This is a genomic window from Thioflexithrix psekupsensis (genome assembly GCF_002149925.1).
In the GTDB taxonomy this organism is placed as follows: Bacteria; Pseudomonadota; Gammaproteobacteria; order Beggiatoales; family Beggiatoaceae; genus Thioflexithrix; species Thioflexithrix psekupsensis.
The window spans coordinates 57,672-288,357 of record NZ_MSLT01000018.1 but is presented as its reverse complement, the minus strand read 5'-3'; the positions used below and the strand labels follow the sequence as shown (position 1 = coordinate 288,357).

Below are 230,686 nucleotides of genomic sequence, written 5' to 3'. Positions count from 1 at the left end.
TTGTAATGTTGTCGTGCAAAGGCAATGCGATTTTCGGTTGAAGTGAGTTCTTCCATGACTTGCGCCATGCTTTGGTCGGCGCGTAATTCGGGATAGTTTTCGCTTAACGCAAACAATCGCCCCATGCTTCCGGTCAAAATGGTTTCCGCACTGACTAAGGCTTGGATGGCAGCGGCATCATCGGGATGTTGGCGGGCCTGTTGACTGGCTTGAACCGCTTGTTGACGCGCTTTGGTGACGGCTTCTAGCGTTTCTCGCTCATGGGTCATGTAGGCGCGGGCGGTTTCGACTAAATTGGGGATTAAATCGTAACGACGTTTGAGCTGAATATCAATCTGGGAAAAGGCATTTTTAAACCGATTACGCAAAATCACTAAGCGATTTTGTACATAAACGATGTAAAAAATAATGAAGCCTAATCCCAATAAAACCCATAGAAATGTAGTCATATTTCTCCTCCTTGTAAAAATAAGTATAAATGCACTTTTTTAGTGCAATAAAAAGGCTTCACAGGTCACAATATGCACCAAAAAAGATCGGTTTTTTCTGAGTGGGGGGATTATTTTATTTAAACACATTGATTTTATTAATTAAACTTCAATGGCATGGTTATTGTAATTACACGGCTGTTTTTTGTGAGGGCAGTGTTTAGAGAGAATAGTTTAGCGCATTGTGTCGCTGACAGCTCACAAAATGAGTTTTAATACCCGTTGTATCAACATCATTTGCCAACATTAGGGGATAGTTATTTATGAAAATGGTGACAGCCATTATCAAACCCTTCAAATTAGACGATGTTCGTGAAGCCTTGTCAGAAATTGGCGTACAAGGAATCACGGTGACTGAAGTGAAAGGGTTTGGTCGTCAAAAAGGCCATACTGAATTGTATCGGGGAGCCGAATATGTCGTTGATTTTTTACCCAAAGTAAAAGTTGAAGCCGCAATTAAAACTGAATTATTAGACCAAGTCATCGAAGCCATCACCAAAGCCGCTAATACCGGAAAAATCGGAGATGGTAAAATTTTTGTCTATAACTTAGAACAGTCAATTCGGATTCGCACCGGTGAAACGGGTAATGATGCGTTATAGCAGTAACGCTTTTATTGTTGTTAAGTTTTATTTACAGAGCCAAAAAAGATGACAGAAACAAATTACGCATTAGATACTTTTTACTTCCTGATGTGCGGCGTATTGGTCATGTTAATGGCTGCGGGCTTTTCCATGTTAGAAGCAGGATTGGTTCGTGGCAAAAACACGGTAGAAATTTTGACCAAAAATGTGTCGTTATATTCGATTGCCAGCATTTGTTTTATGGTGTTGGGTTATCAAATTATGTACCCTACCAATGCGCCTGAAGGGGGCATTATTCCGGGCTTTGGTTTTTTATTAGGTGCGGATCATACGGCTGATGCGGTTTTGGCAGGGGGAGAGGGTGCGCCTTATTATTCAGCGCGGGCTGATTTCTTTTTCCAAGTGGTGTTTGTGGCTACGGCAATGTCAGTGGTGTCTGGTGCGGTGGCTGAACGGATGAAATTGTGGGCATTTTTATTATTTGCCGTGTTTATGACCAGTATTATTTATCCTGTTGAAGGGTATTGGAAATGGGGTGGTGGTTTCTTAAATGAAATGGGCTTTTTAGATTATGCGGGTTCTGGCGTGGTGCATTTAACGGGCGCATGTGCGGCGTTAGCGGGTGTGTTATTGTTGGGACCGCGTAAGGGTAAGTACAATCCCAATGGGGCAGTTAATGCCATGCCCGGTGCGAATTTGCCTTTAGCCACGCTGGGGACGATGTTATTGTGGTTTGGTTGGTTTGGTTTTAATGGTGGCTCAGAATTAAAGGTCGCTGCCATCGACAGTGCCAATAATGTCGCTGCGGTCTTTGTTAATACTAATATGGCGGCCGCAGGCGGATTAGTCGCTGCGTTAATTGTGTCTCGTTTGTTATTCGGTAAAGCCGATTTAACAATGGTCTTAAACGGTGCATTAGCAGGTTTGGTTTCTATCACCGCAGAACCTTTAACGCCTTCACCTTTATTTGCAACCTTAATTGGTGCTGTGGGCGGGGTTATTGTGGTATTTGCAATTTTGGCTTTAGATAAGTTAAAAATTGATGATCCAGTCGGCGCAATTTCTGTGCATGGTATCGCGGGAATTTGGGGTTTAATGGCTGTGCCTTTAACCAATACCACGGCCAGTTTTATCACTCAATTTATTGGGGCGGCGGTTATTTTCTCATGGGTTTTTGCGGCCAGTTTTATCATTTGGTTTATTATCAAGTTGGTGATGGGTATTCGCGTCTCTGAAGAAGAAGAATTTGAAGGCGTTGATATTACTGAATGTGGAATGGAAGCCTATCCTGAATTCGGTGCGAAAAAATCTTAATGATCTCGGATAAACGATAACTTTTATCCATGAAAAAATCCCCCAATTGGGGGATTTTTTTTGTGCCACAAGAAAACGGTTTGGTTTTCTTTTCTCGTGCATCTCATGCGGTGATTTAGCGAATTTGCGCTTCTACGCTGTCACTTTTACCCAGATTATCCGTCCAACTCACCGTTAAGGTGTCACCCACTTCGCCGCCTTTGAAGTTAAAAGACAAGTAAGGATTTTGAGAAATCCCACCACTCCAAATGGCATTCATCACGAGTTGATCTTTATGTTTGCATTGAACTTCTTCAATGAAGTGTGCGGGAACTAACTCGCCTTGGGCATTTTTACGTGCGCCCGTCTCCATGGGGTGATTGATGAGGGCTTTCACTTGGGTGATGCCATCTTTTAACCGCGCTTGTACACGAATACTGCTTTCGCTCATCTTGATTTGCTCCTGAATTAACCGCCACAGCCGCCGATGGTGACTTTAACTTCTTTTTTGGCAACATATAACTTGCCACCTGCTTTGACTACGGCGACCACATCACTGGTGCCGCCCATTTTGATGCGCGTTGCCACTTGGGGAGTGGCTGATGCGGTGAGATGGAATTTGGCGATCAGGGGGACAGGGTTCTTCTCAGCAATCAAAGTGATGGACTCCACATCACTTAAACCACTGGCATCAATTTCTACAGGAACAACACGGCCATTCTCAGCAATATCAGGTGCTTTAACTTCGATTAAATCGCTCACCGTGGTGCTTGGGTCTTCAAACAGGGCTTTTAATGCGTCTTCGGCCGATTTCGCTTCAAAAGCAGCTTTAGGCCATTCAGCCATTACCGCATGAGGCAACAGCACGGCTGCAACGCCGCCAATCAACGAATGGTGCAGGAATTTTCTGCGAGGGATACTCATTCATGTCCTCCTTGGGATTTTTTGAGTGTGGATGGAAAGGATAGCTTGATACTTTTCGTAGTTACAAAATGGGTTTTTTATTGGGTTATGGCATGGGTTGAGGGGGTTGACCCATTTATCCTACCTAGTTTATTTATTCGCCAGCGGGTGTCAAGATAAACTTTTTATTAATTATTCCTATTAATCAATCAGTTTACTTTATTGGTGGTGATTTACTTTCCCCATTTTTCCAACATGGCTTGGAACTCTTCAATTTTGACGGGTTTACGGAGAAAATCATCCATTCCCACGGCCAAACATTCGGCGCGATGGCTGCCTTCGTCTCCTGTGTAAGCGATGATTTTGGGGCGTTGTTCTGGGGGGTAGCGGCGCACAATTTCAGCGGTTGCCGTTAAGCCGTCCATTTCTGGCATTTGTAAATCCATGAAAATAATATCATAAGTCTGATTTTCTAATAACTGTAAAACAATTAAACCATTTTCTGCCAAGTCCACTGTATGGCCGAGGTTCTCCAAAACCAACCATGCGACATGCTGGCTGACGCGGTTATCGTCTGCGAGTAAAATTTTAAGGGGCCAACGTTTTTTCCATTCTGGATCGGTTGCGTTCATGGTGGATCATGGGATGGGTAATGTAACAAGGCGTTTATGATAAGCCAACACGACATAATGCACAAACCACACTGGAGCAGCAGCAATTCTCAATTTAACCCCTTATAACAAATAATTTTTTATAACTGATTGAAAATAAAGATATTGCTGCACAAATGTGATGAACCTTGCGCCCTTGTTGGAGTCGGGATCGAAACGCCGTCGATGACGACGACGTGGAAGTGGGTGGCTGGCTGTTTTTGTACACAGTGCAATTTCAGTATAGTTTATACCATGTTGACTATACCATTTTGCAGAATAAAACGCTTTTGTGTGACTTGTGCTTTTAGTGTATCAATCTGCTCGTAGTAAGCAGCGTTGACCAATTCTGACGGCAGTAGGTGGAAAGTGGCTTGCACTTGGGTAGCATCCACTTGTAGCATGATGAAACCATGCTGGCGGGTGTCAGCAAATTTTAAATTGGGCGAGAAACTTTGCATGAGTTGCTCAAAATCGGTAGTCAGCAAGGCCTGTAAGCTGGCCTGCTGTTCAACTGTAAAAGCTGAACCTAGTGCTTTTACCGCGTCTTGTCCAAATTCAAAAAAAGTACCTGATGAAATGGCAGGCGAGGTGAAATCCGCCACGCCATCATGATCAACCACGTATGCGGAGTGAATGTCGCCTGCGAATAAAAACGCATTGCCGCGCTGACGCAGTTGTGCCAACAGTTCTTTACGCTTGTTGGGGAAGCCGTCCCAGTGATCGACGTTGAGATAAAAGGCCGTTCGGAATGCTTCGGGAATAGCGGTGTTGTTGCTGAAATCCCAGCCCAAGGTTGCTGTGGACACAGAACTGGCCAATGCGACGAATTTGGCGGGTGAAGTTTGAATTTTTTGCCAGAGCCAATTTTCTTGTGTCGCGCCAAATACATCTTCGGCACGTTGTCCAATTTGTCGTTGTTGAACATAGCGATAGGCCGCGTAGAGGTCAAAAGTTGACTTAACCACACCATAACGCGCTCCAAACTCAGTAAAACTGGCTTGCTTGCCTAAGTGTAAATAAGCAATACCCGTGTCGAGACTGGCATAAGTTGCGTCGTCTATCGCAGCGATTTGGCTACCTGCGATCAAACCACCAGCAACCGCTTGATTATACTGTGAAACCAACTGATTAAATACGAATGCACTGAGTTTACCCATCACGATTTGAGTGGCTTTGGCTGTTGCTGTTTGTTGTGTTAAGCCATCATTCATAAAGCTTTGGGTTAAAATCGGCACAAACGCCGCTTGATAAGCCTCCCATGGTGCGCTTTGCATGTCCACATAAGGCCCAAACAATGCCTTTTGCGCCGCGTAAATCGCTGCACCATTACCGGGACTTTGTAAGTTAAAAACCGTAATCAATGCCTCTTTGTCCATCACCACACTACCGGGGAAACCGTCTTCGGGAATCAAATGGTCAGGGCGAAAGCTGCGGTAATCGGTAAGTAACAAGTGCAAATTCTGCCCAAATTGCAAATCACGGTATAACCGAGTGTAGGGGAATAACTTGTTGATTGGCGTGGTGAATGCCTGAGTTAAACCCACGTCTTCATCATCAATCGGCATATATTCAAAAAATACCTGTTCTGCGTTTTGCCGACGTTCGGGCGTATTTTCTGCTTTTATTTCATTGTGATAAGTTGCCGTCGCACCATAGCAATCGTCAGAATATTCGTGATCATCCCAGATCGCAACCATCGGAAAACGTTCATGCACTTTCTGTAACATCGCGTCACCACGATAAATGTGATATAAATCACGGTAATTCGATAGGCTGGCGGCGGCGAAAAAAGTCGTTTCACCGCTACCCAATGCAATCGCTTCTTCGGGCTTGCTGAAATTTACGGTACGTGTTGAACCGGTACGTTGAAAACTTGGATCGCCGCTGGTCTCATAAATATAATCACCAACATAAACCACAAAATCAGGCTCTTCCGTTTGTGCCAACAGCCACGCCAATGAGTTGTAATAACGTCCGACGTAATCTTGGCAATTTAACACGGCGAAACGCACGGCGATATTTTCATTAGGGGCCGGAGCGGTTTTTGTGCGTCCCGTATTGGAATGATACCGCACATTGTTTTTACTGTATAAAAAACGGTAATAGTAGGTTGTGTAAGGCTGTAAATTGGTCAACTTGACTTTAATACAATGATTGTGCGCGGCTTCTGCGTTTAAATCGGCTTGTTCCACCACGATATTTTTAAATGCCGTATCCTTCGCTACTTGTAGGTGTAGGAGCGCATCTCGTTGTGTGATTTGCAAATCGCTATCTTGCACTCGTGTCCACAAAATCACACTAGAGGGTTTTGGATCACCAGAAGCCACTGATTGGGGGAAAAAAGCAGTACCCACTACACTGTGGCTGCTATTGTTGCCGACGGTATCATCATCCCCTCCACAAGCACCAAGTTGCGAGGCAACGGCACTGACCAACGTCATTTTTAGAAAAGCACGACGACTAAATTGAAACATGTGATAGCTCCTGATGAAATATTAACCAGTTGAACTATCACACTATAAGCAGACTGTGTGAAACTTTTGTGATCCTACCAGATAAGTTCTGGATAAACCTCAAATCTAACTTTTACTCCCGACGGGGATGATAAACCTGCGCCCCTTGTGCGACAAATTCGCGGGCTTTTTCTTGTAAACCGAGATCAATCGCTTGTTCAACTTGCGCTAAACCTTGTTGTTGGGCGTAATCTCTTACATCTTGTGTAATTTTCATGGAACAAAAATGAGGGCCGCACATGGAACAAAAATGGGCAGTTTTCGCTGAGGCTTGGGGTAAGGTTTCATCGTGAAATTCTCGCGCCCGCAGGGGGTCTAAACTCAGGCTAAATTGATCTTCCCAACGGAATTCAAAGCGGGCTTTAGACATGGCATTGTCTCGATATTGCGCGCCGGGATGACCTTTGGCCAAATCAGCGGCGTGTGCGGCGATTTTATAAGTGACAATCCCTTCACGCACATCGTGCTTATTGGGTAAACCTAAATGTTCTTTCGGTGTCACATAACACAACATCGCACAACCATACCAACCAATCATTGCCGCGCCAATTCCCGACGCAAAATGATCGTAACCCGCTGCAATATCCGTCACCAAAGGGCCTAAAGTGTAAAAAGGAGCTTCAGCACAACAGGCCAATTGTTTATCCATATTTTCTTGAATTAAGTGCATGGGAACGTGGCCGGGGCCTTCGATCATCACTTGTACATCGTGTTGCCACGCGATTTGGGTTAATTCGCCTAGCGTTTCCAATTCGGCAAATTGTGCGGCATCGTTGGCATCGGCTAAAGACCCCGGCCGCAGACCATCTCCTAAAGAAAATGAGACATCATAGGCTTTCATGATTTCGCAAATATCCGCAAAATGGGTATAGAGAAAATTTTCCTGATGATGCGCCAAACACCATTTGGCCATAATCGATCCCCCACGGGAAACAATGCCCGTCATGCGTTTCGCGGTCAAAGGAATATGGGCTAAACGCACGCCCGCATGAATCGTAAAATAATCTACGCCTTGTTCGGCTTGTTCAATCAAGGTATCGCGGAAAATCTCCCATGTCAGGTCTTCGGCCTTGCCTTCGACTTTTTCTAAGGCCTGATAAATCGGCACCGTGCCAATGGGAACGGGAGAATTACGAATAATCCATTCACGGGTTTCATGAATATGTTTACCTGTGGATAAATCCATCACCGTATCTCCGCCCCAACGAATCGCCCAGGTCATTTTTTCAATTTCTTCTCCGATAGAAGAAGTCGTGGGCGAATTGCCAATATTGGCGTTAATTTTCACTAAAAAATGACGGCCAATAATGACGGGTTCTAATTCAGGATGATTAATATTCGCGGGAATAATGGCGCGGCCGCGAGCGATTTCTTCTCGCACAAATTCTGGCGTAATCACTCGCGGCGTGCGAATGCCGAAAGCATGGCCGGGGTGTTGTTGGGTTAATAAGGGATTGTTGTCGATGTCTTGATAACGTTGATTTTCTCGAATGGCGACAAATTCCATTTCTGGCGTAATAATACCGCGACGCGCATAATGTAATTGGGTCACATTCTGGCCGGATTGAGCGCGACGGGGTAAGCGATGCTGTGGAAAACGCACCGCATCCAAACGCGAATCGATTAAACGCTGCTGGCCGTAATGGGAGCTGATTTGGGATAATATTTCCGTATCATTGCGGTCATTAATCCACGCCTCACGAATCGCAGCCAAGCCGTGGCGAACGTCAATTTTAACGTCTGGATCAGTGTACGCGCCGCTGGTGTCGTAAACAGTGATAGGCGGGTTATTTTCCACACTGCCATTGGCTAAAGGCGTGGGAGATTGGGTAATTTCTCGCATCGGAACGCGCACGTCAGGACGACTTCCTGTAATGTAAACTTTTTTTGAGCGAGGAAATGGCTCAAAAGTAAAGCTGTCTAATTGGATGGGATCGTGAGGTAAAAAATGGGGTTTGGCGTTCATGGTGCGATTGTCCTGCAAAAGATATTTTAAAAATATTCTGTTGTGATTTCGACGAGTATGGTAATGCCTAACGCATTTTTAAGCAAAGGCAAATCAACCGTAAAAAGAATAGGTGAAATAACCTGATTCATTTAAAACTTTTCTGATTCTGACCAAATTAATAAACCCACCATATGGTGGGTTTAAAAACAGAGAGGAAATAAAGCCATTAGACTAATGTTTTAAAAACACGTTCCGCGGCGGCTATTGTTTTCTCAATATCTTCCTCAGAATGGGCTGAAGACATAAAGCCTGCTTCAAATGCAGAAGGCGCGAAATAAATCCCTTCTTTTAACATGCCATGAAAAAACGCTTTAAATAAATCCACTCGACAATCACTGACTTGCGCAAAATTTGTGACTTGTTTTGCGTCGGTGAAAAATACGCCAAACATGCCCCCTAAATAATCTCCAATTAATGAAATACCTGAGGATGCGGCACTGTGAGATAAGCCATTGATCAATTTATTTATTTTTTCTTCTAAACGAGAATAAAAACCCACTTCGCTGATCAAGTCTAAAGTGGTCAAACCGGCAATCATCGCCACGGGATTACCTGATAACGTACCCGCTTGATAAACCGCGCCTAAAGGTGCAATGTGTGACATAATTTCTTGCTTGCCACCGAACGCGCCCACGGGCATTCCGCCGCCGATTACTTTACCCAAAGTGGTTAAATCGGGTTTAATATCAAAAAGTTGCTGCGCTCCGCCCAAAGCCACCCGAAATCCCGTCATGACTTCATCAAAAATTAACACACTGCCATATTGATCACACACTTGGCGCAAAGTCGGCAGAAAATCAGGCAAGGGACGGATAAAATTCATATTTCCCGCCACAGGTTCTACGATCACCGCGGCAATTTGTTCTCCCCACTGGGCGAATACTTCGCGCACTTGTTCCACGTTATTGTAATCTACAGTCAAGGTCTGTTCAGCCAAACTGGCCGGCACACCAGGACTATTCGGCAAGCCCAAAGTCAACACGCCGGAACCCGCTTTGACCAATAAAGAATCAACATGACCATGATAACAGCCTGAAAACTTTACAATTTTATCTCGTCCCGTGTAACCGCGTGCCAAACGGATCGCGCTCATCGTCGCTTCCGTACCGGAACTGACCATGCGCACTAATTCAATTGACGGCATTAATTGATTGATTTTCTTAGCCAATTCCGTTTCTAACACCGTCGGTGCGCCAAAACTGAGACCTTTGGCTGCGGTGGCTTGTACGGCGGCGATCACGCTGGGATGGGCATGGCCTAAAATCATCGGCCCCCACGATCCCACGTAATCTAAATAACGCTGTCCTTCTACGTCGTAAAAATACGCGCCCTCTGCCCGATCAATAAAAATCGGATCGCCACCCACGCCCCGAAATGCCCGCACCGGTGAATTCACACCACCGGGAATATAACGTTGTGCTTCTTGAAAATGAATTGACATTATTGTGACCTATTTTAAAATTCGCTTAAATGGATTTGTTTTTGCTTGAGAAATGGATGAGGAATATTCAGCATTTTCTGCATTTTTGGCTAAAGTAATGTGTTGACGATGAATTTTTTCATAACGCAAATAACCCTCACTCCAACCCAATAAAATAAAAAATAAAGGTAAGGTTTGTTCTCCCATAAATACCGTACCAATTGACCAGCCATAAATCACATATAAACTGGCCAGCGTAAAACCAAAACCACTGCCCGGCGGTTGCGCAATCGGTAAACGCATGTCATGAAACAACAATCGCAAGGGCATAAATAGGATCATAAAGACCAATAAACCCACCGCAATAATGCCGTGCATTAAGAAAAATAATAAATAATGATTATCGACTGAACGCTGGCCAGGAATCTTTGGCCATTTCAAACGTCCCCAACCTAAATATAAATTTTCTTTACCCAAATCAATATAAGTACTTAATAATTCCCAACGATAGACTAAAGTATGTTCTGTATGTTCAGTGGTGGTGCGGCCGATGTCTTCCACATAACCTGCAAACCGTTCAATAGCAATGGGCGTTAAAATAAAACCGGCAGTCAAAATCACCACCACCGCCGTCCAACGCCAAGGAAAACGCCCAATAAAAACAATAAAAACCGCTAAAAATGCCCCAATCCACGGCCCCCGCGACAAGGTCATGATCATGCCCATGAGAAGAATTAAACTCATCGTTAAACCCAATGGCAACGGCCACCACGCCAATTTATTCCAACGTCTCGGCCATTCTCCCGACCATTCTAACCAACGTTGCAGCCGATACCCCACCGCAAACATAATTCCCGCTAAAATCGCATGACCATAAGGCCCCGTAATTCTACCAAATCCCCAACGCTCTTGTGGTATCCATTGCCAGCCCTGTCCCGAAAAAAAATGTCCCAAAATACGATGCCACAAACTCCAGCCCGTTAGAATAAACTGCGAAATAGAAAGAAGGCTGACCATCACCAAATAAATCGCAATTTGTTTGGCAACGGATACACGCAAATTAAAAGGTTCAATTAAACTTTTGGCAATAATATAAGGAAATAGCACAGACACCAAATTAGCAAAAACTAAATTTTGCGCATCTTTATAACCTGAAGTGATATATTCGGAAAAACCAACAAATCCCACAAAACTAAAGACTAAAATATCCGTAAAAGAAAACCACCAGCCCGGACTCCCCCGAATCAACCAAATAAAAAATAAAACCAACATCGCTGATTGGTTAAAATCCACCCCCGGCAATACTGGCGGATCGAAGTAATAATAACTCGGTAATAAAAAAAGTGTAGGAATATAAACTTTTAAAAAAGCAGCTTGCACCGATTGCGTTAAACTCACATATAAGGCGAAAGCCGCAGGTAAAAAAATTAACAATGCACTCAATGCCAGTAACATGACGTTTTACCAATCCAAACTGGTGCGGGATTTGGTTTTAACATACAATGTATTCATTTAGTTATTTTACAAAACCTATTTAAATCTAAAATATTTTAATTAAAATAAAGTCAAAAGACTTTGGTTTAGTTTTTTTCTAAGGTACACTATTTGCTGATTAGTCAAACTGTAAATTTTTTTGGAGCAAAGCCATGTTGAAAATGAACTCGGTTTATATGGGGTTAAGCCTGTTGGTGGTTGTATTTAATGGGTCAGCCGCTGAATTATACCGTTGGGTGGATCAAGATGGAAATGTGCAGTTTACCCAGACTCCCCCACCTGAAACTGCGCAAGATGTCACCACACGTCCGCTGGAATCGGCGCGTCCCACCCCACCAGCGGCATCTCCTGCCAACGCTCAGAACGACCAACCTTCTGATTCTGCTGTGAATGCGAGCGAATTGCCCGACGAAGAGTTGAGCGACGAAGCCAAAAAAATACAGCAACACAAAGCAGAAAATTGTCAAACTGCCCGCGACAATTTGGCACGTCTCAACGCAGGAGAGCCGCTCATGGAAGCCGATCCCGCGAATCCAAGCCTATATCGGCTCATGCCCGACGACACCCGTCGCCGAGAAACGGAACGCGCCCAAGCCTATTTAGACAGCTTTTGCCGCGATCCCGACGCGCCCCAGTAGCATTCAGCAAATTTGTCTGCATCAGAATTGACATGGATGCCATCAGGCAAATCCTGTTCATTCTGATAAGGTTCAATTATCCTAATTTTTTATAAAAATCACCACAGAGAGGATGACTGAATTTTCAAATTGTGCATTTACATCATTTTTGCCGAAATATTTTAATATAAAACGCTGATCACCCTTATGCACAAATATCTACAATTTTCCCCTCATTTTGGATTAAAAATAGCGCGCTATTTACTGGCGATATTGGCACTGACTTTTATTTATTCTGCGGCTTCTTGGTTAAGTCATTTTTTGGAGGCTGGGCAACGAGGTGCAATGCCTATTCCTTTAGCCGCCGGTGTGGCTTTAACGGCGTTGTTGTGGTTTGGTGTTCGTTTGTGGCCGGGCATCATACTGGGAAATGTGGTATTAAAACTTAGTTTAAGTGTGCCTTATTCACTTGTTTTTATTGATGCCACGGCGGCCACATTACAGGCCATATTAGCGGTTTGGTTATTAAATAGGTTAAAGTTTCCGAAGCTATTTTTACAATTGCGTGATGTGCTGTTATTTATGGCAGTCACTTTATTTATCAGTCCATTTGTGGGTGCGAGTATAAGTGCAATTGGTTTATTAATCAATCCTATTCCTTTAGATTATGTTTTTCAAATTTGGATCACGATTTGGTTTAGTGATGGTGTGGGGATGTTGATCATTACCGCGGCATTATTAACGTGGAAACAAATTAAACCGCCACTTATTACCCATTATCGACAATGGTTAGAATTAATTTTTATTTTATCTTGTTTAATTTTGGTGAGTGGAGTGAGTTTAACGATTGACTATGGCAATCGTTATTTATTTTTTTATATGATTTTACCTTTTGCGATTTGGGTGGCGATTCGTTTTGAGCAACATGGGGCAACATTAGCCAGCGTATTGGTGGCGATGATTTTATTAACGGGTGGTCTAAATCGCCTGCATTTAGAAGGACGTTTAGAAGCAGGCACAGTAGGCTTAATGTTGGAAATTGCTTTTATTGCATTAACCGCATTAACGGCTTATTTAGTGGCAGCGGCTTATACGCAACGTCGTCAAGCTGAAGAAGACGTGATTTGTGAAAAAGAATTGGCTTTAGCCACATTACATTCTATTGCGAATGCCGTCATGACCACGGATAAAAAAGGTTATATTCGTTATTTAAATCCTGCCGCAGAAAGCATTTTACAATGGTCACATAGTCAGGCTTTAGAAAAGCCAATTGCAGAAATTTTTCATATTAAAAATCTGCACAATGACCAATTAGAAAATTTTATTCACCGTTGTTTGCATGGTGTGATTAATCCGCCTCATGCGTGTTTATTATTGACTCGTGAAGGTCAGGAATTTCCCATTAATATGTCAGCCGCACCTATTCGGCATCGAGATGGACATATTGCGGGGGTTATTGTGTTGTTTCATTCTTTACATCAAGACAGTTTAGAAAGACAAGGCATTGCTTCTCATTTTTCACAACAAACGCTTGATTTATATCCGCGCCCTATTTTTGAACAATTATTGTCTAATTTACTGCGTGCTTTTTCACTAAATCAAGTTAAAGAAAATTATTTATTACTCTACTTAGAATCGGATTTATTTAAAACAGTTTATAGTCGTTATGGGCAAGCAGCCAGTGAATTATTGTGGCAACAATGGATAGGTTTAATTAAAAAGCGAATTCGTTACGATGATATGTTGACTCGTTTAAATCATCAACATGTGGCGATTTTACTAAAAGACTGCGCTTCACATCAAGCAGAATCCGTATGTCAACATATTTTGGAAACCATGCAAGGCTTTGAATTTATTTGGCAACAGCAACGGTTACACGGGAGTTTGGCGATTGGCGCAGTGGCAGTGACCGCGGAATATGGGCGTGTAGATGACTTGTTACAACGGGCTGAACAAGCCTGCCAAGTGGCGCGAGATAATCCAGAATTGCATTGTTATGTTGCCTTATCTCATGCCAATGAAGCGCGAAATGCACAAGCAATGCCTCGCTTAATCTCTGTGCATCAATATTGGCAAAATGAAGTGAAATTGGCTTTGTCTGAACAACGTTTATATTTGTATCAACAAGCCATGCTTATTTTAAGCAATCGGCAAATTTTAGGTACAGAAATTTCATTACGCCTGCAAAATGCAGAACAACAATGGATTGATGCCGAAACTTTTTTGCCTTTATTACAAAATCCCACACAATTGATGCAATTAGACCGTTGGACGATACAAGAAACGTTCGCCTATTTAGCGACTCATCGAGAGCAATTGCCTGAAGGTTATTTAATTAGTTTTAATGTCAATGCAGATACGCTAACAGATTCCAATTTTGCTGAATTCCTACGCCAAGAATTGCGCCAATTTAAATTAAAACCGTGGCAATTTTGTTTTGAAATCAGCGAAGCCGCTGCACAGCTTCATCAAGACATCATGGTTGATTTTATTAAAAACTTGCGTCAATTGGGTTGTCAAGTGGCCTTAGATGAATTTAATCACCAAAGCATTTCTTTATTGCGTTTGCGAGAATGGCCGATTAATTATTTAAAATTAGATGGTCGTTGGTTAGACACGGTTCATGAAGATAATTTTGCTGAACATTTATTAATGTCCATTTACGATTTATGCCAATTATTGCGCATTCATTTGGTGGCCACTCATGTGGAAAATGAGGCCACTTTGGCGTTATTACAGCGTTTAAATATTCCTTTTGCACAAGGATTATTATTAGCTCCGCCAACGCCTTTAAAATAAAATAAATAAGCGGAAATTAAGCAGGAATAAAAGCCCGAATCTCCCGCACACAAGCCTCTGTTTGTTCCAAAGGCAATAAATGACCCGCTTCAGGAATACGAATGAGCTGTGATGCGGCGATTTTCTCTTGAATTAATACACCATTAGCCGCAGGAGTGACTTCATCATTTTCCCCGTATAAAAGTAATGTGGGAGTTATGAAAGCATTATCAGCTAAATGATCAATAGCTAAATAAAACAAGCCCGCTTGAGATTGTTTCACATACATCGCTGCGGATTGGGTACGCTCTAAATTTAAACGCACCATTGCACTAAATCGGTGGGGATTGCGTCGCTCAAAATCAGGCGCAGTAGCAATGCGAATGCCGCGTTGAATTAACTCGAATAAATCACCTTCGCGTGAAGTCAATACTTCAAGCGCACGCGGTGAGGGCGGAACGGCTTGTGGCCCCGGATAAAGCGCGGACATCATCACTAATTTTTTGACTTTTTCGGGAGAATTTTTTGCTAATTCAAAACCAATCGCACCACCTAAAGAATGCCCAATCATAGCCGCTTGGTTTAATCCTAAAGCACGCATTAATCCTCGCGTATCTTCTGCCATTATTTCTACAGTAAAAGGATCATCTGGCATTTCACTGTCGCCCATGCCGCGATTATCAAATAAAATCACTTCATAATGGGGAATTAACAAGGGTAATAAAGTCAATCGCCAGAACAATACCCCTTGTCCTACTCCTGCAATAAGTAACAAAGGTTGACCGCGACCGTGTTTTTCGTAAAACAAGCGAATTCCGTTGCTTAATACTGTGGGCATGGGTGATTACGCGAAAACGGAGCCGTTTTCCGCGCCTCCTTGTCGGTTAAAAATGAGGGAAATTTATCGCGCCTACAAGTAGGACACAAATTTAACTTGTACTAGCAAAAAAGTTGAATTAAAATAACACGTTTGATTAACTGAGCTAAACTACTCTCCGCTGTGAGGAATTGAGAAACTATGCTAACTACTGAACAAAAAGCAGAAATTGTCAAACAATATGGTCGTTCCGAGAATGACACCGGTTCTACTGAAGTCCAAGTCGCTTTGTTAAGCGCGAATATCTCCAGTTTGTCCGAACACTTCAAACAACACAAGAAAGACAATCACTCACGTCGTGGCTTGATCACGATGGTGAACCAACGTCGTAGCTTGTTGAATTATCTGAAAAAAGAAGACTTGTCCCGTTATCAAGAATTAATTAGCCGCTTAGAATTGCGCCGTTAATTTGTGTCACCCCGATTTACTGTTATCGTTACCGTCTGAGGAAACCAATGGCTCCGCATAAAAAAACCTTCCAATATGGTCAACACAGCGTCACTCTGGAAACCGGCGAAATTGCTCGCCAAGCCACCAGTGCTGTTATTGCCAGTATGGGCGATACCGTCGTTTTAGTCACGGTGGTCGCCAGCAGCAAACCGACAGAAGGTGATTTCTTCCCTCTGACGGTCGATTATCAAGAACGCAGTTACGCCGCGGGACGCATTCCCGGCAGTTTTTATAAGCGAGAAGGCCGCCCTTCTGAAAAAGAAACGCTGACTTCCCGCTTGATTGATCGTCCGATTCGTCCGTTATTTACTGACGGATTTAATCACGAAGTGCAAATTATCGCCACTGTTTTATCGCTCGATCCAGAGATTGATCCGGATATTCCCGCATTAATTGGGGCATCGGCGGCTTTAACCTTATCGGGTTTACCGTTTCATGGCCCATTAGGTGCGGCGCGGGTTGGGTATCGCAATGGGGAATTTTTGCTGAATCCTACCTTCAATCAATTGTTAAGTTCACAATTGGATTTGGTGGTGGCCGGGACAGAATCGGCTGTGTTAATGGTTGAATCTGAAGCCCAAGAATTACCCGAAGAAGTGATGTTAAATGCCGTGCTATACGGCCATACACAAATGCAAACTGTGATCGGTGCGATTCGTGATTTTGCGGCCGCAGTGGGCGTGACTCCTTTTGTGTGGCAAGCCGCCGCGGTGAATGCCGAATTGACCGAAGCGGTGAAAAATGCCGCACTCACTGCCGTACAAGCCGCTTATCAAGTCAGCGAAAAATTGGCCAGACAACAGCAAGTGGCTGATTTACGCGCCCAAACCGTGGCAACATTATGTGCTGAGGGCAGCGTGTGGGCAGAGGCCGATGTGTCGGCGGCTTTGGACGCATTGGAAAAATCAGTGGTGCGCGATTCGATTTTATCGGGTGCAGCGCGTATTGATGGCCGAGACAATCGCACTGTGCGGCCGATTACCATTCGCACAGGCGTGTTACCGCGCACGCATGGTTCTGCGCTGTTTACTCGCGGCGAAACCCAAGCCTTAGTGATCACGACTCTGGGAACGGAACGCGATGCGCAAGTGATCGATGCCTTAGAAGGTGAGCGTAAAGAAGGCTTTATGCTGCATTATAATTTCCCTCCCTATTGTGTGGGTGAGATTGGCCGTGTCGGCACACCAAAACGTCGTGAAATCGGTCATGGCCGTTTGGCTAAACGTGGCGTACAAGCCATTATGCCCAGTTTGCAAGATTTTCCGTATTCAGTTCGTTTGGTATCTGAAGTGACTGAATCGAATGGTTCTAGTTCTATGGCTACCGTATGCGGTTCAAGTTTGTCTTTGATGGATGCGGGCGTGCCAATTAAAGCTCCTGTGGCTGGAATTGCGATGGGTTTGGTGAAAGAAGGCGAGCGTTTTGTCGTTTTGTCTGACATTATGGGCGATGAAGACCACTTAGGCGATATGGATTTCAAGGTAGCGGGTACAGTTCGTGGTATCACTGCCTTGCAAATGGACATGAAAATTGATGGCATTACCCGCGAAATCATGCAAATTGCCTTAGCACAAGCCCGCGAAGGCCGTCTACATATTCTCAATATTATGCAAGAAGCCTTGCCTAAACCACGCTTGGAAATGTCCAAACACGCGCCTAGAATCGTGAGTTTTTATATTAAACCCGATAAAATCCGCGAAGTTATCGGTAAGGGTGGCGCAACCATTCGTGCGTTGACTGAGGAAACGGGTGCAACAATTGACATCAGTGATGATGGTTTAGTGAAGATTGCCTCCGTCGATTTAGAAGCAGGTCAAGAAGCGCGTCGTCGTATTGAGTTGATCACGACGGATGTGGAAGTTGGGCGTATTTACGAGGGTAAAGTGGTTAAATTGATGGAATTTGGGGCTTTTGTGACCATTTTGCCCGGCCGCGATGGTCTGGTGCATATTTCCCAAATTTCTGAAGAGCGCGTAGAAAAAGTCAGCGATAAGTTGAAAGAAAACGACATGGTGCGCGTTAAAGTGTTAGAAATTGACAAGCAAGGTCGTATTCGTTTAAGTATGAAAGGACTGGACGCGGCTTAGTTTTTTCACTGTGTTGATGAGGGCTGTTAAATTTTAACAGTCTGTGAGCGTCTCAAGTGTATTCTTGAGAGGCTCACTTGTCAGATGTGAACCGCACAAAGGAATACTAATGACTTCCCCCCCTGATATTTTACAAAAAATTTTACAGCGCAAAGCGGAAGAAATAGCCGCACGCAGTGAAAAAATCACTTTAAAAACCTTACGTTCCCAAATCGAAGACCTTGCGCCCCCGCGAGGTTTTTTTCATGCGCTTGAAACCCAACGAACCGCGCAGCGTGCTGGCATCATCGCCGAAATCAAAAAAGCCTCTCCCAGTAAAGGGTTATTGCGCGATCCGTTTTATCCCGATCAATTGGCCAGTAATTATCAACAATACGGCGCGACGTGTTTATCTGTATTGACGGATCAGGATTTTTTTCAAGGCCATGATGATTATTTGCGCCAAGCGCGTGCCGCTTGTCAATTGCCTGTGTTGCGTAAAGATTTCATGATTGACGATTATCAGATTTATGAATCGCGGGTGTTGGGTGCGGATTGTATTTTACTCATTATTTCTGCGTTGGGAGAAGCGTTACTGCATGATTTGGCGGGATTGGCGTTGGATTTGGGCATGGATGTGTTGGTGGAAGTGCATGATCATGAAGAATTGGAACGCGCTTTGACTTTAAAAATTCCTTTTATTGGCATTAATAACCGCGATTTGCGTACTTTTAACGTCTCATTACAGACCACATTGGATTTATTAAAATATATTCCAAATACGCATCTGGTGGTCACTGAAAGCGGTATTCATCAATCGACTGATGTGCAGTTGATGTTAAATGCAGGCGTTAGCACGTTTCTGATTGGTGAGACGTTTATGCGGGCGGAAAACCCCGGATTGGCGTTGTCGCAATTGTTTGATTTTTCTGCGGCGGGGTAAGAAATAGGTCTTCCAAAAAAATAGAGTTCACAAAACCCTTATTTTGTCAGAATCAGAATTTACAGAATTTTTTAAAATGCGGAAATAAACGACTGACGGGGGTAAATTCTGAATAATATCCGATTACATAATTTAGCTAATACATATTGACTGTATTAAAATTTTGTGTATAATCTCCAATGTGTGTGACAATGCCTATCTCCAAGGCAATAAGTTAGGCATGTCGAGGCGTGATTTTTCAGGATATTTATCTAGCAAGTTATGATTTTAAAGGCGTGAAGTAAATGGAAATGGAAGAATTTTTACAATCCAAAAACGAAAAAAGCATTAAGGAGCGTATGGAGTGTTCAATAGAAAAATGTGTTTCTATAAAAGGGGCTGTTGCTTTTTGGAGCATTAATGCGCCCTTTATTTCTGGTTTGGCTGAAAAATTGGCACTTAATAATTCCTATATGTGTGTTGATATTCATGAGCCTACGAATATCGACTCACTAAATAGTTTGATTGAAAGAAACGCAAACATTTATTTGTTTATGTATCGAAAAGATAACGGAAAATATCCTTTGATGCACGCTAAATTTATCTTGTTTGACTTAGGAAACGGACAAGTAGAAATTTGGCTTGGTAGCCAAAATATAACCAAACAAGCATTAGAAGGCGAAAATATAGAATCTACAGTAATCATAACAACTGATAAAGATTCAGTTTTGTATCGAAAAATGGTTGATTATCTTGGAACTGTCAAGCGTTATTGTGAAGAAGTGGGAGGAAATTTATATAAAAAAATAGGAAAAAAATTTAATTCTGAGTATGTAGATTTTTACAAAATGCTGCAAGGTAGTTTTGATTTTCAAGAAAAAACGCATCAAGTTATGGATGTTATATGTGCTGATGTAGAAGAGTTTCAAAAAGGGACAGAAGATAGTGTAAATAATTACACTATAATTGCTATTTATAATAATAAAAATCCTAACAAGAAAACAAGCATTGATAAAAATAAAGAATTATTAATCAGAGCGTTAGACAGAAATGGGAGTGTCTGCTGCTATAAATTTAAAATACATTCTTTTTTCGATGAATTAAGTCCTATGGATACCCAGACAGGAACAATTGTGACTACTTATCGAATTAAAGAAAAAACATACACTATTAATCACTATACCAAAATTATGTGAGATATAAAAACAAATTAAGTTCTAATATCTAGCTAGATATTAGGTATAAGATACTGTTTAATTTTATTAAACTTAAACACTTTACCTGACAAAAAGGTCTCAAACATACTAGTGACTTCTTTAAAGCTTGATAGACGATGAAAATTCTTTCTGACCCAATTCTTACCTTGAAGCCAAATATCCTCGACTGGATTTTGCTCTGGGGCATTAGGCGCAAATCTTAATAAACGAACTTTCCATTCTGATTCTGGAAGTCCCCCATTTAATTTCTCTAAATAAGTTCTTAAACCTTCAGAACGATGATAACTTGCACCATCCCAAATAATCACATGACGGGCTTCTTTATATCTGTAAATGAGCCAGTTAATAAAGTCTATCGTATATTTTGTATCAGCTTTCTTTGCCCTATCTAAAATAAATTCTCCCGTATAAATATTCACCGCTCCATACCACGTTTGAGACGTGCGATAATTACTCATCTTTATTGACGTTCTTTCTCCTTTTTTCGACCAAATATAACCACAAATATCTCCCCACAACTGATGGCTTTCGTCTTGCATCCAGTACATTACCTCTCCACTTTCTATCTGTTCACGCTCCTTATCTATTAAATCCTTAATCTCTTTTTTTTAGCTTCTACTTTTACCTCATCTTTTGCCGAATTCTCTTTGTGTGTCTTCTTATAACTTAAATTCGCTTCTTCTAATAATTTAGTATAAGAAGTATTTGAAGAATAGAAAACACCATACTCCTCTTTTAAGTATCTCTTTAGCTCCTCCATTGTTATTGTCTTCTTTTCTTGTATCCAATTAATAACCGCTTCTCGTTCACGCGGCTTTAAATACCCTGGCGAGCCTTTATACGCTAACTTTAATCCTTCCACCCCTGACGCTAAATAAATGGCTTTCCATTTATCCACAAATTGCACACTGACACAGCACGCTAAAGCCACTTCCGCACGCACAAAACCAAGCAAAGACATTCTTACTGCCATCGCTCGCTTCACTTCTCTCGCTTCACCTGTTGACATTAACTCTTCTAAATCTTCATATCTCTTGTTCATTATTCTCTCCTATTTAAAAAGTATTATTATACGACTCTGAAAAAATTGGTATATGTCGTTAGTAGAGATAGAACTATCTTTGTTGCTACGAGCAAATTACCTGATGATGAACTTTCTATGGGGCTTGTAGTTGAAAATATAGAAAAGTTTTCTGATAATCTAACCCGATCAAGAAAAGCAGATTACTGGAAAAAAGCAAGCTCAGAAGAATCCTCAAAACTGAGCTATCTTACAGATTATTCAAAAAATGCGAGAATTCCAAAATCACCAGAAAAAATTTTAAAAGAAAATACTTATCCATTTGATAAATTACAGAAGATTGATGCAGAAAATAGAGCCAATATTATAAAAAGCGCAATAAATGGAAATATACAACATAAAGCGTTACAATTAATTGGTAAACAATCTTTGGTTAGAAAAATGGTTTCTACTGAAAAGGAAAATAATAATCTTTCCGAGCAATCTCTGCAAGAAAAGTCTTATCCTTTACTTTATCCAAATTAAGTCACTCAAATATTGTTCCAGAAACGTGTATTTTTTCAGATTTTAGTTCTCAAGATTTAACCCACATTCGCCCCAACCATCAAACTCCCGCTAAAAAGAGCAAACTCCGTTCATTAAGCCTCTTTTATCCAAAATTCGTCCACTAAAAATTTTTCGCAGACTCAGCGAATGTTATCGCTATTGACAAAAAGGTGTTGCTTTACGTTTTAACATGATCTCCAGTGTGCTTAATTTTGAAATTCAAAGATCAAACTGATTTCCGCAAGAAGCCTAAATATCAACACAGACACATTGACTTATATCAGGAATTCGGCACAATTGAATAGGAAGCCTGCTTAGATTGAATCTTGATGATTTTGACCTCTATCCAACGTGTCATCATCCCCATAACAAAACCAAATCCACGGCATTTAACCCCAGCGGGCAATCCCCCAGCGATTGATGACACGCCACGACACAGTAGGCCACCAACCAAAGGACATTCTCCCTGTCACAGCAATGTGATACCGAATATTTGTCTAAAACTCTGCATCGTTTCTGAGAAAACAGCATGAATCATTCTGATCGCATCGTTGCCCTGACTCGTAACAAAATTAAAGTCATCGATCCTGTGGAGGCCTTAATTATTCGCTCATGGGAACGCTGTTTAGACAGCTATCGCTTAGACCCCGAAGCCAAACGGCACGAACCCATTGTCATTGAACGTCAAACGCTCACCGATCATCAAGATCAAGTCACTGAATTATTAGGTGATTTTGTTCAAGAAGAAATGTCTTTGTTGTATCAGCGTATTGCCAGTTCTGGACATTCGGTGATTCTGACCGACCGCAATGGGATCATTCTCAATTACGTGGGCGATCCTGCGCTATCGCAACAATTTGCCCAAGCGGGTTTGCGTCCGGGGGCGGTCTGGAGTGAAAAAGAAGAAGGCACGAATGGCATTGGGACATGTTTACATGAAAAACAAGCCGTGACCATTTGTCGAGAAGAACATTTTCGCGCTCAACATACGCAATTAACCTGTTCTGCCTCGCCGATTTTTGATTCTCAAGGGGAATTGCTGGCGATTTTGGATGTTTCCACGCTCAATTCTCGTGATTCCAAACAAATACATCAACACACAGCCGCTTTGGTGAGAATGTCGGCCAAGTTAATTGAAAATTTAGGTTTTCTTCGTCAATGGCGACATCAATGGATTGTGCGCTTCCACAGCCGTGCGGAATACGTCGGACATGTGGGAGAAGGCCTGATTGTGGTGAATGAAAATGGACAGATTTTGGCCAGCAATCAAAATGCCTTGACCCAATTGGATCTGAATCGTCGAGATGCCCTGTTGCAACGTCGTTTAACCGATGTATTTAATACGCCGCTATCCGCATTGATGGCGTGGGCTGGACGGCAAGCCAACCACGTTTGCCTATTGCAAGAACTGGCACAAGGACGTTCTTATTACGCGCTATTGCGCACCCCGCAATTTCCCACTGCCACTGCGATTCTTTGTCGTCAGCCTGCCCACGTTTCCACAACAACCCTCTGTAACGAGGCGATGACCGCCGTGAATGAAACGTATACTTGTATTAATCTAGCTAATTTAGCCGGCCGCGATCCGCGCATGGCCGCTAATATGCGTTATGCCCAGAAAGTGATGAACAAAGGCATTGCCATTTTGTTGCAAGGCGAAACGGGAACAGGAAAAGAAGCCCTCGCTAAAAGTATTCATGAAGCCAGTCAACGCGCTAATAAGCCTTTTGTGGCGTTGAATTGTGCGGCAATTCCTGAATCGTTGATTGAAAGCGAATTATTTGGCTACAAACACGGGGCTTTTACGGGAGCGCGGCGCGAAGGGATGCGCGGTAAAATTTTACAATCCCATGAAGGCACTTTGTTTTTAGACGAAATTGGCGATATGCCGTTGGCCTTGCAAACGCGCTTATTGCGGGTGTTAGAAGAGCGAGAAGTGTTGCCGTTGGGGTGTGAGCAGGCGATTCCTGTGAAATTAAATATTATCAGTGCCACGCATCATCAATTGGGCGATTTGATTGCCAGCGGAAAATTCCGCGAAGATTTATATTATCGTTTAAATGGCATTACGTTAAGTTTGCCGCCGTTGCGCAAACGGACGGATTTAGATCATTTAATTCGCTGTGTATTAGCAATGGAAAATGGCGATGGGCAAGCGGTACATATCAGCAGTGATGCGTTTGAATTATTATTGCGTTACGATTGGCCGGGCAATATTCGGCAATTGCGTAATGTTTTACGCACCGCATTGGCTTTGTGTACGCAACAGACTATTATGGTAGAAGATTTGCCCACAGAAATTACTGGAGTCAGTGCCTTTGATTCTTGTCAATGGATATACGGCTCGGCGAAGGGAGAATTGCCGCTTACGGGTGTGCAAGTTGCTGTGGATGCGCCGGCGATGGAATCGGTGGATTCGGTCAATGGAGACAATGTGTTAAAATCGGCCGAGCGCAATGTGATGTTGCAGGAGTTGGAGCGTCATCGTTGGAATATTACCAATACGGCCGCCAGTTTGAAAATGAGCCGCAATACTTTGTATCGTAAAATGAAGAAACACGGCATTGCTTTACCCAGTACCCATTAAGGGTGAATCATTAACCTCTGCGTTATCTCTTGAATAAGGGAGTATTTTTATGACTTTTTTTAAGCAAAATGTGCGTTTTTTTAGTGTGGCATTTGGTGGTTTTTTTCTGTGTTCCACAGGGTCTGTTTTGGCGGAGAATTTATATGGGGCAATTGCCTACTCTTTAGAAGAGAGAATTCATGGTTATGCCACTAATTTTTCTTCACGCGATGCGGCTGAATCTGAAGCCTTAGCCAATTGTTTGGCGCGTTTGGACAGTGAGGATTCGTCTTGTAGTGTTGAATTATGGTTTAAGAATGGTTATGGCGCGTTGGCAGAGGGAGACGATGGTTTTGGTACCGGCCACGGGCGATATGAGCAGGATGCCCAATTGATGGCTTTGGAAAATTGTAACAATTACACGGAAAATTGCGACATCAGCGTGACGATTGGAACGGATTAAATGACTAAATTGTGTGTGTTTGATTTTGATTCGACCTTGATGGATGGCGAAACGATCAATGAAATTTCTGCCGCTTGTGGACAAAAAGCTGCGGTGTCTGCGATTACAGAACGGGCGATGGCGGGAGAATTGGATTTTTTTGAAGCCTTGACGGCACGAGTTGAATTACTGGTGGGCATTCCTTATCCGCAGGTGTTGAGCATTTGCCATCAATTGCCGTTGATGCCGGGGGCAATGGAAACGGTGCGAACATTAAAACAGTTGGGTTATAAAGTCGTAGTATTCTCTGGAGGATTTCGTCAAGCAACGGCTTATTTTGGGGAAAAATTGGGCGTAGATGCCGAATTTGCCAATATTCTGCACCATAAAGATGGTTTTTTGACCGGTAAAGTCGGCGGAGAAATGATGTTTAACGACTCCAAAGGCAAAATGTTGCAGCGTTTACAACAATTATTGGGCATCAGTCCAGAGCAAACGATTGCGGTTGGTGATGGGGCGAATGATGCGTCAATGTTTCCTTTTGCGGCGAAAAAGGTGGCTTTTTGTGCGCGGGAGATTTTGCAAAAACAAGCTAATGTGGTGATTCAAGAGAAAGATTTGCGTTTATTACTGGATTACCTCTAACATGATGCGGGCCATTGTTGCAGATGGTTTTGGAGATGAAGACAGACTGCGCATAGGGCAGGTGCCGCGACCGCAGTGTTCTCCCGAACAGGTTTTGGTCAAAGTCAGTGCGGTAGGAATGAACCGTGCGGATATTTTGCAACGTCGGGGACTTTACGCGCCACCCGCTGGAGAATCTTCCATTTTGGGCTTGGAAACCGCTGGGGAAATTGTCGCCGTGGGGGAATCTGTTGCACATTTAACGGTGGGACAACGGGTATTTGGTTTGGTGGGCGGCGGTGCATATTCGGAATATGTGGCGATGGATGCGCAGTTGGCGGTGCCGACTCCTGACAGTTTGTCGGATATTGAAGCGGCTGCTGTTATCGAAGCTTTTGTCACTGCGCATGAAACCTTAGTCGAATTGGGACAGGTGCAAGCGGGAGAACGGGTGTTAATTCGCGCCGCCGGCAGCGGTATAGGCACAACGACCGTACAAATGGCGATTTATCTCGGTGCCGAAGTTTTTGCCACCACTGGTAGCGCGGATAAAGTGCAGAAAATTCGACAATTGGGCGTTTCTGCCGTGATTCACGATCAAACCCAAGACCTCGCTGCCAATATCATGGCTTTAACGCATGAGCAAGGTATTGATGTGATTCAAGATGTGATTGGGGCGCGAGAGGTCAACTTGCATTTAAATTTGTTACGTGCGGGCGGGCGTTTGGTGATGTTGGCTTTGATGGCTGGGCATCGGACGGACATCTCTCTGGCGCGTCTCTTAACGCATCATGTGCAGATAAAGGGCTTTATTTTGCGCACGCGCCCGTTGGCAGAAAAGCGAGTGATGGTGCAACGTTTCGTCACGCATTGGCTGCCTTTGTTGGCTGATAAAACGCTTCGGCCGATAATTGACACGGTGTTTGACATGGAAAATGTAGCGGCTGCCCACCGCTATATGGCGCAAAACAAAAATGTGGGGAAAATTGTTTTACAGTCATTTTCATAAATCGTTATGGCGTAAAATCAGTTTTACCTTTAATTAACCACTAAAGTTGATGAATTACACACAGCTTGACCTGATTTTTTTACATGTAAGCGGTTTGCTAGGCTGTGCATTCACGGTTTACTCGTTATAATGAGCGGGTCGAAGGTGTACCTTTCTGTTTACAACAAACCATTCCCCGCAGGATGATCCTACAATCCTCTTGTCGCAGCGGATTGGAATGGGGTGTTTGGATGGAATAAAAGTCTTCTTTGGTTATCTATTCAAGTAGTTAGGAGAAGCATGTGGTAGAGCAAGCAACATATAATTATAAAGTAGTAAGACAATTTGCCATTATGGCGATTGTTTGGGCTATTGTTGGTATGACGGTCGGGGTGCTTATTGCAGCACAATTAGCATGGCCGGCGTTGAACTTTGATATTGCGTGGTTGACCTTTGGTCGCTTACGTCCGCTGCATACTAATGCAGTGATTTTTGCGTTCGGTGGTTCGGCGTTATTTGCTACGTCCTATTACGTTGTACAACGGACGTGTCATGTGCGCTTGATTTCCGATAAATTGGCGGCTTTCACCTTCTGGGGTTGGCAAGCGGTTATCGTACTGGCTGCCATCACTTTGCCGTTGGGATTGACCCAAAGTAAGGAATATGCCGAATTAATATGGCCCATTGATTTACTCATCGCTGCGGTTTGGGTGGTTTATGCCATTGTGTTCTTTGGAACTATCGCTAAGCGTAAAGTAAGACATATCTATGTGGCCAACTGGTTCTATGGTGCTTTTATCATCACCATCGCCATTCTGCACATCTTTAATAACTTGGCCTTACCCACTTCATTATTCCATTCTTACTCTGCTTATGCTGGGGTTCAAGATGCGATGGTTCAATGGTGGTATGGACATAATGCGGTAGGTTTCTTCTTGACCGCGGGCTTTTTGGGTATGATGTATTATTTTATTCCTAAACAAGCCAACCGTCCGGTTTATTCCTATCGTTTATCGATTGTTCACTTTTGGGCTTTGATTTTCACCTATATTTGGGCAGGTCCTCACCATTTGCATTACACTGCCTTACCCGATTGGACGCAAACATTAGGGATGGTGATGTCGTTGATTCTGTTAGCACCGTCTTGGGGCGGGATGATCAACGGAATCATGACCTTGTCTGGTGCGTGGGAAAAATTGCGTTCTGATCCGGTGTTGCGTTTCTTGATTGTTTCTGTGTCTTTCTATGGGATGTCCACGTTTGAAGGCCCCATGATGGCGATTAAGACAGTCAATGCCTTGTCTCATTACACCGATTGGACAATTGGTCACGTTCACTCTGGCGCGTTAGGCTGGGTGGCGATGGTGAGTATGGGGAGTTTGTACTATTTAATTCCTCGCTTATTCGGACGCGAAATGTATAGCATTAAGTTAATTGAAGTTCACTTCTGGGTGGCGACGATTGGCGTGGTGTTGTATATCGCTGCGATGTGGGTTTCTGGCATTATGCAAGGCTTGATGTGGCGTGCGACTAATGCAGACGGCACATTGACTTACAGTTTTGTGGAATCTGTGCAAGCCATGCACCCCTTCTATGTCACACGCTTTATTGGTGGGGCATTCTTCTTACTGGGGGCAATCATTATGGCTTACAACGTATGGCGCACCGTTGCAGGGGCTAAAGCAGTGGAAGCAAAAATCCCTGATCCCCAACTTGCCCATGCCCATTAATTCCCGTTAATGCTCAGTGCTGACAGCCGTGATGGCTTGTCAGACTGAGTCGTTATTCATGCCAGATGAATTTGAAGTTGAAGGAGCTTAGTTACAATGGCAGCAAATTCCCATGAGAAAGTTGAAACAAACGTCGGCCTGCTGATCATCTTGATTACTTTGGTGGTGAGCATAGGTGGTTTGGTGCAAATTGTGCCGCTGTTTTTTATGCCTGCGGCCACGCAACCCGTCGAAGGCTTAAAACCCTACGATGCCTTGAGTTTGGAAGGACGTGATATTTATGTGCGCGAGGGGTGCTATTTGTGTCATTCACAAATGATTCGTCCTTTCCGTGCTGAAACTGAGCGTTATGGTCATTATTCTGTTGCGGGCGAGTATGTTTATGATCGTCCATTCCAATGGGGATCAAAACGGACAGGACCTGACTTACATCGTGTGGGCGGTCGTTATAGTAATGAATGGCATCGTGTCCATTTGATCAACCCTCGTGATGTAGTGCCAGAATCGGTGATGCCCGGTTATCCTTGGTTACAAACGACACCGTTAAAAACCACAGGAATTCAACGTAAAATGGAAGTCCTCAGAACCTTAGGACACCCCTACACGGATGAGGAAATCGCTAAAGCCCCGTCAATGTTAGAAGGTAAGACTGAAATGGATGCCGTAATTGCTTATTTGCAAGGTTTAGGCGTTCACATTAAAACACGGAGATAAAGGTGGAAACGTTTTATTCAGTGTTCCAGTCTGTTTGGACGGTGGTTGTTTTTGTCATCTTCATGGGGATCACATTTTGGGCTTACAGCAGCAAACGCAAAGCGCACTTTGATGAAATCAATCGTGATTTGCTTGAAGATGATGATTCTATAAAATCAACAAAGGATAAACACAATGTTTGATAGCGATGTATTTGTGAGTGATTTTTGGGATTGGTTTATTATCGTTCCTACTCTGCTGGGGATTGCCGCGTGTTTTTGGCTGGTGTGGTGGCAATCTGGTGGAGAGCGTCCCGAAGACAAAGATGGCGCAAAAACGATGGGGCATGTTTGGGATGAGTCATTGGCTGAACTGAACAATCCCTTGCCAATGTGGTGGTTAAATATGTTTTACATCACGTTGGTGTTTGGCTTAATTTATTTGATTTTGTTTCCGGGTCTGGGATCGTTTAAAGGTATTTTGGGCTGGACTTCTACCAACCAATATCAAATGGAAGTGGATTCGGCTGAGGCGGCTTATGGACCAATTTATGCCAAATACGCCACGTTACCCGTTGAAGAGTTGGTCAAAAATCAAGATGCGCTGCAAATTGGTGAACGTTTGTTTTTAACTTACTGCACAGCGTGTCATGGTTCGGACGCTGGTGGCAATCCGGGCTATCCCAATTTGAAGGATGGAGATTGGTTGTGGGGCGACAGTCCGCAGGCCATTAAAACCTCAATTGCCAAAGGCCGTAATGCTGTAATGCCCGATGCCAAAACCAACAATTTACAACCTGAAGAAGTGGATCACGTGATTGAATATGTGATGCAACTCAGCGGTCGTGAAGTCAACGCCGAGTTAGCCCAGAAAGGCCAAGCCGTTTACGGCAAGGTCTGTGTGGCTTGTCACATGCCAACAGGAACGGGGATGCACGCGCTGGGCGCACCTAACTTGACAGACAATATTTGGTTGTATGGTGGTTCAAGAGAAGCCATCAAAGAAACTGTGACCTATGGTCGTCGTGGTGTGATGCCCGCACATGGCGAGTTTTTAGGTGATGCCAAAGTGCATTTATTAGCTGCTTATATTTATGGTTTAAATAAGGCTGAATAATCCTTTAGATCATTATCATAGTTAGTAAAAATAAAAGGCATGAATTCAAAAGATTCATGCCTTTATTATTTTTCGAGCAAAGACAATTGTTGTCTCATTTCTGCGATAAAACGTGATGTGCTAAATTGTTGTGCGCGCCGCTCACACGCATGGCGCATGGTCAAAGCACGAGAAGGCGTTAATGCCAAAATGGCCGCTTGTAATTGAGAAAGATCAAAATTCGGGGGTAGAAGAAGACCTGTTTCCCCATGAATCACCGTTTCCAATAAACCGCCCTCCGCCACGCCAATAACGGGTTTACCTGCGGACATGGATTCCACAGGCGACATGCCAAAATCTTCAGCATAAGGCACATATAAAGTCGCCATCGCCCGCCCCACCACATCCGCCAATTGTGTCGCCGATAACCAACCCGTAAAATGAATGTGCGACGCGCCTTGTGCCAATTTTTTCAAACGCGCCAACTCACTCCCGCCCGATGCCACCACCAATTGACGATCAGGTAATTCTAAAAAAGCCCGCACAAGTTGATCCACTCGTTTCAGCGGGTCTAAACGCGCCGTGGATAAATAATAATTTCCTTGTTCTAACCAACGAAATTGTTGCATATCACAAGGCGGATAAATCACCGCCGCATCGCAGCCCAAATAATGCTGAATTCGCGCTCGCACATGCTGCGAATTGGCAATAACCAATTGCATTTGCTTGACTGCCGATTCATAACGAGGTTGTAAATAGGTAATAAAGGCATTTAATAACGGCCGTAATAACCATGGAAGGCGTTGTTGATAAAATGCTTTCTGATCATAAATAAAACGCGGCGGCGTGTGACAATATAACACATTACCGTATTTCTTACGTTGATGCACAGCCAATGGCGTATAAAAACCACTGTAAATCACCGTGTCATATTCATTTAAAAAAGCCGTTTGCTGTGCAAACGCCCGCGCTAATTTAAATTGTCGCCACAAAGGAATGGCACTAAATTGCTGCAAATCCCACTCTTTTCCCCCACGCAACAACGGCCGCGGTAAACACGCAAAACCATACGCCAAATCCGCAGGCAATTGTTCCGCTAAACAACGACTTAATTGGCCACCGCCTTCAATTTGTTCAAAATAATCATGTAAAACAATTGTCGATGCGGTTTTAAACGCCATGTGCAGCGGCATCTCGTGAAATCACAACGCTGGCCTGTTGATGCCGTTGCGCTAATAATACATATTGATTCGCCGAATAATCGAAAAATTCCCGTTCTTGTTCTGTCAGGGGACGCGCTTGTTGTACTGGATTACCGCGCCACAAATACCCTCCACATAAGCGTTTATTCGGTGGGACTAAGCTGCCGGCGGCCAGTAAAACATAAGATTCTAAATGCGCACCATCCAACACCACCGCACCAATGCCGATCAAACAATGGTGTTCAATCGTACAAGCATGGAGTGTCGCATGGTGTCCGATAGTGACTGCGTCGCCAATCACCAAAGCGCGCCCGCCCGGAGAATAACGGCCATCATGGGTGACATGTAACATCGCATGATCTTGTACATTGGTGCGTGCGCCGATCTCAATGGACTGCACATCCCCTCGCGCCACCGCATACGGCCATAGCGAAGCCTGTGCCGCAATTTTTACCCGTCCCAACACCAAAGACAACGAATCAAGATAAGCTGATGGATCAATCTGTGGTGTGATGTCTTCAAAACGACGAATACTCATTTTAACTTGCACTATCCAAAGTGGATGGAGCAGAGTCGTTTTGCATTCGGGCTTCTAAGGCAGCGACTTGGGCTTCTAGGGCTTCCAATTTAGCGCGTGTTTTGGCTAAAACCGCCGCTTGAATCTCAAATTCCTCTCGCGTGACCAAATTCATACGTCTAAATGTGGCTTCCATAGCCACGCGCATGTTTTTCTCTAAATCCTTTTGCAGTTCTAAAGCACCTTTAGGTAGTTGCTCAGTAAATTGTTTAAACAAGGCTTCAAATTGGTTAGATGTGTTCATTAATATTTACTCTCGGGTATGGTGTTTTTCAAAAAAACGTCGCGGGCAATTCCTGTGCTTTTCTCAATTAATTCTATCGATAAACCTTGAGCGAAAAGATTTTTAGCAACTTCTAATTTACCTTCCTCAATTCCGATCTCCCTTTCTTCCAGTTTTTCTTTTTCCCGCAATTGGGCTTCGGCATACTCATCTTTCATGCGGGCGCGGTCTTGTGGTGTTAAGCCATCGCGTTTAATCAAATTCACAATTTTTAATATTGCTTGTTTATGATAAATACTCTCGTCGATTTGCTCATCTAAACTGTCTTGAATCACTTTCAACCATTCTTGATAAGGCTCTGGTGTCTCTGCATTCACATGTTTGGGAGAAAGATAAAGTACACGATGCTGAATTTTATTCAAGGCTCGCTTAGTAAAATAATCCACGGGATCAAAATTAATTTCAGCAATCGCCACATCTTCTTTTGTGCCAGAAGTGGAAACGACAATCGTAAAAACCGTTAATTGCGGTGCATAATTCGCGGCACTTTCCACCTGTTGCAATAACGCCGCACAATGGTAATGTAAAAAACGATCATAATGATCATCATAACGACGATGTTGAATATCAACAATCACCCGATTTTCTAAATCTTCAGCATATAAATCAAATCGTGAATCCACATTACCAATCGGATTCTCAAATTTCTTTTCGGTTTCGACTTTATCAATTTTCAAATCAATACCAATAAAATCCTTGACAAACGCCTTAAAGATTTCTACATCACAAAAGGCTTTCTTAAATATCACTTCATAACGTAAAGAGGCGACATGTTGCATAGTTTGTTATTCCATTTTGGTAAAAAGTTCTCGCGCAATTCCCGTGCTTTTCTCAATTAATTCTACCGATAAACCTTGAGCGAAAAGATTTTTGGCAGTTTCTAATTTGCCTTTCTCAACACCAATCTCTATTCCCTTCTCAACACCGATCCCTATTCCCTTCTCAACACCAATCTCAATCCCAATCTCCCTTTCCTCTAGTTTTTCTTTCACCCGCAATTGGGCTTCGGCATACTCATCTTTCATGCGGGCGCGGTCTTGTGGCGTTAAGCCATCGCGTTTAATCAAATTCACAATTTTTAGTACTGCTTGTTTATGATAAATACTCTCGTCGATTTGCTCATCTAAACTGTCTTGAATCACTTTCAACCATTCTTGATAAGGCTCTGGTGTCTCTGCATTCACATGTTTGGGAGAAAGATAAAGTACACGATGCTGAATTTTATTCAAGGCTCGCTTAGTAAAATAATCCACGGGATCAAAATTAATTTCAGCAATCGCCACATCTTCTTTTGTGCCAGAAGTGGAAACGACAATCGTAAAAACCGTTAATTGCGGTGCATAATTCGCGGCACTTTCCACCTGTTGCAATAACGCCGCACAATGGTAATGTAAAAAACGATCATAATGATCATCATAACGACGATGTTGAATATCAACAATCACCCGATTTTCTAAATCTTCAGCATATAAATCAAATCGTGAATCCACATTACCAATCGGATTCTCAAATTTCTTTTCGGTTTCGACTTTATCAATTTTCAAATCAATACCAATAAAATCCTTGACAAACGCCTTAAAGATTTCTACATCACAAAAGGCTTTCTTAAATATCACTTCATAACGTAAAGAGGCGACATGTTGCATGGTCATTATCTCACTCAAATTTTTAACTGGCTTGAAACGCATCTATTACCCAATCTAATTGGGGAGAATGCAGATCACCTTCCAATAACACGGCATCAAAACGACAAGTACAATCAGCCAGTTCAGGATGATGCTGCAAATAGTGAGAAGCGGTATGTAACAAGCGTTGTTGTTTGCGGGCATCAATACTGACTGCGGCTCCACCATAATGGGTATTTTTACGATAACGCACTTCCACAAGAACAATCACTTCACCTTGTTGCATGATCAGATCAATTTCGCCAAAACGACAACGATAATTGCTGCACAGCCACGTTAAACCCTGCGCACACAAATGACGACGGGCAGTGTCTTCTGCCCATCGTCCGAGTTGTTGTTGAGAAGCGGAAGACGGCATCATTCTGCCATACGTTGGACACCATCGCTTGACATAGGGCTGGCTGTCCCATTGATAAATCGCGCCCACATTAAGCCACGATCTAAATCCCCATTATTGTTAAAAGTCAATAATCCCGTTTGCCCTTGATGTTGTGTTCCCGGACGGGCTTGTACTAGAGTACGCAAAACTTGATACGCATCCACACCAAACGCATACACCCGACTGTGTTCTCGGTAGAGTGCAGGCCATTGTTGTTGGATGGTATTTTGTAATTGTAATGCGGAAGAGTCTGGTGCCAGTACCCATGGCATATCCCCAAACAGTAAACCTTCTAAATCTCTATTTAAATCAGGACGTTGCACCGCATCGCTGTAAACCGCTGACGTGCCATAAATCGCCATTGATCGCCCAGTAAAAAAAGGCACAATCATTCTGGCTTCCCGTGGGTAAGCACCAAGCAATACCGCATCAGTGCTGGCATTGCCCAATGCTTTTAATACCGTACTAATATTATCACTGCCATACACTTGGGTACGAATCACCTGACCGCCCTGACGAGTCCATGTGTCTCGAAAAGCAGCCCCAACCCGATCTCCCCACGCGCCTTGAGGTACAACAACAATCGCTCGTCGATGCCCATCCGCCCAAGCACGCAACGCAACTGTCACCGCTTCCCGATCTGGAGCTAAACCAAATTGGAATAAATTAGCGACATAATTTGGCATGGGAACGTAATTTAATGCCAATGTGGGAACAGGTAAACTACTTTGCCCACTGGCTAATTGTAAAATTGAATCCCGCTCAAGCGGCCCCACTACCACCGTTGCTCCATTATTGACCGCTTCTTGATAGACTTGTTGGGCATTTTTACCCGTCACATCTTGAATATCGATTTCTGAGCGATTATTAGCCCCACCGTCCGCATACCACGCCGCCACAAAACCATCACGAATCGCCTCAGCTTGTACTTTGAATTGACCACTCAACGGCAATAACAGTGCGATCCGTCGAGAGGCAACAGGTAAAGTGGGTTGTTTCCCTTGTTGTAACATGGGGATAATGTCAATGGTAGCAGGATGTTGAGGGTATTCGCTCTGCCAATTGCTGAGTAATAAAGGTAAGCGTGTCGCCGCACTGCTATGACGCACCAATAAGGCTAAACTCACCCAACCTTGTACTTCTTTTTGCTGCTGACGCATTAATTCAGTCAATTGGGTATCGGGGATTTGTGCCAATAATTTCCACAATTGATCATGATTAGCCAATAATGCGGGGCGATCTGTCGTTAGTAAGTTGCTTAGAGCGACTCGTGCTTGTACGGCCTGTACTAAATTGCCTTGGGCTTCCAGAGCTAAAATCTGCGTTTGCTGGTAAGGAACACGCCATTCAGGCGGAGGCACCACTTGTTGTAATCGTTGCAAGGCCAACAAAGGTTGTCCTTCAGCAATGTCCAAACGAGCGGCAGCAATTTGTTGGCGAGGCATGAGTTGGGGGGCGGGGGCGAGATTTAAACGCGATAATTCAATCCGTGCCTCCACAAACATGTTTCCTTTTAAATAGGATTCGACGGCGGATAAATAATATTCTTGTTGTAGGGGGGGTTTGGCTTTAGTGGCCAGTTGGATATAGCTTTTTGCAGCGGCAAGATAATTGCCTTGTTGTTCAAAACGGCGAGCGTGTTGGGTGGGATCGGATGTTTGCGCGGGGTCAGTTTGCCCAGAACCAATAAGGGGTACGGAAACACACCCACTCAGAAATAGCATGAACAACCAGGGGAGTAGCGTTAGTTTGAGCGTCATAAAGTGATCTCAAGTTCAGTGGTTGATGAAAGTTTTAGAAGAGTGACATTCGTAGTAAGCAGGAAGTGTAAAACATATTTTTTAGTGTGAGGAAACGGCTAAATCGTGATTTAGCTTTTCTCGTTCCCAAATAATACTTGAGAACGAGAAAAAATTAATAAAAATAATACGCTAAAAATAATTTAGCGGCGATAACCCCGCGGACGAGAATCGCTACTGCGATCATTGCTACCCCGATCTCTGCTGTCGCGGGAGTCGCGGGAGTCACGAGAATCGCGGGAGTCACGAGAATCACCACGGTATTCTCCACGAGACGGACGACGCGGCGGACGACCCCGATCTGAACCACCACTGGGTTTATTGTCCACGCTGATTTGCAATTGTTGACCGCAAACCCAGACTTTTTGCAGATGTTGGAATAATTCCGCCGGTAAATCCGCCGGTAAATCAACCGTACTAAAATGGTCGAACAATTTAATATGGCCGATATATTGACTGTCCAAGTTGGCTTCGTTGGCGATTGCGCCAACAATGTGCTTGGGTTGTACACCATGTGTGCGCCCGACTTCAATACGGTAACGAATCATACCGGGTTCGGGTTGATTGCCCACATCGTCTCCGTGGCGGGAATTGCGCCGTCCGCCGCCACCGCTGCTGCGCGAATCGTCGAAGTCATCAGCCGCGTTAAAAGGCACTTCTGGAGCAGCGGGCAGCAATAAAGGACGTTCCCGTTGTACCAAAAAGGCCAAAGCCGCACAGATTTCTTCCAAAGACACATCATATTCTTCTTGGTATTGCGCAATTAAATCCGTGAAGAAATCTAAATCTTGGGCTTCTAATGTTTCGTTTAATTGCTGTTTAAACTGCGCAATTCTTCGATCCACCACATCGGCATGACTGGGTAATTTCATGGGCGAAATGGTTTGGTGAGTGGCGCGTTCGATGGCGCGTAACATACGACGTTCACGCGGGGAAACAAATAAGATGGCTTCTCCTTTGCGTCCTGCGCGACCTGTACGACCAATGCGGTGTACATAGGCTTCTGTGTCTGTGGGAATGTCGTAATTGATCACGTGGCTGATGCGTTCTACATCTAAGCCCCGCGCCGCCACATCCGTCGCAATCACAATGTCAATCGTTCCATTGCGCAAGCCTTCAATGGTTTTTTCTCGCAAAATTTGATTCATATCGCCGTTTAATGGTGCGCTGGCGTGGCCGCGGGCTTCCAATTTTTCGGACAATTCGACCGTTGAGGTTTTGGTGCGCACGAAAATTAACATGGCATCAAAATCTTCAATTTCCAACATGCGCGTTAAAGCGTCCAATTTATGGACACCAGTGACTTGCCAATAACGTTGGTTAATGCTGGAAACGGTGGCCGTTTTGGTCTTAATGTGAATTTCTATGGGATCGCGCAGATGGCGGTGTGCCACTTGACGAATCACCGAAGGCATCGTGGCAGAAAATAAAGCCACCTGACGCGAACTGGGCGTATGTTTTAAGATTTCTTCGACATCATCAATAAATCCCATGCGTAACATTTCGTCGGCTTCGTCGAGTACCACACTTCTCAGTTGTGATAACACTAACGTGCCACGACGCAAGTGATCCAAAATCCGTCCAGGCGTACCAACGACAGCATGAACGCCGCGTTTTAATTGACGTAATTGGCTGCTCATGCCTTGACCGCCATACACAGGCAAGACATGAAATCCCTTGAGATGGCGGGCATAGGTTTGCATGGCTTCGGCGACTTGAATGGCCAATTCCCGCGTGGGTGTGAGAACCAAAATTTGTGGATACGCTTGGGACACGTCCAAGCGGCTTAATAAGGGCAAAGCAAAAGCAGCGGTTTTCCCGGTGCCGGTTTGTGCTTGTCCCAACAGATCGCGCCCCGCCAACAAAGGAGGAATACTTTCTGCCTGAATGGGAGAAGGAGACTCGTAACCGACTTCATCAACAGCTTGAAGAATAGCGGGTGCAAGGGCAAGTTGAGCAAAAGAATTAATAGTTTCTATGGACATATATCACTAGAATCAAAATCAAGGTGAAAAGGCGGCAGGCGGGCTGGCATTGAATAGGTTAGAGCCGTCGCAGTACGAATTTTATCCCGCCGCGCCTTTGATGCGGAAAATCGGTGCGTGCAAAAATGGCAGCATGATTTTTTTGCGGGTAGAATCCGTTAGTTATCGGGTTATTCTGGTGCATCAGAGCTATCACATCAGCTTTTTGTGTACTCGGACAGCGTACCTGCTCTGTTTATTGTATTGCGCACCTAAACACCAGCCTCAAAGCAAAGTGAAGGATTAGGTTTTAGGCGAACGTACGCTAACTGCTAAGTATCGCATAAACAAGCTAAAAATTCTATTGGCAATTGACACTTCAGTAATTCTCAATTTAAACCCTACCAAGCAACTCAAGAATTACGCCTAGAGAGGGCTTCAAGCATAAAACCTGATGCTGTTGGCAAACAAACAGGTTTTAACCAACCTTAAAATTAGAAAATCACATCGGAGCAATTTGGCACTTTATTCGCCATGATAACGAATCGTTAGTTGGGATAATTTTATTCATATCACTACGCACATAGGACTACCAAAACAGGGATAGATCGGTGCGGTCTATCCCTGTTTTATTTCAAATGCAAACTAATTCGTCAAACTGACATCGCCTGCAATTTTCTTAGTAATAACCCATTGTTGTGCAATGGATAAAACGTTATTCACCACCCAGTACAACACCAATCCCGACGGGAAAAAAGCAAAAAATACGGTAAAAACAATCGGCAAAATCATCATGATTTTTTGCTGCATGGGGTCTAAAGGCGCGGGATTTAACTTTTGCTGAATTAACATAGTCACGCCCATCACCAAAGGCAAAATAAAGTAAGGATCGGGTCTGGATAAATCGGTCAACCATAGAAAATCCGCTTGACGCAATTCCACACTTTCTAACAACACCCAATACAACGCAATGAAAACAGGAATTTGAATTAAAATCGGTAAACAACCACTGAGCGGGTTAATTTTTTCTTTCTTATATAAATCCATCATGGCCTGATTCAATTTAGTTCGATCATCGCCATAACGATCTTTTAGCGCAATTAAACGCGGCTGCAAACGGCGCATATTGGCCATGGATTTATAACTGGTCGCAGAAAGATGAAAAAATGCCAATTTAATCAGTAATGTCACCAGAATAATCGCCATCCCCCAATTACCAATTAAATGGTAAATCGCACCTAATAACCAGAATAAAGGTTGCGCAATAAACCATAACCAACCATAATCCACCGTCAAATCTAAACCCGGTGCTAATGCAGCTAATTGATCTTGAATCTTTGGCCCTGCGTACAGTTGCAATTCAAATTGATGCTCTCCGCCGGCGGCAACACTGGTTGTTGGGCCGTATAACCCTAACATGTAGCGTTTTCCTTCCGTCAACATGCGCCCAAAATAGCTAAACTGCTCTTCTCTGGGTGGCACCCAAGCCGCGACAAAATAATGCTGCAACATCGCCGCCCAACCCCCAGCCCAACTGCCTCGGGCTTCTGGATTGAGTTTATTTTCCGCTAAATTTTCAAAAGTAATTTTTTCATAAAGCTGTTTTGGACTGGAAATAGCCCCGCCCATGTACGTATAAATAAAACTAGATTGTCCTTCTTCAGCCACTTGGGTGCGTTGAAATTGCGCATATTGACGCACTAACCAAGGTTGTTCGCTGCCATTATAAACGTGATGTATTACTTTAATCACATGGCTGCCACGAGTGAAAATAAATGATTTCACCACGCGAATGCCTTGCGCATTTGTCCACTGTAAAGGTACGGTTAAAGTATCGCCCGTTGCATCTAATTGATAATGCGTTTTTTCGGCTTGATAAACCGTTAAATGATTCGGAGCCGTATCCGCCGGTAATAAACCCGATTGCGCCACAAATAAATTCGGTAATTTATCATTCATCAATTGAAAAGGCGAGCTGTTTTGCACACTCACCGGGTAATCTAATAAAAACTTACGCCGTAAATCGCCGCCCATCGTATCAATTTCAACAATCATCACATCCGTCTCAACAATCACCCGCTGCTCTTCTTGCAAAACAGAAGAAAAGCTCACTTTAGGGAGTACGCTGCTGGTATTAGGAAGGCTGGCATCGGAGGGCGGTGCGGTAGGAATATCGTTATTCGTGGTGTCAGGCAATGCACTGGCGGTTGTTGCCGGCGTGTCGGGGGCAGGCGTTGAAGCCCGTGGCGGCTCAACAACGGTCGGTTTAGGGCCATAATCCTCTTGCCATGCTTGGTAAATCAGCAATAGCACAAAAATCAAGGCCATGATCAGCATTAATCTGATGTTGTCCATAGTCATCTGGTTTCCGATACTGTGTACTTAACAAAAAGGTGTTGCCGCCTCAACAAAAGGCTTGGCCTTGGCCATTGTAGGGTGATTGTGGGCATTTTGTCGCCGTTGAGGGGATATTTTTTAGCTGGGGGGGCTGCTTTTTTTGGAGTGGCAGCGACGTGCAACGTACTGCCAGTGACGCGCCAGGGATTGTAAGAGTTGCGCATTGGGGGTTTCTGTGGCCCCTTTTTTGGCCAAAACAAGACAATCCAATCCCACAAGGCGTTGCTGGTTGAGTCGAAAACTTTCCCGTGCCAATCGTTTAAGGCGATTGCGCGCCACGGCCAGCCGCACATGTTTACGCGCAATCACAAGTCCCAAGCGACCCCATTCGAGTTGATTAGCTCGCGCTAATACCGTGAAATGGGCATCACTGGATCGACAAGGTTGGTCAAAGACAAATTGAAAGTCAGTGGCGCGGAGAAGACGCTGTGTCCGCCGAAAACGGCAGGGTTCACGCATATCTACCCCGTTACGCGCTCAAGCGTACACGACCTTTGGCGCGCCGCGCCTGAATCACAGCCCGCCCACCACGGGTCTTCATACGCGCACGAAAGCCGTGGCGACGTTTACGAACGAGATTACTGGGTTGAAAAGTTCTTTTCATAGCGGATCAACTTCTACTGGTAGCATGACAAACGTAAGATTTTAACGAAAACAAGGGTTATTTGTCAATTATCTTTTTGTTATTTTCAGCCATTTTCACTGAACGCCACACCACTCAGCCTGTTTTCAACAAAAGTATACCCAACTGTTATTTTGTATTAGAATAGTCTGCGTGAACGTTGATTTGAAACAAGCACATCAGGATTTTTAAGAACAAGAGGAAGTTAAATGGCTATTTTACGATGTCCACATTGCCAATTTTTAAAAGAAGTCGCCGATGCCCATTTGGGTAAAGTCGCGCCCTGTCCAAAATGTCAAAAACCCGCTAAAGTGGTAGAAACGGTTAAATTAGTCAATGCCGCAGTCACGCAATTTTTAGAACTAAAAAAAACGCAAGGCGAATTAGAACAACGCCTGCAAAAAAGCCAAGCCACTTTAGAACAAGCCATTCAAAAACATATCTTATTAAACCGTGAAAGAAACCTTTTAAAAAAAGAATTAGAACAGGTTAAAACCGAACTCACCACCTTACAACAACAAACCACAACCTCTCCCCCAACGGTTGAAGAAGACATCGACACGGATCAGAATTACACAGAAGGCTATGCGTTTGAAAATCAAGCCTATTCTGAGGTTTTGAATGATTTTAAACCCATTGTACAATGGTTTAAACAGCGACAAATTATCATTGAACCCAATGCTAAAGCCTCTGATATTTCAGGTTATTTTGATGAAATGGCCGTGATGTTAGGTGATAATTTGGCCTTATTAGAACCTCTATTAGAAGGCATTCGTTATCGACAACGCAAAGGTTATGATAAGTTTAATTTAGAATTGAATCCTTATATACCAAAATTATGTGAGATATAAAAACAAATTAAGTTCTAATATCTAGCTAGATATTAGGTATAAGATACTGTTTAATTTTATTAAACTTAAACACTTTACCTGACAAAAAGGTCTCAAACATACTAGTGACTTCTTTAAAGCTTGATAGACGATGAAAATTCTTTCTGACCCAATTCTTACCTTGAAGCCAAATATCCTCGACTGGATTTTGCTCTGGGGCATTGGGCGCAAATCTTAATAAACGAACTTTCCATTCTGATTCTGGAAGTCCCCCATTTAATTTCTCTAAATAAGTTCTTAAACCTTCAGAACGATGATAACTTGCACCATCCCAAATAATCACATGACGGGCTTCTTTATATCTGTAAATGAGCCAGTTAATAAAGTCTATCGTATATTTTGTATCAGCTTTCTTTGCCCTATCTAAAATAAATTCTCCCGTATAAATATTCACCGCTCCATACCACGTTTGAGAAGTGCGATAATTACTCATCTTTATTGACGTTCTTTCTCCTTTTTTCGACCAAACATAACCACAAATATCTCCCCACAACTGATGGCTTTCGTCTTGCATCCAGTACATTACCTCTCCACTTTCTATCTGTTCACGCTCCTTATCTATTAAATCCTTAATCTCTTTTTTTTTAGCTTCTACTTTTACCTCATCTTTTGCCGAATTCTCTTTGTGTGTCTTCTTATAACTTAAATTCGCTTCTTCTAATAATTTAGTATAAGAAGTATTTGAAGAATAGAAAACATCATACTCCTCTTTTAAGTATCTCTTTAGTTCCTCTATTGTTATTGTCTTCTTTTCTTGTATCCAATTAATCACATCTTCTCGTTCACGCGGCTTTAAATACCCTGGCGAGCCTTTATACGCTAACTTTAATCCTTCCACCCCTGACGCTAAATAAATGGCTTTCCATTTATCCACAAATTGCACACTGACACAACACGCTAAAGCCGCTTCCGCACGCACAAAACCAAGCAAAGACATTCTTACTGCCATCGCTCGCTTCACTTCTCTCGCTTCACCTGTTGACATTAACTCTTCTAAATCTTCATATCTCTTGTTCATTATTCTCTCCTATTTAAAAAGTATTATTATACGACTCTGAAAAAATTGGTATAGTAAAGAACAAGCCCATCTATTAAAAAATGTCTGTCAAACAGGTTATGAATTTGCTTTTTTTTCTAAATATCATTTTGATAAAAAGAAAAATTCCATTTTCATTATGCTCAATGAAAGCCCACAGATTCGGCATTTTTTTGATGGAGAATGGTTGGAATGGTATGGCTTTATGAAAGTGGCTTCGTTACTATTAAGCCAAAAAAAGAATTTTTCTTGTTTGCGCAGCTCAAGAATTCTCTCCACCATTCACCAAGCACAAAATGAAATCGATATATTTTTCTTAATCGAAAAACAACCGTTGTGGATTGAATGCAAATCAGGCGAATTCCGCGATTCTATTAATAAATATCAAGCCCTACGCAAACGCATTGGCATTGATTCCGATTCCGCGCTGTTATTAGTGGCTGGATTAGACGATGAAAAAGCCGCATCAATGAGCAGTATGTTTAATCTCACGATTGTCAATGAACACACTTTGCTCAAGCGGGTTGAAAAAGTATTAAATAAATCATAACCATCTACTTTTATCGTCCAAACGGGCGTGGTTTTAACCAGACATCTAAAGCAGGCGCGGTTAAATTCATGAATAACACCGCAAAAGCCACGCCGTCAGGATAACCGCCCCACGTGCGAATCACGTAGACCAAAACCCCAATTCCAAGCCCGTACACAAAACGCGCCCGCGGCGAAGTGGCCGCCGTCACGGGGTCTGTGGCAATAAAGAAAACACCCAACATCGTTGCGCCCGTAAATAAATGAAAGATCGGGTCAACATAACGTCCCGAATCCATCATAAAAAATAAACTCGATAAACTCACCAATCCCAATAAAAATCCCACAGGAATAGGCCAATAAATGACCCGCTTATATAACAGCCACATTCCACCTAATAAATAAGCCACATTAACCCATTGCCAACCCACAGCCACCCACGTATCAAATAAAGGCTGCATTCGTAAGGTACGAATAGATTCATTCTGCGCTAATCCTGTTTTTAACGCATCTAATGGCGTGGCACCCGTTAAAGCATCAATAGAAACAACGGAACTATGACTTAATGTCCCCATAAAACTCCATTGCACACTGTGCCAAAAATTAAGCGTTTCTGGCATCAAATAAACAGGATAAGGCCAACGGGTCATTTCTGCGGGAAAAGAAATTAATAATATGGCATAACCCACCATGGCAGGATTAAAAGGATTATGTCCTAATCCACCATATAATTGTTTGGCAAAAATAATCGCAAACACCATACCTAATACGGGCATCCACCACGGTAAAAAAGGCGGTAATGCGACTGCAAATAAACAGGCTGTTAAAACTGCACTATAATCGCTTAAAAACGGCTGTAATGGGCGTTGTCGCGCCCACAACATGAGGGCTTCCACCGTCCAAGCCGTTGCCACGGACAACGCAATATTAAGCAAAACGCCCCAACCAAAAAACCACATTTGCAACAATACGCCCGGTAATAACGCATATAATACCCGACGCATTAACACGGCCACCCCATCTGCATCGTGAAGATGAGGTGATGTTGTAACAATATAATTCATCATTTATTCTTTCAATATAATCAGCAGATAAAAAATACCTTATTTTATCCCAAGTGAGTGAGGGTGATCCGAGTGTCCGTGATGATCATGATGATCATGGGAGTGGTGATGATGTCCCGCATCGCCTCCATGTAAACGTTGTCCTTCAGGCTGCATGGCCGGTAAAGCCGTCAATCCTTGTGATAAGCGAGTGCGTTGTGCGGCGATTTCCGCACGTAACCAATCATACCAAGCATTTAAATTAGACTGTTTACGCGCCGAAACTGCCAATACTGGAGCTTGACTGGCCAAATGGCGTAAATGGTTTTCTGCTTTTTCGGGACTAAAATCATCTAAAACCGCTAATAAATCTGTTTTTGTCAATAAAACCACATCGGCTGCACGAAACATCACGGGATATTTAGCGGGTTTATCATCGCCTTCGGTGGTAGAAAGTAAAGTGACATTGCGATGATGTCCTAAATCAAAACTCGCTGGACACACCAAATTGCCCACGTTTTCAATAAAAACAAGGTCAATCGCCGTCAAATCTAAAGAATGTAAGGCTTGATGCACCAAATGCGCATCCAAATGACACGCCGTCCCCGTGACAATTTGCACCGCAGGCACGCCTTTAAGACGAATTCGCTGCGCATCATTTTCCGTTTCCAAATCGCCTTCAATGACCGCAATATTAAATTCTTGTCGTAAATCATCAATCGTGGCTTCTAATAAAGCCGTTTTGCCCGCCCCCGGTGAAGACATTAAATTAATCGCTAAAACTTGATGGGCATCAAAATGAGCGCGATTATGTGCGGCTTGATGATCATTTTCAGACAATAGGCTTTTTAGTACTTGAATTGCCGCTTTACCATCTTCCGTAGTGGCTAAAGTGCCTCCCGCACGAATTAAATGCGCATTGCCTTCAGTGACATTACAACCACAAGTGTTACACATAATAACCTCTTTATTTAGATACGAAAAATTTTCTGTCAGAATCGGAATTTACAGACACAAGAATTTTCAAAATTGATTTTTGCCAGTCGTTTATTTTCAGTCGATTTTTTATTCTTTAATTCTGAAAATCCTGAAATTCTGTAAATTCTGATTCTGACAAAATCTATTTTTTTGATATAACTTATTTCCCAATGCCCTGAAACACCAAACGGCCATCAATAATTGTATGGGTGACTCGTCCTTGAAATAACCAACCCAAAAAAGGCGAATTTAAACCCAAACTGTGCATCGAATCCGCGCTTAATTCCCATTGAATCTGCGGATCAAACACACAAATATCCGCCGCGCCACCCACACGCAAACGCCCCGCATCAATGCCCAAAATATCGGCAGGGCCGCACGTGACATAACCTAATGCCGTAATCCAATCCAATCCCATTTCCTCAGCCAAACGCAAGGTTAAAGGCAATAACGTATCCAATGCAGAAATGCCGGGGGCCGTTTGCGCAAACGGAGCTAATTTTGCGTCTCGCTCATGGGGCTGATGATCAGAACAAATCGCGGTAATCAATCCCGCCCGCAAGGCTTCGCGTAATCCATCCCGATCCCGCATCGAACGCAGCGGCGGATAAACGTGGCACTGACTGTTATAATCCGTAATATCCATATCGGTTAAAAATAACTGATGCGCACACACATCCGCACTGACCCGTAAATTTTTCGCCTGAGCGCGAGCGATCATTTCCACCGCACGTGCCGTTGACAAATGGCTAAAATGTACTTGGGCTTGGGTTAATTCGATTAATAAAATAATTCGTGCAATTTCAATGGTTTCTGCTGCCTCTGGGATACCGGGCAAACCCAAGCGCGTACTGATCGCCCCCTCATGGACACAACCCGCACGCCCTAACCACGCATCTTGTGCCGATAAAAAAACGGGTAAATCACAATTCGCAGCATACTCCAAAGCATGTCGTAAAATATCAGAATTTTCAACAGGTTGTAACGCATTACTGACACCAACACAACCCGCTTCACGCAAATCGCCCATTTCGCTCAATTGTTCGCCGCGCAATCCTTTCGTCAAAGCAGCCAAAGGTAAGACTTTTGCCATACCGGACAATTCAGCCCGTTGTTGTAACAATTCGGCCACCGCGGGCGTATCCGTCACTGGTGTATTATCTGGGGGACAACATAAGGTTGTGATACCACTACATGCCGCGGCGCGGGTTTCACTGCGAATAGTGCCTTTATGTTCGGCACCGGGTTCGCGTAAACGCACACATAAATCAACCAACCCCGGACACACCACTTGCCCCGTAACATCTAAGGCCCAATCAGCCACAAATCCGTCGGGAACATCACCAATTCCTACAATTCTTCCATTTTTGACATGCACATCCGCAACCGCATCGTAACGCGACGCAGGATCAATCACACGCCCACCGCAGAGGCTAAAACAATGACTCATTTTGACCTTTTGACCTTATTCGTTTTCGTTAGGAGGAATGACAAGATTGTCCTTCATGACCGCGTCCCAATACCATCGCCATGATTGCCATACGTACTGCAATACCATTAGTCACTTGTTGTAATATAACAGAACGCGCTCCGTCGGCTACGCTGGACTCAATTTCTACTCCGCGATTAATGGGACCGGGGTGCATGACAATCGCGTCAGGATGTACTTCCATTAATAAATCTTCGGTCAAACCGTAGTATTGAAAATACTCATGTTCACTGGGTAACAATGCGCTGCGCATCCGCTCACGTTGAATACGCAACATCATCACCACATCCACATCTTTTAAACCTGCTTTTAAGCGATTAAACACCGTCACTCCCATATTTTCGATTCCTTTGGGAATTAGGGTAAACGGTGCGATTACGCGCACTTCGGCGGCTCCCAAAGTGGTCAAGGCGAAAATTTGCGAACGCGCCACCCGAGAATGCAAAATGTCACCAATAATCGCCACGCGCAATTGAGAAAAATCGCCCTTATGCTGGCGAATAGTAAACATATCTAACATGGCTTGGGTGGGGTGTTCATGTCGTCCGTCGCCGGCGTTGACAATGCTGATGTGCGGTGGAACGTGCTGTGCCATGAAAAACGGCGCGCCCGCTTGATCATGTCGCACAACAAACATGTCACACTGCATCGCCTCCAAATTATTTAACATGTCCAACAGCGTTTCACCTTTACTGCTGGAAGACGCATTGATGTTAAAATTCAGCACATCGGCCGATAACCGTTTCGCGGCCAATTCAAAAGTGGTACGGGTGCGGGTACTGGGTTCAAAAAACAGATTTACGATGGTTTTTCCGCGCAATAACGGTAATTTTTTCACCGCTTTTTCATTCACGGGCATTAATGAGGCGGCTGTGTCTAAGATTTCTACCAATAATTCACGCGATAAACCTTCAATACCTAAAAAGTGTTTTAATCGACCTTGAGAATCAAGTTGTATATTCATGCTATGCTGCGTATCGACGGGTTATTTTTATAAGAAATGATCATCAATCAAACGTCAAAATATCCAACGATAACGGATCAGGACCCGTCAATTTAATGTGTTGATTTGCGGTCAACGCCAGAGAAACGCCGACCACATCGGCTTGAATCGGTAATTCTCGGCCGGGACGCTCTATCAAAACCGCTAATTTAATACTGGCCGGACGACCATAATCAAACAATTCATTGTGTGCAGCGCGCACGGTGCGCCCACTGTACAACACATCATCCACTAAGATAATGTGACGATTTTCTATTTCCACCGGCAAATACGACGCATCAGTGACATGCGGATGTAATCCAATGCGGGTAAAATCATCGCGGTAAAACGCAATATTCAAGCGTCCCAAAGGCAACGGCAGTTGTAAACGACGGTGTAACTGTTCAGCCACCCAAACGCCGCCGGTATGAATGCCGACCATAAACACATTTTCTTGTTCATGCGGTGGAATCAGTTGCGTCAATTGACGAGTCATGCTGGCAAAAAGAGCTTCGAGATAAGTCATTATGCGTGTTCTGCTAACCAAGTTTCTAAAATGATCTGCGCGGCAATGGCATCAATAGGAAGATGGGTATGACGACGTTTGGGGGCATTTTCGCGTTGTCGGCCGCTGGCGGCGACGGAAGAAAGTGTTTCTTCAATCATTTCAATAGGTAACGCATAACGCCCACTCAATTGGCGCGCAAAACGACGCGCCGCTTGTGCCATCATCCCTTCTGTACCGTCAGCGTGAAGCGGTAAACCGACAATTAAAGTATAAGGCTGCCATTCTTGGATCAAGCGACTAATGCCGTTCCAATCTGGAATCTGTTGACGGCTTTGTAAAACACAAAGCGGGCGCGCACTGGGAACAAGCGTCTGTCCCACAGCGACCCCAATGCGCTGTTGTCCGTAATCAAACGCCAATAGGGTACTGTTGCTGTGATTCATCGCTAACAATGGCCAGCATCGCTGGAGAGTAAGTTTAAATCCACTCCCAATTGACTGGCTGCGGCTTGCCAGCGTTTTTCGGGGGGGACACGAAATAGAATATCATTGTCGGCGGGCGTGCTTAACCATGAATTATTAGCCAATTCATGTTCTAATTGTCCCGCTTCCCACCCAGCATAACCCAGCGCAATAAAGACATCTTTAGGCCCGCGCCCTTGGGCAATGGCTTCTAAAATATCACGGGAAACAGTAATTCCTAAATCATTGCGCAATCCCGCCGTCACCATCGCATCCCAACGCCCCACCGGGCGATGCAACACAAAACCGCGCTCACGTTGTACAGGGCCACCTTCAAAGACAGCCATACGCGATGCCCTAGGATCTTCGATTTCGATCTCCATGTGTTCTAAGATTTCACCGAGATCAATATCCATAGGGCGATTAATAATGATCCCCATTGCGCCCTCTTCGCTGTGCATACAAATGTAAGTCACCGTTTGGTGAAAATGAGGGTCTGCCAACGCGGGCATTGCAATGAGGAAATGATTGGTTAAATAGGTGGTTTCTAACATGATAATAGTATGCGGATTCACCAGAAAAAAGTCGAGTGGATTTTGAAACAGACAGCCGTTATTCGTTTAATGGTGTTGACAATATTGAGATGGTAAAGCAGGCGTGTATTGAATCAAATGTGACATGAGATCAATCAGATTGCTAATGTACACATTAATATTTATGAGTCAAGCGCAAAGATGGGCAGACAGGAGGAGTGGATCAAGAATAAGTCGTTTTCTACGCTGAGAGAAAAGAGGGCTGTGGGATATTGAGGGGGGGTTCTGTTGTTATCATGCTGATTTTACGGGAAAAATTTTTGGGCGGGGGCGTTCTCTCACAAGTACACACTCGCCCAAACAAATCACATGATCCGACGTGACGCAATTAGGCCGCTAAAGCCGTTTTTGCTTTTTCTACTAATGCGGCAAAAGCAGGTTTGTTGAAAACCGCCAATTCAGCCAACATTTTACGGTCAACCGTGACATTGGCTTTGTTTAAGCCGTTGATCATACGGCTATAGGTTAAACCATGTTCTCTGGCTCCAGCGTTAATCCGCGCAATCCATAACGCACGAAATTGACGTTTACGCTGGCGACGATCACGATACGCATACTGCCCGGCCTTAATTACCGCTTGCTTGGCAACACGATACACACCACTGCGAAAACCACGATAGCCCTTAGCGGCTTTTAAAATCTTTTTATGACGGGCATGAGCAATCACACCCCGTTTAACTCTGGCCATTGACGAATTTCCTCAAGTTTAAGCGTAGGGCATTAGGCGGTTCAACATGGGAGTATCTGACTCATGCACCATGCAAGGGCTACGCAAATGGCGTTTTTGCTTGGTGGTTTTCTTGGTCAGAATGTGACGGCGAAAGCCTTGCGCTCGCTTAAACGAGCCAGACGCGGTGCGTTTAAAACGCTTGGCGGCACCGCTTTTGGTTTTTAATTTGGGCATTATATGCACTCCGCATTGTTCCTGAATTTCAGGAAAAATTTTTAGTTGTTAGTCTTTTTCGGTCCTAAAACCATGACCAATTGCCGACCTTCGATTTTCGGGAATTGTTCCACAATTCCGTATTCAACTAAGTCTTGCTCAATCCGTTTTAACAGTTGTTGTCCCAAATCTTGATGGGCCATTTCTCGACCGCGAAAACGTAAGGTCACTTTGGCTTTATCGCCTTCTTCTAAGAAGCGCATCAGGTTGCGTAGTTTGACCTGATAATCGCCTTCATCGGTACCGGGACGGAATTTAATTTCCTTCACCTGTACTTGTTTTTGTTTTTTCTTGGCCAGTTGACGCTTTTTATTTTGCTCAAACTGGAACTTACCGAAATCCATAATACGGCAAACAGGCGGCTTGGCTTGGGCGGCAATCTCCACCAAATCCAATCCCGCTTCTTGAGCGTATTGCTGTGCCTCTCGATTGGAAACAATTCCGACTTGTTCCCCTTGGGCATCGATTAAGCGAATTTTCGGCGCGGTGATTTGTTCATTCAGGCGCGTCGGCTTGTTATTTTCGGCAGCGATGGCGTATTTTCCTCCTAAAGATAAGGTGACAAGTCCGCATTCAAGCGTTGGACTAGGGAATCAAGCGTCATGCTGCCCCAATCTTCGCCGCTGCGAGTGCGAACGGTAATGTGTTGATTTTCAACTTCTCGCTCACCAATAATGAGCAAAAAAGGCACTTTTTGCAAGGTGTGTTCTCGTATCTTAAAACCCACTTTTTCATTTCTCAAGTCGAGAATGGCGCGGAAGCCGTGTTGTTCTAACTGAGATTGCACTTGGGTGGCATATTCGGCGTGTTTATCGGTAATATTTAATACAGCGATCTGCGTGGGAGCTAACCATAAAGGGAATGCGCCCGCGTGTTCTTCGATTAAAATACCAATAAAACGTTCCAACGATCCCAAAATAGCACGGTGTAGCATCACGGGAACTTGTCGGCTGCCGTCTGCGGCAACGTACTCTGCTCCCAAACGGCCGGGCATAGAAAAATCAACTTGAATTGTGCCACACTGCCAGACCCGTCCGATAGAATCTTTTAACGAAAATTCGATTTTCGGCCCATAAAACGCGCCTTCACCGGGCTGTAATTCCCATGGTAACTGTTTGTTATTCAAGGCCAAAGCGAGGGCTTGTTCTGCCTTATCCCACACTTCATCACTGCCCACGCGCTGGACAGGACGGGTGGAGAGTTTGATTAAAATCTGTTGGAAACCAAAATCGGCATAGACTTTAAATAATAAATCAATAAATGCACTGACTTCGTCTTGAATTTGGTCTTCGGTGCAGAAAATATGCGCATCGTCTTGCACAAAATTACGCACGCGCATTAAGCCGTGTAACGTTCCTGAAGGTTCATTGCGATGACAAGAGCCAAATTCGGCCATACGCAACGGCAAATCGCGGTAACTGTGCAGGGCTTGATTGTAAACTTGAATATGACAAGGGCAATTCATGGGTTTTACGGCATAATCTCGATTTTCCGATTGGGTCGTAAAAATCATGTCGCCGAATTTATCCCAATGCCCTGATTTTTCCCACAAAGAACGATCAACCAGTTGTGGCGTATGCACTTCTTGATAGCCATTTTGGCGCAATACGCGACGAATGTAGGCTTGAATCGTTAAGTAAACCGTCCAACCTTGATCGTGCCAGAAAACCATGCCGGGGGCTTCTTCTTGCACGTGAAATAAATCGAGTTGTTTACCTAATTTACGGTGATCGCGCTTTTCGGCTTCAGCCAAGCGATGCAAATAAGCATCTAAATCTTTTTGACTTGCCCATGCGGTGCCGTAAATGCGTTGTAACATTTCATTTTTAGAATCGCCGCGCCAATATGCGCCCGCTAACTTCATGAGTTTAAAGGCTTTTAATTTTCCCGTATTTGGCACATGGGGGCCGCGACACAAGTCGATAAATTCACCTTGTCGATACAATGAAAGTGTTTGATCGGCGGGAATATCGGCGATAATTTTGGCTTTATAAGTTTCGCCCATGTCTTGAAACAGGGCAACCGCTTCGTCGCGTGACATCACTTCGCGCTGAACGGAAAAGTCTTTAGCGGCTAATTCGCGCATTTTTTCTTCAATGCGCGTCAAATCATCCAGCGAAAATCCCGCTGGATAAGCAAAATCGTAGTAAAAACCATCTTCAATCACAGGGCCAATGGTCACTTGCGCATCGGGATACAGGGTTTTAACCGCTTGCGCCAATAAATGCGCACACGAATGGCGAATAATTTCTAAGCCTTCGATGTCTTTATCGGTAATCAGGGTCAAATCGCTGTCTTGTGTGATGGGCGTTGACGTATCGACTAACTGTCCATTGAGTTTGCCTGCTAAAGTGGCTTTAGCCAGACTTTTACCAATATTTTCTGCAACTTGGGCGACAGTAGGCGAGTGCGAGAAGGGTTTCTGACTTCCGTCGGGTAGGGTAATGATGGGCATTGGAAAATTTCCGTCAATCGAAACCGTCCGCTGTATGATAGCGATTCAGCGAATACTTTGCGTTATTGAGAAATGGGCGTGTTTATTGGGCGTTTCTGGAGATGGTAGGCGCGAGTGGGATCGAACCACCGACCACCACCATGTCAAGGTGATGCTCTACCACTGAGCTACGCGCCTATAGTGTATCTAAGACGCGCATTGTAGCGGCTTAAAGGGGGGATTGCAAGTTTTTTTTGGGGGAAGATTGTGAAATATTTATTGTAAAATGCTAAAATAATGTAGTATAATCGCCTTGCAGATTAGAATATTACATTATGGAGAGATTATCAGGAGAAATATGTATGTACAAAATTTTGTACAGAAAAGCGTTAATTGCTTGCTACCCCATGTTTTATACCACATTACTCATGTTCAGCCTTGTGTCCAGTGCCAATTCGCTGGAATTAATCAGTTACTCCGAAGATATTAGTGACATAAAAGATTGTAAGGATATTAACAAATTTGATGACTATTTGCCAGAAAACATGGTTTTCATTTCAAGCAAAAAGTTTATCCCACTTTCGTGCGTATCAAAATCAAGAAGAGAGTATCAATCAAGTTCCATCTTTAGATTTCTTACTGATACTTTTCAGTACTTTAAGTTTCCTCTGACTGAAGTCAGTGTTTTTTTGACTGAAAAGAACACTACAGCTAAAATCACTTTCATTAGTGATGCCACTACGATGGACAACAATTCTGTCCTCAGCAAGGAAGATGTAGAAGATTGGTTTCATGTACTTGATAAACTCGAAACCAACGGGGAACAACTGTGGAAAAGATATGGTGCTTACGGCACATTGGAATATGTGCAATCAATTGGGATTTTATTATACACAAATATTGAGTCGCACAAAAATGCGATTTTATTTGTGAATTTTGTATATTCTAGCACCGATAGGGACATGACAGGTCAAGTTTTGCTGGGATTGAATGTTAGAGCAGAAAGTAAAGACCTTATAGGGGAGCATATTTTCTACACTACTGGTGGCCCAATAATTAATTTCATAGAGAAAAACGTAATTGGAAGTGTGAAAAATATTCTTCCAATTATCCTTGAACTGAAAAAGTAGTTTTTTAGCAGTATTCGTTCAATCGAATCTCTATTTTGATTTTCCTTTAGACTTCAAGCAAATTATGGAGAAAACTGTGGCGGAATATACAGAATTACTTTAATTAATTCCCTCTCTCGCAATATCCCGTGGTGTTTTACTGACTGATTACATGATTACAAGGATAGAGTATGAGTCAATCAATGGAGAACGCAAACCTACACCCAGGTATATAGTGGAAAAAACGACTCCTCTGTGTCAGAATGATGATCACTCAGTTCTATCTGGGGAGTTAATGTCTTTCGATTTACTGGATTCTTACATAGAGAATGAATATCCTGATGATGTAAATGGAAAAAGTTTCCATGTAAAATATGAAAAATTGCCAGAAACAACAGCACTGGAGAAAATGGTAAAAAACATATACCGAATTTTAACCATTTATAGAAACGCTTTTGTTCATCATCGCTCCTCAATACAGGACAATGGTAGTCGAACATCTCTTGAGTTTACTCACCTCTCTAAAAATTATAAACTAGAAATATCTAATTCCTCGCTCAAAGAGATAGATTCTTTTGTAATGACGTATCTTTTACGTATTGTAGATTACAGTGATTTATATGTTGAATGTTTACTTTTGGGTAGACATGACTTCATAGTTTCAGGGATAGCCTCATTTCAATATGGAGATATTGGAGAACTCATTTCAGTACCCTCAGGAGATAAAATTGGATTCAACACTAGATACAATCATTCCATAGAAGAAGACGGTATAGATGTGAGTGGTGATCCTGTTAAGTTTTTAATAGAGATTCAAGATAAAGCGAGATTCCCAACAGATATAATTGTTACCCTAAATAATGATAAGTATGCTGTCCCGACAGAAATGTTATCTGAGGAAAAAACTATATCTCGTTCGCTTTTTGAGAAGTTCAAAAAAAAGTCTGGTTGATTTTATGCTTGAAATCTCATCTAAGCATACTTTGAGCCGTTGGGTCATTTAGTAGAGTTTAAATAGAAGAATGGTTATAAGTTTATAAATCACATTGCAATTGTTGTCAACACTTGCTAGAATGTGTAAACAACCTTAATTTGAGGCAAATAAAGGCCGCTTTGTCAAAAAGCGGTTTTTTTATTGGGAGGCATCAGAAGCCCCCAAAAAAACCGCTCTCCCATTCCAATAACCACATTATCATACAACTGAGGCGTTAAATATGACAGAACCTTATAAAAATTATTTGTGCGTAGTTTGCGGTTTCATTTACAGCGAAGAAAAGGGACTACCCGAAGAAGGCATCGCCCCCGGCACCCGTTGGGAAGATGTCCCTGAAGATTGGTTATGTCCCGATTGTGGCGTAGGTAAAAGTGATTTTGAAATGACGGTGATTTAAGTTAAAATTAATATCTCTTATTGACTTATTTTTAGCTTTTTTTAATGGTAGAGAATAATAAACAATGCTTGTGATATTATTCTCTGCTGCGTTTTTTTGTAAGGAGGAAAAAATGCGCTATTTATTATCTTTATTATCGTGCTTATTGTTTTGGACATCGTTATCAGCCATGCCCAATGCGGATTCTTCTTTTCTACATCATCCTCCCTATACTTTAGCGGATTCTATTTCTTCCGTTAAAACGGATCATTCTCCTGTTATTTTGTTATTTTTTACCCATACCGAATGCGCATTATGTGCTTATATGGAGCGGGTTTTATTTCAAGATAAAAAATTAGCCAATTTCTACCAAACTCATTTTACTGCTTTTCGTGTTCCATTGGACAGTGAGATAGAACTTGTTGATTTCAATAAAGAAAATATCAGCACCACTAAACTGGCGCAACGTTTTGAAATCAGTACAAATCAACTGCCTGTGTCTATTTTTCTTAATGCGCAAGGGGAAGTGTTATATCGTTTCCAAGGACACACGCAACGCCCAGAAGAATATCAATGGTTAGGCGAATGGATATTAAATCAAGGGGATAAAAGTGAAGAAGCTTTTGCCGCTTATCGTCAACAACGTTATCGAGAATCTTCTGCTGAAAATTTACTACCAGCAGCCGAAGCTTCTCATGCTTTTTTTGACTCCACTTTTGGCGATTTACAAGAAGAATTAAGCCATGTTAAAGAAGAACAAAAAGCGGGAATTTTATTATTTTTTGAAATGGAAAATTGTCCTTTTTGTCAGCGAATGCGAGAAACTGCATTAATCGACCCTAAAGCACAGACTTTTTATCGTCAGCATTTTAAAAGTTTTGCGGTTGATATTTTAAGTGACGTGGAATTAACCGATTTTGACGGCACGACCATGACGCAAAAAGCATTCGCACAACAGCATCGTGTGCGGGTGACTCCTGTGGTTATTTTTTATGATGCGCAAGGGCAAACTTTATACCGTCACAGCGGCATTATTACCGACTCACAAGAGTTTATTTGGCTGGGCGAATATGTCGTCATGGGGGGGTATAAAAAAGAGAATTTTGCCACGTTTAAACAGGCAAAACGCCACACTTTATCCACCCAATAATCTATATTTTCTGGCGATTTTAGTGTGCATTGCACAATAATTACCCTGTGTCGCACTTTTATTGTGCAATGTGCTTGGGTGGGTTAATGATCGTCTGTAAAAAATAAGCTGTTAAAACAATAAGATAGTTTGGAAATTGCCTAAAGTAGCACGATGGTATGATTTTTGCGCAATGCAGAATCGCGTCCCCAAAAATCCATTTTGTGATGAGGTATACATGATGCGTGTTCAGACTAAACCATTATTAGCATTCTCTGGCCTAATGGCGACTTTAAATCAGCTTTGCAATCAAGCTAAAACGGGAACTTTTTTTATTTCTACTGAAGACAATCGAGCCGTTAGTTTTGTTTTAAAAAACGGACAAATTATTTCTTGTTCTTATGGTCATTTTCGAGGAGAAATGGCTTTACCTTATATGCGTCAAATTCAAGCGGGCAGTTATGCTTTTTCAGAGAAAGTATTTTTTTCCCTAATGGATGAACAACATTTGCCTGATACGGCTGAAATTTTTGCGCTTTTAAATTATCAAGATTATACGCCACCTATGATGCCATCTGAAACCAGCGAAAAAACTCAAATTTATCGTGGCATTACTCTTTCTCAATCTCCAAAAAATGCAGATGTCATTTCACATCGTAAATCACGTCGAATTTATCGCGGACAAATCTTGGAAAATTAAACACACTTTTCTTAACCACTGCGTGCCTAGCGGAACATCAGAAAATATCATGTTCCACAGTGCGTTGCAGTGGTTTTCAGCGGCAGAGTAAAATGGACACATGCCCCCCCGCGTGGTGTTTGTGATTCTATCCATAACTCCCCACCGTGTGCCTCAATTAAAGAGCGACAAACCGCCAAATTCATGCCTAAACCTTCGGCTTTACTGCTGACAAATCGTCTAAATAATTGCTCGAATAATTCTGTCGCAATCCCCGGCCCCGTATCAGACACTTTAATTTCGATAAAATGGGATTGTTCTTGTGTTTCTATCGTGATTTCTCGCACGGTTGCTGCATGACTATAAATCGCCTCTGCGCTGTTATAAATCAAGTTTAATAACACTTGTTGAATGCGATAATAATCGATTTCTATTAATGGAGATGGATCAATCAGTTTTAATTTTAGCTCTATCGATTGTCGCAATAAATCCCGTTTAACAATCTGCTTTGTTTCAACAATTAATCCGTTTAATTGGGTCGGTTTTTTTAATAATCGTCCTCGCCGCCCCCATTCACGAATATGACGAATAATATTCGCCGTTAATTTGGCATTATGAATAATGCGAGAAATGGTATGTTTTAATTCTTCTTTAATAGGTTCTGGGCGTTCTAATAAACGTTGTGACACTTCGGCAAAACTTAAAACAGCAGTTAATGGCTGGTTTAATTCATGCGCCATCATGGTGGTCATCTCACCAATGGAACTTAAACGAGAAGTGGTGGCAAAATGGCGCAACGCTTGCTGCACATTTTCCTCATAAATGCGCTCAGGAATAGAGAATGTCTGATTCATCGAATGGGTCAATTGCCAATAATTTTTTAACCGCATTTTTAATAATGCCGAATTCATGTCTAATGGCCAAGGCAAATAATCCGTAATTCCCGTGTTAAATAAATCCAATAATTCATTTTCAGACAACGGTCTTCCCAACAGCAGCAAAGGCAATTGCGGCGCGTCAGATCGCCACCGCCGACAAACCGCTAGGGTATTCTCGTTGGATTCAAATTCTGCCCAAATGATGCCGCGCAATTCTGATAATTTTATGTCAGTAACACTATCTAATGCGTGACGACATTCAATGTGTACTGCGAATTCGGTCAAAATCTCATGTAAACAACGGTTTTCCTTCAATGTGCCACTGTGCAGCACTAACCACTTGGCGATGGAGTCTGTCATCCTGCGTCACTGTCCTGATGATGAAATGTATTTTTAGCACAATAAGGGTTTTTATTTTTTTCTCAATCCACAGTGTCCCCGCAATTCTGAATTTAAACCCAACCCAAATCCTCAAGAATACCACTGATCTCAGCAATCACATAAAGTATTCTTGATATTTTTGCACAATCCGATAAGCTGGACTTTCCATACCGCGATCCGGTCGCTAACCTATTAGACGGGCGCAAATGGAGAAACCAATAAAGTTTTAAATCAAAAAGGAGTTAATGGTGAGTTATTGCATTAAAGTGCGTTGTTGGTATTGTCGGGATATTTTTCCTATTTCTATACAGCCTAATGAACAGCAAGATAAATTGTTATCTTTACTGCTAGAATGTCCAGAATGTCAGGAACAAGGCGCATTAACGGTGTATCGTCAACAATTGGGTGATGTGGCGATGGTGAACGGGCGCGCACCCTTATCTTTTGCCGAAATTCCGCCTGCGCAATTGGCAGAACATGTGTTTGGAGCAAAACAACCCGTGTAATTGGCAATGCAAAAAACCGCTCCCCCACAACAGAAATAAAACAGGGGCAACATAACACAATTATGTCACCCCTGTTACTTATCGCCATTGACGTGTTTAAGAAATAAACAGTAAAACTTCAATCGTTATTCTTATTTATCAGCCAAAGGCAATACTGTCGTATTGGGAGTGGGGGGTAAACGCGGCATGGTTTGCACGGGGAATTCTCCGGTTAAACCGTTTAAAAAAGCCACGATATCCGCGGTTTCTTCAGCAGATAAGTCTTTGTTTAACTGCGTTTTTGCCATCACACGCACCGCTTCGTCCAAATTGGCAACCTTACCATTGTGGAAATAAGGCGCAGTTAAAGCCACATTGCGTAATGTGGGTACACGCCACATATTTTTATCACTGTCTGCTTTGGTGACTTCATAACGCCCCGGATCGGACAATAAATCATATTTCGCATCATATTCGCTGCCCGCAAAAGTCGGGAATTTCATAAAAAAGCCCTGTCCCATCGGTAAATCAGGCCCACTGAAATTTGCACCAGAATGACACGCCACACAACCTGTGTTTAAAAAGGTTTCCATACCGCGAACTTGTTGTTCATTCAACGCTTCTTTTTCTCCTTTGACATAACGATCAAAGGGTGAATTAGGCGTGATTAAAGTACGTTCGTAAGAAGCAATGGCTTTGGCCACATTTTCCATAGAAATCGCGGGATCAGATTCAGGAAATACCGCTTTAAACAGCTCCACATAACCAGGAATTTGATTTAAACGCGCCAACACTGCCGCGTCGTCATCCATTGCCATTTCTACCGGGTTGGTGATAGGGCCAACCGCTTGGGCTTCCAACGACTCGGCGCGACCATCCCAAAATTGCACCGATAAAAACGCCGCATTCCACACCGAAGGCGCGCCCCGTCCGCCGCGGGCATCGTGTACTCCAACGGAATTGGGACGATTGTCTTCGCCACCTGCCATCACATTGTGGCAAGAATTACAAGAAATCGCGCCATTTTTGGACAAACGTGGATCGAAATATAATGTTTTGCCCAGTTCAATTTTCGCTTCGCTTTGTGGGTTATTTTCTGGAATCGGTGGTTGTTCGGGTAGGGCTTGCCACGGCGAGGCTTGCGCTACAGCTACGGACAACAGTAAAGCACCGGTTGCACAGGTCATCTGCCATTGTTTCATCTCATGGTTTCCTTTTATTTAAACACTTAGGAGCAAGCACGGTATCTAATCCTTTATCGATTAACATTTACATAGGTTAAATTATGCCGATGTAATGGTAATTCAATGAAAACTGCACACTCGGTTTGAACTCAGTTATAATAACGGGTTTCAAAATAGGTTTTGAAGAAACGATTAGCTTGTTTTTTATCTGCATTTAAACAGCTATTTTATTATTGGCATATCTTGAGATGATTTAATTTATTTTTATGAGAATTGCTTTAGGTGTGGAATATAATGGCAGTCCTTATTGTGGTTGGCAGTATCAAGATGACGCGGACAGTGTGCAAGCCCAGGTTGAAGCCGCATTGAGTCGCGTAGCAGATCACAAAGTGACGGCGATTTGTGCGGGGCGTACGGATCGCGGTGTTCATGCCGTGTCCCAAATCATTCATATTGATGTTCATGTAGAACGTAGTATGCGCGCATGGGTTTTGGGTGGAAATGTGAATTTACCACGAGATATTGGCATTTTGTGGGCGCAACCCGTCAGCGAACAGTTTCATGCGCGTTTTTCAGCCCGCGCACGCCATTATCGTTATCTTATTTTAAATCGTATGGTGCGGCCGGGGCTGTTGCACCATCGCGTCACGTGGGAACATCATCCTTTGGAGGTAGAATTGATGCAAACCGGAGCCAATTATCTCCTCGGCACGCATGATTTTACCTCTTATCGTGCCGTAGGCTGTCAAGCTAAAAATCCAATAAGAACCGTGCATTATCTAACAATTCGTCGTCAACAAGAATTGATTGTGGTGGAGATTGGTGCGAATGGTTTTTTACATCACATGGTACGTAATATTGTTGGTGTTTTACTAAAAATCGGCCGTCAAGAATGTCCACCAGAATGGGCAAATACGGTGTTATTAGCCAAAAATCGCACCGCAGGTGGCATGACCGCACCTGCGCATGGGTTATATTTTTATGGAGTGGATTACGATGCGCCTTTTCATTTTCCTCGTCCTCCTGTGATCTTACCTGTTTTGTAATTTTTAAATTGTTAAGTGGAAAATTGCCTTATGACTTCTTGTTTCCATTGTGGTTTGCCTGTCCCTGAAAACAGTGATTTTACCGTGATCGTGGATGGCGAAACCCAATTGATGTGCTGTGCGGGTTGTCAAGCTGTCGCACAAGCGATTGTTGACAGTGGTTTATCCAGTTATTACCGCTACCGCACCGAAAACGCTCCCACCGGCCGCGAATTAGTCCCCGAATTCTTAAAACAAACCACCCTTTACGACAATCCCACTATTCAACAGCGTTTTGTCAATGAAATTGGTGAACATGAACGCGAAGTGTCTTTGATTTTAGAAGGCATTACTTGTGCGGCTTGTATTTGGTTGAATGAGCGTCATTTGCGCACTTTACCCGGTGTGCGCGAGGTGCAGATGAATTACGCCACGCAACGCGCTCATGTGCGTTGGGATAGCCGAGAATTACAATTAAGTCGTATTTTACAAGCGATCAGCGAAATTGGTTATTTAGCCCACCCCTACGATCCCAAACGACAACAAGCATTGTTAGAACAAGAACGTAAACAACAATTGCGCCGTCTCGGTTTAGCGGGGGTGTTGGGATTGCAGGTGATGATGTTTGCGATGGCGGTTTATGCCGGAGATTGGTCAACAGGAATCGAATATGAATTTCGACAATTGTTTAATTGGATCAGTTTGGTGTTGACCCTTCCCATTTTATTGTATTCGGCACAGCCTTTTTTTAAATCTGCGGTGCGCGATTTAAAACATGGACGAATTGGGATGGATGTTCCGGTTTCGGTGGGTTTGACTTTGGCGTTTGTGGGCAGTGTGTGGGTGACATTTACGGGGCAGGAAAGTCATGTTTATTATGATTCGATTGCGATGTTTACTTTTTTATTGTTGACCGGCCGCTATTTTGAATTTCTCGCCCGCCAACGTAGCGCACATGCCGCAGAGACTTTAGTACAAATGGTGCCGACGTTAACCACCCGTTTAGACACCAACGAACAAGGGCAAATTCAAGAAATAGAAGTGTTAGTCGCAGAATTACAGCCCGGTGATCGGGTGTTAGTTCGTCCCGGTGAAAGTATTCCTGCCGATGGGGTGATTATCACGGGGCAGTCGAGTATTGATGAATCGTTGTTGACCGGCGAAAGTTATCCGATCACTTGTCAGCCCGGACATCCCGTGGTGGCCGGTACGATTAATATTGAAAGTCCATTACAAATGCGGGTGGAAAAAGTCGGACAAGATACGGTGTTATCGCATATTTTGCGCTTATTAACCCGGGCGCAAAGCGAAAAACCCACATTAACCTTAGTGGCGGATCGGGTGGCCAGTTGGTTTTTGGGTGGTGTGTTACTTTTATCTATTGCGGTGGCGTGGTATTGGTGGATGGATGGGGGACAAGATTGGTTAGCGGTGACGTTAGCGGTGTTGGTGGTGACGTGTCCTTGTGCTTTGTCTTTGGCGACTCCCACGGCGATTACTGCGGCCACCAGTGCCTTGACGCAAGCCGGTCTATTAGTGACTCGTGGCACAGCGTTGGAAACCTTAGCCCAAGCCACACATTTTATTTTCGATAAGACAGGCACGTTGACCGCTGGCCGTTTAGCCGTGCAGCAAGTCCATGTTTTTTCAAATAAAACTGAGTCCGATTGTTTGCAATTCGCTGCTGCTTTGGAACAACATTCAGAACATCCCATTGCTAAAGCGATTTTAACCCGTGCGGGTGAGTACACTTTAACGGCGCAATCTGTGGTTAATACGCCCGGATCGGGTTTACACGGTGAGATTGCGGGAGAAATGTGGTATTTAGGCACGCCGTCATTTATCGCAGAGCAGACCCATTTATCGGTGACTGACAGTCAGGCCTTGCAAGCGGGTGGGGATACGGTTGTTGTGTTGGCGACAGGACAACAGGTGTATGCGGCGTTTTTGCTGGCCGATGAATTACGCGAAGGCGCGGCCAAGTTAATCGCTGACTTGTATGCTCGCGGTCATCGGGTTTCCTTATTGACGGGAGATCATGAGGCCGCAGCCAAACGGGTAGCCGATGCCGTAGGAATTACAACAGTGCAATCCGGTTTAAAACCCGATGATAAATTGGCTTTTGTTCGAGCGTGTCAAGCATCGGGGGAAGTGGTGGCCATGATTGGCGATGGTGTAAACGATGCGCCGGTATTGGCTCAAGCGCAAGTGTCGATTGCGATGGGCGGCGGGACGCAAGTGGCGCGTGCCAGTGCGGATATGATTTTATTGTCTGAACAATTGTCGTTGTTATCCAAAGGCGTTGTACAAGCCAAGCGAACCTTGGTGATTGTACGGCAAAATATTGCTTGGGCGATTGGTTACAACGTATTGGCATTGCCGGCGGCGGTCATGGGTTACGTGTCGCCTTGGATGGCGGCTTTGGGGATGTCGTTGAGTTCTTTACTGGTGCTGTTGAATGCGATGCGCTTATTGGAAAAACGGGATACCAAAAAGCCAACTGAAACACAAAAAAATAGCTTACTCCCTACTTCACAATAGAAATTAAAAAAAGCACTGTTTCAAGTTTAATACACCATGAACTCATTTTTTAACCGCCCTGTCACAGAACAGTGACAAACAAAAACCGTTATTAGATATTGACATATTTTAGAATATCGGTTTAAAATCAACATAATAAAGTATCTTTTTGGTTTTGGTATGTATTTTGTTATAAATACTGTGCAGTGATTGTAAATCAAAATGAGCATGGTCGTGTCATTTGTTTTACGATTCTTCTCATCAGCCTCTTCACCACTAAAGGTAAAATTTACTATGTTGTATGCACAGCCAAACCAAGACGGCGCAAAAGTTCATTTTAAACCCCGCTACGGCAATTACATCAACGGACAATGGCAGGCTCCGGTTAAAGGCGAGTATTTTGAAAATCCTACCCCTGTGACGGGTAAAAACTTCTGTGAAATTGCGCGTTCTACAGCAGAAGATATTGAATTGGCATTGGATGCGGCTCACGCGGCAAAAACGGCTTGGGGACGCACTCCCGTCGCACAACGCGCCAATGTTCTCTTAAAAATTGCCGACCGCATGGAAGCCAATCTGGAAGCTCTGGCAGTCGCAGAAACGTGGGACAACGGTAAACCCATTCGGGAAACGTTAGCGGCTGATGTACCTTTAGCGATTGATCATTTTCGCTATTTTGCCGGTTGCATTCGCGCACAAGAAGGCACGTTGAGCGAAATCAGTCCCGATTTGGTCGCCTATCATTTCCATGAACCGCTTGGCGTTGTGGGACAAATTATTCCTTGGAATTTTCCCTTGTTGATGGCGGCTTGGAAAATTGCACCGGCCTTGGCGGCGGGGAATTGTATTGTATTAAAACCCGCTGAACATACGCCTGTTTCCATGTTGATTTGGGCTGAGATTGTGGGCGATTTATTGCCGCCGGGCGTGTTAAATATTGTTAATGGTTTTGGTCTTGAAGCCGGTAAACCACTGGTCACCAGTTCACGTATTGCTAAAATTGCCTTTACTGGTGAAACCACCACGGGGCGTTTAATTATGCAATACGCCTCGCAGAATATCATCCCTGTGACTTTAGAATTGGGTGGGAAATCGCCCAATATCTTTTTTGAAGATGTCATGAGTCAAGATGATGCCTTTTTAAACAAAGCCTTAGAAGGATTTACTTTATTTGCGCTGAATCAAGGCGAAATTTGTACTTGTCCTTCGCGGGCTTTGGTGCAAGCGTCTATTTACGATGCGTTTATCGAAAAAGCCATCGCTCGCGTGCAAAAAATTCGGCGCGGCAATCCCTTAGACACCGATACCATGATCGGCGCGCAAGCTTCCACTGAGCAGATGGAAAAAATCATGAGTTACATTGATGTGGGTCAACAAGAGGGGGCGACTTTATTAACTGGCGGACAACGTTGTCAATTGGATGGAGAATTGAGTTCTGGATATTACATTGAACCCACTGTATTTGCAGGACACAATCGTATGCGTATTTTCCAAGAAGAAATTTTTGGCCCCGTATTGTCGGTGGCGAAATTCCACGACGAAGAAGAAGCCTTGCATTTAGCCAATGATACTTTATACGGTTTAGGCGCGGGAGTATGGAGTCGGGACGGCAGCCGTGCTTTCCGCATGGGACGAGAAATCCAAGCCGGACGAGTCTGGACAAATTGTTACCACCTGTATCCCGCACATGCTGCTTTTGGCGGATATAAACAGTCCGGTATCGGACGCGAAACCCACAAAATGATGTTGTCTCATTATCAACAAACTAAAAATTTATTGGTCAGTTATGATCCAAATGCTTTAGGATTTTTCTAATCGCTAACCACGCCCATTTTTAAGTATTTTAACCATAAAAATACTGGGAACAGATTGCATTAAGTTTGGGGGAATCATTTGTTCCCCCTTTTTTTGGAGAAATCGCATGAGCAGTGAAAAAGTAATTGCCACAGAAGCCGCGTTATTATTAATTGCCCAATTAAAGAGCAAACATGGTGAATTAATGTTTCATCAATCGGGAGGTTGTTGTGATGGCAGTGCGCCTATGTGTTATCCCGCTGGTGAGTTTTTTTTGGGCGAGAATGATATTAAATTAGGCGAAATTGGCGATTGTCCATTTTATATTGGCGCGGCTCAATATGAATATTGGCGACATACGCAATTGATTATTGATGTGGTGCCGGGGCGCGGTGGGGCGTTTTCTTTAGAAAGTGCGGAAGGAAAACGCTTTTTAACGCGATCTCGTTTATTTGGAGAAGATGAAATAACAGACACGCCCATGAGATGCCAACCGCATTAAAAAACCAATTGCAACACTTGCTTACGCCACGTATTGACAAGGGTGCAGAATAATTCTGCGGTGCGTTGGGCATCGTATAAAGCAGAATGGGCTTGTGCATTATCCCATTCTAATCCTGCACATTGTGCTGATTTTGCCAACACCGTTTGTCCTAATATTAAACCAGATAAAGTTGCCGTATCAAAGGTGGTAAAAGGGTGAAAAGGATTGCGTTTAATTTTTGTTCTTTCACTGGCGGCATTCACGAAATTTAAATCGAAAGTTGGATTGTGTCCCACTAAAATGGCGCGATTGCATTCATAACGTTTTAAGGCTTCTCGAATGGGATTAAAAATGGCTTTTAATGCCTCTGATTCGGAGACGGCAAAACGAAACGGATGATAAGGATCAATGCCCGTAAATGCCAATGAAGCTGAATTTAAATTAGCCCCCGCAAACGGTGACACATGACAATGAACATGCTCTCCCGGATACCACCAACCTTGTCCGTCTAATTCCAAAATAATCGCCGCAATTTCTAATAACGCATCCCGTTTGGCATCAAAGCCCCCCGTTTCTACATCCACCACCACAGGCAAATAACCACGAAAACGTTGATTTACCGGTAAATTAACGACATCCATTAATTGCATGAATTCACCAACTGCCATTGAATCATTTGCCCCGCCCGCAAAGGAATCACTTGGTCTTCACCAAATTGGAAATAATCAGCCATTTGCCACTCTTTTCTTTCTAAGGTAATGGTTTTTTTATTGCGCGGCAAACCATAAAAATCAGCCCCATAAATACTGGCAAAACCTTCTAATTGTTCCAAAGCATTCACCGAAGCAAACGCTTCTGCATAAAGCTCAATGGCCGCAGGCGCACTGTAAATTCCCGCACACCCACAAAGATTTTCTTTGGTGTGTCGAGCGTGTGGCGCGCTGTCTGTGCCTAAGAAAAATTTAGCACTGCCACTGGTCGCCGCTTTTAATAAGGCTTGACGGTGTTGTTCTCGTTTTAAAATAGGCAGACAATAATGGTGAGGACGCACTCCCCCTTGAAAAATTGCATTGCGATTCATTAATAAATGATGCGCGGTAATGGTGGCTGCTAAAAATGCGTCTTGTTCAGAAACAAATTGAGCCGCTTCCTTAGTCGTGATATGCTCTAAAACGATGGGTAATTCAGGAAAATCTCGCCGTAAAGGGGTTAAAACCCGCTCAATAAAAACCGCTTCTCGATCAAAAATATCAATATTGGGATCGGTGACTTCACCATGAATTAACAAAGGCATTTTTATTTTTTGTAGGGTTTCTAAAACAGAGGTGATTTGTTTGATATTCGTCACGCCACTGTCTGAATGGGTGGTTGCCCCCGCAGGATAATACTTAACCGCGTAAATTTGTTGCGTGGCTTTGGCGCGAATGATTTCCTCTGTTTTTGTATTGTCTGTTAAATACAAAGTCATCAACGGGTTAAATTCGCTTGTTTCAGGCAATGCCGCTAAAATAGCCTCACGATAACGCAATGCCGCCGCCGTATTGACGACAGGAGGCTTGAGATTGGGCATAATGATTGCCCGCGCAAAACAACGTGCGGTTGCCTTTATCACATCACGCATCGCCTGCCCTTCGCGCACATGCAAATGCCAATCATCGGGTTGGATTAAAGTACAATATAGCATCATTTCTAAATCATCGGGTTAAAAATTAGAACAATTAGGCTCAGTTGGCTTGTTTTACAGTAGCAAAAATGATGTTTTTTTGACACAATAAGCCGATCATCAAGAATACCAAGCTATCGAGTGGGCTATTATACTGAATTAGCGACATTCACATCAGTCTTTTTAATTTTTTATCTACGTGGCTTACCACAATGAAATTACGCTATAAATTATTAATTGCTTTTTTTATTACGACCAGTTTAACGGGAGTATCGACAACTATTTTTGCGATTTACTATTTTTCTTCCGTGATTCATCAAGAAGCATTAGATAGTATGAAAAAATATATTGAAGTCTCACAATTAGTTTATAACACTCAATTGGAAGAGTTAAAAAATTTTAGCCGAACGATTGCCAATAATCGTGGTTTTGAATTATTTGCAAGAATTAAAGTGACCGAAAAGTTAGAACAATTATTACATCAATATTCTAAAGAATTACCCCATTATCATATTCAAGTATTTGATAAAAATTTAGTGCGGATCGCAGAATCAGGATTAGATCAATTACCCACTTTACAAGAGCATTTATCTTATTTACCGCCCACCACATTATTAGAAAAGGCGGCTGATTTAGATAATAAAGAATCTTTTGCCAGCGTTGAATCAATTACTTTTGGGCAAAATATGTTTTTAACGATTTCTGCCGCCACGCCGATTATCGACAGCTCGGAGCGAGTGGGAACGTTATTAGTGCGTTACGTGTTAAAAGAAGCCCCTCCATTTACGCAAACTTTAGAAAAAATGTTAGGAATCCGTGTGATTCTCAGTGCGTATGAAGAACAGTCCAATTCCAATTTGTCCTCCCATTTTTTTCAATCAGAATCCACAATTGGTTGGAATAACCAACAATTTACAAATAATTTAAAATTAGGTGAATTCCTTTCTTATAATTTACCCTTATATGATCTTGATGAAAAAGTGATTGCTGTTTTAGGCATTCATGTGCAAACAGATCGTTATGTCATGGCCATTCAACAGGCTGTGTTTAATTTAATTAGCCTAATGGCTTTATGTGTCACTGTGGCATTTATTTTGGCTTATTTAATGGCACATAGTGTTTTAAAACCATTACGGCAATTGTTACGTGGCGTGGAAGGCATTAGCTCGCATGATTTTGTGAATTCAGCCCAACAATTATCAAATCGTTCTTGGCATGATGCTTTACCCATCAATCGCAGCGATGAATTAGGCACATTAGCCGAAGCATTTAGCTTAATGGCACAACATTTACAACAATCTTTTGCCGCCGTCGAAGAACGCAATGTTGAATTGCAACAGTTAAATCAATTAAAAGATGAATTTCTCGCTAATACTTCTCACGAATTAAAAACACCCATTCAAGGCATTATTGGCCTCGCTGAAACATTACTCGATAATAAAGAGTTATCTCCGAATCAACAGAAAAATTTATTAACCATTATTCACAGTGGTTATCGTTTATCTAATTTAGTGAATGATATTTTAGATTTTTCTCGTTTGCGCCACCGTGATATTGAATTGAATTGTCAGGCGGTTAATTTTCGCAGTTTAACCGATGTGGTTATTATTTTAAGCAAACCTTTATTGGAAAATAAACCCGTTAATCTTAATAACGCGATTTCTAATAATTTACCTTTAGTGTATGGTGATGAGAATCGTCTACAACAGATTTTGCATAATTTAATTGGTAATGCCATTAAATTTACCGAAAAAGGCGACATTACGGTCAGTGCCACGATTCGCTCTAAATCGCATGATGTGGTGATTAAAGTGCGCGATACGGGCATGGGCATTGCGACGGACTCTTTACAGCGCATTTTTGAAGCCTTTGAACAAGCCGATGGCTCGACTTCGCGCACCTATGGTGGGACGGGATTAGGTCTGGCTATTACTCGTCGTTTAGTGGAATTGCATGGCGGACAAATTTGGGCTGATTCCACTCCCGATAAAGGCAGTACTTTTTACTTTTCTTTACCTCTAGCGCGCAATCAAGAAGTATCTACAGAAATCACCAGCAGTCGCATTAATTCTATATTAAGCACCCCCATATTATTATCTGAACCCGCTTTACAAGAAAAACAAGACGAAAATAATCATGGAGAAAACGCACCCGCACCTTATTATGCTGCCCATATTTTAGTGGTTGATGATGAGGCGTTAAATCGGCGGGTATTAATGAATCATCTCCATTCTCATCATTATCGCGTCACAGAAGCCAATAGCGGTAAAGTGGCATTAGAATTATTAGAGAATGGATTGCAACCTGATTTGGTATTGTTAGATGTCATGATGCCTAATATGACGGGGTATCAAGTCACCGAAATTTTACGCCAACGATGGCAAGCCGATGAATTGCCCATTGTGTTATTAACCGCAAAAAGCCAAATTAGCGATGTTGTTTTAGGATTAGAAACAGGTGCCAATGATTATCTCACTAAACCGATTTCTAAAGAAGAGTTATTAGCACGATTAAAAACACATTTAAATTTACGCGAATTAAGACAAGAAAAACAACGCTTAGAATTTCGCCAAGCCCAATTCTTAGAAGCTATGCCCATTGGTGTGAAAATTTTAGAAGTCAATGGCCAACCTTATTATAATAACAGTCAAGCGGCATTGTTAGGTTTAGATTTTTCTTTGCCTGCCAATAATGAACCCATTAAAAACCTCTATCGTAGCGGTACAAATAGCCTTTATCCGTCTGAACAATTGCCGTTATTAAAAGCGCAACAAGGTGAATCGGCTTATGCGGATGATTTAGAAATTCGTCGTGATAATCGTTGCATCGCATTAGAATGCTGGTCTGCTCCTGTATTTGAAAATGACAATATTCATTACATTATTGCCACATTTCAAGACATCACCGCTCGCAAACAAGCTGAACGAGAATTGCGCGCTAATGAAACTCGTTTTCGTCAATTAATGGAAGCCATGAGTGCTGCGGTGGCCATTGTGGAAGCCGACGGTGCCGTGTTATATAGCAATCCAGCCACCGAAGAATTAACGGGCTATTCCACCACCGCCTTGCAACAATTAAAATTATGGGAATTGGTGCATCCTAATTATCGCAATAAAGTGATTACCCCCAAACAGATGCGATTAGATGATAAATTTTTACCGGTGCGTTATGAATTGCCGATTATTAATTATCAACACCATATTCGTTGGCTGGACATTACTGCTCGCAAAATTGATTATCAAGGCAAACTGGCACTCATTATTAATGCGTTAGACATTACTGAACGCAAAACCACCACAGAATTATTAAATAATATTGCCGCAGGTTTAATGTCTTATACGGGAAAAAACTTTTTATTGTCTTTGGTGGAATATTTGGTTCATACTTTGCAGGTGGATTGTGTGTTTATTGCGCAATATTTTCCCACGCAATATGGCGAACAAATGACGGTTGATTTTATTAGTGCAGGACACAATGAACCGCATTTAGAAAAATTTACTTATCAATTAAAAGGTACAGCTTCTTTTGAGGTCATTCAGCATCGACATTTATATACTTGCCAAGAAAATGCGTGGCAATATTTCCCGCAAGATTTATTGTTGCAATCGTTGGCCGCAGAATGTTTTATTGGCACGCCATTATTGAGCGCAAATGGTAATTTACAAGGTTTAATGGCTATTGTGAATTGTCAACCTTTAGAAAATTATACGCTGCATGAATCGGCATTGCGCATTTTTGCCGCTCGCGCCGCCGCCGAATTAGAACGCCAAGCCGCATTGGAAACGTTGGAAGCAGAACGCGCTTCATTAGCCGCCCATGTGCAGGAACGCACCTCAGAATTAAGCCGCGCTAATGTTGAATTAGCCCGCGCAGCCCGTTTAAAAGATGAATTTTTGGCCAATATGAGCCATGAATTGCGCACGCCATTAAATGCGATTTTAGGCTTATCTGAAGCCTTGTTAGAAGGCGCATTTGGTAGCCTGAGCGAAACGCAGCATCGCTCTTTAGCGGTTCTATTAGAAAGTGGGCGACATTTATTAGAATTAATTAATGACATTTTAGATTTGGCAAAAATAGAAGCCAATAAAATTCAACTGTGTTTAAGCGAAGTTTTTATTAAGGAAGTATGCGAATCTTCTTTGCGCCTAATTCAAGAAATGGCCAGCAAAAAGAAAATTCATTTATATTCCAGCTTTGATCCTGAAATTTCTTTGGTCAGTGTCGATGCCCGTCGTTTAAAACAAATTTTGGTTAATTTATTAAGCAATGCGGTGAAATTTACGCCCGATGGCGGTAAAGTTTATTTAACCACAAAAGGCTTTAAAGATACCCAGAAAATAAGCATCAGTATTAAAGATACAGGGATTGGAATGCGGGCTGCGGATTTACCGCGTTTATTCCGTCCTTTTGAGCAATTAGATGGGGGTTTAGATCGGGCGCATGAAGGCACAGGATTGGGTTTGGCATTGGTGCAGCGTTTAGTCATTATGCACAATGGCACCATTGAAGTCGAAAGCGAATTAAATCAAGGCAGTTGTTTCACCATTTATTTGCCCTGGATTGTTCCAGAAATGGAAACACCCGCTGACATGCAAAAAAATATCCCTGTAAAAACATTGTCCACTTTATCGCCCACAGAAGAACATGCCAAGATTTTATTGGTCGATGATAATCCGATTAATGTTAAAACATTTGAAGAGTATTTAACTGCGGTGGGTTATCACATTATTGTGGCGCATGATGGAATTGATGCGCTTGAGAAAGTGGAATATGTTGCTCCTGATTTGATTTTAATGGATATTCAAATGCCACGTATGGATGGTTTGACGGCGTGTCGAGAATTGCGCGCCCAAGAAAAAACTAAAACCATTCCGATTATTGCACTGACTGCTTTAGCCATGCCCGGTGATCAAGAAAAATGTCTCGCCGCAGGTGCAAATGAATATTTAAGTAAACCTGTGCGTTTACCTGAGTTGGTGAAACTAATTAAACAATTATTAACGCCGCAAAATTAATCTTAATTCTTGGGAATTTTAGCGTGTTTAGATGTTATTTATTAGGGATGGGAATAATGATGGGTGTGTCTCTGCTGGGTTGTACGGTGGTGACTCCAGAACCCTTGCCACCTTATGCCCTCGTCAGCCCACAAGAGATTGAGATGGAAAACGTTAATTCCCTAGCCCTTCCCACTTTTCACACTGTGCAGGCTGGGGAAACCTTGTCAGTGATTGCGCGGCGTTATGGTATGGCATGGCAACAGATTGCCCGTTTAAATCAATTGTCCCCGCCTTACCCACTGAATATAGGGCAAAAATTGCGTTTACAAACTGGGGCAACTCCCATTGCCAGTTCCCGTAAACAAGTAGCCAGAGATTATGCCCAACCCGACCGCGCCACATTCAGCCAAACCCAAACCCAACGCGGAAGCTGTAGTCCTGCGGTAAATTGGCAGTGGCCGACACGCGGCGCAATACGTCCCAGTGTGTCTGAAAGTGGGCGTAAAGGTATTCGTATCGCAGGAAAAACAGGACAAACCATTCGCGCTGCCGCCGCAGGTCAAGTGATACACAGTAGCGACGGATTGCAAGGGTATCGCCATTTGATCATTATTCAACATAATCCTGCCTTTTTAAGCGTCTATGCCAATAATCAGCGTCGTTTGGTGCGCGAAGGCACACGAGTCACCTCTGGACAAGTGATTGCTGACATGGGCTTGGACAATCAACAACAAGCCGCTTTACATTTTGAGATTCGTTGTCAAGGTAAGGCCGTTGATCCTTTGCCTTATCTCCCCAACATATCGCGTTAATGATTGTACCTAACACGCCAAGTGAGGTTCGCTATGGACGAAGATGATGTAACGGCAACAATTGACGATGGTGACATCGAACTCGGTGAGGGAGATGATGAATTACCTCCCGAAGAAGACGATAGCACGCTGGTGCAACACGTTGCTACAGTGGACGATACGGAGCGTGACGCAACACGGTTGTATTTAAATGAAATTGGGTTTTCTGCTTTATTAACCCCAGAAGAAGAAATTCACTACGCCCGCCTCGCACAACGCGGCGATCAAGCCGCCCGCAAACGTATGATTGAAGCCAATTTGCGTTTGGTGGTAAAAATTGCGCGGCGTTATATGAATCGTGGTTTGGCGTTATTGGATTTAATTGAAGAGGGTAATTTGGGTTTAATTCGGGCGGTGGAAAAATTTGATCCTGAACGGGGATTTCGCTTTTCAACGTATGCGACATGGTGGATTAAGCAAACGATTGATCGGGCTTTGATGAATCAAACCCGCACGATTCGTTTACCCATTCATGTGGTGAAAGAGATTAATGTGTATTTGCGGGCGGCGCGAACCTTGTCGCAACAGTTGGATCGAGAGCCGACTTCGGAAGATGTCGCACAACTCTTGAATAAGCCTGTAGAAGAAGTGAAGCGAATGTTGGGATTAAATGAGCGGGTGACTTCAGTGGATACGCCGCGTACAACGGATTCAGAAAAATCGTTGTTAGACACTATTCCTGATGAGCAGCATGTTGACCCTTCTTTGTTATTACAAGATGAAGATGTGATGCGTCACGTGCAACTGTGGTTGTCACAGTTGAACGAAAAACAACGCACCGTACTAGAACGTCGATTTGGTTTAGACGGTGATGAGGTGGCGACTTTGGAGCAGGTCGGTTATAAAATCGGCATCACTCGTGAGCGAGTGCGCCAAATTCAAATCGAAGCCCTAAGACGCTTACGCGAAATTTTAGAACGGGAAGGATTTTCAGGAGAGGCTTTATTTAAGTAATTTAAGTCCCTTCTCTTCACTTAATGAAGGGTAAACCTGTTGTGGGTTTGCCCTTATGTTTTTATTTGGAAATTTTACGAAATTCATAATTAACACTTATTACTCCCATCCCTTCAACAATTCCCGCAATTCCCCCACCAGAGAATGCGTATGGATTAACGTGCCATAACGTAACGCATTAAAATTAATTTCATTAGGTGCATAAAATGCCTGCATTGTCGGCATATCCAGATCAAGCAACGCCCCTTCTAAAGCCACGCCTAAAAATAAACCCCGCTGACGTAACCACGCATAAATATCCGCTTTAAAACGAATATCCGTTGCAGCCACACTGGCTTTACCAAAATTTCCCACCGCAACCGCTGCAATCGCCGTTAAAGTCACTTTCCCATTTTCTAATACATCCAAATCCGCCGCCGAACGAAATAACAATAACACATCACTGGACGATGCCCCCAATTGCAAACCCAAACTCCCGCCCGACAATAAAACAAATAACGGAGAACTCCACGTGCCATCTGGCAAACGGAATAACAACAGCCCCGCCCCCGTTTTCCCGCCCATAATAAAACTGACACGAAATAAACGGGGAATAATCACGATGGCTTGCGCCTGCTGTTTGATGTCACTGGACACGCCACTATTAATAAAATTATTAATAATATTAATAGCATGAGTTATTTTCTCTTCCACCTCAGCCATACTCACGGTCATCTCAGACCACAACGAGTCGGCAGGCTGTGCATCGTATTCAGAAGATTGTCCTGATGCCACACCACATGAACACAGCAGCAACAATCCACTTGTAAACCATAGTCTTATAGACATCGCGCTACACTCAGTGATTCAATTTGAACCGTCCAGCCAACGCGATGTGTAAACTCAACCGCCCATCAAATTGCGTCAGCATCGCCGCTCATTGTACCTAAAAATGCAACAAGAATGTTAGCAAATAAGACAATACATATTAATGGGAAATTTAAAAAACGATGAAAAGAATAAAAGCCGATGAAATGCTGCGACAGGCATATATCAAAACTATTTTTTATCAATAGGTTACTTTGGTGGAGGGGGCATTCGTCGAATCGGGTGAATACGGACAGTTTTTATCGCATTATTGGCCATTTGCACCACTTCCATTGGATAGCCATGTAAGCGTAAACTTGTACCTGTTTCTGGAATCACTTCTAAATAATCCAGAATTAAACCATTTAAGGTTTTTGGGCCTTCAGTGGGTAATTGCCACTGCATCACACGATTTAATTCACGAATCGTAATGCTACCATCAACCAAATAAGTCCCATCACTTTGAGGATGAATTTCAGGGCTAATGGCATCAGGATTGGTAGTGAATTCGCCGACCACTTCTTCTAAAATATCTTCTAAGGTGACTAAACCTTGAATTTCACCATATTCATTCACCACCAAACCAATACGGCGTTTATGATGTTGAAAGTTAATTAATTGGGTATTAAGCGGCGTTCCTTCTGGCACAAAATAAAGATCACGCGCCATATTTTCTAAGGCTTCACGAGAGAAAGATTGGTGACGAAATAAACGGATTAATTTACGTAAATGCACAATCCCCACCACATTATCAATACTTTCTCGATAAATCGGTAAGCGGGTGTGTTGTGCGTTGGCAATTTGCTCTGCAATTTCCTCCTCAGAATCGTCTAAATCAATCCCCACAATTTCATTACGCGGCACCATAATATCTTCAACAGTCGCTCGCTCCAAATCCAAAATACCCAATAACATTTGTTGGTGACGTTTAGGAATAATGCCCTCCGCTTCATGCACCACCGAACGCAATTCTTCCGAATTTAAACGTTGATGATTCACAGGATTTACATCAATACCAAATAAACGCAACAACACATTACTAATGCTATTTACCAACCACACTAATGGGTAAGATATTTTTAATAATGGCGTGATAATAAAAGAGGCAGGAAAAGCTAATTTCTCAGGATGCAACACGGCGATGGTTTTTGGTGTCACCTCACCGAATATCAAAATGATAACCGTCAATGCTAATGTGGCAATAGGAATACCAACCTCTTCTCCTAATAATTGAATAGCCAATACCGTAGCAATTGACGAGGCTAAAATATTAACAAAATTATTACCCAGTAAAATAACCCCAATTAAGCGATCTGGGCGTTCCAATAATCGACTAACACGCAAAGCTCCCTTATGCTTTTGGGCGGCCAAATGTTTTAGCCGATAACGATTAATCGCCATCATACTGGTTTCTGAAGACGAAAAAAAAGCCGAAGAAAGAATAAGAAAGACCAATGCACCTAAGAGTAAACTCAAATATAAACTAGACAAGGGCAGATAAACCTTTTTAGAAAGTGAATTGTTTTTTTATTACATCGCTTCCCAGATGTCAAGGGTAATATGGTAATTTTTAGCTAAAATAAGGAAAAAACCCCATAACAATACAAAAATCCTCAATGATACGATCAAGGATTCGGATAAAAGATAGAAATTTGACCATAAAAAATGCTACACTGATCGACAATAGTGATTACTGTTTATAATGTGATGATGATGTCGATACTTCAAGTTGAAAAACTGTGCAAAACCTACCAAAAACAAACTGTATTAAATCAGATTTCTTTTAGCCTTAATTCGGGCGAGTACTTTGGTTTAATTGGCGTGAATGGCGCAGGTAAAACCACTTTATTAAAAAGCATTTTAGATTTCTGCCATATTGACGCGGGTTATATTGCCATTAACCACCAAACCCACACCCATCCTACAGCGCGTCAATCTGTGGCTTTTTTACCCGAACAATTTATGCCACCTTGGTTTTTAACGGGTCAATCTTTTTTGCAACATATTAGCCAATTGCGTGACACTTTATATCAAAAAGATCATATTAGCACATTATGCCAATATTTAGATTTTCCTGATGAATTTTTAACAAAGCCGATTCGCCATTATTCCAAAGGTATGGCGCAAAAATTAGCATTAATGTCTTGTTTTTTGCAGAATTGCCAATTGTTGATTTTAGATGAACCCATGAGCGGATTAGACCCTAAAGCACGCGCTTATTTAAAACGTTTTTTATTAAAACAAAAAGCAGAAAAAAAAACCACTTTATTTTTTAGTGCTCATTTATTGGCTGATGTAGAGATTTTGTGTGATCGCATGGGCATTTTACATCAAGGAGAATTGCGATTTATTGGAACGCCTGCGGAATGCTGCCAACAATTTGCGACGAATAATTTAGAACAAGCCTATTTACGCTGTATCGAGGCTGACATTTGAAATAAATTATTTTCAGACGATAAAAACAAAGGTCAGAAACAGCAAAAAATGTCTATTTATATCACTTATTTTAACGGATTGGTATGGGGATTATTTTTATTGTTTTCCCTACCTATTCATGCCTTAGAACTTCCCGAACCCTCTAGCATTTCTCAGGTATCGGATGACTATTTTCTAAAATCTACTTTTTTACTTAATTTAGTACGTTTTATTGAATGGCCAGATGAGCCTATGCCTAAACCTGAACCCCTTTACTTTTGTTTTTTTGGTAACGATTCTTTTGGTACTGCATTAGATAATATTCGAGAAAAAACAGTGCGTGGACGTGAGTTAATTATCAGAAAAAACATTGCCTTTTTTGAAATAAAAACATGTCACTTATTATTCATTGATGCCTCTAAAAAAGAGGAGTTAAATTCTATTTTAGAAGCCACTGCCAATTATCCTATTTTAACGGTGGGCGATACACCTGATTTTGCCAGTGCGGGCGGTTTGGTTAATTTAATTAATTATCAAGGGCGCATTATGTTAGAAATAAATATTGACGCGGCACAACGGACACAATTAAGAATTAGTTCTCGTTTACTGTCTCTTGCTCGCTTAATTGAAGAAAAAAGAAGCCAATAATCGTGTTCATGTTATTATTTCGTCATCGCTCTATTAAAGATAAATTGAGCGTTATTATTTTAATGACCAGTGCAGCCGTATTGTTATTAACGGCTACGGCTTTTTTATTAAACGAATTATACAGTCAACGACGCACGATGGTGGCTGATATGTTGATATTAGCCGAATTAGTCAGTTTAAATAGCATGGCGGCTTTATTATTTAATGATCCCCGCGCCAGCGAAGAAAATATGACGGCTATTAAAGCCAATCCACATATTGTTCAAGCCCATATCTTTTCGGCGAATGGTCAGTTATTTGCCAGCTATTATCGCCATCCCAAAAACGAGTTTTTAATTTCTTATTTATCCCTGACACAACTGGATGAACAATTTGAAGAGGACATCAGTCAAGATAATGTGAAAATGGGTTATTATTTTCACCGTGATCACCTTAATATTTTTAAAAAAATTTATTTTGAAAACGAGTTTATTGGTGTGGTTTTCTTACGTTCTGATTTAGAGGCTTTAAAAGTGCGTTTGTGGTGGGGGGGAATTATTGTTTTATCGGCCATGTTATTATCGTTGATTTTAGCTTTTTTTATGGGATCGCGGTTACAACGAATTATTACCCAACCTTTAGATAAATTATTAAATACCATAAAAGAAGTGACTCGAAATAAAGATTATGCGTTGAGAAGTGAAAAAAACAGCGAAGATGAATTAGGGCGTTTAATCGATGGTTTTAACGATATGTTGGCACAAATCGAAGCCCGTGATTTAAAATTAGCCGCTTATCGAGATCATTTGGCAGAAATGGTGTTATTACGCACCAGCGAATTGCAAGAAGCGCGGGATCAGGCTTTAGCAGCGAATAAAGCCAAAAGTATTTTTTTAGCCAATATGTCGCATGAAATTCGCACACCCATGAATGCCATGTTAGGCTATACGCAAATTTTACAACGCCATTCTAATTTAAATCCAGAACAACATCAGGCTTTAAAAATTATTCAAAATAGTGGCGATCATCTATTAGGACTGATTAATGATATTTTGGATATTTCTAAAATAGAAGCGGGGGCAATGCTATTGCGTCCTGAGAATTTTTATTTAAAAGAATTAATCGAAGATATTTCTGCAATGTTTAAAATTCGCTGTGAACAAAAAAATTTAGCGTGGTGGGTTGAGCATGAAATTCCTGAAAATATGTTGGTTTATGCAGACCAGATTAAACTAAGGCAAGTTTTGATTAATTTATTAGGAAATGCAGTTAAATTTACAGAACAAGGTAGTATTATTTTACGTGTTAATATGCTCGAAAATGATTATTATCAATTCGACGTAATTGATACGGGGCCAGGCATTAGTGAAGGAGAGCAAGACACTATTTTTGAGCCTTTTCACCAAGCACAAAGTGGTTTAGAGAAAGGTGGCACAGGCTTAGGGCTGGCGATTAGTCGTCGTCAAGTTGAGCTAATGGGAGGGGAAATTCGGGTGTTTTCTAAGGCGAATCAAGGGGCTTGCTTTACCTTATGTTTACCTCTACCTAAGGGGACGGGATTTGTGGAAAAACGCTCTGATCAAGCCCTATATGCCCGCTTAAAATCGACGTGTCAAGTCAATGCGTTGGTGGTCAGCAATTCTCAATTTAAACCCTACCAAGCAACTCAAGAATTACGCCTAGAGAGGGCTTCAAGCATAAAATCGGTCAAATGCTGCCAACTATCGAATACTAAATATTGCATCAGGGTGCGTAACTGCTCAAAAAATGTGCGTCTTGATGGACACAAAAGACGTACTTTTTCATAGGTCTCATCCAAGTATTCTAGCATCGTATGCGTTAAATAAGCCAATAAAATCAACGTAGCCAGTAAGTTAGATAAGTGTTGCTTACCATGACCAAAGTTATGCTCAAAATGATAGCCGTTATTCTTTAGAATATTGTTGTTTTCATTTTCTATTTTCCAACGCGCTCTCGCTGCATCTGTCAGTTCTGCAAGGTTTTTTTCTGTTATTTTATGGGTGGTTATCCAGCTATTTTTGTATTTTTGCTTCCCTTGTCCATCAATTTCTACCAACTCGAACCAATTAACCATTAACGCATCGTTACCATCACGCAAAGGAACTTGATTCATGTAACGATAATGTCGGGTTGTTCGTTGTTTTCCGTGTTTATGATGGGTTTGTAGCGACTGTATTTTGTTCATTTGCTCAAATTCAGACAGCCACTCATGAGTTGTTTGATGAGAGTTTGGCTTGCAAGAAGTAATAATATCAAAGCCTTGCGCAATGGCTTTTTCAAAAAAAGGCTGATGCGCAAACAAATCATCCCCTAACAAAGTGGCTTGCCACAAGCTGTAATATTTACCCCAGTTGTCCAACCAACGTTTTGCCGCATTAATTTCGCAATCTTGTTTTTCTGCGCCATCTTGTGCCTGAATAAATTCAGGCGGCAGCGGTATCACGCGGGACTGTCCATGTGCAACGATAACGGGAGTTAATGCACTATGTCGATATAAAACTTTACCGTTAACCAAATCTTTTTTTAAACAACATGGACAAGAAATCTTTTGAGAACTGAAAAAATCAGTGCCATCCAAAGCAATAAATAATCCATTGTTTTTACTCATGAAGTTTTGTAAAAAACCATTATCATAGAGAAATTGATTAAGCTCAAAAAATAGTGGATAAATTTCGGTTTCAGGAACAGTATCCAGTAAATTACGAATTTGATTCATACTGGGGATTTTATGTATGCCAAAAATACTTTGGGCGTTATTTTTCCCGTGTGCTTTTTCCATTCGAGTTTGATAATCGAGAAAAGAAGAGCTTTGTGTGAAAAAAACAGAAAAAGCACTCAAAAAAGCATCACTCATGCTATATTTAAGGTTGTTCGCTGTTTTAGTCTTACGACTATCAGACAAATTTTCAGACATTTCTATTATTCGACCAATCAGGTAGTCAAAAAAATAGTGCTGATTTTTTTGGAAAAATGCTTCGAGTTTGTTCATCATCTTTACTTTCAATCAGTTATAAAAACATTGTTGGTTGTAAGGGTTTAAATTGAGAATTGCTGGTTGGTGGTGGATGATGTGCAAGAAAATCGCACCATTTTATCGCAAATGTTAAAAGAATTAGGCAGCCATGTTTTAGAAGCTGAAAATGGACAAGAAGCCCTAATGATTTTATTAGAAAACCCCATGGATTTGGTATTTATGGATATTAGAATGCCTATTATGGACGGATTTGAAACCATTAAAATTCTGCGCACCGATCCGCGCTTTGTTGATAAAAGACCGATTTGCATTGCGATTTCTGCCTCGCCATTACGGCAACAAATTCAACCGTTATTAGATGCGGGATTTGAAGATTTTTTAGCCAAGCCATTTCGTTTTGAAGCGATTTATCAATGTTTAAATCGTTTCTTAAAAGTACAGTTTGAATATGTGGAAAATTTACCCCAAGAAAATAGCACAAAATCCCCTTTCTCATTAGCCATAGAAAATCTTAAATTAGATAATTCATTATATCAACGTTTACGGGATGCGGCTGAATTGAATGATTTAACAGAATTAGAAAATTTATTGCTCGAATTGCGTCAAGGACGGGTAGAATATCAGCAATTAGCGGATTATTTTCAACAGCAATTAGCAGATTATAATATCGATGAAATTATTACCATGTTGGAGCAGATTCAACATGCCTAATTTAACGATTAACTTATCTGAAGCAAAAGTATTAATGGTGGATGATACACCTGCCAATATTGACGTGCTGCATAAAGTATTAGCACCCGAAGGATATAAATTATTTTTTGCTAAAAGCGGTGAGCGGGCTTTGCAAATTGCAGAGAAAGCGGCACCTGATTTAATTTTATTAGATGTGATGATGCCCGGTGGTATTGACGGCTTTACCACCTGTGCGCAGTTAAAAGCCAATCCAAAAACGGCGGATATTCCCGTTATTTTTATTACCGCTAAAACCGATACCGAAGATTTAGTGCAAGGATTTCAAGTGGGTGCAGTCGATTACATTACCAAACCTTTTCATCAAGAGGAAGTGTGCGCTCGCGTTAAAACCCATTTGCAAACTCGAATTTTATTAAAAGAACGCGAGAAATTAATTCATGTTTTAGAAGCCAGTGAACAACGATTTCGTTTATTGGCAATTTATTCTCCTGTGGGAATTTTTCAAACGGATTTGCAGGGTTATTATGTTTATACCAATCAACAATGGCAGCATCTTTTTTGTTTATTAGAAGCGAATAGTTTAGGCGTAAATTGGCAAACCTGTTTGCATCCAGAAGATGCGGATTTTGTGCTGAATCATTGGGATAATTATTTACATCGTTTAAATGATAATGGAGCGCAATTTTCTTGTAAATTTCGCATTATTCGTACTAATGGAGAAATCCTATGGTTGCATAAAATGGCCACGCCTTTATTGAGCGAAAATGGCGAGCGGGTAGGCTATGTCGGCAGTGTGGAGGACATTAGCGAAATGCAGCACGCTAAAGAATCCGCAGAACGCATTGCACAAGCGAAAGCTGAATTTTTGGCGAATATGACCCATGAATTGCGTACGCCTTTAAATGCGATTATTGGTTATAGTGAAATGTTGGCCGAAGATACGCAAGATCGCACGGGAATGGAGGATTTAGATAAAATTACCTCTGCCAGTAAATATTTATTGGGTTTAATTAATGATGTGTTAGATTTATCTAAATTAGAAGCCCATAAAATGACGGTGAATTGCGTTGAATTTACCCTTGCTTCTTTGATACAAGATATGGTGGCGACGATTGAGCCTTTAGTGCAGAAAAATAATAACCAATTATTCATCGATATGAATTGTGGCGATGAAAAAATGCGAACGGATGATATTAAGTTAAAACAAATTTTATTAAATTTATTGAGTAATGCCTGTAAATTTACACAACAAGGACAAATTCGCTTATCCGTACAATATGCGCTAGAAAAAAATGAAATTGAATTCGCTGTAATGGACACAGGAATTGGCATGAATGAACAGCAATTAGCGCGTTTATTTCAAAAATATGTGCAGGCTAATGATAACACCAGTCGGCAATATGGCGGCACGGGATTAGGCTTAGTATTAAGTCGGCAATTCTGTTTATTATTGGGTGGGGATATTCAAGTGCGCAGTGAAGTCAATCAAGGCAGTGAATTTAAAGTTTTTTTACCAAAAATATATCACGTCAATCATGAATGAATTAACATTAAATTATCCCTTTGATAAAAATACGTTGAGTGCCGTTATTTTAGCAGGCGGGCAAGGGCAACGCATGGGCGGTATAGATAAAGGCTTATTGGCATTAAATGACAAACCCATGATTTGTTATAGCAGTGCGTTATTATGCGCGCTCATTCCCCATGTTTTTATCAGTGCTAATCGCCATCAAGAACGCTATGCCGAATTAACGGGCTGTCCTGTGATTTCTGATGCGATGGGATGGGGGGAATTTGATCAGCGTTTTGAGGGGCCATTGGCAGGCATGTTGACGGGTTTAACTTATGCTAAAACAGATTATGTGTTATTTACGCCTTGCGATTCGCCTTTAATTTCAGCAGAATTAATTTTTTCTTTATGGGAAAATTTGCACCAACAAAATGCCGATTTAAGCGTGGCCAGTCATGGCGAACGGATACAGCCTGTTTTTGCGCTATTAAAACGAGAATTAAAAGACAGTTTATTGCGTTATTTGCAGACAGGCGCGCGAAAAATTGATCGGTTTTATCAACAGCATCGCATGGCGATTGCGGTTTGTTCTGACGCAGATGTGTTTTTAAATATTAATACACCAGAAGATCATGCGTCTATTTTAAGAAAAATAAGCAACCCATTACCATGAATTTATCTCCTCATTTATCCACAACTATTCCTGTATTTGGTATTGCTGCTTATAGTGGCACGGGAAAGACTACTTTATTGTTAAAATTATTGCCTTTATTAAAACAACAAGGCTTGCGCATTGCCGTCATTAAACATGCCCATCATCAATTTGAAATCGATCAGCCCGGTAAAGACAGTTATCGTTTGCGCCATGAAGGCGGCGCAGATCAAGTTTTAGTGGCTTCTCGCCAACGCTGGGTATTGATGGCGGAAACGGGGCATGACGATGAACCGCGCTTAAACGAATTATTACCGCATTTAAAACAACAACAATTAGATTTTATTTTAGTAGAAGGATTTAAACACGAATCTTTTCCTAAATTAGAATTATATCGCCCAAGTTTGGGTCATCCTTTAATGTTCCCTAGTGATGAGTCTATTATTGCCATTGCCTGCGATTCTGCTTTGAATAGAGAAACGACATTACCTGTTTTAGATTTAAATAATGCGCCAGCCATTGCGGCGTTTATTTTAAAATGGTATTTTGAACTGCACTATTGTGCTTGAAATAGAATTTACAGATTTTGGAATGAATCTGGTTAATTAATTTCCCCCACGTGGGGCTTCGATTTTATTCAATAAATCCGTCAACACTGTGTCACAATCATGTCCTTCGATTTCCATTTCTGGCGATAAAGTAATGCGATGGCGTAACGTGGCTAAAGCAATACGTTTTACATCTTCTGGTAAAACAAAATCCCGCTCCGATAATAAAGCCATCGCCCGTGCCGCCCGAACCAAGGCAATTCCTCCCCGTGGCCCGCGCCTAAACTAATCCCCGGCCATTTTCGTGTATGACTCACCAAACGCACCGCATAATCGTAAACCACATCTTCTACATGCAAAACAGAAACAATTTTTTGTAATTGCTGCATTTGCTCTGGTTTCAACAAACCATTCACCGCACTGACATCCAATTGCTGCCCTGTTTTGGCTGAGGTCACTTGTTTTACCAATTGTACTTCTTCAGCTAAGGTCGGGTAATCAATCCGAATTTTTAACAAAAATCGATCCAATTGCGCTTCGGGCAAGGGATAAGTGCCTTCTTGTTCCACTGGATTTTGCGTGGCCAGCACCATAAACGGCTGCGGCACAGGAAACGCACGCCCTTCAATACTCACTTGCTGTTCTTGCATGACTTCTAATAACGCCGCTTGACTTTTGGCCGGAGCGCGATTGATCTCATCTGCTAACAATAAATGGGTAAAAACAGGGCCGCGTCGCACCCGAAATTCTTCGGTTTTCATGTCATATAACGCATGACCTGTAATATCACTAGGCATCAAATCAGGCGTAAATTGAATACGAGTAAAACGTCCTTCAAATGTTTTGGCAAGAGCTTGTACCAGTAATGTCTTACCTAAACCCGGCACCCCTTCAATCAAAACATGCCCCGCAGCCAACAAAGCCACTAAAGTTTGATCCACCACCTCATTTTGACCAACTACAGCGCGGGCAATTTCAGCACGAATGCGTTGAATAAGCTGACTGGCTTGGGCGAGGGTGGTTTCATTTAATGATGAATTCATAAGTGTTTCTTAATCTGAGACAACAATTGAATACGTTGAGTAAAATCCATTTCGTCGCGCAGCGGCTCATTACGTAATGCGCGAGTCACCCCACTACGGGATAAATTGTACTGCTCGGCAACCCGTTGAGCCAATTGAGTTGCGTCCAAATCATGCCATTGGGGATAATGTAAAAATACGCGCTGTGTCACATGTTCACGCAAGCGCGTCAGTAAACCTTCTGCCCGCTGGTGTCGCCACAAAAAATGTCCATTGGCTTCAATATGTTCTAACAAACGTCGCCGTTCCCGCATGGGCGGTGGCAATAACGGGCCAAAACGCTGACTATAAGCCCACAACGCCATGAACAATACGATTGCCACACTGATCACCCCCATCCACGCCTGTTGCCACAATAAAGACGGTAATGAAGGCGTATTAGATTCGGTCAAACGCACCATAAATAAACGATCCGTTTTTCGACGCGAAGCCACTAATTGCGCCAAAAACCACGCATGATCATAATTGCCAATATAATCATTTTCCATAAAGGTTGAATCACTAAAAAGAGTAATAAATCCTTCTCCATAATGGTATTGTAACCACAATTGAGGCGCGCCATGCTCATCCTCGGTATCTTCTAACCATAAGCTAGAAAAAAACTCCACATTAAAAACATCCTCACCCAATTCAAGCGAATAAAGCCATTCAAGCGAATCATCCTCTTCAGATTCAGATGGGGCTAAACGCAAATCTAATTGCGACAAAATATAATCATTCGCTTCATCATAATTATCGTTATAATCCGCGCTAACAATTAAATGCCCCCCTTGCTCATAAAGCCAATTCATTAATTGTTCAGCTTCTTTTTGATTTAACGGGTAATTGTGCTGGGATAAAATCACCGTATCGCCTGCGGTTAATTGTGGCATAAGCTGCACCATTGAATGGGCGCGATGTAAAACAATTGTGGCATCTTGACGCAAAAAACGCTCGGCCGCCAACAGTGGATTACTGCGCGCTTCACCGCGATAACCCACTTCAATCTCCTCGCTTTTGTACGCGAAATGATTGAAAAACCACACCGCGCCACCTATCAGAAAAAGCCCTAATACGCCGATTCCCAGCCAAAAAATGACCCGTACCATGATTAATCCACTCGTTCCCCCATGACAATTTGAATCACATCTCGTTGTTCTCTGGGGTTAAATGTATCACTTTTTCCTTGCCAATCGCCCGGTTGCGCCGTAGGCTGTCCAGAGCGGGACACTCGCGCCATAGCGTAAACATTGGCAAAATTCGCTAACGTCATATTCGGCATCATCGCCATTGACTCGCTTAATGTCACTGTAAACGGCAATTCAGCCACTGTTTTCCGTACCACAGCCAAAGGCATAGGCGGCCCATCAGCCGCACGAATCAGAATAAATACCGTATCCGTTTCAGCCACTTGTGACTGCGCATCGGGAGACAAAGCAACATGGACTTGAATTTGAATGGGATCGGATACGGGCGTGGATTCCGTCACATTTTCAGTGGTTTCCGTTGCCGCTTGCGATGCGGGAATAGATGCGGATGCGGATTCAGGTTTGGAATCGGAAGCCGATGGAGTCACCCCCGAAGCGGCGAATTCCCGCGCTTTAGCCACTTGTTCTTGTAAAACAGCTTTAATTTCTCCCTGATCGTCAGGCACTAAACCCAATAACCGCTCCCAATGCACCACCGCTTCAGCAAAGGCTTGCCGCTGCGTGGCCGCAATCCCTGCGAAAAATAAAGCACGTTGATTATCAGGGTCTAAATGTAATGCAGCTTGTACCAAAATTTCAGGCTGTCCCTGCATTTTCCCCCCGTGTACTGCCGCTAAAACTTCGGCATACTCGGCTAAAATATCAGGGTCTTGCGTCGTCATCAACGCAATCGCTTTGGCATAAGCCTCCGCGGCGGCTTGCGCATCTTCCAGCATACTGTAAGAACGCGCCAACATGATCCAACCGTCTACATCATCAGGTTGTTGCTGCAAACGCTCGGCTAACTGCTGCACACTGGCCAACACACTGTCCATACCCGCTGCCTCACCATGGGGGGCAGCCGTTTTCACCGCCTCAGGCGACAACAGCGCGAATTCGCCATAGCGCACGTACAAACCCATCGCTATCGCAGGCACCAACACCGCCACCGCCACCGCACTCGGCCACTGCCACCGCGACGGCAAAACCACAGGCGCAGGCGACTCCGCCGTCACCTCTTGCAATAAAGTCTGATCCAATTCCAATTTAGCCGTTGCAAATTGTTGGGCAGAAATATTTTGCTTGTCTAATTCCAATTGCAACTCATCTAAACGCTCTTGATAAATAGCCACATTCATTTCGCGGCGTTCCACCGTTTCCGTCAATTTCTCCCGTGATAACAACGGCGGAATCACAAAAGCCAACGCCAAAAGGGTCAACACCACTGCAATAATCCAAAACGTCAACATGCCATTTCCTTGTTTAATTAAGACGGGTCGCGCTGATTTAACACTTGGGTTAATTTTTCTTGTTCTTCGGGCGTTAAAACAGGCGTAGAAACCACCTTATTTTGACGACGAATAAAATAAACCAAGACAAAAAACGCAATCAATAATAACACCGCAGGTCCAAACCATAATAAAAACGTTTTCGGCATCACGGGTGGATTGTATAATACACTATCCCCATAACGCGCCACTAAAAACGTTTTAATATCCACATTACTCTGTCCTTGCAACACCATTTCTCGCACTTCTTCGCGTAAATCTTGTGCCAATCCCGCTTCAGAATCAGACAAGGGTTGATTAGGACACACCATACAGCGCAATTCTTTTAATAATTCTTTATAACGCGCCTCCGTCATGGCATCCGCAAAAGGCTGTGGATTGCTGTCAATGGCAATGGCTGGATAAGCCAATAAAAATAATCCAATAATAAACCAAATTCTCATCATAAAAATATCACAATGATTGATTAGGAGAAGTGTTGCGTAATTTTTCAATTAACGGCAAAATCTCAGTTTCTAATACGGCAACGGTCAAAGGGCCTGTGTGTTTATAACGCACAATGCCCTGTTGATCCACCACAAACGTCTCAGGCGTACCAATCACGCCCCAATCCATACCCACCCGACCTCTGGTATCAACAAAATTCGCCACATAAGGACTCCCTTGTTGCCGCAATACTTGCAACGCATCAGCGACCTCATCTTTATAATTCAAGCCATAAATAGGAATATCCGTATGTTTAGCCAATTGCATTAATAACGGATGCTCATGGCGACAAGAAACACACCAAGATGCCCACGCATTCACCAACGACACTTGTCCTAAAAATACCTGTTCATTCAGATGCTCATTAGGGCGTTCTAATAACGGCAAATTAAAACGCGGCGCAGGCTTACCAATTAACACCGACTCTTTCGCTCGCGGGTCTAAACTTAAACCAATATATAAAAAAACCATTAATATCGCAAAAATAACCAAAGGCAAAACAGCACGAAACATATTTTATTTCTCCTGACATGAAACCATTTAAACTGGCTTGGCTGCCGTCTGATTATCGAGTGCAACCGCACGCCGTGCTTTTACCCGACGATAACGCGCATCGCCTGCGGCTAATAATCCCCCCAAAGCCATCAATAATGCCCCCAACCAAATCCAACGCACAAACGGCTTATGATAAATACGCACACTCCACGCGCCTTTCGCGCCTAATGGCTCGCCTAAAGAAATATAAATATCACGGAATAACGTCACATGAATATCCGCTTCCGTCATCGGCATCGTTTGAACTAAATAAGTGCGTTTTTCAGGGAATAACACCGTTACATCGCGCCCATCTTGCTGCACAATAACACGCCCCCGCTCGGCGGTATAATTCGGGCCACGCAAACTCTCCACCCCTTCAAAAATAAAATGATACCCCGCCAAATCCAATTCCACATGCGGCTCTAAACGCACATCTTTCTCCGTACTAAACGCATTAGACACCACCACGCCAATAACAAACACCGCCACACCAATATGGGCCATCGTCATTCCATAAAACCCCCCCGGCAAACTGATAAACGCTTGCCATGGATTGGTTTTATAACGTAATCTTTCTCGTACCGCTTGAATACTGGTTAAAATAACCCAAAACGACACCGCTAACCCCGGAAACACCGTTAAACCCACCATTCCCATAAAAAGAAAAGGAACAAGTAAACCCAAACCCACACTGAGCAAAATAATAAAGCGCAATCGCCAAATCAGCGTTTTAGGATCATCTTGTTTCCAACGCGCCAAAGGGCCTAATCCCAATAAAACCAATAACGGCGACATTAACAAAAGAAAAACCGTATCAAAATAAGGCGGCCCTACCGAAATTTTCCCCAAATTTAACGCATCTAAAAATAACGGATAAAGCGTCCCTAATAACACACTGGCACAAATAACGACTAACAATAAATTATTGCTTAATAACAAACTTTCCTTAGAAAACAGCGAAAAATTCCCACGATTAACAATCGTCGGCGCACGCCACGCATACAAACTCAGCGACAAACCCACCACAACACCCAAGAAAATAAGAATAAATAAACCCCGTGCAGGATCAGTGGCAAACGCATGAACCGAAGTCAACACCCCAGAACGCACCAAAAACGTCCCCAACAAACTCAAAGAAAACGCAAAAATCGCTAACAATACCGTCCACGCCTTAAAAGTATTTCTTTTTTCAGCCACCGCCAAAGAATGCAACAACGCCGTCCCCACCAACCACGGCATAAACGACGCATTTTCTACCGGGTCCCAAAACCACCATCCCCCCCAACCCAATTCATAATACGCCCACCAACTGCCCAACGCGATCCCCAAAGTCAAAAACACCCAAGCCACCAACGTCCACGGCCGCGACCACCGCGCCCACGCACTGTCTAACCGCCCCCCAATCAACGCCGCAATCGCAAACCCAAACACCACCGCAAACCCCACATAACCCATATACAACATCGGCGGATGCACAATCAACCCAGGGTCTTGCAACAACGGATTCAAATCACGCCCCTCAAGCGGCGCAGGATTAAGACGTTCAAAAGGATTAGAAGTCACAATCAAAAACAACAAAAACCCCACACTCACAAACCCCATCACACTCAACACCCGCGCCAACACATCCCGCGGCAACGCCTCACTAAACCGCGCCACCGCCAAAGTCCACAACGCCAACGCCAACACCCACAACAACAATGACCCCTCATGCCCCCCCCACACACTGACAATCCGATAAATCAACGGCAATTGCGTATTAGAATGATTGGCGACATAAGCCACTGAAAAATCAGAATGAATAAAACTAGTCGTTAAACAAACATAAGCTAAGGTCAAAAAAAACACCTGACCATAAACCGCCGGCCGCGCCACCGCCGTCCAATTGGCAACGCCCTTGACCGTACCCAATAACGGAAAAACCGTCTGTACCACCGCCAACGCCAACGCCAACACCAACGCAAAATGACCAATTTCAGGAATCATCACTGCCATACCTGTAAAAAAAATAATATCCAAAAAAAAACGACGATGTCCATTCTCCGCGCCAACAACGCCCGTCGAAAAAAACATCGTCAAACCATCATCATCAATTCGCCTGATGACTCTCAGGCATTTTAACCTGCGCTTGAGCGGCCTGCGCGGCTTTTAACGAATCAGCCACCTCAGGCGGCATATACGTCTCATCATGCTTGGCCAACACTTCCTGCGCGCTAAACGTACCATCTGGCTGTAAACGCCCAATGGCAATAATCCCCTGCCCCTCGCGGAACAAATCAGGCAAAATCCCCTCATACTGCACAGGAACAACATGCTGCGTATCCGTCACCGTAAACTCCACCAGCAAACTGTCCTCAGCCCGCTTCACACTACCTGTCGTCACCAAACCGCCGACGCGAATCGTGCGATCCGTCGGAACATGGCCAGCCACCACCTCAGAGGGATTAAAGAAAAACAACATATTCTGCTGAAACGCCATCAAAGCAAATCCCACCGCACTGGCAATGCCCACCACCAAAAGCACCACCACCATTAAACGCTGTTTATGCTTGCGCGTCAGAGTGATAAAGCTCATTTTGTTTTCTCCGCACTTTACGACTTAAACTGTTAAGAAACGCCCGTTCGCGTCTCCACGCCACGAGGACATTGCCGACAAACACAATCGCAAAGAGCGCGTAACTTGTCCACACATAAAAACCATATCCTCCCATTTCAAAAAACTCACCCATTTTGACTGCACATCCTCCTAAAATTAACGCCCATTCATCGACAAATCATCAGACCGATCAGAAGGTTTCAACACCGCCATTTGCGTCGCGTCGCCGACCAATTCTTGCACCCAACGACTATGACGCTCTCGATCTAACAACTCGCCACGAGTGCGCATGAATAATACTGTAAAGAAAAACAACTTAAAAGCCAATGCCATGATGAACAAGGGAATCAACATATCCAGATGAATAGACGGGGCTTGGAATTTGATAATACTGATCGTCGCTTTTTGATGCAAAGTATTCCACCATTCCACCGAATAAACAATAATTGGAATATTCACCACCCCCACAATCGCCAACACCGCACTGGCACGCGCCGCGTTGCGTTTATCTTCAATCGCCGTATTGAGCGCGATCACGCCCAAATAGAGAAAAAATAAAATCAACGTCGAAGTCAAGCGCGCATCCCACACCCACCACGCGCCCCACATGGGTTTTCCCCACAAGGCACCGGTCACCAGCGCAAGAAAGGCAAAAGAGGCCCCAATCGGTGCGACACTGGCGGCCATGGCCTCGGCCAACTTGATGCGCCAAATCAAACCAATCGCGCCCACACCCGCCATAAACGCATAGCTAAACATGCCCAACCACGCGGCGGGGACATGCACATAGATGATTCTAAAACTCTCTCCTTGCTGATAATCGGGAGGAGCCAACACCAAGCCGCCATATAATCCCGCGGCCAACAGCAATACCGTTGCCGCACCCAACCATGGAATCCATCGACCAGCGAAATGGTAAAAATTTCTTGGAGAAGACAAACGATTAACAAAAGCCCACATAATCTTTAAAACTATCGTGTGTGATTTTTACAAAAAGAAAGGGTTAATTTAAGTCAATTCAACACTAAAAATCCAATCAAATTTAATCTGATCAGAGTCAACTTAAACTAATCCGTAAAGCCGCCGCCGTAGCAAACGGCGACAGCGTCACCGCTAAACTCAGTAAAGCCAACAACAAAAAAAGTTGTCCGCTAATCGGAAAGCCGCTGGCTGCTACATTGACAGCATTGGCCGCAAAAATCAACACAGGAATGTACAAAGGTAGCACTAAAAGCGACAATAACATCCCGCCGCGCCGTAAACCCACCGTTAAGGCCACGCCAATGGCACCGATCAAACTTAAAATAGGCGTTCCCAACAGCAAGGTGAGAAGTAAAGGCAACACCGCGGTTTCAGGCAAAAACAATAATTCACCCAAGAGCGGTGCCAGCAGTAATAAGGGAAAGCCCGTGACCAACCAATGTGCCAAGACTTTCGCCAATACCAATACGGGTAAAGCATGGGGCGATAAAGCCAATTGCTCTAGGGTGCCGTCTTCAAAATCGGAGCGAAAAAGGCTGTCTAAGGAAAGCATAGCGGCCAATAAAGCAGCCACCCAAATGATGCCTGGGGCAATTTGCGCTAAGAGGCGCATTTCAGGACTAATGCCCAAAGGAAATAAGGTAATAACAATAAGAAAGAAAAGCAGCGGCTGAATGAGTTCAGCCCGATGGCGATAATAGAGCGTTAAATCACGTTGGAGTAAGGCGAAAAAAGTGTGAGAGAGCGTGGACATGGTTGAGAGACCGTGAATAAAAAGTTGAGAAGGAAGGGTTGGGTACATAGACGTTATGGGGGCTATTATAGGATGGACAGTCACATGGGTCGAAGAGATTTGATGGGGTCGATTGATGCGGTGATTCAATCTCGCGTGCATAGTGCTATAATTTGGCATCTTTAAAATCTTTCAACCTTGAGCAAGTACACGTATCCTATGGAAAAGACCTACAACCCGCAGACCATTGAGCCACATTGGTACGACATTTGGGAAAAACAAGGCTATTTTGCCCCCAGCGGCAGCGGACAGCCTTATTGCATCATGATCCCCCCGCCCAATGTGACTGGCACGCTGCACATGGGACATGCTTTCCAAGATACGTTAATGGATTTGCTCACCCGTTATCATCGGATGCGCGGCGACAATACCTTATGGCAAGCGGGAACAGACCACGCGGGTATTGCGACGCAGATGGTTGTTGAAAGACAAATCGGTGCGCAAGGCATGACCCGACACAGCGTCGGCCGTGATGCGTTTGTCGATAAAATTTGGCAATGGAAAGCCCAATCGGGTGGACATATCAAACGGCAATTGTGTCGTTTGGGCGCGTCGTTGGATTGGGAACATGAACGGTTTACGATGGACGAGGGCTTATCTCATGCGGTGCGTGAGGTATTTGTGCGTTTGTATCGAGAAGGTTTAATTTATCGCGGTCAACGTCTGGTCAATTGGGATCCCGTGTTTCACACGGCACTGTCTGATTTAGAAGTGATTTCGCAAGAAGAAGACGGGAAAATGTGGCATTTGCGTTACCCTTTAGCCGATGGATCGGATTCGTTGGTGGTGGCGACCACCCGTCCCGAAACCATGTTGGGTGATACTGCCGTCGCTGTGAATCCGAATGATCCGCGTTATCAGCATTTAATTGGTAAAGAAATTGAATTGCCTTTTACGGGACGAATGATCCCCATTATTGCTGATGATTATGTTGACCCTGAATTCGGATCGGGTTGTGTGAAAATTACGCCCGCGCATGATTTTAATGATTATGCGGTGGGACAACGGCATCAATTGCCGATGATTAATATTTTTACCGAAGATGCGCGGATTAATGACAATGCGCCTAAAGCCTATCGGGGAATGGATCGATATGAAGCGCGTAAAAGAATTGTCACTGATTTTGAATCTTGTGGCTTATTGGTAGAAGTAAAGCCGCATAAATTAATGGTGCCTCGCGGCGACCGAAGTCATGCTGTAATTGAACCGTTATTAACCGATCAATGGTATGTTAAAGTTGAACCCTTGGCTAAAATGGCCATTGAGGCCGTAGAAACAGGAAAAATTCGTTTTGTTCCTGAAAATTGGAGTAAAACTTATTTCGACTGGATGAATAATATCGAAGATTGGTGTATTAGCCGCCAAATTTGGTGGGGGCATCGTATTCCTGCATGGTATGATAAAGCGGGCAATGTGTATGTCGGTTATGATGAAACCAGTATTCGAGAACAGTATCAATTGGACAGTTCTGTGGTTTTAACGCAAGACGATGATGTGTTGGACACGTGGTTTTCGTCGGCATTGTGGCCATTTTCTACCCTCGGTTGGCCAGAAAATACCGAGCGATTAAATACATTTTATCCGACCAGCGTATTAGTCACAGGCTTTGATATTATTTTCTTTTGGGTGGCGCGAATGATTATGTTCGGGCTAAAGTTTATGGGAGATGTGCCGTTTCGAGAAGTCTATATTCACGGCTTAATTCGAGATTCTGAAGGGCAGAAAATGTCTAAATCTAAAGGCAATGTATTAGACCCTTTAGATTTAATTGATGGCGTGTCTTTAGAAGTTTTAGTGGCCAAAAGAACCACAGGCTTAATGCAGCCCGAAATGGCACCGAAAATTGAACGCAGTACCCGTGAACAATTCCCACAAGGTATTCCTGCCTTTGGTACGGATGCGTTACGCTTTACTTTCGCGGCCTTAGCTTCAACAGGGCGTGATATTCGGTTTGATTTGGCGCGTATTGAAGGCTATCGTAATTTTTGTAATAAACTGTGGAATGCCACCCGTTATGTGTTAATGAACACCGAAGATCAGGATACGGGATTGGATCAGAATGCTGCGATTGAATTATCTGATGCGGATCGTTGGATTATTGCCTTAACGCAAGAAGTGGCGCGTGATGTCGCTACCCATATTCAACAGTATCGTTTTGATTTAATGGCGAATGTGTTATATGAATTTGTATGGAATGAATATTGCGATTGGTATTTAGAATTATCTAAACCCGTATTGCAAAGTGAAGAGTTCCGTATTGCCGCTAAACGGGGGACACGACGGACGTTAGTGCGCACTTTGGAAACCATTTTGCGTTTACTCCATCCTACCATGCCGTTTTTAACGGAAGAATTGTGGCACAAAGTCGCGCCGTTGGCGGGCGTTTCAGGCGAAACCGTATCACTACAACCTTATCCGCAAGGTCAAGCTGATCTCATTGATTCCCAAGCGCAACAGGAAATTGAGTGGTTAAAACAATTTGTGTTAGGTGTGCGACGCATTCGCTCGGAAATGGACATTGCACCGGGCAAATTATTAACCGTGTTATTACAAAATGGTTCTGCCGAAGATGCCCAACGCTTGGCACGGCATGATGTGTTAATTAGCCGTTTGGCGCGCTTAGAACGCATTGAATGGTTAGACGCGTCGGTGAATGCCCCTGAATCTGCGCTGGCATTGGTCGGGGAAATGCGGGTGTTAATTCCACTGGCCGGCTTAATCGATAAAGAAGCGGAATTAAAACGCTTAAATAAAGAATTAGAAAAAATTCGTAAAGATTTTGCCAAATCCAATGAGAAATTGCAAAATCCTAATTTTATTTCTCGCGCCCCCGCCGAGATTATCGCCACCGAACAACAACGTTTGGCAGACATGAGCGCGTCAATACAACAATTAGAAGCCCAAGTATTAAAAATACAAGCAATTTAACGCGCTTATTTTTTCTTAATTGACACTTTAATCCATATTCAGGACGTGATTTCCCTTGACGGCAAAAGAAAAGCGTTTATTCACGATAATGTTATTTATCTTTTTAGGCTATATGCTCCCGTTTGTGATCATTCCAGCGGGAGCGCGGCTGATTGATAATTATCGACAAAATCTTGCCCAAATTGAAAATGATTTCGTGCGTTATCAACAATTAGGACAAGCCGCGCAAATGTGGGAAGAAGCCCATCGACAGGCTTCCGATAACCTAGCCAAAGTGAATGCAGGCTTATTGCAAGGCGGCACGCAAGACTTGGTCGCGGCGCGTTTACAAGGGATTTTGCGCGATGTCGCTCGCCAACATCAGTTAAATGTACAATCTATGGCCGTGCCTGAATTTAATCTGAATCCCTCATGGATGCTGGTCACGCAATCGGTACAATTACAAACTGATTCGGCCTCGCTTATTAATTATTTACAAGCCTTAAATAACGCGCCAGAACGGTTAATTGTGGTGTATATGGATGTGCGAGTGGGACAGAATAATCGGCTTAATGTCGATATGAAAGTCACGGGATTTAGTCGTCTTATTGAAATGCTGCCTACGGGGTAATGTTTATGTCATTGGCTCAATTAAATTTACCCTTATTTACTCAGTTATTATCCAAGAAAGGCATCGCGCCGATTGAACAATTTCCTGAGAATCCCTGTTTATTATTTCATCAAGCTCCAGATGCTGAAGATCGGGCAAAAATTCGTTTTTTATTGGGACAACATATCCATTTCCAACGCGCTCCTGAAGATCAAGTTGAACGCTTAATTAAACATTGGCGGGCGCGTTTAGCTCCTGAAATTGAAAATAATGCCAATGCACAAGGCATTGCCGAATTTGACAATGATTATTTGCGTGATTTGGCTTCGGACGCGCCGGTGATTCGCATGGTGAATCATTTAATGGAACGCGCTTTGGATTTAAACGCCAGTGATATTCACTTTGAACCCGAAGAAAAACAATTAGTTGTGCGTTGTCGCGTTGATGGTGTGATGGTGAATATCGAGCGTTTACCGGCCAATGTGCAAGCGGCAGTGACTTCGCGGGTCAAACTCATGGCACGCTTAGACATCGGCGAAAAACGCCTGCCGCAAGATGGACGAATTCAATACAGTTTAGGCGAACGTTCGCTAGACATGCGGGTTTCGACTTTACCCGGTGTGCATGGGGAATCAGTGGTGTTGCGTATTCTTGATCGCAGTGATGTACACGTTGAACTGGATAAATTAGGAATGCCGCTGGATGTGTTAAAACCGTTTAATCGCATCATTCAACAGCCGCACGGCATGATTTTGGTCACAGGCCCCACGGGAAGCGGCAAAACCACGACTTTATACGGCACGCTGGAAAAAATTAACACGGGAACGCAAAAAATTATTACCATCGAAGACCCCGTGGAATATCAATTAGATGGCATCACGCAAATTCATGTCAATGCCAAAATTGGTTTAACTTTTGCGGCGGGTTTACGTTCAATTGTGCGGCAAGACCCCGATATTATCATGGTGGGGGAAATTCGAGACAATGAAACCGCTGAAATTGCGATTGAATCCGCTTTAACGGGTCACTTGGTTTTTTCTACTTTACACACGAATGATGCAGCCGGGGCGATCACTCGTTTACAAGACATGGGCATTGATACGTATCTCATCAGTTCCAGTTTAATGGCTGTGATGGCGCAGCGGTTGGTGCGCAAAGTCTGTTTACATTGTGCAGAATCGCAGCCCTTGACCGAAGACGAAGCCAATTTATTGGGAATTCGAGTCAGCGATTGTCCCACAATTCGCCGCGGGCGCGGCTGTGAGCGGTGCGCCAATACGGGCTATCGGGGGCGATTGGGTTTGTACGAATTTTTGCCTGTCTCCGATTCCGTGCGCCACGTCATCAGCAGCGGTGGCGATGCCAATCAAATCCGCGTCCAAGCCATTCAAGAAGGAATGCGCACCCTACGCGGCGATGCCTTAGAAAAATTGTACAACGGAATCACCACGCCCGAAGAAATCGTGCGAGTGACTCGCGCCACTTAGCCCGTTCGAGGAATATCCATGGCCTTACATCAGTATAGTTACCAAGCCTGCGATATCAACGGCAAAATTCTCAGCGGCCAACTCAGTGCCGAAACCGAGCAAGAAGTCGTCAATAGCCTGCAAAATCGACAACTCATTCCGCTAAAAGTCGAACAGCAAGCCGACCCTCATACACAAGGCTTATTTCAACAGCGCGTGACTAACCGTGATATTATCGACTTTACCAATGGCTTGTGTACCTTAGTCGAGGCGCATGTCCCGATGGATCGCGCCTTGGCCTTATTAGAAAATATCAACGCCAAACCCCTCATGCAGCAACTCATTGCCGATTTACGTCAATCGGTCAAAGAAGGCAAAAGTTTAGCCGATGCCTTACAGGCTTATCCCCATTACTTCTCCCGTATGTATATCAATATGGTACATGCGGGAGAAGAGGGCGGAATTTTAGATCGACTCTTGCCCAAATTAGCCCATTTCATGACCTCAGCCGATACCGCAAAACGCACCGTGATCAGTTCCTTAATCTACCCCATGATATTAGCGGTGGTGGGATTACTCAGTGTCATTTTATTATTGGTTTATGTCGTGCCGCAATTTGCCACCATGTTTGACAATATGGGAACGGCCATACCGCCCGCGGCCGCCTTATTATTAAACATCAGTCAATGGCTAAAAATATGGGGATGGCTGCTCATCCCCTTGCCCTTCTTATTGATTTATGCGTGGAAATTATTAGATAAACAAGAAGAAACCCGCTTGCAACGCGACCAATTTTTACTCTCAACACCCTTATTAGGTGGATTATTATTAGAAGCAGAATCCTCTCGATTTTGCCGCACATTGGGATCGTTATTGGGGGCGGGAATTCCCTTATTAAAAAGTTTGCATATCGTGCGCGGCGTGATTGAAAATCAAGTGTTAAATCACACCATTGCTCACGCCGAAGAAGCCGTGCGCGGTGGTACCAGCTTGGGTAAAGCCTTGTCGAATGAAGGCACTTTTCCAGTCTTACTTTCTCAACTCATTATCGTGGGCGAAGAATCAGGACGCACGGCCGACATCTTAGAAAAATTAGCCGAAACCTTTGATGCCAGTGTCACCCAAAAAACCAGCCGTTTAGTGGCCTTGGCCGAACCTGCATTGATTGTATTAATGGGTGTGTTGGTGGGGACGATTGTTATCGTGATGTTATCTGCGGTATTTAGTATTAATCAATTGCAGTATTAATTCCCCGATTTAAAAAAATTCCCTTAAAAAAGAGACCGTTTATGTTGATTAAGCGTTATATACCGATGGCCTTATTCTGTCAGACATTGTGGATAGCGGGTTGTGCCACACCACCCAACCCCCCCGAACCCCTGACCGCTTTAGAGTTGGCACGCATGGGCATAGTCCCCACCGATGACCCCAATAAAACTCAAGGCTCGCCCATTGTCGAATTATCCGCGCCTGCCCCTTCACCCCTAAGAGAAGTCAACCAAACAGGCGCATTACCCGACTGGCCTGATCGCCAAGCGCAGGGCTTAGACTTATCTCAATTAGATTCCAATGCCACGATTGAATTAAATTTTGAACAAGGCGAATTGCGACAAGTCATTGAAACCATTGCTTCTGCCTTAGAAATCTCTACCGTTATCGACCCTAGCATTGCCGATAAAGTCACCCTTCGCACCGCACCTGAAAATAAATTAAAGCGCGAAGATTTGTGGCCTTTATTGCAACTCTTACTCGTCGATGCGGGCGTATCGATGGAGCGCAAAGGCAATGTGTACCACTTTAAAAAAGAAGGTCTCGGCGCAGGTTTGCCCGGCACCATCGGCGAAGCCAGCAGTGTTTTAGGGCGTAATTCTGCTGAAGTGCTGCAAATCACGCCCTTGCGTTACATTGCGGCCGATGCGGCGATCAACGTGCTGACCCCGCTGTTGCAACCGACAGGGCGCGTGTTGAGCTTACCGAGTTTAAATATTATCGGCATCATTGCCACGCCAGATCGCATTGAGCGGGTCAACCAATTATTAAAAATCATCGATGCTGACCCTTTTCGCCACCGTGGAATGCGCTTATTTCGACTACAAAACAGCAAAGCCGCAGAAGTACAAGCCGATTTAGATAAAATCTTACAAGCCATGTCAGGGAATAATATCCCGATTGCCTACCAAGTTTTATCATTAGAACGCATTAACGCCTTACTGGTTATTGCGCCACCGAATAGCGGCTTTAAAGAAGTGGAAATGTGGGTGAATATTCTCGACGAACGCAGTGAAGAAAGTACTGAACAAGTATTTATTTATAACGTGCGTAATTTAGACGCAAAAGATTTGGCTTCAACCTTATCCAGCGTGTTTGAATCGGATCAAGACGAGGATCGCTTAGGACAAACCGAAGAGACCACAGAAGAAACCACGCCCGTGTCTTCTTTTTTCCAAACCGAAAACGGAGTGACAATAGTAGAAAATACACCCTCCCCCACTCCCAATGCCACGCCCACAGGCGCGGTATCCGCTCAATTAATGGTCAAAGTCACGGCGGATGAAAAAACCAATAGCTTAATTGTCCGCGCTACGCCGCGTGATTATCGCCAATTACTAGAAACCATTCGCATCCTAGATCGTGCGCCTAAAGAAGTGATGGTGAATGTGGTGATTGCCGAAGTGACACTGAATGAAGCCACGCAACACGGCGTAGATTGGCAAGGGATTCTGGGCAATGATCGGGGAACGGTCGGTTTTAACACCAGTCCGCCAGGGGGAAATTTGCCCGCTAACGTGTCTGCAAGCACTGATAACACCACGATTAGCGTGGGGGGGTTGACAGGATTTACTTTAAATTACTTATCGGGGGGATTAAATGCGCTGCTTAATTTAATCACGCAAAACAGTGATGTTCGCGTATTATCTCGCCCGTCGGTTTTGGTGCGGAATAACGAAGAAGCGCGCATTGAAGTGGGATCGCGTGAACCCATCCCCGGTGCCACGAATGTCACCTCCACGGGACAATTGGTGAATTCGGGGCCGCAATATGAAAGTGTGGGCGTTATTTTATCGGTAGAGCCACGCATTAATGACGATGGAATTATTAACTTAAAAATTTCCCAAGAAATTTCCAGTTTAGGCCCCACACGTAGCGGAAATCCTTCTTTTGATCAACGCAAAGTGCAAACCTTAGTGGTGGTGCGTAATGGCACGCCGATTGTGATTGGGGGATTAATTCAAGACCGTTATAATAATTCGCAAGAAGGCATCCCCGGTTTAAATCGCATTCCCTTATTTGGAGACACCTTATTTTCTTCGCGTACTAAAAATTATCAACGCACTGAACTGGTATTAATTATGGTGCCAGAAATTGTGAATCCAGAATTAGACAATAGCCCTATTGTGCAGCAATTTAAAGCACGAATGAAAGCGATTGGTGATTTATTAAATCGGGAGATTTTCTACTTATACGGTTTGGATCGGTTGCGGGTAGAAAATCCGTGAAACCCGCTGCGATATTGCCGTGGTTGCAGCCGCATTGGCAGACCTTAATGACCGCGCATCAGCAGAAGCGTTTACCCCACGCGCTGTTGTTGGGCGGGCAGCGCGGCTTGGGTAAAACGCAACTGGCTGAACAGTTGGTTTACGCGTTGTTGTGTCAAGACGTGCGTCCTGATGGCAGCGTGTGCGGACATTGTCGTGGTTGCCATTTATTATCTGCGGGGCATCATCCTGATTTTATCCGCTTAAATCCATTGGAAAACAGTCAAAATATTTTAATTGATCAAGTGCGCGGATTAATTCAATTCTGCACACTCACCTCGCATTATGGCGGTTATCAAATTGCATTAATTGAACCCGCTGAGGCTATGAATCAAAATGCGGCGAATGGTTTATTAAAATTATTAGAAGAACCGCCAGACAATACATTATTAATTCTGGTGAGTCACCGCCCCATGCAATTATTAGCCACCATTCGCAGCCGTTGCCAACGTTTTGATTTAGGTCGAGTGAATCAAACGGAAATTAATACATGGTTACAAGCGCAATTAGAACCAGAACAGGATATTGATTTGTTATTAAAATTGACCCTAAATGCACCATTAGCCGCTTTGGTATTGGCACAAGGCGAAGATATGAAAATTCGCCGCGCGGTGTTTAACGATATAGACGGATTAATTCAAGGAAAAATTGACCCCGTCAAAACCGCACAACAATGGTCACAATACAATATCAATTATTTATTATATTGGTTAATCACTTGGTTAATGGATGTGATTCGTTTTAGCTCTACGGCACAAAAACAATGGCTGGTCAATCACGATCAACTATCACGAATTGAGTTTTTTTCTCAGCAATTAGACTTGAAAAAAAGTTTTGAGTTATTAGAATTATTAGGAGAACATTATCGTTTATTCAACAGCACGGCAAATATTAAGCCGCAAAGTTTATTAGAAGTCGTCACGATGACTTTTGTCGAAACCACACTACCCTTGAGGAAATAATGATGCCGCGTCCCGGTGGAATGAAGCGGAATATGCTGACTTTGCATATTACTGATGAAAACACGCTTTATGCGTCTTATTTACCCTTTTTAAAACAAGGCGGTTTGTTTGTCCCGACGGAAAAATCTTATCGTTTGGGTGATGAGGTTTTTGTGTTATTAACCTTGATGAATGATGGGGAAAAAACGCCTGTTGCGGGTAAAGTGGTTTGGATTAATCCTAAAGGCACGGTGGGCAATCGTCCTGCGGGAATTGGGATTCATTTTGGCGATGTGGATAAGGGCATGACCCGCGAGAAAATTGAGAAGTTATTAGGGGCTTATAATCGCTCTGAAAAACCGACTTATACGATGTAATGATTTTTTACATGCTGAATATAAAGGACAATATCTATTTTATGGTATTGTCCTTTTTTGTGCAGAGAAAAAGAGAAAAATGCAAAAAAGAAAAGGTTTTACTTTATTAGAACTATTAATTGTTTTGTTTATTTTGGGACTCATTGCAGGGTTGGCTTTGCCGCGTTTAACGCAGGTTTATCAAACCTTACAAGTGAGTTATCAACGAGATGATGTGGTGGCGCAAATCAATCGTTTAGGATTTCATGCGTTTAGTCATTCTTTAAGTTTTGTATTGAGTCATGAAACGACAGAATTAGGCTTAACCAAAGCACCTATTGAATGGGCTGAGGGTTGGTCTATGGTGACAGAAAAGCCCATTATTTACCGCGCCAATGGGGTTTGTGAAGGGGGGCGATTGTGGTTGCGTCATGCTACGGGACAATGGGCGATTCAATTAACGCCCCCTTTTTGTCAGGTGCAGTTTGTGAATGAATCAACTGGTTTCCGTATAATTACGAATCACTCCCACCACCACGCCTTCAATCACCACTTGTTGCCGCGATAAATCAAGCACCATTGGATCGAATTCTGGATTATCGGGCGATAAATGCAGGTGATTGTCGTTGATACCGTGAAAGCGTTTTACAGTCACTTCTTCCTCAATGCGTACCACAACAATTTGTCCCTGATTGACGCGATGCGTTTGATGCACGGCTAATAAATCGTGCGACAAAATTCCCGCATCTCTCATGCTCTGTCCTTGCACCCGCAGCAAATAGTTGGCGGCGGGACGAAACAAGTGCGGATCAACTTGGTAAAACATGTCAATGTGTTCTTGTGCCAAAATCGGCATCCCTGCGGCCACGCGCCCAATCACAGGCAAATTCAGTGGTGAAACAGGCGGCGGAGATTCCATTTGTAGACTCAACAAGGCTTGTTCATCCAATTGAATTCCCCGCGACCGACCCGGGCTTAATGTCAATGCACCTTTGCGTTCAAGGGCTTTTAAATGCTGCTCGGCAGAATTGGGCGATTTAAAACCAAAAGCCGCCGCAATTTCCGACCGCGTGGGCGGTCGTCCTTCCGTGCGCATCCAATGGTGGATCAGGCTTAAAATGTCGAGTTGGCGCGCAGTCAGTTGAGACATAATATAATACACTTATAGGGTGGGAATTGATTTGGGTTTGACTAAAAATCGACAGGTGGCACATTTCCGAATAAAAAAGTTTAGTCTGTAAAGTGATCTTTTTTTATTTTTATCCATAAAAAATAATCGGATAGCCGAAAAAATAAATCTGGTCACTGTTTTGCGATAACAGGATTAACGTGACAAATCCAGTGATTCGCAAAAAATAGGTGATAATAAAATGTGGTCTATCCCGCAAAAAAACAGATTAAGAAATGGGTTAATGGGTGCAGTATGCTGTATACTTTCGGGTGTGGTTTATGCGGAAACGCCTGATATGTCCTCAAATGTTTCAGATGCGGTTCGCGCCGAAGCCACTGATTTACAAACTTTTCAAGAACGCACCCGCCAAGTAAAATCTTAATTTCAATGAGTTAAGTGTTTTTCTCGCGCCCATACTTCGGCGTGGGGGTGAGATCAGATTCTGACAGAAAAATTTTATGAATGATTTAATAGCGACTAAAATCGTTCAGAATTTTCACTCGCGCCACCCATGACAATTTTTTCTCGTTCAAATACACCACATTCCAACTGCGTTGCAGCGGAAAACTTTGCACATCTAAAAATTCTACATTCAACCCTTTTAAATTTGTAAGTGTGACTTACTCTATCATGCAAATGACCGACTGAGCTATTAATCCGTCTTTGTAGAGGTATCCTTACATGTTTTTGTTCTTGCGTAAACTCACCGCATTTATTTTTGTAATGGCAATTTGGACGTTGGTTTTGTTTGCCTATTTATTTGCCACACGAGCCGACAGAAATATGTCTAACGATTTGCTCACTGTTGCATTTTTGATAATAGTAGCCGTTGTGCTTACTTGGTTGGTGCAACGTTTTTATTTTTCACGTTCCGGGCAAAACAGCGTGTGTGTGATTACCATTGACACCTTAATTGTCAGTGCAACAGGTTTAGCGATTTTTTGGCTGGTGCCTGATATGATAGCTTTATTTGAAGATTTTGGCGGCGATCTACCAAGGATTACAAAGCTCGCAATTATTCTCCATCCATACATCATGTTACTACCGTTGACCGCGTTGTTGGTATTGTTGTTTTCAGTACATTCCCAACACACACAAACACCAACGGTCTATTTACTGCGTTTATCACACAGTTTATTAATTTTAAGTAGCGGTATGAGCATTTTTTACTTGGGAGCGATGTATGCACCATTAATGCGTATGTGCAGCGTCGTTTAGTTTATCCTGTGTTCTTCAATCGTTTAGTCTGCAATAAACAGGTGCTTGCTGCTGACACGCTGTTGTTCCAGACGGATTTCACACGCATATCCAGTATAGGGCATAAAACTGCTGAACCATGCCACGATGTACAGTTGCCGATCTTCTGCTGACGACTTTATTCCCACCTCATTGAGAAATTTGTCCATGCCAGATGCAGCAATCTTCTGTTCCGTGATGACATCATGATACGCATTGATGTGAAAGCTGTAATCGGTTAGACCCGCCCCACCAATTGTTGTAGGCTGAGTGTGCAACACGGTTTGCTTGAAATGCGTAACATCAATCGGAGTTGCCAAAGGAATTGCATCGCAGAATGCTGTCGCTTGTTGCTCTAATGTCTCGTGTAGATAAATCCCCGTTGCCAAAAAACCGATCAGCAAAACAAACAGTGATAATAAGATTTTCATTATTCTTTGCACTTGGATGGCAGATAAATGGGGGCCATTTGAGTAGTCTCAGCGTCTTTATTGTAACAACTCCAACGATTCGATTGAATGAGATACGCTAACCCCAGTGTAGTATTAGCAGGAAAGCCGCTCTTGCGGTCTAACACAGCGGTGTAGATACATTTTTCCCCATTGCTATTATTGAGCAGGATATTTGTCACATATTTGTTAGAAGTCACTGCACCTATTTGTGCGGGAGTGGGACACGTGTGTTGTGTCGCATAAAATTGCTCTATTGGGGATTTGAGTTGCTCCAACAAACTCAGTGCCGCTTGAACTTTGCCGCGTTGCAGATAATTCCAATACTCGCCGCCAAAGCCATGTTTGGAATATATCGACCACCCCACCGCTAAACACAACGATAACAGGATGACTCCAAGCCCACTCTCAATGCGCCATTTGCTCAGTACAGCGGGCAAAGTCAACGCGGCGGCAAACAACACCATAATGGCAGAACCCGTGCCGCACACCCCTGCGCCTAATACAAAAATAATGACTGCCACGATCAACCAGCTCGCTTTAGAGGGCGGCTTTTTATCTTGCGTTATTTGGATTTCATCGGAGGAGGTCATGCCGAAAGTCTCCATGATTTTAATATGACTTTATTGAGACATCAGTCCTTGCACCAAGATGGCAGATAATGAATGGAATCGATCCGGGTGGCAGCGGTATCCTTATTTTTACAACTCCATGTATTTGATTTAATCAGATATGCTAATCCTATCGTGGTGTTGGTAGTAAAACCGCCCTTGGTGTCTAACACAGCGATGTAAATACATTTTTCTCCATTGCGACGGTTGAGCAGGATATTTGTCACATATTTATCGGAAGTCATTGCGTCTATTTGCGCGGGTGTGGGGCAAGCGTGTTGTGTTGCATAGAAGCTTTCCACCGGGATTTTGAGCCACTCCAACAAATCCAACGCCGTTATAATCTTGGAGCGTTGCATATATTCCTCATATATTCGGTTGGTATATAATTTCACTCCCACTGCCAAACACAGCAATAACAGGAATATCCCCAACCTGCTTTCAGCGAGCCGTTTGCTTCGTGCGGCTGGTAAAGCCAACGCAGCGGCACACAACACCACAACGGCTGGATAGATACTGTACGCCGCTGGTCCTAACACATGCGCCACTAAGCCTAACAGAAACACACTCATCGCCACGACCAGCCAGCCAACTTTGGAGGGCGGTTTTTTACCTTGCGTTATTTGGGTGTCATTGGATGAGGTCATGCCGAAAGTCTCCATGATTTCAATCTTTGCGTACTCTAAATTGAAAATTACAGCGTTGACCAGTTGCATCAATTCCGCAACCTACTCCGAAAAATCTCCTCCGCATTCGCTAAATTTAGTACCAGAATAGACTTGTGTAGATATCTTTGCAGGAGGGCAGTAGAAATATTGATATGCCAGATTATTTTCCTTTAGGTACTTACTTTACCAAAATTAAGTCATTCATAAAATTTTTCTGTCAGAATCAGAATTTACAGAATTTTAGGATTTTCAGAATTAAAGAATAAAAAATATGTTTAAAATAAACGACTTGCAAGAATAAATTTTGAAAATTTTTTAATTCTGTAAATTCTGATTCTGACAAAACAAAGGTTTTATAAATCACATCATCTTGCTATTTCAGATTTACTCCATTTCTGCCAATAAATCCTTAATCACCCAACCCGAAAGCATTAAGCCAAAAAGACCCGGTAAATAAGAAATAGTTCCATTCGTAGCGCGAGGCCGTCCTTCACCCGCAGCCACGTGTTGGTGCGGTAAAGGGGAGCGCGGCACTTCTTGCGAATAAACCACAGGATAATTGGTACGCACTTGTTGCTGTTTTAATAAAGCCCTTAATTCTCGCGCTAATCCACAGCCTTGCGTTTGGTTTAATTGCGTGATTTTAACTTGGGTCACGTCCAAACGATTTCCCGCCCCCATACTCGAAGCCACTTTGACCTGTTGACGCAAACACGCCGCCACTAAAGCCGCTTTACAGGCAATAGAATCAATACAATCTAAGACGTAATTAAAATGTCCTTGCGCCACGAATTCGGCCGCTTCATTTTGTTGTAAAAAATGATCGGCAATTACCAATTCAATCTCAGGATTAATATCGCGCAATCGTTCAGCCATTACAATGGCTTTTTTTTGTCCTAAAGTAGATTGTAAAGCCAATAATTGTCGATTTAAATTAGAAGGCACAATGACATCGTGATCTAATAAGGTTAAACGTCCAATTCCCGCTCGTGCTAATGCTTCTGCGGCAAAGCCGCCGACTCCGCCCAAGCCTGCGACTAAAATATGTTGTTGTTTTAAATGGGCTAATGCCGCTTGGCCGAGTAAAATTTCGGTGCGAATATGGCGTGATTCTGTGGTCATTTTATCTTGCCAATCGTTGCAATAAGGCTTGCGTGCTGCCGTCAATAGGGAGCGTGACTTGTCCTTGTCCTAATAACGCAGGTAATAAACCATTCGCCACCTGTTTACCCAATTCAACCCCCCATTGATCAAAAGGATTTAAATCCCAGCATACGCTTTGTACAAACACTTTATGTTCGTATAAAGCGATTAACGCGCCTAAAATCGCAGGCGATAGCCGTTGATATAATAAGGTGTTACTGGGTTGATTACCGGGGAAGGTTCTATGACTCAATTGCTGGACAATCTCTTGTTCTGACAAGCCGCTGGCACGTAACGCAGTTTGGGTTTCTTCGGCGTTGCGGCCGTGCATGAGGGCTAAAATTTGCGCTAAAGCGTTGGATAAAGTCGCGGCTTGGTGCGTGCCGAGTGGGCGTTGACTGTGCGCGGCAATGATAAAATCGGCAGGAATTAAATGCGTGCCTTGATGCAAAAGTTGATAAAACGCATGTTGTCCGTTATTGCCCGCTGCGCCCCAAATAATGGGACAAGTGGCGTAATCAACCACATCTCCGTGACGGGTGACTCTTTTGCCTAGACTTTCCATTTTTAATTGTTGTAAATAAGCGGGCAAATGTTCCAACGCAAAATCGTAAGGTAAAATAACCTGCGTCGCCGCACCTAAAAAACTGCTATTCCACACGCCAATTAAACCTAATAACACGGGTAAATTTTCATCAAAAGGCGCGTGATAAAAATGCTCATCCATGAGATAAGCCCCGTGTAAAAATTCTTCAAATTGTTCCATCCCAATCGCTAAAGCAATCGGCAATCCAATCGCCGACCATAACGAAAATCTCCCCCCCACCCAATCCCAAAATTCAAACATATTTTTTGTGTCTATGCCAAACGCACTGACTCGCTCTTTTGCGGTGCTAATGGCGACGAAATGTTGAGCCACTGCGGCGGGATTTTGAGCGTGTGATAAAAACCAATCGCGTGCGCTATTGGCATTTAACATGGTCTCTTGGGTGGAAAAAGTTTTAGACGCAATAATAAATAGCGTGGTTTCGGGATTTAATTCAGCAATGGTTTCCATTAAATGGGTGGAATCGACGTTAGACACGAAATGAATGCGTAAACCACCGATATGATAGGCTTTTAAAGCGCGAGTGACCATGACGGGGCCTAAATCCGAGCCGCCAATGCCGATATTCACCACCGATTCAATGCGTTTTCCCGTAAAGCCGCGCCATTCTCCCTGATGAACCGCAGTGACAAATTGCTTCATGCGCTGCAATACAGATTGAACCTCAGGCATGACATCTTTACCGTTGACGCGAATCACCGCATTACCGCGATGACGTAAAGCCATATGTAATGCGGCGCGATGTTCGGTGTGATTGACTTCGTCGCCTTGATACAATCGCTTAATCCAATCGGACAATTGCATTTGTTCGGCTAAAGCGAGTAATAATGTGCGGGTTTCTGCATTCAGATAATTCCGCGAATAGTCTAGTAATAAGCCAGAATTTTCTACTGAATAAGTTGAGAAACGAGAAGAATCTGCATCAAATAAATGGCGTAATGATACACCTGTCCATTGTTTTTGATGTTGTTGTAAGGCTTGCCAAGCGGGAGTGTTGCTGACTAATATTGACATGGGATATAACCTGTGGTGAGTCACCGTGTTTTATTGTTTATTTTTCCGTTATTGTTGAGGGTTATTGTGGCGTAAATTTTTTACAGTAAAATTAACTGGACAAGCTGCGCCACAATGATGTGCCACCGCTGCTTTTGTCCAGATTTTGTAAAATTTTCTCGTGAGCGGCTTGTTCTTCTTCGTTGGCCAGAAGAATGGGCAAAGGCGTGCGTTCTGTAGTAACTCGTTGAATCGTCGCAGAATAATCAGCTTGTGCCATTTGTTGAGCTGTGTTTAATAAACTCACTTGGCCGCCCGTCATGGCTAAGTAAACTTCGGCCAAAATTTCAGCATCCAATAACGCACCGTGTAAAGTCCGTTGTTCATTATTCACTTGATAGCGTTTACAAAGCGCATCCAAATTATTTTTTTGCCCGGGGTGACGTTTACGTGCCATAGACAACGTATCAATGATGGCGCAATACTCATTAATTTTTGGCCAATCTTGATTTAAACGCGCCAATTCGGCATTAATAAAACCCACATCAAAAGGCGCATTGTGAATAATTAATTCCGCATCTTTTACAAAATCCATAAAGGCTGCCACAATATCGGCAAAACGCGGTTTATCTTGCAAGAATTCATGAGTAATTCCATGCACCGCCATTGCACCCGCATCAATTTGTCTATCGGGTTGTAAATAATAGTGAAAATGGCGTTGGGTTAAGCGTCGATTGACCATTTCTACACAGCCAATTTCAATAATGCGATGTCCTTGTGCGGGATCGAGGCCGGTGGTTTCGGTGTCTAATACAATTTGGCGCATGGTCACCTCCTGATTTATTTTGCCTGATTGCGAAAATAAGTAATTCGTTCATTGGCTTCGCGTAAGACTTGTTCTGTTTGGGTCAAGAGAAAATCTAAAAACGTGCGCGCCACCAATGACAATTTTTTCTCGTTCAAATACACCACATTCCAACTGCGTTGCAGCGGAAAACCTTGCACATCTAAAATACATAAAGTGCCTGCGGCCAATTCTAAAATCAAAGTGTTACGCGACAATACCGACAGACCTAAACCCGCACACACCCCTTGCTTAATGGCTTCTGTGCTGCCAAATTCAAACCCTGTTTTTAGCACCAAGCCATGTTCAGTGAAGGCCGTTTCCATTGCGCTACGAGTGCCTGAACCCAGTTCGCGCACGAGAAAAGTCTCTTTTGCCAAGCGTTTTAAGGAAATATTCGCCTGTCCCACTAAGGGGTGATCGGGGGGAGCAACCACCACCAGCGAGTTTTCTAAGAAAGGTAACGGTTGTCCGAGCGTCTGCACGGTGAGATCATCAGGAACTTGTCCCATCACCACCAAATCATCTTCATTGTTGGCCAAACGCGCCAACGTACTGTGGCGATTGGTGACATTAAGACGAATATTCACCTCAGGATGTTTTTTTAAAAATGCACTGAATAAATGCGGAATAAAATAAGTGGCGGTGGTGACAACGGATAATTTTAGTTGTCCTTTAATACTGCCTTGCAATTCATTCAGCGACATTTCTAAAGCATCTATGCGCGCAAAAATATCTTTAGAGGCTGCATACAGTTCTCGTCCTGCATCGGTGAGATAAATTCGCTTGCCGATTTGTTCAAAGAGAGCCGTGCCGATATGACCTTCTAACTGTTTGATTTGAATAGAGACTGCGGGCTGAGTCAAGCACAATTCAGCCGCGGCACGGGTAAAGCTCAAATGTTCAGCCACAGCCCGAAATAGGGTCAATTGACGGAGTGTCATATACATGGAAGTTGGTATCCATTGTGTAACAATAGAGAAAGGGGTGGTGGTTTTTTATCGCTAAAGCAACAGGCGATGTGGTTTGATAATAAACTATTTTTTATTATTTTGCACGGGGATTATTTTATTAATTTATTGATTTTTTCTGTGCTGAGAAATACATAAAATGTACCGCACTCATTTCCCTATTTTAATATGAAAAATTGAGTGTTAATATTAAATGGGTTATTGTCCTATTGGCAAGAAAATGGTACGCAAACAAAATTGATTATTAATGCAGGTATGGTTATCATGCAGCGTGTTAAGCCATTCTTTGTAAAGAATCACCAGATGAGGAGATAAAAATGAATTATCGTCAGCCATTTATTCATGCGGCTTTTTTAGTGTTACTCAGTCATATTGCGCTGGTAGAAGCAGAATCTCCCCCCGTGCCAGTGGCGGTGGGACATGAAGCGGCGGCTTTGATTGCGCAAAAGAAATGCGTCAAGTGTCATTCTGAAGATGGTAACGCGCGCGCTCCGATGTATCCCAAAATTGCAGGACAAAACGAGCAGTATTTAGCACAGACCATGCGGGCTTATCGAGATGGTTCGCGTTTCAGTCCGATTATGAGTGCGCAAATTAACGAAGAACGCTCTAGTGACGCGGACATTGCCGTTTTAGCGGCTTATTATGCCGAAAAATCCCGTTGCAGTCCCAACGCGCCGCGACAAGGTTCTGTGGTTGGCGTATCAGGGGATTACGCCGCAGGTCAGAAGGTGGCTGAAGGTTTTTGTACACAATGCCATCAGGTGACGGGGCAATTGGTCAATCCGATTTGGCCAAAAATTGCGGGGCAAAATGCTTATTACATCCGTTCTGCGGTGACGGCCTACCGAGACGGTCAGCGTACCAATGACACGATGTCGCCTATGGTAAAACACTTAACGGATGCCGACATTGCCAATGTGGCGGTGTTTTACGCTTCTCAACAAGTGTGTCCCTAGTCGCGTAGTTGTATAATATTCTGATAATCAAAGATAAACCCCACTTCAATGGTTTTTGAGGTGGGGTTTTGTTTTTTCCTGCCACCATCAAACGATTAACGGCAACCGCGGCGGCCACGCATAAGAAAAATCTTCAGCGTCTAGGGTTAAATTAAAACTATAGGCAGGATCACCGACAATATATTGCGGCCATTGTTCTCTTAAATAGAGACGTTCTTTTTCAAAGCGAGCGACTTTCTCAGGCGTATCTTCATAACCACGGCTCGCCGATTCATGGTGATATAATTCCGCGAAAGGAGTCCATAAACAACGCACACCCAATTGCAGCGTTTTTAAGCAAAAATCAACGTCATTAAAAGCCACTTTCAAATGTTCTGCATTTAATCCGCCGACTTGCTCAAAAATGTTTTTTCTCACCAGCAAACACGCGCCTGTCACTGCCGAATAATTTTGAATCAAGGCTGCGCGCCCAAAATAGCCGACATTTCCGCGTTTAAAGCCTTTATGTGCGTGTCCTGCGGAGCCGCCAATACCCAAAATCACACCCGCATGTTGCAAGGTTTCATTGGGATACCATAACCGTGCGCCCACCACGCCAATTTCAGGCCGAATCGCATGACTCACCATTTCGCCTAACCATTCGGGATTAATCACTTCTAAATCGTTATTTAATAAGCCGACCAATTCCCCTTGTGCAAACTGCACTGCCATATTATTCATATCGGCATAATTAAAGGGATGGGGATAAGAAATAATTCTTGCCTGCTTTTCTTTTTCTAGCTGTTGAAAATAAGCCAATGTATCAGGATCATCACTTTCATTATCAATAATGATAATTTCAAATTTTCGATATAAAGTTTTTGCTAAAATACTTTCCACACACCGCTGCAATAAGTGCAAACCATTTCGCGTAGGAATAATTAAACTCACTAAAGGCGCAGGGTCGGGAATAGGATATTTAACCCGTATTGTGCCTTTAATTTCTGGATTTTCAGAAACCTCCGCATTTTGAATGCCTTTACGCTGTAAAAACTCTCCAATGGCTTTTTGTGCGGCCAATAAGGCGTAAGGTTTCTCATCAGGAGAGGTGGCTGTGCTGCCTTGAATGGCACGCCAATGGTATAAAATTCGTGGAATGTGGCGAATTTCCACAGGACTAATTTTTTCAATCACGCGCAACACCAAATCATAATCTTGCGCCCCTTCATAACCTTTACGCAAGCCACCCACTTCATGAATTAAATCGGCTTGATAAACCGCTAAATGCGTGACTAAATTATGCGATAAAAATAAATCAGGATTCCAATCACATTTAAAATAAGGTTCATAACGTTCATCGCTTTCATTCACCTTATCTTCGTCGGAATACCACATTTTATGATTGGGATATTGCTGCATATCTTCAACCACCCAAAAAAGCGCGTGTTGAGATAACATATCATCATGATCTAAAAAGGTAATGTAATGACCTGTGGCTAATGCTAAGGCACTATTAGAAGCCTCAGAAATATGCCCATTCTCCGTGCGAAAAACCAATTTAATGCGAGAATCTTTCTGTGCATATTCTCTTAATATATCAGCCACATGAGGCGAAGTTGATGCGTCGTCCGCAATGCACAATTCCCAATGTGGATAAATTTGATTTAAAACCGAATCAATGGCTTTACGCAACCATCGCTCATCCGTGTTATAAGTGGGCATAATAATGGAAATAATGGGCTTATTTCCCCATTGCAACATCACATGCTCCATTTTCTTAATCACACTGGTATTAAGCGTGTCATAATTATTTATCCAATGTCGATAATTCTTAATAAAACGTTGCTCAATTTTTTTGCTCACTAATTCTAAAGTAGAGCTTGAATTGGGTTTACTCACTGGCGGCTTTTCTGCAACCCCAACACTGACTTGAAAACGCTGCCCAAATTCGGCAATGGTTTCTTCAATGTGATCTTTAGCGGTTTTATCAGGACGGCGAAACAGCAAGCGTAACGCCATGCGTGTCATGGTATCGCCAATTTTCCACGTTAAAGAATTAAAAACCGCTCGAATATCAACGTCTAATGCCCGCACCGTTCGTATAGCCATATCTTGTTGTTGTTGTTGGTTTTCCAGTTTTTCCTTATATTGGGCTAATTCAGCACGTTGAGCGGTAGATTGGTGATGAATATTAGACCATTCTTTTTGCAAAATAGAGTGTTCTTTTTGCAAAGATTGATACTGATCTTTTAGAGAAAGAGCAGCCTGCTTTAATTCTGCTAATTCTACCTCATATTTGGCTGATTTTTTCAGCAAATCAGATTTGTCTTTACTTAAAGAAGCCACTAATTCTTCTTTAAAGCGTAAATTAGACTCTACCGTCGTCAATTTTTCATGAACTTGCTGAGTTTCCTCACGGGATTGATTCAGCGATTGTTTAACAGACAATTGACACTCATAATCGGATAAACATTCTTGCGCCGAAGCGGATAATTTTGGCAATGGACTTTGCGTTAAAATAGTCCCCTCTTCAAACATATCCACAAGCTGTTTTTGCGCGCAACTTAAATGACTGGAATAATGTTCAGCAGCGCGATATTTTTGATGATGCAATTGCGGATCAATAAACGCTAATATTTCATTATCATTGGGCAAACGTAAGCCTTGAATTTGCAAATCAAGCAAGGCTTGATACATTTTTTGAACCGTAGCAATTGGCTCTTCCATTAGCTCATGATAAGAGACAAGAAAACGCGGAATGGTTTGGCTGTCATTCAGGGCAATTAAGGTATATTTTTCCCATAATGCCAAGCCATAATTAATGCTAAAACCTTCTCTTTTTTGCAGCGACAATGCCACTTCCAAAGGATCACGATACACATAAATACACACAGGCAATTCGTGCAAAGGCAGCCAAAAAGGCATTAATAAACAAAGTCTTGGGTCTTTTATCATCCAAGGGCGATTGGCATCTAAACCTAAAATAATTTCTTTAGCACGAGAAGAAAAATATTCTGGTATATTTTCGCTGACAGAAATTTGTGAATTATAATTGGCAATTAAATCCCATTTATACTTTAAATGAGTCAAAATTTCTTCATTTAAATTCACCACATCGCGGCGTTCCCAATAACCTTTAGGATTCGCTTCCGTTGCAGGCAATTCCATACGTTCAGGCGCGAAATAACAACCCATCATATTTAATAATCTGGCCACAGCAGAAGTGCCTGAACGGTGCATTCCTAATACGATAATTTGCATAATATAATTCTCAATAAAAAAGGTTAATATTAAATTAAAGATTTCTTCGGCGGATAAGCCAATTGATAATTGGCAGCAAGAGGACTTAAATTAGGGTTATTATAAGGATCATGATTTAATTCTTTCTTCCATTTACGCTGCATAAAAGTCAGTTCTTGCCTTAATCGTAAATGTTGAAAAAAGCCCTGATCTTGCCCCCGACTTACCGATTCTAAATGATACAATTCAGCAAAAGGTGTCCACACAATTCGATAATGTTGCTGAGTTAATTTTAAACATAAATCGACATCATTAAAAGCCACTTTTAACTTTTCCTCAAAACCATTCACTTGTTCAAATACCGTTTTTCTCATCACCAAACAAGCCGCCGTGACCGCGGTATAATTTTGGGTGTGCATTAACTTGTGCCAATAGCCCGTGTCTTGACGAAAAAAATGTTTTAATACATGTTGTCCAATGCCTGAAAAATTTAACAGCACTCCCGCATGTTGCAGCGTATCGTCAGGATAATAGAGCTTTGCGCCCACCGCGCCGATGTCAGGACGTACAGCATGGGCAACCATTTCACTTAACCAATCGACATGAATAATCTTTAAATCATTATTGAGAAAAGCCAATATTTCCCCTTTGGCTTGCTTTACGGCTTCATTGTTTAGTTTTGAATAATTAAAAGGATATTTTTGTGTTAAAAGTGAAATATTTTTATATTGGGACAAACTAGAAAGATAAGTTAAAGTTTCTACTTTTTCACTGTTATTGTCAACAATAATAATCTCAATGTTTTGATAAGCGGTTTTATTCATTAAATCATTAATTAATGATTGCAATAACTCAACTTTATCTCGAATAGGAATAATAATACTGACTAATGGATTAGGATTAGGAATGGGATAATTAATTTTAAAAGAAGGCGCATATTCCGCATGATATAACTCAATGCGCACAATTTGCCCTAATCGTTCAAAATGAGCAGTCAGTCTATTTTTAATATTTTCATAATTAAGTACAGCATGATGCACTGTTTTATGATATAAAATATGAGGGATATGATAAGGTTTTTCTTTATTATCCTGCTCTATTAAACGCAACACCATATCATATTCTAATAAATCAGCATCATTGGTTTTAAAACCACCTAATTTTAGAACTTTTTTAGTATTAAAAAGCACAGTATCTAGCACATAAGGCGCGGCATAAAATAAATCAATATTCCAATCTGATTTAAAATAGGGATTTTCACAACAATGATTATGATCTAAATGACTTTCATCCGCATACCAAAAAGGGGCATTGGGTGCAAAATATAAGGCTTCTATCATTTTATAAATGCCATATTCTTCTATTTTATCCCCATTGTTAAAGCGTATAAAAAATGCCTCTGGCAAATAACGCAATAGAGAATTTATTAGCTCAATTTCAGAACTATTTTTTTCATAAAATACACTAATTTTTGACGTGTTTCCATACTGGGTTTTAATCGTTTTATTATCTTCTTCTTTATTGGTTAATAAAATCACACGCCAATGATCACACAATTGCTGTTTTAAGCTATTTAAAGTTAATTCTAATTGAGAAATATCTTGTACAAAAATTAACACAGCAATTTGAATGGAAGAATCAAATTGTGCGGCTTTGGTTTTTAGCTGTTTCTTTTGCGTTTCCGTTAAAACACAATAACGTTGTTGCCATGCGCGATATTCTTCAGTATTAAACCAATGTGTCGTGGCTAAATAAGGTTTAGTTTTCAGTGTTTCTAAAAAATGATACACGCTGGGAGAAATGCCATCTATCACATCTAACGCTGTCGTGCCTGCTTGGCGGTTTAATAGCTTTAAAATAAATGCCGTGATTCGGCTACCGATTCGCCATGTAAAAGAATGGCGTAATTGGTTTATTTCCCGCTGCAAAACGTGCAAATAACGCCCTGCCCGAATTAAATCTTGCTCACAAAGATTAGCTTTTTTCTCAGTCGTTATTTGGGTTTGATTTAATTCAGGCATTGCTTTATTTACGAAAATGATAAGAGTTACTTTAACGACAAGAATTTGTGATATTCGGCCAATACTTTAGCGGTTTCTCCTTCACAGCGTGACACCCCTTCTTCTATCCACACGACGCGATCACATAATTGATTCACTAATACCGCATTGTGAGAAACGAATATAATGGTTTTATTCGATTTAATTTTCTCTTGCATCACGCGAGTTGATTTGGCACTGAATTCGGCATCACCTACGCCTAAAACTTCGTCAATTAATAGTACATCAGGGTCAACCATGAATGCAACCGAAAAACCTAAGCGCGCCACCATTCCTGATGAATAAGTAGAAATAGGTTGTTCAATAAATGCACCTAATTCAGAGAATTCGATAATGGCAGGTAATTTCTCAATCACTTCTTTTCTACGCAATCCCAATAACATACCACTGAGAACCGCATTTTCTCTGCCTGTTAAATAAGGAATAAAACCCAATTGCAAAGATAATAACGAGACTTGATAGCCGTAATTGGTGATTTCGCCACAATCGGGTTTAATAATCCCTGCAATTAAACGCAATAAGGTACTTTTACCGACTCCATTACGTCCAATAATGCCTAATGTCTCGCCTTGATAAAGCTCAAAAGAGACATCTCTTAATGCCCAAAATGGTTCACCAAATATCCCGCGATTCTTCTTGTAGAAAACGCCTACATTTTTTAAAGAGACCACTTTTTCTTGTGTTGACATTATGAAGTCACCTTGGGGTAAATATATTCAAATTTTCTCACCAACCATGTGCTGATAACAATCATTATTAGGGAAAAAATAAGCACAATTAATAATGATGTCCAATTTGGCCAAGTATGGTACATTAACACATTTCTATAACTCTCAATAATATTCACCATCGGATTAAGATAATAATAAAAACGATAAGCCTCTGGCACAATATCCGCCGACATAAAAACACCCGATCCAAAAAAAACCGCTGTTAATATATTCTCAACCACAAACCGTAAATCAGGAATAAATGGCACAATCGCCGCTAATAAAAAAGTAAATCCCGCAATGAATAAAATCTGCACCATAAATAAAATCGGAATAGCCAGATAATGCACCGTAGGAGGAAAACCATTTATCCATAAAAAAACCAATAACAAAGAAAAAATAAAAATAAACTTTGTGGTGTCTGTTAAGATTAGAATAATGGGAAAAATAATTTTAGGTAAATAAACTTGGCGAGTAATATATAATGCGCCCCCAATGGTATTAGCACCATGCGATAAACATGATTTAAACCATTGCCAAACCGTTAATCCAACCAATAAAAATGGCACATAATTGTCTGTTTTATGCCCCAGCATTAAACCAAACACAATATAAAAAATTCCCATAAACATCATGGGTTCAAATATCCACCACAAAAAACCTAAATAAGTTCTTGCACTTTCTGCCCGCAAATCGGCATAAGTTTTATACAAAATTAACTCAACATAACGAAACAATAACGACATTTTGTTACTCATTTTTATTCAATTTTAATCCTCAATAGTAGAAGTGACAGTGGTAAAATGCGATAAAATATAATCACAACGATCTTGTAATGAAAGCATATCCCTAGGAATAACCATTAAATGACTTTGCATCCGCTCATCGTGTAATAATCCTAATAATAAAATATTTAAATGCTCTATATAGGCTTGATTTAAAGCCGCTTTACCCGTTTCAAACACCAAAGGGATACCCGGTTGCACTAAGATAAGTTGATGAAAAAACTGTAATGTAGCTTGAAAGCAGCGGTTAATATAATCCGTTAATGCGGCAAATTCAACGGGAGTTTGTGCCTGTATATCGGCTAAGGTATAAGCAATGAAATCTAGTGGCGTGCGATCTGTGATAAAATCTTGCGTTTGCGCTTGCCAAAGCCGCTGGGCATCGGTTAAAACTTCATTTTGAATCCATAAGCGCGTGGCAAAATCCAACGGCATATCAGGGCGTAAATGGTGGCGTAAAAAAACTGCACTGGTTTGGGTTGGCACGAAAATAAAAGCACTTTGACGCGCCAATTCAGCGGCCAATGTCGTTTTTCCTACGCGATGTCCACCACATAACCCTATGATTGTTATATTTTTTTTGCTAGATGCCATGATTTGATTTTTATTAAAAAATAAAACAAAGGAGATGTTTACATTGTCGCTTGAACGGTTAAAACAAATTAAGATTATTTTAGTTGGTACTACTCACTCAGGAAATATCGGTGCTACAGCTAGGGCGATGAAAAATATGGGATTATCTCAACTCATTTTGGTCGCGCCCGAAGCTCCATTTCCCTCAGCCGAAGCCACCGCTCGCGCTTCTGGGGCTGTTGATGTTTTACAATCGGTCTGTTGTTATCCTGATTTAAAAAGTGCGATTGCGGACAGTCAAATTGTTTTTGGCACCAGTGCGCGTTCCCGTTCTTTAGCGTGGCCTATGCGCACGCCGAGAGAAACTGCTGAGGAAATTTTTAAACATTCTTTTTCTGTTTCTTTAGTATTTGGGCGAGAACATTCGGGATTAACGAATGAAGAATTAGCATTATGTCATTATTGGGTACAAATTCCTACGGATGAACAATATAGCTCTTTAAATTTAGCAGCCGCAGTGCAAGTATTATGTTATGAATTGCGGGTGCAAGCCTTAACGCAAATTTCAGCAAACAATACGCTGTCTTTATCTGATCCATTAGATGCGCCTGCCACTGCTGAAGCAATGAATTTGTTTTATGCGCATTTAGAGCAAACATTAATTGATATTGGTTTTTTAGATGCGCAACAACCTAAGCAATTAATGCGTCGTTTACAGCGTTTATTTCATCGCGCTCAACCCAATATTAATGAAGTGAATATTTTACGGGGCATTTTGACGGCCATAAAAAATAAAAAATAACACGGCAATTAAAGTGCCGTGTTATTGAGCAGGAAATAAAAATTAAAACTTAACTTCCGTACCATCGCTATAACGGACATAAGTCACGCTGAATTGTGCCTGCAATTCGTTTAAAGAACGATTGCTGGCCAAATGTTGATATAGCGCGTCAAATTGGCTTTTAGCAATGGAAACTCCCCATGTTTTTTCCGCGTTTTGTGCCAATTGATAGCGGCTGGCGACGTTACGCAGGCCTTGAATATCATTGGATTGCAACATTAAACGGGCTAAAGATTGACCGTTATTATCTTTAATTTCCAATTCACCGTCAAATTCACTGATATTTTTCTCTAATATGTTGCGTAATTGAATGGTTAATGCAATCACTTGATTGGCAGTGAACACATCATAGTATTTTAGTGTAATGGGCAGTTGATTGGCTTTGATGACAGGTGCGGGTTCTGTCACAGTATCTTCTACAACCTCAGTTTCGGCAGATGGTACTGCTTCAGTTTCAGAGACAGGTGGAACTGGCGTTTCTGTGGCAGCCGCGGGCGCAGAATCGGCTGTTGATATTGTTTCTGTCGTTTCGGCTGCGTTATCTGGCGTGGCTTCTGACGCTGTCTCTGGTGCTGCTTCTGGTGCTGTTTCTGACGTTGCCTCTGGTGTGGACGCAGATGCTTCTGTAGAAACAACGGGTGCGCTGGTGTCAGTATCAGCAGGGGCTTCACTTTCTGTATTTTCTTTTACAGGTTCAGATTCGGACACAGGCGCATCTCGATTCACAGTGCCACTGGATTGTGTAGAAATCTGGGCTGATTTTGACTCATTGCCTCCACCACATCCAGCAATCAATAAAGCAAGTAACCCAACACCTAAATATCTGATTATCAAAATTTTTTACCTCATTGGCTCATTTGTTACCGTGAAAAAGAAAATAGAGCTAACAAAGCACAAAAAATCAAACCACACAGCCATGAAAAAAATACATGACTGTGTGTTAAACAACTTTTTATGATACGTCAGCTATACTTTTATCACACATATTACTCTGTGTTGTTTCAGTCGAGCTATTTAGGGGCAGTTCCAGGTGCCGCTTCTGGCGTGGTTCCAGAGGCTTCTGTAGGTGGAGTCGGTGCATCAGTACTCGCACCTGCGGCCGCTTCGTTTGTCTCACTTGCAGTATTTTCTTCTGCGGGTGGTGCAGGTGGTGCAGGTGGTGGCGGAGTCACTGCGGTGGTGGCGGGTTGCGCCGGAGCCTCAGTTTTACTTCCTTCTTTATCAGAATTACAACCCACGATCAATAAAGCAAGTACTGCAATACCTAAATGTTTCATCGTCAACATGTTTCACCTCGTTAAAATTAAGAATGATTTAAAATAATCCCATTAAAACCGATCTTCAAAACCAGGGATTGTGGTTTCTAATAAGGCTTCAGCTTTACGTCCAAGTCCGCCTAATCCTTTTAACTCAATTTGAAAGAAAATACCATTTAAATGATCCCCTTCTATATTGGTTAAATAACGCCGAACAATTCCACGCATCGCCCAACAACAACTTTCATATTCTAAGCCTGCGAATAATTCAATATCTTTACGATCTCGCAAAGAATAATTCCAACGGCCAATAACGCGCCAACGTGAAGAAGCCAGCGGCCAATATCCAGATACATCGGTTTGTTCTAAGCCTGTGGATTGGCGAAAACGGTAGGCGACATTGAATAAATGCGCCTGATCCCGCTTGTAACGCAATCGCCACACGCTATATTCCAAATTTTCATCATACCGATTCCAACGCACACTGCCTGATGCACTCCAATAACGAGATAATTGCGCCGATAATTCAGCCACGGTACTCGACGAGGAATCTGTTAAAATAGGAATGCCTGGCAAAGTGACTTTTGGATCATTTAAGTAAAATATTTCTCCCAAACTGGCACGCACATAATCCTGTCCTGTTTGCGCGTCTAATAAGCGAGAACTAAGGGCAAGCGTAATTTGATGACCGTCATCAATTCGATCCGCGCCACTGTAGCGATTATCACGGAATAATTGCCCAAAACTGAGATCATATTCCGCAGTGTCAAATATGGGCAATTCGCTCTGTTCTTTAAATGGGGTGTAGCGATAATAAATTCTAGGTTCTAAAGTGTGTAATAGCGCATGATTAAATAAAGTTTGTTCTCGCTCAAAAAATAAACCTGCATCGGTACTAAAGGTGTAGAGCAAACGACTTTCCGTAGTTTGCTCAGGGTTTCTTTCATTATCCAGCGAATAATGGGTGTAACGTGCGGATAATTGCGGCACAAAAAAACCACTGGCATTACGCCATGGATAACTTAATGCCAATTTTATATCCGCACGATTGCCAGTGACATCAGGCTGAATTTCTATATCTCGATCAAAACGCGCTAATTCCACATGGGCTGCAATGTTAAATTGACGATTAAATTCAGGTAATTTAGTTTGTAACAACAGCTGGGGTAAACGCCCATAAGGACGGGCTAATGGATTGCGATCTAAAGTTTGAAAACGTTGCAAGCGCAATAACCCCAACCAACCATAACCCATATAATAAAGATCGCCCCGTTGTTCTAAATGGGTGGTGCTGGCTGCGGTTAAATTATAGCCTAATTCTTCAAAATAACGCTCATCTGAAGTATAATCATAAACCAAATCTGTGTACCAAGGACTGCCTTGCCATAAGGTGCCTTGATTGCGCAAAGAAAGTAACTTACGATCTTCACTGCTGACACGATCATGAGGCAAATATTCTGCTTTAATAGATCCTTCCATGCTATCGGTTAAATAACGAAATTCCCCCTTCATTAACAACCCCCGTCGAGACATTAAACGCGGCGTTAATGTTAAATCATAACTGGGGTTTAAATTCCAATAAAAAGGAATGCTAAATTCAGTCCCCACTTCGTTAGAAGAACCAAAATTAGGAGCTAGAAAACCTGTTTTGCGATCACTGGTTAAAGGGTAACTTAAATAAGGCGTATAAAAAACAGGAATATTGAAAAAACGTAACGTGACATTTTTAGAATAACCTACATTTTCTTTTAAATCTAAACGGCTTTCTTTGGCTTTTAATGTCCAGACTTCTCGTTGGGGATCGCAGGTGGTGTAACTGCTGTCAAAAAGCCGCGCTTGCGTGGTGCTGTCTTGGTACACGGTCTCCGCAAAACCGCGGCCACGATAAGCAGGCAACCAATAATGGGCGCGGTGCATTTCCCCTTGATCGTAAGGACGCAATTGTAATTGTTCACCTGACACCACGAATTGATCCGACCAATAAGTAAAATCATTTTCCGCATCAGCCGTGTCTAAATCACGTGCATAAACGACCGTATTAGCCGTTAATAATTGTCCAAAACGTTGCAAAATCACATTGCCGCGAAAAGTAGAAATGCCTTCATGTTCTTGAATTAATACATCATCAGCATAAATTTGAGTCGATTCTGGATCATCAAGTGGATCAACTTGCGGCGCAATGGGCATAAAACTGTCTAAAGGACGACAATATGCTCCCGTTTCAAATACATTAGCCATACTGAATGGAGTCTGTAAAGAAAAGGTCAATAATGTTGAAAATAAAATGGAGATTCGCACGGTTAATTCAACAGTCTTTAGGTTTTATTAAAAAGAAAAAATGGTGTTATTTTTTTAACAGTTCAGCCCAATTGATATGTTCCCATTCGGCTAATAATTGTTGAAATTCATATTCAAACCAAGATAAATAATTTTGTAAAGATTCTCCGTTTTGTTCTCGAATGGATTGTTCTGCAATAAAAGCCAATTCTCCTAAACGATCTGCACCAATACTGCGAGAACTGCCTTTTAAAGAATGCGCAATGCGTTCTGCGGTTTCTAGGTTATTATCGGCAATTGCGGCTTGGAATTTTTCCATTTGTTTTGCGGTATCTTTTTTGAATTGGGCTAATAATTTTTCTAAAATTTGCAAATTTTTCATGCAGATAGAAACCGCTTGATTTTGACTAAAAGTATTGAGCGGCTTAATTCGCGCTTCAATATCGGGTGGAAACACAGAAGCCCGCGTTTCTGTCGTTAATTCTGTGGCTAATTCTTTCTCAATTGTTTCAATAGGTGGTTGGGAATTATTGGCAGAAGGTGTGGTGCGTTGAGTGGGTTCATTTTCTTGAGGAATGGGAGAAAAACGCGCCAATACCCGACGTAATCGCTCTACCGTCACGGGCTTTCCCACACAATCATCCAATCCCGCTTCACGATAACGTTTTAAATCCGCCGGTAACGTATTGGCGGTCAGCGCAACAATTGGAGTATGACGAGTTGAGCCTTCTTGCTCTCGAATGTGCAACGTGGCGGTGACTCCGTCCATGACGGGCATTTGAATGTCCATAAAAATCAAATCGTAGTGTCGATTACGGCACACATTAACCGCTTGTAATCCATCCTCCACCACATCCACTTGACAAGATAAAGCTTGTAACATGCTAACCGCGACTAAACAATTCACTTGATTGTCTTCTACTAACAAAACACGGTGGGGAGTACGATTAGATTCTGTGGACGGTAAAAATGTTTTATGTTCAGTTTCTTCTTGATTATCAGTAGCTTGAGGCTGTGGAATTGATTCAGGTTCTAAATGTTTACGTAAAATAGCGGATAAGCGATCCAAATTGATCGGCTTGGCAATGTAGTCATTCATGCCTTGCGCCAAACACCGCTCCGCATCGCCTTGCATGGCATTAGCGGTCATGGCGATAATCAACGCCGGCCGCCCTCCTTTGCGCTGCTCATGTTCACGAATGATTTTAGTGGCAGCAAATCCATCTAAATTAGGCATTTGCACATCCATAAACACCACATCGTAATATTCTTTGAGCAAATAATCTACGGCTTCCTGCCCGTCTATCGCTTCAGTGACGACACAACCCAATTCGTGTAACATCATGCTGGCCACCATGCGATTGACTTCGTTGTCTTCCACTAATAAAACTCGTGTACCGCGATAATCATGAATTTCCCGCATTTTGTGCATCCGAATGGGCAAACCAATCAGACTGTCCATAGTGATTAATTCACGCGGCAAACGATTATTACTCGAATGGCGTAATGCTACTAATGTTTTTTGCAATTGTCGCTGCGGTAATGGTTTGCATAAATGCGCAGAGAAACCAATTTGTTGTAAATATTTACTGTCCTGTTGTGTTCCCGCAGAAGAAAGCATCACCAATAAAGTATCGCGCAACACGACATCCGCTTTAATTACCTTACCCAACATTTCGCCATTCATGACCGGCATAAAATAATCTAAAATCACCAGCCAATAGGGATCATTATTACTGTGAGCGCGCCGCAAGGCTAACATGGCTTTTGCCGCAGAATCAACCGCATGGCAACGGACTCTCATCCGTTCTAATTGTTCAGTCAATACTCTTAAATTAACAGGATTATCATCCACCACTAAAATATGTACGCCTTCTAAAATGCTTGAAGAATGGCTATATAAAGGCGAATCTTGTGGCAAAACATCCACTTTAGCAATGGGTAATGGCAGGGTAAATTGAAAAACAGAGCCTTCGCCTTCTGTGCTTTGCGCGCTTAATTCTCCGCCCATTAAATGCACTAATTGTTGGCAAATGGCTAACCCTAATCCCGTGCCACCAAAACGACGGGTGGTAGAAGAATCGGCTTGGGTAAATTTTTCAAAAATACTGGTTAATTGATGTTGTGGAATGCCAATTCCCGTATCTTCAACGCGAACATGAATATGAGCGATTTCTTTGGTCGAAAAAGGACAATCCACGTCAATCAGCACATAACCCACGTGAGTAAATTTCACGGCATTACCCACTAAATTGGTCAAAATTTGTCGAATTCGTCCCGCATCTCCCATTAAATAAAATGGCGCATCTGGCGCGTAACGCACAATTAATTCAATATTCTTTTGTGCCGCGCTCAATCCCAATAAACGAGTGACTTCTAATACCGCATTTTCAAAGTCAAATAAAATAGGTTCTAAAGTTAATTTACCCGCTTCAATTTTAGAAAAATCAAGAATGTCATTAATCAAGGTTTGTAAAGCATCCGTGGATTGGGCAATAATTTCTGCATAATCGCGTTGTTGTTGGGTTAATTCAGTGTTTAATAATAATTCCGTCATGCCCACAACGCCGTTCATGGGCGTGCGGATTTCATGGCTCATATTGGCTAAAAATTCGCTTTTGGCTTGTGTGGCGCGTTCAGCGGCTTCTTTGGCGCGCAGCAATTCTTCTTCGGTGTGCTTACGGTCGGTAATATCGCGGGCGATGGCGTAAATGTAGCCTTCTTCCACCAACGGGTAAGCATTCCATGCCAGCCAGCGATAATCTCCCGTGCGGCACAAATAACGGCTTTCAAATTCTAACACACGATGTCCAGCCGATAATTGTTGAAAAAAGGTGGTGGCATTTTCTTTGTCTTCGGGGTGAATATGGGTCAACACGGAGCGTGCTTTTAGTTCATCCAATTCCCAACCCAATACACGATGCCACGCAGGATTTAATTGGTGATATTTTCCTTTAAAATCCAAAATACATTGCATGTCTAATGATAAGTTAAATAAACGATCTCTTTCTTGTTGCAATCGTTTTTGTTCGGTGGTATCGACCACAATGCCAATAATATATTCTAATTGTCCATTTTCGTCATAGATCGCCGAAACAAATAAATCTCCCCAAATTTCTCGCCCATCTCGACGAATAAAGCGTTTTTCAATACGATAATTATCCGCATGAAGTTTTAACATGCTGTCCATGCGCGCTTGTACAGAGCTTTTATCATCGGGGTGACAAATGTCTAAATTGGTCAGTTGTAGCATTTCTTCTTCAGAATAACCTAGCATATCTAACCATTGTCGATTGCACGCCAAATAATGTCCTTGAGCATTTAATAAAGCAATCGCCACGGCGGCATTATTAAAAATGGCTTGATATAAATGAGATTGGGTGCGCCAACGGCGTTCATTATGTCCCCGCTCGCAATATTGGCTAATGGTTTCGCTTAATAAATGAATCAGTTTAATTTCTTCTTCTTGCCACACTCGCGGATAACTCACGCCCACCCCCACAAAACCACACCATTTTCCTATGATCTTTAAAGGTGCTAAAAGTAAACTTTGACATTGAAAATGTTGTTTTAATTCGGCTTGTTCTTGAGGATTTAATTCATATCCATTACAAATAACGATTTGATGACGGATTAATTTTTCTCGCCATTGTTGAAAAAATAATTGGTCATTGAGTGCTATTTTCTGCTCAATTAAAGGGAGATAATGGTGGCGATACACTTCGTGAGTGCAACGGGTAAAAGTATCTGTATCGTCGGGGTCGTGTTGAAATAAAAAACTACGGTCACTGTTGAGTCCGCGTTGTAAATGTTGTAAAACGGTAGTGATCGCGCTGTTAGAATCAGAATGTGTGGTTAATAGGCGTTGGCTGCATTCGGCAAAAATATTTTCACACAACGCCGACGATTGCCACGTGGCGGGCGGCGCGGCATGGTAAGGTGCGGCCAATAATTCTAAACGCCCCGCCAACTCGGTGGCAATTAACGTCCAACCATAAATCGTATACCCTTGTCCTTCCCGTAAACGCGCCATAAAACTAGAAGCACCATAGGTCACCAGATGGTGCAGTTGGTGTTGAAAAAAAGCCCGATCATCAGGATGAATATAAGCAAGTAATTGATTTTCCGTATAATTTTTGCAGGAAAAATCAAACGGCGAATCGTCCCCCACAGTAGAATCAGGTGTAACCTCTCCCAAAATCAAGGTGCAACGGAGCAGTGACGGGTAAGTGGATTCGATAATCATACGGTTTTTGTAGTAAATTTAGTTGAATCGTAGCAAGCGATAAACACGATGACGGTTTTTTGCCAATAGTTTACCGCAATCAGTCCCGTGTTGCAGGAGAAGTTGCAGCCATTATTTTGGCTGTCATTGGTTGTAGTGAGACATGCTAAGGAGTCATTTATGCGACTTAATCTACTTTATATTGCCATTATAAACCTTATATTATTCCCTATGGTGATGGCTTCGGAATCTCGCGTGGAAACAGAAATGAGCTATTTCCAAGGTTGGGATGTGGGGGAGTCAAACATTATTCTCATCCATGCAAAACCAATTACCCGCCCATTAAAATCCGCTCAAGATTTAAATGCCCATTTGAAAATAATGCCCGGAGAAAAAGTAACAGCCCATATTGATGAATTGTCCTATCTTTACGAATGGACAAGTGAAAGTGGCACCCGCTTTTTTACAGAAGAACGCCCGAATTGGTACGCGAATCGTCATTATCCCAGCTATAAAGAAAGCATCCCCACACGTGTTTATGGGGAATATGGAGTAAAAATTGATGATACTGATTTTGAACAACAATTGATTAAAGATGAACGCCTTTATCACATAGAAAAACAAAAAATTGAACAACAACAGGCTGAAATGCAAGCAAAAATTAATGCGGGTAAAATTGAGTTGGGAATGGATATGTTATTGGTAAATGCCATTTTAGGAATACCAAAATTATTCGGACATGACGCAAGTGGAAAAACTGAATACCGATACAAGAAAGGTGAACAGCAATATACCGTTCAATTTAAAGACAATGTGGTGATTGATTTTAAACCCATCGCCGATGAAACCAATGCGGCTGATGTTCAAAACGACAACCCAAACGCCGCCGCTCCACTACCCCTCCCAATTAAGAGAGGGGACTGAAAAGCCAATCGACAAACGACGCGATCCATCACATCATTTTTAATCTTTTATTAGCCCGATTTTTGACAGAGTTTGCCCTTATTTCGTCCTAAATCAGGTTTATACTTAACACCTAACGCACCAAGTGAGGCAGTTTATTACTGACACCGTCCCACTCTTGTGCGTCGGGCAGGGGGTCTTTGCGTTCGGTAATAACTGGCCATTGCTGCGCGAGTTCTGCATTTAAGGCCACAAAATCACGAAATTCTTCAGGCAAATCGTCTTCAGAAAAAATGGCTTTGGCCGGACATTCAGGCTCGCATAAAGTGCAGTCAATACACTCTTCTGGATCGATCACCAGAAAATTGGGTCCCTCGTGGAAACAATCCACTGGACACACTTCGACACAATCGGTGTATTTGCAACGAATGCAATTATCAGTGACTACAAAAGTCATGGTAAAATTTGACCTCTTTTTACATAAATGGAACGGTTCACTATTTTAGTGTTGATTCCGTATTAAGCCAACAACAACCCTGCTCGTTGTCCTAAAAGCCATGAAATAGGCACGGGTTTTGCGCTATGGTGTTACGATAGATACAGTCACTCCCCACAAGACAACGTTGGTTAGGTATGTACAAAACATTTTTTAATACCGTCATTCTTGCAGTTTTATTTTTGGTGAATTTGTCCCTAATTACATGGTTTATTGATTATTTAGGACAGAGTCGCAATGCAGCGAATGATTTACAAGCACTGGAAGCCATGATGGCCGCAGGGCATTCGGTAAGTGCATCGCGTCGCGGGGCAACGTTGGCCATTCCCAATGTCACTGCCGCCGCCGATGCCACCGTCGTCACTCCGCCACAAGGCCCTCTGCAACAGCGAATTGTACTTGAGTTTGGCACGAATAACAGTCAATTAACCGCCCAGCAACAGCAAAAACTGGAAGAATTGTTGAGTGCCTCTCACTTGTCGCCGTTGCACCAAGTTAAGGTGATTGCCGGGCCCACTTCCGATAAGAATAAAGCCTTATCGCCACAAATGGCGAAATTGCGCGCACAAATTATTGGGCGCACCATTTATTCCCATACGCAATCATTGAGTATGTCTTATCAACCGGATTTAAAACCCGGTACTGTTGTTGTTGAGATCAGCTTAGTGCCGCGTTAAATGCGCATCACGAGGCGTTTTAACCCAAAAATTTCCCCGCAGCGATCACAGTTGCGGGGAAGTTTTTTTGAAGGCTTTTTTAATAAAGTCGTTATTAGGCGATTAAATTATTACTGTTTGGCTAAAACCGTTCCCGGTGGTGCGTGGTTTTTGGCATAGTCTTTAATTCCGTCTAAAATAACGCGGGCAATTTGACTGCGGTAATGGGGATCATTCAATTTTCTTTCTTCTTCCAAATTAGAGATAAATGCAGTCTCTACCAAAATAGACGGAATGTCTGGCGAACGCAGCACCATAAAAGCGGCTTGTTGCACACGTTTGTGGTGGGTTTTTCCGACTTTCTTTAACTGGTTAAATACGGATTCGGCTAAATGCGCACTGGCTTCTAATGTGCCGGTTTGCGACAAATCTAACAGCACAGATGCCAATAAATCATCTTTATCATTCAGACTGACCCCGCCCATCAGATCGGCGGCATTTTCTTTTTCAGCCAACCAGTTAGCGGCTTCGCTGCTGGCACCGCTACGTGACAGCATGTAAACTGATGCTCCCCGTGCTGTTGGGTCTTCGTAGGCATCGGCGTGAATGGAAATAAACAGATCAGCCTGATGTTCTCTTGCCATATCAATGCGTTGGCGCAATTTTAAATAATAATCGCCATCACGTACCAACACCGCTTGCATTCCGGGTTGTTGGTTAATCAGAGCGGCCAATTCTCTGGCAATGGCTAAAACGACTGTTTTTTCCCTAGTGCCATTTTTACCAATGGCACCGGGATCAATCCCACCATGACCTGCATCAACTGCAATGATCAAATCACGTCGCCCTGCCCGGTGGGCTAAAGGCAAAATCGGAGCAGGGACTGAAGCAGATGGATTGATAACAGGGGACGGAGTCGTTTTTTTGGGTTTAACTTCTGGATTGGCACTGGCTTTTACTGGGGGAGGAGTGAGGGTATTTTTAGTCGCAGAAGAAGCCACTTGATGCGGACTAATCTGTACAATTAAACGATGTCCGTAACCATCTGCGGGCGCGATGGTAAAAGTTTTGGCTTGTGCGGCTTGTTTTAAATCTAACACCACCCGCAAATCGTGTTGATGACGCGGTGCGCTGCGAATTTTTTTTAATAAATCCGTTTCGGCAAACTGAGGTAGTGATGGCAGCGTCGTATTTTTAAAATCAATCACTAACCGTTCTGGATTGGATAAAGCAAAGAATTTATATTCCGCAGGTGCGCTCATGTCGAACACCAAGCGTATACTATCTGGGCTTTCTTGCCACAATCGCACGCTGTTAATTTGGGTTAAGAATGCCTGCAAGGGCGCGGTCAATAGAAAAAGTAAAATCAGTGCAATAAAACGCAATATCCCATTCATAATCCTGACTCATTAAACAATAAACTAAGGTGTTCCCTTTCTGTTCAACATCCATAGGTTTCTATTGTACCATTCTTTATTTTGTTGGAATAAGAAGATGATGATGAAAGATGATGAGACGCTATTTTAATTGAGATCACAAGTCTATTGAAAATTTCTATATTCCATTTATAGAAAAAGAAACCCAAACCCAAATCGCCACCCAAATTCAATCCAGTTTTACCTTACGCCAACAAAGCCAAAAATTTTTAGACATCGCTAAACAAGCGGTGGAAATGGCAATTGGAGAAAGTGAAAAAAAGCGTTAATGTTTTTGCAGGAAAATAAAAATCTCTAAGAATTTTAAAAAAACTCACGACCGACACGCTTCACATTGCGGATATTGACGGCAGCGAGTACGGAAGCGGCTATACCAATTTTTTCAGAGTTGTATAATAATACTTTTTAAATAAGGAGAGAATAATGAACAAGAGATATGAAGATTTGGAAGAGTTAATGTCAACAGGTGAAGCGAGAGAAGTGAAGCGAGCGATGGCAGTAATGAATGTCTTTGCTTGGTTTTGTGCGTGCGGAAGTGGCTTTAGCGTGCTGTGTCAGTGTGCAATTTGTGGATAAATGGAAAGCCATTTATTTAGCGTCAGGGGTGGAAGGATTAAAGTTAGCGTATAAAGGCTCGCCAGGGTATTTAAAGCCGCGTGAACGAGAAGCGGTTATTAATTGGATACAAGAAAAGAAGACAATAACAATGGAGGAGCTAAAGGGATACTTAAAAGAGGAGTATGATGTTTTCTATTCTTCAAATACTTCTTATACTAAATTGTTAGAAGAAGCGAATTTAAGTTATAAGAAGACACACAAAGAGAATTCGGCAAAAGATGAGGTAAAAGTAGAAGCTAAAAAAAAAGAGATTAAGGATTTAATAGATAAGGAGCGTGAACAGATAGAAAGTGGAGAGGTAATGTACTGGATGCAAGACGAAAGCCATCAGTTGTGGGGAGATATTTGTGCTTATGTTTGGTCGAAAAAAGGAGAAAGAACGTCAATAAAGATGAGTAATTATCGTACTTCTCAAACGTGGTATGGAGCGGTGAATATTTATACGGGAGAATTTATTTTAGATAGGGCAAAGAAAGCTGATACAAAATATACGATAGACTTTATTAACTGGCTCATTTACAGATATAAAGAAGCCCGTCATGTGATTATTTGGGATGGTGCAAGTTATCATCGTTCTGAAGGTTTAAGAACTTATTTAGAGAAATTAAATGGGGGACTTCCATACCAAAATTATGTGAGATATAAAAACAAATTAAGTTCTAATATCTAGATAGATATTAGGTATAAGATACTGTTTAATTTTATTAAACTTAAACACTTTACCTGACAAAAAGGTCTCAAACATACTAGTGACTTCTTTAAAGCTTGATAGACGATGAAAATTCTTTCTGACCCAATTCTTACCTTGAAGCCAAATATCCTCGACTGGATTTTGCTCTGGGGCATTGGGCGCAAATCTTAATAAACGAACTTTCCATTCTGATTCTGGAAGTCCCCCATTTAATTTCTCTAAATAAGTTCTTAAACCTTCAGAACGATGATAACTTGCACCATCCCAAATAATCACATGACGGGCTTCTTTATATCTGTAAATGAGCCAGTTAATAAAGTCTATCGTATATTTTGTATCAGCTTTCTTTGCCCTATCTAAAATAAATTCTCCCGTATAAATATTCACCGCTCCATACCACGTTTGAGAAGTGCGATAATTACTCATCTTTATTGACGTTCTTTCTCCTTTTTTCGACCAAACATAACCACAAATATCTCCCCACAACTGATGGCTTTCGTCTTGCATCCAGTACATTACCTCTCCACTTTCTATCTGTTCACGCTCCTTATCTATTAAATCCTTAATCTCTTTTTTTTTAGCTTCTACTTTTACCTCATCTTTTGCCGAATTCTCTTTGTGTGTCTTCTTATAACTTAAATTCGCTTCTTCTAATAATTTAGTATAAGAAGTATTTGAAGAATAGAAAACATCATACTCCTCTTTTAAGTATCTCTTTAGTTCCTCTATTGTTATTGTCTTCTTTTCTTGTATCCAATTAATCACATCTTCTCGTTCACGCGGCTTTAAATACCCTGGCGAGCCTTTATACGCTAACTTTAATCCTTCCACCCCTGACGCTAAATAAATGGCTTTCCATTTATCCACAAATTGCACACTGACACAACACGCTAAAGCCGCTTCCGCACGCACAAAACCAAGCAAAGACATTCTTACTGCCATCGCTCGCTTCACTTCTCTCGCCTCACCTGTTGACATTAACTCTTCTAAATCTTCATATCTTTTGTTCATTATTCTCTCCTATTTGAAAAGTATTATTATACGACTCTGAAAAAATTGGTACAGAATCAGAATGGAAAGTTCGTTTATTAAGATTTGCGCCTAATGCCCCAGAGCAAAATCCAGTCGAGGATATTTGGCTTCAAGGTAAGAATTGGGTCAGAAAGAATTTTCATCGTCTATCAAGCTTTAAAGAAGTCACTAGTATGTTTGAGACCTTTTTGTCAGGTAAAGTGTTTAAGTTTAATAAAATTAAACAGTATCTTATACCTAATATCTAGCTAGATATTAAAACTTAATTTGTTTTTATATCTCACATAATTTTGGTATAGCAAAGGGACGTGATTTATAGAATCCTTATTTTGTCAGAATCAGAATTGACAGACACAAGAATTTTCAAAATTGATTCTCGCAAGCAGATTTTTTATTCTTTAATTCTGAAAATTATGAAATTCTGTAAACTCTGATTCAGACAGAAAAATAGCAGCCTGAATCAGAACTGAATTATTCATCTATTTAAAACAATTTTGATGATCAGGAATATTCCCAAAAGGGTCTTTAAAGCGCGCATCACAAATAAATTCCCAATCAGTTAAACTTTTTAAAAAAGCAATCATATCTTCTTTCTCACTGGCACTGAGACGAAAACCATTAATTAACTCGCTTTTAAATGGGTTTAATTTGCCATCGCCCGCATAGTCGCCTGTGGCAATCATTCGTCCACCGCGGGCATAATGATCCATTAAAACTTCCTCCAAAGTGGCGATTGAACCATCGTGCATATAAGGCGCAGTGAGTTCAATATTGCGCAATGTGGGCGCACGAAAACGTCCCATATCTTCGGCTTTAAATGTCGATTCCCACAAGCCGCGTCCGCCATCGGGATAAGCTCCCGTGCCAGCAATGTTGTATAAGCCGGTGTTGTGAAATTCGATTTCGGGAATAATGGTTTTATCATGCTGAGAAGATTGGGTAAAATTAAATCCCCCATGACAATGAAAACATTCTAATGTTTCAGAAAAAAACAATTCCATTCCGCGTTTCGCTGATTCGGATAAGGCATTTTTCTGATTTTGATAAACCTGCTTATCATAAGGAGAATTGCCAGAAATTAAACTGGCCGTAAAAGCGGCCACCGCTTTACTTATATTGCCGCTATTAATAGGATGGGTTTCATTGGGAAATGCTTTGGCGAATCGTTCTTGATATAACACATCTATTCTAAAATTATCCAAAATTTTTTCTTCTTGATTCGCCCAGCCTAACTCAACAGGAAATTCCCCAAACATGGGAATTAATGCTTGTTGATGTAATGATTTTAGCATTGGATTCGCCCAATTAAAGGCTGAATTATAAGCTGTATTCACCAAACTCATGCTATTACGCGGATGAATTTCACCGGTTGCCCCGATTGCTGTTTTACGTCCATCTGTAAACGCCATACGCTGCTCATGGCAACTGGCACAAGAAAATGTATTGTTTACAGACATGCGCGTATCGTAAAACAAAAAGCGTCCCAATTCAACTTTAGCCGCAGACATAGGATTATCTAAAGGTTGTCGTGGCGTAGGAAATCCTGCGGGCAGTTTCCAATCATAATTACTATGAATAACAAAGGCTTGACTTTGATTTATCGTGGCGATTCCCTCTTCAGAGCCACCCCCACAGCCGACTAATCCCAGCGCGAATAAAATAATCCCATAAAAATTTTTATTCATGATGTCCCATTCCCCATGTCCAAGATGCGCCTAACCACACGGTACTTGCTTTTTTATCCGTAAAATCAGCAACATCATAATTATGTTGTAAATGAAAAGTAAGCGGTCGCCACGGAGACCATGTGAGTAATGAAGAAATACGATAACGATCACTACGTAACTCATCTTGCGTTCGTTGTCCGTAAAACAAAGCGTGATCGCCTGTTGCATCATCATAACGTAATCCAATTTTCCACTGCGGGTGAAATTGGTATAATAACTGGGAATAAAAGCCAGAATCTTTTAACGTATTGTTTTTAATAGTCATTATATCATCTTGATACGCGCCGACTTGGAAATGACGTTGCATCCACTCACTTTGCCATGTTAATGTATGCGTGGGCGTTAAATGAATAATGACTGTTAAATCAGTACCATACAAATAAGTTTTACTGTTTTTACCCGCACGATTCGCTCCCCTCATGCCCGAAAGTCCCCAATTTACTGTCAGAGAAGAAGACGGCTGCCACTGTTGAGTTGAGCGGAGAGTATAAAGGAAGTCACTGATTTGACTGCTTTTTGTGCGCACAATGGGCGTACCACCCACACCATCGTAAAACGGATATTCTTCTGTATTAATATGCTGATGATCCTGATCATCGTCACCGTGTGAATGCCCTTCGCCTAAAAAACTGATCGCTGTTTCATCATCTGCATTTTGTATAGAAAAACTAATTTGTGATGACCAATTCACAGGCAATTGATGTGCTAATTCAATCCCCATTCCTCGCGTTCCTTCTCCGCCTAATAAACGCGCATTAATCACAGGATAATCTAGCCAAAAATTGCCATGATGATCTGCATTTAAACGCCCAAAAGCCGACGCAAAATAACCCACTTTTAAAGTGATGGGTTGATAATGATCCGTTTTTAAATAAAGCTGTTCCAAACCAAATTCTTCATCATTGGCTTGTAATGCTACGGCTAATTTTGTACTGGAATCGATCATAAAATCCACAGATAAACCAATATGCTGTAAATTAAAGCCTGATTTTTGCGGATCATGCGTACCCTTTTGCAAAGACATTAAAATATCATTTTCTACATTTGATGTGCCAACGCTCATTAATCCTTGCATATTCCAACGCAACGCAGGTGTATCTTTAGCCTTATTCTCATGATCATGTTTATGCTGTTCATCTGCATAGATATTCATGCTATGCAGTAATAAACCTAGAAAAATAAATAACGGTTTCATGGATAACCACTTAAAAAAAGGCGGAATCATATCCGCCAAAATAGGTAGTAGAGTTAAGAAATTGGTTTTCTTATTAAGAAAATAGCGGCTATTGCACTGTAAAAAAGCGTTGTTCTTTTTTCGGATAAAGAACAGGTAAATTAACCCCATCCTTATAAGTAAAATCAATGCCTAATAATGGCAAAATGGTTTGACATTCAGGATCATTATTTCCTGACATACAACCCACTGCCGTATCAGGTGTGTTATAAACAATATTGCTTTCTTTTAAAATCTGTGCGACATCAACTTTAATGTGATGGCGAGAAAAATCAAAATTGCTAAAACAAATCTCAGGTGTGTTAGGATAAGTACAAGGGCCGTCGGGTTGTTGACCTTGTTTGTTGACATCGGAACAGCCTGTGCTACCTAAATGAACCACAAAACTGGCTTTTAAATTCTCTGGATCGCCCATACCATCAATACGAATAAATTTACGCCCTGTAGTCCATGACCATAACATGCCCGAAATATTCAACGGAGAAGGTAAAACCGTCGGATCGCCGTGATTTTCGTCAAAAGGTAAACCTAACGTAAAACAAATTCCGTTGTAATCTGTAATCGATTTGCCCGCAGGTAGCACTGCTTTTACTTGCGTATTCATATCGGGCGTGCCGTTTAAACAACCGTTTTCAAAATCCAACAAAGCGGTATTTGCGGTTTGCCATTTATTATCCACAGTTAAAGACAGCGTCTCATAAGATGCGTTATGCTGATTAAGCAGCTTAAATTGCGAAAGATAAACGCGAAAATCGTTAATTTTATAACTGTCTTGAATCACCGCCCCAACAGGTCTATACGTTTCACCACAAACGAAATCTTGATCATTGACCACGCCTTTAAATTGAACTGTTAATTCACTTGTATTTGAAGTAGATGAACTGGGCGTTGTTGTTGTGGAGGAGGTTGTGGAAGACGTTGTGGTGGTTTCCGTACTATCACCACCTCCGTTGCAAGCGGTTAAGCCGGCGATGACAAGAGTACAAATTGAAAGACGAAAAAAGGGGAGTTGACGCATGATTGGCTGACCTTGTTAAGATAAAAATAAAAAAACAGCCCCACGATAGGCAAAGGAAACGCCACTTTTATTTAATTCTTAAATATCAATAAATTATGCGTAAAATTCTGAAAAACTTATCGCAAAAATAAGTGATTTAACCCAGATAAAAGCGCATGGCTGTGTGATTTGACCTATTTTTATTTGTATTATTAAGGTATGAAATTGAATGATGTCTGATGCGTTTGCTCATTTACTGGGTCATTCTGCTTTGCTTGCGACCGTGATTCGGGCGGCGCGTATTGTTGCACTGACTGATGCGACGGTATTGATTTTAGGAGAAAGTGGGACGGGAAAAGAATTACTGGCTCGCGCCATTCATCAACACAGTTTGCGCGCTAAACAAGCTTTTATTCCCGTTAATTGTGCGGCATTACCGAATACGTTAGCAGAATCTTTGTTATTCGGGCATCGCAAAGGTGCGTTTACAGGCGCGGTGGACACCCAACAAGGCTTATTACAAGCGGCGGATAAGGGGACTTTGTTTTTAGATGAATTGGGTGAATTGTCTTTAGAAATACAATCTAAGTTATTGCGTTTTCTGGAAACTGGAGAAATACAATGTGTTGGCAATACCCAATTTGAACAAATTAATACTCGTATTATTGCCGCGACCAACCAGAATTTAGCCGAAGCGGTGCAAGCGGGACGATTTAGACAAGACTTGTTTTACCGTCTTAATATCGTGCCTTTGGAATTACCCCCATTGCGGCAACGAGTAGACGATGTAGAATTGTTACTGAATACATTAACACAACAGATGTCCAAAAAATACAATACAGCGTCACCGAATTACACAAAAACCACGATTAAACAGTTAAAACGTTACACGTGGCCGGGAAATGTACGCGAATTGCGTAATTTTTGTGAACGCATGGTGATTTTTCACACGGGCGAAGAGATTACGCCACAATGTTTACCGCCTGAAATGGTAAACACGCCAACAGAATCGTTATTAGATACGCCCATTGTGTTTCAATTACCCGAACAAGGTATTCAATTGGAAGAAGTCGAGCGGGTATTTATTCAACAAGCCTTGTTAAAAAGCGCAGGTAATCGCAGCCAAGCCGCTCGTTTATTGGGATTAAGCCGTGATACTTTATTATACCGAATGAAAAAATACGCGCTAGATGGATAATAACCAGACCACATCATCACCAATAAGCCCGTTTTATACCGCAATCGGTGCCGCAATCGCTGGATAGGGATCATAATTTATTAATTCAAAATCGGTATATTCATAATCAAAAATAGAATTGGGTTTTCTTTTAAAATGCAATTGAGGTAAAGGGCGTGGTTTTCGGCTTAATTGCTCGGCGACTTGGGAGAAATGATTGCGGTAAATATGGGCATCACCTAGCATCACAATAATCTCTCCTAATTCAAAATCACATTGATGTGCAATTAAATGCGTGAATAAGGCTAAACTGGCTGTGTTATAAGGATGGCCTAAAAACATATCATTAGAACGAATATAAACCGCAGAACTCAGGCGATTATGCGCCACGTAAAATTGATATAACACATGACACGGAGCTAATGCCATTTTACCTTCTTTGGCATTTTCCCAAGGCTTTTTACGTTCATCAGGCAATAAAGCCACATTCCACGCATTAATCACATGTCGGCGCGAATCGGGATTATTTTTTAATCCATCTATTAATGTCTGCACTTGATCGTAATAACGACCATCTGCACCTAACCAAAATCGCCATTGCGCCCCATAAACAGGGCCTAATTCTCCCGTTTCTGTTGCCCATTCGTCCCAAATTGTCACGCCATTTTCGCGTAAAAAACGAATATTTGTCTCTCCCCGTAAAAACCACAATAACTCATAAGCAATTGATTTAAAATGCAATTTTTTTGTAGTTAATAAAGGAAATCCCTGCGCTAAATCATAACGCAATTGTCGCCCAAATACAGAACGAGTTCCCACTCCCGTTCTGTCGTTTTTATCTACGCCTGTCTCCATAATATCTCGAAGTAAATCTAAATAAAGTTGCATTAAAAATCTTCCTTTGATTTCTGCATTGATTCGCTTAATAATCCACACAACATTGCCATTCTGACTAACTCAACAATACCATCTGCTTTCATCTTTTCCATAATGCGGCCACGATGGATTTCTACGGTCTTATAGCTAATGTTTAATTCACGCGCTACGCTTTTGTTGGGTTTGCCTTTAATTAGTTCTACCATCACTTCGCGTTCTCTAGCGGTTAAAATGGCCAAACGCTCTAGCACTTCTTGCCGTTCTTTCGACTCTTGTCGCAGTTTTAAATCCCGCGCAATGGCTTGTTGCACTCGTTCTAACAATACGCTACTTTCAAATGGCTTTTCTAAAAAATCAAATGCACCATCTTTAATCGCCCGCACCGCCATCGTAATGTCACCATGTCCCGATAACATGATAATGGGCAAGCTATAATCCTGAGCAACCAGTTTCTTTAATAATTCTAAGCCACTCATTTTGGGTAAACGAATGTCTAATAATAAGCATCCTGGTTGTTCTTGATTAAACTGCTCTAAAAAAGTTTGAGCAGAATCATAACAGGATACTTTAAAATCAGCATTTTCCAGTAAATAACTCAAAGATTCCCGAATGGCTTCATCATCATCAACAATAAATACAACAGGTTCTGTTTTCATTTTCATTACACCAGTTGTCCGCTTATGCGCGGGAAAATAGGGAAATTGAATATTATCGAAAAATTAAGGGATAATACACATTAAAATGGCATTATCCCTTGCCGATGTGCTTATCTAATAGTGAATTAAATAAACGCCTTCGGATGTTGCAAATGCCAATCGGTACGTTGTTGATATTGGTGGGCGATATTGAGCAATTTCGCTTCACTAAAATAATTGCCAATTAATTGCAATCCAATAGGACGATCATTGACAAATCCCGCTGGAATTGACATGGCAGGAATGCCCGCTAAATTAATCGCAATCGTATAAATATCAGATAAGTACATCGTCACAGGATCATCGACCTTTTCGCCCAAATTAAATGCAGGCGTAGGCGATACAGGCCCCATAATTACATCCACTTGTTTAAACGCTTGTTTAAAATCATCGCTAATTAAGCGACGAATTTGTTGCGCTTTTAAATAATAAGCATCGTAATAACCCGCAGATAACGCATAAGTCCCCACCATAATTCGCCGTTTCACTTCCGCACCGAAACCTTCGGCACGACTGCGTTTATATAAATCAATTAAATCTTTCGGCTGCTCACAACGATAACCAAAACGCACGCCATCATAACGCGCTAAATTAGACGAACATTCCGCAGGCGCAATAATGTAATAAGCAGGAACAGAAAGATGGCTATTCGGCAATTCAATATCGTATAATTCCGCGCCTGCTTTTTTAAATTCCTCAATCGCCGCTTGCACGACAGCAGCCACTTGCGCGTCTAAACCTTCACCAAAAAATGCCTTTGGCACGCCGATTTTTAAACCCGCTAACGATTGTCCTAAGGCTGCGGTGTAATCTTCGGGATCGCGCAGAAGAGAAGTCGAATCTTGCGGATCGTAGCCTGCCATCGCATTGAAAAATAAGGCTAAATCTTCCGCACTTCGCGCCATCGGGCCGCCTTGATCCAAACTGCTGGCAAAAGCAATCATCCCATAACGAGAGACTAGACCATAAGTGGGTTTTAGCCCACTGATGCCGCACAACGCCGCTGGTTGACGAATTGACCCCCCCGTGTCTGTCCCCGTTGCCATGGGGACTAAACGCGCCGCCACAGCCGCCGCAGAGCCGCCTGAAGAGCCGCCCGGCACCGCTTGCGTGTCCCAAGGATTTTTGACGGGGCCGTAAAAACTGGTTTCGTTAGACGATCCCATCGCAAACTCATCCATGTTGGTTTTTCCCAACATCACCACCCCACTTGTCGCACATTTCTGTACAACATGAGCATCATAAGGCGCAATAAAATTATCCAACATTTTTGAGCCGCAAGACGTTTTTATCCCATTGGTACAAAAAATATCTTTATGCGCCATTGGAATGCCTAATAATGGGCTAGAATCGCCTTGCGCTAAACGCATATCAGCCGCTTTGGCTTGGGCTAATGCCTGCGTTTCTGTGAGCGTAATGAAACAATTTAATTGCGAATCGTAGCGTTTAATGCGCGCTAAAAAATGTTGCGTTAATTCCACACTGGAAAATTGTTTGCTACGTAATCCTTGTGCTAATTCGGTTAATGATTGTGTATGTATTGTCATTGTGATTTGTCTTGAGATAAAATAAAGGAAAAAAGTGAGAAACGGCGATAATCAGCCGATAATTACTCAATCACTTTTGGCACTAAATACAAACCCGCTTCCACCGAAGGCGCGTGGGCTTGAAAATGACTGCGTTGATCTGTTTCTGTCACCATATCGGGACGTAATCGTGCTACCGCATCCAATGGATGTGCCATTGCCACAATACCTTCTGTATTCACACTGTTCAACTGTTCAACAAAATCAAAAATACTAGACAAATTATCCGTATAACGAGGAATATCATCTTCAGTCAGTTGAATACGCGCTAAATGGGCGATTTTTTCCACTTGTTCTCGTTGTAAAGACATGGGTTAGAGACTCCTATGGGTTTGATCGAATTGATGATTTAAAAAGCAGCCTATCCCTTGCAGACCACCTGATCGCAAAATTATAACATTATGTAAACCAAAATTAACCACACATTCGGTTTTCTTGCCAAAAGTGGATCGGTCATTCTATCAAAGAAAAGTAGGAGATTTTATCGAAAGAAGAAATGAAGGATGAATAAAAAATAGAAAAGGCGTGCCTTTATTCAGGGAATATATAAAAACCCCGAATTATTTTTTCTCATTTTGGCATAAGTGCCATTTTATCTGCGCGTTATTTTTCTTTCTTATTTTCCGCAGGTGGTGTAAAGGCAACTGTGCGAGCAGGTTTGCGGCGGCGGTCAATAAATAATTGATTACCATTAAGTTTTTTCGCTTGATGTTTGGCTTCGGACGCGAGCGCGGCCACATCATGATGCGAATGACAGGCTTCTGGATCGGGCATGACTGCGCCAATTGAGAGCGATAAAAAAGGATAAAAAGTAGGATTTCCTTTACGATCAAAAGCATGAATACCGCCATTTGCTCTATCCGATTCATTGTAAAAAGTCAGAGCCTGCGTAGCAAATAACGATAATACGGTCTCACAACGAACAATCCAATCCGTACTCTGCATCACCACAATAAAATCATCGCCCCCCACATGCCCTACAAAATCATTTTGTTCATCCATATTAGCCGTTAATAATTCGGCGACCGTTTTAATCACTTTATCGCCTTGTTCATAACCATAATTATCATTAAATGGCTTAAAATTATCTAAATCACAATAAGCCACTGCAAAATTTACTTTTTGTGCTAATAAATTCTCAATATATTCGTAAATGGGAACATTACCGGGCAATTGCGTTAATGGATTGGCATAACGGGCATTCCGAATTTGCAATTCGGTCATCGCCTGCAATAAATCCATAATATGACCTAAACCCCGATAAATCCCTTTCTCGGCAATAATAAAATCGTGTTCTGGCGATAAACGCGAACCTGATGTAACATAATGACTGGCTTCTTCTAAAGACAAATGCGCCTCAATAATAAGCGGGCTATTGTCCATGAAATGAGTAATTAATTTTCGTCCGTAAAGTTCTCGTCCATATCGGCTTAAAAATAAGTGCATAAAATCATGGCGGCGCACAATTCCCACAGGCTTATGATTTGGATCAAGCACGGCAATAGAATAAAGGCTAGGATCATTGTAAAAAATATCCGCCACACTATCCACTGTGTGCTGTAATGTCACCACCGGCGTTTGACGAATAAGACTATCCACCCGATTAGAACGCCGTGGGGAAAGAGTGGAATAATCTAAATGGGAACGAGAAGACATAAAGTGTACCTAATCCGTGCGTTGACTGTGAACGTTATGACACAATCACATGACAGGATAATGACGCTATTTTATGAATTATAACAGTAAGTTAGCCAGTTTTATACGGGAATAATTAATGATGATTTAATGCGATGCTGCCGATTAATCTAAAACTGCTTTTAATACTTCACGAATTTTTTTAAATTCATAATTCTTTGCTAAAAAAGTAATCCGTTCGCAAAAATCTTGGCATTGGCTGTTATTTAATCCAAGCTTCTGCACAAAATGTACCACCGCAAACACATCTCCACGCATGGCTAAATCTAATAAAGATTCTAATTGTTCGCGTTGTGGTAAAATGAAATGTTTCACGTTTTCTACCGTTAAAGCCATCGTTTCTTCTTGGCGTAATAACGGGATATTTTTTTGGGTTATTTCGGTGCGAATCCATTTTAATTTTAAAATATCTGCTACCACCGCTAATAATTCCTCTGCTTGTACAGGTTTAGCAATAAACGCATTGCAACCTGCATTTAAACTTTCTTGACGGTGATAATCAAAAGCACTGGCCGAACAGGCAATAATCGCTAATTGTTCTTTAGTCCATTGTTGGCGCAATAAGCGAGTGGTTTCAAAACCATCTAAATCAGGCATAATTAAATCCATAATGATTAAATCAATGCGTTCTTTCGCCACTAATTCTAAAGTATGATGTCCATTATTGCTTTCTAAAACGTGAAACCCTAATGATTCAAATAAATGAGTAAAGACAGAGCGATTTTCTTCTTGATCATCGACAATTAATAAATTATAAGATTTTTTCTCTGGAACAGAAGAATGAAAACCCACAATAGGCAGATAAATCACAGGAGGTGGTAAAGCATCATTTTGAGTTAATTGCACATCTAAAATCAATAAAAAAGTACTGCCCTCTCCCAATAAGCTGCTGACTTCTAATGTGCCGCCCATTCTTTCGACTAAACGCTTGCTAATCGCCAAGCCTAATCCTGTGCCTTCATTTTGATAATGTTGCGTTTCAATTTGACGAAAGGGTAAAAATATTTTATCCAGTTCATTAACCGCAATGCCAATTCCCGTATCAGCCACTTTAAAAAATAATTTTTGCTGCTGATAACGTACTGAAAAAATCACGCTACCTTGCTGAGTAAATTTAATGGCATTACTGAGTAAATTAATGAGAATTTGCCGCAGCCGTTTCTCGTCTAAAAAAATGGCTTTCGGCAAATCTTCTTGCGGTTGATAAATAAACTTAATATTTTTCTCTTGAGAACGAATGCGAAATAGATCAACCAGATTATTTAAAAAAGGCAATAAATAAAAATCATGTGGTTTTAATTCAATCGCGCCTGCTTCTATTTTTGACAAATCTAATACATCATTAATTAAAGTCAGTAAATATTCTCCACTGCGATGAATAATATCAATGCCTTCTCTTTGGCTTTCGGAAAGGGTTAAATCGCGTTGAAAAATTTGCGTATAGCCTAAAATAGCATTTAATGGCGTGCGCAATTCATGACTCATATTTGCCAGAAAAGTGCTTTTAGCGCGATTGGCTGATTCAGCGGCTTCTTTGGCTTTTTGCAAACGCGCTTCCACTTGTTTGCGCTCGGTAATGTCGCGCACAATGGCGACAAAACGCCCTGCTTGCCCCGCCACTTGAATATATTGTAAAAACACTTCAACAGGGATACTTGTCCCTGATTGATGCAAATAAGTGGTTTCAAAAGTTAATGAAGGCAAAGCACCTGTCATTAATGGATTAATCATATTTCTAAATTCGCTTTGATCAAAATGCGCATCAATATCAATAGGCGTGCGCGCAAATAATTCTAATCGCCGATAACCCAGCATTTTTAATGCGCCTTCATTGGCATAAAAAAAGCGCAAACTGCGAAAATAAAACATAAAAACACAATCTAATGTCATGTCTAATGTTGTTTTAAATTGATAGAGAATAGAATTAATATTTTTTAAGCGATTTTCAGCTTGTCGCTGTTCAGTAATATCTTCCACATTATGCCAAATAAAAGGCTGATTATTACGTTCGACTAACACGCCAGAAATGCGAATTGGCACCACATGCCCATTGTGATGATAATATTCTTTTTCAATCGGCCCATAACGCCCATTTTTTTGCAATAATTTTTGTTGTTCTTGTAAATTTTCTAAATAACTCGGTGGTGTTAATTTAGCATCGCTTAATTGGTTAATAATATCTTCGGGCATATAACCCAGCATTCGCGCAAAAGCCGAATTGACTTCAACAAATGTCCCATCCAAACGAGTTAAAGCCAAACCAATCAGTGCTTCTTCAATTAGATGACGGTATTGATCGCTTTCATAAAGGGCTAAATCAATCGACTTTCTATCGGTAATGTCTTGCGCAATACCAAAGACGGAATAAGCCTGACCTTGACGGTTATAAATCACTTTGGCATAGGCTTGTAAATAACGTAAACCTCCCCCCGTTTGCACAATGCGAAATTCCACTTCGCAATCCGTGCGATATTGAATGGCGCGCTGTATCTTTTGCTGCACCACATAACGATCATCAGGATGAATATTATCGTAAAATAATGAAGAAGGGCGTTTTTGCAAACTATAAGGCAACGCTAAAAATTCGCATAATTCTTCAGATAAATACATTAAATCGCGCTCAATATCCCATTCCCAACTGCCTAAACGCGCAATTTGCTGCGCTTTACGCAAACGCGATTCACTTTCTCGCAACGCATATTCAGTGGTTTTACGCGCAGAAATATCAGCAATAATGGCAATGATCCAATGATTTTCTTGAAAAGAATAGTCTAAATAAGTATTAGAAATCCAAACTTCTACCCAAAAATAATGGTGTTCTCGATATAACAGGCGTTGTTCTAAACGATATTCGCTTAATTGTTTTAAAATTAATTGTTGAAAACGCGCTTGGTGCAAAGCCACATCAGATTCGTGTAAGAAATCACTGTAATTACTTTTTTGCAATTGCTGAATCGATTTGCCTAGCATAGACACTAATTTTTCATTACAATAAAGATAATTACCTTGTTGATCTAATAAGGCCATGCCTACTGCTGATTTATCGAAAATATTTTTTAAATAAACTTCATCTATGGGTAAAATTTGTTCATCATGAACGGATTTATTTTTTTCTAAAGGTAAATGAATTTCACAGATAAAATAAAATTGCTGACTTTCTGGCCATTGATACAGCGATTTTGAGACAGTCACTTGTTGCAATCGGCCGCGAGCAATGAGATTTAATTGTAAATTTAAATGCGCCACGGTTTTATCTAATAATTCTCCATCGCCTTGCTGCATGGCTTGGCTTTGTAAAGGCGGAAATAATTCGTTATCGCTTCGCCCTAACATAAAGCTACGCGATTGCCCAAAAAACTGGCAAGCGGCATCATTTAGATAACACCAACGTTGTTTGTCATCGCGTACAAAAACAGGTGTGCTGAGTTGATTAAATAGTGTGGCTAATGGTTCAGTTAAACCTAATAATTCATTTGAAAAAGATGGAGATGTGGTCATTTTTTAAACTCAGTGAAAAACTAGGATAGAAATGCTTTATTTTACCTAAAAATAAACTCAAAAGTCATCCTTTTTAAATTCTATTATCATTAATGTAATGAAGCCAAAGAACTGGCATTGCTCATTTTCTCTCTGGATTCAGCTTGTAAAGGCAAACGCATCGTGAAAATACTGCCTTTACCCAATTCGCTATTGACTTCAATTGTTCCACCTAACATTTCACAAAAACTTTTGGTAATGGCTAAACCTAAACCGCTGCCTCCATATTTGCGCGTGGTGGAGGCATCGGCTTGCACGAACATTTCAAATAAACGCGCCATTTGTTGTGGAGTCATGCCAATGCCATGATCAATCACTTGAAACTGCACCCAATCGGCTTCGTTTTGCGGATCACGAATAATGTTTAATTCAATCACATCTTGCGCTGAAAATTTACTGGCATTACTGAGCAGATTTAATAAATTTTGTCTTAATTTGGTTGAATCTGAGTACATAGAAGATAAGCTGGGATCAAAAAAAACTTTTAATTGATTATGCTGTTTTTCCACTAATGGCTTTACCGTATTAACCACTTCTGTCACTAATAAATTAAGATTGAAATGTTCTAAATAAACTTCCATTTTTCCTGCTTCAATTTTAGAAATGTCCAGAATATCATTAATTAAACCCAATAAGTGACGACTGGCACTCAAAATTTTTTGTACATCAGATAAAGTGGTTTGTTGTTGCCGTTCGGCCAATTCTTCTTGTAAAATCTCAGAATAGCCAATGATGGCATTCATAGGCGTGCGCAATTCGTGGCTCATATTGGCAAGAAATTGGCTCTTAGAGCGGCTGGCAGAGCGAGCTTGCTCCATCGCTTCGGCCAACTCAGCAGTGCGACATTCTACTTGACGCTCTAAATCATGACTGTATTGTTGCAGCCGCTTGGCATAGCGATCTTTTTCGGCCACCGCCTCGTTAATTGAACGTAACATTTGGTTAAAAATTTCTCCCAATTCACGGATTTCCATAGGACCTGCAATGGGCGCACTTAAACCAACTGTATCTTGTTCTTTTACTTTTTTCATAATGCTGACTAAACGACGCAAAGGTTCTGTCATTAAATGGGTAAAAAACAATCCCATTATCGCTAAAGCCATAAATCCTGCAATGCCCAAAAACACAAAAATAAATAAACTGACATGCAATTCTTTTTGCAATTCATAATGCCCTTGATAAGCCACAATTGTCCAGGGAACTTGTTGCAAGGGACGTGATGACACTTTATACAACCGCTGATCTAAACCACGAATATCAATAAATTCAGTAGGTTGAATAAGAATTTTTCGCCATGCTTCTGCGGTGGGCAGTTGGTAAAGTGAGTAACGGTCGGCATTTTGTTGTCCCAACATACCATGATGTACACTGGAGGTTTGTTCATGATCGATCAAGGCTTTATTTTGGTGAGAAAGCAATAATCCTGTGTCATAATTTGCCAAAAACAATCCCCCACTTCGACCAAATTTAACCGATTCAATTTGAGTCACTAAACGCTCTAGTAATATATCAACGGCAACAAAACCATTAAAATAAGGATTATGATCTAATTCAACAATTAGCGTAAATAACCATAAGCCTGTTTTTTCATCTTGATAAATGGGAGTGATCACTTGTTGATTCACTGAAGGCGACCATTGCTCAATCCACGTTTGATAGGCTTTATTTTCAGTTTGGGCTTCAATATGGACATTTTGTGAGGCATGATTTTGTGTTTCGTCACGATAAACAAACAGACGATAATAATTTTGATTAAAATATTTTTGCGCCGTTTCTGTGGTTAAAATCAGCGAAGCACCATATTGATAATGGTTGAGCTTTAAATTTTCTCCCATCGCTTGTGTCAAAAAAGTTAAAGTATTTTCTAATTCAAATTGTTGACTCAGAAATAAATTAGCATAATTTTTTAAACGAGATAAAGCCTGTTCAGCCTGCTCTAATTCTTTATTAATAAATTGGAAATTAGTAGACACTTGATGCTCAAAACTCGCCTGAGAAACATAGTGTTGTAATTTTAAATGACGATGCAATGCAATGGTAATGACTAAAGTTAATGTAATCGCTACGGTAATTAACATGCTAAATAACATCGTTTTAATGGTCATAGTTTTATTCATTTGGTTATTGTCTCGTTTCTTCTTTAAATCGATGAAAATTAGTTTAAAAAAACAGGGGTCGCAAAAATTGTACCTTGCTTTTTATTGGCTCAAAACGGACGAATTTTGTGTGTTGTATTTAACGCGATTGATAAAACGGGTTAATGATTTTAAATTATATAATTAATGGGCATCATCATGCCAATAGGAGCGTCAGTGAGAATGTCAGATTGGTGGTCTGTCCATTTTCCACAAGGAAAACAAGTTACTACGATTATAGATGCCAATGGACACCCCGTCGAACTGGCATGGGGCGAGCGCGGTACAGGGGCAACGTTGCTGCTTTTGCATGGTTGGGGCAGTTGGAGTGTATCATGGCAGGCACTCATTATGCCGTTGGCGCGGTATTTTCGCGTGGTTTGTTTTGATGCCAAAGGCTACGGCTATTCGCAACGCTCACGAACACCTGAAGTCATTGGACACCAAATTGTCGAAACTTTGCGTTTTATTGAAAAAATAAGAGAAAATCAGCCTATTTTTATTTTAGCAGAATCGCTGGGCGCGTGGGTGGCTTTGCATTTGGCGGCGGAATATCCCCATTTAATCAAGAAATTAGTTGTCATTTCTCCTCCTGTTTACCCGCAGATGATGCCCAATTGGGCGATGCGTTTATTTGTAAAAATTCCTCGTCCTGTGGTGCGTTTAGCGGATTATTTTAGAATGATTCGTTTATTTGCGCCTTTATTGGTTTATTTAACTCATCAGCAACAAAAAGAAGTTTATTGTCACAGTGAGAAAGTATCCATTGATGCGGTGCGTACTTTGTTATTCCCCTATTTTACTCAAAAAAACAGTTTATTGCCGTTAATTGAAGATACTCGTTTGGCAGCCTTAGAATTGGCTAAATACCAAAAAAAACAGCCTAATTTAATCTCACAATTACAGCAAGAATTAAGTTTAATTCGCTGCCCTGTTTTAATCTTATGGGGAGAACGAGATCGTTGGTTTCCCGTGCATGATGCTTACCGTTTGCAGCAAGATTTGCCGCAGGCTCAATTGCAAATTTTATCTGAATGTGGACATCATGCAGTGGAAGATTGTCCTGATCAAGTCATGCGTCATCTTTTGCCGTTTTTTAATGTGAAAATTTAATCAAAACCATTGCATTTTTTTAATGTAAAAAATAGGAAAAATCATGTACAGTATTATCACTAAAGTGACTTATGAATATGCCCATCGATTAATGTACCATCAGGGGAAATGTCGCCATGTGCATGGTCACAGTGGAGAAGTCACGGTTGAATTAACCGCTTCGGTGTTAAATGAGAATGGTTTTGTCATGGATTTTAATGATATTAAAACGCCATTAAAACAGTGGATTAATGAACATTGGGATCATGCTTATTTAGCCAATCGCCACGATCCATTATTGCCCACTTTACAAGCCAATGGTATGAAAATTTTTATTTTTGATGCTGAACCTTCTGCCGAAGTGATGGCCGCGTTTTTATATTGGAAAATTAATGATTTCATTACGCGCCCAGAAGTGCGGGTGAAACGAGTGACAGTGAGAGAAACTTGCACAGGTTCAGCGAGTTATGAACCAGAACATCATTAAATACAGCGAAATCTTTTACAGTTTGCAAGGCGAAGGGGCTTTAATTGGAATGCCGTCGGTTTTCTTTCGCAGTAGCTTTTGCAATTTACGTTGTCATTGGTGCGATACGCCTTATACCAGTTGGCAGCCAGAATCGCAGATAATAACGGTCATGGATGCCGTAAAAACCATCACAGATTATGGTGTACATCACGTGGTCATTACGGGTGGCGAGCCGTTTTTACAAAAAGAACCCTTAGCGATTTTATGCGACGAACTAATGGCACGCGGACATCATGTTACCATTGAAACCAATGCCACTTTATTTGCTCCTGTAAAAGCCCATTTAATTTCCATGAGTCCCAAATTAGCCCATTCCACACCATTAGGCGATCCAATATGGGCAACGCGCCATGAACAATCTCGTTTGCAATTAGCTGTGATTCAACAGTTTTTAACCCATTATGATTGTCAGTTAAAATTTGTGCTGGATACGGCTGAGGATATACTTGAAATTAAACAATTATTAACCCATTTATCCATTAAACCAGAACAAGTGATTTTAATGCCACAAGGTCGGCAAATAAAAACCATTGCCGATAAACAACAGTGGTTAGCCGAATTATGCAAACAATATGGTTTTCGTTATTCGCCGCGTTTGCATATTGATTTATGGGAAGATCAACGAGGGACTTAACCTGATTTATTCCATTTTATTGTAGTGATAATAACGATAATTTTTAATTTATCCAACCGTAAGGGAAAATAACACGATGAGTGCGACAATTATTGAACAAGCTAAACCTCGTTTACAACGCTCTGAATTGGCAGTGCCGGGGTCTAATCCCAGTTTTTTTGAGAAAGCGGCTAAATCCAATGTGGATTGCATTTTTCTTGATTTAGAAGATTCCATTGCGCCTGATGAGAAAGAAACCGCCCGTAAAAACGTAGTGGCGGCTTTAAATGAGATCGATTGGGGCAATAAAACCATGTTGGTGCGCATTAATGGATTAGACACCCATTACATGTACAAAGATATGATTGATGTGGTAGAGAATTGTCCGCGTTTGGATATGCTATTGATTCCTAAAGTCGGTGTGCCAGCGGATTTATATGCGGTAGATATGTTGGTGACGCAAATTGAAATCGCTAAAAAACGAGAAAAGAAAATCGGTTTTGAAATTCTAATTGAAACTGCATTGGGCATGGCGAATGTTGAGGCGATTGCACAAGCCAGTCGTCGTTTAGAAGCCATGAGTTTTGGCGTAGCCGATTATGCCGCGTCCACTCGCGCCCGCACAACAGTCATCGGTGGCGCACACCCCGAATATGGCGTGTTGACCGATAAAGAGGGCGATAATCCGCGTGATTTTCACTGGAATGACATGTGGCATTTTGCTCAAGCGCGTATGTTGGTGGCGTGTCGGGCTTATGGTTTGCGTCCGATTGATGGCCCTTTTGGTGATTTTAGCGATCCCGATGCCTATAAAGCGGCGGCAAAACGGGCAGCGATTTTAGGTTATGAGGGCAAATGGGCGATTCATCCTTCACAAATTGATCTCGCTAATGAAGTGTTTAGTCCTTCGGCGGCTGAAGTGGAAAAAGCACGCCGTATCTTAGCCGCTATGGAACAGGCGAAAAAAGAAGGTAAAGGTGCAGTGAGTTTAGATGGCCGTTTAATTGATGTGGCCAGTATTAAAATGGCTGAGAATTTAATTGAGAAAGCCAAAGTGATTGGGCTTTAATATTTCCTTTTATTTTGCTCTAAAATGGACGGGATAACAGACTTAAAAAAATGTTATCCCGATTTATTTTAAATGGTTGAGGATTAATATTTCATGATGGAAAAATCTTTACGGCCGCGTCGTTCGGTGCTTTACATGCCCGGTGCCAATGCCAAAGCTTTAGACAAAGCGCGAAGTTTAGCGGCCGATGCCTTAATTCTAGACTTGGAAGATGCCGTTGCACCTGACGCAAAACTCATGGCCAGACAACAAGTGGCACAAGCGGTTAATGCAGGCGGTTACGCGCCACGAGAAGTGATTGTGCGGGTGAATGGATTGAATACAGAATGGGGCAAAGCCGATTTAGAAGCCGTTGCACCGCTGCCCATTGATGGCGTGCTACTTCCAAAAATCGAACACCCGCAACAATTACACGATGCCTTGTCTATTCTCGACGCGGTCAATCCCGATCATCATTTGCCGCTGTGGATCATGGCAGAAACGCCTAAAGGCATGTTAAATATTGCGCAAATTGTGCAGAATCAACCTCGTTTAAGCGTGATTGTGATGGGAACGTCGGATTTAGCCAAAGATTTACGGGTCAGACACACGCCAGATCGGGTGGGTTTACTTGTTCCCTTGAGTTTATGTGTGATTGCGGCGCGGGCTTATGGTTTGGATATTATTGACGGGGTGTATTTGGATTTGAACGACGAAATAGGCTACAATGCCGCGTGCCAACAAGGGCGTGACATGGGTTTTGACGGTAAAACCTTGATTCATCCCAAACAAATTGAAGCCGCTAACCAAGCGTTTGCGCCCAGCGCACAAGAAGTAGAACAAGCACACGCCGTGATTACCGCTTGGGAACAGGCGAAAAATGAAGGTAAAGGTGTCGTGGTGGTCAATGGCCGTTTAGTGGAATATTTACATGTCATTGAAGCACAACGAATTTTAGCGTTAGCACAAGCCATCACGTCGTTAGGTGCTTAATTCTTAAAACATGGCTTTTTAAAAGTGTGGTGTATGGTGGGTAAAGAAAACGCAATTGTGGATTCCAATGTAACAAAAACGGTAACTGTGCGTTTGTGGCGACGAATGGCGGCAATCTTGTATGATAGTATTTTGGTTTTTGCTGTATTGTATTTTGCAGGATTGGTGGCGTATCCTATTACACAGGGCGACAGCAGTAGTTCATTTTACAGTTTGTATTTAGGTGTGGTGATTTATGTTTACTTTGCGTGGCAGTGGCAATATGGCGGGCAAACCTTAGGTATGAAAACTTGGCGCATCCGTTTACGCGCAACCAATGATAAACCCTTGACGTGGTGGCGTATGTTGGTGCGTTTTATGGTGGCTGTTTTTTCTTTTTTTGTGTTGGGTTTGGGATTTTTGCACTCGTTATGGGATGACAATCGCCATACGTGGCATGATAAGGCTTCGGAAACGGAATTGATTATGACTTCTGCTGAAGAATAAAAATACAAAAAGGGACATCCGTCCCTTTTTAAGACAAGGCAACGTATCCATGAACAGAGATACGTTAGCCGTGTCGCACTACTTAACAGTGATGCTTGAGATTACTTGGCTTTTTCAGGAGCAGCGGGTGCGCTGTATTCAGGCGCAACACCGTAAGCTGGAGGTGGAGGTACTGGAGGTACTGCACCATAACCAGGATAGCCATAAGCAGGAGCAGGATAGCCGTAGCCATAACCGGGGTAGCCGTAGCCATAAACGGGGTAGCCGTAGCCATAAACGGGGTAGCCATAACCTTGGTAGTGGTTACGACCTGAACCGTAACCACGGCCGCCACCGCCCATGCTCATGTTGAAATCGCCCCAACCTGAACCATCAAAGGGTCCAATGTCATAAGCAGAAGAACCAGGACCGCCGCCCCAAGGACCGCCCCAACCTGAACCTGGACCCCAACCCCACCATGCTTGTGCGGGAGTTGCGGCTAAGGCGGCTGCGCCTAAAATTGTGGAAATGGCTAATGCTTTAGCTGTCATTTTCATTGTCTGATTCTCCAATGGTTGATGAGATAATTTTGGTCAATCGCGCTATTGCGACCAACCGGGTTTAAAGGGATACATCTTTAAATTCGTTGTGTTGGTTCTGCTGTAACGTCCATCAGTGTTTTCTAATATACACCTCTATTTGGCAGATGTCAATATTAGTATCAGCTAATATTTTAACACTCTAAAATTCGATAACTCGTTGTAATAATAGATTTTTTGTTGTAAATGTCCCAAAAAGAGGGTATTTTTAGGATAAAATTTTTATATGTAAGCCCAGTTTTGCTTGATAAACGGTCAAGACAAGTGCTATGGCGTTTAACTGAAAGTGATGGAGAATCGCTGAAAACTGACTGATCTGGCTTGCGTTTTGGTGAAGCGTTTTATAGACTTGTGACAAAGGGGTTAAAAATAATCGATAACTTGCGATTTTTTGTTTGCCCTAACTTTGCTCACCTGACCACGTAAGTTTATTGCCATGATTGACAGTGACGGCTACCGCTTAAATGTAGGAATCATCTTGATGCGTCAAGATGGGCGGGTGTTGTGGGCAAAAAGAGTGGGACAAGAAGCCTGGCAGTTTCCCCAAGGCGGCATGAAAGCCCATGAAGACGCAAAACAAGCCATGTTGCGCGAACTTTATGAGGAAATCGGCTTGGGCGCGCAGCACGTTGAAATCGTAGGAACAACTCGGCAGTGGTTGCGTTATGCGTTGCCTAGCCATTTGATTCGTCACCATCAGCGTCCTTTGTGTATTGGGCAGAAACAAAAATGGTTTTTGCTGAAACTGACTTGTGCTGAAGATCGGATTTGTCTTGATAAAAGTGATAAGCCAGAATTTGAACGCTGGGTTTGGGTGGATTATTGGCATCCGTTGAAGGAGGTTGTCTTTTTCAAACGCAATGTCTATAAAGAAGCTCTCACTGAATTTGAACCATTGGCATTAAAAGCCAAATCCACCACTCCAAGTTCCGCCACCGCTGTAACCTCCAGTGTTTCTACTCCGCGTCGCATCGTTGATGCGCGCACCGCTCGCTTGGTGACGAGTACATCGTCGCCTAAAGTGCGTTATTAACCTTTTTCTGTGTGGATTAGTAAATCATTTAAAACGCCCGCTTTAAATTTGCGCGGGCGTTCTTTTTTTAGTACAACAGCGAAGTCATTTTTGCCCGATAACGACTGACCAAACTCCCCTCATTATTCAACAATAAAAATACATCGACCAAACCTCTCCGCCCCGCATCATCTCCGAATTTGCGCCCGCGCCGCATTAATTCTAATAACTGCGTTAATGCGCCTTCATAATCCTGTTTAAGCACCAATAATGCACTTAATTGATAACGTGCTTCATGTTGATTGGGATCGTTGGCTAATGTGGCTTGTAACTGTTCGATGGTTGGGGCCTGTTGTGCCACTTTGGTAAAATTTAAACGCACTTGCAATTTTTGCGTGGCCACTTCAGCCTGAATGGTCGCAGGTAATTCTTTTATGATGGCCTCTGCGGTTTCTATTTGTCCCATCGCTAAGAAAACTTGGGCTAAATCCAAATAACTGGGGTAATAAGTTTTATCTAATTCGCACGCGGCTTGTAAAAGTTCTACTGCGGCGGTCAATTGTCCGCTGTGATAAGCCTGTGCGGCTTGACGACGTAAATCATCCGCGGGACGGTCGCGGTGTGTGTCAATCATCGTGCGCAACGCCGCTTCCCCTTGCACGCCCAGCATTTCATCCACCACTTTACCGTGTCGAAACAATTTTATTGTTGGCACACTGCGCACTGCAAATTGATTGGCTAAAGCGGGTTGTTGATCGATATTGATTTTCGCTAAAATAAATTGTCCTTGGTATTCGGCAACCAATTTTTCTAAAATCGGCATTAACATTTTACAAGGACTACACCAATCTGCCCAAAAATCGACTAAAACAGGCACTTTTTGAGAAGATTCTATGACCGCAGTCACAAAATTAGTGCTGTCTACCGTGACGATATAAGGGGATTCTGCCATTTCATGGACTCCTTTTTGTACTTTTAAGTTTCATCTGCACTAATATGGAGAAAAAGTTAATTATTTCAAGAGATTAGCCTTTATATTTTCAATGGCGGTTAATCCACTGCTTCAAAAACAGGCATGGGTTCATTCATCGCCGCCGGACGAATGGGAGCATGGCCGGGCAAAACCCGCAGAAAATCACTCAATTCTGACATCACCGGCACTTCGGATGCAGGCAACAAGGCAGCCCCTTGTTCGCGTTGATCCAATTGTTTGGCGCGCATATAATTGTATTTTTCTGAACTGACCGCCATTTCTGTCGCGGCATCGCGCAAAATCACGGGACGCAAAAAAACCATTAAATTTCGTTTCACTTTTTTCGTACTTTCAGAACGAAATAAATGACCCACCACAGGTAAATCTCCTAACCCCGGTACTTTTTGCGAATTTTGTTGCAAATCTTCGTCTATTAAACCACCTAACACAATCATATTGCCATCTTCAATAATCACCGAAGTTTTGATGGTGCGTTTATTAATGACCACGTCGGCGGTGGCGATGGCACTGCGGGTTAAGCTGGATACTTCTTGTTCAATGTCTAATTTAACGGCATTGCCTTCGTTAATTTGTGGGGTCACTTTTAACTTAATGCCGACATCTTCGCGTTGAATGGTTTGGAAGGGGTTTGTGGTTCCGGTGGCGGCACCGGTGCTGGTGTATTGTCCGGTGATAAAAGGGACATTTTGTCCGACTTTAATTTCTGCTTCTTGATTATCTAATGTTAATAAGGAGGGGGTGGATAAAATATTGGCATTGGTGTCTGAAGCCAACGCTCGTAATAATACACCAAAATTAACCGTATTCCCCGTAAAGCGTCCCAAACCCAAGAAAGCCCCCGGCGATAAAGTCGGTATACTGCCGCCACTGCCGCGATTAATTTGATAAGCCGCGCCCGCTAAATCAATAATACTGTTGCCTGCATTAGAAAAATTAGTCGCGCCAATGGGAATTGTGTTATTGGATGAACCGTCTAAAATCCATTGAATCCCCAATTCTCGGCTCATGTCTGTTGTAATATCAGCAATAATGGCTTCAACCAACACTTGAGCGCGTCGCACATCTAATTGCCGAATCACGGATTCCAAATTTTTTAAAATATCGGGCGCAGCGGTAATGATCAAGCTGTTAGTGGTTTCATCGGCTTGAATTTGGGTGGTGGTGTTATCTGGGGAATTGGTGCCGTCGGTTTGTTGGGACAGTAAACTGTCGGTTGTTCCTTTTAAAATATCAACCAATTTAGCCGCTTGCGCGTAGCGTAAAAACACCACCTTAGTATTGCCTACACTTTTTAAGGGCGTATCTAAATGGGAAATCAAGGTTTTCATGCGCAAGCGGGCGTTGCGATCACCGCTAATGAGAATACTGTTAGTGCGTTCATCTGCGATCAATGTGGCTTGAGATGGTGGTGTTCCGCCGCTACTGGCAGCGGCTGCGGCACTGCTTTGTTGTTCCAACGTGGTCAAAATACGCACCACTTCGGTCGCCGCCGCATGGTCTAAAACCATCACATCTATATCTCGATCTTCTGCTTGATCAATGCGTTGCACGATTCTCATGATGCGATTGACATTGTCAGCAATGTCAGAAATAATCAAAGTATTATTAGGAGGATAGGCCACCAAATGACCTTGTTGGGGAACAAGCGGCCGCAGTAATGGAATAAGTTGCGCCGCAGAAACGTGGTTGACTTTGATAATTTGGGTCACTAATTCGGCACCGCGCACCGGATGACCGTTGAGAACGGGTGTATTTTCGGATTTGGCGAGACTGTCAGGAATAATTTTAATCGCCGTTCCCGTATCAATCGCACTAAAACCGTGTACGCTCAATATGGATAAAAAAACCTCATAAACTTCCTCACTGTCCATTGGATTGGAAGACACTACGGTGACAGTGGCTTTAACTCTGGGATCCACGATAAAGGTTTTATTCGTCACCTCTGAGACGGTATCAATCAAGAGGTTAATGTCCATCCCCTTAAAATTAAGCGTGACTTTCTGCGCCATCGCCTCACTTGATAACAACAACAAACCAATACTAAGCAAAATTAAAATACGTTGCATGGTGAATCCGATTGAAGTTTTAAATACATCAGGGTTTTATTGTAAAATAAACGTTTGTCGGGAGTAGCATTCGGCAAGGGTAAGAATTCTCAAAATAGCTAGGTTGGATGGCGTGACAATGATTGATTAAACAAATGCGGGTAATTTGACATGATTGGTTTTGTTTTTTATTACGAATAGTTCTATTTTTTACAATAAGTTATGACTGATAAACGGTTTATTCCCTCCAACTATTTTTACAGCTTAAAGCTAGAAATGCAAGGGGAGTAATGATATGATCGCAAAGATTTTACCTTATTACCCCAAATAATTGCTTTAAAAAAACCATAAATTCACCTTAATTGATTGTAATTGATGGTTGATGCTTGTCGATAAAGCCACCAAAATCAGCTCTTATCATCGATAACGTGGCCTATTTTCGCCTTTTTGTTGGGAAAACTGTAACGCATGTCAGACTCTACCCTTGATCCTGATTTCATCCCTTATCAAATACAAGCTGATGAGGATTACATGTCAGACGCACAGCGCAATCATTTTCGTCAATATTTATTGCGTTGGAAACACCGTCTCATGTGTGAAGTGGATCGCACTGTTGCTTCGATGCAGCAAGAAAATGTCCATTTTCCAGACCCTAATGATCGCGCCTCGCAAGAGGAAGAATTGACCTTGTCATTACGCGCCCGTGATCGAGAACGTAAACTTATCCGTAAAATTGATGAATCTCTGCATTTAATTGAGAGGGGAGATTACGGTTATTGTGCCAATTGTGGGGTGGAGATTGGTTTGCGACGCTTAGAAGCGCGGCCGACGGCTACCTTGTGCATTGATTGCAAAACCGCATCCGAAGATCGAGAACGTCAGTAAACAATCCAAAAAATGTCACCATTTACGGTAGGATAAATGTATTATGGCTTGGATCTATTTACTGTTGGCGGGGGTATTTGAAATTGGCTGGCCGGTGGGATTGAAGATGGCGCAGGAGACGGAAACAAGAATTATCGGCATTGTGATTGCGGTTATTTTTGTGGGGCTTAGTGGTTTTTTTCTGTGGCTGGCGCAAAAAGAAATTCCCATCGGAACCTCTTACGCAATATGGACAGGGATTGGTGCGGCGGGAACTTTTTTTGTGGGAGTTCTTTTCTACGGCGATCCCGGCAGTTTGGGGCGTTATCTGGGAGTGGGGTTAATTGTCGCAGGGGTTGCTACGCTTAAACTTTCTCATTAATGTTTAACGTTATCATGGGAGCTAACAAAGTTGACAAGGTAGCTTGACCGCGACTGATACAGTCTCGCCACTTAATAACAAGCTTGAAGAAACACAACAAAATAAGTCCCACAAAAAAGTGTCACTTGTCTTGTTGTGTTGATTAAACCGACAATAATTCCAATAATATCAAACCGTTTCTAAAGCACTCTCCACGCCCGCCGCGCTCAACAACTCAGGCACGCCTGCGTCGATGACTTCAATGCCGATGCGTTTACAAAAACGGACTTCTTTCTCTGTCGCGTCGGGAATTAACGCCCAACCGGTGATTGGTTGAGCGGCGGCATAAATAATATCGCTTAATACCATCCGCTCTGTATCCCGTGTCAAACGCATTCCTAACAACAAATATTGTTTTTCTTTGCGATAAGTTTTGAGAAAATCGGGAATGGCGAAACCGCCCATTAATTCCGTAATATAATCCACATAATCCGCATCAGAAGCAATATAAGTGGGATCAGGTTTTGGCGTTCCCATCGGTTTAAACAAAATCGGTAAACCCGCAGGCGCGTTTTCCAGCGTCACTTCTTCATAACCCGCGCCCACACGATATACAAACAAACGAAAACGGTAATCCGTTCCACCCGTGCGCGAAATTCCCACAATTAACATATGATCCCGCTGGGCATAATTCTGTTGTAGTAAAGTATCTCGATTAATATCGATAAGATAAGGTAAATTTAAACCCGCTAACCAATCGTAAAGAACAGGCGTTGTCCATTCCGTTTCACCGTATAATTGCGTTAAGAATTTACTGAGAAAAGAACGACCGCGTTTTAATTCCTGATTCATTGCCGCACGAGGAAATTCATACATTAATTTAGGCGACATCGGTTGGCCATTATTCATGGCTAAAATCAAGCTATCACTGTCAGCAGGAATTGGCTCACCGGTTTGAGTATTGACTGCCCCATCCAGCGCGTAAGCTCCTAAATAAGGTACAATTTGTCCTGCTTTTAGCCCGTCAATGAGCGCAGTAAATGTGGTATCCGTCATAAGTGATTATGTTCCTGTTTTGCCGACTTGGCATTTTTTGCTAAAAAAAGAAAAGGGTAACTGAATAGCCATTAATCATCGTCGTCGTCGTCATCGTCATCATCGTCATCATCGACCATATCCCGACGTTTTACGGTTTTAGGATCAGCAATAATGGTGCGATAAATTTCTACCCGATCACTGTCTTCTAATACCGTATCTAATTTGACAATTCGTCCGAAAATACCGACCTTTTGTTTTTTTAAATCGATACTGGGAAAACGGGTTAAAATACCTGAACGTTCAATGGCTTCCAATACCGTACTGCCTTCTGGTACTTCTAAACGCAGCCATAATTGTTGTTCTGCGGTGGCGTAAGTAACTCCGATATTCACGAGAATAACTCCTTATTTCGCAGCAGAATCAGCAACAGTTAATGTGACGGCTAATTTCTGCCGTTCTTCAGCACGGGCATCAATAATTCTTTTGCCCGCCATTAAAAAGCCCATGACCAAAAATCCCCCTGGCGGTAAAATCATAATTAAATAACCGCGATAATCAGGGATAATGACCAATTCTAAAAATGCAAAAGTTTGTCCTAATAATAACGACGCATTCGCAAATAAAGTTCCACTGCCAATAATTTCCCGAATTGCGCCCAATAAAACCAGTACTAATGTAAAACCTAACCCCATCATAAAACCATCCGCCAAAGATGGCATAATTTTATGGCGAGACGCAAAAGCCTCTGCACGACCCAAAATCACACAATTGGTCACAATCAGGGGAATAAATAAACCCAAAACTTTATACAAATCATGCAAAAACGCATTAATCACCAAATCAACCACCGTCACCACCGAAGCAATCAACAGAATAAAAGCAGGAATTCGTACTTCTGGCGTGATAATGTCTCGAAACAGCGAAATCACCAGTGATGTCATCATAATCACCACCAACGTCGCCAACCCCATGCCTAAGCCGTTGGTTGCACTGGTGGTCACAGCCAACAACGGACACAAAGCCAATTGCTGCGCCAAAATGGGATTATTACTCCACAAGCCATCACGAGCGATGGTTTTATAACTGACTTCTGCCATAACCGTTTCCTTTTGAAGTATCTAACATATCGTCTTACTCTTGAGGTGTCGCCGCTTCTGTTTCTGTGGGAACGACGGATTCACTCGTTTTACTTGGCTCACTGGGCGCAGGAGTAGAACTACTGCTGACATTGCCGCGGCCACGATTCACAGGCGCACTGGGCGGCGGTGGCGTACTTGATTCTGTCTGGTTACTTAAATCAGGCGGGGTGCGCCCAATAATTTCCGTTTGATGCTGGGCAAAAAAATCTAAACCTTCTTTGACAATGCGCACGTAAGCCCGTGGCGTAATCGTCGCACCGGTAAATTGATCAAAAACCCCGTGATCTTTTTTCACGCCCCATAATTCAGGAGTTGGATCGGACAACGATTTACCGTCGAACGACAACACCCAATCATCTTTCGCCACTTCAATTTTATCGCCCAAGCCCGGCGTTTCACTGTGAGACAAAGTGCGCACGCCCAAAATCTGACCCGAACGATCTACACCCATAATCACACTGATTTTGCCCGAATAACCATATCCCGACATTTCATAAGCCGCCGCAGAAACTATTCCATTTTCATCTCGCGCTAAAAAAACCGTTTTCGGTGGCGCATTGTCTTGTGGAATGGAGAAGGTATCTTTTAATAAATCATTATGGTGTAAAGCCGCGGGAATGACTTGAGCTAATGAAGCTTTTTGATCATTGGCTTTGGCTAAGGTGATGGCATCGCGGGTCTCAATGTCGGCGATGACAATCGCCATGCTGGCAATTAACCCCACACCGCCAAGTAATCCACCGTGATAACCAATTCGATTGCGATAACTGGGGACTTTTTGTGTATTCATTGTGACGATTACCCCTGACGATTGACTTCTAAAGGTTTACCCGTGCGCGTCCGCCCGTAGATACGCGGCCGCACATAATGATCGATCAATGGCGTAATGGCATTCATTAATAATACAGCAAAACCCACGCCTTCAGGGAAAGACCCCCACGTCCGTACCACATATTCAATAATCCCAATTCCCACGCCAAATAAAATTTGTCCGCGAGGCGTAGAAGGCGCAGTGACCGGGTCTGTGGCAATAAAAAATGCCACCAAAATTGCGCCCCCATTCAACATGTGAAATAAACCATCGGCATAACGATCCGGCGAAATCAAATTAAAAATCGTCGCCAATAAGAAAGAAGTGGCAAGAATAGAAACAGGAATGTGCCAAGTAATAATTCGCCGAATTAGCAGATAAATACCGCCTAATAACAGCAAAATGGCCGACATTTCTCCCAAACTGCCTCCCGTCCAACCCAACAGCGAATCCCAATAACTGTAAGTGGATAAGACTTCGCTAACGGTATGATTTAAAGTCAATTCGGTTTTCAGATGACCTAAGGGCGTTGCACCTGTATAAGCATCGGCGGGAATCACACCGCCAAAAGTAATCGCTAAACTTTCCAGTAAACTGGGCGCGCCTTCTGTAAATAAGGGCGTGGGATTAATCCACGTCGTGAGTTCGAGTGGAAACGCAACCAACAACATGACTCGCGCCAACATCGCCGGATTAAACACATTTTGTCCCAATCCACCAAACAAATGCTTGCCAATCAACACCGCAAAACTAACCCCAATAACCGCAATCCACCACGGGGCCCACGGCGGCAAAGTCATGGCGATCAATAAGCCCGTCAACACCACAGAACCATCATTTAAAAAGGGTTTAATCGGCTTATTAAACAGATATAAAGCAAGGGCTTCTGTGGCCAAAGCAGTGGCGACAGAAATCAAAATCAACCACAACGACGGCCAACCAAAAATCACCACGCCAAAAATCAACGCCGGCAAAATGGCATAAATCACCTGCCGCATCACCATAGGGACGGAAATCGCCGCGTGAGTATGAGGGCCACTGACCAAAGGATTAACTATTGTATTCATGCTGATTCTGCCGCTTTTTCTGCTTGTTTACGGGCTTTTTCTAACTCAGCCGCTCGTTTTTTGGCTTCGGCTTCGGCTTTACGGCGGGCGGCGGCTTCTTCACGCGCCAAACGCGCTCGTTCTAAGCGTTCATTTTTTTGTTCAACTAAGCGTTTATTTTCTTGACTCTTATGTTTGGCTTGCTGACGTGCAGTTAATTCGCCTTTGGCATAATTAAAATATTGTACCAATGGAATATGCGAAGGACACACGTAAGAACAACACCCACACGCCACACAATCCAATAAACCCAAATCGACGACATTATCCAAATTTCCTGCACGCGCTTGGGCGGCCATTTGCAACGGCAACAGACCACAGGGACACGCCTCCACACAACGCCCACAACGAATACATGGCATGGTGGTTTGTTGATTAATTTCATCGGCTGTTAAAGCGATAATGCCGCTTGTGCCTTTGACTACAGGGACTTGTAAATAAGGAATCACTTGTCCCATCATGGGACCGCCCATGATGATTCGTGCGGGCATTTCGGTTAGACCGCCGCAAAATTCAATCACATCACTGAGTAATGCGCCTACAGGCACTTCTACATTTTGCGGTTGTGATACCGCGCCGCCGCCTACGGTGACGACGCGAGAAATTAACGGCCGTCCTAATTTGACCGCATGTTGTACCGCATAAGCCGTTCCCATGTTATGCACCAACACGCCCACATCCGCACCCAAACCGCCCGCAGGCACTTCTTTGCCCGTGACCGTTTTAATCATGTGTTTTTCCGACCCCATCGGATAACGCGACGGCACTACCACCACTTTAATATCCGCAGCACGTTCACAGGCTTTTTTCAATGCGGCAATGGCCGCGGGCTTATTGTCTTCGACAACTAAAAACGTTTGATTGGCTTGTATGGCGCGCATCATGACCCGTGCGCCTTCGATGATGGCTTCTGGTTTTTCCTGCATTAAGCGATCATCACACGTTAAATACGGTTCACATTCGCCCCCGTTGATCAATAACGTATCGATTTTGCTGCGTTTACCGAGTTTTAACTTGACCGCGGCGGGAAAAGTCGCGCCACCCATGCCAACAATCCCAGCCGCCCCGACTCGCACCGCGATTTCATCGGTAGATAAGTTATAAGGGTCTAAGGGAACAACGGGACTGTCCACCCACTGATCCAAGCCATCTGATTCTAAAACCACCGTGCGCACCGGCAGCCCAGAAGGATGTGGCGCAGGATAATCGCTAATGTCCACAATACAACCCGAAGTCGGCGCGTGAATCGGCGCAGACACCGCGCCTTGACTGTGTGCCAAGAGCTGACCTTTTAGCACGCTATCCCCAATCGCCACTTGAGGCTCGGCGGGCGCGCCAATGTGTTGTTGTACAGGAATGTACAGACGTTTAGGCATGGGCATGACTTGAATGGGTTTATGGGTCGTTGCCTCTTTGCGGCCTTCAGGATGCACGCCACCCCGAAAACGGAATAATTTCATCATGTTAAAATCCTCATTCAAAATCGGCTGCACAGATTTTTGACTTTACGCGGCTAAGGCACTGGGAACGGGTTTATGCCAACGCCAGGTTTTCAGGGTCACTTCAAACGGGTGCATTTGTAGGCATTCCGTAGGACAAGCATCAATACACGCCTCACAACCAATACACGCATCCCGAATCACAGCATGAATTTGTTTAGGCGCGCCGACAATGGCATCAGTAGGACAGTGTTTAATACACTTGGCACAACCAATACAGGTTTTTTCATCAATCGCCGCAAACATCGGGGCTTTTTTTTCAACGTTAGACAAATCAACCGTAACACCTAACAAGGCCGCGATGTCTTCAGCCAACATTCTCCCGCCCGGCGGACAACACGTCACTGCCGCTTGACCGTTGGCAATGGCTTCAGCCGCGGGATTGCAACCGGGAAAACCACACTGACCACAATTTGATCCCGGCATTAATGCCGCAATTTCTGCCACAACAGGGCTAGTTTCGACTTTAAACAGCCGCGCCGCATAACCCAATCCAAAACCCAACGTTAAACTTAATAAAGTTAAAGAAATAATCGCCGCTAACATGATGCACGCTCCTGAATTATTTGAAACTCAAGCCACTAAATCCGATAAACGCCATAGACAATAAGCCAGCCGTAATAAATGCGATAGGCGCACCACTGAAGGCAAACGGAACATTGGTCACCGCCAAGCGTTCTCGTATTCCTGCAAAAATCACCATGACTAAGGTAAATCCCACCGCGGATCCAAAACCGTAAACTGTGCTTTGTAAAAAGGTCAGATGGTCTTGTACGGTGAGCAAAGCCACACCTAACACTGCGCAATTGGTTGTAATTAAAGGTAAAAAGATGCCCAGCACTTGATATAACACAGGGCTGGTTTTATGAATGACCATTTCGGTGAATTGCACCACGGCCGCGATGACGAGAATAAAAGATAAGATACGTAAAAATTCGATACCCAAAGGAACTAATAACCAGTGTTCAAGCAACCAACTGGCGATAGAAGCCAATGTTAAAACAAACGTCGTTGCCAAGCCCATGCTTAACGCGGTATCCAATTTATTAGAAACGCCCATAAAGGGACATAAACCTAAAAATTTGGTCAAAACAACGTTATTAATCAACACCGTAGTGACTAATAACAGCAGATACTCATTCATGGTCACAATTCCTTATCGTCTGAAGAATAGACTTTATTCGCCAGAGTGCATCAAGCGTGCCATTGAATTTTTTATTTATTAATCAATAAGTTAATTTAAAGTTTCGGGGGATTTTAGGGGTATTTTGTGAGGTTTTGAGCAATTGGGGAAAAGGGCTTTGTCTCGAATACAACAAAGCGGGGAGAGGGGTTTTACTCCACATTGGCGTTGATTTGGGTTTGAAAAATGAATACAATGTGTGGCTTATCTTTTTGATAAAGAAGAATGACAACTTATGCGACAGGGCATTGTCTGGGATGAATATTGGCCTTACAATGTCGCACGTATTGACTAAAACCAAGCCTTTTATGGAGGAAAACATGGATTTGATCGACCACTTACAAGCCATCGCTTTGCGTATCGAAAACACCAAAGACATTATCCAAACCGAAGAAGCCACTAAAAATGCTTTTATTATGCCGTTCATTCAAGCATTGGGATATAACGTCTTTGATCCATTAGAAGTAACTCCAGAATTAGCCGCAGATATTGGAACTAAAAAAGGAGAGAAAGTGGATTATGCCATTTTAAAAGAAGGCAAACCTATCCTTATTTTTGAGTGTAAAAAATGTGGGGCGGAATTAAACATTAATCATGCAGCTCAACTTTTCCGATATTTTCATGTCACTGAAGCCAGATTTGCTGTTTTAACAAATGGCATTGTTTATCAGTTTTTTACTGATTTAGAACAGCCTAATAAAATGGATGAAAAACCATTTTTAGAATTTAATATATTAGATTTCAGGGATTCTGAAGTAGAAGAACTGAGCAAGTTTGCTAAAACAACTTTTGATGTGGAGAAAATTCTTACCACCGCCAATGAGTTAAAATATGCCCGCCACATTAAAAATATATTGACCCAATGGATGACTGCTCCTTCAGATGATTTTATTAAACTGGTGGCTGGCGATCTCATTGCGGGTAAACGTTTCACGCCAGTGGTGCGCGAACAATTTGCAGCCGTGACTGCGCGTGCATTTCAACAGCTCATTGCTGAAAAAATTAATACTCGCTTAAAAATAGCGATGTCCAATGAAGCCACAAAACCACAATCAGGAGATCAAGAAATCTCAAAAGAAACGCCTAAAAAACAGGCTGAATCTGAAATTGTGACAACGACAGAAGAGTGGGAAGGTTTCTTTATTATCCGTTCTATTTTGCGCGAATTGGTCGATCCCAAACGCATCACCATGCGAGATGCACTGAGTTATTGTGCCATTCTTTTTGATGATAATAATAGAAAACCAATTTGTCGTTTGCGTTTTAATAATCCGGGTCGTTTGGTGATTGGTTTTTTCAATACCAAAGAGGAAGAAAAAGTTTTAATTCCAGATGTGAATGCAATTTATAATTATGCTGATCGGTTAAAAGCAAGCCTTGCAGCTTATCTTAAATAAGTGATCTTGTTTTTCCATTTTGTATGCTCTCATCTAAGGATGAGAGCATCATGTGCGTTAAATTGGTTTTTTAATCTAAAAAACTTCACTCACTCTCCCACTTTCGCCACAATAACCGCTCAAATCCAACCGCCACCACCGCCGTCGTTTGCAAGTGCAATACCTCTTCTCCATAACGCTCAAATAAAATCGGTTGATAGGTTTCTAATTGCGCAAATGCGGCGGTGAATGCGGCTTGCACTTGGGGTAATTCTTGCAATGCTTTCTCCGATAAATTTTGCACTTCTTTCCCGCTTAAATTCACATCACTTAATTTCACAAATTTAAACTCCATTAAATGATCTAGCATCTCATATTTACGCATATCAGGCCGCGCAATTAAAGTAAAATCGGCATATTGCCGTTTTAATTCGGGTTCTGAATCGACAATGTAAAGACGATCATCAAACAATAACATCATAAACGCTGTTTTAATTGCAAATTCATTGACCCAACGATAATCACGATTACTAAAAATATTCAGTCGTTCTTGAATAAACTCGCATAAGGGTTGTAAATCACCTGTTTTAAAAAAATTATTTTTCGCTTGACGATAATCATCTAATTGCACATCGGGCAATAATAATTTGCGTAATTTCTCCACATATAAACTGCGAATCACCAAATTAGGCACACGCAATTGCAACTCACCTAAATCCACCACTTTATCCTGTGTCAATACGCCTAAATAATAGAGTAAAGAAGCCAATTCATTTTGAGTTTGCTCTTGCTCTAGCATATCTTTGACCCCAAAGCGATCATGTAATTTCGGTACGATAACCTGTTGACTGTCATCACAAATTCGCTGAATTAATGCGGGGCCATTCGGCAATTGCGCAATGTAATTAATACGGTCTCGATCCATACCTAAATTATGGTCTAATAAATCATCAGGATAGCGGCATTCTTCCTGAAGATTTTTCAAAAAATAAAGAGCTAAAGTAGGATTATAAACTGAGGTCAAATCATGCTGATTAAAACAATAACCATTATAAAATTGGCGCATGGTTTTCATCGCGGCCTCAATATCCACTAATTCTCCATTCTGCTGACAGTCATTAGCGACTTGATGTAATGCTTGTTTAATTTCAGCTTCATTAAAACCACACAAATCATTAAAACGCGGATAACGATAAATATTAGTAGCGACATTATAACCGCTGCTAATATCCGCCATAATCACAGGTGAAACTCCTGTAATAAAAACCCGATCTAATCCATTACCTGCTGCGGCGGCTTTTACATTTTTAAATAATGATTTTAAAATGCCTTCGCCATAAACTAAATCCGCATAACGATCATTATTATGGACTTTTGAAGCCATGACTTCGTTGGCAAAATTATCGTATTCGTCTATAAAAAGATAAAGTTTGTGATTTGATGCTTTGACGGCATTGATGAGCGACCAAAAACTTGCAGCAGCATCATCATACATTTTGATGGGCTGTTTCAATTGGGCTTGATAGATTGTCGCAAAATCCTCCATCACCACATTTAAATAGCGATATAAAGCATCTTTTAATTCGTTAGTTGACCCCATCGGCAATACTGAGGAAAAATCCCAAGTCATCACCAAATATTGATTATGTTTCTCAGTCGGTTTCTTACCAATGGCTAAATGGCCAAATAAGGTTTCAAATTCGTCTGCATTTGCCACATTGTAATAATTCGATAACATATTCAGCAATAAACTTTTACCAAAGCGGCGCGGGCGGAGAAAGAGCAGTTGATAACCCGCTTCTTCTAATAACGGAATGCGATCTGTGCGATCAACGTAAAAAAGATTTTGCTCAATAATTTTTTTAAAATCACTAATGCCATAAGGGAATTTCATTTTTTGCGCTCCAGTTTGGGGAAAATTGCGTTTAAGTGTAGCATAAATAACAAAAGCGGCCATTTGGCCGCTTTGCTTTATGGAATTGGCTTAAAAAACACTTATTTTATCTGATAATACACAATTTCCCCATCTTCTAAACGATAGCCAATGTAAACCGCAATAAATTCGCTTAAATCGGGTAATGGAACTTCTAAAGTGAGCGGCAAACGATCAACGGTTTTGGCAGTTAATATTTCCGCGACATCAATAGGGATTTGTTGCCAGTTTTCGCCATCGTGGCTGTAAGCTTGTTCGGCATTGTCGGCTGCCGCAAAAATCACTTCACCCCATTGACCACGATGGTCAGGATTAATTGTGATTTGTATTAAGCCGTTTAATCGCTTGAAACAAACAGTAGACTGTGTGCCATTTTTTAGGCTTAACCCATTGACTTGACAAGGAAAATCATTAGCAAAACGGACACCTTCACCAAAAGTGATACGCTCAGGCAGTTTAGTGTTACTGTCAATGATGGCGTGACTTAATTGGCTGCCGTTAGTAATAGTGACCCCTTTTAAACGCACAGGATTCACAGGATCACCGCTGATTTGACCAGAAATACGCCCGCCTTCTACTATGCTGCCTGCTTTAAATTGGACATTTTTTAATACGCCATGGATCGAACTGGTGTTGCGAATGTGTCCGCCTAACAAACCACCTTGTAAGGTATTGCCTTTAAATTCAATGTCTTCAATCACGCCATTATTGTTCACATAGCCAGACAGTTTGCCACCTTTAATGTGACCGTTGGCGGTGACTTCGATATTGATTAACCAACCTTGGTTTTCAATCCGTTGATCAATGATGCCGTCTGCCACCACGCCTTGCGGCATGAGATATTGGATAGCAATCAATTGTCCACGAGCATTGCAAGTATGATTGTATTCTATTGCACTGACAGGACAATCGACTGTAGCACTGACTGTTGACATCGGTGTTTCTGGTTTGGGTTGTGGGATTGGCTCAGGTTGTGGCTCTTGCGGCTCAGGTTCTGGACTGCCGACCGTCAGCAAAAAAGTATCCTCAGTAAAAAGATGTCGGCCGTCAGTTGCACGAACCACAAAAGACACAGTGCCAATTTGTAGCAAGTGATGGTTAAAGTGCAGTTGATTGGCGTGGATTGATGCCATGTCAATCTGCGGACTGGAAACAACTTGATAGTTTAATACATCATGACCACTGAAATACTCATCCAGCATGAGCGGCGATAAACTGTTACCTAAAGTCATGACGTAATCAGGTAATGGCTTGATTAATTGCGGCGGTGTGCTTTCGGGTTGTGGTTCTGGCTGTGGCTGTGGCTGTGGTTCTGGCTGTGGCACAACGACGGTTTCAAACCAAGCCGTACAGCTTGTGTCAGCAATCAGTTGGAACGCATTGGCACAATTGGACGGTGTCCAATGAGATAAAATAGAACCACTCTCTGGAATCGCCGTTAAAGTGATGGTGGTATTGGCGATGTGGCTATTCCCTTGTGGTGTTACGGTGATTTGCCCACTGCCACTGCCCGCTTTATCTGTACTTAAATGAAATGTTTTGAGATTAAAAGTCGCTGTACAGGTGGTCTCTCCAGAGAGATAAAATACATCACCACAATGCTCAGGATTCCAAGCAGCGAATGTTGAGTTGGCGGCAGGTTCTGCTTTGAGCGCAATAAGAGTGCCGTTAGCGTATTGACCTGTGGTTTTTCCTGTGATTTTGCCCTCACCATTGCCATTGGTTTTTAGGTTTAAATTATAATACGTATTATCAGTAGGCGGAGGTGGAGGCGGAGATGGTGGGTTGTCGTTGTCGCTAATGCTGACATTGACACTGGCAACCGTCATCGTGTCGGGATAATTTCCGCCGTCGCCGTCGCCGTCGCCTGTGGTGATGGCATGAGCCACGCTGCCGCTGTGATTGCCTTCCACAGAGGTGTCATCCACTGCGGTTACAGTCACCGTTTGCGGTGTGTTCCAGTTGGTATGGGTAAAGGTCACAGTGGCAGGTCTTGTAGTCACTTGCGCATTGGGAGTCAGCGTGATTGTGACATCCAACGCAGGCTCGGTACTCAAAACCACCGTATAAGCCCCTGTCGCGCCGCTTTCAGCCGCATTCACGCTGGCTGGATTGATAATTACACCAGAGTCATTGTCAGTAATCGCCACCGTCATATCGGCGATTGCCATACCAATGGAATAATTACTGTCAGCCGCCATCGCTTTGCTGATGAAGAAATCAAGAACCGTCACTGATGATGCGTTGATAGCTGTGATCTGATGTTTTATCACGCAAGAATGCGCACCTTCTGGCGTGGTGTCATTTACAGCAGTCACAGTTATAGCTGTTGTATCAGTATTGGACAACGAGACGCTAGTCGGATTCACAGTACATTGGTTGTCAGGGGTCAGGCTAATTACGACTGTATTTCCCATGTCTGGACTACGGCTTAACGCGATGCTGTACGTTCCTGTTTTGCCATCTTCCGTTGCCGTTGGGTTGCCTGTGATTTTCACGCTCGCGGGCGGGCTATAAGTCACTTCGTTATCTTTACTGGTACTGGCGGAGTTGCCATTACCTGCTGCATCGGTCGCTTTATTGGCAGCAATACTGACTGTCACTGTTCCCGCATCGGTCATGCCTGATACGCTGATTTGATAGGTCGTGCCATCATTCGGCGCGATTTCTGTGACTGTCGCGCTGGCTCCGGGTGCAGTGCCGCCGACTGTCACATCCGCACTGTCAAAGTTGCTCACTACTTTACTAAACGTCGCCGTGAACAAAACGGGCGCGACGGGGGTGAGGTCGTTTTGTGCGCTGGCTTGTTCAATTGTTACTGTCGGTGCGACGGTATCTACTGTAAAACTGCTCACTGCCAACTCGTTAGACACATTACCTGCGGCATCCGTCACTTTGACTTTGCAATTGCTATGTGTGCCGTCACTCAGGCTGTTGAAGGTCACAGTATTATTGCCAGCCGTTGCTGCTGTGGTTATTGAATTACAGTTGCCGTTGTAACTGATTGTTCCTGTCTCGTCGCTGGAAAAAATGTAGTTCGGTGTGTTGTTGCTAGTAAGTGCAGTTACAGGAGTCACTTGTGACAGCGTGGGTGCGACGGTATCTACTGTAAAACTGCTCACTGCCAACTCGTCAGACACATTACCTGCGTCATCAGTTACTGTGATTTTACAGTTATTATGTACGCCGTCACTCAGGCTGTTGAAGATCACGGTATTATTGCCAGCCGTTGCTGCTGTGGTGGTGGAAGTACAGTTGCCGCTGTAACTGATTATACCTGCCTCGTCGCTGGAAAAGGTGTAGTTCTGTGTGTTGTTGTTAGTGGGATTGGGGATTGGGGCAGTCTGTGACAGTGCGGGAGCGGTAGTATCTACTGTAAAACTGCTCACTGCCAACTCGTTAGACACATTACCTGCGGCATCGGTTACTTTGATTGTGCAGTTGCTATGTGTGCCGTCGCTCAGGCTGTTGAAGGTCACGGTATTATTGCCAACCGCTGCTGCTGTGGTGGTGGAAGTACAGTTGCCACTGTAACTGATTGTTCCTGTCTCGTCGCTGGAAAAGGTGTAGTTCGGTGTGTTGTTGCTAGTAAGCGCAGTTACAGGAGTTACGTGTGACAGTGTGGGTGCGACGGTATCCATAGTCGGTGTATAGTATTCGGACACAAAATTAGAGCCGTATTTGACATCGCATTTGTAGTGAGTACCATCGCTCGTCCGCTTGAGGAATAGTGTAGAATTGTGAGTTAAATGTGTCGGTCGAGACTCGGTGCAATTGGTATCGCTATCGTCACGACAATAGGAGACATTGATATCAAAGAGGCCAGTCGAATCCCCAGTGTTATGTGATTCAGTAGGTTGAAGGGTCCAGCCACCCGCAGTGGAGTCGTTCGATGACCCGGTGAGTTGGCAGTGACAAAATTGTTCTATATCTGAACCGATTTGCTCACAAGTACCGGCGGAGGTTATCATCGGGAGTCCGGTCCCAAATATCCACCCCAGCCACAGCACCCAATACTTCCAGACGCGCTGTTTAGACGCACCCTGCTCATAAAGCCGGACAGTGTTCTTTTGCATACGTGACAGCGCGGCTTGAAACGGGAGTACACCGATGGGTAAAATGCGCTTGCCTAAGAAATCAAAGCCATCTTCGGCACAACGAATTTCACGGATTTCCGAATGATTAGCTGGTAAATCAATCGCTTGCAGATGACCACTGGGATAAATGGTCTTCTGAGATTGTAAACCAGAAAAGAGTTTTTGTAACACTATATGTGGTCTCATTTTGAATATGATAGATATGTTCTGAAATGTTTTTCTTCGCATAAGGAATACGTAACAGCGACACTACCAAAATTTCGCCCGACTAAAACTTATTCCATCACTTTGATTTCTTTGCTAAAAATCACAGCGGGTTGGTTGAAGTCTAAGATGGAAGCGGAAATGGGTGTAGATGGAGGTGTCGATGTGGTCGGTGTATAGTACTCGGACACAGGGTTAGAGCCGTATATGATAGGGCATTTGTAGTAGGTATTATCAGAAACACGCTTTAAGTAGAGGGTGGAGCCGTCAGACAAAGACCCTGGTGGGTTCGTGGTGCAGATGGTGTCCGTGTCGTTGGCGCAGTATCTTACGTTCACGGCATTATTGTTCATGAATATGCCGTTGTAAGGAGGGATCACATTTACATTCCAGTTGGCCGCGTACGACGGGTCGAGACCAGCGTTGTCGCAAACGCACGCACCTCCTACTGCGTTGAATCCAATATCAACGCAGGGTGCCGCCGAAACGTGAACCCCAAAACTGGTCCCAAATATCCATCCCAGCCATAGCACCCAATACTTCCAGACGCGCTGTTTAGACGTACCCTGCTCATAACGCCGGACAGTGTTCTTTTGCATACGTGACAGCGCGGCTTGAGATGGGAGTACATCGATGGGTAAAATGCGCTTGCCTAAGAAATCAAAGCCATCTTCGGCACAACGAGTTTCACGGATTCCCGAATGATTAGCTGGTAAATCAATAGCTTGCAGATGACCGCTGGGATAAATGGTATTCTGAGATTGCAAACCAGAAAAGAATTTTTGTAACACTGTATGTAACCTCATTTTGAGTATGATATACCAATTTTTTCAGAGTCGTATAATAATACTTTTCAAATAGGAGAGAATAATGAACAAAAGATATGAAGATTTAGAAGAATTAATGTCAACAGGTGAAGCGAGAGAAGTGAAGCGAGCGATGGCAGTAAGAATGTCTTTGCTTGGTTTTGTGCGTGCGGAAGCGGCTTTAGCGTGTTGTGTCAGTGTGCAATTTGTGGATAAATGGAAAGCCATTTATTTAGCGTCAGGGGTGGAAGGATTAAAGTTAGCGTATAAAGGCTCGCCAGGGTATTTAAAGCCGCGTGAACGAGAAGATGTGATTAATTGGATACAAGAAAAGAAGACAATAACAATAGAGGAACTAAAGAGATACTTAAAAGAGGAGTATGATGTTTTCTATTCTTCAAATACTTCTTATACTAAATTATTAGAAGAAGCGAATTTAAGTTATAAGAAGACACACAAAGAGAATTCGGCAAAAGATGAGGTAAAAGTAGAAGCTAAAAAAAAAGAGATTAAGGATTTAATAGATAAGGAGCGTGAACAGATAGAAAGTGGAGAGGTAATGTACTGGATGCAAGACGAAAGCCATCAGTTGTGGGGAGATATTTGTGGTTATGTTTGGTCGAAAAAAGGAGAAAGAACGTCAATAAAGATGAGTAATTATCGCACTTCTCAAACGTGGTATGGAGCGGTGAATATTTATACGGGAGAATTTATTTTAGATAGGGCAAAGAAAGCTGATACAAAATATACGATAGACTTTATTAACTGGCTCATTTACAGATATAAAGAAGCCCGTCATGTGATTATTTGGGATGGTGCAAGTTATCATCGTTCTGAAGGTTTAAGAACTTATTTAGAGAAATTAAATGGGGGACTTCCAGAATCAGAATGGAAAGTTCGTTTATTAAGATTTGCACCTAATGCCCCAGAGCAAAATCCAGTCGAGGATATTTGGCTTCAAGGTAAGAATTGGGTCAGAAAGAATTTTCATCGCCTATCAAGCTTTAAAGAAGTCACTAGTATGTTTGAGACCTTTTTGTCAGGTAAAGTGTTTAAGTTTAATAAAATTAAACAGTATCTTATACCTAATATCTAGCTAGATATTAAAACTTAATTTGTTTTTATATCTCACATAATTTTGGTATAGATATGTTCTGAAATGTTTTTCTTCGCATAAGGAATACGTAACAGCGACACTACCAAAATTTCGCCCGACTCAGTCGGCGTTATGTTAAACCAAGGTGCGTTTGTAACCACCCATGCAAAATTCTGAAAATGTAAAAGTAAGACTGATAGCATAAATGTGTTTGCTTGTGTACTTACTATAATACTGTAGTATTATTATTGTTATGCGTAAAAATAAATTAAGCAACTGTTAAATATTACTAAAAGTAATTAAAATTAGCTTAACTCAGATGCAACGATCCGTAAATAGCACGAAAGTTGTAAGAACACGCAAAAAAATTATGTGTATAAATATAACTCATTGATTTAATTTAAATTATTTTTCTATTAAACTTTTTTATGATAACAATATATTAAAATATATTGAAAGACAGGTATCAAATGAAGGGGGAATGAAAGTGATTTATAAATTACAATTTACAGAATTAAACAGAAAAAAAAGCGGCTCATGAAAGCCGCTTTTTTATTTACCCAAACAAAAATATTTACTCCTCCGCTTTCCGCCACAATAACCGCTCAAACCCAATCGCCACCACCGCCGTTGTTTGCAAGTGCAATATCTCTTTATTATAACGATCAAATAAAATCGGTTTATACGTTTCTAATTGCGCAAATGCGGCGGTGAATGCGGTTTGCACTTGGGGTAATTCTTGCAATGTTTTCTCCGATAAATGTTGCACTTCTTTCCCGCTAAAATTCACATCATTTAATTTCACAAATTTAAATTCCATTAAATGATCTAGCATCTCATATTTACGCATATCAGGCCGTGCAATTAAAGTAAAATCCGCATATTGCCGTTTTAATTCAGGTTCTGAATCCACAATATATAAACGGTCATCAAACAATAACATCATAAACGCCGTTTTAATCGCAAATTCATTGACCCAACGATAATCACGATTACTAAAAATATTCAGTCGTTCTTGAATAAACTCGCATAAGGGTTGTAAATCGCCTGTTTTAAAAAAATTATTTTTCGCTTGACGATAATCATCTAATTGCACATCGGGCAATAATAATTTGCGCAATTTCTCCACATATAAACTGCGAATCACTAAATTAGGCACACGCAATTGCAACTCGCCTAAATCCACCACTTTATCCTGTGTCAATACGCCCAAATAATAGAGTAAAGAAGCCAATTCATTTTGAGTTTGCTCTTGCTCTAGCATATCTTTGACCCCAAAGCGATCATGCAATTTCGGCACGATAACCTGTTGACTGTCATCACAAATTCGCTGAATTAATGCAGGGCCATTCGGCAATTGCGCGATATAATTAATACGGTCTCGATCCATACCTAAATTATGATCTAATAAATCATCAGGATAGCGGCATTCTTCCTGAATATTTTTCAAAAAATAAAGGGCTAAAGTAGGATTATAAACTGAGGTCAAATCATGCTGATTAAAACAATAACCATTATAAAATTGGCGCATGGTTTTCATCGCGGCCTCAATATCCACTAATTCTCCATTCTGCTGACATTCATTAGCCACTTGATGTAATGCTTGTTTAATTTCAGCCTCATTAAAACCACACAAATCATTAAAACGCGGATAACGATAAATATTAGTAGCGACATTATAACCGCTGCTAATATCCGCCATAATCACAGGTGAAACTCCTGTAATAAAAACCCGATCTAATCCATTACCTGCTGCGGCGGCTTTTACATTTTTAAATAATGATTTTAAAATGCCTTCGCCATAAACTAAATCCGCATAACGATCATTATTATGGACTTTTGAAGCCATGACTTCGTTGGCAAAATTATCGTATTCGTCTATAAAAAGATAAAGTTTGTGATTTTTAGCGCAGCTTGCTCGGAGAAAATCATCAAAAGACGATACGGCATTGCCCCTATTAATAACGACATCAAGTTGATATTTTTCAGCAGATGCCTTAATACTGTTATTTACATGATCATACAATCGACCCTGTATCTCCTCGATTGTCCCTCGCGCATCCACTTTGGAAAAATCCCAAGTCATTACCAAATATTGATTATGTTTCTCAGTCGGTTTCTTACCAATGGCTAAATGGCCAAATAAGGTTTCAAATTGGTCTGCATTTGCCATATCGTAATAATTCGATAACATATTCAGCAATAAACTTTTACCAAAACGGCGCGGGCGGAGAAATAGCAGTTGATAACCCGCTTCTTCTAATAACGGAATGCGATCCGTGCGATCAACGTAAAAAAGATTTTGCTCAATAATTTTTTTAAAATCACTAATGCCATAAGGGAATTTCATTTTTTACACTCCAATTTGGGGAAATTTAGCTTTAAATGTAGCATAAATAATAAAGCGACCACTGGGTCGCTTTATTTTATGGGGTTGATTTAATTCTCATAACGGATTAGGTTTGTTACAAGTGGCTGTCTGTCCTGCCTCAAACCAATGAGATAAATCGACAATATTATCTTGTTCATTGCGGGAGGGCGCATCGGATATTTCTGTTTCTCCCGCAGCCATCAAGTCCCAACTGGCGGCAATTGCCTCAAAATCTTGAGGCAAAATAGCACCGCGCATCACACGCCCACCACCACACATCGGACAAACTGATAGATGATCTATCTCAGTATTCGGTAAATACGTGTTGTGGTGCTGCAACGCCCACTCCAAACCCACCACCTGTTCACAATCTAAACAAAAAATTTCAGTGTAATTTGTTGCTGCCGCAGCGGTTCTTAGATATTTATTTTTCATCAGCCGCAAAACCTATTGTTTTTACAACTTGATCTAATTGTTTCAATACGTAAAGCAAATTTTTCATTTCTGCCAGTGGCCACGAATTGGGACCATCGCTGAGGGCTTGATCGGGATTGGGATGGGTTTCCATAAACAAGCCTGAAATCCCCACTGCCACCGCTGCCCGCGCCAAAACAGGCACAAATGCCCGTTGTCCCCCGGAAGCCTGTCCCAATCCACCCGGTAATTGCACCGAATGCGTGGCATCAAATACTACAGGACAACCTGTCTCACGCATCACCGCCAAAGACCGCATATCAGACACTAAGTTGTTGTAACCAAAAGACACTCCGCGTTCACACACCATAATTTGCGTATTGCCAACGGCTTGGGCTTTGGCGGCGACGTGTTTCATATCCCACGGGGCGAGAAACTGCCCTTTTTTTATGTTTACAGGCAAACCCAGCGCAGCCACTTTTTGAATAAAATTAGTCTGGCGACACAAAAATGCCGGCGTTTGTAAAACATCGACCACACTGGCAACTTCCTCTAGCGGCGTATCCTCATGCACATCGGTTAATATCGGCACGCCCACTTGACGCTTCACTTCAGCCAAAATACGTAACCCCTCTTCTACACCCAAACCACGAAAACTCTGGTGAGAAGAGCGATTGGCTTTGTCAAAAGAAGACTTATAAATAAATGGAATGCCTAAATCCCGCGTGATCGCTTGCAATTCGCCTGCGGTATCAATGGCCAACTGTTCTGATTCGACGACACAAGTCCCCGCAATGAGGAAAAAAGGCTGGGTCAGTCCTACTTCAAATCCACATAAATTCATAAACTTATCTCACGTTGCGATCAGCGTAAATTTTAGCGGCTTGTACAAATCCTGTAAACAACGGATGGCCATCACGTGGCGTAGAAGTAAACTCAGGGTGAAATTGGCAGCCAATGAACCAAGGATGCGCTTGATTTTCAACCACTTCCACTAACGCACCATCTGCCGAAAATCCCGCAAAAGTTAAGCCTTTTTCTTGCAATAAGGACAAGTAATCACTATTAAATTCATAGCGATGGCGATGACGTTCACGGATAATCTCTTTAGCGTATAACTCATGGGTGCGCGTATTTGCGATCAAACGACAATCTTGGCCACCTAAACGCATCGTTCCCCCTTTATGCGTATGCGGGTCGCGGCGTTCGATTTGACCATTTTCGTCTATCCATTCCGTAATCAAAGCGATCACCGGATGTGGGGTATCTTGAGCAAATTCAGTGCTGTGCGCGTGAGACAAATGAGCCACGTGACGCGCAAATTCAATCACTGCCACTTGCATCCCCAAACAAATTCCCAAATACGGCACGCCTTGTTCTCTGGCAAATTGTACTGTGCGAATTTTTCCTTCAATGCCTCGTGCGCCAAATCCACCCGGCACCAAAATCGCGTCCATATTCTCTAATAACGATGTGCCTTGTGTTTCAATATCTTCCGAGTCAATATAAACAATATTGACCTGAATTCCCGTATGAATACTGGCGTGATTCAGGGCTTCACTCAGGGATTTATACGCATCGGCTAAATTAATATATTTCCCCACCATCGCAATATTGACTTTTGGCCGATTTGGCACATCCAATGCGGCAACTACGCGATCCCATTGTTGTAAATCGGCTTCAGGGGTGTGAAGTTGTAATTTTTCACAGACAATTTGATCTAATTTTTGCTCATGCAAATGGTGAGGAATACGATAAATCGTATCCGCATCCACCACAGAAATCACCGCCGGTTCATCCACATTAGTGAATAACGCAATTTTACGACGCTCATTCACAGGAATAGGACGATGCGAACGACATAGTAAAACGTCAGGTTGAATTCCAATTGAGCGTAATTCTTTTACAGAATGTTGAGTGGGTTTGGTTTTCAATTCGCCTGCTGCGGAGACGTAAGGCACTAAAGTTAAATGAATAAATAAAGCCCGTTCCCGTCCGAGTTCGACGCGCATTTGTCGAATGGCTTCCAAAAAAGGCAGTGATTCGATGTCACCGACCGTTCCCCCGATTTCTACCATTGCCACATCGGCATTGCCTGCGCCTTCGATGATACAGCGTTTAATTTCATCCGTAATATGTGGAATCACTTGCACCGTGGCACCAAGATAATCGCCGCGCCGTTCTTTAGCGATCACATTGGCGTAAATGCGTCCTGTGGTAAAATTATTGCGTTGACACATGGTTGTGCGCACAAAACGCTCATAATGTCCCAAATCAAGGTCAGTTTCCGCACCATCATCGGTGACAAAGACTTCTCCATGTTGAAAAGGACTCATGGTACCGGGATCGACATTGATATACGGATCGAGTTTTAACAGGGTGACGTTGAGTTGACGCGCTTCTAAAATAGCCGCAAGCGAGGCCGACGCAATGCCTTTGCCCAGCGAAGAGACTACGCCACCAGTGATAAAGATAAATCGGGTCATTATGTAGATAGTAACAGTGGGTTCGAGATGAAGGGGTTCGATCAAAAACGATGATTTTAACAGATTTTTTGTCATCCGATAGAACAATCCCATTGAGAATGCTAAAATACAACTCCCGAATAAATGTGTTAGACAGTGTCGCCACAAGATTTGTAATCAAAAAAAGAGGCTTCAAATTTGTACTGCGGCGAGAAAGGAAGCGGTATTTTTGGCATACCGAGTGGCGACACCCCACCATTAGTTTAAGGCGAAGAAATGCGCTCTCAACCAGATTTAGTGGCTGAATATTTTTGTTTAATTCCTTATCGCGGTTATTCAAACAACAAAGTCATGCCAATTTCTTTTAAATAAAGTTGTTCTTGCTCTAAATCGGCAAAAGTTAGGGGATGTTTAGACAACCACGCGGCAGGAAATTGCAATCGCAATTGGTCGCCAGACACGGATAAAGATAATTTTGCTTGATAATTGGCACTGCGGCTGCGATGTAATAAAACCGCTAAACGCAATAAAGTCGCCAAACGAATCACTTTAATTAAGGGTAAAACGGTAGTGGTACAGAGTTCGGAAGTAATTTTGCGGCGGTGAACGCGCACCAAAGTCGCTAATACCGTTTGTTCTTGACGCGAAAAACCCGCTAAATCCGAATGGGTCAGCAAATAAGCCCCATGTTTATGATAATGTTCATGAGAAATACTTAACCCGATCTCATGTAAACGCGCCGCCCAACTGAGGGTTTGCGCCACTTTTTCTTCGGCTAACTGCCACTGAGTGGCAACGTGTGCCAACAATGTCAACGCAGTTTCTTCGACGCGCTCGGCTTGGGGGAGATCGATGGAATAACGACTGATGAGGGCTTGAATTGTTTGTTCGCGCACGTCTTCATGAGTGATACGCCCCAACATGTCGTAAACCAATCCCTCACGCAATGCCCCTTCAGACACATGAATATGGCTTAAACCCAGCCCCTCAAATAATCCCAACACCACCGCAACTCCACCTACAAATACGGGTAAACGCTGAGGACTGAGATTTTTAAATTTTAATTGTTCAATATGACCTGCGGTGAGTAAAAGGTCACGCAATTGTTGTAAACCGCGTAAACTAATGCCGTTGCCCCAACCCATTTCTTGTAAAACTTTTTGTACACTGCGCATCGTGCCAGACGCACCAATCACCACTTCCCAACCTGTTTTACGAAACAGTGATTCAACAGGTTGTAATTCTAATAAGGCCGCAATTTCGGCTTGGCGTAGGGATTTGGCTTTAATTTCTCCCTCTGCAAAGTGGCGTTGTGTCATACTTACACACCCCATACACAAACTCTCCGCGCACAACGGCTCAAACCCTTCCCCAATAATTAATTCCGTACTACCGCCACCAATGTCAATGACCAGACGACGTTCCGAAATACTGGATAAGGTATGCGCTACACCTAAATAGATTAAACGCGCTTCTTCGCGTCCTGAGATGATTTCGACGGGATGGCCAAGTGTACGTTCAACTTGGCTTAGAAATTCGGGCGCATTGACCGCTAAACGTAAGGTATTCGTACCAACAATCCGTACACTGTCAACGGGCATGTGGCGCAAACGTTGCCCAAAGCGAGCTAAACATTCCAAAGCGCGTTGTTGCGATTCGGCAGACAATTGGCGTTGGGCGTTGAGACCCGCACCGAGACGGACACTTTCTTTCATGCGATCTAAAAGGTGAACTTGTCCGTGATTAATCCGTGCCACAATCATGTGAAAGCTGTTAGAGCCTAAATCAACCGCAGCGACGACTTCGGGTTCGGCGTGATGAAAAATGGGAGGGAGTTTAAACATGCGCGTATCTATTTCTGTCGTTTTAAAAAAAAGTGTCTCGTGGGTGCGCTCATTTTAACACGTCTTTTGTGTAGAGCTTGTGACAGGAAAATATTAATTTCTCACGCGCCACAATACTGTTTTATCCGCGGCAATCAATTGGTGATTCAGCAACCAATCATAAGCATCTTGTGCATCTTCATTAAACCAACGTTTCGCATTGCCCAGACGAAAACTATAGCCCCAATTATCCATATCTTCGCATAACACATCTGCACTCATTTCAGGCAAATGATTCGCTAATAATATCTGCAAATAACACACCGCATTTTCTTCTGCATAATCACCTCCCGCGTCGGTATGTAACGCAGTACGACGCGCTGAATCCATGCAAATATAATGACAGGCTTCATGCAGTGCCGAATGAATCGGCGTGTCATTTCTAACATATAGCACATTCCCCACCAATCCTGCTTCTGATTCTCCCCAATAACTGCCTTCAATCGCCTGATTTGATTCAACCATTTTAAGCTGAATATCGAAACGTTTTAATAAAATAATTAACGCTTCTAAAGCCGTTCCTTGACAATAGTGCATTGTGCTTTGTTCTCCGTTTATGGGTCAGGTAACGTGAGCTGAAAATTCTGCTTCAGATAATTACACATTTTCTTCACTGGCATATTTCTTAATTAAACGATAAATATGCCGTTCACTGACACCCATGATTGCTGCGATTTTAGAGCGATGACCGCTATATTTTTTCATTAATAACTGAAAATAATCCCGTTCAATATCGGACAAACTGGGTTCTTCTTCAAAATTTAATTGCACCGTAGAGCGGGTATTATTTTGTAAGAAATTGGCACAAAAACTTAAATGTTGTGGTGTGATAATTTGTTGTTCGCCAGAAAGAATAATGGCGCGTTCAACAATATTTCTTAATTCTCGAATATTGCCCGGCCAATCATATTCTACCAATTGTTGTAAGGCAACTTTGCTAAATTGCTTGTCAATGCGACGGGAAAAACTATGATTATGAATAAAATGTTGCACCAATGAGGCAATGTCTTCACGTCGCTCCCTCAACGGCGGCAATGTCACCACAAATGCACTTAAACGATAATATAAATCACTGCGAAATTGACCACTACGTGCCATTTGTTCTAAATCTCGATTGGTCGCCGCCACAATGCGCACATCGGCAACTAAGTCTTTCGTTCCGCCTAAACGGCGAAATTGTCCTGTTTCTAATACTCGTAATAATTTGGCTTGAATTGTCGCGTCAATTTCGCCAATTTCGTCTAAAAATAAAGTGCCACCTTCGGCATTTTCTATTAAGCCTTTTTTCTGACGATCTGCGCCTGTAAATGCGCCGCGCTCGTGGCCAAATAATTCCGATTCAAATAACTTTTCTTGCAAAGTACAACAGTCCAAAGCCACAAAGTTTCTATCGCGTCGGGTACTGTTTTTATGCACTTCCATTGCGGCCAATTCTTTACCCGTGCCGCTTTCGCCTTGAATCAATACGCTGACATCGGTGGGCGCGACCGCTTGAATCAACTGTTGTACGTGTTGTAAGGCTTTGCTGTTGCCGACGGTCAGCTTATTGTGACGATTTTGGCGTTTACATTGTTTTTTGTAGAACTGGTAATCTTGTTCTAAGGTGCGGTTTTGTAGAACTCTTTGCACAACAACCTCCAATTCATCGACGTTCATGGGTTTTAATAAGTATTCGGCTGCGCCCGCTTGCATGGCAGTAACTGCACTACGCACAGAGCCGTAAGCGGTCATCATGATCACGGGACAAACATCGCGTAAATTTGGCAAGGCCTGCATTCCCTCGCCATCCGGCAAATAAGCATCCAGTAAGATTAAACTGGGTTCGGCTTGGTTAAGATAAAGATGGGCATCTTTTAGGGTATGGGTGCGGTGTGCGCTGTAGCCCATTTGTTGCAGGCTGTCGCATAACATTTGGCTTAACAAAGGATCATCTTCAATGACTAATATATCGCTCATGGTGTCTGGCTCGCTGTGGCAAGGGGAAATGTGAAGGAAAAACAGGTGCCTTCTCCCAATCGGCTGGTGACATGGAGTTGACCTTGGTAGTGATCGACAAGTGCTTTACAAATGCTTAGTCCTAAACCCGTGCCTTTTTTGCCGCCGGCGCGATAACTGAAAAAGGGATCAAAAATCTGTCCTAAATGTTCAGGCGCAATGCCACCCCCGTTGTCTTGAAAAATCACCTCAATATGTTGTGCTTGCAACTGGCCGAAGATGCGCAACACGCCCCCTTGCGGCATGGCATGAAAGGCATTTTGTATCAGATTTAAGACGATCATGCGCAGGTCATGTTCTTGCGCAAATACCCGTTGACCACAAGGAGTAAAAGTGATTTGTACGCCTATTTTTTGACTTTCGTATTCAAGCAAGGATAATATTTCTTCAATGGTTTGATCAATGTCCACTAGGGTGGGTTGTGGGCTACCGAGTGTGGTGAGTTTCAGCAAACGGTGGGTGACTTCAATGCAATGTTCGACTTCTTTATCAACCAGACGCAAGTAATGGCTGATCTGTTCGGGTTGATACTGACCGTGTTCTAAGCGGCGTAAGGTATTTTGTACGGCGAGACGAACTGAACCTAATGGGTTATGAATCTCATGGGCAATGCCCGCGGCCACTTGTCCCATTGCCGCTAACTTTTGTTCATGCGAATAGAGAACAGCACGTTGTAAGTCGCGGATGGATTCGACAATGAGGCGTTGGGAGTGGCCGGGACTGCTCCAGATTAAAGGGGCTGCGGTGGTTTCGACCGCGAGGGGTTTTTGTAATAAATAGTGGGTTAATTTTTTAATGGGTTGATCGCGGTGACGCAGGCTTTCCAGAGGACAAGTGGTTAAAGTGGGAATACATGGCGTATCTCGTTGGTACACCGCATAACAGGGTTGAGACAAGGCAAGTTCTGGTGTCAAGCCCACTTGCTCACAATAGGCGTGATTGACTGCATGTAAACGGTAATCTTCTCCAATCACCCGAATACCGTCGGGAATCGCATCAATTAGGGCTTGCAAGTCCGATTTTTGGGCTTGAAGTTGTGTCATTTGTTGTTGTAATCGGCTGGCGGTGTGGTTAAAAATGTGGGCAAGCCGTCCTAATTCGTTCTCGCTGTCCACTTTGACGCGCACCGTTAAATCGCCCGCGGTGAGTTTTTCACCGGCGTGAGAAAGACGTTTGACCGGCACTAAAACCAAACGTTGAATATTGATCCACACGGTGGCTAAGGTGAGGACAATAATGATAATACCCAGTAACAGTAAATAAGCCGCAGTTCTCAAGGCATTGGCACGAATGGGCGCGGCTTCGTAATCAACAATTAATACGCCATTGATAGGGTACTGATCGGTTTGTCCGTGACATTGGGTGCAAGGCGCGCGGTTGGCCACGGGATTCACACTGCGCAAAACTTCTATTGCAGATTCAGGATGATAGAAAAATTCGGTGTAAGGTTGAGTGCTTGTCCACGTGATGTGTTGTCCCAATTGCGCGGGATTGGACGCGAAACGAATTTCGTCTTTGGGATTGGCAATGATCACTTGCTGCACATCAGGCTGTTGTCCCAAACCTTGTACAATTTGACGTAAACCTTCTAAATCTTGTTTTAACATGGCATTTTCTAAAGCGGTTTGTAATAACCGATTCACAGCCACCGTCGTTGCAGCGCGCTCTTCGGTGAGTTGGGCGTGGTAGTAAAAAGTGAAAATGGCCAGACTGAGCAGGGAGGCGAGAATTAAGGCAATACTTTGCACGAGGATCAGTTGTCGGTTCAAACGGGTGCTGATCCAGCGTTGCATTCGGATGATGAAGGGTGGGTGTGCGCAGGGGTCTGACAGCTTGTCAGGGGATGTCAGCATGAAAATCTCCCAGATTTAATTTTTTCTTTCTTATTTCAATAGGTTATTTAATTTTTCTAAGCGGGCATAATTATTGTTATGCACACATGGAGGGAGCGATTTCATCAATGCTTCCTTTGCCCTGCCATGCGATTGTTTGTCTTTGTTGGGACGCGGTTGTTAATTGTACAACATTTATGTGGATTCGCCTAATCTTTCGCTTTTCTTAATCGTTAATTGTCACGGCGTGCTTCACACCACCCAAAAAAGTGAAACGCCGTGTTTTTTGTCGATCTGTTACTTCAATCAGGAGTTAATAACCATGAAATGGGGTTCTTTTTTTTGCTTATCTTTGGGATTATCGCTTGCCAGCACGCCGCTAATGGCAGACACTTTTATCGCAGGGTCTAACCCTGCCCAACGTCCAAATGCGCCTGTCATTCAACATCATGTGAAAACCCCACAATGGTATCAACAGGCTCTACACGGCGTTTGGCAACCGTATCCTCCCAGTTTGCGTTTTTTAGAAAACCAAGGGGCGTGGTACACACCTTTTAGTCGTCCCGGCATGACGGGCGTTTATGATATTCGTTATTGGCATCAATAACAGAGGAGTTTTACATGGCGAAAGAGTCCAACGTGTCGTTGTTTTGGTTTGGGTTGGTGGCGGTGGTGGTGATTATTGTGAGTTTGAACGGGCTGTTGTCGCGTCAACAAGGCAAGCAACCCCCTGCCCCGCCACCACCAACCGAGACTGTCGCTTCTGTGGCAACGACAACAGCACCCGCAGAAATGGTTGTCGAAACAACAGAATCCAGTGCGCCGTTACCTGAATCGGCCGCGCTGAGCCTTCCGCCATCTGAAGCGGATGCTTCTGTGGAAGAGTTGCCTACTCCTGTGGTGATCATTGACACGTCGCAAACGATTAAACCCATCCCCGATCCCATTGTCACTGATGTCATTGTAACTGAAACTGCCCCTCCTGCAATCCCTGTGGTGACAGACGTGATTGCAAGTGATACACCACCACCGCCTGAAGTCCCTGATACTGTACAAGAACCGGGGTTAGACGAATGGGGTGTCGTGAATTTATCCGATGGGGGCGTGTTGTTGTTCCCACCGGTAGAATCCGCTGCTGCTATGCCTTCTGCTTTAGCCCAGCACATTCACACATTGTTAGCTCCGTCAGGATGGCAACTGACCGAAGAAGGTGATATGGGTTGGATGTTGTGGAGCCGTGAGTAAGCGGCAGAATCACCATTATGCTGTGGTGCAAAAGACAAAATGTCACTGGGATTGATGCTTGAAATCTAAGGTTTTCCTGTAAAGTGTTCTTCAATGCACTGACAATTTGACAGTGTTTGGAAGAGATCAAGCCCAAGGAAACCGGAACCTTTTCAAATAAACATCAAACTAATCAATAAGTTAATCTTATATTTACCATGACGGCACAAGGCTTGCTTCATCTGTGAGCGTTGACGCTACCCGCGACTGGCATTATGGATAACGATACGGGAAACGGTGAAAGCGTCGGCAGTGTTCAAATTCCTTAATCACGAAATTGAGAACAAAACCCCTACCAGGAGGACGTTGACTTATGAATATTAAAAAAATCGGTTTAGCTGCTTTAGTTTCTGCTGTTTTAGCTGCTCCCCAAATCGTAAATGCTGAAATGAGCGGTATGTCTGGGATGGACGGCATGTCTGGCATGTCCGGAATGGGTGGCATGAGTGGCATGAGTGGCATGTCTGGGATGGACGGAATGAGTGGCATGTCTGGGATGGACGGAATGAGTGGCATGTCTGGCATGGGCGGAATGAGCGGCATGTCTGGCATGGGCGGAATGAGTGGTATGTCTGGCATGGGTGGCATGAGCGGTATGTCTGGCATGGGCGGAATGAGCGGCATGTCTGGCATGGGCGGAATGAGCGGCATGGCCGGTATGGATGGCATGTCTGGAATGGGCGGCATGGCTGGTATGTCAGGTATGGGTGGCATGTCAGGAATGGGCGGCATGGGTGGCATGTCTGGAATGGGTGGCATGTCGGGAATGGGTGGCATGTCCGGAATGGGCGGCATGGGTGGCATGTCCGGAATGGGTGGCATGGGTGGCATGTCAGGAATGGGCGGCATGTCTGGAATGTCCGGCATGAGCGGCTATGGTGGCAGCCAAGTAGTGACTTCTCGCGCTTACTTCCACATCACTCCTGATGGCAACATCTACTTCTATCCCTCAATGACTTACACTGTATCTGGGCAAATGAGCGGCATGTCTGGAATGTCCGGCATGGGCGGTATGTCTGGAATGGGTGGCATGGGCGGTATGTCCGGCATGGGTGGCATGTCTGGCATGGGCGGAATGGGTGGCATGTCTGGCATGGGCGGTATGTCCGGCATGGGCGGAATGGGTGGCATGTCCGGTATGGGCGGCTACTACTGGTTGCCCCCGACTGGCATGAGCGGTATGTCTGGAATGGGTGGCATGGGCGGTATGTCCGGCATGAGCGGCATGGGCGGTATGTCAGGCATGGGCGGAATGAGCGGCATGTCAGGCATGGGTGGCATGTCCGGTATGGGCGGCATGTCAGGCATGGGCGGCATGAGCGGCATGTCAGGCATGGGCGGCATGAGCGGCATGTCAGGCATGGGCGGCATGAGCGGCATGTCAGGCATGGGCGGAATGAGCGGCATGTCTGGTATGGACGGCATGAGCGGCATGTCAGGCATGGGCGGAATGAGCGGCATGTCTGGTATGGACGGCATGAGCGGTATGTCTGGTATGGGTGAAATGTCCGGCATGAGCGGCAACTAATTCACCTGAATTTAAAAGGCCGCAGCAGTTTTCGGTTGCGGCCTTTTTCTTGAGTCTATTGGCATAATGTATTTTTAGAAAAACTTAAAAAAAACACGACCAACATCCTTAGAACCCAACTGATGAGGAGTGAGAGGCCAATGAGGATAGCTCTTATTGCGTTGCTATTTGCGGTTCAAGCCGCATTTGCCGCGCCCGAAACCGATTATCAAGCCGCTATTTGGCATCCTTTGCATTTCAAACCCGCCATTGAGACCGCCACCAATGAACAATGTCTGGCGTGTCACCAAGAAATCTTAGAAAAGAGTGTCAAAAGCGAATCTCCCGCAGGTGTGAAAGCCTCCGAAGCCTTAGCGTGGTATCAGACGTTAAGCGTTTATGACGGAGAACAAGAAACATTTCATCGTCGCCATTTGGTCACCCCAATGGCAAAGGAATTGATGAATCTAAAATGTAACACTTGTCATGAAGGCCACAGTTCCCGCGAAGAAGCCCCAATTCCACCGACCAGCACTGATGCCGGCTTTACCTTGCGTAAAACGGTTAATCCAGAAACCACTTGCTTAAAATGTCATGGTCAAATGGATTACCAGCAAATGGGTCTGCCGAGTCCTTGGGCGCAATCTCAGCCGATGTTTCAAAGTTGTATGACTTGCCACGTGGCAATTCGTACCACGCGCCATCAAGTCAATTATTTAAATGCTGAAGCCATTGAAAAAGCAGGACAAGCCAATTCTGATTCATGTTATGGCTGTCATGGGGGGAGAGCGTGGTATCGCATTAGTTACCCGTATCCGCGTCATGCGTGGCCGGGCATGGCCGCCACGATTCCTGAATGGGCAAAAAATCGCCCAACTGAGTCAGCAGCCCGTTTTCAACTGCCCAAAGCGGCCGAATAAAGAGGTCTTCTCATGACTGATATAGCAGAAAAAATAGAACAAACCAGCGTTGAACCTAGCGTTGAACAACGCTTACATGACAGCTTAAATCTCAATCGCCGTGACTTCTTAAAAAGTTCATTGACCGCAGCCAGTGCGGCGGGTTTGGGTGGATTGGGACTGAGTTTAGTACCGAGTGACAGTCAGGCTTTTGCCTATGAGCCGTATTTGCGCGATGATCAATTGGAAACGGTGGTGACCAGTTGCGCCCATAACTGCGGTTCGCGGCACATGTTGGTCGCCCATAAAAAAGGCGATGTGATTGTGCGTTTGTCCACAGATGACGGCCGTTATCAACACAATGGAGTCGTGGGCAAAGATACTTTTGAAGAACCACAATTGCGGGCTTGTTTGCGGGGGCGTTCTTATCGCTCTCGTTTGTATTCGGCAGAGCGTTTATTGTATCCGATGATTCGCGTTGGGGCGCGAGGTGAGGGCAAATTCAAGCGGGCTTCTTGGGATGAAGCTTTGGGCATGGTTGCCTATCGGATGCAGGAATTAAAACAAAAATATGGCCCAACAGCTTTATTAGATCAAAGTTATGCGGGGGCTTCTTATGGCGTGCTGCATAAATCGGATCAGATTGAAGGCTTATTGGGTCGGTTTTTAGGCATGTTTGGTTGCCGTACCAATTCGTGGTCAGTGCCGTCTTATCAGGCGACCACTTTTAGTTCGCGTATGACTTTTGGCACGATTGAAGATGGCAACGAAGATGATGCCTTTGCCTTCTCTAAATTGATCATCATGTGGGGCTGGAATCCGGCCTATACCTTCCATGGTGGCAATACTTTCTATTACATGCGAATGGCGAAACAACGTGGCTGTCGTTTTGTGGTGATTGATCCGATTTATACTGATTCGGCTTCGGCTTATGATGCGTGGTGGATTCCGATCCGACCGAATACCGACGCGGCCATGATGGCGGGGATGGCTTATTATATTTTCGCCAATGGCTTGCAAGATCAAGGCTTTATTAACCGTTTCGTGCAAGGCATGGATCGGGAAACGATGCCGAATTGGGCGCAAGGTCAAGAAAGTTTTAAAGATTACATTATGGGCTGGTCAGATGGCGTGCCGAAAACGCCTGAATGGGCAGCGCAAATTTGTGGTGTTTCTGCACAAGACATTGCCAAATTGGCGCATCTCTATGCGACCACTAAACCCGCTGCATTAAAGGCCTCTTGGTCACCCGGACGTAACGCCTATGGCGAACAATACAACCGTATGGCTGCTGCATTACAAGCCATGACGGGAAATATTGGCGTATTGGGTGGTTGTGCGGAAGGCGTGGGCAAAGCGTGGCACGCTGAAGGGATCGCTTATCCTTATGATGAATTTGCTAATGTCTGGTTTGCGTCGATTAAGTCAGACCGTTGGGCGCATTGCGTTCTCAATTATCCGAACGTTAAGCGCGAGGAAATTGGTTTGTGGCCGCGCCAAGATGAATTAGACGGTGTCATTCCCAATATTCGCGGTATTTTCTGGCAAGGTTCGGATTGGTTTAACCAGTTGACCAATATTAATAAAGAAATCTCCGCGATTAAAAAATTGGATATGGTGGTGTGTATGGATTCCACCATTACGCCGTCGGGGATTTGGGCGGATGTGCTGCTGCCGATTGCCACGCATTTTGAGCGTCACGATGTCGCGTTACCGTGGTACAAAGGACATTACTACATTCACCGTCCTAAAGTGATTCAACCTCTGGGCGAATCAAAAACCGATTTCCAAGTGTTCACTGAACTGGCCTATCGTTTGGGTTTTGGTGAGCGATTTAATCCCAAAGCCACTCGTGATTATTTCCACAATGATGACGCGGTTGATGAAGCGTATTTGCGCGATTGGTGGGAACATAAAGTCATGCCTCATCAAGGGGTTACGATGCCGTGGGAGGACTTTAAACGGCATGGCGTGTATAAGTTTAAATTACCACGTCCGCATGTGGCCTTCCAAGACAATGTGGAAAAAGGCGTGAAATGGGCGACTCCGTCGGGACGCATTGAAATCTTCTCTACCACGTTGGCACAGATTACCGATTGGACTAAAACGCAATACGGTTATTATATCCCCGCGATTCCGAAATGGATTGAGCCGTGGGAGTCGTTGAATCATCCCTTGACGCAAAAATACCCGTTCCATCTGATTTCGCCGCATCCGCGCTGGCGTACCCACTCGATTTTCCACAATATTCCGTGGTTACGCGAGACTTTTGCGCAAGAAATTACCATTAATGCCAGCGATGCCAAACGGCTGGGCATTCAGACGGGAGACACGATAGAAGTGTGGAATGATCGCGGTGGGATTGTCTTGCCTGCGTATGTCACTGAATTGTGTATGCCTGGGGTGGTGGTGGTTTATGAAGGAGCGTGGATGGATTTGGATGAAAATGGCTGGGATTTGGGCGGCAACCCCGATTTCTTGACCAATGATGAACCCAGTCCCGCGGGCGGTTTCGCTTATAACACCTGTCTGGTGACCTTGCGCAAAGCGACAGAAGGGCGTGTGCATCGTCCCGGTTGGGATGTGAAAGCGACGGCGCGCAGCCAAGTGTTCCGCAGAGATTTATAACCCGTTCACACAGCCATTGTGCTTATGATAACGCACAATGGCGGAGGCCAGATAATGACGAGTATTCCGAAAAATAATCCGAATTTGCAAAGTGAAGAGGCCGTCGCTCGTGTCAAAGAAGCGATTAAGGCCAAAAAACGCACCTATTATGAACCCGTTAAACCACAAGTGCAGGTGGGATTTGTTCACAATAATGTGGATTGTATTGGTTGTCGCGCTTGTGAAATTGCTTGTAAAGACAAGAATGGTTTGAATGCGGGGCCGCGATTCCGTCGAGTTTCGTATGTCGAAGGGGGAACGTTTCCCAATGTTTACGCTTACAAAGTCAATATGTCCTGCAACCATTGTGCGGAGCCTGCTTGTTTGCCGACATGTCCTACAGGTGCGATTTGGAAGCGGGCAGATAATGGTGTCGTTGATATTGATTCGACTTTGTGTATTGGTTGTCGGCGGTGTGAAGCGGCTTGTCCTTATGGCGCGCCCCAGTTTGATCCTGAAGATGGTTTGGTGAAAAAATGTAATATGTGTATTGACGAATTGGAAGCAGGTCGTCATCCGTATTGCGTGGCAGCGTGTATGATGCGGGTGTTGGATATTGGCCCCATTGATCAGTTGCGTGCGGGACAATTCGCCACCAAAGCCATTGGCCCCGGAGAAACACCCGTTGATCGCATTAAAAATTTAGCCAATCCTGAACTCACTAAGCCCTCTATTGTATTCATCGCACACCGTCAAGGTAAGGTCGATGGATAACACGTGGTTGGCCACTTGGCGACATGCGGTAGGGCGAGATTTGGAATTGTTTGCCCTACTGCATGATCGTGAACCGACTGCCGAATTATTAACCCAATTATCAACGGCAAATTTTCCGTATAGTTTGGGTTTGCATTTGCAGTCGGCGCGGGGACAAGATTGTTGTCAATTAATGCAAACGGCATTGACCGCTTTACCCAATCCTCTAACACAAGAGGTCTTAGATGAATTAGCGGCTGATTTCGCGGCGATTTATTTAAATCATCAATATCAGGCTTCGCCGTGTGAATCGGTGTGGTTAGATGAAGATGGTTTAATGCGTCAAGAGCCGATGTTTAAAGTGCGCAAATGGTATGAAAATTATCAATTGCAAGTGGATAATTGGCGCGTTCGTTCTGAAGATCATTTGGTGTATCAATTACAGTTTTTAAGTCATCTTTTATTATTAGATGATAAAACAGCACATTTAAATGAAGTGCGTTCATTTATGGACGAGCATTTATTGGTGTGGTTTAAAGATTTTGCCGCACGCGTCGCCCAGCGATCTGCAACGGCTTATTTTGGTGGTTTAGCCTTATTAACACAGGCTTATTTAGAAGAATTCCGTGGTTTATTAGATGATGTTTTGTCCGTGAATGCGCTTGTGGTTTAGCCATTTTTGGACTTTGATTTTAAAGCCCTCTTTGTTTGTTTTTTAATGAAAATGAATAAAGAGGGCTTTTTTTGAAGGATAAAAAGTGATTTCCCGTGACTAATCCGTCTGTTATAATCCCATTCCCTGTGAACAACCAAAGTGAGGAGATAAACAATGATTTTTTTTCCTGTAAAGCGTATATTTTTCACTGGCTTATTGACGGCGTTAATTGCATTACCAATGGCGAATCTTTCGGCAGCCGATTCCTACAATCGTCGGGTGTTGGTGGTCAATAATACTTCTATGGATTTAGTAGAGTTTTACGGCTCTAATACGGGGACGGAAGAATGGGAAGAAGATGTGTTAGATGTGGATGTGCTGCCTTCTGGGGAAGAAGTCGAAGTTAATTTTAATGACAATACGGGCTATTGCATGTTCGATTTTCTCATGGTTTTTTCTGACGGCACGGAATTAACTCATTCTCGTTTTAATGTCTGCGATTATGGCACATTTACCATAACAGAGTAATCAGAAATTCAATAAAAACCTTCTGAAGTCCTATCGAACTTCTCCTTTATTGGTTTAATCAATGGGGAGATTTTTTTTGCTTGAATGAAAGGAAAGAATAAGGCAGGATTTATCATTGACCACACACGGGATAATCCCGTGTGCGTGGCTGTTAGGAAAACAGCAGGTCTTCGCAAAAAAGAATAAAACGACAATTCTTAATTATTTCAACGAACTACTCAGCCTTGAGCGGAACGCAGATAGTGGCTTTGGGGCCTTTTTCGCCCGCTTCGGATTCAAATTGGACAGATTGTCCTTCTTTTAGGGTTTTGAATCCTTCTTTTTGAATGGAAGAGAAATGAACAAAAACATCTTTGCTTCCATCGGAAGGTGCGATAAAACCAAATCCTCTGGTTTCATTAAACCACTTCACACTGCCTGTTTGCATAACATTAAACCTCAAATTGCATCAAAAACTGCTCAAGACGAGAACAGGTACTTATATTGAACGGCGATTTATTACCGCTCTAAACCATCTCCACACCTATGCAGGGCATAAAATATGGGGACGCTCCACAACCTTGACGGGTGTAGTCAAGGGCTATCAGGCGCGCTTTGGCCTCGACAATCAACACAAAAGCACGCCCGAACAGCGGCAGGCATCGTGACCCAACAGCAACGATTCATCTGCACATCAGAACAACGACGCATCTCGCGTGGCTGTTCCTTGACGAGGACGGATGTCTTCGTCATCTCCTTTTTGGTGGTTTGGCGACAGTTGTCACTCTTTTTTTAATGAGTCATCATTTTGTCACGATTTAGGTCTTGTTTGGTCTTTGATTTAAGCCAATAAAGCAAGTTCCATTTGCTGGCTTTATTCAGACTCAGTTCAAGCCTGCTCAATAAAATTTTTGAGCCATCGTTAGGGTGTATAGAATAAGCGATTTTCCTCATAGAGACAAGAATAAATAGCAGTCTATTTCTATTGCATTGCAATATCTAATTATGCTAATAAAGCCTGTCATTAATGGGCGCGCTATTGACGAAGATATTTTTATTGGGCGAAATAAAAAATGATTTCTTCCTAAAAATCATTCCGATTGTCCGACAATCTGGCAAATGTACAGCCAGACAGACACCGTAATTTCCCCTAAAAAACAGGTCATATTAACGCGCTGTTCTCCTTATTCATCATACTTTTGACAGCATAAACGCTAGACTAGAATCGACACAATAGGGATAATTCCTTATGTGGGTTATTTTATTTTGTAAAACATCCTTTATGATGTTCAACAGCCTATGTGTCTTTACTTATTTTTATTTTTTTAACAGGGAATCATCATGGTTATTTTAGAAAAATCACCGTCACATTTTATTTTTCGTTTATCCTCGCATTGGACGCATTGGATTGATTTTTTAATTGGGTTTTCTATTGGGTTTTTGATTCTTCTTTTTAACGCATTTGTTATTTTATTTATTTTGGCGGCCATTTCAGGCAGCGGCCGCAGTCAATTACACTGTCAATATTCGCTGCAAAACCACGTTCATTGCCAAATAACTGCCCATCGCAGTCGTTTATTAGACACAATGGAGCAGCATGACATCCGAGAAACGCACCGTGCCAACGTTGAAGTCACGCGACGTGGCTTCGCCATTTACCTCTATGGGGCGCAACAACAAGAAGCCTTATTTACCGTGGTGGAAAGCCGCGATCACGCCGAGGACATTGCACAACGCATTAATCATTTTATTCAGCAGCCCATTGCAGACACATTAACCTTAGAAAATTTACAGGAATATTGGTTAGTGGGATTGGGATCGCGTACGGGGGGAGTGGTGATGTTTATTTTAATTTTCGTGGGTGCGCTTTATTTTCGCCCGCATTTCGCAGGAACGCAGACGACACCATGGGTATGGCGGGTGGGATTATTTACGGTGCGGGTGTTATTTTTTGGGGTGGATGTGGCGTGGCGATTATTGCGGCAATTTCAAACGACGACGATTTATTTAAATAAAACAAATAATACTTGTAAAGTGGTGCGCCATCACTTGTGGCACCGTTTGTTTTTCCAGCCGCAAGAGGTCAGTTGCGCTTTATCGGATGCGCGTTTACAAATACGGCGTTTAAGTCAAGAAAATCAAGCCATTGATTACCGTTTATCGCTGCACGTGTCGGGACAAGAGTATAAAATTGCTTATTACCACGCGCCTTTGTCGCAAAAACAACATGATCAATTAGCCCAACAAATTCAATATTTAGAGCAGTATTTATTGTCTGAATCCAGTTAATTAAGTTCTTGCTTTACGCACCCAAGCTAATTTTTAATCAATAATAAAAGGACAGAGAGATGTTAAAAGAAGGGTTGACTCATTCCGTTGTTATTATAGAATTATTTAAGGGATTTCTAATTTTAAATGTATTGATTTTCCCTTTGACTGCGTTATTAACTTTTTATATAACCATAATGGGCGCGAGCAATCCTAATAAACCTGATTTTTTAAATACATTGGGGATTGTTATATTTTTTATTTATGGTATCCCATTAGTTATCTTATTAAGTCTGATTGGTTTGGGTAAAATTTTTGATATTGTGTTATATTTTAGCGCAATAAATACCGCTACCGTGTCGTGGTTTAGCCTCATTCTTGCCGCTATCGCCATAGTCATTGCAGGAAATATTTTTGTGGATAATCTATATCAATTTAAACAAGGCCATTATGGTATTTCTTTCTTTGCATTGGTGATAGTGATTGGCTATTTATTAATCGTATATTTTTCTGCAAAAATTCCTATTAGATGGTTTTCTTTTTAGAAATAATAATTTAACTTTTATCAAGAAAAAACAGCCGAATAGCCACAAGCTATTATCTTAGCTATTCGGCCGATGGTGACGTTAAATTAATAAGTAGTTAAATAAACAGCATGCTGTCTTCCCCTCCTAGTTAGAAACAAAGAGGGGAGTAAAAGACAGTAAAAAACGGATATTCCTAAACTCTACTTCTAAGATTCCGTCGGCTGCGGATGTCGCACCACATCAATCAACAACAGCACCGCGCCAATGGTAATTGCGGAATCGGCGATATTAAACGCAGGCCAATGCCATGTTTGATAATAAACATCTATAAAATCAATCACATAACCATAAATGAAACGATCAATCACATTTCCCACTGCGCCGCCTAAAACCAACGCCAAGGCAATCCCCAACATTCGCTGTTGCGGAGACAAACGCGCCAACCACATCACAATCACCGCACTGATCACCACCGCCAAGCCCGTAAAAAACCATCGCTGCCAACCCCCCGCATCCGCGAGAAAACTAAACGCCGCACCGGGATTGTGTAGCAAGGTAAAATTGAGATACGGTAACACGGGAACAGGCTGATACAACTCTAATGCACTACTCGCCCACCATTTCGTCGCTTGATCCAGTAGCAACACGATAAACGAAATCCACAACCAACGTAAACCTGTTGTGTTCTGTGTGTCATGAGTAGAGGCGTTCATTAGGCAAACCGCCGTGTTTCGCCTGCGGCGGCGACGTTTTCCACACAACGCCCGCATAAATGGGGATGATCCGCGTGTTGTCCCACATCGGCGCGGTGATGCCAGCATCGCTCACATTTGGGATGAACCGATGCCGTGACCGCTGTCCAAAAACCTTGATGTTGTACGGCATTGGCACTTTTTTCTGCGACAGGTAACACGGTGGCATAAGAAGTAATTAATACAAAACGTAACTCATCTTCTAACGCCATTAATGTCTGGTACAATTCACCGTCACAATAAATCGTCACTTCCGCATCCAAAGAAGAACCAATTGCTTCTGCTTTACGCAACTGTTCTAATTCTCGACTCACCACCTCGCGCACGCCAAAAATAGCCGTCCAATCAATCGCTTGGGAAGATTCTACCAATCCTTCATACCATGTACTGAGAAACACGGAAGCCGGCCGTTTACCGGGTAAATAAGACCAAATTTCCTCACTGGTAAAACTCAAAATCGGAGCCAACCAATGCGTTAAAGCGACGACAATATCATACATGGCCGTTTGTGCTGAACGACGCGCCACACTGTCTTTAGCCGTGGTGTATTGGCGATCTTTAATAATATCCAAATACAAACTGCCCATATCCATCGCACAAAAATGATGCACTTTTTGATACACCACATGAAACGCATAACTGTCATAAGCCGCAATCACGTCTTTTTGCAATACATAGGCTTGATGTAACGCCCAACGATCTAAAGCCAACAACTGATCCGCTGGCACGCGATGGGTTTCTGGATCAAAATCATGTAAATTGGCGAGTAAAAATCGGGCTGTATTGCGCAAACGACGATAAGCGTCTGTGATTCGTTTTAAAATCTCATTAGACACAGTAATTTCACCGCGATAATCGGTTGCAGCCGTCCATAAGCGTAAAATTTCCGCGCCTAAACTTTGCGTCACTTCTTGCGGTGCAATCACATTGCCCAGCGATTTAGACATTTTGCGCCCTTGCGCATCCACCGTAAAACCATGTGTCAACAAGCCTTTATACGGAGCTTGTCCCTGACGCATCGCCGTAGAAGTCAACAAAGACGATTGAAACCACCCTCGATGCTGATCCGAGCCTTCCAAATACAAATCCGCTGGCACAGCTAAATGGGCTTCCTGTTCTAACACACTAAAATGCGTCGTTCCCGAATCGAACCACACATCTAAAGTATCCATTACTTTTTCATAACACGCCGCATCCTCAGCACTCAACAAGGCATCGACAGGCAAAGAAAACCAGGCTTCAATGCCTTGTTTTTCCACCTGTTGCGCGACTTTTTCGATTAAAGCGGGCGTATCGGGATGTAAGGCTTGGGTTTCTTTATGAATAAAAACGGCAATCGGCACGCCCCACATGCGTTGTCGAGAAATACACCAATCCGGCCGATTGGCAATCATGCCTTCTAAACGCGGCCGTCCCCAATCGGGCGTAAACTCTACCGTTTCCAATGCCGACATCGCTTGTTGTCGTAAATTTTTCGTATCCATCATAATAAACCACTGCGGAGTCGCACGGAAAATAACGGGAATTTTATGCCGCCAACAATGCGGATAACTGTGTGTAATTCGCTCTTGATGCACCAAACGTCCGCGTTCTTTTAACACCTCAATCACTTTCTGATCCGCAGAAAACACCGATTCACCCGCAAATAAAGGCGTAGTGGAAATAAAATGGCCTTGCGAATCCACAGGATTATTGACGGGCAATTCATATTTCAAACCGACCAAATAATCTTCCTGACCATGTGCGGGCGCAGTATGCACCGCGCCTGTTCCTGCTTCCGTAGTCACATGATCCCCAAGAATAATGGGAACGTGGCGATCTAAAAACGGATGTTGTAACAAAACGCCTTCTAAATCCCGTCCCAAACAATCGGCAATCACATGATATTGCTGCATTCCGTAACGATTTTGCACAGTCAACAATAAATCTTTAGCCACTAAAAAACGTTCAGGCGGTTCATTGTCATCTTCGCGCTGTACAACAACATATTCTAAATCAGGGTGTAAAGCGACGGCTTCGTTAGCGGGCAGCGTCCACGGTGTTGTAGTCCAAATGACAACGGACAAATCGCCATGACCGCATTTATCGGGCGCGTGGTGACAGCGCGCAAAAAATGCCGCGTCGTCTAACACCGCAAAGCGCACATCAATCGCGGAAGAGGTTTTTTCCATATATTCCACTTCCGCTTCAGCCAAAGCTGAACCACAATCCGTACACCAATAGACAGGTTTAACACCTTTTTGCACATGTCCTGCGTCAATAATACGCCCTAAAGCGCGGATAATATTGGCTTCGGTGTGGAAATTCATGGTTAAATAAGGATTTTCCCAATCCCCAAACACGCCCAAACGAATAAAATCCGCTTTTTGCCGTTCAATTTGCTGTTGGGCGTAATGGCGACAGGCTTCGCGGAATTGGCTGGCATCGACCTGATGCCCTGCTTTACCTAACTTTTTTTCCACTTGCAGTTCAATCGGGAGACCATGACAATCCCACCCCGGCACATAAGGCGCGTCCCAACCGCTTAGGGTCTTGCTTTTCACAATAAAATCTTTTAAGACTTTATTAACCACGTGTCCCAAATGAATATCGCCATTGGCATACGGTGGGCCATCGTGGAGATGAAACGCAGGGCGACCACGGGCATTGTCACGCATTAAAGCGTACAGTGACATGTCGTGCCATTTTTGTAATAACTCAGGCTCACGCTGAGGCAAATTGCCACGCATAGGAAAATCGGTTTTGGGTAAATTCAGAGTGTGTTTATAATCGCTCACAAGAGTTCCTTATTGTGTTTAAGTTTATTTTTGCATTCATTACTGGATAATGATGTCATTATCCGTTTTTAACACCACGGTATGATCAACCGTTTGACCTTTTGGATTTCCGTTATGATAACCATGCGATTGCCATTTCACAAATACTTGCTGTTTTTGCTGTGTTTCAGTTGTAGTTTAGTTACCTGGGCGCAATCGCCCTATTCGGATGTGGTGGTGTTTGGCGACAGTTTGTCAGACACGGGAAATTTATTTAATGCCACTCGTGCGGTGACGGGGCGCGGTTTTCCAGCCGAACCGAATTATCAAGGGCGATTTGCGAATGGTGAAATATGGGTGGATTTTTTAAAAAGCCAATTAGGCCTATCGCAAGTGAATAATTTAGCGTGGGGCGGGGCTTCGACGGGTGGCCCGGGAGCTTTACCCATTCCAAAAAACTTACAACAACAATTACAAGATTTTGGGCAACAAGTACAAGAAAAAGCTGACCCTAATGCGTTATATATTTTCTGGATTGGTGCGAATGATTTATTAGAGATTAAAACCCAATCTGATATATCTGTCATTGTGCCAAAAGCGGTGAGCCAATTATTAACAGCGGTGCGAACATTAAATGAATGGGGAGCGCGTCATGTTTTAATTTTAACCTTGCCTGATTTAGGACAAACGCCGCGTGCCACTGCACGGCAATTAACGGCTGAATTAAGCCAAGCCAGTGCAGATTTTAATCAACAATTATGGGAAAATCGCCAACAATTTCAAGGTCAGTTATTTGATGTCACGCCATTAATGCAGCAATTACAACATGCTGCTGATTCCACAGGAATACAAACAACTACAGAGCCTTGCTTAGAAGAAAAAACGTCGCAAGTCTGTGAAAAACCTGATCAATATTTATTCTGGGACGATCAACACCCGACCAGTACCGTGCATCGCCAACTTGCCGCGCAATTGGCACAATCCATTTTACCCAGTTATTATACGCTTGCAACGAAACAATTAGCTTTACCTTTAATCCAATTGGTGGATAAATCAGGAACATTAGTGGGAGAATTCAACGCTCAATTAGCGATCAATTCCGAAACTGGCCATTTACTATTGCAAAATTCCCAGATGCAAACCAATAACGGCTATTTACCTATTCCAGCGCGTTATGAGATAGAGACAGGATTATTAAACGCATTCGTCTGGTTTGAAACCCGCTATTACTCGCTACAATTACAGTGGCATTCTCCAGCAACGCCATTTCATGCGGGGTATTTTGGGGTGGTGGGGGTGGAGTAGGGGAGAGCTAAAGTTTTCATGAAGATTATTTGTGAAAACTTTAGTGACGTAGTAACATACTTATAGCAAAATTAAGTCATTCATAAAAATTTTGTCTGAATCAGAATTGTCAGGTGCTTATCGTTTATTTTTCAGAATGAATCAATTTTTTAAATTCTTTAAATTCTGGTTCAGACAAAAAATGTTTTTATAAATCACATTACTTTGCTAAAGCATAACTTTAGACAAAAATTTCATAACAACTTTGTAAAAATTAGGTTTATAAATAATGGAAATTAATAGCAAAATAACAGGACTGAAATATAGAATTTGTCTTTCTGAGAAATTAAAAACAATAGAAAGTAATAATTTTGACATTAATACCTGCCCTTCATCCTGTATTTACTCTGATAATAGACTAAATTTTGCTATTTCAAAATGGGTTTCACCGAAACGCACAAGATCATACCCTTATGAGAGAGTATATAATACTTTAGGAAATGGCAAAAAAATAACTGTTATTCCTGTGGTCAAAGATGAAGGTTTCGATGGTGACAGAGACTTTATCCAATGGGATACAGTTTCTATGATGTCCCTGCTTGATGTATATGTAATTTTAGCATTTTATAATAAAGCAGAAAAGAACGAAAATTATGATAATAAAATAACTAATCAACAATTCAATAATCAGTATATTTTAAATAAAATTCAAGAAATTTCAGCTTATCATAGCTCGGCTCTGCATTGGAATTTGCAAGAATTAAAAGATAACTTTTCTGATATAATCAATAAAGTCAAAAATAGTTATCGAAAGATTAGTGAGCAGACAAAAGTTAAAATGCACAGCGAGAAAGGCATAGACGATTTTGCAGTAAAAATTAGCGAAGGTGTAGAGGAATTTACAAAGTTTTCTCGTCAAAAAGCAAAAGATGCACAAAGCCGCGAAGTTGTAACCATACAGCCTAAGGAGGTTTTGGGAGCTACTATACCAATTTTTTCAGAGTCGTATAATAATACTTTTTAAATAGGAGAGAATAATGAACAAGAGATATGAAGATTTAGAAGAGTTAATGTCAACAGGTGAAGCGAGAGAAGTGAAGCGAGCGATGGCAGTAAGAATGTCTTTGCTTGGTTTTGTGCGTGCGGAAGCGGCTTTAGCGTGTTGTGTCAGTGTGCAATTTGTGGATAAATGGAAAGCCATTTATTTAGCGTCAGGGGTGGAAGGATTAAAGTTAGCGTATAAAGGCTCGCCAGGGTATTTAAAGCCGCGTGAACGAGAAGATGTGATTAATTGGATACAAGAAAAGAAGACAATAACAATAGAGGAACTAAAGAGATACTTAAAAGAGGAGTATGATGTTTTCTATTCTTCAAATACTTCTTATACTAAATTATTAGAAGAAGCGAATTTAAGTTATAAGAAGACACACAAAGAGAATTCGGCAAAAGATGAGGTAAAAGTAGAAGCTAAAAAAAAAGAGATTAAGGATTTAATAGATAAGGAGCGTGAACAGATAGAAAGTGGAGAGGTAATGTACTGGATGCAAGACGAAAGCCATCAGTTGTGGGGAGATATTTGTGGTTATGTTTGGTCGAAAAAAGGAGAAAGAACGTCAATAAAGATGAGTAATTATCGCACTTCTCAAACGTGGTATGGAGCGGTGAATATTTATACGGGAGAATTTATTTTAGATAGGGCAAAGAAAGCTGATACAAAATATACGATAGACTTTATTAACTGGCTCATTTACAGATATAAAGAAGCCCGTCATGTGATTATTTGGGATGGTGCAAGTTATCATCGTTCTGAAGGTTTAAGAACTTATTTAGAGAAATTAAATGGGGGACTTCCAGAATCAGAATGGAAAGTTCGTTTATTAAGATTTGCGCCCAATGCCCCAGAGCAAAATCCAGTCGAGGATATTTGGCTTCAAGGTAAGAATTGGGTCAGAAAGAATTTTCATCGTCTATCAAGCTTTAAAGAAGTCACTAGTATGTTTGAGACCTTTTTGTCAGGTAAAGTGTTTAAGTTTAATAAAATTAAACAGTATCTTATACCTAATATCTAGCTAGATATTAGAACTTAATTTGTTTTTATATCTCACATAATTTTGGTATATATCAAAGGCAAAAATAACGATAACGAATTATTTAGGTGGGCAATACTTTTTTACAGTTGATGAAGTAATAATAGAAAAAAATGATATTTTTTTAATAGAAGGGAAACACTCAAAATCAAGTATTTTACCAAGCAAAAGTGACATTAAAGATGGTTTATTGAAAATGATTTTATACACTAACTTAGAAAATACACAAATAAATGGAGAAACAAAAATAGCAAAGCCTGTTTTGTTTTTGACCTCTTCTGAGTTAGAATCAGATTTACACTCAACTGCTGAAGAAAAGGAAATAAATTCCTTTTTTATCCAAAATAACTTAAATAAAAAGCAACAAAATCTTGTGCTTACTCTATTTAAAGAAGCGAATATAAACAGATTTCTCATAACTTTGAAAAGAGGATAACTCCATGATAAAAAGCCCCCTAAGATACCCTGGTGGAAAAAGCAAAGCATTAACGCAAATTTTGCCTTTAATTCCTGATTTTAAAACATTTAGAGAGCCTTTTGTTGGGGGTGGTTCTGTTTTTCTTGCTTTAAAACAACGTTATCCGAATAGAAATTATTGGATTAATGATTTATATTTTGAGCTATATAAGTTTTGGGAATATGCGCAGAAAGATTTATCTGGCGTTATCCATCAAGTGAAAGTTTGGAAAGAAGAATTTGAGAATGGTAAAGCCTTGCATCAATTTCTAGGCGAAAATATGAACCATTTTGATGATGTGCAAAGAGCCAGTGCTTTTTTCGTATTTAATCGCATCACTTTCTCAGGCACAACCGAAGCAGGGGGATTTTCACAGCAAGCCTTTCAAAAACGATTTACTGAAAGCAGTATTCACCGCTTAGGGCTTTTAGAAAATGTTTTAAAAAATACCAAAATTACCCATTTAGACTATGCTCAAGTAGTTAATGTTGAAGGAGAAAAAGTATTTATTTTTCTCGATCCGCCCTATTTTTCCGCCACTAAATCAGCCCTTTATGGTAAAAATGGAAAATTACACAAAAAATTTGATCACGAAAGATTCGCCGAAGTGATGAAGAATTGTCAGCATCAATGGCTTATCACTTATGATAATTGTGATTATATTAAAAATTTGTTTTCTTTTGCCCATATTGTCGAATGGAATTTAATGTATGGTATGCGCAATCAAACTGAAAATTCAGATCAATTAGGTAAAGAAATTTTTATTGCGAATTTTGAACTAAATACGCCATTTATGAGCAGATAATGACTCCATTTTTTCCTACATAGGTAGTTCTACCTAAGTAGTGATATGTTGGCAATGATTCCGACAGTTTTTTAGTTTATCCAATAAACTTAATGAGTTATGTATTTTTATTCAGAATAATAACTGATTGAAATATCCATTTTTTTAAATTATCCAAGCTATTGAAATTGAATTGACTGACTGTGACTTGCTTGAATTGTACGAGCAGGAGTAGAATATAACGCAGCGTAGGGGGCGTTAAACCGCAATAAATGCTCTGGCCTCGCAAAAATATGTTTAACGCATCTTGCGCAGGCTGATCTCGAAATTACAAAAAATAGTGGTGATAAACTTATTATGACTAATTGGCCTCCTGATTTTCCAGAAAATTGCCCACCGTCAAGCACAAACCCAGCGTTGGGTGACATTTTTAGGTTTATAAATCGCAGTACGCCCAAAGAAAAAGATTTTATGTCATATTATGATCTAAAACCTCATGAAAAATGGGGAGAAAATGAATGTCAAGCGCGTGGTCTTTCTGTTTATGTGACGGAAAGAGATGCGATGGATGTTGCAAAAAGAGTCCCATCTTTAAGAAAAAGCATTTAGCTAAAGCAAATTTATCTCACCCTAGCGGGGTTATTGCATTAACCCCTTCTAATAATTCAAATCGCCACCATACATGGTGGACACTAGAAGCTGCTTCGTTTTTAGCCACTATTTTTTATTCGGTCAAGCCCGATGATTAAGTTACCAATAAATACAATTCTCGGAAAGCTGGAATATGTAGAAATCTTTGATTTCTTCGATATTCCAAGACTTTTTTTGTGTCAAAACGCCGTTGGTACAAAGTATCTCGTATTGTGTATTTATGATGATATAGAAACGTATGAATGGCTATACATGGAAATTTCTAATGGTAGATTATCAGCTATCCTCTTGAAGCATATTTCTCTTTACGATGCTTTTGTCAATCCTGAAAATGACCATCTGCTTAAAGTATCATCAGATTACGATGGTAATTCATGTGTATCACACATTTTACCTGACAGCTTGCCCATTGATGACTTGCCAGATAAAGATGCTTTTATTGCGTATAATGGGAAAATTAAAACAGATTTTAGCTTGATAGATGTGCGTGATGCTGCTTTGTCATCTCGTAGAGATGTTTTCAACTTTCATTTTTACCCGCAGGACACCAGACTACCCGAAATGAGCATTAAACTCATAGGAGCAGTGTTGGTTGCATTTCAGAATTTAGTTGATTCTCTTGGGGAATATTGCTACGGTTCAGTAACTTCAAAAAGCGTAATTTCAAGAAAAGCTATTAGTACCAGAACAAGATTAAACGCAGTTCAAATATTTGATGGTTCATTTGGTTTACAATTAAAATCGCACAAAGATATTGATTTATTTGCGGATATTGATTCATCATCTAACAATCTAATTTCAAATTCTCTTGAGCAGTTATCTGATTTATTAAGTGCTGCTGATAATGAAAAAATTTTGACTGAAAAACTTCACCAATTTCAAGGTAGAGTTGGTTCAAAATATAAAGCATTTCTAACGGAGCTTATTAATTTGGATTCTCCCATGAAGGCTGAGTGGGGATCAGCAGACAAAAATAAGGGTGGAACATATCAACTAAGCAAAGAAGAAATTGCAAGGGCACTTGATATTGTCAGTAAAGTTGAAACTGAGCAGGATGAAACAATTGAACTCACCGCTGAACTAGTTGGTGCATATACGGATACAAAGAGATTTAAGATAAAAAATCTGAAAGATAATGAAAGTTATTCTGGAAGTATTTCAAAAGAAGCATTAAACGACGTTCTTCACGCAGAGTTAAATGGCACTTATTCGGTTGCACTAAAGAAGATCATCGAAACTAATCCCTCATCTGGCCAAGAATCAATTAAGTGGGATTTAGTTAAATTACAGAAAAAATATTAGCTTAGAACCTATCTTACTACGCTGGCTATCGCTACTTTAAAGCGTTCTGCTATCTCTGCGATAGTCAAATTCTTTTCCTGTCTAGTTCTTAATACACGTTTAGGGAATGCCGTTAGGTGATCTCCTTTCACTGTTACCAGTGATGTTATTCAATCCAAGAATTAACCCTATCTTTAGCGATCAATCCCGAAACTGGCTATTTACTATTGCAAAACTCCCAGATGCAAACCAATAACGGCTATTTACCTATTCCAGCGCGTTATGAGATAGAGACAGGATTATTAAACGCATTCGTCTGGTTTGAAACCCGCTATTATTCGCTACAATTACAGTGGCATTCTCCAGCAACGCCATTTCATGTGGGGTATTTTGGGGGGGTGGGGGTGGAGTAAGAGAACTTTAAAAAACCATGATAAAAAGCCCCCTAAGATACCCCGGTGGAAAAAGTAAAGCATTAACACAAATTTTGCCTTTAATTCCTGATTTTGAAATGTTTAGAGAGCCTTTTGTTGGGGGCGGCTCTGTTTTTCTTGCTTTAAAACAACGTTATCCCAATAAAAATTATTGGATTAATGATTTATATTTTGAGCTATATAAATTTTGGGAATATGCGCAGAAAGATTTATCTGGCGTTATTCGTCAAGTGAAAATTTGGAAAGAAGAATTTGAGAATGGCAAAGCCTTGCATCGCTTTCTAGGCGAAAATATGAATCATTTTGATGATGTGCAAAGAGCCAGTGCTTTTTTCGTATTTAATCGCATCACTTTCTCAGGCACAACCGAAGCAGGCGGATTTTCACAGCAAGCCTTTCAAAAACGCTTTACTGAAAGCAGTATTCACCGCTTAGGGCTTTTAGAAAATGTTTTAAAAGAGACCAAAATTACCCATTTAGACTATGCTGAAGTGGTTAATGCTGACGGAGAGAAAGTATTTATTTTTCTCGATCCGCCCTATTTTTCTGCCACTCAATCAGCCCTTTATGGCAAAAATGGAAAATTACACAAAAAATTCGATCACGAAAGATTCGCCGAAGTAATGAAAAATTGCCAGCATCAATGGCTTATCACTTATGATAATTGTGATTATATTAAAGATTTATTTTCTTTTGCCCATATTGTCGAATGGAATTTGATGTATGGTATGCGCAATCAAACTGAAAATTCAGATCAATTAGGTAAAGAAATTTTTATTGCGAATTTTGAGCTGGATAAGAAACATAACTGTTAGATTAATATTTATTCATTCAAACAAGAATATAGATAATTTATTAAGTTATCTCTTAATGATTATTTACTCCAACAGTGCATATTGTGAGATAGAGACTTTATATAGAGAATTAAAATGCAAACAAAATTAATTTAACTGAAGAAACTTAAACTAAATCAAGAAAATAATAAATTTACCAAAATAGTAAACAATAACAAAACGAGACCCAACCCATGCTATTACCCATCCTATTACTATTCACCCATTTAATTACCCCGAATGAGTTATTAAATGCGCCTAATACGTGGCAAATTCTCACTGAGAAACCTAACCACCCTATTGAACAATGGACACGGCATTGCACCGCTAAAGAATATTCCAATCAAGCCTTAATGCACTGCTATCAACAAGCCTACGACAAATGGGACCAAGAATTAAACCAAATTTATCACCAACTGCGCTTGCAATTAGACACAACAGGACAAAATAAATTACGTCAAGCCCAGCGACGTTGGTTGGCTTATCGAGACAGCGAATTTGATTTAGTCAAACATTTATATGGCCATTTAGAAGGCTCAATGTGGTCACTGATTATTGTGATTACAAAAATGGATATTGTCAAACAACGGGCTTTAGAATTAGATGATTATTTAACCACTTTACAATTTGAAAAGTTATCCCAATAATATGCAATTGAGTCAAGTTTTACATCACCTTCATTATCCTTGTCCTGAGCATTATGATCGAACTTTGCACGGCTTGGCATTAGACAGCCGATTGGTGCATTCTTGCTTTTTATTTCTCGCCTGTCGCGGCACACATTTGCATGGCAAAAATTTTATTGACTTAGCCGTTAAACAGCAAGCCGCTGCGATTTTATGCGATGCCGATAATAACGAATTTTCTTACACCTTTATTGATGGAAAAGTGCCTTGTTTTTATGTTCCCCATTTAACCCAACATGTGGGAGATTTGGCTTCTTTTTTCTTTAATTATCCCAGTCGTGAATTAAACGTGATTGGCATCACGGGAACAAATGGCAAAACCTCAGTCAGTCATTTTGTCGCGCAATTATTAAATCAACGTTATCGTTGTGCTTTAATTGGCACTTTAGGTTATGGCTATTATGGGCAATCTTTACAGCCCAGTTTAACCACACCCGATCCAGTAACGTTACAGGCTTTTTTTGCCCGCTGTCGTGCCGAAAATGTGCATCATTTAGTGATGGAAGTGTCTTCCCATGCTTTAGATCAAGGGCGCGTGCAAGGTGTGAATTTTAAAACAGCCGTTTTAACCAATGTCACGCAAGATCATTTAGATTATCACGGCAATATGGAGAATTATATTCAGGCTAAACAAAAGTTATTTCAATTTGATTCGTTGCATTATGCCGTATTAAATGCTGATGATGAGATAAGTACCCGTTTTCAAACGCAATTATCAAAAAATGTTAGAACATTATATTATGGTTTACGCAATCCCAAAGCAGAATTGCACGCGCATTTATTAGGGCAAGATGCTCGTGGTTATCGTTTGCGCATTCGCAGCCCATGGGGAGTGGGTGAAATATATTGTCATTTGTACGGCCATTTTAATATTAATAATTTATTAGCGGCTGCGGGCTGTTTATTATTAGAAGGGTTTAATTTTGATAATTTATTAAAAAATTTAAGCCAAATTAAACCTGTCATTGGGAGAATGGAACAGTTTAAATCCACACAACATTCTGAATTGCCCACGGTCATTGTGGATTATGCCCATACGCCCGACGCATTAAGCAAAACTTTAACGGCGTTAAAAGAACGTTGTCAAGGACAATTATGGTGTGTTTTTGGCTGCGGCGGAAACCGAGATAAAAGCAAACGTCCCTTAATGGGACAAGCGGCAAAATTAATCGCAGATAATATCATTATTACCGATGACAATCCGCGTCACGAATCCTCTGAGGCTATTATTGCCGATATTTTAACCGCTTGGTCAAAACAAGAGCCATTACCTATGGTTATTCCACAACGAGAAGAAGCCATTACTTATGCCATTCATTCCGCTGCGGCGAATGATTTAATTTTAATCGCAGGCAAAGGTCACGAAACCTATCAAATTATTGGGGATATACACCATCCTTTTAGTGACCGCGCTTTAATTCAAAAATTACTAGAAATCCCAACCCACAGCGAATTTTAATAATAATGCTTACTTTTAATTTAATCGAAATTGCACCCGTATTAAAAGCCCAATTCATTGGTCACAATACCACCATACAAGGATGTAGTATTGACACGCGCACTTTAGAAACGGGAAACTTATTTTTTGCCCTACGCGGCGAACAATTCGATGGTCATGCGTTTATTGCTGAGGCGCAGAAAAAAGGCGCAGCCGCAATAGTCGTGGATCATTTCTGTGAATCACCATTGCCGCAATTGGTGGTTAATGATACATTAATCGCTTTTGGTTATTTGGCGCGTTGGTGGCGACAAAATATGTCCTTAAAACATCTGGTTGCTGTTACGGGAAGTAATGGTAAAACCACCGTTAAAGAAATGACCCGCGCTATTTTAAATCAAAAAGGAAAAACATTAGCCACACAAGCGAATTTTAATAATGAAATCGGCGTGCCATTGACTTTATTGCAATTAACGCCTGAGCATGATTATGCGGTGATTGAAATGGGGGCGCGTGCGGTGGGCGATATTGCGCGTTTAACGCCGCTGGCACAGCCTGACGTGGCAACGATTACGCAATGCGCTCCTGCCCATTTGGCGGGCTTTGGCAGCGTGGATAACGTGGCGCAGGCGAAAGGTGAGATTTTTCACCATTTACCCGCACACGGAATGGCGGTGATTAATCGAGATGATTTATATGCCGATTATTGGCATAATAGTTTATTAGAAGAAAATGGATTGCCACGTTGTCGAATTTCTAGTTTTGGTTTAACCACCACTGTGGCAATTGCACCCGAAATTAAAGCCATTGATTGGCAGGTGCAAACAACAGGTTGTGATTTTACTTTAATTACGCCTATTGGACATCGTCACATTCATTTGCCTTTATTAGGACAGCATAATATTAGCAATGCACTGAATGCCGCGGCTTGTGCATTGGCTTGTGATTGTAATTTAGACGATATTCAACAGGGATTAGAAACGCTAACTCCCGTTAAAGGCCGCTTGCAAGTCGTGGCAGGATTAAATGATAATGTTTTGTTAGATGACACTTATAATGCCAATCCCACGTCTTTAACCGCCGCATTGCGCGTTTTGGCACAATATCCAGCACCGCGTTGGCTGATTTTGGGCGATATGAAAGAATTGGGCGAGCAGGCAATTGATTATCATCGACAAGCAGGAGAATTGGCGCGAGATTTAGGTATTGAACAGGTGTGGACAGTGGGCGATTTGGCACGACATGCCGCGATGGTTTTTGGTAAAAATGCTCATTATTTTGAAACGATGAATGATTTGATGGCTGTCTTGACAAAATATCAACCAGAACAAGCACATATTCTCGTTAAAGGCTCGCGTAGTATGCAAATGGAACGGGTTATTAATGCACTCAAGGTAGGTTATTAAATGTTGTTATGGTTAAGTGAATGGTTAGCGGGTTTTTATACAGGTTTTAATGTTTTTCAATATTTAACGTTACGCGCTATTTTAGGGGCATTAACCGCTTTTCTAGTGGCTTTAATGGTAGGGCCAAGTATGATTCGTAATTTGACCTTAAATCAAATTGGTCAAAGTGTGCGGCAAGATGGGCCGCAAAGTCATTTAAGCAAATCAGGCACGCCAACAATGGGCGGGGTGTTAATTCTTATTGCCATTACGGCCAGTACGTTATTGTGGTCTAATTTGGGCAATCGTTTTGTGTGGATTGTGTTAATTGTCACTTTATTATTTGGTTTTATTGGTTGGGTTGATGATTACCGTAAAGTGATTCATAAAAATCCACAAGGTTTAAAAGCCAAAGAAAAATATTTGTGGCAATCTATTATTGGTTTAACTGCGGCATTGGTGTTGCTTTATACTGCGCAATCGAGTGCGGAAATGCAATTGATTGTGCCATTCTTTAAAAATCTAGTATTTATTTTGCCCGCATGGTTATTTGTTTTATTAACTTATTTTGTGATTGTCGGCAGTAGTAATGCGGTTAATTTAACCGATGGTTTGGATGGTTTAGCGATTTTACCGACGGTATTAGTCGGCGGGGCGTTGGGCATTTTTGCTTATGTCACGGGACATGTGAATTTTTCCAATTACTTAGGCATTCCTTACGTGGCGGGCGCGGGCGAAGTGGTGGTTTTTTGCGGGGCGATTGTGGGCGCGGGCTTGGGCTTTTTATGGTTCAATACCTACCCCGCACAAGTGTTTATGGGCGATGTGGGCGCGTTGGCTTTGGGCGCGGCTTTGGGGGTCATTGCGGTGGTGGTGCGGCAGGAATTGGTGCTGCTCATTATGGGCGGCATTTTTGTGATGGAAACGGTTTCTGTGATTTTACAAGTGGCTTCTTTTAAATTAACAGGCCGCCGCATTTTTCGCATGGCACCTTTACACCATCATTTTGAATTAAAAGGCTGGCCAGAACCGCGGGTAATTGTGCGTTTTTGGATTATTACTGTTATTTTAGTATTGGTGGGATTAGCGAGTTTAAAAATTCGCTAATGGAAGATACCAAAATTAAGCCACAGATAAAACTTTTCTGTCAGAATTAGAATTTTCAGATTTTCAGAATTAAAGAATAAGACATCTGCTTTGAAAATTCTTTAATTCTTTCAATTCTGATTCTGACAAAATATATTTGATTATTTCTCATTCATCCACTTAATTGTTGCCAATGCTGCTGTTTACGCCACCAGTGGCGAGCGCGTTGGCGCGTGAGACAAAAAACCCGCGCCCGACACGGATAAATCAGCAAAGTATCAATAACACCTTGTTTTAACGCGGATAATAAAGGCGCAGCCCACGCTTGATCCAAGTGATGTAGTGCATTAGTGTATTCATCCAAACTGCGACATGGCGCGGGCGTAGTCAATAAATATTCGCCCGGCGCAGTGAGTTGGGCTAAACCTGTTTTTGCGTTGTTTGGCACGGGATGCACAGGGGTGTGGCTTAATTGTGCCAAACCGCGCACCAAAACGTCCTCACTCCACACGCCCACCCAAGGACGCGCTGTGAGCGTTGGAATTTTTCCTGCCCCCCAAAACCACACGCTATTAATGGGTAATAAGCCCTGCATTTCCCGTTGTGCATTAATGGGACTTCGATGCAACAACATTTGAATTTCATTAAAATATTTTCTCCAAAAACGCGCATTTTTTCCTTTAGGCATTCCCGGTTCAATATGATTTCCAATCAGGCGCGTTAATGGCGTGGTTTGTATCTCTGGGTCTTGATTTAAACGCAAATACCAACGAGTGGGCGTAACCGCTGAAAAAATGAAATTTTCTTCGGTAAAATAATGGGTTAATTCCTGAGTCAACTGATCAGCGTGGGCTTGTTCTAAGGCAAATGTTTCGTCAATATCAAATAATAATAATCGATCTTGATCCGCTTTCAAATAAACTGGGTCGGCACGCAACCAATAAAAATTTTCACAATCTCCTTTATCATCCAAACGAGTGACAGCCGCAATAGGAAGTTCTTGATAATTTAAATCAAACAAACGAGAAATCGTGGCAAAAAAATCATCGGCTGGCCAAGGTTCAATATAAGCACGCGACAATAATTGTTCTAATGCAGGCAAACGAATCTGACTTAATGCTTCCGTTTCTGGAATAAATAAGTCAGAAATCACCCAATGTAAAATAAGGGGAGCATCAGAATGGGTTTTAAAAGAAAAAGGAAAAATCATTATTACATCTATATCAAAATGGTTTCTTTTTATTTAAGGAGTGCGAGGGTCGGTATGATTTTTTGCCATTTGATCGGGATCATGATGTTGAGTAATCACGGGCAATTCCACACAGAAAATACTACCCTGTCCGGGAACACTAGAACTGGTAATTTTACCGCCCATAATTTCGGCAAAACTTTTAGTAATGGCTAAACCTAATCCAGTCCCCCCATAACGGCGTGTGGTTGACGCATCGGCTTGGGTAAAGGGCTTAAATAATTTTGCCATTTGTTCGCTGGTAATGCCGATCCCAGTGTCTTGCACCGTAAAACGCACCCATTCCTGCTCAATGCGCTGCTCTCGTACAATACTGACGCGCACCTCGCCATGCTCCGTGAATTTAGCGGCATTACTCAACAAATTCAACAAAATTTGTCGCACTTTAGTCACATCGCTGTGCATTTCTCCCAAATCATCGGGCGCATCAATAATTAATTTATTGTGATTACTTTCCATTAACGGACGCGCTGTATTAACCACATCTTCAAATACTTCATTTAAATCGACTTTCTCAGGAAAAACTTCCATTCGTCCCGCTTCAATTTTAGAAATATCTAAGACATCATTAATCAATCCCAATAAATTTTTACCTGCGCGATAAATTTTTTGCAAATCTTCATAATATTCGCTTAAATTAGCCTCTAAAACCTCTTCGCCAAGCATTTCACTATAACCAATAATGGCATTTAATGGCGTGCGCAATTCATGGCTCATATTTGCCATAAATTGGCTTTTGGTGTTATTGGCTTCTTCGGCAATTTTTCTGGCAGTTTGTGCTTCTTCGGTGGCGGCTTTTAACTCCAAATTCGTGGCTAATAATTGCGCCGTGCGTTCTTGTACTTTATGTTCTAATTCATCTCTGGCTTGTTGCAATTCAGCCGTGCGTTCTTGCACTTTACGTTCAAGTTCTCGATTGTACAAATGTTCTTGTTCAATAAAACGTAAATAAGTGCGAATTCTGCTGATTAATTGGGGTGCGTCGATGGGTTTAGTTAAATAATCGGCTGCGCCAATTTCAAAACCTTTTTGTTTAAAATCTTCACTTTTATAAGCAGCCGTTAAAAAAACAATAGGGATATGTTGCGTTTTTTTACGAGAACGCACTAATTTTGCGGTTTCAAAGCCGTCCATTTCTGGCATTTGAATATCCATTAAAATAAGATCGATATTTTCTTTTAACAGAATTTGCAACGCCGCTAATCCTGAATCCGCTTGAACAATATCCGCTTGAACATGCTCGTTTAATAACGTATCTAAAGTAAATAAATTATTCTTATTGTCATCGACAATTAAAATTCGAGGTAAATCTAAATCTGATTTAGACATAAATAGGTATCCAAACCGTTTATTGAAGAAAGATTAAGTTTTTTGCCAGAGGCGTAGCGATTCGTGCATATTAACATCTTTCACTACAATTGACATCCACGATTGATAAGCTGCACTAAATAAGGGCCAATCTGCTCTAAAGGCAAAACCCGATCAATACGCACCGCAGAAATAGCGGCACGGGGCATGGCTTCGGCTTCGGCAGTGGCAGGGTCTTGCACCACCAGATATCCACCTAATTTACGGATTAATTTCACGCCTTGACTGCCATCGCCATTCGCCCCCGTTAAAATCACCCCAATCAACTGATCACGATAGGCATAAGCCGCCGTTTCAAATAAAACATCAATGGCAGGACGAGAAAAATTCACTCGCGGATCAACACTCAAGGACAAACTGTAATCTTCCTCAACCAACAAATGATAATTGGGTGGCGCAATGTAAACTGTGCTGGCGTGAATCAATTCTTTTTCGTCTGCTTGTTTCACCGTTAAAGCACATTGCTGGGCTAACATTTGAATTAAATAACTGTCAGAATTAGGGTGTAAATGCTGCACAATTAACACAGGTACAGGAAAATCTTTAGGAAAAGCTGACAATACTATTCCTAATGCTTTAATTCCTCCAGCCGATGCCCCCATAACAATTGCTTTAAAGGTTTTAACCGTATTTTCTTTCATTCATTCATTAGGGGAAATTGATAGATTAGAATTAGCTTGTAAAAATAATTTTTAAAGTATATTTTGAGATATTTTTTTACGATATATTTTTTCTTCTTTGACCACATCTTCAAAAGTATTAGAATGCACAGATAAACGGATACTTTCTTTTGAACCTAAACAAAGAAATCCATTATCACACAAACTTTCTTTAAATAAATTAAACACTCTATTTTGTAAATCTCGGTCAAAATAAATTAATACATTACGACACATAATTAAATTCATTTCTCCAAAAACTCCATCCGTTGCCAAATTATGATCAGAAAATAAAACCCGTTTTTTTAACGATTTATCCATCACCACATGATCATAATGTGCCGAATAATAATTAGAAAAAGATTCTTGCCCGCCTGCCTTTTGATAATTCGCGGTATATTGTTTTAAATGATTAATCGCAAAAATGCCTTCACGGGCTTGTCTCAATACCACCTCATTCATGTCTGTGGCATAAATTTGGGTGCGGTCATAAAGCCCTTCTTCTTTCAACACAATCGCCATTGAATAAACTTCTTCTCCCGTAGAACATCCTGCATGCCAAATTTTTAAATAAGGCAATTCTCTTAATTGAGGAATCACGTGTTGACGAATGGCTAAATAAAAATTAGGGTCTCTAAACATTTCAGTCACATTAATGGATAAATCTAATAATAAACGCCCAAAAAAAGCCTCATCATATAATAAACGATGTTGCATTGCCGAAATATTAGGCAATTTATCACTGGTTAAACGGTGCAAAATGCGACGCTTAATGGAAGCCTTCGCATAATTACGAAAATCATAACCATATTTTAAATAAATCGCCTGTAACAGCAATTGCAATTCAAGATTCTGAGTTTCAATATCATCCATAAGATATTTAGGCACAATGTTAAAGTAATTTCTACGGCATATTCCATGCGATTAATGCAGAATAATCGATAAAATAACCAGCGTGATTTCCGCTCAATTGCAACACATTGGCTTCAACCAAAGAATGCGCCGATCCAGCCGCTTCATTGATTTGCGCTTGTAATTGCTGCAATTGTGATTCTTTTTCTTCTAATTCTTGCTTTAATTTATGCACCCGTTGTTTTAATGCAATCGCAGTGCGGGTTTTTTCGGAACGATCCGCTAAAACACTGTGATAAAGTTGGCGAATATCACGCAATTCATTTTCTTTATGACGCAGTTCTTCTTCTAGCGTTTGAAAATGTTGCTGTAAATCTTGATAATCATGGTCTTTAAAAGACGCTAAAGAATCTTCTAAATAAGATTGAATGCGTTCTTCTAAAACAGGCAATATTTCCAATAACACCCGATGGGCGACATGAAAAACAGGATCGGCAGGTTCTGCCGCGGTGGAAGAGACAGAGACAGGATTGTGTTCGATCTGATTTTTGTATTTAGCAATTGTTGCCATGCTGCCATAGCCGATGTGGGCGAGAAGGGCGCGGACAGAGGTTTTTTTACCCTGTGCTGCCAATTCACCGATGGCTTGTCTAACAATGGCTTCGTTGATGCGTTTTCTGGCGTTGATCATCTGCATTACCTCAATGGAAACGGCAATTTGTGCGCTAACACTATAGCAGATGTATTGATTTTTTGGCGAGTCAAGCGATGGGTCAGCAAAAATTTAGCGCAGAATAAAACCAAAAAAACCGCTAAAAATCTCGCTTTTCCCATGAAAATTGTACGGATTGTCCGCGATGATCCGTGGCGGGGTGATAGAGAAAATGTAACTGCTCTAATTGTAATTCTTCATGTAACCAGACGTGATCAATATCATACAAAGGAAAACCACTTGGCCACGTCCCACGCCACTGCCCTGCCGTGCGCGCCGCCAATTGGTAATTCAAGGTTGACCACGCATCAAACCCGCGACTATTTCCCAGCGCATTAAAATCGCCTACGATTAAATGAATCGGTTGATTTTCTAGCAAATAACGGTAAATATCGCCTAATAAATAATCTCGTGATTGCCATAAATCTCGTTTACCATCAATCATTAATAAGCGCATTATTTTATCGGCAATGGTTAATTCTACTAATACTCCAATACCATTAGTGAATAAGATTTTTTCTTTAACATCAATAGGATATTTTGATAATATAACCAGCGGCCAACGGGATAATAAATACCATTCTTGTTTATTATTTCCCAATTGTTTTTTTAGTTGTCCTAAATCCCATATTGATGGGGGTTCACTGATCACAATAATGTCTGGATTTTCAGTTTGAATGCGCTGTGCAATGGCCTCCCAATGCTGCCACGTTCCCCATAACACATTCCAATGAATTAAAATAATAGATTGCGGCTGTTTTTCTACAGCTTGAAAATTTTCCCAACCTTTTAAATAATGTAAGTGAGTAAAAATCGCTACAATAGCAATAAAACTGACCACAAAACGAAGGCGAGAAAATAACCGTCCACGCCACAATATATCCAATAATAAAAATAATAAGGCAATCGGTAATAATGGGATGTAAGAAAAAAAGCTAAAAATAAGGTAAATATCCCGCACCCATTGCCCTATTAATCCAAAAATTAATGTCACTATCCCCAACCAAATAAAAAACCGCCATAACACCCAAGTCGTGACTTGAATATTCTTGATTAAACCGCGTAAAAAAAATGTATTCATGCTGACATTTTTTAATTAGACTATTGCGGCCCTTGTTGGCTTAATCGTTTAAAATTCAAGTTACTGCCGACATCTTGACGTTCATGCAAGGGAACAAAAAAGCCACTGGCTACATAGACGAAAAAAACCACCGCTAATAATAAAATCAAAACTTCTCGCATTGAATTGGGTGCTTGAATTCTGACTTTTGCGACTAATTGACCCAAGAAATTTCCGCGATCAGATGAGGTTTTATCTTTTGAATAAGTGGCAAAAGTCACCGAAGATCGGGGGGGATTATGTTCGCCGTGCATTCCCATTTTAGGACTAGAAGGAGATGCGGTAATAACGGATGGATTGGGCGAAGAAACCACGCTGTTTTGCGCATAATGTTGCTGCCAAATGACATCATAAGCGGCTCGCTGTTCTGGATCATTCAATACCCGAAAGGCCTCATTAATTTCATTCGCTTGAGCCTGCGCAGCGGTCTTAATGAGTGATTGATCAGTATCGGGTTTTATTCCCAAAATGGCATAATAATCTTTAGTCATCATCACTCCCATGCGGGCAAAAAAGCCCAGTGAAAAACAATATCCGTTATTTTACGCGAAAAAAAGCGATTGTTACAACGTAAAAGCAAGTTTTATTTGGGTAAATAATTTTGTAACAATTCTGTCAATTGTTCTTCGGCGAATTGTTTGGCCAGTTCTTGTAATTTTTCTGAAAATAACCTTAATTCAGGTTGTTGTTTTACCAAGAATTCACCCGCGTGAATAATACCTGCAATATCTCCCATTAATACTAAATCATACAATTGTTGTGCCTGTTGTGGATTCGGCCCTAATAAAGGCAGATCAGCCAGTGAATGCGGCGCGGACATTTCACTGCTTTTATTGCTTTCCATTATTCCTGTATCATAAATCCATGGCACATTTAATTGCGCTTGTATTAAATCTAACAATTCCTCAAAATGAACCGGTTTACCAATAAAAGCATTACAGCCTGCGGCTTGACTTTCATTTTGATGATAGTCAAAAACACTGGCCGAAATGGCGATAATTGCAATATGTTGCAATTTTGGACTTTGGCGAATATGTCGCGTTAATTCAAAGCCATCCATTGCTGGCATCACCAAATCGGTTAAAATTAAATCAGGCACAAAACGCATGGCTTGTTCTAGCCCAGTAATACCATTATCCGCTTCAGCCAAGTCAAAACCTAATGGCTGCAACAAATTAACCAGCACAGAGCGATTTTCTAATTTATCATCTACAATGAGAATTCGTCGCCGTTCTCCTGCATAACCACGAATCACAGGCGTGTTCTCATTTTCTTTAGGTTTTACTAAATAAGAAGCTGTTTTTAACGGTAAAATAAACCAGAAACAACTGCCTTTATTCAGTGCGCTTTTGACATGCAATTCTCCATTCATCAATTCGACTAAGTTTTTCGTAATAGACAAACCTAAACCCGTGCCTTCTGATTTGTGGCTAATCTCACCAATTTGTTGAAAAGGCAAGAAAATCTTTTGTATCTCTTCATCATCAATACCAATGCCTGTGTCTTCTATTTGAAAACGGATCAACACGGTTTCACCATCGCAAAATGGCAAAGATTCGACTAAACCAATTTTTAAACTCACGCCACCATATTCAGTGAATTTAACCGCATTACTCAGTAAGTTAATAATAATTTGGCGCAGTCGTTTCTCATCGGCATATAAACCTGTGGGTAAAGCGGTTAATGGTTCATAAATAAATGCGATATTTTTCTGCGAAGCCCGCATTTTAAATAATTCAGTGATTTCTTCTATAAAATGGAGAAAATTAAATGTGGTTTGGTATAATTCAATTCGTCCCGCTTCTACCTTAAATAAATCTAAAATATCGTTAATAAGCGTTAATAAATATTCTCCGCTGCGTTCAATAATCGCAATGCCTTCTCGCTGTTTCTCATTTAAACTGGCATCGCGGCGCAGAATTTGGGTATAGCCTAAAATACCGTTTAAAGGCGTGCGCAATTCATGGCTCATATTGGCGAGAAAAGTGCTTTTGGCACGATTGGCCGTTTCTGCAGCAAATTTGGCCTGTTCTGCATTATCACGCGCTTCTCGCAAGGCAATTTCACTGCGTTTTTGCTCAGTAATGTCTTCAACATTACTCCAAATAAACCGCTCGCCCATTCGCTCTAATATAAGCCCCGATAAACGCACAGGAACAGAATAACCGAGCTTATGCAAATAGACTTTTTCATAAGGGCCATAACGCCCTGTTTCTTGCAATTTTTTGATTTGTGCCAATTCGGCTTGAAAATAAGCAGGAGGCGTAATGTCCAAAAAAGAAAGGCGGCGCGTCAATAATTCTTCTTTAGTATAGCCAATCAAGCGTAAATAAGCAGGATTGGCATCGACAAATGCGCCATCACTGAATCGATTTAATACCAATCCGCCCAATGATTCTTGAAATAATAAATGCCAATAGGCTTCACTTTCACGTAATTCCTGTTCAATGTGTTGACGGTGAGTAATTTCATCAAGTAATAATTGATTGGCTGATGAAACTTTATCCAGCATGTTATTTATGCCGCTTTGAATTAAACCAATTTCATCAGAACTGCTAGGCAAAGGCGATAATTGTAAATTGCCGTGTTCAATCTCTTTTAAATAACTTAAAATAATCTGGATTTTACGCGCAATGCCAGAGGTTAAAAAATAAGAAAAACCCAATACAAAAATTAATACCAAACCACCGCTCATTAGCACCATTTCTAAATAAAATGTACGTTCTGCAAATAAGGTCTTTTGATCAATAGAAAAAACAATCAACCATTCCCATTCTGGCACCCATTGAAACACTGCATAATAATCCACATTATCCTGCACATAACGAATAGTGCCTGATTTTTCGGCTAACATCGTCTTAATATACGGCATATCATAATGGTGATATTTGGGATAAATGGGATGTAATAACAAGGTTTTTTGTGCGTTAATAATCCATAATTGTTCACTGTGAGAATCGGATTGTAATCGCTGTAATTGCAGCAGCAATTCTTGCTGCGCTTGTTCTACGTAAGCCGATAAACCGCTCACGCCCGCATCTTGTAAGATTTGATGCTCTTGCGTAATTAGATAATGCACTTGATTCAGTTCTTTAGAAAATAATTGACCTTGCAAGCGATAAACCGTGTTGCTAATGACCATATAGCCAATCGTCACCACAGGAATGCCAAATAATGCCAGCATGATAAAGGTAAAAACTGTAAATTTGCATTGAATTTTACGTTTAATTAATGATTCTGTTTTCTGATTCATTGCAATGAACGAACGGTGAAATTGTAAATGTTGGTTTTTCATTCTTTTAATAAGAGATGCCAAAGCGTTATTGTTGTTTAAACCGTCTATGTTAAAATGATACGCTTATTGACTCAAGTTTTTTCTTATCAAAAATAGAAATGGATTAATGTCCAATAGTTGAGTGATGACCCGCATTCAATCCCTCATTTGACGATTGCGGGTAAATTGACTATTATAGAAAGTTGTGAAATAAAACTATCTTTTTTGTGTTTTTAAACTATCTGGTTCATCCTCAAAATGGTGTGATAAACCTTAAAAAACAATAACATAAAGTGGTCTAACCACAGGTCAAGGGGTTGTTATGGGTATTTACGAATTGTCGATAGAGCGTTTTATGGCGTTGGAAGAGGCGGATTGTCAAGCACGAATTCGTGGCGCAAAGGCACAATTGGGCGAGCGCGTGGCCATTTTAGGCCACCATTATCAACGACAAGAAGTGTTTCAACATGCGGATTATACGGGAGATTCATTAAAATTATCCCGCGAAGCCGCACAGTCTAATGCAGAATATATTGTGTTTTGTGGCGTGCATTTTATGGCTGAAGTCGCGGATATTATGACTCGACCTGAACAGGTGGCGATTTTACCCGATTTGGGCGCGGGTTGTTCTATGGCGGATATGGCGAATTTAGCCAAAGTAGAGCGGGCGTGGCGCGAATTAAACGAGGTATTGGGCGATGCCGATCAGACTATCACTCCCGTGACTTACATTAATTCGGCGGCGGATTTAAAAGCCTTTTGTGGTCGTCATGGTGGGATTGTTTGTACTTCAACAAATGCCCGCAAAATACTTACGTGGGCGTGGCAGCAGCGCGAAAAAGTGTTATTTTTCCCCGATCAGCATTTGGGAAGAAATACTGCTTATCGCATGGGAATGGCATTGGATGAGATGGTGGTGTGGGATTTTAATTTGCCTCGCGGTGGCTTGACCCGTGAACAGATTAAACAGGCTAAATTAATTTTATGGAAAGGTTTTTGTTCGGTACATCAGTTATTTAAACCCGAACATATCGATCAGTTTTTAGCCCAATATCCTGAAACGCGCATTATTTCTCATCCTGAATCCAGTTTTGAAGTGTGTCAAAAGTCGCATGAAGTGGGATCGACTGAATACATTATTGACGTGGTGACACACTCGCCCCCCGGCACACGTTGGTTGGTCGGGACAGAATTGAATTTGGTCAAACGCTTGGCGATGACTTGCGCGCCACAAGGGATTGATGTTCATTTTATGTCGCCCAATTTGTGCATGTGTTCTACAATGTATCGTACTGATCCACAACACTTGTTATGGGTGTTAGAAAATTTGGTGGCCGGTAAAGTGGTCAATCAAATTCGCGTCGATGCCAAAGAGGCCGAACAAGCCCGTTTGTCCTTGCAACGCATGTTTGATGTGTCTTAACTGCCTGTTGTTTGAGCGGAATTTGCGCCCGCGCTGCATTCTCTTAACCCATTGTTTCTCATGACAATGCAATTCTTTTTTGCCCCGTCAACCTCACAGGACAGACCTATCTGTCTGTCCCTGCGATTGTCTGTGTTAGGATAAGCCATTTTGACACGCCCAGGGCAGGTCTATCGATCTGCCGCTGTTGTTGTGGTTTTTTTACGGATAAGTTTGGCGATACCTCTTGTTTAGAATATAAGTATTGGTTAATATACCCATATTAATATACCAAAATTATGTGAGATATAAAAACAAATTAAGTTCTAATATCTAGCTAGATATTAGGTATAAGATACTGTTTAATTTTATTAAACTTAAACACTTTACCTGACAAAAAGGTCTCAAACATACTAGTGACTTCTTTAAAGCTTGATAGACGATGAAAATTCTTTCTGACCCAATTCTTACCTTGAAGCCAAATATCCTCGACTGGATTTTGCTCTGGGGCATTGGGCGCAAATCTTAATAAACGAACTTTCCATTCTGATTCTGGAAGTCCCCCATTTAATTTCTCTAAATAAGTTCTTAAACCTTCAGAACGATGATAACTTGCACCATCCCAAATAATCACATGACGGGCTTCTTTATATCTGTAAATGAGCCAGTTAATAAAGTCTATCGTATATTTTGTATCAGCTTTCTTTGCCCTATCTAAAATAAATTCTCCCGTATAAATATTCACCGCTCCATACCACGTTTGAGAAGTGCGATAATTACTCATCTTTATTGACGTTCTTTCTCCTTTTTTCGACCAAACATAACCACAAATATCTCCCCACAACTGATGGCTTTCGTCTTGCATCCAGTACATTACCTCTCCACTTTCTATCTGTTCACGCTCCTTATCTATTAAATCCTTAATCTCTTTTTTTTTAGCTTCTACTTTTACCTCATCTTTTGCCGAATTCTCTTTGTGTGTCTTCTTATAACTTAAATTCGCTTCTTCTAATAATTTAGTATAAGAAGTATTTGAAGAATAGAAAACATCATACTCCTCTTTTAAGTATCTCTTTAGTTCCTCTATTGTTATTGTCTTCTTTTCTTGTATCCAATTAATCACATCTTCTCGTTCACGCGGCTTTAAATACCCTGGCGAGCCTTTATACGCTAACTTTAATCCTTCCACCCCTGACGCTAAATAAATGGCTTTCCATTTATCCACAAATTGCACACTGACACAACACGCTAAAGCCGCTTCCGCACGCACAAAACCAAGCAAAGACATTCTTACTGCCATCGCTCGCTTCACTTCTCTCGCCTCACCTGTTGACATTAACTCTTCTAAATCTTCATATCTTTTGTTCATTATTCTCTCCTATTTGAAAAGTATTATTATACGACTCTGAAAAAATTGGTATAGAATTTTTTAATCCAAGTTATAATTCCAGTAATATGATTTGGCAAGACAAGGTGTTGTCTGTCTTATCGCCTATCCGGTGTTATAATCACCAGCGGCGGAGTTGGGGAATTGTGAACTGTAATGTACAACGTATAGTGTCTTCCCCGCGCCTTGTTCACAAAACAAACACGCCACACTGGGCAAAACCCCAAATAAACCCCAAAATAATGGAGGGTGCAACATTTCATTTCACCCTAAATCAACTCGATAAGCGGCTAACTTGATTTCACTCTGGTTAGCGTGAAGAGTTTTTCAATTTGTCTTATAAAACAATCCCAAATCACGAGGAGGCTTTACTTATGGCTGATATGTTTTCACCCGAATGGATGCTGGCGTTTATGACAGAATGGAACAATGAACCTGAACTGTCAGACGCATTGGCCAAAATCGACTTTACATCAACCATTGGTTATGGTTTTCCGGATCAGGAAAATCCCAGTGGTGTTTTAGTGATTGAGAATGGTAAAGCGGTTCGTGCCGAGCCTTTCAATGGTCAGCCGTTGAATTGGGACATGCGCGCCAAACCCGACAACTGGCAAAAATGGTTTAACGAAGGCATCGGCATGGCAGGACTCGGCATGGCGACAGTGAGCGGTAAACTCAAATTTAAAGTGGGTAACTACAGTGCCATGATCAAAGACCCCCGTATGGCACCGCCCTTTATCAAGAGTTTTTCGGTAATGGGACGAGTTAAAGCCTAACTTAAATTTCTGGCCCGACTGATTTTCCCCAATCGGTTGGGTCAATTTTTCACGACGCACAATGCCCGTTTCCTGATGCAATTCAAGTGGTTTCTATCATGTTTAGACAATTTATTGGTGTCTTTTGTCTAGGACTACTCACGACTTCGGTAGTCGCACAAGCACCTCATTCTCAGACTTATGTGGTGCAAGAATACGCTATTCCAACGGCCGTTACGCTGGGCGGAACGGTGGTACCTTACAAAGAAGTCACGCTTTCTGCCCAATTGCCGGGACGGGTCGAGTTGATCGCCGGTGAAGAAGGGGATCGATTTAAACAAGGGACTGCTTTGGTGGCCTTAAATGGTGCTGAACTGTTGGCCCAACGTCGGGCAGCCTTTGCTGAAATGATGAGTGCTGATGCGGTGTTGCGAAATGCCAGTATGCAGTATTCCCGCGAGCTATATTCTCCTAATTCTCCCAATCAAATGAACGTTCCGGGTGGGATGGCGTTACCGAATTTATTTGATCAGTTTTTTTCTCGGCCGGCCAGTGATTTTTTAGGTCAGAGCCATTCTGGTTTGGATCGTTATACCGAGTTGCACAATTTCGGCACCCAAATCGAACAAGCCCGCAATGCCAAATTACGCGCTCAATCGCAAATCGAGCAAATTGATGCCAAATTACGCGATGCCGTCGGTAAAGCTCCGTTTGATGGGATTATTACCCAAAAAATGGTTGAAGTCGGCGACACCGTACAACCCGGAACGCCATTGGTACAGTTTGCAGACACCGAATATTTACAAATTCAAATAGAAGTGCCAGCGCGTTTGGTGCCGGGTTTGAACGTGGGCATGACGGTGCCAGCCAAATTGGACGTGTTAAATACGCCGGTGCAAGTGCGGGTGGCGCATATTTTTCCGGTGGCTGATCCTATCCGTCATACTGTAACAGTGAAATTCGATCTGCCCATTGGTACGCGCACAGGTCCCGGACAATATGCCCAAGTGGATGTACAAGATACCAATGTCACTGCTCAAGTGTTGCCGGTGATTCCTCGTTCGGCGTTGGTGTGGCGGGGGAGTTTGCCGGGGGTTTATGTGCGGCAAGGTGAGCAACGTAGTTTGCGTCTGGTTCGTATTGGGCGCGACATGGATACTCATCACGTAAGCGTATTAAGCGGCTTGAAACATGGTGATGTGATCGAACTCAGTCCCGCACCGGGCGGTTCTTCCAGTTGGAGTAGCACACCTAAACCTTAACCCGTCGTCCTTGAATGGGTTATCCGTTGTCTGGTTATCGATTAGACGACGGTTTGACGGCCGATTAACCTTGATAAACAAAATGATAACCGTGCAATCATGACCGAGAAACACTCACAACCCCCAGAGCAGGAGCGCACTGCCGAGGCAAGTCATTTAGGCATTGCCGGACGCATGGCGCGAGATTATATTCACTCTCCGTTATCTCCCTTGTTCTTTGTCGCCATGCTGTTTATGGGCATCATGGGCTTGATTTTTACTCCCAGACAGGAAGACCCACAAATTTCTGTGCCGATGGTGGATTTATTTATTCAATATCCTGGTGCCTCGTCGCAACAGGTTTCCAGTCTGGCTTTAGACCCATTACAACGCATTATGGCCGAAATTCCCGGCGTGAAACACGTCTATTCCGCGGCGATGCGTGGACAAGGTATGGTGACTGTGCAGTTTGATGTGGGCGAACAGATGGAAAATTCTGTTTTCAAAGTCCATGACAAATTACAGTCCAATCTGGATAAAGTCCCTCCGGGTGTGATGCCGCCTTTGGTGAAACCCAAAGGGATTGATGATGTCGCTGTCGTGGCGTTGACCCTATGGTCAGAAGATGTGGATGATGGCGTTTTGCGCACGATTGCGTTGGATGTCATGCAGAGTTTGAAAGAAATTGCGGACACCGGTGCCAGTTATATTGTCGGCGGACGCGCTGAACAAGTTAAAATCGAGGTGATGCCAGAGCGTTTATCCGGTTTTAATATCAGTTTAGCGCAAGTGGCACAAACCATTCAGACGGCTAACAGTCAGTTGAATGCGGGTTATTTGGAGATGGATAACCGTTATTTTACGGTTTATACGGGGTCATTTTTACAAAGTGCCGACGATGTGGCGCAATTGGTGGTGGGAACTCATGCTAATGCGCCGGTTTATGTGCGCGATGTGGCCACAGTGACCCAAGGCCCCGAAGAAGCGCGTCAATTGGTTAATTTTTTCTCTGGTTCATCTTATCCGCAAGTGGCTGGGACAACGTCTGTGGTCAATGGTGCGGCTGCTGTCACCATTGCCGTGGCGAAAAAAGTGGGAACAAACGGCGTAAGCGTGGCCGATCAAGTGTTAAAGCAAGTGGAAATGTTGCAACAACGCTTGATTCCTGACAATGTTCATGTGGAAGTCACCCGCAATTACGGGAAAACAGCTAACGATAAAGTGAATGATTTAATTAAGAAATTATTCATTGCCACGGGAGCGGTGACGGTTTTGGTTTTGCTGACTTTGGGAATACGACCTGCCATTGTGGTGACGTTAGTGATTCCTGTGGTGATTTTGATCACCGTATTTTCTGCTTGGGTGTTGGGTTTTACCATTGATCGGGTGAGTTTGTTTGCCTTAATTTTCTCTATTGGGATTTTGGTGGATGATGCGATTGTGGTGGTGGAAAATATTTATCGTCGCTGGCTGCTCAA

At 42.3% G+C, this 230,686-nt stretch carries 211 protein-coding genes, 1 tRNA gene and 1 pseudogene (2 of these 213 only partly in view); 94 read left to right on the top strand and 119 right to left on the bottom strand.

Translation table 11 applies throughout. The features are described from left to right. Positions 1-449: the 5' portion of a LemA family protein gene (locus tag TPSD3_RS11690; protein ID WP_086488716.1), read on the bottom strand. Its footprint begins 142 nt before the window's first position; 449 of the gene's 591 nt are visible here — the first part of the coding sequence; the start codon lies at positions 447-449; its stop codon lies off the left edge, out of view. Between the two features lie 302 nt (positions 450-751). On the opposite strand from TPSD3_RS11690, the gene glnK reads away from it, so the two are divergent. Together glnK and TPSD3_RS11680 are read left to right on the top strand one after the other, a co-directional pair. Beyond that, positions 752-1,090, top strand: coding sequence for a P-II family nitrogen regulator (glnK, locus tag TPSD3_RS11685; RefSeq protein WP_086488715.1), 339 nt, complete (start codon positions 752-754; stop codon positions 1,088-1,090). A gap of 48 nt (positions 1,091-1,138) precedes the next feature. Further along, a complete protein-coding gene (locus TPSD3_RS11680; RefSeq protein ID WP_086488714.1) occupies positions 1,139-2,386 on the top strand; it encodes an ammonium transporter in 1,248 nt (415 codons plus the stop codon). A gap of 115 nt (positions 2,387-2,501) precedes the next feature. On the opposite strand, the gene soxZ is transcribed toward TPSD3_RS11680, so the two are convergent. The 7 genes from soxZ to TPSD3_RS11645 all read right to left on the bottom strand — a co-directional run bounded on the left by soxZ (position 2,502) and on the right by TPSD3_RS11645 (position 11,317). Continuing rightward, entirely contained in the window at positions 2,502-2,816 is a 315-nt protein-coding gene (gene soxZ, locus TPSD3_RS11675) for a thiosulfate oxidation carrier complex protein SoxZ (RefSeq protein WP_086488713.1), read from the bottom strand. A gap of 17 nt (positions 2,817-2,833) precedes the next feature. After that, positions 2,834-3,289 carry a thiosulfate oxidation carrier protein SoxY gene (soxY, locus tag TPSD3_RS11670; RefSeq protein ID WP_176329855.1) on the bottom strand — a complete coding sequence of 152 codons (456 nt, stop codon included), beginning with the start codon at positions 3,287-3,289 and terminating at the stop codon, positions 2,834-2,836. 212 nt (positions 3,290-3,501) lie between these two features. Next, positions 3,502-3,900, bottom strand: a complete 399-nt coding sequence (locus TPSD3_RS11665; RefSeq protein WP_086488712.1) for a response regulator — start codon at positions 3,898-3,900, stop codon at positions 3,502-3,504. A 266-nt stretch (positions 3,901-4,166) separates the two neighbouring features. Further along, positions 4,167-6,395 (bottom strand): alkaline phosphatase D family protein, encoded by a 2,229-nt coding sequence (locus tag TPSD3_RS11660; protein ID WP_086488711.1) that lies wholly within the window; start codon positions 6,393-6,395, stop codon positions 4,167-4,169. Between the two features lie 112 nt (positions 6,396-6,507). Further along, complete coding sequence (gene thiC, locus TPSD3_RS11655; RefSeq protein ID WP_086488710.1) at positions 6,508-8,400, bottom strand: phosphomethylpyrimidine synthase ThiC; 1,893 nt, start codon at positions 8,398-8,400, stop codon at positions 6,508-6,510. A 208-nt stretch (positions 8,401-8,608) separates the two neighbouring features. Then, entirely contained in the window at positions 8,609-9,883 is a 1,275-nt protein-coding gene (gene hemL / locus TPSD3_RS11650) for a glutamate-1-semialdehyde 2,1-aminomutase (RefSeq protein ID WP_086488709.1), read from the bottom strand. 9 nt (positions 9,884-9,892) lie between these two features. Beyond that, on the bottom strand, positions 9,893-11,317 hold the full coding sequence (locus TPSD3_RS11645; RefSeq protein ID WP_086488708.1) for an O-antigen ligase family protein: 1,425 nt from the start codon (positions 11,315-11,317) through the stop codon (positions 9,893-9,895). A 191-nt stretch (positions 11,318-11,508) separates the two neighbouring features. Between TPSD3_RS11645 and TPSD3_RS11640 the strand changes: the two genes are divergently transcribed. Both TPSD3_RS11640 and TPSD3_RS11635 read left to right on the top strand, forming a co-directional pair. Then, positions 11,509-11,994 carry a DUF4124 domain-containing protein gene (locus tag TPSD3_RS11640; protein ID WP_086488707.1) on the top strand — a complete coding sequence of 162 codons (486 nt, stop codon included), beginning with the start codon at positions 11,509-11,511 and terminating at the stop codon, positions 11,992-11,994. Positions 11,995-12,180: 186 nt separating this feature from the next. Then, the gene (locus tag TPSD3_RS11635) at positions 12,181-14,772 is read left to right on the top strand and encodes an EAL domain-containing protein (protein ID WP_086488706.1); all 2,592 of its coding nucleotides are present in this window, start codon (positions 12,181-12,183) and stop codon (positions 14,770-14,772) included. A 16-nt stretch (positions 14,773-14,788) separates the two neighbouring features. Here the strand turns inward: TPSD3_RS11635 and TPSD3_RS11630 are convergent, their stop codons facing one another. Further along, complete coding sequence (locus tag TPSD3_RS11630) at positions 14,789-15,589, bottom strand: alpha/beta fold hydrolase (RefSeq protein ID WP_086488705.1); 801 nt, start codon at positions 15,587-15,589, stop codon at positions 14,789-14,791. Positions 15,590-15,769: 180 nt separating this feature from the next. On the opposite strand from TPSD3_RS11630, the gene rpsO reads away from it, so the two are divergent. The 4 genes from rpsO (at position 15,770) to TPSD3_RS11610 (ending at position 20,262) form a co-directional block, all read left to right on the top strand. Then, positions 15,770-16,036 (top strand): 30S ribosomal protein S15, encoded by a 267-nt coding sequence (gene rpsO / locus TPSD3_RS11625; protein ID WP_086488704.1) that lies wholly within the window; start codon positions 15,770-15,772, stop codon positions 16,034-16,036. A gap of 47 nt (positions 16,037-16,083) precedes the next feature. Next, positions 16,084-18,165 carry a polyribonucleotide nucleotidyltransferase gene (gene pnp / locus TPSD3_RS11620; protein WP_086488703.1) on the top strand — a complete coding sequence of 694 codons (2,082 nt, stop codon included), beginning with the start codon at positions 16,084-16,086 and terminating at the stop codon, positions 18,163-18,165. Between the two features lie 109 nt (positions 18,166-18,274). Next, a complete protein-coding gene (trpC, locus tag TPSD3_RS11615; RefSeq protein WP_086488702.1) occupies positions 18,275-19,087 on the top strand; it encodes an indole-3-glycerol phosphate synthase TrpC in 813 nt (270 codons plus the stop codon). A 284-nt stretch (positions 19,088-19,371) separates the two neighbouring features. Continuing rightward, positions 19,372-20,262 (top strand): phospholipase D-like domain-containing protein, encoded by an 891-nt coding sequence (locus tag TPSD3_RS11610; protein ID WP_086488701.1) that lies wholly within the window; start codon positions 19,372-19,374, stop codon positions 20,260-20,262. Between the two features lie 32 nt (positions 20,263-20,294). On the opposite strand, the gene TPSD3_RS11605 is transcribed toward TPSD3_RS11610, so the two are convergent. Continuing rightward, complete coding sequence (locus TPSD3_RS11605; RefSeq protein ID WP_176329741.1) at positions 20,295-20,822, bottom strand: transposase; 528 nt, start codon at positions 20,820-20,822, stop codon at positions 20,295-20,297. 47 nt (positions 20,823-20,869) lie between these two features. Beyond that, positions 20,870-21,325: a helix-turn-helix domain-containing protein gene (locus TPSD3_RS11600; protein WP_086488700.1), complete on the bottom strand. Its 456-nt coding sequence runs from the start codon at positions 21,323-21,325 to the stop codon at positions 20,870-20,872. A gap of 45 nt (positions 21,326-21,370) precedes the next feature. Between TPSD3_RS11600 and TPSD3_RS11595 the strand changes: the two genes are divergently transcribed. From TPSD3_RS11595 to ccoP, 9 genes are all read left to right on the top strand, one after another. After that, positions 21,371-21,829, top strand: a complete 459-nt coding sequence (locus TPSD3_RS11595; RefSeq protein ID WP_140048545.1) for a hypothetical protein — start codon at positions 21,371-21,373, stop codon at positions 21,827-21,829. Positions 21,830-22,379: 550 nt separating this feature from the next. Beyond that, positions 22,380-24,437 (top strand): sigma-54-dependent Fis family transcriptional regulator, encoded by a 2,058-nt coding sequence (locus TPSD3_RS11590; protein WP_086488698.1) that lies wholly within the window; start codon positions 22,380-22,382, stop codon positions 24,435-24,437. A 49-nt stretch (positions 24,438-24,486) separates the two neighbouring features. Beyond that, on the top strand, positions 24,487-24,879 hold the full coding sequence (locus tag TPSD3_RS11585; RefSeq protein WP_086488697.1) for a DUF4189 domain-containing protein: 393 nt from the start codon (positions 24,487-24,489) through the stop codon (positions 24,877-24,879). Then, positions 24,880-25,503, top strand: a complete 624-nt coding sequence (serB, locus tag TPSD3_RS11580) for a phosphoserine phosphatase SerB (RefSeq protein ID WP_086488696.1) — start codon at positions 24,880-24,882, stop codon at positions 25,501-25,503. Position 25,504: 1 nt separating this feature from the next. Continuing rightward, positions 25,505-26,491 carry an NAD(P)H-quinone oxidoreductase gene (locus TPSD3_RS11575; RefSeq protein ID WP_086488695.1) on the top strand — a complete coding sequence of 329 codons (987 nt, stop codon included), beginning with the start codon at positions 25,505-25,507 and terminating at the stop codon, positions 26,489-26,491. 281 nt (positions 26,492-26,772) lie between these two features. Next, positions 26,773-28,200 (top strand): cytochrome-c oxidase, cbb3-type subunit I, encoded by a 1,428-nt coding sequence (ccoN, locus tag TPSD3_RS11570; protein ID WP_086488694.1) that lies wholly within the window; start codon positions 26,773-26,775, stop codon positions 28,198-28,200. Between the two features lie 96 nt (positions 28,201-28,296). Then, complete coding sequence (gene ccoO, locus TPSD3_RS11565) at positions 28,297-28,914, top strand: cytochrome-c oxidase, cbb3-type subunit II (protein WP_086488693.1); 618 nt, start codon at positions 28,297-28,299, stop codon at positions 28,912-28,914. Positions 28,915-28,916: 2 nt separating this feature from the next. Continuing rightward, positions 28,917-29,096: a cbb3-type cytochrome oxidase subunit 3 gene (locus TPSD3_RS11560; protein WP_217884444.1), complete on the top strand. Its 180-nt coding sequence runs from the start codon at positions 28,917-28,919 to the stop codon at positions 29,094-29,096. After that, positions 29,089-30,009, top strand: coding sequence for a cytochrome-c oxidase, cbb3-type subunit III (ccoP, locus tag TPSD3_RS11555; RefSeq protein ID WP_086488692.1), 921 nt, complete (start codon positions 29,089-29,091; stop codon positions 30,007-30,009). The genes TPSD3_RS11560 and ccoP overlap by 8 nt, the downstream gene beginning before the upstream one ends. 65 nt (positions 30,010-30,074) lie before the next feature. On the opposite strand, the gene TPSD3_RS11550 is transcribed toward ccoP, so the two are convergent. From TPSD3_RS11550 to rpmH, 11 genes are all read right to left on the bottom strand, one after another. Then, positions 30,075-31,181 (bottom strand): glycosyltransferase, encoded by a 1,107-nt coding sequence (locus TPSD3_RS11550; RefSeq protein ID WP_245391587.1) that lies wholly within the window; start codon positions 31,179-31,181, stop codon positions 30,075-30,077. Next, a complete protein-coding gene (locus tag TPSD3_RS11545; protein ID WP_086488690.1) occupies positions 31,159-31,728 on the bottom strand; it encodes a gamma carbonic anhydrase family protein in 570 nt (189 codons plus the stop codon). Before TPSD3_RS11545 ends, TPSD3_RS11550 begins: the two co-directional genes overlap by 23 nt. 1 nt (position 31,729) lies before the next feature. After that, on the bottom strand, positions 31,730-32,011 hold the full coding sequence (locus tag TPSD3_RS11540) for an accessory factor UbiK family protein (RefSeq protein WP_086488689.1): 282 nt from the start codon (positions 32,009-32,011) through the stop codon (positions 31,730-31,732). Further along, positions 32,011-32,829 (bottom strand): hypothetical protein, encoded by an 819-nt coding sequence (locus TPSD3_RS11535; RefSeq protein ID WP_086488688.1) that lies wholly within the window; start codon positions 32,827-32,829, stop codon positions 32,011-32,013. The genes TPSD3_RS11540 and TPSD3_RS11535 overlap by 1 nt, the downstream gene beginning before the upstream one ends. A gap of 6 nt (positions 32,830-32,835) precedes the next feature. Then, positions 32,836-33,702: a hypothetical protein gene (locus TPSD3_RS11530; RefSeq protein WP_245391586.1), complete on the bottom strand. Its 867-nt coding sequence runs from the start codon at positions 33,700-33,702 to the stop codon at positions 32,836-32,838. Between the two features lie 16 nt (positions 33,703-33,718). Continuing rightward, the gene (locus TPSD3_RS11525; RefSeq protein ID WP_245391585.1) at positions 33,719-34,096 is read right to left on the bottom strand and encodes a YraN family protein; all 378 of its coding nucleotides are present in this window, start codon (positions 34,094-34,096) and stop codon (positions 33,719-33,721) included. Then, entirely contained in the window at positions 34,093-35,874 is a 1,782-nt protein-coding gene (locus TPSD3_RS11520) for a penicillin-binding protein activator (protein ID WP_086488687.1), read from the bottom strand. The genes TPSD3_RS11525 and TPSD3_RS11520 overlap by 4 nt, the downstream gene beginning before the upstream one ends. Before the next feature lie 182 nt (positions 35,875-36,056). Beyond that, positions 36,057-37,898 carry a DEAD/DEAH box helicase gene (locus tag TPSD3_RS11515; RefSeq protein ID WP_086488686.1) on the bottom strand — a complete coding sequence of 614 codons (1,842 nt, stop codon included), beginning with the start codon at positions 37,896-37,898 and terminating at the stop codon, positions 36,057-36,059. Positions 37,899-38,522: 624 nt separating this feature from the next. Next, positions 38,523-40,232 (bottom strand): membrane protein insertase YidC, encoded by a 1,710-nt coding sequence (gene yidC, locus TPSD3_RS11510; protein WP_086488685.1) that lies wholly within the window; start codon positions 40,230-40,232, stop codon positions 38,523-38,525. Positions 40,233-40,352: 120 nt separating this feature from the next. Next, a complete protein-coding gene (gene rnpA / locus TPSD3_RS11505; RefSeq protein WP_086488684.1) occupies positions 40,353-40,733 on the bottom strand; it encodes a ribonuclease P protein component in 381 nt (126 codons plus the stop codon). Positions 40,734-40,743: 10 nt separating this feature from the next. Further along, a complete protein-coding gene (gene rpmH, locus TPSD3_RS11500; RefSeq protein WP_086488683.1) occupies positions 40,744-40,878 on the bottom strand; it encodes a 50S ribosomal protein L34 in 135 nt (44 codons plus the stop codon). A 227-nt stretch (positions 40,879-41,105) separates the two neighbouring features. On the opposite strand from rpmH, the gene TPSD3_RS11495 reads away from it, so the two are divergent. Then, on the top strand, positions 41,106-41,747 hold the full coding sequence (locus TPSD3_RS11495; protein WP_086488682.1) for a zinc ribbon domain-containing protein: 642 nt from the start codon (positions 41,106-41,108) through the stop codon (positions 41,745-41,747). 25 nt (positions 41,748-41,772) lie between these two features. Here the strand turns inward: TPSD3_RS11495 and TPSD3_RS11490 are convergent, their stop codons facing one another. After that, entirely contained in the window at positions 41,773-42,804 is a 1,032-nt protein-coding gene (locus TPSD3_RS11490; protein WP_086486662.1) for an IS630 family transposase, read from the bottom strand. A gap of 157 nt (positions 42,805-42,961) precedes the next feature. On the opposite strand from TPSD3_RS11490, the gene TPSD3_RS11485 reads away from it, so the two are divergent. Further along, positions 42,962-43,372, top strand: coding sequence for a Card1-like endonuclease domain-containing protein (locus TPSD3_RS11485; RefSeq protein ID WP_086488681.1), 411 nt, complete (start codon positions 42,962-42,964; stop codon positions 43,370-43,372). 10 nt (positions 43,373-43,382) lie between these two features. Here the strand turns inward: TPSD3_RS11485 and rsxD are convergent, their stop codons facing one another. From rsxD to TPSD3_RS11425, 12 genes are all read right to left on the bottom strand, one after another. Continuing rightward, on the bottom strand, positions 43,383-44,417 hold the full coding sequence (gene rsxD / locus TPSD3_RS11480; RefSeq protein WP_245391584.1) for an electron transport complex subunit RsxD: 1,035 nt from the start codon (positions 44,415-44,417) through the stop codon (positions 43,383-43,385). Between the two features lie 36 nt (positions 44,418-44,453). Then, positions 44,454-45,350 (bottom strand): hydrogenase nickel incorporation protein HypB, encoded by an 897-nt coding sequence (hypB, locus tag TPSD3_RS11475; protein WP_086488679.1) that lies wholly within the window; start codon positions 45,348-45,350, stop codon positions 44,454-44,456. Positions 45,351-45,531: 181 nt separating this feature from the next. Then, positions 45,532-46,821, bottom strand: a complete 1,290-nt coding sequence (locus TPSD3_RS11470) for a dihydroorotase (protein ID WP_086488678.1) — start codon at positions 46,819-46,821, stop codon at positions 45,532-45,534. A gap of 28 nt (positions 46,822-46,849) precedes the next feature. Next, a complete protein-coding gene (locus tag TPSD3_RS11465) occupies positions 46,850-47,824 on the bottom strand; it encodes an aspartate carbamoyltransferase catalytic subunit (RefSeq protein WP_086488677.1) in 975 nt (324 codons plus the stop codon). 43 nt (positions 47,825-47,867) lie between these two features. Next, positions 47,868-48,368 (bottom strand): bifunctional pyr operon transcriptional regulator/uracil phosphoribosyltransferase PyrR, encoded by a 501-nt coding sequence (gene pyrR, locus TPSD3_RS11460; RefSeq protein WP_086488676.1) that lies wholly within the window; start codon positions 48,366-48,368, stop codon positions 47,868-47,870. Further along, positions 48,368-48,793 (bottom strand): Holliday junction resolvase RuvX, encoded by a 426-nt coding sequence (gene ruvX, locus TPSD3_RS11455; RefSeq protein ID WP_086488675.1) that lies wholly within the window; start codon positions 48,791-48,793, stop codon positions 48,368-48,370. The genes pyrR and ruvX overlap by 1 nt, the downstream gene beginning before the upstream one ends. 2 nt (positions 48,794-48,795) lie before the next feature. Next, a complete protein-coding gene (locus TPSD3_RS11450; RefSeq protein WP_086488674.1) occupies positions 48,796-49,365 on the bottom strand; it encodes a YqgE/AlgH family protein in 570 nt (189 codons plus the stop codon). Between the two features lie 367 nt (positions 49,366-49,732). Beyond that, entirely contained in the window at positions 49,733-50,092 is a 360-nt protein-coding gene (gene rplT / locus TPSD3_RS11445; protein ID WP_086488673.1) for a 50S ribosomal protein L20, read from the bottom strand. A gap of 18 nt (positions 50,093-50,110) precedes the next feature. Further along, the gene (gene rpmI, locus TPSD3_RS11440; protein ID WP_086488672.1) at positions 50,111-50,308 is read right to left on the bottom strand and encodes a 50S ribosomal protein L35; all 198 of its coding nucleotides are present in this window, start codon (positions 50,306-50,308) and stop codon (positions 50,111-50,113) included. Between the two features lie 41 nt (positions 50,309-50,349). Then, positions 50,350-50,880 carry a translation initiation factor IF-3 gene (infC, locus tag TPSD3_RS11435; protein WP_086488671.1) on the bottom strand — a complete coding sequence of 177 codons (531 nt, stop codon included), beginning with the start codon at positions 50,878-50,880 and terminating at the stop codon, positions 50,350-50,352. 14 nt (positions 50,881-50,894) lie between these two features. Next, a complete protein-coding gene (thrS, locus tag TPSD3_RS11430) occupies positions 50,895-52,802 on the bottom strand; it encodes a threonine--tRNA ligase (RefSeq protein ID WP_086488670.1) in 1,908 nt (635 codons plus the stop codon). A gap of 102 nt (positions 52,803-52,904) precedes the next feature. Then, positions 52,905-52,979, bottom strand: a tRNA-Val gene (locus tag TPSD3_RS11425). 164 nt (positions 52,980-53,143) lie between these two features. Between TPSD3_RS11425 and TPSD3_RS11420 the strand changes: the two genes are divergently transcribed. From TPSD3_RS11420 to TPSD3_RS11400, 5 genes are all read left to right on the top strand, one after another. Further along, on the top strand, positions 53,144-53,911 hold the full coding sequence (locus tag TPSD3_RS11420; RefSeq protein ID WP_086488669.1) for a hypothetical protein: 768 nt from the start codon (positions 53,144-53,146) through the stop codon (positions 53,909-53,911). Between the two features lie 274 nt (positions 53,912-54,185). Then, complete coding sequence (locus tag TPSD3_RS11415; protein WP_140048544.1) at positions 54,186-54,842, top strand: hypothetical protein; 657 nt, start codon at positions 54,186-54,188, stop codon at positions 54,840-54,842. A gap of 262 nt (positions 54,843-55,104) precedes the next feature. Next, positions 55,105-55,281 carry a rubredoxin gene (locus tag TPSD3_RS11410; protein ID WP_086488667.1) on the top strand — a complete coding sequence of 59 codons (177 nt, stop codon included), beginning with the start codon at positions 55,105-55,107 and terminating at the stop codon, positions 55,279-55,281. Between the two features lie 112 nt (positions 55,282-55,393). Next, complete coding sequence (locus tag TPSD3_RS11405) at positions 55,394-56,410, top strand: thioredoxin family protein (RefSeq protein ID WP_176329854.1); 1,017 nt, start codon at positions 55,394-55,396, stop codon at positions 56,408-56,410. Positions 56,411-56,627: 217 nt separating this feature from the next. Beyond that, a complete protein-coding gene (locus TPSD3_RS11400; RefSeq protein ID WP_086488665.1) occupies positions 56,628-57,089 on the top strand; it encodes a DUF4388 domain-containing protein in 462 nt (153 codons plus the stop codon). Between the two features lie 47 nt (positions 57,090-57,136). Here the strand turns inward: TPSD3_RS11400 and TPSD3_RS11395 are convergent, their stop codons facing one another. Continuing rightward, the gene (locus tag TPSD3_RS11395) at positions 57,137-58,306 is read right to left on the bottom strand and encodes a sensor histidine kinase (RefSeq protein ID WP_086488664.1); all 1,170 of its coding nucleotides are present in this window, start codon (positions 58,304-58,306) and stop codon (positions 57,137-57,139) included. A 266-nt stretch (positions 58,307-58,572) separates the two neighbouring features. Here TPSD3_RS11395 and TPSD3_RS11390 point away from each other — a divergent pair, with 266 nt between their 5' ends. Continuing rightward, the gene (locus TPSD3_RS11390) at positions 58,573-58,833 is read left to right on the top strand and encodes a hypothetical protein (protein ID WP_086488663.1); all 261 of its coding nucleotides are present in this window, start codon (positions 58,573-58,575) and stop codon (positions 58,831-58,833) included. A gap of 131 nt (positions 58,834-58,964) precedes the next feature. Here TPSD3_RS11390 and TPSD3_RS11385 read toward each other — a convergent pair whose 3' ends face one another. After that, complete coding sequence (locus TPSD3_RS11385) at positions 58,965-60,014, bottom strand: cytochrome-c peroxidase (RefSeq protein WP_086488662.1); 1,050 nt, start codon at positions 60,012-60,014, stop codon at positions 58,965-58,967. Positions 60,015-60,262: 248 nt separating this feature from the next. Between TPSD3_RS11385 and truA the strand changes: the two genes are divergently transcribed. From truA to TPSD3_RS11365, 4 genes are all read left to right on the top strand, one after another. Beyond that, complete coding sequence (gene truA, locus TPSD3_RS11380) at positions 60,263-61,042, top strand: tRNA pseudouridine(38-40) synthase TruA (RefSeq protein WP_086488661.1); 780 nt, start codon at positions 60,263-60,265, stop codon at positions 61,040-61,042. Between the two features lie 30 nt (positions 61,043-61,072). Beyond that, entirely contained in the window at positions 61,073-63,562 is a 2,490-nt protein-coding gene (locus tag TPSD3_RS11375; RefSeq protein ID WP_086488660.1) for a heavy metal translocating P-type ATPase, read from the top strand. 273 nt (positions 63,563-63,835) lie between these two features. Further along, the gene (gene adh, locus TPSD3_RS11370; protein WP_086488659.1) at positions 63,836-65,356 is read left to right on the top strand and encodes an aldehyde dehydrogenase; all 1,521 of its coding nucleotides are present in this window, start codon (positions 63,836-63,838) and stop codon (positions 65,354-65,356) included. Between the two features lie 106 nt (positions 65,357-65,462). Further along, positions 65,463-65,837, top strand: coding sequence for a DUF779 domain-containing protein (locus TPSD3_RS11365; protein ID WP_086488658.1), 375 nt, complete (start codon positions 65,463-65,465; stop codon positions 65,835-65,837). Here the strand turns inward: TPSD3_RS11365 and rnt are convergent. Both rnt and pyrC read right to left on the bottom strand, forming a co-directional pair. Then, a complete protein-coding gene (gene rnt, locus TPSD3_RS11360; protein WP_245391583.1) occupies positions 65,834-66,487 on the bottom strand; it encodes a ribonuclease T in 654 nt (217 codons plus the stop codon). The two genes, TPSD3_RS11365 and rnt, sit on opposite strands and share 4 nt — an antisense overlap. Then, positions 66,460-67,506, bottom strand: a complete 1,047-nt coding sequence (gene pyrC, locus TPSD3_RS11355) for a dihydroorotase (RefSeq protein WP_086488657.1) — start codon at positions 67,504-67,506, stop codon at positions 66,460-66,462. Before pyrC ends, rnt begins: the two co-directional genes overlap by 28 nt. Positions 67,507-67,694: 188 nt before the next feature. Between pyrC and TPSD3_RS11350 the strand changes: the two genes are divergently transcribed. From TPSD3_RS11350 to rpoS, 3 genes are read left to right on the top strand one after another with little or no spacing between them, the layout of a single operon-like run. Further along, on the top strand, positions 67,695-72,497 hold the full coding sequence (locus TPSD3_RS11350) for an ATP-binding protein (protein WP_086488656.1): 4,803 nt from the start codon (positions 67,695-67,697) through the stop codon (positions 72,495-72,497). 56 nt (positions 72,498-72,553) lie between these two features. After that, the gene (locus TPSD3_RS11345; RefSeq protein WP_176329853.1) at positions 72,554-73,291 is read left to right on the top strand and encodes a peptidoglycan DD-metalloendopeptidase family protein; all 738 of its coding nucleotides are present in this window, start codon (positions 72,554-72,556) and stop codon (positions 73,289-73,291) included. A gap of 33 nt (positions 73,292-73,324) precedes the next feature. Continuing rightward, positions 73,325-74,284, top strand: a complete 960-nt coding sequence (gene rpoS / locus TPSD3_RS11340; RefSeq protein ID WP_086488654.1) for an RNA polymerase sigma factor RpoS — start codon at positions 73,325-73,327, stop codon at positions 74,282-74,284. A 99-nt stretch (positions 74,285-74,383) separates the two neighbouring features. On the opposite strand, the gene TPSD3_RS11335 is transcribed toward rpoS, so the two are convergent. Both TPSD3_RS11335 and TPSD3_RS11330 read right to left on the bottom strand, forming a co-directional pair. After that, entirely contained in the window at positions 74,384-75,112 is a 729-nt protein-coding gene (locus TPSD3_RS11335; RefSeq protein WP_086488653.1) for a lipid-binding SYLF domain-containing protein, read from the bottom strand. A 228-nt stretch (positions 75,113-75,340) separates the two neighbouring features. Further along, on the bottom strand, positions 75,341-76,621 hold the full coding sequence (locus TPSD3_RS11330; protein WP_086488652.1) for an HlyC/CorC family transporter: 1,281 nt from the start codon (positions 76,619-76,621) through the stop codon (positions 75,341-75,343). 216 nt (positions 76,622-76,837) lie between these two features. Between TPSD3_RS11330 and TPSD3_RS11325 the strand changes: the two genes are divergently transcribed. From TPSD3_RS11325 to mobB, 7 genes are all read left to right on the top strand, one after another. Beyond that, the gene (locus tag TPSD3_RS11325; RefSeq protein ID WP_086488805.1) at positions 76,838-77,566 is read left to right on the top strand and encodes an ABC transporter ATP-binding protein; all 729 of its coding nucleotides are present in this window, start codon (positions 76,838-76,840) and stop codon (positions 77,564-77,566) included. Between the two features lie 48 nt (positions 77,567-77,614). Next, complete coding sequence (locus TPSD3_RS11320) at positions 77,615-78,193, top strand: YfiR family protein (protein ID WP_086488651.1); 579 nt, start codon at positions 77,615-77,617, stop codon at positions 78,191-78,193. A gap of 8 nt (positions 78,194-78,201) precedes the next feature. Then, positions 78,202-79,980, top strand: coding sequence for a sensor histidine kinase, YfiR-like protein-associated (locus TPSD3_RS11315; RefSeq protein ID WP_086488650.1), 1,779 nt, complete (start codon positions 78,202-78,204; stop codon positions 79,978-79,980). Positions 79,981-81,251: 1,271 nt separating this feature from the next. Continuing rightward, complete coding sequence (locus TPSD3_RS11305) at positions 81,252-81,878, top strand: response regulator (RefSeq protein ID WP_245391594.1); 627 nt, start codon at positions 81,252-81,254, stop codon at positions 81,876-81,878. Continuing rightward, positions 81,871-83,403, top strand: coding sequence for a response regulator (locus TPSD3_RS11300; protein ID WP_176329852.1), 1,533 nt, complete (start codon positions 81,871-81,873; stop codon positions 83,401-83,403). Before TPSD3_RS11305 ends, TPSD3_RS11300 begins: the two co-directional genes overlap by 8 nt. Further along, positions 83,396-84,043: a molybdenum cofactor guanylyltransferase MobA gene (gene mobA, locus TPSD3_RS11295; RefSeq protein ID WP_086488647.1), complete on the top strand. Its 648-nt coding sequence runs from the start codon at positions 83,396-83,398 to the stop codon at positions 84,041-84,043. Before TPSD3_RS11300 ends, mobA begins: the two co-directional genes overlap by 8 nt. Then, positions 84,040-84,591, top strand: coding sequence for a molybdopterin-guanine dinucleotide biosynthesis protein B (mobB, locus tag TPSD3_RS11290; RefSeq protein WP_086488646.1), 552 nt, complete (start codon positions 84,040-84,042; stop codon positions 84,589-84,591). Before mobA ends, mobB begins: the two co-directional genes overlap by 4 nt. 36 nt (positions 84,592-84,627) lie before the next feature. On the opposite strand, the gene TPSD3_RS17980 is transcribed toward mobB, so the two are convergent. The 11 genes from TPSD3_RS17980 to ccmB all read right to left on the bottom strand — a co-directional run bounded on the left by TPSD3_RS17980 (position 84,628) and on the right by ccmB (position 93,461). Then, complete coding sequence (locus tag TPSD3_RS17980) at positions 84,628-84,804, bottom strand: hypothetical protein (protein WP_245391582.1); 177 nt, start codon at positions 84,802-84,804, stop codon at positions 84,628-84,630. After that, positions 84,759-85,613, bottom strand: coding sequence for an AAA family ATPase (locus tag TPSD3_RS11285; protein ID WP_245391581.1), 855 nt, complete (start codon positions 85,611-85,613; stop codon positions 84,759-84,761). The genes TPSD3_RS17980 and TPSD3_RS11285 overlap by 46 nt, the downstream gene beginning before the upstream one ends. Then, the gene (locus TPSD3_RS11280) at positions 85,610-86,740 is read right to left on the bottom strand and encodes a DUF4350 domain-containing protein (protein WP_086488645.1); all 1,131 of its coding nucleotides are present in this window, start codon (positions 86,738-86,740) and stop codon (positions 85,610-85,612) included. The genes TPSD3_RS11285 and TPSD3_RS11280 overlap by 4 nt, the downstream gene beginning before the upstream one ends. 2 nt (positions 86,741-86,742) lie before the next feature. Beyond that, positions 86,743-88,068, bottom strand: coding sequence for a c-type cytochrome biogenesis protein CcmI (ccmI, locus tag TPSD3_RS11275; RefSeq protein WP_086488644.1), 1,326 nt, complete (start codon positions 88,066-88,068; stop codon positions 86,743-86,745). 17 nt (positions 88,069-88,085) lie between these two features. Next, positions 88,086-88,553, bottom strand: a complete 468-nt coding sequence (locus tag TPSD3_RS11270) for a cytochrome c-type biogenesis protein (protein WP_217884443.1) — start codon at positions 88,551-88,553, stop codon at positions 88,086-88,088. Positions 88,554-88,560: 7 nt separating this feature from the next. Beyond that, the gene (locus TPSD3_RS11265; RefSeq protein ID WP_086488642.1) at positions 88,561-89,106 is read right to left on the bottom strand and encodes a DsbE family thiol:disulfide interchange protein; all 546 of its coding nucleotides are present in this window, start codon (positions 89,104-89,106) and stop codon (positions 88,561-88,563) included. 27 nt (positions 89,107-89,133) lie between these two features. Beyond that, positions 89,134-91,203: a heme lyase CcmF/NrfE family subunit gene (locus tag TPSD3_RS11260; RefSeq protein WP_245391580.1), complete on the bottom strand. Its 2,070-nt coding sequence runs from the start codon at positions 91,201-91,203 to the stop codon at positions 89,134-89,136. A 16-nt stretch (positions 91,204-91,219) separates the two neighbouring features. Next, the gene (gene ccmE / locus TPSD3_RS11255; RefSeq protein WP_086488641.1) at positions 91,220-91,705 is read right to left on the bottom strand and encodes a cytochrome c maturation protein CcmE; all 486 of its coding nucleotides are present in this window, start codon (positions 91,703-91,705) and stop codon (positions 91,220-91,222) included. Further along, positions 91,674-91,859 carry a heme exporter protein CcmD gene (gene ccmD / locus TPSD3_RS11250; RefSeq protein WP_086488640.1) on the bottom strand — a complete coding sequence of 62 codons (186 nt, stop codon included), beginning with the start codon at positions 91,857-91,859 and terminating at the stop codon, positions 91,674-91,676. Before ccmD ends, ccmE begins: the two co-directional genes overlap by 32 nt. Positions 91,860-91,882: 23 nt before the next feature. Next, positions 91,883-92,686 (bottom strand): heme ABC transporter permease, encoded by an 804-nt coding sequence (locus TPSD3_RS11245; protein WP_086488639.1) that lies wholly within the window; start codon positions 92,684-92,686, stop codon positions 91,883-91,885. Between the two features lie 97 nt (positions 92,687-92,783). Continuing rightward, positions 92,784-93,461 carry a heme exporter protein CcmB gene (ccmB, locus tag TPSD3_RS11240; RefSeq protein WP_086488638.1) on the bottom strand — a complete coding sequence of 226 codons (678 nt, stop codon included), beginning with the start codon at positions 93,459-93,461 and terminating at the stop codon, positions 92,784-92,786. 198 nt (positions 93,462-93,659) lie between these two features. On the opposite strand from ccmB, the gene TPSD3_RS11235 reads away from it, so the two are divergent. From TPSD3_RS11235 to TPSD3_RS11200, 8 genes are all read left to right on the top strand, one after another. Continuing rightward, positions 93,660-96,428 carry a valine--tRNA ligase gene (locus TPSD3_RS11235; RefSeq protein ID WP_086488637.1) on the top strand — a complete coding sequence of 923 codons (2,769 nt, stop codon included), beginning with the start codon at positions 93,660-93,662 and terminating at the stop codon, positions 96,426-96,428. A gap of 88 nt (positions 96,429-96,516) precedes the next feature. Then, a complete protein-coding gene (locus TPSD3_RS11230; protein ID WP_176329851.1) occupies positions 96,517-97,038 on the top strand; it encodes a GspMb/PilO family protein in 522 nt (173 codons plus the stop codon). 5 nt (positions 97,039-97,043) lie between these two features. Continuing rightward, positions 97,044-98,504 carry a GspE/PulE family protein gene (locus TPSD3_RS11225; protein WP_086488803.1) on the top strand — a complete coding sequence of 487 codons (1,461 nt, stop codon included), beginning with the start codon at positions 97,044-97,046 and terminating at the stop codon, positions 98,502-98,504. Positions 98,505-98,522: 18 nt separating this feature from the next. Continuing rightward, positions 98,523-99,731: a type II secretion system F family protein gene (locus tag TPSD3_RS11220; RefSeq protein WP_086488635.1), complete on the top strand. Its 1,209-nt coding sequence runs from the start codon at positions 98,523-98,525 to the stop codon at positions 99,729-99,731. Between the two features lie 41 nt (positions 99,732-99,772). Beyond that, a complete protein-coding gene (gene gspD / locus TPSD3_RS11215) occupies positions 99,773-101,980 on the top strand; it encodes a type II secretion system secretin GspD (protein ID WP_086488634.1) in 2,208 nt (735 codons plus the stop codon). Beyond that, complete coding sequence (locus TPSD3_RS11210) at positions 101,977-102,981, top strand: DNA polymerase III subunit delta' (RefSeq protein WP_086488633.1); 1,005 nt, start codon at positions 101,977-101,979, stop codon at positions 102,979-102,981. Before gspD (TPSD3_RS11215) ends, TPSD3_RS11210 begins: the two co-directional genes overlap by 4 nt. Further along, positions 102,981-103,337, top strand: a complete 357-nt coding sequence (locus TPSD3_RS11205; RefSeq protein WP_245391579.1) for a PilZ domain-containing protein — start codon at positions 102,981-102,983, stop codon at positions 103,335-103,337. The genes TPSD3_RS11210 and TPSD3_RS11205 overlap by 1 nt, the downstream gene beginning before the upstream one ends. 79 nt (positions 103,338-103,416) lie before the next feature. Continuing rightward, positions 103,417-103,884 (top strand): pilus assembly FimT family protein, encoded by a 468-nt coding sequence (locus TPSD3_RS11200; RefSeq protein WP_086488631.1) that lies wholly within the window; start codon positions 103,417-103,419, stop codon positions 103,882-103,884. Here the strand turns inward: TPSD3_RS11200 and lexA are convergent. Beyond that, positions 103,813-104,466: a transcriptional repressor LexA gene (lexA, locus tag TPSD3_RS11195; protein WP_086488630.1), complete on the bottom strand. Its 654-nt coding sequence runs from the start codon at positions 104,464-104,466 to the stop codon at positions 103,813-103,815. The two genes, TPSD3_RS11200 and lexA, sit on opposite strands and share 72 nt — an antisense overlap. A 220-nt stretch (positions 104,467-104,686) precedes the next feature. Between lexA and TPSD3_RS11190 the strand changes: the two genes are divergently transcribed. Continuing rightward, positions 104,687-104,869, top strand: a complete 183-nt coding sequence (locus TPSD3_RS11190; protein ID WP_086488629.1) for a hypothetical protein — start codon at positions 104,687-104,689, stop codon at positions 104,867-104,869. An 85-nt stretch (positions 104,870-104,954) separates the two neighbouring features. Here the strand turns inward: TPSD3_RS11190 and TPSD3_RS18145 are convergent, their stop codons facing one another. After that, positions 104,955-105,083: a hypothetical protein gene (locus tag TPSD3_RS18145; protein ID WP_280938418.1), complete on the bottom strand. Its 129-nt coding sequence runs from the start codon at positions 105,081-105,083 to the stop codon at positions 104,955-104,957. 85 nt (positions 105,084-105,168) lie between these two features. On the opposite strand from TPSD3_RS18145, the gene TPSD3_RS11185 reads away from it, so the two are divergent. Next, entirely contained in the window at positions 105,169-105,705 is a 537-nt protein-coding gene (locus TPSD3_RS11185) for a hypothetical protein (RefSeq protein ID WP_086488628.1), read from the top strand. Between the two features lie 23 nt (positions 105,706-105,728). On the opposite strand, the gene TPSD3_RS11180 is transcribed toward TPSD3_RS11185, so the two are convergent. The 7 genes from TPSD3_RS11180 to TPSD3_RS11150 form a co-directional block, all read right to left on the bottom strand. After that, a complete protein-coding gene (locus tag TPSD3_RS11180) occupies positions 105,729-106,154 on the bottom strand; it encodes a hypothetical protein (RefSeq protein WP_086488627.1) in 426 nt (141 codons plus the stop codon). Further along, a complete protein-coding gene (locus TPSD3_RS11175) occupies positions 106,154-106,765 on the bottom strand; it encodes a pilin (RefSeq protein ID WP_176329850.1) in 612 nt (203 codons plus the stop codon). The genes TPSD3_RS11180 and TPSD3_RS11175 overlap by 1 nt, the downstream gene beginning before the upstream one ends. Before the next feature lie 41 nt (positions 106,766-106,806). After that, a complete protein-coding gene (locus TPSD3_RS11170; RefSeq protein WP_086488625.1) occupies positions 106,807-107,499 on the bottom strand; it encodes a pilin in 693 nt (230 codons plus the stop codon). A 336-nt stretch (positions 107,500-107,835) separates the two neighbouring features. After that, positions 107,836-108,573: a tRNA threonylcarbamoyladenosine dehydratase gene (locus TPSD3_RS11165; RefSeq protein WP_086488624.1), complete on the bottom strand. Its 738-nt coding sequence runs from the start codon at positions 108,571-108,573 to the stop codon at positions 107,836-107,838. A 1-nt stretch (position 108,574) separates the two neighbouring features. Next, positions 108,575-110,215, bottom strand: coding sequence for a glucose-6-phosphate isomerase (gene pgi / locus TPSD3_RS11160; protein WP_086488623.1), 1,641 nt, complete (start codon positions 110,213-110,215; stop codon positions 108,575-108,577). A gap of 91 nt (positions 110,216-110,306) precedes the next feature. Next, entirely contained in the window at positions 110,307-111,020 is a 714-nt protein-coding gene (gene dnaQ, locus TPSD3_RS11155; protein ID WP_086488622.1) for a DNA polymerase III subunit epsilon, read from the bottom strand. Positions 111,021-111,034: 14 nt separating this feature from the next. After that, complete coding sequence (locus TPSD3_RS11150; RefSeq protein ID WP_086488621.1) at positions 111,035-111,988, bottom strand: LysR family transcriptional regulator; 954 nt, start codon at positions 111,986-111,988, stop codon at positions 111,035-111,037. A gap of 338 nt (positions 111,989-112,326) precedes the next feature. Here TPSD3_RS11150 and TPSD3_RS11145 point away from each other — a divergent pair, with 338 nt between their 5' ends. Further along, positions 112,327-112,968 (top strand): c-type cytochrome, encoded by a 642-nt coding sequence (locus TPSD3_RS11145; protein WP_086488620.1) that lies wholly within the window; start codon positions 112,327-112,329, stop codon positions 112,966-112,968. A gap of 87 nt (positions 112,969-113,055) precedes the next feature. Here the strand turns inward: TPSD3_RS11145 and TPSD3_RS11140 are convergent, their stop codons facing one another. The 5 genes from TPSD3_RS11140 to TPSD3_RS11120 are packed head-to-tail and all read right to left on the bottom strand — an operon-like array spanning position 113,056 to position 120,336. After that, positions 113,056-116,208 carry a glycosyltransferase gene (locus TPSD3_RS11140; RefSeq protein ID WP_086488619.1) on the bottom strand — a complete coding sequence of 1,051 codons (3,153 nt, stop codon included), beginning with the start codon at positions 116,206-116,208 and terminating at the stop codon, positions 113,056-113,058. A gap of 29 nt (positions 116,209-116,237) precedes the next feature. Beyond that, positions 116,238-118,208 (bottom strand): glycosyltransferase family 2 protein, encoded by a 1,971-nt coding sequence (locus tag TPSD3_RS11135; protein WP_086488618.1) that lies wholly within the window; start codon positions 118,206-118,208, stop codon positions 116,238-116,240. Positions 118,209-118,234: 26 nt separating this feature from the next. Continuing rightward, complete coding sequence (locus TPSD3_RS11130) at positions 118,235-118,936, bottom strand: ABC transporter ATP-binding protein (protein WP_086488617.1); 702 nt, start codon at positions 118,934-118,936, stop codon at positions 118,235-118,237. Then, the gene (locus TPSD3_RS11125; RefSeq protein ID WP_086488616.1) at positions 118,936-119,715 is read right to left on the bottom strand and encodes an ABC transporter permease; all 780 of its coding nucleotides are present in this window, start codon (positions 119,713-119,715) and stop codon (positions 118,936-118,938) included. Before TPSD3_RS11125 ends, TPSD3_RS11130 begins: the two co-directional genes overlap by 1 nt. Before the next feature lie 12 nt (positions 119,716-119,727). Then, a complete protein-coding gene (locus tag TPSD3_RS11120; RefSeq protein ID WP_086488615.1) occupies positions 119,728-120,336 on the bottom strand; it encodes an AAA family ATPase in 609 nt (202 codons plus the stop codon). 34 nt (positions 120,337-120,370) lie between these two features. On the opposite strand from TPSD3_RS11120, the gene TPSD3_RS11115 reads away from it, so the two are divergent. After that, a complete protein-coding gene (locus TPSD3_RS11115; RefSeq protein ID WP_086488614.1) occupies positions 120,371-121,117 on the top strand; it encodes an RNA methyltransferase in 747 nt (248 codons plus the stop codon). A gap of 42 nt (positions 121,118-121,159) precedes the next feature. Here the strand turns inward: TPSD3_RS11115 and TPSD3_RS11110 are convergent, their stop codons facing one another. The 4 genes from TPSD3_RS11110 to TPSD3_RS11095 form a co-directional block, all read right to left on the bottom strand. Further along, positions 121,160-121,990: a hypothetical protein gene (locus TPSD3_RS11110; RefSeq protein ID WP_086488613.1), complete on the bottom strand. Its 831-nt coding sequence runs from the start codon at positions 121,988-121,990 to the stop codon at positions 121,160-121,162. A 176-nt stretch (positions 121,991-122,166) separates the two neighbouring features. Beyond that, positions 122,167-122,442, bottom strand: coding sequence for a hypothetical protein (locus TPSD3_RS11105; protein WP_086488612.1), 276 nt, complete (start codon positions 122,440-122,442; stop codon positions 122,167-122,169). A 42-nt stretch (positions 122,443-122,484) separates the two neighbouring features. Continuing rightward, positions 122,485-124,710 (bottom strand): LPS-assembly protein LptD, encoded by a 2,226-nt coding sequence (locus tag TPSD3_RS11100; RefSeq protein ID WP_086488611.1) that lies wholly within the window; start codon positions 124,708-124,710, stop codon positions 122,485-122,487. A gap of 46 nt (positions 124,711-124,756) precedes the next feature. Continuing rightward, positions 124,757-128,935 carry a response regulator gene (locus TPSD3_RS11095; protein WP_086488610.1) on the bottom strand — a complete coding sequence of 1,393 codons (4,179 nt, stop codon included), beginning with the start codon at positions 128,933-128,935 and terminating at the stop codon, positions 124,757-124,759. A gap of 234 nt (positions 128,936-129,169) precedes the next feature. Between TPSD3_RS11095 and TPSD3_RS11090 the strand changes: the two genes are divergently transcribed. Continuing rightward, positions 129,170-129,838 (top strand): hypothetical protein, encoded by a 669-nt coding sequence (locus TPSD3_RS11090; RefSeq protein ID WP_140048541.1) that lies wholly within the window; start codon positions 129,170-129,172, stop codon positions 129,836-129,838. A 112-nt stretch (positions 129,839-129,950) separates the two neighbouring features. On the opposite strand, the gene fdxA is transcribed toward TPSD3_RS11090, so the two are convergent. Continuing rightward, positions 129,951-130,274: a ferredoxin FdxA gene (fdxA, locus tag TPSD3_RS11085; protein ID WP_086488608.1), complete on the bottom strand. Its 324-nt coding sequence runs from the start codon at positions 130,272-130,274 to the stop codon at positions 129,951-129,953. 176 nt (positions 130,275-130,450) lie between these two features. Here fdxA and TPSD3_RS11080 point away from each other — a divergent pair, with 176 nt between their 5' ends. Continuing rightward, a complete protein-coding gene (locus tag TPSD3_RS11080) occupies positions 130,451-130,990 on the top strand; it encodes a hypothetical protein (RefSeq protein WP_086488607.1) in 540 nt (179 codons plus the stop codon). Positions 130,991-131,100: 110 nt separating this feature from the next. Here TPSD3_RS11080 and TPSD3_RS11075 read toward each other — a convergent pair whose 3' ends face one another. Then, the gene (locus tag TPSD3_RS11075) at positions 131,101-132,366 is read right to left on the bottom strand and encodes an N-acetylmuramoyl-L-alanine amidase (RefSeq protein WP_086488606.1); all 1,266 of its coding nucleotides are present in this window, start codon (positions 132,364-132,366) and stop codon (positions 131,101-131,103) included. Positions 132,367-132,828: 462 nt separating this feature from the next. Between TPSD3_RS11075 and TPSD3_RS17585 the strand changes: the two genes are divergently transcribed. Both TPSD3_RS17585 and TPSD3_RS11070 read left to right on the top strand, forming a co-directional pair. Further along, positions 132,829-132,981 (top strand): hypothetical protein, encoded by a 153-nt coding sequence (locus TPSD3_RS17585; protein WP_176329849.1) that lies wholly within the window; start codon positions 132,829-132,831, stop codon positions 132,979-132,981. Then, positions 132,911-133,693, top strand: a complete 783-nt coding sequence (locus TPSD3_RS11070) for an IS630 family transposase (protein ID WP_086488605.1) — start codon at positions 132,911-132,913, stop codon at positions 133,691-133,693. The genes TPSD3_RS17585 and TPSD3_RS11070 overlap by 71 nt, the downstream gene beginning before the upstream one ends. Here the strand turns inward: TPSD3_RS11070 and TPSD3_RS11065 are convergent. The 4 genes from TPSD3_RS11065 to TPSD3_RS11050 form a co-directional block, all read right to left on the bottom strand. Further along, entirely contained in the window at positions 133,676-134,725 is a 1,050-nt protein-coding gene (locus tag TPSD3_RS11065; protein ID WP_086488604.1) for an IS630 family transposase, read from the bottom strand. The two genes, TPSD3_RS11070 and TPSD3_RS11065, sit on opposite strands and share 18 nt — an antisense overlap. Positions 134,726-135,225: 500 nt before the next feature. After that, positions 135,226-136,431, bottom strand: a complete 1,206-nt coding sequence (locus tag TPSD3_RS11060) for a methanobactin export MATE transporter MbnM (RefSeq protein ID WP_086488603.1) — start codon at positions 136,429-136,431, stop codon at positions 135,226-135,228. Continuing rightward, entirely contained in the window at positions 136,424-137,668 is a 1,245-nt protein-coding gene (locus tag TPSD3_RS11055; protein WP_176329848.1) for a porin, read from the bottom strand. Before TPSD3_RS11055 ends, TPSD3_RS11060 begins: the two co-directional genes overlap by 8 nt. 88 nt (positions 137,669-137,756) lie before the next feature. Continuing rightward, the gene (locus TPSD3_RS11050; RefSeq protein WP_086488601.1) at positions 137,757-138,725 is read right to left on the bottom strand and encodes an MbnP family copper-binding protein; all 969 of its coding nucleotides are present in this window, start codon (positions 138,723-138,725) and stop codon (positions 137,757-137,759) included. Between the two features lie 208 nt (positions 138,726-138,933). Here TPSD3_RS11050 and TPSD3_RS11045 point away from each other — a divergent pair, with 208 nt between their 5' ends. Beyond that, complete coding sequence (locus tag TPSD3_RS11045) at positions 138,934-139,902, top strand: sigma-54 interaction domain-containing protein (RefSeq protein WP_245391578.1); 969 nt, start codon at positions 138,934-138,936, stop codon at positions 139,900-139,902. A 33-nt stretch (positions 139,903-139,935) separates the two neighbouring features. Here TPSD3_RS11045 and TPSD3_RS11040 read toward each other — a convergent pair whose 3' ends face one another. The 7 genes from TPSD3_RS11040 to TPSD3_RS11010 form a co-directional block, all read right to left on the bottom strand. Then, positions 139,936-140,769, bottom strand: a complete 834-nt coding sequence (locus tag TPSD3_RS11040; RefSeq protein WP_086488599.1) for a thymidylate synthase — start codon at positions 140,767-140,769, stop codon at positions 139,936-139,938. After that, positions 140,769-141,413, bottom strand: coding sequence for a response regulator FixJ (gene fixJ / locus TPSD3_RS11035; RefSeq protein ID WP_086488598.1), 645 nt, complete (start codon positions 141,411-141,413; stop codon positions 140,769-140,771). Before fixJ ends, TPSD3_RS11040 begins: the two co-directional genes overlap by 1 nt. 125 nt (positions 141,414-141,538) lie before the next feature. Then, the gene (gatA, locus tag TPSD3_RS11030; RefSeq protein WP_425353090.1) at positions 141,539-142,999 is read right to left on the bottom strand and encodes an Asp-tRNA(Asn)/Glu-tRNA(Gln) amidotransferase subunit GatA; all 1,461 of its coding nucleotides are present in this window, start codon (positions 142,997-142,999) and stop codon (positions 141,539-141,541) included. A 62-nt stretch (positions 143,000-143,061) separates the two neighbouring features. Then, entirely contained in the window at positions 143,062-143,349 is a 288-nt protein-coding gene (gene gatC / locus TPSD3_RS11025) for an Asp-tRNA(Asn)/Glu-tRNA(Gln) amidotransferase subunit GatC (protein ID WP_086488597.1), read from the bottom strand. A gap of 292 nt (positions 143,350-143,641) precedes the next feature. After that, entirely contained in the window at positions 143,642-144,694 is a 1,053-nt protein-coding gene (locus TPSD3_RS11020) for a GGDEF domain-containing protein (RefSeq protein WP_086488596.1), read from the bottom strand. A gap of 144 nt (positions 144,695-144,838) precedes the next feature. Next, on the bottom strand, positions 144,839-148,231 hold the full coding sequence (locus TPSD3_RS11015; protein ID WP_086488595.1) for a PAS domain-containing hybrid sensor histidine kinase/response regulator: 3,393 nt from the start codon (positions 148,229-148,231) through the stop codon (positions 144,839-144,841). Between the two features lie 89 nt (positions 148,232-148,320). Continuing rightward, complete coding sequence (locus tag TPSD3_RS11010) at positions 148,321-150,387, bottom strand: hybrid sensor histidine kinase/response regulator (RefSeq protein WP_086488594.1); 2,067 nt, start codon at positions 150,385-150,387, stop codon at positions 148,321-148,323. 201 nt (positions 150,388-150,588) lie between these two features. Between TPSD3_RS11010 and TPSD3_RS11005 the strand changes: the two genes are divergently transcribed. The 6 genes from TPSD3_RS11005 to TPSD3_RS10980 all read left to right on the top strand — a co-directional run bounded on the left by TPSD3_RS11005 (position 150,589) and on the right by TPSD3_RS10980 (position 155,166). Then, a complete protein-coding gene (locus tag TPSD3_RS11005; RefSeq protein ID WP_176329847.1) occupies positions 150,589-151,518 on the top strand; it encodes an alpha/beta fold hydrolase in 930 nt (309 codons plus the stop codon). Between the two features lie 43 nt (positions 151,519-151,561). Further along, entirely contained in the window at positions 151,562-151,984 is a 423-nt protein-coding gene (locus tag TPSD3_RS11000) for a 6-pyruvoyl trahydropterin synthase family protein (RefSeq protein ID WP_086488592.1), read from the top strand. After that, the gene (locus TPSD3_RS10995; protein WP_086488591.1) at positions 151,965-152,660 is read left to right on the top strand and encodes a 7-carboxy-7-deazaguanine synthase QueE; all 696 of its coding nucleotides are present in this window, start codon (positions 151,965-151,967) and stop codon (positions 152,658-152,660) included. Before TPSD3_RS11000 ends, TPSD3_RS10995 begins: the two co-directional genes overlap by 20 nt. A 76-nt stretch (positions 152,661-152,736) precedes the next feature. Further along, entirely contained in the window at positions 152,737-153,708 is a 972-nt protein-coding gene (locus TPSD3_RS10990) for an HpcH/HpaI aldolase/citrate lyase family protein (RefSeq protein ID WP_086488590.1), read from the top strand. Between the two features lie 93 nt (positions 153,709-153,801). Continuing rightward, complete coding sequence (locus tag TPSD3_RS10985) at positions 153,802-154,680, top strand: HpcH/HpaI aldolase/citrate lyase family protein (RefSeq protein ID WP_245391577.1); 879 nt, start codon at positions 153,802-153,804, stop codon at positions 154,678-154,680. 33 nt (positions 154,681-154,713) lie between these two features. Next, entirely contained in the window at positions 154,714-155,166 is a 453-nt protein-coding gene (locus TPSD3_RS10980) for an RDD family protein (protein WP_086488589.1), read from the top strand. Positions 155,167-155,267: 101 nt separating this feature from the next. Here TPSD3_RS10980 and TPSD3_RS10975 read toward each other — a convergent pair whose 3' ends face one another. Then, on the bottom strand, positions 155,268-155,702 hold the full coding sequence (locus TPSD3_RS10975) for a sulfur globule family protein (protein WP_086488588.1): 435 nt from the start codon (positions 155,700-155,702) through the stop codon (positions 155,268-155,270). Positions 155,703-156,180: 478 nt separating this feature from the next. Between TPSD3_RS10975 and TPSD3_RS10970 the strand changes: the two genes are divergently transcribed. Next, positions 156,181-156,777 carry an RNA pyrophosphohydrolase gene (locus TPSD3_RS10970; protein WP_086488587.1) on the top strand — a complete coding sequence of 199 codons (597 nt, stop codon included), beginning with the start codon at positions 156,181-156,183 and terminating at the stop codon, positions 156,775-156,777. Between the two features lie 67 nt (positions 156,778-156,844). On the opposite strand, the gene trxA is transcribed toward TPSD3_RS10970, so the two are convergent. Together trxA and gspD (TPSD3_RS10960) are read right to left on the bottom strand one after the other, a co-directional pair. Continuing rightward, positions 156,845-157,708 carry a thioredoxin gene (gene trxA, locus TPSD3_RS10965; protein WP_086488586.1) on the bottom strand — a complete coding sequence of 288 codons (864 nt, stop codon included), beginning with the start codon at positions 157,706-157,708 and terminating at the stop codon, positions 156,845-156,847. 98 nt (positions 157,709-157,806) lie between these two features. Beyond that, positions 157,807-159,816 (bottom strand): type II secretion system secretin GspD, encoded by a 2,010-nt coding sequence (gene gspD, locus TPSD3_RS10960; RefSeq protein WP_086488585.1) that lies wholly within the window; start codon positions 159,814-159,816, stop codon positions 157,807-157,809. Between the two features lie 447 nt (positions 159,817-160,263). Here gspD (TPSD3_RS10960) and dksA point away from each other — a divergent pair, with 447 nt between their 5' ends. Together dksA and TPSD3_RS10950 are read left to right on the top strand one after the other, a co-directional pair. Then, positions 160,264-160,680 carry an RNA polymerase-binding protein DksA gene (gene dksA / locus TPSD3_RS10955; protein ID WP_086488584.1) on the top strand — a complete coding sequence of 139 codons (417 nt, stop codon included), beginning with the start codon at positions 160,264-160,266 and terminating at the stop codon, positions 160,678-160,680. Positions 160,681-160,723: 43 nt separating this feature from the next. Further along, positions 160,724-161,041, top strand: coding sequence for a DMT family transporter (locus TPSD3_RS10950; RefSeq protein ID WP_086488583.1), 318 nt, complete (start codon positions 160,724-160,726; stop codon positions 161,039-161,041). Positions 161,042-161,209: 168 nt separating this feature from the next. On the opposite strand, the gene TPSD3_RS10945 is transcribed toward TPSD3_RS10950, so the two are convergent. From TPSD3_RS10945 to rsxA, 8 genes are all read right to left on the bottom strand, one after another. Next, entirely contained in the window at positions 161,210-162,076 is an 867-nt protein-coding gene (locus tag TPSD3_RS10945) for an SIR2 family protein (protein ID WP_086488582.1), read from the bottom strand. 71 nt (positions 162,077-162,147) lie between these two features. Beyond that, positions 162,148-162,450, bottom strand: coding sequence for an RnfH family protein (locus TPSD3_RS10940; protein ID WP_086488581.1), 303 nt, complete (start codon positions 162,448-162,450; stop codon positions 162,148-162,150). Positions 162,451-162,462: 12 nt separating this feature from the next. Beyond that, positions 162,463-163,155: an electron transport complex subunit E gene (locus TPSD3_RS10935; RefSeq protein ID WP_086488580.1), complete on the bottom strand. Its 693-nt coding sequence runs from the start codon at positions 163,153-163,155 to the stop codon at positions 162,463-162,465. A gap of 34 nt (positions 163,156-163,189) precedes the next feature. Continuing rightward, entirely contained in the window at positions 163,190-163,987 is a 798-nt protein-coding gene (gene rsxG, locus TPSD3_RS10930; protein WP_086488579.1) for an electron transport complex subunit RsxG, read from the bottom strand. A gap of 8 nt (positions 163,988-163,995) precedes the next feature. Next, positions 163,996-165,075, bottom strand: a complete 1,080-nt coding sequence (locus TPSD3_RS10925; protein ID WP_086488578.1) for an RnfABCDGE type electron transport complex subunit D — start codon at positions 165,073-165,075, stop codon at positions 163,996-163,998. After that, entirely contained in the window at positions 165,072-166,577 is a 1,506-nt protein-coding gene (rsxC, locus tag TPSD3_RS10920) for an electron transport complex subunit RsxC (protein ID WP_245391576.1), read from the bottom strand. Before rsxC ends, TPSD3_RS10925 begins: the two co-directional genes overlap by 4 nt. Before the next feature lie 42 nt (positions 166,578-166,619). Beyond that, positions 166,620-167,159: an electron transport complex subunit RsxB gene (rsxB, locus tag TPSD3_RS10915; protein ID WP_086488576.1), complete on the bottom strand. Its 540-nt coding sequence runs from the start codon at positions 167,157-167,159 to the stop codon at positions 166,620-166,622. 16 nt (positions 167,160-167,175) lie between these two features. After that, positions 167,176-167,757, bottom strand: coding sequence for an electron transport complex subunit RsxA (rsxA, locus tag TPSD3_RS10910; RefSeq protein WP_086488575.1), 582 nt, complete (start codon positions 167,755-167,757; stop codon positions 167,176-167,178). 218 nt (positions 167,758-167,975) lie between these two features. On the opposite strand from rsxA, the gene TPSD3_RS10905 reads away from it, so the two are divergent. Further along, positions 167,976-169,193, top strand: coding sequence for a type I restriction endonuclease (locus TPSD3_RS10905; RefSeq protein ID WP_217884442.1), 1,218 nt, complete (start codon positions 167,976-167,978; stop codon positions 169,191-169,193). An 85-nt stretch (positions 169,194-169,278) separates the two neighbouring features. On the opposite strand, the gene TPSD3_RS10900 is transcribed toward TPSD3_RS10905, so the two are convergent. From TPSD3_RS10900 to TPSD3_RS10885, 3 genes are all read right to left on the bottom strand, one after another. Further along, positions 169,279-171,066 carry an AAA family ATPase gene (locus TPSD3_RS10900; RefSeq protein ID WP_086488800.1) on the bottom strand — a complete coding sequence of 596 codons (1,788 nt, stop codon included), beginning with the start codon at positions 171,064-171,066 and terminating at the stop codon, positions 169,279-169,281. A gap of 101 nt (positions 171,067-171,167) precedes the next feature. Next, positions 171,168-174,770 carry an Ig-like domain-containing protein gene (locus TPSD3_RS10895; RefSeq protein WP_140048539.1) on the bottom strand — a complete coding sequence of 1,201 codons (3,603 nt, stop codon included), beginning with the start codon at positions 174,768-174,770 and terminating at the stop codon, positions 171,168-171,170. A gap of 707 nt (positions 174,771-175,477) precedes the next feature. Then, positions 175,478-176,197 carry a hypothetical protein gene (locus TPSD3_RS10885; RefSeq protein ID WP_086488571.1) on the bottom strand — a complete coding sequence of 240 codons (720 nt, stop codon included), beginning with the start codon at positions 176,195-176,197 and terminating at the stop codon, positions 175,478-175,480. A gap of 79 nt (positions 176,198-176,276) precedes the next feature. Here TPSD3_RS10885 and TPSD3_RS10880 point away from each other — a divergent pair, with 79 nt between their 5' ends. Then, the gene (locus TPSD3_RS10880) at positions 176,277-177,308 is read left to right on the top strand and encodes an IS630 family transposase (protein ID WP_086486662.1); all 1,032 of its coding nucleotides are present in this window, start codon (positions 176,277-176,279) and stop codon (positions 177,306-177,308) included. A gap of 574 nt (positions 177,309-177,882) precedes the next feature. Here the strand turns inward: TPSD3_RS10880 and TPSD3_RS10875 are convergent. The 9 genes and pseudogenes from TPSD3_RS10875 to TPSD3_RS10840 form a co-directional block, all read right to left on the bottom strand. Then, a complete protein-coding gene (locus tag TPSD3_RS10875; RefSeq protein WP_086488570.1) occupies positions 177,883-179,658 on the bottom strand; it encodes an AAA family ATPase in 1,776 nt (591 codons plus the stop codon). A gap of 96 nt (positions 179,659-179,754) precedes the next feature. Beyond that, entirely contained in the window at positions 179,755-180,114 is a 360-nt protein-coding gene (locus tag TPSD3_RS10870; protein WP_086488569.1) for a hypothetical protein, read from the bottom strand. After that, on the bottom strand, positions 180,104-180,937 hold the full coding sequence (kdsA, locus tag TPSD3_RS10865; protein WP_086488568.1) for a 3-deoxy-8-phosphooctulonate synthase: 834 nt from the start codon (positions 180,935-180,937) through the stop codon (positions 180,104-180,106). The genes TPSD3_RS10870 and kdsA overlap by 11 nt, the downstream gene beginning before the upstream one ends. A 4-nt stretch (positions 180,938-180,941) precedes the next feature. Then, entirely contained in the window at positions 180,942-182,579 is a 1,638-nt protein-coding gene (locus TPSD3_RS10860) for a CTP synthase (RefSeq protein ID WP_086488567.1), read from the bottom strand. Between the two features lie 171 nt (positions 182,580-182,750). Next, positions 182,751-182,853: pseudogene (locus TPSD3_RS18365) on the bottom strand (IS5/IS1182 family transposase); the annotation flags it as partial. Between the two features lie 37 nt (positions 182,854-182,890). Further along, positions 182,891-184,402: an exopolyphosphatase gene (ppx, locus tag TPSD3_RS10855; protein ID WP_086488566.1), complete on the bottom strand. Its 1,512-nt coding sequence runs from the start codon at positions 184,400-184,402 to the stop codon at positions 182,891-182,893. Between the two features lie 93 nt (positions 184,403-184,495). Beyond that, positions 184,496-184,978, bottom strand: coding sequence for a hypothetical protein (locus tag TPSD3_RS10850; RefSeq protein WP_086488565.1), 483 nt, complete (start codon positions 184,976-184,978; stop codon positions 184,496-184,498). 60 nt (positions 184,979-185,038) lie between these two features. Then, positions 185,039-186,397, bottom strand: a complete 1,359-nt coding sequence (locus TPSD3_RS10845) for a sigma-54-dependent transcriptional regulator (protein ID WP_086488564.1) — start codon at positions 186,395-186,397, stop codon at positions 185,039-185,041. Next, the gene (locus TPSD3_RS10840) at positions 186,394-188,289 is read right to left on the bottom strand and encodes an ATP-binding protein (protein ID WP_086488563.1); all 1,896 of its coding nucleotides are present in this window, start codon (positions 188,287-188,289) and stop codon (positions 186,394-186,396) included. Before TPSD3_RS10840 ends, TPSD3_RS10845 begins: the two co-directional genes overlap by 4 nt. Positions 188,290-188,590: 301 nt before the next feature. Between TPSD3_RS10840 and TPSD3_RS10835 the strand changes: the two genes are divergently transcribed. The 8 genes from TPSD3_RS10835 (at position 188,591) to TPSD3_RS10800 (ending at position 196,501) form a co-directional block, all read left to right on the top strand. Continuing rightward, complete coding sequence (locus TPSD3_RS10835; RefSeq protein ID WP_086488562.1) at positions 188,591-188,875, top strand: hypothetical protein; 285 nt, start codon at positions 188,591-188,593, stop codon at positions 188,873-188,875. Between the two features lie 14 nt (positions 188,876-188,889). Continuing rightward, positions 188,890-189,513 (top strand): hypothetical protein, encoded by a 624-nt coding sequence (locus tag TPSD3_RS10830; protein ID WP_086488561.1) that lies wholly within the window; start codon positions 188,890-188,892, stop codon positions 189,511-189,513. Positions 189,514-189,865: 352 nt separating this feature from the next. After that, positions 189,866-191,080, top strand: coding sequence for a hypothetical protein (locus TPSD3_RS17975; RefSeq protein WP_245391575.1), 1,215 nt, complete (start codon positions 189,866-189,868; stop codon positions 191,078-191,080). Between the two features lie 140 nt (positions 191,081-191,220). Further along, on the top strand, positions 191,221-191,979 hold the full coding sequence (locus tag TPSD3_RS10820; RefSeq protein ID WP_086488560.1) for a hypothetical protein: 759 nt from the start codon (positions 191,221-191,223) through the stop codon (positions 191,977-191,979). A 12-nt stretch (positions 191,980-191,991) separates the two neighbouring features. Then, positions 191,992-194,586, top strand: a complete 2,595-nt coding sequence (locus TPSD3_RS10815) for a molybdopterin-containing oxidoreductase family protein (RefSeq protein ID WP_086488559.1) — start codon at positions 191,992-191,994, stop codon at positions 194,584-194,586. 54 nt (positions 194,587-194,640) lie between these two features. Then, positions 194,641-195,339: a 4Fe-4S dicluster domain-containing protein gene (locus tag TPSD3_RS10810; RefSeq protein WP_086488558.1), complete on the top strand. Its 699-nt coding sequence runs from the start codon at positions 194,641-194,643 to the stop codon at positions 195,337-195,339. Then, on the top strand, positions 195,332-195,991 hold the full coding sequence (locus tag TPSD3_RS10805; RefSeq protein ID WP_086488557.1) for a TorD/DmsD family molecular chaperone: 660 nt from the start codon (positions 195,332-195,334) through the stop codon (positions 195,989-195,991). Before TPSD3_RS10810 ends, TPSD3_RS10805 begins: the two co-directional genes overlap by 8 nt. Positions 195,992-196,147: 156 nt before the next feature. Then, on the top strand, positions 196,148-196,501 hold the full coding sequence (locus tag TPSD3_RS10800; RefSeq protein ID WP_217884441.1) for a hypothetical protein: 354 nt from the start codon (positions 196,148-196,150) through the stop codon (positions 196,499-196,501). 214 nt (positions 196,502-196,715) lie between these two features. On the opposite strand, the gene TPSD3_RS10795 is transcribed toward TPSD3_RS10800, so the two are convergent. Further along, positions 196,716-196,928 (bottom strand): cold-shock protein, encoded by a 213-nt coding sequence (locus TPSD3_RS10795; RefSeq protein WP_086488556.1) that lies wholly within the window; start codon positions 196,926-196,928, stop codon positions 196,716-196,718. Positions 196,929-197,821: 893 nt separating this feature from the next. Here TPSD3_RS10795 and TPSD3_RS10790 point away from each other — a divergent pair. Both TPSD3_RS10790 and TPSD3_RS10785 read left to right on the top strand, forming a co-directional pair. Beyond that, positions 197,822-198,769 carry a hypothetical protein gene (locus TPSD3_RS10790; protein ID WP_086488555.1) on the top strand — a complete coding sequence of 316 codons (948 nt, stop codon included), beginning with the start codon at positions 197,822-197,824 and terminating at the stop codon, positions 198,767-198,769. Positions 198,770-198,828: 59 nt separating this feature from the next. Then, a complete protein-coding gene (locus TPSD3_RS10785; protein WP_086488554.1) occupies positions 198,829-199,293 on the top strand; it encodes a hypothetical protein in 465 nt (154 codons plus the stop codon). 188 nt (positions 199,294-199,481) lie between these two features. Here the strand turns inward: TPSD3_RS10785 and lspA are convergent, their stop codons facing one another. Continuing rightward, on the bottom strand, positions 199,482-199,988 hold the full coding sequence (gene lspA, locus TPSD3_RS10780) for a signal peptidase II (protein WP_086488553.1): 507 nt from the start codon (positions 199,986-199,988) through the stop codon (positions 199,482-199,484). Next, entirely contained in the window at positions 199,988-202,804 is a 2,817-nt protein-coding gene (gene ileS / locus TPSD3_RS10775) for an isoleucine--tRNA ligase (protein ID WP_086488552.1), read from the bottom strand. Before ileS ends, lspA begins: the two co-directional genes overlap by 1 nt. 114 nt (positions 202,805-202,918) lie before the next feature. Here ileS and TPSD3_RS10770 point away from each other — a divergent pair, with 114 nt between their 5' ends. From TPSD3_RS10770 to mraY, 13 genes are all read left to right on the top strand, one after another. Next, positions 202,919-204,088 carry an SGNH/GDSL hydrolase family protein gene (locus tag TPSD3_RS10770; RefSeq protein ID WP_176329846.1) on the top strand — a complete coding sequence of 390 codons (1,170 nt, stop codon included), beginning with the start codon at positions 202,919-202,921 and terminating at the stop codon, positions 204,086-204,088. 268 nt (positions 204,089-204,356) lie between these two features. After that, entirely contained in the window at positions 204,357-205,091 is a 735-nt protein-coding gene (locus TPSD3_RS10765) for a hypothetical protein (RefSeq protein WP_086488550.1), read from the top strand. 13 nt (positions 205,092-205,104) lie between these two features. Further along, positions 205,105-206,136, top strand: coding sequence for an IS630 family transposase (locus TPSD3_RS10760; RefSeq protein ID WP_086486662.1), 1,032 nt, complete (start codon positions 205,105-205,107; stop codon positions 206,134-206,136). 214 nt (positions 206,137-206,350) lie between these two features. Then, positions 206,351-206,590 carry a hypothetical protein gene (locus tag TPSD3_RS17580; RefSeq protein ID WP_086488549.1) on the top strand — a complete coding sequence of 80 codons (240 nt, stop codon included), beginning with the start codon at positions 206,351-206,353 and terminating at the stop codon, positions 206,588-206,590. A 4-nt stretch (positions 206,591-206,594) separates the two neighbouring features. Next, positions 206,595-207,416, top strand: coding sequence for a DNA adenine methylase (locus tag TPSD3_RS10750; protein WP_086488548.1), 822 nt, complete (start codon positions 206,595-206,597; stop codon positions 207,414-207,416). A gap of 336 nt (positions 207,417-207,752) precedes the next feature. Continuing rightward, positions 207,753-208,004, top strand: coding sequence for a hypothetical protein (locus TPSD3_RS10745; RefSeq protein WP_086488547.1), 252 nt, complete (start codon positions 207,753-207,755; stop codon positions 208,002-208,004). Positions 208,005-208,136: 132 nt separating this feature from the next. Then, entirely contained in the window at positions 208,137-209,348 is a 1,212-nt protein-coding gene (locus TPSD3_RS10740) for a DUF6575 domain-containing protein (RefSeq protein WP_086488546.1), read from the top strand. Between the two features lie 221 nt (positions 209,349-209,569). After that, complete coding sequence (locus tag TPSD3_RS17575; RefSeq protein WP_176329845.1) at positions 209,570-209,740, top strand: hypothetical protein; 171 nt, start codon at positions 209,570-209,572, stop codon at positions 209,738-209,740. 17 nt (positions 209,741-209,757) lie between these two features. After that, complete coding sequence (locus TPSD3_RS10735; RefSeq protein ID WP_086488545.1) at positions 209,758-210,576, top strand: DNA adenine methylase; 819 nt, start codon at positions 209,758-209,760, stop codon at positions 210,574-210,576. Positions 210,577-210,788: 212 nt separating this feature from the next. Continuing rightward, the gene (locus tag TPSD3_RS10730; protein WP_086488544.1) at positions 210,789-211,241 is read left to right on the top strand and encodes a lysozyme inhibitor LprI family protein; all 453 of its coding nucleotides are present in this window, start codon (positions 210,789-210,791) and stop codon (positions 211,239-211,241) included. Then, complete coding sequence (locus TPSD3_RS10725) at positions 211,222-212,739, top strand: UDP-N-acetylmuramoyl-L-alanyl-D-glutamate--2,6-diaminopimelate ligase (RefSeq protein WP_176329844.1); 1,518 nt, start codon at positions 211,222-211,224, stop codon at positions 212,737-212,739. Before TPSD3_RS10730 ends, TPSD3_RS10725 begins: the two co-directional genes overlap by 20 nt. Before the next feature lie 5 nt (positions 212,740-212,744). Next, complete coding sequence (locus TPSD3_RS10720) at positions 212,745-214,124, top strand: UDP-N-acetylmuramoyl-tripeptide--D-alanyl-D-alanine ligase (RefSeq protein ID WP_086488542.1); 1,380 nt, start codon at positions 212,745-212,747, stop codon at positions 214,122-214,124. Next, on the top strand, positions 214,125-215,210 hold the full coding sequence (gene mraY, locus TPSD3_RS10715; RefSeq protein WP_086488541.1) for a phospho-N-acetylmuramoyl-pentapeptide-transferase: 1,086 nt from the start codon (positions 214,125-214,127) through the stop codon (positions 215,208-215,210). Positions 215,211-215,361: 151 nt separating this feature from the next. Here mraY and TPSD3_RS17970 read toward each other — a convergent pair whose 3' ends face one another. The 8 genes from TPSD3_RS17970 to TPSD3_RS10675 all read right to left on the bottom strand — a co-directional run bounded on the left by TPSD3_RS17970 (position 215,362) and on the right by TPSD3_RS10675 (position 224,444). Then, on the bottom strand, positions 215,362-216,399 hold the full coding sequence (locus TPSD3_RS17970; protein WP_086488540.1) for a hypothetical protein: 1,038 nt from the start codon (positions 216,397-216,399) through the stop codon (positions 215,362-215,364). A gap of 33 nt (positions 216,400-216,432) precedes the next feature. Beyond that, on the bottom strand, positions 216,433-217,767 hold the full coding sequence (locus TPSD3_RS10705) for an ATP-binding response regulator (protein WP_086488539.1): 1,335 nt from the start codon (positions 217,765-217,767) through the stop codon (positions 216,433-216,435). Between the two features lie 83 nt (positions 217,768-217,850). Beyond that, a complete protein-coding gene (locus tag TPSD3_RS10700) occupies positions 217,851-218,447 on the bottom strand; it encodes a chemotaxis protein CheB (RefSeq protein ID WP_086488538.1) in 597 nt (198 codons plus the stop codon). A 51-nt stretch (positions 218,448-218,498) separates the two neighbouring features. Beyond that, positions 218,499-219,338 (bottom strand): CheR family methyltransferase, encoded by an 840-nt coding sequence (locus tag TPSD3_RS10695; protein ID WP_086488537.1) that lies wholly within the window; start codon positions 219,336-219,338, stop codon positions 218,499-218,501. 31 nt (positions 219,339-219,369) lie between these two features. Beyond that, positions 219,370-220,008 carry a DNA-binding protein gene (locus TPSD3_RS10690; RefSeq protein ID WP_176329843.1) on the bottom strand — a complete coding sequence of 213 codons (639 nt, stop codon included), beginning with the start codon at positions 220,006-220,008 and terminating at the stop codon, positions 219,370-219,372. A gap of 121 nt (positions 220,009-220,129) precedes the next feature. Then, entirely contained in the window at positions 220,130-221,110 is a 981-nt protein-coding gene (locus TPSD3_RS10685; RefSeq protein ID WP_086488535.1) for an endonuclease/exonuclease/phosphatase family protein, read from the bottom strand. A 20-nt stretch (positions 221,111-221,130) separates the two neighbouring features. Further along, the gene (locus TPSD3_RS10680) at positions 221,131-221,643 is read right to left on the bottom strand and encodes a J domain-containing protein (protein ID WP_140048538.1); all 513 of its coding nucleotides are present in this window, start codon (positions 221,641-221,643) and stop codon (positions 221,131-221,133) included. Positions 221,644-221,732: 89 nt separating this feature from the next. Then, positions 221,733-224,444, bottom strand: coding sequence for an ATP-binding protein (locus TPSD3_RS10675; protein WP_086488533.1), 2,712 nt, complete (start codon positions 224,442-224,444; stop codon positions 221,733-221,735). 301 nt (positions 224,445-224,745) lie between these two features. On the opposite strand from TPSD3_RS10675, the gene nadA reads away from it, so the two are divergent. After that, a complete protein-coding gene (gene nadA / locus TPSD3_RS10670) occupies positions 224,746-225,846 on the top strand; it encodes a quinolinate synthase NadA (protein WP_176329842.1) in 1,101 nt (366 codons plus the stop codon). Between the two features lie 316 nt (positions 225,847-226,162). Here the strand turns inward: nadA and TPSD3_RS10665 are convergent, their stop codons facing one another. Both TPSD3_RS10665 and TPSD3_RS17570 read right to left on the bottom strand, forming a co-directional pair. Beyond that, positions 226,163-227,194 carry an IS630 family transposase gene (locus TPSD3_RS10665; RefSeq protein ID WP_086486662.1) on the bottom strand — a complete coding sequence of 344 codons (1,032 nt, stop codon included), beginning with the start codon at positions 227,192-227,194 and terminating at the stop codon, positions 226,163-226,165. A gap of 123 nt (positions 227,195-227,317) precedes the next feature. Further along, positions 227,318-227,470, bottom strand: a complete 153-nt coding sequence (locus tag TPSD3_RS17570; protein ID WP_176329841.1) for a hypothetical protein — start codon at positions 227,468-227,470, stop codon at positions 227,318-227,320. 116 nt (positions 227,471-227,586) lie between these two features. On the opposite strand from TPSD3_RS17570, the gene TPSD3_RS10660 reads away from it, so the two are divergent. The 3 genes from TPSD3_RS10660 to TPSD3_RS10650 form a co-directional block, all read left to right on the top strand. Continuing rightward, positions 227,587-227,988, top strand: coding sequence for an SCP-2 sterol transfer family protein (locus TPSD3_RS10660; protein ID WP_086488532.1), 402 nt, complete (start codon positions 227,587-227,589; stop codon positions 227,986-227,988). A gap of 98 nt (positions 227,989-228,086) precedes the next feature. Further along, the gene (locus TPSD3_RS10655) at positions 228,087-229,229 is read left to right on the top strand and encodes an efflux RND transporter periplasmic adaptor subunit (protein ID WP_086488531.1); all 1,143 of its coding nucleotides are present in this window, start codon (positions 228,087-228,089) and stop codon (positions 229,227-229,229) included. 99 nt (positions 229,230-229,328) lie between these two features. Continuing rightward, positions 229,329-230,686, top strand: partial view of an efflux RND transporter permease subunit gene (locus TPSD3_RS10650; protein ID WP_086488530.1) — the start only. It continues 2,704 nt past the right edge of the window; the window shows 1,358 of its 4,062 coding nt (coding positions 1-1,358); its start codon is at positions 229,329-229,331; its stop codon lies off the right edge, out of view.

Bases quoted from the DNA above. Each gene is read 5' to 3' on its own strand.
- glnK (WP_086488715.1), top strand. From the start codon at position 752: ATGAAAATGGTGACAGCCATTATCAAACCCTTCAAATTAGACGATGTT.
- TPSD3_RS11680 (WP_086488714.1), top strand. From the start codon at position 1,139: ATGACAGAAACAAATTACGCATTAGATACTTTTTACTTCCTGATGTGC.
- soxZ (WP_086488713.1), bottom strand. From the start codon at position 2,816: ATGAGCGAAAGCAGTATTCGTGTACAAGCGCGGTTAAAAGATGGCATC.
- soxY (WP_176329855.1), bottom strand. From the start codon at position 3,289: ATGAGTATCCCTCGCAGAAAATTCCTGCACCATTCGTTGATTGGCGGC.
- TPSD3_RS11665 (WP_086488712.1), bottom strand. From the start codon at position 3,900: ATGAACGCAACCGATCCAGAATGGAAAAAACGTTGGCCCCTTAAAATT.
- TPSD3_RS11660 (WP_086488711.1), bottom strand. From the start codon at position 6,395: ATGTTTCAATTTAGTCGTCGTGCTTTTCTAAAAATGACGTTGGTCAGT.
- thiC (WP_086488710.1), bottom strand. From the start codon at position 8,400: ATGAACGCCAAACCCCATTTTTTACCTCACGATCCCATCCAATTAGAC.
- hemL (WP_086488709.1), bottom strand. From the start codon at position 9,883: ATGTCAATTCATTTTCAAGAAGCACAACGTTATATTCCCGGTGGTGTG.
- TPSD3_RS11645 (WP_086488708.1), bottom strand. From the start codon at position 11,317: ATGTTACTGGCATTGAGTGCATTGTTAATTTTTTTACCTGCGGCTTTC.
- TPSD3_RS11640 (WP_086488707.1), top strand. From the start codon at position 11,509: ATGTTGAAAATGAACTCGGTTTATATGGGGTTAAGCCTGTTGGTGGTT.
- TPSD3_RS11635 (WP_086488706.1), top strand. From the start codon at position 12,181: ATGCACAAATATCTACAATTTTCCCCTCATTTTGGATTAAAAATAGCG.
- TPSD3_RS11630 (WP_086488705.1), bottom strand. From the start codon at position 15,589: ATGCCCACAGTATTAAGCAACGGAATTCGCTTGTTTTACGAAAAACAC.
- rpsO (WP_086488704.1), top strand. From the start codon at position 15,770: ATGCTAACTACTGAACAAAAAGCAGAAATTGTCAAACAATATGGTCGT.
- pnp (WP_086488703.1), top strand. From the start codon at position 16,084: ATGGCTCCGCATAAAAAAACCTTCCAATATGGTCAACACAGCGTCACT.
- trpC (WP_086488702.1), top strand. From the start codon at position 18,275: ATGACTTCCCCCCCTGATATTTTACAAAAAATTTTACAGCGCAAAGCG.
- TPSD3_RS11610 (WP_086488701.1), top strand. From the start codon at position 19,372: ATGGAAATGGAAGAATTTTTACAATCCAAAAACGAAAAAAGCATTAAG.
- TPSD3_RS11605 (WP_176329741.1), bottom strand. From the start codon at position 20,822: ATGCAAGACGAAAGCCATCAGTTGTGGGGAGATATTTGTGGTTATATT.
- TPSD3_RS11600 (WP_086488700.1), bottom strand. From the start codon at position 21,325: ATGAACAAGAGATATGAAGATTTAGAAGAGTTAATGTCAACAGGTGAA.
- TPSD3_RS11590 (WP_086488698.1), top strand. From the start codon at position 22,380: ATGAATCATTCTGATCGCATCGTTGCCCTGACTCGTAACAAAATTAAA.
- TPSD3_RS11585 (WP_086488697.1), top strand. From the start codon at position 24,487: ATGACTTTTTTTAAGCAAAATGTGCGTTTTTTTAGTGTGGCATTTGGT.
- serB (WP_086488696.1), top strand. From the start codon at position 24,880: ATGACTAAATTGTGTGTGTTTGATTTTGATTCGACCTTGATGGATGGC.
- TPSD3_RS11575 (WP_086488695.1), top strand. From the start codon at position 25,505: ATGATGCGGGCCATTGTTGCAGATGGTTTTGGAGATGAAGACAGACTG.
- ccoO (WP_086488693.1), top strand. From the start codon at position 28,297: ATGGCAGCAAATTCCCATGAGAAAGTTGAAACAAACGTCGGCCTGCTG.
- ccoP (WP_086488692.1), top strand. From the start codon at position 29,089: ATGTTTGATAGCGATGTATTTGTGAGTGATTTTTGGGATTGGTTTATT.
- TPSD3_RS11550 (WP_245391587.1), bottom strand. From the start codon at position 31,181: ATGCCGCTGCACATGGCGTTTAAAACCGCATCGACAATTGTTTTACAT.
- TPSD3_RS11545 (WP_086488690.1), bottom strand. From the start codon at position 31,728: ATGAGTATTCGTCGTTTTGAAGACATCACACCACAGATTGATCCATCA.
- TPSD3_RS11540 (WP_086488689.1), bottom strand. From the start codon at position 32,011: ATGAACACATCTAACCAATTTGAAGCCTTGTTTAAACAATTTACTGAG.
- TPSD3_RS11535 (WP_086488688.1), bottom strand. From the start codon at position 32,829: ATGCAACATGTCGCCTCTTTACGTTATGAAGTGATATTTAAGAAAGCC.
- TPSD3_RS11530 (WP_245391586.1), bottom strand. From the start codon at position 33,702: ATGACCATGCAACATGTCGCCTCTTTACGTTATGAAGTGATATTTAAG.
- TPSD3_RS11525 (WP_245391585.1), bottom strand. From the start codon at position 34,096: ATGATGCCGTCTTCCGCTTCTCAACAACAACTCGGACGATGGGCAGAA.
- TPSD3_RS11520 (WP_086488687.1), bottom strand. From the start codon at position 35,874: ATGACGCTCAAACTAACGCTACTCCCCTGGTTGTTCATGCTATTTCTG.
- TPSD3_RS11515 (WP_086488686.1), bottom strand. From the start codon at position 37,898: ATGTCCATAGAAACTATTAATTCTTTTGCTCAACTTGCCCTTGCACCC.
- yidC (WP_086488685.1), bottom strand. From the start codon at position 40,232: ATGGACAACATCAGATTAATGCTGATCATGGCCTTGATTTTTGTGCTA.
- rnpA (WP_086488684.1), bottom strand. From the start codon at position 40,733: ATGCGTGAACCCTGCCGTTTTCGGCGGACACAGCGTCTTCTCCGCGCC.
- rpmH (WP_086488683.1), bottom strand. From the start codon at position 40,878: ATGAAAAGAACTTTTCAACCCAGTAATCTCGTTCGTAAACGTCGCCAC.
- TPSD3_RS11495 (WP_086488682.1), top strand. From the start codon at position 41,106: ATGGCTATTTTACGATGTCCACATTGCCAATTTTTAAAAGAAGTCGCC.
- TPSD3_RS11490 (WP_086486662.1), bottom strand. From the start codon at position 42,804: ATGAACAAGAGATATGAAGATTTAGAAGAGTTAATGTCAACAGGTGAA.
- TPSD3_RS11485 (WP_086488681.1), top strand. From the start codon at position 42,962: ATGCTCAATGAAAGCCCACAGATTCGGCATTTTTTTGATGGAGAATGG.
- rsxD (WP_245391584.1), bottom strand. From the start codon at position 44,417: ATGATGAATTATATTGTTACAACATCACCTCATCTTCACGATGCAGAT.
- hypB (WP_086488679.1), bottom strand. From the start codon at position 45,350: ATGTGTAACACTTGTGGTTGTAATGTCACTGAAGGCAATGCGCATTTA.
- TPSD3_RS11470 (WP_086488678.1), bottom strand. From the start codon at position 46,821: ATGAGTCATTGTTTTAGCCTCTGCGGTGGGCGTGTGATTGATCCTGCG.
- TPSD3_RS11465 (WP_086488677.1), bottom strand. From the start codon at position 47,824: ATGAATATACAACTTGATTCTCAAGGTCGATTAAAACACTTTTTAGGT.
- pyrR (WP_086488676.1), bottom strand. From the start codon at position 48,368: ATGACTTATCTCGAAGCTCTTTTTGCCAGCATGACTCGTCAATTGACG.
- ruvX (WP_086488675.1), bottom strand. From the start codon at position 48,793: ATGAATCACAGCAACAGTACCCTATTGGCGTTTGATTACGGACAACAG.
- TPSD3_RS11450 (WP_086488674.1), bottom strand. From the start codon at position 49,365: ATGTTAGAAACCACCTATTTAACCAATCATTTCCTCATTGCAATGCCC.
- rplT (WP_086488673.1), bottom strand. From the start codon at position 50,092: ATGGCCAGAGTTAAACGGGGTGTGATTGCTCATGCCCGTCATAAAAAG.
- rpmI (WP_086488672.1), bottom strand. From the start codon at position 50,308: ATGCCCAAATTAAAAACCAAAAGCGGTGCCGCCAAGCGTTTTAAACGC.
- thrS (WP_086488670.1), bottom strand. From the start codon at position 52,802: ATGCCCATCATTACCCTACCCGACGGAAGTCAGAAACCCTTCTCGCAC.
- TPSD3_RS11420 (WP_086488669.1), top strand. From the start codon at position 53,144: ATGTACAAAATTTTGTACAGAAAAGCGTTAATTGCTTGCTACCCCATG.
- TPSD3_RS11415 (WP_140048544.1), top strand. From the start codon at position 54,186: ATGTCTTTCGATTTACTGGATTCTTACATAGAGAATGAATATCCTGAT.
- TPSD3_RS11410 (WP_086488667.1), top strand. From the start codon at position 55,105: ATGACAGAACCTTATAAAAATTATTTGTGCGTAGTTTGCGGTTTCATT.
- TPSD3_RS11405 (WP_176329854.1), top strand. From the start codon at position 55,394: ATGCGCTATTTATTATCTTTATTATCGTGCTTATTGTTTTGGACATCG.
- TPSD3_RS11400 (WP_086488665.1), top strand. From the start codon at position 56,628: ATGATGCGTGTTCAGACTAAACCATTATTAGCATTCTCTGGCCTAATG.
- TPSD3_RS11395 (WP_086488664.1), bottom strand. From the start codon at position 58,306: ATGACAGACTCCATCGCCAAGTGGTTAGTGCTGCACAGTGGCACATTG.
- TPSD3_RS11390 (WP_086488663.1), top strand. From the start codon at position 58,573: ATGGTGAGTTATTGCATTAAAGTGCGTTGTTGGTATTGTCGGGATATT.
- TPSD3_RS11385 (WP_086488662.1), bottom strand. From the start codon at position 60,014: ATGAAACAATGGCAGATGACCTGTGCAACCGGTGCTTTACTGTTGTCC.
- truA (WP_086488661.1), top strand. From the start codon at position 60,263: ATGAGAATTGCTTTAGGTGTGGAATATAATGGCAGTCCTTATTGTGGT.
- TPSD3_RS11375 (WP_086488660.1), top strand. From the start codon at position 61,073: ATGACTTCTTGTTTCCATTGTGGTTTGCCTGTCCCTGAAAACAGTGAT.
- adh (WP_086488659.1), top strand. From the start codon at position 63,836: ATGTTGTATGCACAGCCAAACCAAGACGGCGCAAAAGTTCATTTTAAA.
- TPSD3_RS11365 (WP_086488658.1), top strand. From the start codon at position 65,463: ATGAGCAGTGAAAAAGTAATTGCCACAGAAGCCGCGTTATTATTAATT.
- rnt (WP_245391583.1), bottom strand. From the start codon at position 66,487: ATGGCAGTTGGTGAATTCATGCAATTAATGGATGTCGTTAATTTACCG.
- pyrC (WP_086488657.1), bottom strand. From the start codon at position 67,506: ATGATGCTATATTGTACTTTAATCCAACCCGATGATTGGCATTTGCAT.
- TPSD3_RS11350 (WP_086488656.1), top strand. From the start codon at position 67,695: ATGAAATTACGCTATAAATTATTAATTGCTTTTTTTATTACGACCAGT.
- TPSD3_RS11345 (WP_176329853.1), top strand. From the start codon at position 72,554: ATGATGGGTGTGTCTCTGCTGGGTTGTACGGTGGTGACTCCAGAACCC.
- rpoS (WP_086488654.1), top strand. From the start codon at position 73,325: ATGGACGAAGATGATGTAACGGCAACAATTGACGATGGTGACATCGAA.
- TPSD3_RS11335 (WP_086488653.1), bottom strand. From the start codon at position 75,112: ATGTCTATAAGACTATGGTTTACAAGTGGATTGTTGCTGCTGTGTTCA.
- TPSD3_RS11325 (WP_086488805.1), top strand. From the start codon at position 76,838: ATGATGATGTCGATACTTCAAGTTGAAAAACTGTGCAAAACCTACCAA.
- TPSD3_RS11320 (WP_086488651.1), top strand. From the start codon at position 77,615: ATGTCTATTTATATCACTTATTTTAACGGATTGGTATGGGGATTATTT.
- TPSD3_RS11315 (WP_086488650.1), top strand. From the start codon at position 78,202: ATGTTATTATTTCGTCATCGCTCTATTAAAGATAAATTGAGCGTTATT.
- TPSD3_RS11300 (WP_176329852.1), top strand. From the start codon at position 81,871: ATGCCTAATTTAACGATTAACTTATCTGAAGCAAAAGTATTAATGGTG.
- mobA (WP_086488647.1), top strand. From the start codon at position 83,396: ATGAATGAATTAACATTAAATTATCCCTTTGATAAAAATACGTTGAGT.
- mobB (WP_086488646.1), top strand. From the start codon at position 84,040: ATGAATTTATCTCCTCATTTATCCACAACTATTCCTGTATTTGGTATT.
- TPSD3_RS17980 (WP_245391582.1), bottom strand. From the start codon at position 84,804: ATGGCTTTATTATCGGAGCGGGATTTTGTTTTACCAGAAGATGTAAAA.
- TPSD3_RS11285 (WP_245391581.1), bottom strand. From the start codon at position 85,613: ATGAATTCATCATTAAATGAAACCACCCTCGCCCAAGCCAGTCAGCTT.
- TPSD3_RS11280 (WP_086488645.1), bottom strand. From the start codon at position 86,740: ATGGTACGGGTCATTTTTTGGCTGGGAATCGGCGTATTAGGGCTTTTT.
- ccmI (WP_086488644.1), bottom strand. From the start codon at position 88,068: ATGTTGACGTTTTGGATTATTGCAGTGGTGTTGACCCTTTTGGCGTTG.
- TPSD3_RS11270 (WP_217884443.1), bottom strand. From the start codon at position 88,553: ATGATGAGAATTTGGTTTATTATTGGATTATTTTTATTGGCTTATCCA.
- TPSD3_RS11265 (WP_086488642.1), bottom strand. From the start codon at position 89,106: ATGTTTCGTGCTGTTTTGCCTTTGGTTATTTTTGCGATATTAATGGTT.
- TPSD3_RS11260 (WP_245391580.1), bottom strand. From the start codon at position 91,203: ATGTTTTTTTCGACGGGCGTTGTTGGCGCGGAGAATGGACATCGTCGT.
- ccmE (WP_086488641.1), bottom strand. From the start codon at position 91,705: ATGAGCTTTATCACTCTGACGCGCAAGCATAAACAGCGTTTAATGGTG.
- ccmD (WP_086488640.1), bottom strand. From the start codon at position 91,859: ATGGGTGAGTTTTTTGAAATGGGAGGATATGGTTTTTATGTGTGGACA.
- TPSD3_RS11245 (WP_086488639.1), bottom strand. From the start codon at position 92,686: ATGTGGGCTTTTGTTAATCGTTTGTCTTCTCCAAGAAATTTTTACCAT.
- ccmB (WP_086488638.1), bottom strand. From the start codon at position 93,461: ATGTCCACGCTCTCTCACACTTTTTTCGCCTTACTCCAACGTGATTTA.
- TPSD3_RS11235 (WP_086488637.1), top strand. From the start codon at position 93,660: ATGGAAAAGACCTACAACCCGCAGACCATTGAGCCACATTGGTACGAC.
- TPSD3_RS11230 (WP_176329851.1), top strand. From the start codon at position 96,517: ATGTTATTTATCTTTTTAGGCTATATGCTCCCGTTTGTGATCATTCCA.
- TPSD3_RS11225 (WP_086488803.1), top strand. From the start codon at position 97,044: ATGTCATTGGCTCAATTAAATTTACCCTTATTTACTCAGTTATTATCC.
- TPSD3_RS11220 (WP_086488635.1), top strand. From the start codon at position 98,523: ATGGCCTTACATCAGTATAGTTACCAAGCCTGCGATATCAACGGCAAA.
- gspD (WP_086488634.1), top strand. From the start codon at position 99,773: ATGTTGATTAAGCGTTATATACCGATGGCCTTATTCTGTCAGACATTG.
- TPSD3_RS11205 (WP_245391579.1), top strand. From the start codon at position 102,981: ATGATGCCGCGTCCCGGTGGAATGAAGCGGAATATGCTGACTTTGCAT.
- TPSD3_RS11200 (WP_086488631.1), top strand. From the start codon at position 103,417: ATGCAAAAAAGAAAAGGTTTTACTTTATTAGAACTATTAATTGTTTTG.
- lexA (WP_086488630.1), bottom strand. From the start codon at position 104,466: ATGTCTCAACTGACTGCGCGCCAACTCGACATTTTAAGCCTGATCCAC.
- TPSD3_RS11190 (WP_086488629.1), top strand. From the start codon at position 104,687: ATGTGGTCTATCCCGCAAAAAAACAGATTAAGAAATGGGTTAATGGGT.
- TPSD3_RS11185 (WP_086488628.1), top strand. From the start codon at position 105,169: ATGTTTTTGTTCTTGCGTAAACTCACCGCATTTATTTTTGTAATGGCA.
- TPSD3_RS11180 (WP_086488627.1), bottom strand. From the start codon at position 106,154: ATGAAAATCTTATTATCACTGTTTGTTTTGCTGATCGGTTTTTTGGCA.
- TPSD3_RS11175 (WP_176329850.1), bottom strand. From the start codon at position 106,765: ATGACCTCCTCCGATGAAATCCAAATAACGCAAGATAAAAAGCCGCCC.
- TPSD3_RS11170 (WP_086488625.1), bottom strand. From the start codon at position 107,499: ATGCAACTGGTCAACGCTGTAATTTTCAATTTAGAGTACGCAAAGATT.
- TPSD3_RS11165 (WP_086488624.1), bottom strand. From the start codon at position 108,573: ATGACCACAGAATCACGCCATATTCGCACCGAAATTTTACTCGGCCAA.
- pgi (WP_086488623.1), bottom strand. From the start codon at position 110,215: ATGTCAATATTAGTCAGCAACACTCCCGCTTGGCAAGCCTTACAACAA.
- dnaQ (WP_086488622.1), bottom strand. From the start codon at position 111,020: ATGCGCCAAATTGTATTAGACACCGAAACCACCGGCCTCGATCCCGCA.
- TPSD3_RS11150 (WP_086488621.1), bottom strand. From the start codon at position 111,988: ATGTATATGACACTCCGTCAATTGACCCTATTTCGGGCTGTGGCTGAA.
- TPSD3_RS11145 (WP_086488620.1), top strand. From the start codon at position 112,327: ATGAATTATCGTCAGCCATTTATTCATGCGGCTTTTTTAGTGTTACTC.
- TPSD3_RS11140 (WP_086488619.1), bottom strand. From the start codon at position 116,208: ATGCAAATTATCGTATTAGGAATGCACCGTTCAGGCACTTCTGCTGTG.
- TPSD3_RS11135 (WP_086488618.1), bottom strand. From the start codon at position 118,208: ATGCCTGAATTAAATCAAACCCAAATAACGACTGAGAAAAAAGCTAAT.
- TPSD3_RS11130 (WP_086488617.1), bottom strand. From the start codon at position 118,936: ATGTCAACACAAGAAAAAGTGGTCTCTTTAAAAAATGTAGGCGTTTTC.
- TPSD3_RS11125 (WP_086488616.1), bottom strand. From the start codon at position 119,715: ATGAGTAACAAAATGTCGTTATTGTTTCGTTATGTTGAGTTAATTTTG.
- TPSD3_RS11120 (WP_086488615.1), bottom strand. From the start codon at position 120,336: ATGGCATCTAGCAAAAAAAATATAACAATCATAGGGTTATGTGGTGGA.
- TPSD3_RS11115 (WP_086488614.1), top strand. From the start codon at position 120,371: ATGTTTACATTGTCGCTTGAACGGTTAAAACAAATTAAGATTATTTTA.
- TPSD3_RS11105 (WP_086488612.1), bottom strand. From the start codon at position 122,442: ATGTTGACGATGAAACATTTAGGTATTGCAGTACTTGCTTTATTGATC.
- TPSD3_RS11095 (WP_086488610.1), bottom strand. From the start codon at position 128,935: ATGATTATCGAATCCACTTACCCGTCACTGCTCCGTTGCACCTTGATT.
- fdxA (WP_086488608.1), bottom strand. From the start codon at position 130,274: ATGACTTTTGTAGTCACTGATAATTGCATTCGTTGCAAATACACCGAT.
- TPSD3_RS11080 (WP_086488607.1), top strand. From the start codon at position 130,451: ATGTACAAAACATTTTTTAATACCGTCATTCTTGCAGTTTTATTTTTG.
- TPSD3_RS11075 (WP_086488606.1), bottom strand. From the start codon at position 132,366: ATGAATGGGATATTGCGTTTTATTGCACTGATTTTACTTTTTCTATTG.
- TPSD3_RS17585 (WP_176329849.1), top strand. From the start codon at position 132,829: ATGAACAAGAGATATGAAGATTTGGAAGAGTTAATGTCAACAGGTGAA.
- TPSD3_RS11070 (WP_086488605.1), top strand. From the start codon at position 132,911: ATGTCTTTGCTTGGTTTTGTGCGTGCGGAAGTGGCTTTAGCGTGCTGT.
- TPSD3_RS11065 (WP_086488604.1), bottom strand. From the start codon at position 134,725: ATGAACAAAAGATATGAAGATTTAGAAGAGTTAATGTCAACAGGTGAG.
- TPSD3_RS11060 (WP_086488603.1), bottom strand. From the start codon at position 136,431: ATGAATAAAAATTTTTATGGGATTATTTTATTCGCGCTGGGATTAGTC.
- TPSD3_RS11055 (WP_176329848.1), bottom strand. From the start codon at position 137,668: ATGAAACCGTTATTTATTTTTCTAGGTTTATTACTGCATAGCATGAAT.
- TPSD3_RS11050 (WP_086488601.1), bottom strand. From the start codon at position 138,725: ATGCGTCAACTCCCCTTTTTTCGTCTTTCAATTTGTACTCTTGTCATC.
- TPSD3_RS11045 (WP_245391578.1), top strand. From the start codon at position 138,934: ATGATGTCTGATGCGTTTGCTCATTTACTGGGTCATTCTGCTTTGCTT.
- TPSD3_RS11040 (WP_086488599.1), bottom strand. From the start codon at position 140,769: ATGCAACTTTATTTAGATTTACTTCGAGATATTATGGAGACAGGCGTA.
- fixJ (WP_086488598.1), bottom strand. From the start codon at position 141,413: ATGAAAACAGAACCTGTTGTATTTATTGTTGATGATGATGAAGCCATT.
- gatA (WP_425353090.1), bottom strand. From the start codon at position 142,999: ATGACAATACATACACAATCATTAACCGAATTAGCACAAGGATTACGT.
- gatC (WP_086488597.1), bottom strand. From the start codon at position 143,349: ATGTCTTTACAACGAGAACAAGTGGAAAAAATCGCCCATTTAGCGCGT.
- TPSD3_RS11020 (WP_086488596.1), bottom strand. From the start codon at position 144,694: ATGTCTTCTCGTTCCCATTTAGATTATTCCACTCTTTCCCCACGGCGT.
- TPSD3_RS11015 (WP_086488595.1), bottom strand. From the start codon at position 148,231: ATGACCACATCTCCATCTTTTTCAAATGAATTATTAGGTTTAACTGAA.
- TPSD3_RS11010 (WP_086488594.1), bottom strand. From the start codon at position 150,387: ATGAATAAAACTATGACCATTAAAACGATGTTATTTAGCATGTTAATT.
- TPSD3_RS11005 (WP_176329847.1), top strand. From the start codon at position 150,589: ATGTCAGATTGGTGGTCTGTCCATTTTCCACAAGGAAAACAAGTTACT.
- TPSD3_RS11000 (WP_086488592.1), top strand. From the start codon at position 151,562: ATGTACAGTATTATCACTAAAGTGACTTATGAATATGCCCATCGATTA.
- TPSD3_RS10995 (WP_086488591.1), top strand. From the start codon at position 151,965: ATGAACCAGAACATCATTAAATACAGCGAAATCTTTTACAGTTTGCAA.
- TPSD3_RS10990 (WP_086488590.1), top strand. From the start codon at position 152,737: ATGAGTGCGACAATTATTGAACAAGCTAAACCTCGTTTACAACGCTCT.
- TPSD3_RS10985 (WP_245391577.1), top strand. From the start codon at position 153,802: ATGATGGAAAAATCTTTACGGCCGCGTCGTTCGGTGCTTTACATGCCC.
- TPSD3_RS10980 (WP_086488589.1), top strand. From the start codon at position 154,714: ATGGTGGGTAAAGAAAACGCAATTGTGGATTCCAATGTAACAAAAACG.
- TPSD3_RS10975 (WP_086488588.1), bottom strand. From the start codon at position 155,702: ATGAAAATGACAGCTAAAGCATTAGCCATTTCCACAATTTTAGGCGCA.
- TPSD3_RS10970 (WP_086488587.1), top strand. From the start codon at position 156,181: ATGATTGACAGTGACGGCTACCGCTTAAATGTAGGAATCATCTTGATG.
- trxA (WP_086488586.1), bottom strand. From the start codon at position 157,708: ATGGCAGAATCCCCTTATATCGTCACGGTAGACAGCACTAATTTTGTG.
- gspD (WP_086488585.1), bottom strand. From the start codon at position 159,816: ATGCAACGTATTTTAATTTTGCTTAGTATTGGTTTGTTGTTGTTATCA.
- dksA (WP_086488584.1), top strand. From the start codon at position 160,264: ATGTCAGACTCTACCCTTGATCCTGATTTCATCCCTTATCAAATACAA.
- TPSD3_RS10950 (WP_086488583.1), top strand. From the start codon at position 160,724: ATGGCTTGGATCTATTTACTGTTGGCGGGGGTATTTGAAATTGGCTGG.
- TPSD3_RS10945 (WP_086488582.1), bottom strand. From the start codon at position 162,076: ATGACGGATACCACATTTACTGCGCTCATTGACGGGCTAAAAGCAGGA.
- TPSD3_RS10935 (WP_086488580.1), bottom strand. From the start codon at position 163,155: ATGGCAGAAGTCAGTTATAAAACCATCGCTCGTGATGGCTTGTGGAGT.
- rsxG (WP_086488579.1), bottom strand. From the start codon at position 163,987: ATGAATACACAAAAAGTCCCCAGTTATCGCAATCGAATTGGTTATCAC.
- TPSD3_RS10925 (WP_086488578.1), bottom strand. From the start codon at position 165,075: ATGAATACAATAGTTAATCCTTTGGTCAGTGGCCCTCATACTCACGCG.
- rsxC (WP_245391576.1), bottom strand. From the start codon at position 166,577: ATGATGAAATTATTCCGTTTTCGGGGTGGCGTGCATCCTGAAGGCCGC.
- rsxB (WP_086488576.1), bottom strand. From the start codon at position 167,159: ATGTTAGCGGCGATTATTTCTTTAACTTTATTAAGTTTAACGTTGGGT.
- rsxA (WP_086488575.1), bottom strand. From the start codon at position 167,757: ATGAATGAGTATCTGCTGTTATTAGTCACTACGGTGTTGATTAATAAC.
- TPSD3_RS10900 (WP_086488800.1), bottom strand. From the start codon at position 171,066: ATGAAATTCCCTTATGGCATTAGTGATTTTAAAAAAATTATTGAGCAA.
- TPSD3_RS10880 (WP_086486662.1), top strand. From the start codon at position 176,277: ATGAACAAAAGATATGAAGATTTAGAAGAATTAATGTCAACAGGTGAA.
- TPSD3_RS10875 (WP_086488570.1), bottom strand. From the start codon at position 179,658: ATGAAATTCCCTTATGGCATTAGTGATTTTAAAAAAATTATTGAGCAA.
- TPSD3_RS10870 (WP_086488569.1), bottom strand. From the start codon at position 180,114: ATGAAAAATAAATATCTAAGAACCGCTGCGGCAGCAACAAATTACACT.
- kdsA (WP_086488568.1), bottom strand. From the start codon at position 180,937: ATGAATTTATGTGGATTTGAAGTAGGACTGACCCAGCCTTTTTTCCTC.
- TPSD3_RS10860 (WP_086488567.1), bottom strand. From the start codon at position 182,579: ATGACCCGATTTATCTTTATCACTGGTGGCGTAGTCTCTTCGCTGGGC.
- ppx (WP_086488566.1), bottom strand. From the start codon at position 184,402: ATGTTTAAACTCCCTCCCATTTTTCATCACGCCGAACCCGAAGTCGTC.
- TPSD3_RS10850 (WP_086488565.1), bottom strand. From the start codon at position 184,978: ATGCACTATTGTCAAGGAACGGCTTTAGAAGCGTTAATTATTTTATTA.
- TPSD3_RS10845 (WP_086488564.1), bottom strand. From the start codon at position 186,397: ATGAGCGATATATTAGTCATTGAAGATGATCCTTTGTTAAGCCAAATG.
- TPSD3_RS10840 (WP_086488563.1), bottom strand. From the start codon at position 188,289: ATGCTGACATCCCCTGACAAGCTGTCAGACCCCTGCGCACACCCACCC.
- TPSD3_RS10835 (WP_086488562.1), top strand. From the start codon at position 188,591: ATGAAATGGGGTTCTTTTTTTTGCTTATCTTTGGGATTATCGCTTGCC.
- TPSD3_RS10830 (WP_086488561.1), top strand. From the start codon at position 188,890: ATGGCGAAAGAGTCCAACGTGTCGTTGTTTTGGTTTGGGTTGGTGGCG.
- TPSD3_RS17975 (WP_245391575.1), top strand. From the start codon at position 189,866: ATGAATATTAAAAAAATCGGTTTAGCTGCTTTAGTTTCTGCTGTTTTA.
- TPSD3_RS10820 (WP_086488560.1), top strand. From the start codon at position 191,221: ATGAGGATAGCTCTTATTGCGTTGCTATTTGCGGTTCAAGCCGCATTT.
- TPSD3_RS10815 (WP_086488559.1), top strand. From the start codon at position 191,992: ATGACTGATATAGCAGAAAAAATAGAACAAACCAGCGTTGAACCTAGC.
- TPSD3_RS10810 (WP_086488558.1), top strand. From the start codon at position 194,641: ATGACGAGTATTCCGAAAAATAATCCGAATTTGCAAAGTGAAGAGGCC.
- TPSD3_RS10805 (WP_086488557.1), top strand. From the start codon at position 195,332: ATGGATAACACGTGGTTGGCCACTTGGCGACATGCGGTAGGGCGAGAT.
- TPSD3_RS10800 (WP_217884441.1), top strand. From the start codon at position 196,148: ATGATTTTTTTTCCTGTAAAGCGTATATTTTTCACTGGCTTATTGACG.
- TPSD3_RS10795 (WP_086488556.1), bottom strand. From the start codon at position 196,928: ATGCAAACAGGCAGTGTGAAGTGGTTTAATGAAACCAGAGGATTTGGT.
- TPSD3_RS10790 (WP_086488555.1), top strand. From the start codon at position 197,822: ATGGTTATTTTAGAAAAATCACCGTCACATTTTATTTTTCGTTTATCC.
- TPSD3_RS10785 (WP_086488554.1), top strand. From the start codon at position 198,829: ATGTTAAAAGAAGGGTTGACTCATTCCGTTGTTATTATAGAATTATTT.
- lspA (WP_086488553.1), bottom strand. From the start codon at position 199,988: ATGAACGCCTCTACTCATGACACACAGAACACAACAGGTTTACGTTGG.
- TPSD3_RS10770 (WP_176329846.1), top strand. From the start codon at position 202,919: ATGATAACCATGCGATTGCCATTTCACAAATACTTGCTGTTTTTGCTG.
- TPSD3_RS10765 (WP_086488550.1), top strand. From the start codon at position 204,357: ATGGAAATTAATAGCAAAATAACAGGACTGAAATATAGAATTTGTCTT.
- TPSD3_RS10760 (WP_086486662.1), top strand. From the start codon at position 205,105: ATGAACAAGAGATATGAAGATTTAGAAGAGTTAATGTCAACAGGTGAA.
- TPSD3_RS17580 (WP_086488549.1), top strand. From the start codon at position 206,351: ATGATTTTATACACTAACTTAGAAAATACACAAATAAATGGAGAAACA.
- TPSD3_RS10750 (WP_086488548.1), top strand. From the start codon at position 206,595: ATGATAAAAAGCCCCCTAAGATACCCTGGTGGAAAAAGCAAAGCATTA.
- TPSD3_RS10745 (WP_086488547.1), top strand. From the start codon at position 207,753: ATGACTAATTGGCCTCCTGATTTTCCAGAAAATTGCCCACCGTCAAGC.
- TPSD3_RS10740 (WP_086488546.1), top strand. From the start codon at position 208,137: ATGATTAAGTTACCAATAAATACAATTCTCGGAAAGCTGGAATATGTA.
- TPSD3_RS17575 (WP_176329845.1), top strand. From the start codon at position 209,570: ATGCAAACCAATAACGGCTATTTACCTATTCCAGCGCGTTATGAGATA.
- TPSD3_RS10735 (WP_086488545.1), top strand. From the start codon at position 209,758: ATGATAAAAAGCCCCCTAAGATACCCCGGTGGAAAAAGTAAAGCATTA.
- TPSD3_RS10730 (WP_086488544.1), top strand. From the start codon at position 210,789: ATGCTATTACCCATCCTATTACTATTCACCCATTTAATTACCCCGAAT.
- TPSD3_RS10720 (WP_086488542.1), top strand. From the start codon at position 212,745: ATGCTTACTTTTAATTTAATCGAAATTGCACCCGTATTAAAAGCCCAA.
- mraY (WP_086488541.1), top strand. From the start codon at position 214,125: ATGTTGTTATGGTTAAGTGAATGGTTAGCGGGTTTTTATACAGGTTTT.
- TPSD3_RS17970 (WP_086488540.1), bottom strand. From the start codon at position 216,399: ATGATTTTTCCTTTTTCTTTTAAAACCCATTCTGATGCTCCCCTTATT.
- TPSD3_RS10705 (WP_086488539.1), bottom strand. From the start codon at position 217,767: ATGTCTAAATCAGATTTAGATTTACCTCGAATTTTAATTGTCGATGAC.
- TPSD3_RS10700 (WP_086488538.1), bottom strand. From the start codon at position 218,447: ATGAAAGAAAATACGGTTAAAACCTTTAAAGCAATTGTTATGGGGGCA.
- TPSD3_RS10695 (WP_086488537.1), bottom strand. From the start codon at position 219,338: ATGGATGATATTGAAACTCAGAATCTTGAATTGCAATTGCTGTTACAG.
- TPSD3_RS10690 (WP_176329843.1), bottom strand. From the start codon at position 220,008: ATGATCAACGCCAGAAAACGCATCAACGAAGCCATTGTTAGACAAGCC.
- TPSD3_RS10685 (WP_086488535.1), bottom strand. From the start codon at position 221,110: ATGAATACATTTTTTTTACGCGGTTTAATCAAGAATATTCAAGTCACG.
- TPSD3_RS10680 (WP_140048538.1), bottom strand. From the start codon at position 221,643: ATGATGACTAAAGATTATTATGCCATTTTGGGAATAAAACCCGATACT.
- TPSD3_RS10675 (WP_086488533.1), bottom strand. From the start codon at position 224,444: ATGAAAAACCAACATTTACAATTTCACCGTTCGTTCATTGCAATGAAT.
- nadA (WP_176329842.1), top strand. From the start codon at position 224,746: ATGGGTATTTACGAATTGTCGATAGAGCGTTTTATGGCGTTGGAAGAG.
- TPSD3_RS10665 (WP_086486662.1), bottom strand. From the start codon at position 227,194: ATGAACAAAAGATATGAAGATTTAGAAGAGTTAATGTCAACAGGTGAG.
- TPSD3_RS17570 (WP_176329841.1), bottom strand. From the start codon at position 227,470: ATGTTGCACCCTCCATTATTTTGGGGTTTATTTGGGGTTTTGCCCAGT.
- TPSD3_RS10660 (WP_086488532.1), top strand. From the start codon at position 227,587: ATGGCTGATATGTTTTCACCCGAATGGATGCTGGCGTTTATGACAGAA.
- TPSD3_RS10655 (WP_086488531.1), top strand. From the start codon at position 228,087: ATGTTTAGACAATTTATTGGTGTCTTTTGTCTAGGACTACTCACGACT.